The following is a 226,347-nucleotide window of genomic DNA, read 5'->3' on the forward strand; positions in this document are numbered from 1 at the left end:
AGCGCAGTTCGCCCTTAGCGATGTGGTCGAAGACGTTCGCGAAGTGCTGGTGGCAACGCGTTTCCCGGCCAGCCGCCTGGAGCTGGAAATCACCGAGAACGTGATGCTCAACGACACCGATGGCGCGCTGATGACCATGAATCAGCTCAAGGAACTCGGCGTGCGTCTGAACATGGACGACTTCGGCACCGGCTATTCGTCGCTCGGTTATCTGCGCGCCTATCCGTTCGACGGGATCAAGATCGACAAGCGCTTTATCGCCTCGATCAGCAGCGGCACTAATGATCGCGCCGTGGTGCAGGCGATCATCGGTTTGGGCAAAGCCATGGGTTTGACGGTGACGGCCGAAGGCGTCGAGACCGAGGAGCAACTGGCGATTCTCGGCAAGGATCAATGCAACGAGGTGCAGGGCTACTTCATGAGCCGGCCGATCGACAAGGCGGCTTTTGCTGATCTATTGCGGGCTTCGAGGCTGTCACCAGTCAGCAAAAAGGGCCGAGTCACCTGAAGCTCAGTCGTCGGTGGCAACGCGCACCTTGCCGCTGAACACGCGGAAACCGAAGGTGTTGTAGGCCAGGGTGATCGGTATGAGCACGGCGAAGCCGACCAGCATGAACATCTGACTGTTCGGGCCTGATGCGGCTTCGCTCAAGGTCAAATCTGGCGGAATGATGAAGGGAAATAGCGCGACCAGCATCATCGCGAAAGCCAGGACGAAGACGCCCAATGCGGCGAACAGAGGGATGAAGTCGAAGCGGCTGTGAAAGCCTTTGCTGAACACCCATCCCAGAGCGCTGAGGATCAGCCCTGCCGGCAACCACAGCCGAATATCGGCGAGCCGCCGGGCATATTGCGGCTGCAACATCGCCGTCCATGCGATCAACACCAGCAATAATGCCGCGACGACCAGCGCCAGGACGCGGGCCTGGCGGGCCGAGCGCTGCTGCAATTCATCAAGGGTGCGCCAGTACAACCAGCACGTCCCCAGCCACACGTAGCCCAGCACCAGTACCAGACCGCAAAACACCGGGAACGGATTCAGCCAGTCGCGGCCATCGCCAATGTACTGACCCTCCTGATGCGCAACGCCCTGCACCAAAGTCCCCAGCACCACGCCCTGAACAAAACCCGTCAGCAGCGACGCCAGCGCCAACACGCCATCGATGATTCGTTTGCGCTGTTCGTTCGCTGCGTAGTCGCGAAACTCCAGCGCCATGGCCCGTGCAATCAATGCCAGGAACATGACGATAAAGGGCACGTAAAGAGCCGGCAACAAGATCGCATAGGCCAGCGGAAACAACGCCAACAGCCCTCCGCCACCGAGCACCAGCCAGGTTTCGTTGGCATCCCACACTGGCAGAATCGTCACGGCCATCGCCCGCCGCTGCTGGCTGGATTGCGTCAGGCCCATCAGCATGCCGACGCCCAGATCAGTGCCGTCGAGCACCACGTAGTTCATCACCGAGAACGCCAGCGCCGCCGCGCACAAAAGGGTCAGCCAGTCCGTGTCCATGTCTGCGCCCTCCTCAGTGTCCGGTTTCGTCGCCAAGGGTGGGCTGCGGCCCGGGTTGATCCTGCTGTGGCGGCTCGCGCAACAGACGCAGCAATACCCACAGGCCGATGCCGAAGATCAGCAGATAAAACAGCAGAATCAACCAGGTCGACCCGACGACTTGAGCCCTCGACACTGACGACAGACTGTCTGCCGTGCGCAGCAATCCGTAAACGGTAAACGGCTGTCGCCCCACTTCGGTGACAACCCAGCCGCTGAGCATCGCCAGAAACCCGGCCGGCGCCAGCAGCACGCACGCGCCCAACCACCGACGCGCCGTGTACAGGCGATTACGCCGGCGCAGAATGAGGCTGACCACGCCCTGCCCGAGCATCAACAGGCCAAGCCCGACCATCAGCCGAAAGGCAAAAAACACCGGCGCCACGGGAGGAATGTCTTCTGGCGGGAATTCATCAAGCGCGGCGATGGTGCTGGTCAGGTCGTGATGCAAATACAGCGAACCGATTCGCGGAATAGCGACCTCCCAGTGGTTGCGGCGCTCTTGCCTATCCGGCCAGGCGAACAGCCGCAGCGGCTCTCCGGCCCCTTGCGCGGGGCGCGTCCATGAAGCTTCGATTGCCGCCACCTTCTGCGGCTGGGCTTGCAGACTGTGCCGCCCATGCAAGTCACCAATGACAATCTGCACAGGAATCAGCACCGCTATCACCCACAGCGCCATGGAAAATTGCAGGCGAGCGCGGGGGTTTGCCGAGGCCTTGCGCAACTGCCAGGCGCTGATGCCGGCAATCAGCGTCGCACTGCCGATAAACACGGCGAGCAGCATGTGCGCCAGCCGATAGGGAAACGAAGGATTGAAGATGATTGCCCACCAGTCCGCGGCGAGGAAACGCCCGTCCGCGCCAATCGAATAGCCGGCGGGGGTTTGCATCCACGAGTTGGCCGAAAGTATCCAGAACGCGCTGATCAGCGAGCCCACGGCCACCGCGCAGGTGGCGAAAAAATGCAGACGCGGGCCGACCTTCTTCAGGCCGAACAGCATGATGCCGAGAAATCCCGCTTCGATGAAAAATGCCGCCATCACTTCATAGAACATCAGCGGGCCGAGGACATCACCGGCCTGCACTGACAGCCGCGACCAGTTGAGGCCGAACTGATACTCCAGAATCAATCCAGACGCCGTGCCCACCGCGACGTTGAGGGCGAACACCTTGAGCCAGTAGCGATAAACGTCCAGGTAAACCTGGCGCCCGGTCTTCAACCACAACGCTTCCAGCACCATGAGGAAATTCGCCAGACCGATGCTGAACGCCGCCAGCACGATGTGGAAGCTGATCGTGATCGCGAACTGGGCGCGGGCGGCCATCAGGGCCGAATCAACAGGCTCCATCCATCAGCCGCTGTAGAACACAGCAAGCTTGTAGCCTTCGGGGTCGCGCAGATAGGCCACGTAAAAGTCCGGCGTGTAGGCCTCGCGCGTGCCCGGCGCGCCCTCATCGCTGCCGCCATGATCGAGCCCGGTCTTGTGCACCTGATCGACCATTTGCCGCGAGTCGGCGCGAAACGCCGGCATCATGCCGTTGCCCGATGTAGCCGGCTCGCCATTGAACGGTTGCGATATGTGCACGCTGCCGGGGCCGTTGGACTTGTCGGCGCAATCGGGCAGGTAAAAACAGTAGTGTTCTTCGCGATCATGCCGGTAGCCGAGCGGCGTCAGGATCGCCTTGTAAAAAGCCGCCGAACGCTCAACATCGTTGGCGCCGATAAACAGATAACTGAGCATGGGACGTCCTCCGATGGCCGTTTTCAGCTGTGCGTTTCTTCTTGGTTATGGGTAAACACGTTGCCGGCGTCGCGTATCAATTGACGCCATTCGGCGCTGGTAATCAGGCCTTGTTCCTCCATCTGATCGGCGGCCTTGAGCAGTTCGTCATATTGTTGTTCCGGATCCAGATCGGCCTCGGCCTGCTCCGACATCTTGCGCCATGCCGCCAGTGATGCCTTTTTTTGCTGATCGAACATACGGGAATCTCCTGAGGGACTTACCCGGTAGAAAAATCAGCGCGAAGGAGGTTCAGGGCAGACGACGGATGGACTGTTTATGCAGAAACCTTTGCAGGAGTGAGCCTGCCCGCGACGGCGGTGAATCTGCAGTGAAGGTGTTGACCGGTCTGGCCCATTCGCGGGCAAGCCCGCTCCCACAGAGATTGGGGTGTATTCAATATCAGGTGCATCACTGAACACTGTGGGAGTGGGCTTGCTCGCGAAGGTGTCCGCACATCACAGATTCATGGCTCTGACCTTCGCGCGCTTCAACAGGCCGCAGAAATTGTTTATTGACCACAAAGGCCTGATCCGCGAGGTTAGCCGACGTTCGGTTGTCTGCGATTGCCGGGCAAAAAACCCGGTTCGCCATGTGTTTCCCGCGTGTGTTCCGACGTCGCACTGTTCATTGCCCGATCCCCTGTTTGCTGGAGTTTCTCGATGCCGTCGCCCAAATCATTGCCCACTGCCCTGCTCGGCCTGGTCCTGGCCTGCCCGGTGACGGCCGAGGCCCAAGGTCTGGAACTGGGGCAAGTATTGGTTTCGGCGGATCAGCGCAGTGGCACCGATGCCTCGGTCGAAGACGCCAGGGAACGCCTCGAACAGGTACCCGGCGCCACCAACGTGGTCGACATGCGCCAGCCGTTGCAGGGCCGCGTTGCCAGCAATCAGGATGTGCTCGCCTATCAGCCGGGGGTGTATGCACAGTCGGCGGGCAACGAAGGCGTGAAGGTTTCCATCCGTGGTTCCGGCATCAACCGCGCACCCGGCGCCCATGCTTCGGGGCTCTACACGATGCTCGATGGCTTGCCCCTCACCGGCCCCGGCGGCACGCCGTATGAATTGCTCGAGCCGCTCTGGGTCGACCATGTCGAAGTGCTGCGCGGCGCCAACGGCTTCGATCGCGGCTCGCTGGCGCTGGGCGGCGCTATCGATTACGTCAGCCATACCGGTTACACCGCGCCGAAACTGCAACTACGCTACGCCACCGGCAGCCATGGCTATCAGCAGCGCCAGATCAGCTCCGGGCAAGTGCTGGGAGATTTTGATTACTACGTGTCGCTGACCGATGCCAACGCCGACAGCTATCAGGACCACACCGCCAGCGAGAGCAAAGGCCTGATCGCCAACTTCGGCTATCGCTTCAACCCGAACCTGGAAACCCGCTTCTACATCCGCTACCGGGAAACCGACAACGACCTCGCCGGCCGCGTGACCAAGCATTCCATCGAACACAGCCCACGGGCAGCCAACCCGGCTTATGTGGCCCGCGATGACAGCCGCAAGCAACCCGGCAGTACCTTCATCGGCAACAAGACCACCTTCTACCTCGACGATGACTCAAGCATCCAGACCGGCCTCGTCTACCACGACTACCCGATGGATCTGCGCGAAGGCCCGAACCGGCTGAAAGTGGCATACACCGACGTCAGCGGCACCTTCGACTACAAGCGCCGCGACAGCCTGTTCGGCATGGAGAGCCGCAGCACTGTCGGCCTGCGCGTGACCAAGCATCTGCCCAACGATGGCGCCAGCGAGTTCGTGCGCATCCCGAGTGGCAACACCGCCAGCTATGCGCCCGGCACGCGGATGCGTAATTTCACTTATCAGGGCTCGGACACCGTGCTGCATTTTGGTAACGACCTGGAAATCGCCGACGACCTGTGGCTGACCACCGGCCTTGCCGCCATCTATACCCGCCGCGAAAGCGCCGTGACGTATCCGCAGGGTGGCGGCAAGACCAGTCTCAGCGATTGGGACTATGCACCGCGCATCGGCCTTCGCTACCAGATCACCCCGGACGTGCAAGTGTTCGGCAACCTCAGCCGCTCCGTCGAAGCACCGCACCCGTGGTCGCTGATCTACAGCTCCAACGTGCGCTTCCCTGCCGGCAACGGCGCTGCAACCGGCACCCAGCGCGACCCGATCGAACTGCAAAACCAGACCGCAACCACTCTAGAACTCGGCGGCCGTGGCGACAGCCATTTGGGCGAATGGAGCCTGGCCTGGTACTACGCGCAAGTTCGTCACGAATTGCTCTCGGTGTTGCCGGACGCCAATGCCGTTACGCCCTACGAACTCAACGCCAGCCCGACGGTGCACCAAGGCATCGAGGCCAGCTTGAATAGCAAACTCTGGTCGGCGGACGACGGGCGCCAGCTGAGCTTGCGTCAGGCCTACACCTTCAGCGACTTCCACTACCGCGACGATGAGCGCTTCGGCGACAACCGCCTGCCCGGTTTGCCGATGCACTACTATCAGGGCGAACTGCGTTACGACTGGCCGCAGGGCTTCTTCGCCGCCGTGAACACGCAACTGGTGTCCAAAGTTGCCGTGGACTACGCCAACAGCTATTACGCCGACCCGTACGCCCTGTTCGGCGCCACGCTCGGCTACAACGCGCCGAAGGGCGACTGGCAAGGCTGGGTGGACATGCGCAACCTGACCGGCAAGCGCTACGCGGCAACGGTCACGCCGGGGTATGACGACAAGGGAGCGGATGCCGCGCGCTCGACGCCGGGTGAAGGGATGGGGGTTTATGTTGGGGTTTCGTGGAGTTTGCTATAACACCCAACGCGAGATTCAAATGTGGGAGCGAGCCTGCTCGCGAAAGCAGTGGATCAGTCGCGAATCATTTCGACTGACACGACGCCTTCGCGAGCAGGCTCGCTCCCACAGTTGGCTTTGTGCTTTTGGTTAGAACGGCGCAGGATTCGAAATCTTTGACGAGTATCATCGTAAGGGCATGTCTCTGCGAATCGTCCCGGTAATCATCGCTTTCCATAGAAAATAACGGATTAATCTCATGGATACTTCCCAAGAAAACCCTCTGGAAACATCACTCCGACTGGCCGCCGACGAACCCGCTCATCGCCCTGAGTTCTATCGCACGCTTCTTGATTCGACCATCTACATCCTCGGCACCGCCGGTGCAGGGCAAGGCCATGTCAATCTCGAGGCCGGCAGCAATATCAGCATCGCTCATTGGCAGAAGCCCGATGGCACGCCGGTCATTCCGTTCTTCTCCTCGCTGCCAACGCTGCAACAATCCATCGACAGCGAGCAGAGCTATGTGGAGATACCGGCCCGATCATTGTTCGAAATCACGCTGGGCGCGCTGCTCTTTCTGAATCCGAAGTCGCCGTACGGCAAGGAATTCCTTCCGGAGGAAGTGCAACGCCTGCTCTCAGGCGAAATCGGCCGGCCCGCCATGCAGCGCACCGTTGAAAAAGAGACCAACGTGTTGCTCGGACAGCCTTCGGACTACCCATCGACGATGGTCCATTCGCTCTCGCAACTGCTGGCCAAACACTCCAATGTGAAACGCGCGTTCCTGGCGCTGATGCACGACCCCACGGTTGATGAAAAGCCGCACCTGATCGTCGGCATCGAAGCGGATGGCGATATCGAGCAGGTCATGCGCGAAGCCGGCAATGTCGCTGCGGACACAGCCCCTGATGGCGGGCCGGTTGATTTTTGTCGCGTGCTGATGGGAGAAGCCGGGCTGAGTGATTACTTCCTCAGGGAGACCAAGCCTTTTTACGAACGCAAGTCACCGAGCAAGCTGCGTTCTTTTTTTGGGTTTGGTAGAGCGTGATGATCAATCCACTTAAAGCAGCACTCGCGGCCTCGCTTGTCATCGGCCTTTCGACCAGCGCACTGGCTGACATCAGCGCCATCGGTTTCCAGTCCACCATCCTGCCCGACCTGCAACACAAACGTCCGCTGGAAATGGTCGTCTGGTACCCAGGCACGACAACAACCACCGCCCAATTGATCGCCGATGACGCAGTCTTTGTTGGTGCCTCAGCCGTTCGTGATGCGCCGCCCGTTGCGAGTGAGCATCCCTTGGTCGTGCTGTCCCACGGTTACCGAGGCAACTGGAGCAATCAGGCCTGGCTGGCGAGTGCGCTGGCCCATCAGGGTTATATCGTCGCTGCCGTCAACCATCCCGGCACCACCACCCATGACCGTAGCGCGGTGGCGGCGGCACAGTTGTGGCTGCGCCCCGCCGACCTGAGCCGCGCCATTGACGCAGTCACTTCTCAACCGGATAAATTCGGCGCCGTCGACAAGGGTCGCATTGCGGTGGTCGGCCACTCCCTCGGCGGCTGGACTGCGCTGGAAATCGCCGGAGCACGGTTCGATCCGGACCTGTTTGCGGGCGATTGTAAAATCCATCCGCAGCTCTCCAGCTGCAAGGTCTATCGACAGATGACTCCGGTAAGCACCCCGGAATTGAAGACAGCACTGGCCGGTGACCTGCGCGACCAGCGCGTCACCGCTGTGATTTCGCTGGACCTGGGCCTTTCGCGCGGCATGACCAGCCAGAGCCTGGCGACATTGCCGGTGCCAACGTTGGTGATCGCTGCTGGTGCACCGTCGCAGGATCTGCCGGCAGCATTGGAGTCAGTTGATCTGGCCAAGCGCCTGCCTCTGGCATCGACGCGTTATATCGAAATCGCCGACGCCAGCCATTTCAGCTTCATGTCGCAGTGCAAACCAGTGGCGGAGGCTTTGCTTGAAGAGGACAGTCCGGGTGACGGCATCATTTGTCGCGATGGTGAAAATGCCCGGCCACGTGCGGTGATTCAGCAACAGGTAACGTCACTGATCAGCGATTTTCTTGCAAAAACTGCGAGCAGCCATCAAGCCCTTTGATCAGATCACGTTCGTTCATGACCTTGGAATCAGCCAACCCGCCCTCATAACAGTGGGTATCCCCCATCGTCTCCGAGAGGAAGCACACACCATGACCACTCAAACCGAAACTGCCATTCTCGCCGGCGGCTGCTTCTGGGGCATGCAGGATCTGTTGCGTCGCTACCCGGGTGTGCTGAAAACCCGCGTCGGTTACACCGGCGGTGATGTGCCGAATGCGACCTATCGCAACCACGGCAACCATGCCGAAGCCATCGAGATCAAATTCGATCCGGCGGTAATCAGCTACCGGCAGATCCTCGAGTTCTTCTTCCAGATCCACGACCCGAGTACGCCCAACCGGCAGGGCAACGATCTTGGCCCGAGCTATCGCTCGGCGATCTATTACCTTAACGACGAGCAGCGCGCCGTCGCCGAAGACACCGCTGCCGACGTCGACGCTTCGAAATTGTGGCCCGGCCGAGTAGTTACGGAAATAGAACCTGCCGGCCCGTTCTGGGAAGCGGAACCCGAGCACCAGGATTACCTGGAGCGGATTCCGAACGGCTACACCTGCCACTTCATCCGGCCAAACTGGAAACTGCCGAAGCGCGCTTGACGACAACGGCGTTGGCTGGGCTCGGTGCCCCACCAACGCCGCCCCCCTGAACAAATCACAAATGCACCGGCACCGCTGGCGCCGAGCCCGGCTCCGGCACATCGACGTTGACCTTCAGTGCAATCAGCAGCGCGGCCAGCAACATCAGAATTCCAGCCGCTACAAACACGCCATTGATCCCGCTGAAGCTGAACACCGAACCGCCGGCGGCAGCGCCTGCGGCAATCGCCGACTGCACCGATGCGACGACCATGCCGCCTGCGCTTTCGGCCTGATCGGGTATCGAGCGCGCCACCCAATTCGACCACGCCACCGGCACGCCCCCAAAGGCCATCCCCCACAATGCAAGGAGCAATGCCTGCCCACTGACCGACGCCGGTAACCCGACCAGCGCCAGAGCGGCAACGCCCACCAGCACCGGCATCAGCACCAGGGTTGCGCGTGGATTGCGCTGCAACAACCAGCCGGCGAACAGCGTGCCGGCAAAGTTCGCCACGCCGAAACCCAGGAGCATCAGTGCCAAGGTCTGCGCGCCGACGCCCGTGGTGCTTTCCAGAAATGGCCGGATATAGGTGAACAACGCGAAGTGGCCGGTGTGCACCAGTACGCAGCCGAACATGCCGATGGCAATGCCCGGTCGCAGCAACACCTCGAGCACCGTGCGCAGGCGTGACGGGCGATGCGGCGCCAGACTGGGTAGCGTGAACATTTGGAAGACCAGCGTCACCATGCCCACCGCTGCTGCGGCGTAGAACGCACTGCGCCAGCCAAACTGGCCACCGAGATAACTGCCCAGCGGCACCGCCACTACGGTACCCACGGCGATCCCGCTGAAGATGATCGACAGCGCGCGTGGCAGCAGCGCCGCCGGCACCAGGCGCATCGCCACGGCCGCCGCCATGCTCCAGAATCCGCCGAGGGCTATGCCCAAAAGAATACGCATGATCAGCAATACGGCGAGGCTGGACGACAACGCCACCAGCAGATTCGACGCGATCATCAGTGCCGAAAAGCCAAGTAATACGAGCCGCCGATCAAGGCTGCGCGTCAATCCTGGCACCAGCAATCCGGCAAACAGCGCGACCACCGCTGTCACGGTAACGGCTTGCCCCGCCAGCGCTTCACTGACGCCGAGATCGAGCGCCATTGGTGTCAGCAGGCTGGCCGGCAGATATTCCGCCGTGAGCAGACCAAACACACCCATCGCCAGTGAAAACACCGCCATCCATGCAGGCACCATCGGCGCCTCTTCAATTCGCCCATCACCTACACGTTCATTCATTTCAAGACTCCCTCGGACATTTCGAGAAGGCAGTCTATTGAGGGCGATCCGGATGATCTATGATGCGCAGTCTTGAACTTTTGATCGAAACCCCGAACATGACGAGCATTGATTCCTTCTCTGTGTCTTCAGACCTGATCACCGAGTTGTTGCGCAGCATGCGTCTGCGTGGCGTGCAATATCGGCGGATCCACGCCGGCCCGCCCTATGGCCTGGGTTTCAGCGACAAACCCGGCCATGCGTATTTCCACTTCGTCGCCGCTGGATCGACGGTGTTGCGGCTGGAGGACGGCAGCGTTTACGAATTGTCGGCGGGCAATGCGGTATTCATTTCCCATGGGGCCGCGCACCAGTTGCTGTCACACGCAGGCGCGCAAGTGCAGGACATTGACAGCGCGGTTACCGCGCCACTCGGCGACACGGTCTGCGCGGTGCAGGTCGGGCAAAGCAACGATTCGCCCGACAGCGCGCTGCTCTTCAGTGGCTGTATGGAGTTCGAGCTCGGCAGCCTGCAAGGCCTCGGTCGGCTGATGCCGGGTCTTATGCTGATCGACGCCGGCGGCCAGCGCTATCCGGGCCTGATGCCGATTCTCGCCACCATGGAGCGCGAAGTCAGCGCCGCGCGCATCGGCTTCGCCGGCATTCTCGCGCGCCTGGCCGACGTAGTGGCGGCAATGATTGTTCGTGGCTGGGTCGAATGCGCTTGCGGCAATGCCTCCGGTCTCGTCGCCGCCCTGCGCGACCCACGCCTGGCACAGGCCTTGCTGGCCCTGCACCAACAACCGGGGCGCGACTGGAGCGTCGCCGAACTGGCAACGCTGTGCAACACCTCGCGCTCGGTCTTCGCCGAACGCTTCCAGACCACCCTCGGCACCCCACCGCTACGCTATGCCACCGAACTGCGGATGCGCCTGGCCAGTCAGTGGCTGACCCTGGAAAGACTGCCGATCGAAGAAGTGGCGCAGCGCCTGGGCTACACCTCCCAAGCGGCGTTCAGTCGTGCCTTCAAGCGGATAACGGGAAGCTCGCCGGGAGCGAGTCGGCGCCAGCGCGCACTGTAAGAATCTGCATTAACAGCGCGGCAATGAATCCGAACCGCCCTCACCGCTGGACTTTCTCCAGTCCCGCGACCACCCGCTCCGCTGCCTGCGAATCCCCACGCACCTTCAATTCCTGCGCAACCTGGCGCAACTGCTCAACCGTCAACCCAACATTCAGACTGATCTTCAGATGCGACTCCAGCTGTGACTCCACCCCAGCCATTGCCGCGAGCGCGCCAACCGTCGCCAGTTCCCGATCCGTCCATTGCAGGTTGTCGCGGGCGAAGATATCGCCGAACAAGTGCGTTTTCAGAAACTGATCGATCGCCGGGGCGAATTCGAACAGCGGGCCCGACACTGGCGCGCCGACCAGACGGGTCTGATTGTCGGTGCCGAGTTCGGTGAGCGCATACCCCGACGGCACCGGTCCGGGCTCACGTCCTGGTGCGTCTTCGATGCCGCGTGCAGCGCGTTCCTGCGTAACCTTCATCAGCAAGGACAAGGCGTTGAGGCTGCGCGGGAAGCCGGCGTAGGCGTACAGCTGCACCAGAATTTCCTTGGTCTCGCTGATGCTCAGCCCGGCATCGAGACCACGATTGAGTGCGTCGTGCAAACGCGGCATGTCGCCGATGGCAGCGTTGGCGGCAATCGGGGCGATCGCCAGTTGTTCAAGCGACAGAGGCTGTTCTTTCATGATCGGTTTCTCCGATGATCGGGAAGGATTGGCGCAGAGAGGATTCACGCAGGCTGCGCTGGCGAGGACCGCGCAGCCGAGGGCCACGATGCGTAGAAGACGCCCTTGATTTAACGATTTCTGGTTCATCAATGACTCTCCTCACTCATGCAGAGTGAACGTCACCCGCACATCGCCGCGCCCCAAGGCTTCGGCCAAGTCCTGCGGGCGGTCGATGCGACCAAGACGCGAATAGCGGTAGGACGAATCGAAGGTCTTGTAGAAGACCACCAACGTATCGTCGCCATACAAAAGGAAATCGCCGTTGTGAATCGTGCCCGGCCGGTAGGGCTGGGTGGGCAATGGCGGCTGCACGGTGGCGTATTTTTCATTGCCGTGCAGGTCGGTCATTTCCAGGCTCAGCGGCAATCGCGTGAGCAATTGCCGGGTACTCGGGTTGTCATCCAGAGCAATGGCAAAACGCTGTTCTCCGACGGTCATCCACATCGTGGTCTCCTCCGGGTTAGCAGCAGACAGAGCAAAGGGCAGCCATGCCATCAGTACGAATCCCTTCCAGCCGTTGGCAAAAATCCGCATCGCTTCGCTCCGTCGCGTTGAAAGTTACTTCAGGTTGCTCTTGAAGAACTGTGTCAGCTTGGCAAAAGGAATCAGCTCGACCCGGTCGTACAGATCGACATGGCCGGCATTCGGCACGATCACCAGTTCTTTCGGCTGCCCCGCCAACCGGAACGCCTCTTCGCTGAACTCACGGGAGTGCGCATCGCCACCGGCAATGAACAACATCGGGCGCGGCGAGATGCTCTCGATATCGACGAATGGATAGAAGTTCATGAACTTGGTGTTGCTGCTCAGCGTCGGCCGCGTGGTCTGTTGCGGCGTCGAGCTGGCCGGGGTGAATTCGCCGCGCGGGGTGCGGTAGAAATCGAAGAATTCACGCTGGATCGGATGGGTGTCGGCCTTCAGTTCCAGCACCGTGCCGCCGGTATATGCGACCTTGCCGCCGGTGAATTCGGCGTAACGCTGTTCGGCCGCTTGGGCGATGATCTGCTTGCGCTGTTCGAGGCTTTGCGAATGCTTGAGGCCGTCACGGTTGGCCGCGCCCATGTCGTACATGCTGACCGTGGCGATGGCTTTCATCCGTGGGTCGATTTTCGCCGCGCTGATCACGAAGCTGCCACTGCCGCAAATGCCCAGCACGCCGATGCGCTCGCGGTCGATGAATGGCCGTGTGCCGAGGTAATCGACGGCGGCGCTGAAGTCTTCGGCGTACATGTCCGGCAGCACGGCATTGCGCGGCGCGCCCTCGCTTTCGCCCCAGAACGACAGATCCAGCGACAGGGTGACAAAGCCCTGCTCCGCCAGTTTCTGCGCATACAGATTGGCGCTCTGCTCCTTTACCGCGCCCATCGGATGGCCAACGATAATCGCCGCGCTGCGTGCTGCCGGGTCGAGTCCTTTGGGGACAAACAGGTTGCCGACCACGGTGAGTTGGTATTGATTTTTGAAGCTGACCTTCTGCACGGTCACCTTGTCGCTTTTGAAGAAATTATCGGCACCGTGGGACATGTCAGCTCCAAATGCAGTGAATGAACTCAGGACAAACCCGAGCAGTATGAACAGTCGTTTCATGGGGGCGTCCTTGATCGGGAACCCAGGCGAGGCCGGGATGGAGGTATTGTTGCGCAGGCTTGAGGCTTTGATTAGCTAATGAGTGCTTAATGCGGTTATAAACCAAGCTAATCAATAAACCCGAGCGTTGCGCCATGGCCAAACCCAACTTCAACGACCTGCTCGCCTTCGTCACCGTGGCCCGCAGCGGCAGCTTCACCCGCGCGGCGGTGCAACTGGGCGTGACGCAATCGGCGGTGAGCCAGGTAGTCTCGGCGCTGGAAGCGCGTCTGAAAATTCGCCTGCTGACCCGCACCACGCGCAGCGTGTCGCTGACAGCGGCCGGCGAACGCTTGCTGCACGCCGTCGGGCACCGTTTCGATGAGATCGAAGCCGAGCTGGACGCGCTGACCGAGTTGCGCGACAAGCCCGCCGGCACCGTGCGGATCACCTGCGGCGACAACATCATCAAGACCACTCTGCTGCCCAAGCTGACGCCGCTACTGCTGCAGTACCCGGACATCAAGCTCGAATTCGATATCAACTACGGTTTCCGCGACATCGTTGCCGACCGCTTCGATGCCGGCGTGCGCTTCAGCGACACCGTCGCCCAGGACATGATCGCCGTGCCGATCGGCCCGCCGCTGCGCATGGCCGTGGTTGCCTCGCCCGGCTACTTTGCCCGGCACCCCGCCCCGCAACACCCGCGCGATCTGGCGGCACACCGCTGCATCGATATTCGATTTCCGACCTACGACGGTGTCGATGCCTGGGAATTCGAGCGTCAGGGCAAAAAGCTGAAAGTACGGGTTGACGGCCAACTGGTGTTCAACTCCACCGTGCACATCGCCGACGCGGCGGTGAACGGGTTAGGGATTGCCTACCTGCCCGAAGACGAGTTCGGCGCGCACCTGGCTGAAGGGCGTTTGGTCAGAGTGCTGGAGGACTGGTGCGAACCGTTCGGCGGCTTCCACCTCTACTACCCCAGCCGCCGCCAACCGTCGCCGGCGTTTTCACTGGTGGTGGAAGCGTTGCGCGTGGTCAGAGATCCAGCCCCATTGTAGGAGCGAGCCTGCTCGCGATAGCGTCGGCACATCCAATAGAGTAAGTGCCTGACCCAGCGCTTTCGCGAGCAGGCTCGCTCCCACAGGGTTTTGCGTCAGACTCCGGAAATCAGTCGATTCACAAACCCATTGTGGGAGCGAGCCTGCTCGCGAAGGCGCCAGACCAGCCACATCATCTCTGCGTGCCGGCCCCGCGACACCCTTACAACTTCGGCACGTCCCCGGTAGCCTCGGCAATCGTCGCCAAGGTTTCCTCCATGCTGGCGATGTCTTCATGCAGCTTTTGAAACACCAGATCCAGCGACTCGGGGGCGTCCACGGTTTGATGGCCACGAAGCGACTCGACGCTACCGCTCTCCACGTGCTGGAGGATGTCCACGCTTTCTCGCAGTGCCAGCAGCTGATCGAAGATGGCGGCAATCTGCGCTTGGCTGCGGGTGCTCATCATTTCCACCCAAGCCTGGCAATGATCTCGCGCCGATACGGCGTGTCGATCTGTGCCGGTACCTGCTCGATATAGTCGCGGGCTTGTTCGTGCGCTGCGCCGCTTAACCCGGCGAGATAAGAAACCGCGTCGTCGACATTGGGCACCAAGCCTTCAATGTTCTTGAATCTGCCGGGCAGCGCCGTCCAGATCACCGCGTCCAGTTGCCGAGGGATGGCCCATTCAGCGAGCACGCCCATTGCCGAGGTACCGATGGTGAAGCTGCCGATGCCGTCCTCCCTGCCCTCAGGCACGCCCTCGCGAAGACGCAAGACTTCACGGGCCTGATCAAGGTCGGTGACATCCAGTACCGACCACAGCACTTTGCACGGCGGCGCGTTCGCGCTTATGGCGGTAGTCAACTCGCCAGTGTCACTGACGCGCACGAAGTCGATCGGTACCTGCGGCCCGTCGGCAAACCACTCGCTCGCCAGCGGCAAACCGTCCGGCTTCCAGATCAGTGAGCCCCATCCCAGACATGCGATGACCATAAATCAGACCCTTCTGCAGAAACGATGAATACAGAGAAAAACGCGGCTCAGCCTTTGGTTTTTCGCGGGTCGGCAGCGCGCGGAAAGGTGCGCTCTTCCTGGATCGTCCCGTCCTCTTTATGGATTTTCAGCGAGGCGGTCTTGTCCTGCAGATAGTCGCTGGCGATCTGCGTGATCTCGGCTTTGGTCGCAGCCGTTTTCGACGCACGCTGCGCGCCCTCTTTGACCAGTTCCCAGCGCTGCTGGTTTTTGTTGATGTGGTAGTTATCCATTCCTTCACCTCTGATATGAATGACAAGATCGATAATGGATTGACCTTGAGCGGATCAGAGAGTTTGAAAGAATTGAGCTCGACTCAATACGCGAACTCGTGGCCCAACTCGCTTTCCATCCACGCCAGAAAACGCCTGACCCGTGGGAAGCTGGAATGCGCTTTGGGAAACACCAGATGATGCGCCGCCACCGCAGCACTCAATGATTCAGGCGCTACTTCAACCAGCGTGCCCGCGGCCAGATACTTCTGCGCCAGCAATGTGCTTTCCAGCGCGAAACCCAGGCCGTGACTCGCGGCTTCCAGCGACATGTACGAGCGATCGAAGCTCAATGCGTAAGGCCGCTCCGGACGCGCCAGACCATGCTGGGCAAACCATTGCGGCCATTTGAGCAGCGTGGCTTCCGACAGAATCAGATCGCACTCCAGCAGATCCGCCGCGCCGCGCACGGGGCGTTGCGCGAGCAGTTTCGGTGAGGTCAGCACGGCAAATGTCTCGTTCCTGACGGTGCGCACCTCATAGCTTGGCCAGTTCGGCAGACCGTGGCGGATATCGACGTCGATCTTGTCGCGACTGAAGTGCAGCGATTCATAGGAGCACGACAGATTGATCTGTATGTCCGGATGACTGGCGCGAAACGCTTCCAGACGCGGCATCAGCCAGAGCAGGCCGAAGCTGGGCGACGAGTGCAAGCGCAGGCAATCGAGGCTGACATCGCTGGCCGCGCGTTCGGTGGCAACGGCGAGACTGTGCAGAATCCCGGAGACTTCCTTGAGGTATTGCTCGCCGACCGGCGTGAGCGAGACGCCTCGAGCAGCGCGAACGAATAATTGCCGGCCGATCATCCCTTCCAGTTTCGCCAGTTGATGGCTGACTGCCGAGGGGGTCAGGTCCAGCACTTCCGCCGCTCTGGCGACGTTACCGAAGCGCGCGGTTTGTTCGAAGGCCTGAATTGCTTTCAGCGGTGGCAGGATGATCGATGCCTCAGTGTCAGAGCGCATGGGGACTCCGTGGTGGTTTCTTGTGATGTATGGACCGGTTTCATTCAAGCATTTGCGCAACAGCCTGACGAGTGCTGAATTTTTTTCAGCATTGAGTGACTTCCGCGTTATTGCTCACGCTCGCCCCGGAGGACAAGCTGAGTCATCGGTTACTTACACACCGACCCAATAAAAACAATTCGAGGGAATCCTCCATGCTTCTTCAAGGCAAAGTCGCAATCATTACCGGTGCCGCATCTGCCCGTGGCATTGGCCGCGCTACCGCCAGCACATTTGCGCAACAAGGCGCTCGCGTGGTCATCCTCGATCTGGATGCCTCCGCAGCACGTGACGCCGCCGCCGCACTGGGCGAAGGTCATCTGGGCCTGGCGGCCAACGTGGCCGACGAAGCGCAGGTCCAGCAAGCCGTTGCCGCCATCATCGAACACTTCGGGCGCATCGATATTCTCGTCAACAACGCCGGCATCACCCAACCACTGAAGACCCTCGAGATTCGCGGTTCGGACTATGACAAGGTGCTGGACGTCAGCCTGCGCGGCACTTTGCTCATGTCGCAGGCGGTGATTCCGCTGATGCGTCAACAGTCTTCCGGCAGCATCGTCTGCATGTCCTCGGTGTCGGCCCAGCGCGGCGGCGGCATCTTCGGCGGTCCGCATTACAGCGCGGCCAAGGCCGGCGTTCTGGGGCTGGGCAAGGCCATGGCGCGGGAATTGGGGCCGGACAATATCCGCGTCAACTCCATCGCCCCGGGCCTTATTCACACCGACATCACCGGCGGCCTGATGCAGGATGACCGCCGTCACGCCATCATCGAAGGCATTCCGCTGGGTCGCCTGGGTCAAGCGCAGGACGTTGCCAACGCCGCGCTGTTTCTGGCCAGCGACCTGTCCGCTTATCTGACCGGCATCACCCTCGATGTGAACGGCGGCATGCTGATTCACTGAGTCACTCTGGGCGGGCCTGCGGGCCCGTGCGGTTCTGGATCGATGACGCAGCCGGGCCTGATGGCCTGGCGGTCAATAAAAACAAGAGATCAGGCCATCATGACTACCCTGTCGCTCGAAGCGGTTTCGACCGTGCGCTCTTCTGCCTATCGCAAAACGGCCTGGCGGCTGATGCCGTTCCTGATGCTGTGCTATTTGTGCGCGTATCTGGATCGGGTCAACGTCGGTTTCGCCAAGCTGCAAATGATGAATGATCTGGCCCTCAGCGAAACGGTCTACGGACTGGGTGCCGGGGTGTTTTTCATCGGCTATTTCCTCTGCGAAGTGCCCAGCAACATCATCCTGCACAAGGTCGGCGCGCGGGTGTGGATTGCGCGGATCATGATCACATGGGGCATCGTCTCGGCGCTGTTCGCCTTCGTCGAAACCGCGTGGCAGTTCTATGCCCTGCGCTTTCTGCTGGGGATTGCCGAAGCCGGCCTGGCGCCGGGCCTGTTGCTCTATCTCACTTATTGGTTTCCGTCCTATCGCCGGGCGCGCATGACCGTGTTGTGGTTCATCGCCATTCCGCTGTCGGGCATGGTCGGCGGCCCGCTGTCGGGCTGGATCATGAACCACTTTGCCGGTGTGCACGGCTGGGCCGGCTGGCAGTGGATGTTCGTGCTCGAGGCGGTGCCCACCGTGGTCGTCGGCCTGCTGGTGCTGAGCTACCTGAAAGACGGCGTGCATCAGGCGACCTGGCTCAATGACGATGAAAAAGCCCTGATCACTCGCGAACTGGCTGAAGACGACCAGCAAAAAGTCACCCACGCCTCGATCGGCGAGTTCATCCGCGACCGGCGCTTGTGGCTGCTGGCGGCGATCTACTTCTGTGTGGTCATGGGCCAGTATGCGATCACCTTCTGGCTGCCGACACTGGTGCGCAACGCAGGGGTTTCCGACCCGCTGCACATCGGTTTCCTGACCAGCCTGCCTTATCTGTGCGCCATCGCCGCGATGCTGCTGGTCGGACGCAGTGGCGACAAACATCGCGAGCGCCGCTGGCACCTGATCGTGCCGATGATCGCCGGTGCGATCGGTTTGAGCCTGGTAGCGATGATGGGCGGTAATTCGACCTTGTCGATCCTCAGTCTGTGCCTGGCCGCCTCCGGCATTCTGTCCGCCACCTCGTTGTTCTGGATGCTGCCGACCACGCTTCTCGGCGGCGTGTCTGCGGCGGCCGGCATCGCGGCGGTCAACAGCTTCGCCAACCTCGCCGGGTTCTGCTCGCCTTATCTGATCGGCTGGATCACCACCCTGACCGGTTCCAGCGCCATCGGCATGTACCTGATCACCGGCGTGCTGTTCCTCGGCGCGAGCCTGGTCCTGCGCATTCCCGCCGCTTTGGTCAATCGTTGAGTCAACGGAGTTTCATCATGACGACTAATCTCTCACACACTGCATCGCCGAGCCTGGCGGAGCGCGCGCACAACATTCGCCGCCATGCACTGCGCATGGGCCAGGTTCAGGGCCAAGGCTATGTAGGTCAGGCCCTCGGCGCGGCTGACCTGCTGGCGGTCTCCTATTTCCATGCGATGAACCATTGCCCGACAGATCCCGAATGGGAGCAGCGCGATCGCTTCTACCTTTCCATCGGCCACTACGCCATTGCGCTGTACGCAGCGCTGATCGAAGCCGAGATCATTCCGCTCGACGAGCTGGAAACCTACGGCTCGGATGACAGCCGCCTGCCGATGTCGGGCATGGCCGCCTACACCCCGGGGATGGAAATCACCGGCGGTTCGCTGGGTCAGGGCCTGGGCATCGCAGTCGGCGCCTGCCTGGGCCTCAAGCGCAAAGGCTCGGCCTCGTTCGTCTACAACCTGCTCTCCGATGGCGAACTCAATGAAGGCTCGACCTGGGAAGCAGTCATGTCGGCTTCGCACTGGCAGCTCGACAACCTGATCGCCATCGTCGACGTGAACAACCAGCAGGCCGACGGTTACTCCAGCGAGATTCTCTCGTTCGAACCGATCGTCGATCGCTGGCAAGCCTTTGGCTGGTTCACCCAGCGCGTCGACGGCAATGACCTCGACGCACTGGTCGCTGCATTCGATGCCGCGCGCAATCACCCCGGCGGCCAACCGCGCGTGATCATCTGCGACACCAAAATGGGCAAAGGCGTGCCGTTTCTGGAGAACCGGGAAAAGACCCACTTCATTCGCGTCGAAGAGCACGAATGGGACCTGGCACTGAGCAACCTTGAAGAAGGAAAAGACCAATGAGCAACGCCGCCAACACTGCGCCTTCGACTGCTACTGGCGCGCCGGTGAAAAAGCGCCTGACCACCTCGGCGATGATTGCCTCGATTGCTTCCGAGGGTCAGGCGACCCGCTCGGCACCGTTCGGCCATGCGCTCGCGGCGCTGGCAGAGCAGCGCGCGGACATCGTCGGCCTTTCTGCTGACCTGTCCAAGTACACCGACCTGCACATTTTCGCCAAGGCGCACCCGGAGCGTTTCTATCAGATGGGTATGGCCGAGCAGTTGCTGATGAGCGCTGCCGCCGGCATGGCCCGCGAAGGGTTCGTGCCGTTCGCCACCACCTACGCGGTGTTCGCATCGCGCCGTGCTTACGACTTCATCTGCATGGCCATCGCCGAGGAAAACCTCAACGTCAAAATCGTTTGCGGCCTGCCCGGCCTCACCACCGGCTACGGGCCGAGCCACCAGGCCACCGATGACCTGGCCATCTTCCGCGCCATGCCCAATCTGATGATTGTCGACCCGTGCGATGCGCTGGAAATCGAACAGGCCGTGCCGGCCATCGCCGCTCACCAGGGCCCGGTCTACATGCGCTTGCTGCGCGGCAATGTGCCGTTGGTGCTGGACGAGTACGGCTATCAATTTGAGATCGGCAAGGCCAAGACCCTGCGCACGGGCAACGACGTGCTGATCATCTCTACCGGGCTGATGACCATGCGTTCGCTGGAAGCGGCCAAGCAATTGCAGGCCGACGGCATTGATGTGGCCGTGCTGCACGTGCCGACCATCAAGCCGCTGGATGAACAAACCATTCTCGCCGAAGCGCGCAAATCCGGACGTCTGGTGGTCACCGCCGAGAACAGCTCGATCATCGGCGGTTTGGGTGAGGCGGTTGCCGGGTTGTTGTTGCGCAATGGCGTGACGCCCACCTTCAGACAGATCGCGTTGCCCGACGCGTTCCTTGACGCCGGCGCCCTGCCGACGCTGCATGATCGCTATGGCATTTCGACGCCGGCTGTCTGCGCGCAGATCAAAGCCTGGCTGTAACTCCACCGTGAGCGGCGCCTCCATCCGAGGCGCTCGTTCATTCGCACACAGGAAGCAGAACGTGAAAGCACATGAACTGCTGGATCCCGACTTCAAGAGCTTTTTAACCCCCGGCGCAGAAGCCTGGACGTTGGAAACGCTGCCCGCGATCAGGGAGCGTGTCCATGCGACATTCAAATCCCCAGAACAAGCGCGCGGTGAAAGCCTATGGATAACGGCCCACGACGGTGAGGATCTGCGCCTGTGTCTTTACCGGCCCGCCGGCGCGGTACTGGGTGTTCACTTTCCGGTGATCCTGTACCTCCACGGTGGAGGTTTCGTCTTGGGCTGCCCGGAAATGGCAGACGATTATCTCGCCGATCTCGCTGAAGCACTGCAGGCGATCATCGTCGCCGTCGATTACCGTCTCGCGCCTGAACACCCCTTCCCCATTCCTCTCGAGGACTGCTACACCGCCCTCGCCTGGGTTTTCGCCCACCAGCAATCGCTGAATATCGACGCCGACAAAGTAATCCTCATGGGCCACAGTGCCGGCGCCGGGCTGGCAGCAGCGCTGGCAATGGTGGCGCGGGATCGCGGCGAATTCCCCATCGCCAGCCAAGTGCTGATTTATCCGATGCTTGATGACCGTTCGGGCAGCCCGGCCGCGCCTCAGCAAAACGATACGACCGGAGTGATTGGCTGGCCGGCGCAAGCCAACCAATTCTGCTGGCAGTGCCTGCGCGCTGACCAAGCGCTGGATGATCAGCAGATCGGCTGGTTTTCTCCGGCCCTGCAGGATGATCTGCGTGACTTGCCACCGACGTTTCTGGCGGTCGGGGCCCTGGATCTGTTTCTTGAAGAGGACGTTGCATTTGCCCTGCGCCTGTCGCGCGCTGGGGTTGCCGTCGAGCTGCACGTCTACCCTGGGGCGCCACATATGTTCGATCAATACCCCGGGTGTGTTACCGATCAGTCGGCGCTGGATGTGCTTCGATCACTTCGGCGATCGATAGCTAGCGCATGAAGTATTTTGAAGGCGAAAAGTCCGCTGAAACGAAACAGCCCGATTTCTTATACAGAGCCTGTCGCGCTTCCTCTGCTTATTGATTAATACCTTCGCAGATGGACGTCTGCGGCCGGGATGGTCAACTTTTCAAAGTTCCAATATTGATTAGCCATCACTCATCGCACTTTGAATCCCGGTGTTTCTTCACGTTTTTACCCGTGAGAAAAACGACACATTTTGTTTCATCCGATCATGGCTTGGATCCAACGTTCCGACAAACGGTAACGCTCAGATATTCCTTATTTTTCAGTCAGTTGATCGTTAGAAAAACGCCACATCGGCTATTCGCCAGAAATCAGGCAAGCTCATTTCAAACTCCCTATCTATGGTTTTAAAACCATCCGTGGACGTCCGCCCAGCCATATACAGGGAGTAGTAATGGACAACATCGTCATTGCCGACAAAGCCAATTCTCAGCTCACTGCCCAGAACTGGGGCAATGTTCAGCTCAATCAGCCTTCCGTTGTACAAATGCCGGTCCGTCCCGACCAACTGGCGTCGACCAGTCGCAGCGGTCAGGATTTGATCGTCAATCTTAAGTCTGGCGAGCAAATCAAAATTTCCAATTTCTTCGTCACCAGCCCTGACGGCGTGCCCAATGACATTGTCTTTCAGGGTGACGACGCGACGCTGTGGCAGGCGCGCTACAGCACCGAACCGTTCAATGGCTTTACCTTTGACGAAATCGATTCGCTGGACGAACTGATCGCCGGCGTCGGCGTGGTTGACGGCGCAACGCCTGCGTGGGCGATTGCCGGGCTCGGCCTGTTGGGCGCGGGTGGGGCGGCGGCCGCAACGGGTGGGGGCGGTGGGGGCGGCGGAGGTGGTGGCGGCAGTAGTGACGCAACGCCTCCTGCGCCTGCGACCGGATTGACCCTATCGTCCGATGGCCGCGTGCTGACTGGGTTTGGCGAAGCTGGCAGTGTCGTGCAAGTGCGCGATGCTGCCGGCAACCTTTTGGGTTCCGGAACGGTTGGCGCCGACGGCAGTTTCCAGGTCGACCTGGGTACACCGCAGAACAATGGCCAGCCGCTCGACGTGACGCTCACCGACCCTGCGGGCAACGTGTCCACGCCCGGCTCGATCACCGCGCCGGATACCACCGCGCCAACCGCCCCGGGCAACCTCAGCGTAAGCGCCGATGGCACGCAACTCGGCGGCACCGGTGAAGCCGGCGCCGCCATTGAGGTGCGCGCCGCCGATGGCACCCTGCTCGGCAGCGCCGTTGTGGCGGCAGACGGCACCTTCAGCGTCGCCCTCAGCCCCGCGCAAACCAGCGGCCAGCCGCTAACCGTGAATGCCACCGATGCGGCTGGCAACACATCCACTGGCGCAACGGTCAGCGCGCCGGCAGTCGTCGAACCGCAGACGCCAACCGATCTCGGCTTGAGCAGCGACGGCAGCCAACTGACCGGTATTGCTCGCGCAGGCACCACCATTGAAGTCCGCGCCGCCAATGGCGAATTGCTCGGACGCGCAGCGGTGGCTGCTGACGGCACCTTCCTGCTGACGCTGATCCGCGCGCAGGCCAATGGCGAAGTCATCAGTATCGTTGCGATCAACAGCGCCGGTGCGCAATCACCGAGCGTGACCTTCAATGCGCCGGACATCACCGGCCCCGGCGCTGCAACGGATCTGGCCGTGAGCAGCGATGGCCTGTCGGTCACCGGCCGTGGCGAGCCCGGCAGCACAGTCAGCGTCACCAACGCGCAAGGTACGCTGCTCGGCACAGCTTTAGTCGCAGCTGACGGCTCGTTCACCGTGCAACTCAATGCCGCGCAAATCGATGGTGAGGCGCTGAGCGTGCTGGTCACTGACGCCGCCGGCAACCCGTCACCAGCAACGACCGTTATCGCCATGGACCTCGATGGCCTGACTCAGCCAAGCGACGTTGTCCTGAGTGTGGACGGCCTGCTGATGAAAGGACGCGGCCAGGTCGGTTCAACGATCACGGTTCGCGATGCGAACGGCAATGTACTCGGCTCGGCAGTCGTTGCTGCGGATGGCACGTTCACGGTGCAATTGAGCAGCCCGCAAAACAATGGCGAAGCGTTGCAGATCAGTGCCAGCGATGCGGCTGGCAATACCTCTGCCCCATTGACCTATGTAACGCCTGACACGCAAGGCCCGGCGCCGCTGACGGGCGTTACGCTCGACGGCCAAGGGCAGACGCTGACCGGCACAGGCGAAATCGGCGCTTCGATTACCGTGCGCGATCCGGCCGGCAATATCATCGGCACCGGTACCGTGGGTGCCGACGGCAATTTCACGGTAAACCTCTCGACTCCCCAGACCGATGCGCAACAGCTGCAAGTGATCCAGACCGACGCAGACGGCAATCCTTCGGCGCCGGTCAACGTGATCGCACCCGATCTGACCACACCGGTTGCCGTGACCGATGTAAGCATTTCCGCCAATGGCGCCGTGGTCTCCGGCGCGGGTCAGATCGGCGCCACCGTTACTGTCACTGACACCAATGGGACCGTGCTGGGAACAGCTGTCGTCGGCAGCAACGGCCGTTTCGAAGTCACCCTGTCCTCGCCACAGACCAATGGCCAGAATCTCAGCGTGGTGCAGACCGATGGCTCGCCTTCAGGCTCGCCGACAGTTCCAGTTGAAGCGCCGGATATCCAGGCCCCCACGGCCCCTTCGGATCTGACGCTGAATGCAGGCGGTACTGAACTGAGCGGCACAGGCGAGCCCGGTGCCACGGTGACGGTCAAGGATTCGGCCGGCAATACGCTGGGCACCGTGATCGTCGATGGCAGCGGGACTTTCACGGTGGCGCTGAACAGCCCGCAACTCAACGGCCAGCAACTGCAAGTCAGCCAATCGGATGGCGTGAACGTTTCTCCGAACGCGCCACTGACGGCAGCGGACACCACCGCGCCGCTGGCGCCGGACAACGTCGTGCTCGCCAGCAACGGCGTGACCTTGACCGGCACCGGACAAGCCGGCAGCACCGTCACGGTCAGCGCACCGGACGGCACGGTAATTGGCACGACAGTAGTTGCCAGCGATGGCAATTTCAGCGTCAACCTGAGCCCGGCTCAGCTCGACGGTCAGGTATTGAGTGTCATCCAGACTGATGCGAGTGCCCTGCCCTCGCCGGCCACTCCGGTTACGGCACCGGACATCACCGCCCCACCCGCACCGACCGGGTTGGTCGTCGATCCTGCAGGGGCCACTGTCACCGGCACCACGCAGCCGAACAATACCGTTGAGGTGCGGGACGCCGACGGCAACATCATCGGTACCGCAACTGCTGACGGCTCTGGCGCCTTCACGGTCAATCTCGATACCGCGCAAACCAATGGCGAAGCCTTGCAAGTCGTGGTGTCGGACGGCGCCAACAGTTCGCTTCCCGGCAGCGTCACCGCGCCGGACAGCACCCCGCCGGCAGCGGTCAGCGATCTCGCGCTCAACCCGGCGGGCACCCAAGTGTCTGGTCTTGCCGAACCGGGCACCACGGTCACCGTCAGCATCGCGGGCGGTGGCGCTGTGCTGGGCACCGCGACGGCGGACGCGGATGGCCGCTTCGTCGTGACCCTGAATCCAGCGGCCGAGCCTGGCGGCAATCTGGAAGTGATCAGCACGGATGGCGGCGGCAATGATTCGCCCATCGTGCCGCTGGCGGGTCTGGACGGTACGCAAGTTGCGACCCCGACCGATCTGGCCTTGAGTACCGACGGTTTCACCCTGACCGGCGCCGGAACGCCCGGTTGCACCGTAACCGTGACCAACAGCAGCGGCGCTGTGCTCGGCTCCGGGCTGATCAATAGCTTTGGCCGTTTCACCCTGTTGCTCAGTACCAAACAGATCAACGCGCAAGTGCTGCAAGTCACTGCCACCAGTCCCGACGGTGACGTGTCGATTCCGGGCACGGTGACGGCGCTCGATGGCACGGCCCCGGACGCGGTGACCAATCTGGCGCTGAATGCCAACGGCACGACACTCACGGGACGCGGCGAGGCCGGGGCGACGGTCACTGTCACCGACGCCACAGGTACCGTGCTCGGTACGGCACTGGTCGCCAGCAACGGCACGTTCAGCCTGACGCTGACGCCGGCGCAGCTCAATGGCCAGGCGCTTACGGCGATCCAGAGCGACGCCGCCGGCAACCTGTCGCAACCCGCCGGCATCATTGCCAGCGATCTGCAACCGCCAGCCGCAGCGACTGGCGTTTCGATCAATGACGTCGGCACCGTGGTCAAAGGCCAGGGCGAAGCCGGCAGCACCGTGACGATCAGGGATGCCGCCGGCAATGTTCTGGCCACCGGCGTGGTCGATCAGAGCGGCAACTTCCAGGTCACCTTGCCCAACGCGCAGAACACCGGCGAGACCCTGCAGGTCAGCCTGACCGACGCCAACGGCAACACCTCGACTTCCACTGGCGTGATCACCGTCGACGGCACCCCGCCGGCCGCCGTGCAGAATCCGCTGATCAGCGCAGATGGCAGCACCCTCAGCGGCACGGGCGAAGCAGGCGCAACAGTGAATGTCAGCACCGCCAACGGCACCGTGCTCGGCAGCGCTGTGGTTGCCGCGGACGGCTCGTTCACTGTGACCCTGGCGCCAGCGTCGACCAATGGCGAGGCGTTGGCGATCAGCCAGACCGACCCTGCCGGCAACGTTTCGCCCTCGACCAGCGTCAATGCGCCCGACATCAGCCCACCCGCCGCACTGACCCAAGTCGCAGTGAATGCCGACGGTGTCACCGTCACCGGCCACGGCGAACCGGGCGCCACCGTGTCTGTGCGCAGCGCCGACGGCACCTTGCTCGGCACCGCGCAGGTCGGCAGCGGCGGCGCGTTCACCGTCACCCTGAACGCAGCACAACTGAATGCCGAAGTGCTGACCGTCACTCAGGAGGATCCGCCGGGCAACGTATCGACGGCGGTTGAAGTCATCGCCGTGGATTTGACTGCGCCGGCGATTCCTAGCGCTCTGACCCTGAACGCGGCTGGCGTGCAACTGGCCGGTAATGCAGAGGCCGGCAGCACGGTGACCGTGCGCGACAGCCAGGGCAATCTTCTCGGCACCACCACGGCGACGGCGAATGGCACGTTCCAGGTAACGCTCAACAGCCCACAAACCAATGGTCAGGCGCTGAACGTGACGGCTACTGACGCGGCGGGCAATCCGTCTGCTCCGGCCATCGTCAATGCCCTCGACAGCACCGCGCCGTTGGCGGCCTTCGATCTGGCAGTCAGCGCCAACGGTGCAACCCTGACCGGTATCGGCGAAGTCGGCGCCAACGTGGAAGTGCGTGATGCCGGCGGTGTTTTGCTGGGTACCGCAACCGTTGGCAGCAACGGCAATTTCAGCGTCACGCTGTCCCCGGCGGCGGTGGCCGGATCGAATCTTTCCGTGGTGCAGATCGATGCAGCCGGCAACACCGGACCGGCGGCGCCGGTAACTGCACCGGGTAATCTGGCGGAAAGTGCACCGACCAATCTGGCCCTCAGCGCCGACGGTCTGACCCTCACCGGCTCGGCCACCGCCGGCAGCACCGTGAGCATTCGCAATGCCTCGGGCGTGTTGCTCGGCAGCGCGCTGGTGGCGGCCAACGGCACTTTCAGCGTCACGCTCAATGCCGCACAGCTGAACGGCGAACAGCTGTCTGCCGTGGCGACGTCGAGCACCGGCATCAATTCCTCTCCAACTGACTACACCGCTGCCGATATCGCTGCGCCAACCCCGCTGAGCGAACTGAGCCTGGCACCGAACGGCACGGCCCTGACCGGGCGCGGTGAAGCCGGCGCCACCGTCACGGTGCTCGGCACTGGCGGAGTGGTTCTCGGCAGCGCCGTGGTGGCGGCCAACGGCACGTTCAGCGTCACCCTCAGCCCGGCACAGACCTCGGGCCAGACCCTGAGCCTGAGCCAGGCCGACGCTGCCGGCAACGAATCCAACAGCGTCAATCTGACCGCCCCGGACCTGCTCGCGCCCAATGCGCCGGCGGCGCTGGTGGCAAGCGCGGACGGCACCTTGCTCTCGGGTACCGGTGAGGCCGGCACCACGGTCAACGTGTACAACGCTGCCGGTACGCTGATCGGCAGCGGCACCGTGAGCATCGACGGCACCTTTGCGATCACCCTGACCACGCCGCAGGCCAACGGTCAGGCGCTGACCGTGTCGCTGACGGATGCGGCGGGCAACACCTCGGCAGCCACGCCGTTCACTTCGGTCGACAGCACACCGCCAGCCGCTGTTTCGCAACTGAGCATCGGTGGTGACGGCGCAAGCTTGACCGGGCGCGGCGAGCCGGGGGCGCAGGTGCGGGTCATCGACAGCGACGGCAATGTGCTTGGCACCGCTGTGGTCAGCTCGACCGGTACCTTCAGCCTCGCTCTGAACCCTGCGTTGACCAACGCTGAAGTGATCACCGTGGTCCAGGCCGACGCGGCGGGTAATGACTCACCGGCAGTGAACCTGACCACACCGGACTTCACCCCGCCTGATCCACTGGACAACGTCGATATCAACTCGTCCGGCGCGTTGGTCATCGGTACTGGCGAACCCGGCGCGACCGTGACCGTGCGCGATGCCAACGGCACTTTGCTCGGCACCAGCGTGGTGCTCGGCGACGGCACGTTCAGCGTCACCCTCAATCCGCCGCAGATCAACGAACAGATCCTCAGCGTGCAGCAGGCCGATCCACCCGGCAACGTCAGCGCCCCGGTGTCGGTCACCGCACCGGATCTGACCCCGCCAGCGACACCGGCCGATCTGCAACTGAATGCCGATGGCGACACGCTCACCGGTACCGGCGAAGTCGGCGCCATTGTCCGCGTGACATCGGCGGACGGCACCGAACTGGGCACCGGCACCGTGGGCAGCGATGGCCGTTTCCAGGTGTCCGTAACCCCGGCGCAGACCGATGGCCAAGCGCTGTTCGTGGTGTTGGCGGACGCGGTCGGCAATGCCTCGCCTGCCGGCACCCTGACCGCACCGGACAGCACGCCTCCTGCCGCACTGACCGATGTCGACATCGACGCCAGCGGCAGCCTGATCACCGGTTCCGGCGCCGCTGGCGCGCAAGTGGTCGTTACCAACGCGGTGGGCACCATCGTCGGCACCGGCACCGTGCAGGCCGATGGCAGTTTCAGCGTGACCCTTGATCAGCCGCTGCTCAATGGCGAAGCCTTGTCGGTGATCCAACGCGATGCGGCGGGCAATCCTTCGCCGATCGTGCCAATCACTGCACCGGACACCACCGTGCCTGCTGCGCCTGCCAGTCTTGTTCTCACGCCCGATGGCGTGACGCTGACCGGTACCGGTGAAGCCGGCGCCACCGTGCGCGTGCTCAGCGCGACTGGCACGGTACTGGGCTCGGCAACCGTGGCCGGCAATGGCTCGTTCAGCGTGACCCTCAATCCGCCGCAGGTGAATGGCGAGTTGTTGAGCGTCAATCAGACCGATCTGGCGTCGAACACGTCGCCAACCGCGCCCGTACAAGCAGGCGACACCACCGCTCCGCTGGCAGTCGCTGATCTCAACGTCAGCCAGGACGGCTTGACCTTGACCGGTACCGGTGAGCCCGGGGCGATCGTCACCGTGCGCGACGGCACGGTGCTGCTCGGCACCGCGACCGTGGCCGCAGACGGCAGTTTCAGCGTCAACCTGTCAGCTGCGCAGCTGGACGGCCGCGCACTCTCTGTGGTGCAAGCCGACGCGAAAAACAACCTGTCCGAGCCAGCCTTGGTCGACGCGACGGACAGCACCGCACCGATCGCACCGACGGTGACATCGCTGACCGGCGCCGGCACCTTGCTCGCCGGTACCGCCGAAGCGGGCAGCACCGTCACGGTATTGTCGGCTGACGGTACCGTGCTGGGCACGGCAGTGGCGCTGGGCAACGGCAGCTACACCGTCGAACTTGATCCGCCCCAGGCCAATGGCCAATTGTTGTCAGTGATCGCGACGGACGAGGCACAGAACTCATCGCCGACATTCCTCTTCCCGGCACCTGACATTACCGCTCCCGATGCCGTCACCGGCCTCACCATCAGCGGCGATCTGAGCCAGCTCGCCGGGCGCGGCGAAGCCGGCGCGAGTGTCGAGGTGACCGATGCGCTGGGCAATGTTGTCGGCACTGGTACGGTCGCGGCCAACGGTACATTCCTGATCGATCTGGCCACGGGCATCACTGCCGGCCAGGTGTTGACCGTGACTCAGACCGACGTCGCAACCAATGTCTCGGAAGACGCCATCCTGGCTGTTCCAGCAGTGCCAGCCCCGGCTGCGCCGGACAATCTTGTACTGACAGCCGACGGCGTGACGCTGACCGGCACGGCGGCGATCGGCACCACCATCAATGTTTATGGGCCTGACAACAGTCTGATCGGCACCGGCGTGACTGGCCCGGATGGCACGTTCAGCGTGGTGCTGACGCCCGCGCAAACCAACGGCCAAAACCTTGAAGTCACCGCCAACACTGCGTTGGGTGGCGCCTCGCTGCCGACTGAAATCACCGCAGGTGACACTTCGGCCCCGGCGCCACTCAGCGATCTGGCGGTCAATGCCAGCGGCACACTGGTTACCGGTCGCGGCGAAGTCGGCGCGTCGGTGACAATCACCGGCGCTGGCGGCGTCGTGCTGGGCAATGCGACGGTCGGCGCCAATGGCACCTTCAGCGCGCAACTCAATGCGCCGCAGGTTAACGGTCAGGTGCTCAACGCGACTCAGACCGATGCGTCCAATAACACCTCATCCGGGCTTAACGTAACCGCGCCCGACATCACTCCCCCGGCCGCTCCGACGGCGCTGGTACTCAGCGGTGCCGGCCTGGTGCTCGGCGGGCTCGGTGAAGCCGGCGCCACCGTCACCGTACGCGGTGTCGGCGGTACGGTATTGGGCACGGCGACGGTGGCGGGCAATGGCTCGTTCTCGGTGACCTTGTCCTCCGCGCAACTCAACGGCCAACAGCTGAGCGTCACGCAGAGTGATGCGGCGGGCAACGTTTCGCCGGTGACCAATCTCAGCGTCGCCGATACCACCGCGCCGGCGCCGCTGAGCAATGTCACCTTGAACGGCACTGGCCTGGCGGTCAGCGGCACAGGTGAAGCCGGCGCCACGGTCAGCGTGACCAATGCGGCCGGTACCGTCCTCGGCACCGCCGTGGTCAATGCTGGCGGCACCTTCACCGTGCAACTGTCCAGCGCGCAACTGAACGGCCAACAGCTCAACGTCCAACAGGCCGACCCGACGGGCAATCTGTCGCCGGTATTCAACCTGACGGCCCCTGACGTACAGGCGCCGATCGCGGCCAGCGGTCTGACGCTGGCTGCCAATGGTCTGACCTTGAGCGGTTCGGGTGAGGCCGGTGCAACGGTCAACGTCTACGGTCCGGGCGGCGCGCTGATTGGCACCACCACCGTGGGCAGTGGCGGCACGTTCAGCTTCAACCTGAACACCGCGCAATTGGATGGACAGCTGTTGACCGTGCGGCTGGTCGACCCGGCCGGCAACTTGTCGCCCAACGCCAGCGTGACAGCGCCGGACATCACCGCACCCGTTGCGCCGACTGGCGTCAGCGTCAATGGCAGCGGCACCTTGCTCACTGGCGTCGGTGTGCCCGGTTCAACCATCAGCGTACGCGGCGTCGGCGGTGTGGTACTCGGCACCGCCACCGTCGCCGCCAACGGCAGCTTCTCCGTGGTGCTGGCTTCGGCGCAGATCAACAGCCAAGTGCTCAGCGTCACCCAGGCCGATCCGAGCGGCAACGTATCGGCAGCGGCGACCGCGACGGCGCCAGACCTGACGCCGCCCGCTGCGGCCACGGCGTTGCTGGTCGGTGCCGATGGCCTCAGCGTCACCGGTACCGGCGAAGCCGGCGCAACCGTCACCATCAAGTCGGCCAGCGGCACTGTCCTGGGCACCGGCACGGTCAACAACCTCGGCGTGTTTACCGTCACCCTTAGCAGTGCGCAGATCAACGGCGAAAAACTCACCATCAACCTCAGCGACGCACGCGGCAACGTATCGGTCGCCGCCAACGTCATCGCGCCGGATGTCGACGTCAATGCGCCGGTTATCGCCAGCGACAACCTCGCCGTCGGCACCGTCACCCTGGCCCCGGTCACCGCGTCGCAGACCTTCAACGACTCGTTCACCACGCTGCTGGCCGGGTTTTCGAAAACCTTTACCTTCACCGTGGCCGGCGGTACGCGTCTTGATCCAACCCTGACGCTGACCACCAACAGCCTGATCTCGCTGATCGACGGCGTGGTCTACACACTGCAGGTAAAGAATGCCAGCGGCACCTGGGTCACTCTGGATGTCAACGGCAGCGGCGGCCTGCTCGATCTGATTGCCCTGGCCGGCCAGGGCGTGCGGGTCGACATTGGTAATCTGCTCTCGGGCGATTATCGACTGACGGTGTCGAGCACCGGCATCGGCGTGCTGACCACGGTCAATACCCAACTGCAACTGGACGTCAGCAGCCTGACCCAGTTCAACGGCATCGCCGGGCCAGCGGTGACCGGCAACGTCATCACCAACGTCGGCGTCGATGGAACGGTCGATCAAACCGGCCCGGACAACGGCGCGCAATTGCAGATCTTCAAGAACGGCGCCTGGGTCAGCGCTGGTGCCGGCACTACGGTGCAAGGCCTGTACGGCACGCTGACCATCGATGCCAACGGCAACTACAGCTACAAGCCGAACGGCAGTGTTGGCAGTGTCGGCAAGGTCGACGTGTTCAACTATCAACTGGTGCACCCGAACGGCTTGAGCGACACCGCCAATCTGTATGTGCGCATCGACAGCCCGCAAGCCACCGAAGTCTGGAACGACGCCAACCTTGGCAGCCCAGCACTGGTGGTTGATGCCACAGCGGACATCGCCTCGACCGACGTCACCCTGATCAACCGCGAAGTCACCACCAACTCCACCCTCGGCACGTTCAATGTGCTGCTGGGCGGCGGCAGCGGCAACTACAACACCGTGGTCGCGGCCGACACCGTCAGCGACCTGACCGTGGTGGTCAACTCGAGCAACTTGCTCGCGCTGCTCGGTTCGATGACGGTCGGCCTGTACAAGCTCAACACGGCGACCAACCAGTACGTACTGGTCAAGAGTTACGGCGGCAACGCGCTGGTCAGCCTCGGCGGTGGCAATTACGGGATCAAGTTCGACGACCAGACCGCCGGCAGCTATCAAGTGCGGGTGGCAGTGGGCGGCCTCGGCCTGCTGACCAGCGTCAACACCAGCCTGATCAACGTCGCAACCTACAACAACCAGTTCGTGGTCGGCAGCTACACGCCCGTGTCAGGCAACCTGCTCACCGACACCGCAGGCGGCGGCGCCGATGTGTTGGGCTCGGTGTACACCTTGCTCAGCGTACTGGTCGCCGGCAGTTACGTGGCGCCGGGTTACAACGGCGTGTCGCTGGTCGGCAACTACGGCACATTGGTGGTTCAGGCCAACGGCAACTACACCTACACGCTCAAGGCCGGGCTGACCGATGCGGTGATCGGTCAGGAAGACACCTTCACCTATCAACTCACCCACCCCAACGGCACGGTCGACACCGCAACACTGACCATCGACCTGAACAAGGCCGGCGCATTTGCCAGCACCGCGTTCTCGGCGCTGGCCAGCGATGACCTCGGTCTGGCCCATGTCGCTGGCAGTGAGTTGATCCAGGGCACCGAGGGCAACGACACCCTCGACGGCTCGCACGGTGGCGCCGTTACCCTGCAAGGCGGAGGGGGCGACGACACGCTGATCATCGCCGACCAGCAGTTCGCCTCAGTCGATGGCGGCAGCGGCACCGACACCCTGCTTTGGGCCGGTGGCGACGTATCGATCAACCTCGGCGATCTGCAGAGCAAGATCCACAACGTCGAAATCCTCGACCTCAACCACTCCAGTGCGGTTGCGCTGACGCTGAACCTCAGCGATCTGCTGGCGATCACGTCCTCGGACAACAACACCCTGCTGATCAAGGGTGACGACAAGGACAGCGTGCACATGACCGATGGCTGGGTCGCCGATGGCACGCAACAGGCCGACGGCATCGACTATGTTCAATACACGGCGCAGGAGGATCCGAGCCACCACTTGTGGGTACAGAACGGCATTCAAGTGGTTTGAAACAAGACATCGAACGTTGGTCTCTCAACAGTAAGGGAAGTCTGTGGAGTCAGTTTTTCGCCAGAAATGGCCGGTGGTCCTGTTGACCATCGGCCTCTACCCCGCTTTCACCGTCGACGTTCGCGCCGACGACAATCTCGACAGCAGCTTGCGCAGCATCAGCCCGTCGCAACTGCAACAACCGGCAGGCAATGACAATCGTCAGCGCCCTGCCCTTGCTTCCAAAGCGTCCGCCGATGCCGACGCGTTGGGGCTGGAACAAGCGGTCAGGCTCGCCGTGGACTGGCACCCACGGATCGGCGAGGCCATCGGCACCCTGTTCCAACAAGGCGAAGGGGTCAACGTCGCCGAATCCGGCTATTACCCGCAGGTCACCGGCGGCATCAAGGGTGGTTACACCAGCGGTTACGGCAGCGATGCCGGCAGCCAGTCGGTGAACATTTCCCTGAAACAGATGCTGTATGACTTCGGCAAGGTTTCCAGTTCAGTCGACGCCGCCCGCGCCCGGGTGGCGCGCAGTCAGGCCGGGATTCTGCTGGCGATCGACGACATCGCCCGCGACACCGCCAGGGCCTACATCGAAGTACAGCGTTATCAGCGGCTGCTCGAGGTTGCGCGTGAGCAGATTCAGGGCATCGGCGGCATCGTTGATCTGGCCAAACAGCGCAGCGACATGGGCGCCAGCACCCGTTCCGATATGGTCCAGGCGCAGTCCCGGGCCGAAGGCGCGACGGCGACATTGCAGGAATTCAAGGCGCAATACGCGCGCTGGCAAGCGACCCTGACCAGTCTGCTCGGACGGCGCACGCCGCCGGCAGTCAGCGACGCCGCCGCGCCGACGCTGAGTCAGGCCTGTGACGCCTCGCAAATCTCCGACACCCTGCCCGCTGTTCTCCAGGCGGCCGCGCAACGCACCCAGGCCCAGGCCGAACTGGCCCAGGCCAAGGCAGAGGCCTATCCGACGCTGTCGCTGCAACCGTCGGTCAACCAATACCTGGACGACCACTACGACGATCAGAACTCGCGCGCCGATCGCACTCAGGTCGGAATCTTCCTCAACCTCGAAGTGCCGATCTATCAGGGCGGTGCGATCAGTGCGCGCAGCCGCGCCGCCGGACATGCGCTGACCGCAGCGGACTCGGCCGAAGACTTCGCCCGCCTGCAAGCGCGCCAGGGTCTGGCTGAAGCCCAGGCGCAAACCTCGGGCCTGAGCCGACGGCTGCGTTCGCTGGAGTTTCGCCAGAGCAGCATCACCGAGGCGCGCATGTTGTATGGCCGCCAATACCTGGAACTGGGCACGCGGCCGCTGCTCGACCTGCTCAACGCCGAGCAGGAAATCCATCAGTCGCGCTTCGATCTGGTCAACACCCAGGCTGATCTGCAACGCCTGCAGATCGACTGCTTCTACAACAGCGGTGCGATTCGCCGGGTCTTCGGCATCGACCACAGCGCCATCCAGAATGTCGAGATCCTGCCATGACCGATGCCAGCATCACTGTTCCCGAACCCGCCGCTGCCGAAGCTCGCGAAGATTATTCGCCGTGGCTAGAAGCGGTGCTCAAGGTCGCCCGCCACTACCGACTCGACGTCTCGCCGGAAAGCGTGCGCCTGGCCTCGGTGCACAGCGAAGGCCGCGTCGAAGAAGTGGTTCGGCACATGGCGCGTCAGGCCGGTTTGAGCGTGAAATTCGCGGTATTCGACAACAAGAGCCTGAGCCGCTGGCGCACGCCGCTGGTGGTGCAACTGCGTGATGGTCAGGTCGGCGTGCTCGAAAGCATCGGCGAAACCGGCGAGCTGGGCATCTGCTTCAGTGGCGATCAAGGTTTGCAGAGTCGCATGGAGGCTGGCGCGCTCGCCGAGCAGGCCCTACGCACGGTGATTCTGCGTCCGACGCAACCGGTGGCCGACGTGCGCACCAACGATTACATCAAGCCCTACGACGAGCACTGGTTCCGGCGCATCGTCCTCACCGATCTGCGCCCTTACAGCCAAGTGATGATCGCCTCGCTGGTCGCCAACCTGCTGGGCATGGCCGGGGTGCTGTTTTCCATGCAGGTGTACGACCGGGTTATTCCGGCCGAGTCGCTGCCGACCCTGTACGTGTTGTTCGGCGGGGTGATGCTGGCGCTGCTGTTCGATTTCGTCATGCGCATTCTGCGTCTGCGCATCACCGATGTGCTGGGCAAGCGCGCCGATTTGCGCGTCTCCGATCTGGTCTTCGGCCACGCTTTGCGCCTGCGCAATTCCGCACGGCCGAAATCCACCGGTTCGTTCATTTCGCAATTGCGCGAGCTGGAGCAGATCCGCGACCTGATCACCTCCAGCACCGCCACGGCGCTGGCGGACATGCCGTTTTTCCTGCTGTTCCTGCTGGTGTTCTATTTGATCGGCGGACCACTGGTGCTGATTCCACTGGTGGCGCTGGTGTTCATGTTGTTGCCCGGGATCATCGCGCAACCGCGCCTGGCGCGACTGGCCAATGCCTCGATGCGTGAAGCGGCGCTGCGCAACGCCATGCTGGTGGAAAGTATTCAGGGCCTCGACGACATCAAGGCATTGCAGGCCGAGCAGCGTTTTCAGCAACAGTGGAACCAGTACAACGCCGCCTCGGCGGACAGCAGCCTGCGCCTGCGCACCTTGACCAACAGCCTGGTGGCGTGGACGCAGAACGTACAAGGCGGCGTGTTTGCGGTGGTCATCGTGTTCGGCGCGCCTATGGTGATTGCCGGCGACTTGACCACCGGCAGTCTGGTCGCGGCGTCGATTCTGTCGTCGCGGATGATGGGGCCGATGGCGCAACTGACCCACGTGCTCACCCGATGGCAGCAGGCCAAGGTCGCGCTCGAAGGCTTGAACCGGATCATGCAGATGCCGGTGGATCATCCCGAGGGCAGCCAGCGCGTGCACCTGCCAGCGATTCGCGGCGACTACCGCCTGCGTCAGGCCAGTTTTCGCTACAGCGAGGAATCGACCCCGGCGCTCAACAACATCGACCTGAGCATTCGCCCCGGCGAGCGCATCGCCCTGCTCGGCCGCAACGGCGCCGGCAAGTCAACGCTGCTGCAGGCGCTGGGCGGCGCGATGGATCTGAGCAGCGGTGAAACCAGCCTGGACGGCATCGCCCTGGCGCATCTGGATCCGGCCGACCTGCGCCGCGATGTCGGCCTGCTCTCGCAACAGGCGCGGCTGTTTCACGGCACCCTGCGCGACAACATCACCCTCGGCGCCGGTCAGGCCAGCGATCAGGAAATCATCGCCGCGCTGACTGTCACTGGCGCGCTGGATTTCGTTCGGCAGTTGCCCAAAGGCATGGATCATTTAGTGCTTGAAGGTGGCTTGGGCCTTTCGGGCGGTCAGCGTCAGAGCTTGTTGCTGTCGCGCTTGTTGATCCGCCAGCCACAAGTGCTGCTGCTCGACGAACCGACGGCCGCGCTCGATGACGTCACCGAACGGCTGCTGCTGGAAAAACTCGCGACCTGGACCCAGGGCCGAACGCTGGTGGTCGCCACGCACCGGGTCAGTGTCCTGCAACTGGTCGAGCGGATCATCGTTCTCGACAACGGACGTATCGTCATCGATGACCATCGCGACGCGGCACTGGCGCGGTTGCGCACACCGGGCAAAGGAGTGACGGTATGAAGCCGATGATGACCGACGTGCCGGACCCGATGTCCTACCTCGACGGCCGCGATGAGCGCGCAATTGCCGGTGGTGCAAAAGTGATCTGGGGTTGCGCGCTGATGCTCGCCTGTTTCATTGCCTGGGCGGCGTGGTTTGAGATCGTCGAAGTCTCGACCGGTACCGGCAAAGTGGTGCCCAGCTCGCGCGAGCAGGTGATTCAGTCGATGGAGGGCGGCATTCTCGAACAGCTCAACGTCAGCGAAGGCGCTTTGGTCGAGCGCGGGCAGATTCTCGCGCAACTGGACCCGGTGAAGAACCAGTCCAACGTCGGCGAAAGCGCGGCCAAGTACCGTGCAGCGCTGGCCAGCGTCAACCGCTTGCAGGCCGAGGTCAGCGAAAAGCCCCTGACTTTCGACGCATCGCTGCAGGAATTTCCCGAGTTGATCCGCGCCGAAACCGAGCTCTATCAGACCCGGCGCAAAGGTCTGGCGGAAACCCTCGACGGCATTCAAAGCTCGCTGAAACTGGTGCGCAGCGAACTGGCGATCACTGAAAATCTGGCGAAGATCGGTGCCTCGAGCCGGGTCGAAGTGCTGCGCCTGACCCGTCAGCGCTCGGAGCTGGAATTGAAGGCCACCGAGGCGCGTTCCGATTACATGGTCCGCGCCCGCGAAGACCTGGCCAAGGCCAACGCCGAAGCGCAGATGCTCGAAGCGGTAATCCGTGGTCGCACCGATTCACTGTCGCGTCTGACCCTGCGCTCGCCGGTGCGCGGCATCGTCAAGGACATCGAGGTCAGCACGATTGGCGGCGTCATTGCACCCAACGGCCAGGTCATGCAGATCGTGCCGCTGGATGAACAACTGCTGATCGAGACGCGTATCTCGCCGCGCGACATCGCCTTCATTCACCCGGGCCAGGCGGCGAAAGTGAAAATCACCGCCTATGACTATTCGATCTACGGCAGCCTCGACGGCGAAGTGGTGACGATCTCGCCGGACACGATTCAGGACGAAGCCAAGCCGGAAATCTTCTACTACCGCGTGTTCATCCGCACCGCGTCGGATGAACTGCGCAACAAGGCCGGCAAACGCTTCGCCATCGTGCCCGGGATGATCGCCACGGTGGACATCCGCACCGGCGAAAAAACCGTGCTGGACTACCTGATCAAACCGCTCAACCGCGCCCGCGAAGCGTTGCGCGAACGTTGATCAGCGGCTGGCCAGTTTGGTCGCCGGTGGCGCTGTCGGGGTGATGCTGGCCTGATAGCGCGACCACTCGCGATTGATCTCCGCGTACGGCAAAAAGATGCTTACGCGCGGTTGATCGAGCAAGTCCTTGCGCTTGAGGCGGCTGACGTCGTCACGGGTGAGGAACGCCACGTTGATGCCGACCACTTTGCCATCGGCGGAAAACACCGGCCCGCCGGACATGCCTTTGGCCAGTGCGCCATTGTGGGTGCCGTAAAGCACGTTGCCCTCTTTGACGTCGAGGCGAACCATGGCCGGTAAAGCCTGGCCGGTGCCCTTGATTGACATGTACAGCGAATTGAATCCCACCGAAGTCAGCTCTTCGCCCGGCGTGTAGCCGCGCCACGCCGGCACACTACTGGCCTTGTGACGGAAGAACTGCACGTCTGCCTGCCCCTGGAAAACCGTGCCCGACAAGTAAGGAATGTGCTTCACCGTCACGGCAAAATCCTCATTCCATTGCACAGCCGAACCCATCAGCAAGTAAGGCAAAGGCGCGCCGGAGTGAACGACAAAGGCTTGGTCTAAAACAGGATCCTGAACAAAAGCGACTGGCATTCCATTGCACCCGCTGAGCAGCAACGACGCTGCAACAAGTGACTTGAGGGGGCGCATTTTCGGTACATCTTGAAGTGAGGGAAGGTGCTGCAATATGTCATTGCGCCATCACTTCTAGCAATAGCCTGAGCCTACCGCTTGTCGGCATGCGATATAGTGAATCAATGATTGGATCCAAGCAATTTCCCGGCAATGCGCGCGATCAACAGCGAATGGACGCAAATGATCGCGATTGTCTTCAAACAGGTCGAATGATTCCATGCTGACGCAGTTTGCGATACAGCGTATTGCGGCTGATGCCCAGACGACTGGCAACACGCGCGACATGCCAGTGCTCCGCCTCAATCAAGCTCAGCAACGTCTGGCGTTCGGATACGCCCAGTGGATCGTCAACAGGTTGGTCGTGACTTGCTGGCAGTAACTCCTGCACATCCTCCAGCGTGATCCGCCCGTCCACCGCTAACGCTACCAACGTCCGCAAACAGGTGCGCATTTGCCGGACGTTGCCCGGCCAGGGCTGCGCCAGCAAGTGCTCTCGAACTCCCGCTTCCAGCCGCACATTGGCGCCCGCCATTTCTTCGCGCAGCAACAGGTCAAGCAGACGGCCCTTGTCGGAACGCTCGCGCAGCGGCGGCAGTTCCACGGCGAAACCGCCAATGCGATAAAACAGATCTTCGCGCAGGCGTCCGTCAGCCACGCAGGCTTGCAGATTCTGGTGGCTGGCGCTGATCAAACGGACATCGAGCGCGCGTGGCGTTGCGCTGCCCAGCGGCACAACCTGGCGCTCTTCGAGCACCCGCAGCAAGCGTGTCTGGAGCGCGAGGGGCATGTCGCCGATTTCGTCGAGAAACAGAATGCCGCCATGGGCCTGCTCGAGCTTGCCGACCATGCCGTCCTTGCGTGCGCCGGTGAAGCTGCCGCCGCGATAGCCGAACAGCTCGCTCTCGATCAGCGTTTCAGGAATGGCCGCGCAGTTGATCGCGATAAACGGCTGGCCTGCACGGGAGCTGGCGCGGTGCAGCGCTGCCGCAAAAGCTTCCTTGCCGGTGCCGGTTTCACCCTGCAGAAACACCGGCACGTCACGTTCGAGTACACGCAACGCGCGGGCGAATCCGCGTTGCAGGCGCGGGTCTTCCAGGCACACGCGCTCGTCACTGATGTTTGCGATGGCCGGGATGGTCAACGGCACCGAGCGAATCGGTTCACGCAACTGGCCATAGAACAGGCGCCCATCTATCAGCCGCATCGGCCAGCAGACGTGTGCCTGAGCACTGGCCTGATCGAGCAACCGCTCCATCGGCGTTTCCAGCAGCAGGGTCAGCGACTGCCCGACCATTTGCTCGCGGCTCAGGCCCAGCAGATCCAGCGCCGCCGCATTCACCGAACAGATCCGCGCACTCTCGTCGAAGCTGAGCAGGCCTTCACCCAGCAGTCCGACAAACCCGGCATCCGGATGAAACCGCAGCAAATAGCGCTGCGGATCGTGGCCAAGGAAAAAACAGCTCTCGATCAACCTGGCCGACAGATTGGTCAGGGCCATGGCCTTGAAGCGTTGCTCAAGGCTGCTCTCCTCGCGCACCGAAGACAGGTTGAGCACCGCGAGCAACTCGCCGCTGGCGTCGAATATCGGGCTGGCCGAACAGGTCAGGCCGACGTGCTTGCCACGGAAATGCTCGTCGCGGCGAATGGTCACGTGCTGGCGCTCGACCAGGCAGGTGCCGACACCGTTGGTGCCCTCGTGCTCCTCGCTCCAGACCGAGCCGAGCCACAGCCCGGAGCGCTGGAATTCACCGCGTTCAGCCTCATTGAACACGCTGTCGATCGCCACGCCGCGTGCATCGGTGAGCAGCACGACATGGCCGTCACGCCCCAGTTGCTGGTGCAGGCTGTTCATCTGCCAGTGGGCGACGGAAATGATGTGTTCCAGCGGCGCACGGTGTTCGCGCAAGCGTGCCTGTTCAAGCACATCCGGCGCGCGGCGGCTGGCCGGATCGAGCTGGTATTGATCCAGGCAACGCCGCCATGAGCGAGTGATCGCCAGGTCTGCCGCCGCGCCGGGACTGGCTACAGTGCCCTGCACGGCTTGCAGCACCTGGCGTGCGTGGGCGTTGATCGAGGCCGGTTTCATTGTTGTTGTGCTCCGCTTCGGTGAAGACACGGTCTGTCCGCAGCTTAGATGAAAAGCTCGCCGCGAGGGAATCTCGCGCCGAGTGACACAGTGTCATCCTCGATTCCCGAATTCGTGACAGGGCGCCCTCTGCACCTCGCTCCGATTTTTGCATCAGACGCTCTGGCCAGCGCCTTTCAAAGAGCTGGCCCAAGCCTTGCTCTGGTGCCATGGCTTACCAAAACAACAAGATCGGGAGTGGCCCCATGAACATCGCTATCGAAACCCCTTTGCAAACGCCAACAGCGCAACTTGCCGCTTGGGTCGAACGCCTCGGCGAACGTCTGGCGCAACGAGATGTGGACGGCACGCTGGAGCTGTTTGCCGAAGAATGCCACTGGCGTGACTTGCTGCTGTTCAGCTGGAACCTCGTCACGCTGGAAGGCAAACCGGCGATTCGCGACATGCTCGAAACACGCCTTGAGCAGACCCGGCCCGAGCGCTGGCAACTCGAAGGTGAAGCCACGCTCAGCGACGGCGTGCTCGAAGGCTGGATGAGCCTGGAAACCGACATGGCGCGCGGCAAAGGCTACGTGCGCCTGAAGGACGGTTTGTGCTGGACGCTGCTGACCACCATGCGCGAACTCAAAGGCTTCGAAGAACCCAGCGGCCGCCGCCGGCCAATCGGCGCCAGTCACGGCCATGCCCACGCCGACAAGCGCAACTGGCTGGAGCGCCGCCGCGATGAAGAAGCGGCGCTGGGCATCACCACGCAACCGTACTGTCTGATCGTCGGCGGCGGTCAGGGCGGGCTCGGCCTCGGCGCGAGGCTTAAACGCATGGGCGTACCGACGCTGATCATCGACAAGGCCGAGCGCCCCGGCGATCAATGGCGCGGCCGCTACAAGTCTTTGTGCCTGCACGACCCGGTCTGGTACGACCACATGCCCTACCTGCCCTTCCCCGACCACTGGCCGGTGTTCACCCCGAAAGACCAGATCGGCGACTGGCTGGAGATGTACACCAAGGTCATGGAACTCAACTACTGGCCGCGCACTGAATGCCTCGGCGCTACGTTTGACGAACAGACTGGCCGCTGGACCGTGGAGGTCCTGCGCAACGGCGAGCGCATCACCCTGCAGCCGACGCAACTGATCCTCGCCACCGGCATGTCTGGGGTACCGAATGTGCCGGTGTATCCCGGCGCCGAAGACTTCAAGGGCCAGCAACATCACTCCAGCCGCCACCCCGGCGGCGATGCGTGGAAAGGCAAGCGCGCTGTGGTCATCGGCGCGAACAACTCGGCCCACGACATCTGCGCCGATCTGGTGGAAAACGGCACCGAGGTGACCATGGTGCAACGTTCGAGTACGCACATCGTGCGTTCGGACAGCCTGATGGAACTGGTTTTCGGCGGCCTCTATTCCGAAGAGGCGCTGGAGTCGGGCCTGACCACGGACAAGGCCGACCTGCTGTTCGCCTCGATTCCGTACAAGGTCATGCCACAGTTTCATCGGCCGGTCTTCGACGCGATCAAGGAGCGCGACAAGGACTTCTATGAACGCCTGACCCGTGCGGGTTTCATCCTCGATTTCGGCGATGACGAATCGGGTTTGTTCATGAAATACGTACGCCGTGGCTCGGGTTACTACATCGACGTCGGCGCCTCGGAACTGATCGCCAACGGCACGATCAAGCTCAAGAGCGCGCCGGGCCTCGGTGTCGAACGCATCGAAGCGGATGCGGTGGTGCTCACCGATGGCAGCCGCTTGCCGGCCGATCTCATCGTTTATGCGACAGGTTATGGCTCGATGAACGGCTGGGCGGCGAAACTGATTTCCCAGCAAGTCGCGGACAAGGTCGGGCGCTGCTGGGGCCTGGGTTCCGGCACCACCAACGACCCCGGCCCGTATGAAGGTGAACTGCGCAACATGTGGAAACCGACCCAGCAGCAGAACCTCTGGTTTCACGGCGGCAACCTGCATCAGTCACGGCACTATTCGCTGTACTTGGCGTTGCAGTTGAAGGCTCGTTTCGAAGGCCTCGACACCGATGTTTATCGCCTTGCAGAGCGGCATCATCTGGGCTGATTCCGCAAGTGGTCGTTCGTCGGTGCGCCGGCCAGGCGCACCGGCGAACTGGAAAGTGCGTGCTAGGGTGTCTAGCCAGAGCACCTTTCAAACCAGGAAAAATGCGGAGGATTCATGCCACTTCATCCCATCCTGTTCATGGGCGGTTCCGGCGCCATCGGCCACCAGACGGCCCGCGCATTGCGCGCGGCGCATCCCGACGTACCCTTGCTGATCGGCGGACGCGACCTCGCCAAGGCTGAGCAAACCGCCGAGCACATCGGCAATGCCCAAGGTGTGGTCATCGATGCTCGCGCAGAAGATCTGGGGCTGGGTGATCGCCCGGTCAGCGCCATCGTCCTGTTCTACATGGACCACGCCCTCGCCGGGCTGCGCTTTGCGCAAAAGCGTAAGGTGCCGCACCTGAGCATCTCTTCCGGCGTGTTCGAAATCGCCCCGCAAATCGCCAGTTTCATTCACGCGCCTGACGCGTCTCCCATTGTCCTCGGCTACGAATGGATGGTCGGCGCCACCACAGTTGCGACGCTGCACATCGCCAAGGCATTCGCCCGCGTGCACGACATCCGCATTCATGCACTGGTCGACGAACAGGACGGCGGCGGCCCGACCGTAGCCGTCGATTTCGAACACCTGAACAAGATGCTGCCCGCTGCGCTGACCCGCCGCGACGGCAAATTCATCTGGCGCGAAGGCGACGACGCCAAGGTCAGCTTCCGCGCCGTCGACGGTACGACCCTGCAGGGCGCCGGCTTTTCCTCGATCGACGTCACCGGCCTGGCCGCCGCCACCGACGCCCCGAACGTCGAGTTCAACCTCGCCAGCGGCATCAGCTCGACCCGGCGTCAGGGCCAGCCGATGTCGACGGAAATCCTCATCGAACTCGAAGGCACGGATCGCGATGGACAGCCGTTGCGCACACGGCATGCGGTGGTTCACCGCGCGGGTGCGGCGGCGTTGACCGGGCTCAGTGTGGCCATGTTGCTGGAGCGATTGGTTGGGCTGAATGGGCAAGCGCCTGTAAGGCCGGGGCTGTATTTCCCGTATCAGTTGCTGGATGCCCGAGTTTTTTTGCAGCGATTGAGAGACGACGGCGGTGAGTTGATTGAGCTGGACGGGGATGTGAATGGATAAAAAATACACGTCAAAAATGGCGGTTGAAAGTTCACAAGTGGTTGGCGATCTGGAAGCGGCTTGCACTTAGAGACGCATCCTGTTCTTCGTCTTGATGTCGGCCAAGGAAAGCAAGCATCAGCTCGGCAGTTCGCCGAGCGCTGGTCACCACAAAAAAATGCCCCTCCCCCTTCAGCACGCGCAGTTCGGCTTGTGGAATCGAACGTCGCAGAATGTGCGCGTTGTACGGCTGTACCAAGGTGTCACGGTCGCCGATAAGAATGAGCGTGTGCGCGCGCAAACGGGATAGCCGCAGCAGGCTGGTCCAACCTGCCAAAGCGGCTAGCTGGTGGTAATAAGTTCGCGGGTTGACGCTAAGCATGCCCCTGGCAACACCGAAGCGGCAGGGCATCGAATGTTCTGATCAGACCACCCAAACCGTTAAGCAGCAGTAACGGCGGGCCCTCGCCGGAGATTGAGACGTTTACCTGCAAATCCTTGACGGTCAGCTTTCGGATCGGCATGAGAAAGTTCCTACCTCGCTACTTTGACCGGAGTAAATGCCCACCGGCAGCTTTAGATTTGGCTTGTCAGTGAAACCGGTCGTAACGATGCGATCAATGCTCGAAGCGTCTCCTTGTGACTTTCGAGCCCCTGACTTGCGAGTTCGTATTCTTGTAACGCGCCAATGCGGCCGCGATCCTTGCTGCTTTGAATCAGCCGCCCCAGGAGTAACTGTTTTTCATGCAGGGCTCTAACGGCCACCCAGAGCGCTTCCTCCAACGTCTCATTCTGGGCGTGAAATAACGCGGCGGCGGTGTAGGCATGACCGGTATGGCAGCGAAAGCGTGGTGAGGACGCCTCTACCTCCCACAGCGCGCCTCCGCATTCAGGACAAGACATGCCAGCGATTTCACCTATCTCGTCCAGCGCTCTGGAGCCGCCTTTGCTGAAATCCTCGGTGAGATCATTTTCAGTGGCGAACGGCTCGATGCGTTGTGCCTCCCCAGGGAGGTTCGCCTCGGCTGCACGCTGTTCGATGATCTGTACCAGTCTCTTGCCCAATTCTCTGAGCGGAAGGCATCCGTCCACATTCACATGACGAAGAGCGCTCGACGGCATTGACGGTGCTTCGGCAGTCTCGGGATCTTGCACAAAAGCCAGTCCGCCATAGGCCTTGATTGCCTGAAGCCCGACTACACCGTCATCAAGATCACCGGTCATCAACACCCCTATGGCATTGCTTGCGTAGCTGATGGCCGCCGATCTGAACATCGGGTCAATTGCAGGCCGAGAGTGGTTTTCCCTGGCACTGCGAGAAACCTGAATAATTCCTTTTTTGACCAGTAGATGCTTGTCCGGAGGCGCAACGTAGATACGCCCCGGCTGTATCTGCTCCTCATGCACCGCGAAGGCGACAGGTAATGGGCTCACCTGGGCCAGCAGGTTTGGGAGAACGCTAGGTTGATTTCCGATGTGCATTGTGACGAACACGGCCGCATGCAAATCGGACGAAAGCTCGGCTACAAATTCACGCAACGCAGCGAGACCGCCGCTGGAAGTGCCGATAACGATGACTGGGTAATTGTGGCTTTCTTGCTGCATGGATCAATCCCGGGTTGCGCGCTGACGCATGCACCTACATACCTCAGCGCCCCCATCCAGCCATGTGAATGAGTGTTTTGTCTGTGTTCGCCGTCAAGCGATAACCTCTCCTTCGTGTTGATAGGTATTTCGCTGGGAAGGTTCGAAAAAACCGCCATGTTTGTTCTTGATCAAAGGAATTGGCTTGTGTTCCAGGCACCCGTAAAGGCTGATGTGTGGAGCCTGATCAGTTTGCTTGAGCAGGAAAATTCACCGTAAACGTAGTGCCGTCATCAGCCGTCGAGTGCACGGAGATATCGCCTGCATGGGCAGTAACGATTTCCCGGACGATGAAGAGACCAAGCCCGACGCTGCGAACGTGATCATCCTGGTCTGAGCCACGGGTCATGGGCTCGAAAAGCTTCGCCCGAGCTGACTCGGCAATCGCAGGGCCGAAGTTGTGAACCGAAATGCTTGCCCGGTTGGCATCAAGCGTGGAAATTACAGTAATCGGCCTTTTCTGGTCGCCGTAGGCCGCACTGTTGGCGACCAGGTTACCGATGATCTGTTGCATGCGATCAGCGTCGAGTTCGACATCTCCCCGCCCAATCGATTGATGCTCGATAGCGACATCTGGAAAAGCCACCCTTAGCTCTGCGACACTCTGAGCAACCACAGAATGCAAATCGATGACCGTGGGCGAAACGGATAGCCCTCGGCCGACTCTGGCCGAAGCGAAATCGAGCAGATCAGATATCATTCGATGCGCTCGATCCGTTGAGCTGCCGATGTGGCTCAGCATCAGCTTTTCCCTCCCTTCAGGCATTTTCCGACCGAGCATCTCTGCCGCCATTTTGATAGCCGTCAGCGGGTTCTTGAGGTCATGGCTGACAATGGCAACCATTTGCTCAGCAAATAGCGCCCGACGCTGCGCTTTTTCATAAGCTTCTTTCAGCTCCATCTGCGCCTGCGACAATGCTGTTTCAGCGGCCACCTTATTCGCCAGAAGCCCTTCAGCCAGTTGCCGGGCTTTCAATAGCTCACGTTCGTACTTGTCCCGGTCGGTGGTGCAGAACAATGCCAACTGATAGACAACGCCAGACTCGTGCTGCTGACGAACGCCATTGAGCAACATGGGGATCAAGGCCTTGTCACGACGCACCAGATCCAATTTCACCTCCGACACCGAGCCCTGCATTTGTATCAGCGGAGACCAATGAGTCTGGTGAAAAATCCGTCCGCCCATGGTGAGCAAATCCTGAAAGCGCCGGCCTTGCAGATCGGGGTTTTCCCAACCGATCCAGGTACAGAAAGTCTTATTCGCACGCAGGATGCTGCCGTCTTCGCGGGTGACGATCAGGCCGCATGGCGCGTCGTCAAAAAGCGCCTGAGGATCGGGAATCAGGGAGGTTTCAGCGACCATCTGCGTCTTTCGTCCAAGGCAGAAGAAAGCGGTCCATGGCTTGCGAGCACGCGCTGGGCACACTCATGTGCGGACAATGACCAACATTGGTGACCAGACAGAGGGTGCTGTTGGGCAGGCTCTGGTGCAGGTACTCACCTACGGCGACCGGAGCGATGATGTCATCGGTGGACTGCAATATCAGAGTCGGCGTGTCCAGACCGACGACGTCATCGCGGTTATCCGACATGAATGTCACCCGCGCGAACTGCTTGGCGATTTCCGGATCAGTCCGGCAAAAACTGTTCGTCAGCGTCTCACCAAGCGCCGGTTGGCCGGGAGCACCCATGATGACGGGGGCCATCGTGCTCGACCAGCCGAGATAATTGCTGTCGAGGGTATCCAGCAGAGAGTTGATGTCTTCGAGTGTGAATCCCCCGACGTAACCCCCGGAGTCGACATAGCAAGGAGACGGGCCAATCATCACATGAGCTGCGATACGACCCCGATGCGCTCTGTCAGTCAATGCGCCGATCATGGCACTGACGGAGTGACCGACGACGATGACCGGGCCGACAGCGAACTCATCGATGATTTCAGCCAGATCTTGCGCGTAGCCTTCCAGTGAACTGTATTTCTGCGGGTCATAAGCCGTGAGATCAGACTGTCCGGCACCGACAAGGTCATAAAGGACGACCCTGAAGCGATCGGTAAAATGCTCCACGAGGTAACACCACATGGTTTGATCGCAGCCAAACCCGTGGGAGAAGACCAACGTTGCCGAGCCATCGCCTACTACGTTCACGTTATTGCGATGCTGGACAGACATGCTGGACGCTCCGAATCACCCGAAGGATTTTCAGGTGCAGCGCGCAGTGTAGACAGCTGCGCGCTGCACGTCACCGTCAAGGGCTTGCCCAGCACGAAAGTTCAGATTCAAACCTTCTTCATACGGACCTTCGACAGCCCCGCTACTGCTGTTTGTTCTCAGGCCGAATCCTGAACCAGATCGCGTACATCGCCGGCAGAAACACCAGCGTGATAATCGTGCCAACAAACGTGCCGCCGATCAGCGTGTAGGCCAGCGTGCCCCAGAACACCGAGTGGGTCAGCGGAATGAACGCGAGAATCGCTGCAAGCGCGGTCAATAACACCGGGCGCGCCCGTTGCACTGTCGCTTCGACTACGGCATGGAACGGCGCCAACCCATCCTGCTCGTTGTGATGAATCTGCCCGATCAGGATCAATGTGTTGCGCATCAGAATCCCCGACAGCGCAATCAACCCGACCAGCGCATTGATGCCGAACGGCTGGTTGAAGATCAGCAGCGTCGGCACCACACCGATCAGGCCTAACGGCGAGGTAAGGAAGACCATGATCATCGCTGAGATCGAGCGTACCTGGACGATGATGATGAGCAGCGTCATGGCGATCATGATCGGCAACAACGGCAGAATCGCTTTGCCGGCCTTGCCGGATTCTTCGATGGCGCCCGCCTGTTCAATCCGGTAGCCGGAAGGCAGGTTTTCGACGATCGGCTGCAACTGCTGGATGATCGCGCCGGAAACGTCCGGTGGCTGCAAACCTTCGGCGATGTCGCCACGCACAGTGATGGTCGGCGTGCGATCGCGGCGGCGCAGGATCGGGTCTTCCATGCGCACTTCGACCTGGCCGATCTGCGACAGCGGGATGCGCTGCCCAGCTGCGCCGACCAGGGTGAAGCCTTCGATCTGCGCCGGATCCAGCCTGATATTGCCCGCCGCGCGGCCGACGACCTGGACGGAACGGATGTCCTCGCGAACCGCCGTGATCGGCACGCCACTGAGCAGAAACTGCAACTGCTGGGCGACTGCGCTGGACGTCAGCCCCACTGCCTGCAAACGGTCCTGATCCAGGTTGAAATGCAACGTCGGCGTCAGCGGCCCCCAGTCGGTGTTGACGGTTCTCATCATCGGGCTGTCCTGCATCACCGCCCTGACCTGCTCGGCGATGTCGCGCAATTTCGCCGGATCAGGCCCCATCACCCGATAGGCCACCGGAAATGGCGAATACGGGCCGAATACGATCTGCGTCGCCCGAACCCGCGCCTCTGGAGCAAGCCCTTCGGCGACCGCTTCGCGCAAACGCAACTTCAGAGTTTCACGGGCGTCCTGGCTGTCGGTCAGCACGACGATTTTGGCGAATGATGGATCCGGTAATTCCGGCGCCATTGCCAGGAAAAACCGTGGCGCACCCTGACCGATATAGGCGGTGACGATTTTGGCCTCTTCCTGCTTGTGCAGCCAGGCTTCGACTTTGGCCGCCGCGGCGCTGGTCTGCTCGATGGACGTGCCGTAGGGCATCTGCACTTCGATCATCACTTCCGGGCGGTCAGAGGTCGGAAAGAACTGTTTCTTCACCAGCCCCATGCCTGGGATCGCAACGGTGAACAACACGACAACCACGCCCGCCACCAGCCATTTGCGCGTAATCACCCACGCCAGAATCCGCCGAAAACGGTTGTAGCGCGGCGTATCGTATATCGCCGCATGCCCGCCTTCGACTTTCTTGATATCCGGCAACAGCTTCACGCCCAGGTACGGCGTGAAAACCACGGCGACGACCCACGACGCAATGAGCGCGATGCCGACAATCCAGAACATGTTGCTGGTGTATTCACCTGCCGTTGATTGCGCGAATCCGTTGGGCAAAAAGCCAATCGCCGTCACCAGCGTACCGGCCAGCATTGGCGCTGCGGTATGGCTCCAGGCATAAGCCGAGGCCTTGATGCGGTCGTAGCCCTCCTCCATTTTCACCACCATCATTTCAATGGCGATGATCGCGTCATCGACCAGCAAGCCGAGCGCCAGAATCAGCGAACCCAAGGTGATCCGGTCAAAGTTCTTGCCAGTGGCCGCCATCACCACAAACACGATCGCCAGGGTCAACGGCACTGCCGCTGCGACCACCACGCCGACACGCCAGCCCATGCTGAGAAAGCACACCAGCATGACCACCAGCAGCGCGACAAAAAACTTGACCATGAACTCGCCAACGGCCGAGTCGATATTCACTGCCTGATCGGTGACTTTCGACAGCGTCATGCCCAACGGCATTTCTTCGTTGATCCTGACTGTCTCGGCATCCAGCGCCTTCCCCAGATCTAGCCCGTTCCAGCCCTCGCGCATGATCACGCCAAGCAATAACGCTTCTTCGCCGTTGTTGCGCACCAGAAAGGTCGCGGGGTCTTCGTAGCCGCGCTCGACCGTCGCGACATCAGACAGCTTCAGGGTGCGTCCCTGCGCGACAACCGGCGTGTCACGGATTTTCTGCAACGTGTCGAACGCGCCGTCGACGCGCAAAAACACCTCTGGCCCTTGGGTTTCGACCGATCCGGCGGGCGTCAGCACGTTTTGATTGTTCAGCGCGGCGAAGATGTCCTGCGGCGACAAGCCCAGCGTCGCCAAGCGATCATGGGAAAACGAAACGAATATCCGCTCGGTCTGCTCACCAATGATGTTGACCTTTTTTACTCCCGGTACGTGCAACAGGCGTTGGCGTAAAGTCTCCGCGTCGCGCACCAGCAAGCGCTGCGGCTCGCCCTTGGCTTTCAAGGCGAAGAGCGCGAAGGTCACGTCGGAAAACTCGTCGTTGACCATCGGCCCCATGACACCCGCCGGCAGCTTGATCGCTTCGTCGTCGAGCTTTTTCCGTGCCTGATAAAACTCTTCCTGCACCTGCGATGGCGGTGTGCTGTCGAGCAACGAGACAACGGTAAATGCGAGACCCGGGCGGGTGTAGGTTTCCGAGCGGTCATACCACTTCAGTTCCTGCAAGCGTTTTTCGAGGGGTTCGGCGACCTGATCCTGCATCTCTTGCGCGGTCGCTCCCGGCCACGCGGTGATGACGGTCAGCTGCTTGACCGTGAACGGCGGATCTTCCGCCCGGCCCAATTTGAAGAACGACAGGACGCCGGCAACGGCGATCAGAAAAATCAGAAACACCGTGATCGCACGTTGGCGCACGGCGATAGCGGAAAGGTTGAACCGGTCCTCGCTCATGGACGACTCCCGGCAATCTGGCCGTCGTCGCGGGCAAGCAGGCGCACTTCTTCGCCATCACGCAGCAGATGCGCGCCCAGCGCGACAATCGGTTCACCGACGTTGAGCTGGCCAGCGACACGGGCCGATTCATCGCTCAAGCCCAGGACCTCGACCGGGCGCCAAGTCACTTTCGCCGGTGTGCCTGCGATCACCCACACACCGGGGCCCTCGCCTGCGTTGTAGATGGCGGCGATGGGCACTTTCAATGCCTGTCTTGGCGCAGAACCCTGGCCGATATCAAGGGTGACCGTCGAGCCGATTGGCGCATTGGCCAACCTGCCTTCGAGCACATAGCGCGCCTCAAACGTACGAGTGGTGCTGTCGGCCGAATCGGAAAGCAGACGCAGTTTTGCGCTGACGCCAGCCGACGTATCGCCATACAGTTTTGCCTGAGCGGTCGAGCCCGGCGCGGGGCGCAAGGTCTCGGGCAGATGGACGATGGCTTCCCGCTGACCGGCCCGCGCCAGCCGCACCACCGGTTGTCCCGGGCTGACGACTTGCCCGGGTTCGGCGAGGGTTTCCACCACCACGCCATCAGCGTCCGCCACCAGAACCGCGTAACCCGAGGCGTTGCGCGCTACGTCCGCTTGCGCCACAGCGGCATTGAGTTGCGCCCTGGCGGTGTCGGCCGCAGCTTTGAACTGATCGTAGGCCGATGCCGAAATAGCGCCGGCGGCGACGAGCTTGCGATTGCGCGCTTCGTCACCGGCAGTCTGTATGGCTCGGGCGCGAGCGGCGCTCACCGCTTCTTGTTGGGCTCGCGCCTGCAGGCCGAGGTCGATCGGATCGAGGCGCATCAGTGGCTGGCCGCGCTTGACCGTCTGACCGGTATCAACCAGACGCTCAAGCACCTTGCCAGAGACGCGAAAGCCCAGATCGCCCTGGGTGCGCGCAGCGACGACGCCGGTGAATGATCGTGTTCCATTTTCTGCCGGTTGCACCGCCACCGATCTGACAATCGGCGCCAAGGTACGTGGATCTTTTGCGCTGGAGGAATCCCCGCACGCCGTCAGGGCCAAGGGCAACAAACATACCGCGAGGGGGAAAGGTCGGAGCCGGCGCATGGAATTCCTTTACTGAAAATAGGATGATCATCATATTCTCAGCCTTGTGACCAATATCGTCAACAGTCACTATGTAGCCGGCCCGATTTTCGGCCCTGAATCAGAAGCGATAGCTGACAGAAGTGCCGAGTCCACTGGCGCTATTCTTGTATTTGGCGCTGTACGACCCTTTGCCTGCCGAGATGTCGTTGATCTCGACGCTCTCTTCCCAGAGATAGGAATAGGCGACGTCGATGGTGACATTCTCCGCTGGGGTCCAACCGGCACCGAGGCTGAACACCTTGCGATCGCCCGTGGGAATACGCGGTCCACGATTGGTGTTGTTCGCCGGCGATTGATCAACCGAGAACCCGGTACGCAGCACCCATTGGTTGTTCAACCGGTACGCCGCGCCGATGGCGTGCGCCCAGGTGTCATGCCAGTTCTGCTCTTCGCTGATCGTGCCCAACTGGGCGGCGAGCAATGGCGGCAATCCACTGTTTTCGATGGTCAGCTCTTTGAAGCGACTCCAGCGCGTCCAGGTGCTGCCGGCATACAGCGTCCAGTCGTTGTTCAGTTGATGGGTGACCGAGAAGTCCACGGATTCCGGGGTGTCGACGTCAAGCGACGCGTCATAGCTGCGACCGCTTACGCCGAGCACGTTGAAGATGCCATCGCTGAGTTTGCTTTTCGCGTCGAGGTGGTAACTGACTTTTGAGTGATAGGTCAGGCCCAGGCGGGTCTGCTCGGTGGCCTGCACCATGACCCCGGCGTTGAAGCCCAGCGCGGTATCGTCGCCAGTGCTTTTGACTTTGCCGTCGTTGCGCCCGGGGCTCAGCGGATTGGCGACCATCCCCGACAGCTCGCCGCTGATGCGGTTGATGGTCGGGCCGAAGCCGATCGACACCTTGTCGTTGAAGGCATAGCTGATCGTCGGCTGGAACGTCAGCGTGGTGACTTCGCTTTTGTTGGCGTAGTAGCGGCCGGCGAAACCACTGCCGTAGTCGGTGATCAGGCCAAACGGCACGTAAAACCCGACGCCGAACGCCCAATGCTCGTCGATCGGTTTGACGTAATAACCCATCGGCACCGTGGTGGTCGGCACCATGTCGCCGTCTTCCTTGCCGCCGAACGTGCTGCGGGTCTGGCTGATATCGGACTTCGCAAACAACGTCGCCTGCCCCACGCTGGCCTGCTCGCGCTTGAGCCGCGCCATGCCTGCCGGGTTGCCGAAAACGGTGCTGGCGTCTTCCGCCGAAGAAGAGCGACCGGCAAAACCCGATCCCATGCCGCTGACGCTTTGCTCATTGAGCGCAAAACCGCCCGCCAGAACGTTCGACGACGCAAGAACGACAGCCAGCCCCACCGGGTGCTTGAGCATTGTTTTTTTCATTGTGTGGACTCTATGGGTGTCTCGGAAATGGAATGACCAAACTGCGGCGCCATGTTATCCGAGTGACCATATCAGTCAACCGTCACTTCAGAGCATCGGAAACGTTGTTGCGTCAGGGACAGGATTGGTTTGGGGCGACTGATCCGACTCCTCGGATCAGCAGAGCGTCAAGGCATCAAGCTGCGCAAGATGAGGTTCGAAGTCAGCGTGGGCGCCACTTCAATGAAATCCAGGTTGTGTTGCAGCATCAGCGGATTGACGAAGGGCCGCAGGGCCAAGTGGATCGATTCGACGGTTTCATCCAGCGGCGTCCTGCGCTCGAACTCACCGGCCTCTCGCCCTTCACGGACAATGTCGGTAATAAAGCGCTTGATCTGCGCATCGTAACGCTGCGCACTCGGCCAGTTTTCGCCGGCGGCAAAGGCTGCGATGTCGTAAAGCTTGCGGTCGTTGAAGAACAGGTTCACACCCGTGGCGATCACGGTTTTTACCAAACGACGGAAGCGCTCGGTCGGCGTCAGGTCAGCTTCATTGATCGCCTGCTCGACCGCCGCCACGATCTGCCCCAGACAGTTCGCGCAGATGGCTTCGCCTATCGCCTGCTTGGAATCGAAGAATTTATAGATGTACGCCTTGGAGAAACCGATGGCCTTGGCCAGATCGGACACCGTGGTTTTGGCATAGCCGTACTGGCTGAAATGCTCGTTGGCCGCCGCGACAATCTGATCACGAATGTCGTGTTCGACGGGACCACGCGGGCCGGGGAAGGATGGGGAAACTGAAGTCTCATTCATGTCGGCAGCTTACTCACCCGCCCGCCGACTGACAACGTGTGACACATTTCAATACCACTATCCACCCACTGTGGGGGCGAGCCTGCTCGCGAAGACGCCCGCCAATCGACGAAGAACCTCAGTCGAACCCTACCCCTCCAAACGCCTCGGATAGCAAAGCTTATTCCCTTTAAGCTTGGCCGAAGGATTGAGTATTGCCTCCGTGGACTTGCCTATGTCCATGATGTGCAAGACCTCCACGCCTCGGCTCAGCAGGTAATCGGCAACTATCCGACGATGGCAGCGCCACCAGACAGCCTCCGAGCACATGATCGCGCAGCGTCTGCTGTCGCTGAGCCGCAACAGTTGATTCAGCCCCTGTTCAAACTCGTCCGAAAAGGCGTAGTCCGCATAGTTGTGGAAGCTGCGGTTGTCCCAGAATGCGTTGACCTCATCCGGCACGGTTTTCGATTTCTTGCGCAAACCGCCGAGGCTGGCAATCTGGTAATGCTCAATGTCAGATTCGGCGAGCAGCTCTGGCAACACATCCAGGTTGTACTGCGGATTGGTCCGCGAGCGCGGCACGGTGCGGATGTCCACCACGGCGTTAACGTCGAAACTTTTCAGCATCTGGATGAAGACGTCGATTGGCCGGGTGGAATGGCCAATGGTGAAAATGACTGTGCTCATTGGCTGGGCTTGCTGATTGCGGAAAACTTCATGCGAGAGCAGCCGTGCAGCAACATCCCGACAATGATCAACGCCCCGGCCCGCAACCACGTTTCCCAGCCTTGCTGACTGAGCAGCACCAGACACGAGACGATCGCAAGCACCGGGACAAAGGTCGGCACGCGGAAGTGATCCTCCTCAATCCTGTCGCGACGAAGGACGAGCACCGCCACATTGGTACTCAGAAACACGAACAGCAGCAGCAAAACCACCGTCTCTGCCAGCGTTGCCAAAGTACCGGTGAGCGTCAGCGCAATCGCTACCAGGGTGGTTGCGACAATGGCAGCCCACGGGGTTTTTCGTCCAGGCAGCACCGCACCCAAAACACCCGGCAACAGCCCAAGGTTGGCCATGCCATAGGTCAATCGACTGGCCATGATCATGGTTAACAGCGCACCGTTGGCGACAGCGATCAGCGCAATGAAGGAGAAGAGTGTCGGTGGAATTTGGAGGGTCGATGCGCGGACAACTTCGAGTAACGGCGCCGACGTGGCGACCAACTTCTCGGTAGGCAACACCGAAGAAGCTGCCACACCCACCGCCATGTAAACCACACCAGCGGTGAGCAAAGCCGCGAACAAGGCACGCGGGTAGACCTTGCGCACGTCTTTGATTTCCTCCGCCAGATTCGCCGAGGTTTCGAAGCCGACGAATGAATAGAACGCGAGCAACGCCGCTCCCAACACCGCCAGCATGGGACTGACGCCCGGTTTGAACGTGAGCGTCCGCCCCAGATCCGCCTCGCCTGTGCGGAAATACCAGACCGCAGCCACGATCACCAGAATCAACCCGGACAGTTCAATCACGGTCATCACCAGGTTTGCCCCAAGCGACTCCTTGATCCCCCGCGCATTGAGCAAGCCGATAGCCAGAAGAAAGACCAAGGCTGCAATCTGCGGCGATACGTCGACAAAGGCGTTGAGGTAATCACCGGCAAACGCCAGCGACAAACCCGCAGCGCTGGTGACCGCAGCCGCCAGCATGCAGAAACCGACGAGGAAGGAAATGAGCGGCGACTTGAACGCCTTTTCCGCGAACACCGAAGCCGCGCCGGCGTGGGGATATTTGGTCACCAGCTCCGCGTAGGAACCTGCCGTCAACATGGCGAAGAACAATGCGATCAGCAGTGGCACCCAAATCGCGCCGCCCACCTCTCCCGCAATCGTTCCGGCGAGGGCGTAAACACCCGCGCCGAGTACATCGCCGAGAATAAACAGAAACAGCATCGGGAAAGTGATTGCCCGGCGCAGAGCAGGTTTATGAGTGGGAGCCGTCACGGTCATTCCTTGATTCAGATGTGGAGGAGCTGGAAAGTTGTCACCTCAAACAATGGAAATGGCGCCGAAAGCAAAGTTCAAAATGTGTGATGGGGCCGATTGGCACGGCACTATAAACATTGCCCACTCGACACCTGTGGGAGCGAGCCTGCTCGCGAAGACGCCAGCCCGATCAACACAAAACCTCAGCCAAAACCAATTCCCTAAACACCTCGTTTAAAACCGACATCCAGACTATTCCAGCAAGCTACAACGCCTTGCGCCATTGCCTACGACTACGCCAGAATCCGCCGGCTTGTGCGCCTCGGGCCGGGGTTCTATCGTTGGCCGGTCACTGAAAACAGTGATCGGGTTTGGTAGCCCGGGTATACGAGGTGCGCAATGACACCGTTTGGCGAAGTCTTCGCCTGGCTTCTATGGTGGCTATGCGCAGGGCGCTTTCGAGCGCGCCGGTTTTGCCTCGTGTCCCGGTCTACCAACCTGTGCATGGCCGCCACCCTTCGTTTGGTAGCGAACGGGTGATGGCTCCTTTTAAAGCGGCACGAGGAGAAAGATCATGTTCAAAGTCACGCCCAACCCGCCACAGTCAGACCCAATCTCCCCCTACGAATCCCTCGACTCAAAAAAACTCCACAAAGCCGCCGACCGCGCCCTCGACCACTACCTCAAACCCACCGACACCCTCAAAACCACGCCCTACCAGACCAGCAGCATGTTCCTCGCCAACCCGAAAATCGCCACCGAAGAACTGCTGGTCAACGCCAGCGAATCGCTGGGCTCGGCCTCGGTGATGTTAAGTGATGTGATTGGGATGGTTGAAGGATCAGCGCGCAAGACATTGCAAGGTATCGCGCAAGTGGTAATGCTCGGCGAGCTGGCGGTTAATCAGGCGTTGGATAACGTCGTGCCGGTGGAGTAAGCATTCGCCTCGATCTGGCGGCGGTCATTTCCTACTGACTCGCCGCCGTTCGTTGCGTTAATCTCCACGACCTGAAAAAACGCCTTAAGCCTCAAGAATGGAGGCTGTAACGACCCAACAAGGATGACGAATGACTCCCTCCGCTCGACTGGGCGACAAGCATGTCTGCCCACTGCCCGGTCACGCTACAACACCGATCGCATCTGCCAGCGTTGATGTGAACATCAATTTCATGGGGTCTGCTCGGGTTGGCGACACCTGCGGCTGTGGCGCTGTAATTACCACCGGCTTTCCATCTATCCAAGTGAACGGAAGGCCGATGGCTCACTTGGGCAGTCCCACCAGCCATGGTGGAACGATCATAACCGGCTCAGGCAATGTGGGCGGCGGCTTCGTCATGGGCGATGCAGGTGGCGCACCCATCATCAATTTCATGGCCCTTGGAGCATTTCGTGCTGACGGAACAGTTGACGACGAGAAGATGGCCACACTGCTCGCCGACCCAAAGCTGAAAGAAAAAGCTGTTGCCGCCAACGCGCTGGTAACTCCCCAAGCCGCCTCGAAAAAACCAGACATAAAGCCTGAACCCCAACCTCCAAAGACATGCAAAGACCCGGACATGATGGAGCGGGTAGCTGGTTACATTGCCGGAGAGATGAATCGAAATATCAAACATCCATCGATTCTCAAAATGAAACAGCTCAATAGCTTCGACGCCGCAGCGGAGAATGCGAAGTTTCAAAAGCTACCTTGGTATGCGCGCCTTTCACCGCCGAATTTTCAGGCGATGCAACTAGGTAATACCGTTACAGCAATGGCACTTTGGACTGAGCGCGTCGGACAGAACAGACCTTGGGATCATAAAGTCACGATCGGGCAACAGTTCGGTGGCGCTTGGCAGAAGCATGGTCAGCTCGACTACTTTTACGACATCTGGTCCAACATCCACTATGGCTACGTGGGACGCGCGGGTGGCCTCACTGAAAGCGCTCTTCTGGACGGTGCCGGCCTTGAGCAGATTGCGTCAGACTCCATCAGGAAAATTCAGAAGTGGGACGAGCGAAAAGGTCCACACCGCTCAGCTGATATTGAAGGGCTGCGCGCGTGGGATGACATTGGCGATCGAGTCTCGATCAGTATCGGCATCAAATTGTACAAGCAGCATCCTACCGGTGGAGTAACCGCAAAAATGCTCATGGACGAAGTCCTGGCGCTACCACGTTCAAGCTGGGGAGACGGCACGCGTGATCATGTCTGCAAATAAACCGAAACGGCATATCTGGCGCTGGGCAGGAGCACTCTTGGTTGCTCCCATCATCCTCTGGTATGTCGCCACTCCCCAAGTAAGCTTTCATTTTTCTGACAAGGGACAGGGGCGCCTCGGTTACATCCTGAACGTTCAGCACGAGATTTCAAAGGGCGAGATCTACCCGGGTGAAACCACGGGAGGCGCCGGACACATTTTCCCTAGTGATCAGTTCTTTATGGAGTTTGATTGGAATAATGCTGGGAAAGCGCACTGTGTTCGAGTTAAGCCGAAGTGGCCGAGTACGGATGTGTATATCGGGGCAGACGGTGGTCTTGATGGGCGTACGGATGGTGAAGTTATCGAAACTTGTGGCGCATTTCCAAGTTGAAAATACCCGGTTTCGCAGCAGGCCCGTAACGGAAGAGCTGCCCGCCGGCGATGAATAACGGCTGCCGGTTACAGTAGACCAATGGAGCGGTGAATATGTCTGAACATAGAAGGAAGAAAACTGTTGTCTGATACCAATGACCTCATTTCCCTGCATCTGGATAAGGCGGCGGCGCAACTGCGTGCCGAGGCGCTTGAGCAAAACCGAGCCCTCCACCTGGAACTGGAAGAGCTCAAGACGTCGAGCGCTCGTCTGCTCTACGAAGTCCAAAGCCAGATCGGCAATGCCGAAGCGAAGGTCTCCGAGCGGGCCATTGAGAAGACGTTGTCGATTCTTCAGCACATCAAGCAGTGGATTCTCGCGGTCGGAACCTTCATCACCCTGCTATTGGCCGTGGGAGCATTCTTCGGCTACAAGAACCTTACTGATAGCCTGACTAACACCTTCACGAATAAAGTTGATCGGTGGTTACGCTTCGAGGACGGTAATAGCGATGAAAGCAGGGCTCTTGATGCAATGCGCACCCAAGCGCTGCTGGACGCCTACACGGTGCGTTTCGCTCGTGAGCGTCTGGATGGGCGTGGTGGTCCATTTTCGCTGACAGAAGCTGAGCGGCAGCGTCTGCTCGCCATCCTTCAGGATCCTTCATCGGATGTCGGACAGTTCTCCGACGCCTTGACCATCCTTACGCGTAGTCGCGGCCTATTCGCACCATCCTGGACAGAGGACCCGACCGGCAAAATTCTTACACAATTGGTTAACGACTCATCCTTGGGGCAGCGGAAGCAGGGACTGTTGCTGGAGCGGCTCAAGGGCGACCGCGCTTTCCTGCCGTTTTCGCGCAATATCATCGCTGACGCCGATTACGACTGGTCGATGAAGATGCTGGCATTCGATAACCTCAAACTGTTCGACGACCCCAAAGCCTTGACGTTCGCCGAAGCCAATGTGGGGACGGTGGACCGGTATTATCGCTCCAAGCTGGCGCTCTATATTGCGCAGAAGACAGGGTCCTATGCGGCGGTGAATGAATATGCGCAGTTCCTGCGCAAGACCAAGCCCGAGTTCTGGCAGTCCGATCTTCTGGGACTCGTAGGAAGCCTGGGTGAAATCTTGCCGAGTACCGGGGAGCTGCCATTAGACGATATCAGCACCCTGATCGGTGATAGCGTGCTGTTGGGGGCAGGCATTCGTTTGACAGATCTGTTTGGCGGCAGACGCTTAGCGCTTGAGTTGGATGGAGGCTACGCAACGCTGGCCGAAGCTGGCCGCTGGCTGAATGACCCACTCGTGATTGGTGCGATAGTTCGACATCGGCCACTTTCACCTGACTGGCTGTCCACGGTAGTTTCGTTCTTCCAGGTTGAGGATCAAGGCTACGAACTGGCGACACTGCAGCTCTCGCTCCGAGGCAAAGACCGCCTGCTGACCCAGCAGGGTGCGGTCGGCGCCAGCGACGCGCGCGGCAAGGTGTGGCTGAGGGTTGAAGCCGTTCCCGGAGGGCGTCGGCTTATCGCAACCTGGCGCGATGCGAACTCAGGGCGGATCTTGGCAAGCGTGATCGAATCCCCCCAGCTCTTGCCGCAGAGCCTTTTTCAACTGTCATTTGATCCCAAGTTGTTGAAAAGCCTGACCTATCAATCGCGCAACTACGAAGACTTCCTTTGATTTGAAGTGCCTTCAGCCTCGAGGAGCCAAGGGGTCGGCGAGTTATCAGCGAGTATAGCTATCAGGGCATGACAGCCAAGCGAGTCGCACACCACCGGCATAGGTATCGTGGCCGTAGCCAAACGAATCAGCCTTACACCCGGAATGTGAATGCCGCCATTCCGGGCGTGAGGACCAACGATATCGACAAGGTTTGAAAGGGAATTCAAACACAACTCCATAACGTGGCGATGCGGCGGTTAAACATTTGGTATCGGATGATCAAGCAAGAAGTCAGGAGGATCGTGCAACAGTCCTCCTCCGCTCGTAAGTCACACTTCAGATGAGGCCCGAGGTACTTGCGGCCTATCCATGTCCCGCGCCAACGATTCTTTGCCAATACCCCATATAGAACAACGGCGTCGGGGAACGCAACTAGCGGCTTACAGATAACAACAACGGCCCATCCAACTCGACGGGGCTCATCGAACAGATTAAGGAGCACAGGAAATGACGCTTGTTCAACGCCTCTCTACAGCGCTCGCACTAGTTCTCACCACACTCATCGCAGGACCGGCGCCCGCCGTGGCCAGCGAACCGACTACGGAACGCAATCGCCAATTCATAGCGCAAGCGTTCAACCAGTGGTCTCAGGGCGGCCGGACGTTCTTCGCAGATGTGCTGGCTCCCGATGTGATCTGGACAATCAAGGGGACGAGCCCTTCGGCGGGTACTTATCGCGGCCGAGATGACTTCCTGAAACGCGCAGTCCAACCTTTCGCAAAACGGCTTGCCTCGCCCGTTCGCCCGACGGTGACGGATATCTGGGCTGAAGGCGATGACGTCGTCGTGCACTGGGACGGCACCGCCACCGCGGCCGATGGCGCGCCTTATCGCAACAGCTACGTATGGATCATGCGCATGCGAAATTTGCAGGCAGTTGAAGTCATTGCCTTTCTCGACCTGGTGCCTTACGACGACGTTATCAGGCGAATTCCGCTTGAAGCTGGCGATGTTGAATAGACAAGCCTGCCAGGATCGGCTGAAGGATCTGCCTGTAGGAAGCTGCCAGATATCACGTAGGTGGACATGTCAGCGAATGTCGGCTTTCGGCCAAAAGCGGCCCTTGGACAACCTGATGGCGAAACAGTAGCTTATGCAGCGAGACTGACAAGAAATATCGGCAGCGGGACTTACTTCCCATACCGTGTTTCACTTGAAGGATGTTAAGAAATGGGACCGAAAACCGAAGAACTGATCTGCGTTCTTGATCAGCTTGCAGCAATGCTTGAGATCGATGGAGATACTCACTGGAGCCTGTGGATGCGTAAGGCAAGAGCACGCTTAATGGAGTCTGATTACTCCGGAATTGAGTACCTACAGTCAGCCTATGGCGGAATGGGCTCATTCAATGATCTCATTCTTGGTCAAAGCCATGACAATGGCGTTCTTTGCTGGAAGCCGGGCCATGTTGAGCTAAACGAAAGATTCGACGAATTACGCAATGAAGCCGCGAAGCTCTCCGATTTCATAAAGGGAAATATATAGAGGGGCGCGGTTATCAAACTACGTTATTCAAAGGGGTCAGGCCGGCCACCGGCGCATCTCACTTTGATCAGCTCCGTAGACTCAGTATCGGGCAATCTGGTGTTTGCCTACACGGAAGTCGGGGAGCACAGAGTGCATTACACATCACATGCCGAGCTGTTGTGCATGCTCAACATCCTTTTGCGTCAGCGCGTGCCCATTGCTGTCGGAGGCATGCTCCCGGGACCTGCCGACGAAGTCGAGATGTTAATAGCGAACGAAATACTTGAAGGCCCCTACATAGAACTGTCCTGGTCCGGCCCCCAGCAATGGACTCTGCGCGAAATCGACTCCATCACTGCTGAATGGCAGCCAATACCTGATGCTCAAAGTATGGCGAATGTGTCATTCGATCCGAAGTCCCTGGAACGCTCTGGCTGAATTGGCTAAGAAAGGATAACCAGCCCAGGCCGTGGTAGTCACGCAACTCCTCGGCGTTCAGCTTGATCAGACATTCGTAACTTACGAAAGACGCTTCACATTCGACGAGAATATAAACAGTGCCGTCCTCCGCTTTGAGAAGATGCCAGTAGTCGTCCGTTATGTCGTATGCCGCAGGTGCGATCTGAACCAAATCCATTTTTTTTCCGCAGGTTGTTTTCGATTTCTGAACATGACATGGCTGCGAATGAACGATTCTACATGGTTGTTTCTTGCCGGAAACTGCCGCTCTTGGCCGGCCGCTTCCGGCCAAAAGCGGACAGTCAGTTAACGCATTTCTTATGCATGTTGCGAAATTCAAAATCCGAGTTGGGAGTCGCGAGGGGAAAAAGGGCGGGATTAACCCGCCCCATTTTTTAGCTCCGCACGAACGCCAGCAGATCCGCGTTAATCGTCTCGGCGTTGGTTGTCGGCATTCCATGAGGGAAGCCCGGGTAGATTTTCAACGTACTGTTTTGCAGAAGTTTGGCCGACAAAACCCCTGCATTTTCATAAGGCACGATCTGGTCATCATCACCATGCATTACCAGGACGGGGATCGTGATGCTCTTCAAGTCTTCGGTGAAGTCGGTCTGAGAAAACGCCACTATCCCATCATAGTGTGCCTGCGCACATCCCATCATGCCTTGTCGCCACCAGTTCAAGACAATGCCCTCGGAGGTCTTTGCACCCGGGCGGTTATAGCCGTAGAAAGGCCCTGCAGGAACGTCGTGGTAAAACTGTGCCCGGTTGGCTTTCAGTTGGGCCTGCAAGTCGTCGAACACCGATTTCGGCAAGCCGCCAGGATTGGTCGGCGTCTGAACCATCAACGGTGGCACGGCACTGATAATGGCTGCTTTTGATACTCGGTGTTCGCCATGGCGAGCGATATAGTGAACGACTTCGCCTCCGCCGGTGGAGTGCCCGACGTGAACTGCGCCTTGTACACCCAGGTGATCAACTACGGCCGCGACGTCGTCGGCATAGTGGTCCATGTCGTGTCCATCCCAGACCTGGCTGGATCGCCCGTGACCGCGCCGATCGTGTGCTACCACCCGGTAACCGGCACCCAGGAAAAAGAGCATTTGCGCGTCCCAATCATCCGCGCTCAGTGGCCATCCGTGGTGGAAAAAGATGACTTGGGCATCGCGTGGCCCCCAGTCTTTGTAATAGATTTCGACACCATCCCGCGTAGTGACGTACCCCATGTTCGTATCTCCTGAATGAAGTGAAGGCCTTCATCGGATCGTGTTCCGATCATGGCCTCGAATGAACAGAGTGCAGCCGTCCATTTGGCAGTTCAGAGGTGTGCTGGATTATTTCCGGCTACCCAGGAATTCCATTCCGACCAAACCATGTTGTGCTTGGTCGCCCAATGACTTTAGGTTTAAAGTCAACTTTAAGGTCAATAGGTTTTTCAGGGTGAGGTATGAGAATAGGCGAACTGGCGAAAATCAGCGGACTGGCGCCGTCACGGATCCGATTCTATGAGGCCAGTGGCTTGATCAGCTCCGTCGAGCGCAAAGCGAATGGCTACCGGGACTACGCGCCAGATACTGAGTGGGTTTTGGACATCATCACCGGCGCACAGGCGGCAGGTTTTTCGTTGGAGGAAATTCGGCAACTGATGCCGATGAACGCCGGTGCCTGGCGGCATGACGAGTTGCTCACTGGACTCAAGCAAAAGGTCGCGGAAATCAGTGTTTTGCAGGAACGACTAGCGCAGAACAAGGCGCAACTTATGCTCGTCATTAAGGGTATCGAAGGTAAACCCGAGGGCATGGAGTGTGGGGACAACGCGCAAATGCTGATAAATCGCCTGCGGGAAGACGGAGTTGGCAAAGCTTCGGCCGGGCGTAAGGTCACATCTTCCAAGAAGAAAAAAACCCGCCAGGCTTCAGGGGCCTGACAGGCGCAGAACGTCTCAGCGCTCGCCAATCAGGCTGGCGAGTGGCTTGGGCGCATAAAGCGCACTCTGGAACTCTGGCACGTATTCGTACTTCATCATTTTCCCCAGCTTTAGGGCACGGAGGTAATTCGACAAACTGCCGTTGCCCAGCGTGAGGGTGGCCGAATCAGCGTCGCGGCTGGAGCCGTGACTGAGTTGGCGGGAAACCGCATACCCGTATGCCAGTTGGCCCTGATGATCGAGATTGGTGAAGCTGCTGGTGACGACATCGACATCGCGAGAGAGGTTGTCGAGTTTCTTCGCTTTGAAGGACACGTCGACTTTTCCGGTCTGGCTGTCGGTGATGTCATAGACCACAGATTGAGCATCTTCTTTGCGGTCAATACCGGTCAGCCATTTAGGCAGGTTGTAACCGACGACACCGCGCACCCGTGCAAGCTCGGTATTGACCGGCAGCTTGAGCACATACCCCCAGAAGTCGCCAGACATCGACTGGCCAATCAGTGTGAACGGACCCAGATTGGCTTTGCCTGGCTTGTTGGTAATGATCGACACGGCCACTTCGTTATAGGCGTCGTTATCACAATGCTCATAGGTGTACGCGGTAAACGCAATCAAGCCGCGACCCGGCCAGATTTGCAGGGGGTGTACGGTTGCCAATACTTCCGGCGGCATCAATGCCCGAAGTGCGTCCAAGTCGACCGTGTAGACAGCCGTTACCCGACTGTTCTGGTAATAAAAGTTCGGAGAGTATGACTCGAAGCCAATGTCTACCTTGTGCTTTTCCAGTCCTTTGAACCAGCTCAAATCAACACCCGGCAGTTCTGCTGCAATCACCGACAAAGGAGGATTCGAGCGATAACGGTCGTACAAGCCGCCCTTGACGACCGGCACTGTGTGGCCTGCGATATCGATTGTGTTGGTTTCAGTCGGGCTGAGCATTTCAGGCGTCCCCGCCAACGCATGGTTGGCAATTGAGCTGAACAGCAATCCTTTTAATACGGCGCTTGCGAGTTTCAATCGGTCTTTCTCCGGGTGGTGGGAACTACTTGAGGGTTCAGCGAGCTACGTTGACGCCTGAGAGCACCGCCATCACGGCTTCAGCTACGGCTTTGGGCGACTGAGGGTTTTGGCCGGTGACAAGCCTTCCATCAGTGATGGCGAATGACGTGAATGGCAGCCAGCCCTTGCGGTACCGCGCACCTTGGCTCACCAACTTGTCCTCAAGGAAGAAGGGCACCTGGCTTTTCATGCCGGAGAACAGCTCTTCGCGATCAGAGAAGCCGGTGATGTTCTTCCCTTTGATGATCAACTGGCCTTGTTCATCCTTCAGATCCAACAGACCCGCAACGCCATGGCAGACGGCCGAGACGATTCCACCCTGGTTGTAGATAGTTTCGGCGACACGCCGCAGGTCGGGATTATTGGGGAAGTCCCACATCACCCCATGGCCCCCGGTGAAGTAGATGACGCTGAACTGGGACGGATCGACATCGGCGATCGGCAGTGTGTTTTGCAGGCGAGCGCGAAAGGCAGGGGACTGCAAATGCTCTCGGGCGGCCTTGTCCATGTACAGCCAACCGAGGCTGCGCTCATCTAGAGGCACCGCACCGCCTTTGGGACTGGCAAAAACTGTGCTGTAGCCAGCTGCCTCCACTACGTCGGTGAAATGCGTCAGCTCAGTCAGCCACAACCCCGTCGTATCGGTTCGTGAGGGATAGCTGGAGTGGTTGGTCAGAATCACCAGAATTTGGCGATTCCTGGCAGCCATTGTGGAAGGGGCGGTGTCAGCATTTGCAAATGTCATGAAAGCGCTACCTATCAGTACCAACGCATAAGAAACAAAGGTCTTGAGCATCATCCGGGTTCCATCAATCAAGCAGGTCGGCGCATGCTCACCTTAAACCTCGCTTTAAGGTCAACCCCGCCGCTGCAAATAATTTCCACTGGGAGCTGCTCACTTCAACTTGACCCTCAACCTGACTTTAACGCTAGCGTCTGATGCTGGATGAGCAAGGCAATAACGCTCGTCATTAATCCACTCGGGAGCCATGCATGAGTCAGCAAGACAACCTTGATACGCAGATGAAATGGATGATTTACGGCGCCAACGGCTACACCGGCGAGTTGATCGCTCGTGATGCTGCAAGACGTGGGCTTAAACCTGTGCTGGCGGGACGTAGCCGAGACAAAGTTGAAGCGCTGGCTCGGGAGTTGGGTCTTGAAGCTCGGGTGTTTGGACTCGAAGACGAAGTACGTTTACTGGCTCAGATCAAAGGCCATGGCTTGGTTCTGCATTGCGCAGGGCCGTTCTCAGCGACCGCCGCGCCGATGATGGAAGCTTGCTTACGTGCCAATGCACATTATCTGGATATCACCGGCGAGATTGCCGTATTCGAGCACGCTCAATCCCTGAATGAACGTGCGCGGGCGGCGGGCGTGGTCATTTGCCCGGGCGTCGGTTTCGATGTGGTCCCTACGGACTGTGTAGCCGCTGCATTGAAAAATGCGATGCCGGATGCCACGCATCTGGCATTGGGTTTTGATTCGCGCTCAAGTCTTTCGCCCGGTACTGCCAAGACTTCAATTGAGGGTATGGCGCAGGGTGGCAAGGTTCGCCGTGACGGCAAAATCACCTCGGTGCCGCTGGCCTACCGGGTACGTCGCATCGACTTTGGTGACGGAGAAAAGCTGGCAATGACTATTCCATGGGGCGACGTTTCCACTGCTTGGCACACCACCGGCATTGCCAACATCGAAGTTTTCATCCCTGGCTCCGCAGGCATGATCCGCGGCGCCCGGTTTGCTAATTGGATTCGTCCGTTGCTGGGTTTGTCGTTCGTGCAGCGACTGCTCAAAGCACGAATTGGACAAGCGGTGGTCGGCCCGGATCAGGAAAAACGCGCAGATCAAGGCACTTATGTTTGGGGCGAGGCTCGCAACACCCGTGGTGAATGCAAAACCGCGCGCCTGCATACTGCGAACGTATACAGCCTGACGATCAGCGCTGCATTGGCGGTGGTTGATTACCTGTTGCAAATGCGACCGACTGGCGGGGCTTACACGCCCGCACTGTTGTTAGGTGCTGATCTGGTGACGCAATTGCCAGGATCTGGCGCGATGAACATCGACTGATTCGGAAAAAAGATGTTGACCTTAAAGTTGACTTCAATCTTAAGGTAGCCTCATATCCGATTGAGGACTGCCCCATGAATGTGTTCGACACCCTGATGCTTCCAAACGGTTCGTCCATCAAGAACCGAATCGCCAAAGCCGCCATGGAAGAGAACATGGCGGACGCCGATCAGGCACCCTCCGAAGAACTGATGCGTCTTTACCAAGCGTGGGCCGATGGTGGTGCAGGCCTGATCATCACCGGCAACGTGATGGTCGACGGCCGCGCCATGACCGGACCGGGTGGCGTAGTTTTGCAGGACGATCAGCAACTGGCCAAGTTCAAGCGTTGGGCGCGTATTGGTCGATCCGGCGGTGCGCAGTTCTGGTTGCAGATCAATCACCCAGGGCGGCAGATGCAGTCCAGTCTTGGGCAAAAAACATGGGCACCGTCGGCCGTGCCGCTGGATTTGGGCAACCTGTCCAAGCGTTTCGCTACGCCCCACGCGATGACCTCCAGCGTGATTAAGGAAGTTATCCAACGCTTTGCGAACACAGCACGCTTCGGCGAACAAGCCGGGTTCACCGGCGTGGAGGTCCACGCCGCGCATGGCTATTTGTTGAGTCAGTTCCTTTCGCCGTTGACCAACCAAAGGACAGACGAATGGGGCGGCTCCCTGGAAAATCGGGCGCGCCTGTTACTCGAAATCGTCAAGGCGGTCAGGGCTGTGGTTTCTGCGGATTTCGCAGTGGCAGTCAAGCTCAACTCCGCCGATTTCCAGCGGGGAGGATTTACCGCCGATGATGCGAAGAAAGTCGTTGAGCTGCTCAATGGCCTTGGTGTGGATTTGGTGGAATTATCCGGAGGCAGTTATGAAGCGCCCGCTATGCAGGGTGAGGCGCGCGATGGTCGCACGCTGGCTCGCGAAGCCTACTTCGTCGAGTTCGCCCGTGATATCCAAACAGTTGCCAGAATGCCGGTGATGGTCACCGGTGGTATACGTCGCCGCGCGGTGGCGGAAAGCGTCGTGCAGAGCGGCATTCACATGGTTGGGATCGGAACAGCGTTAGCCATCGATCCCAACTTGCCTAGGGACTGGCTGCTGGGCAAAGACAATGCTCCGCAATTGCCGCCGATTACCTGGAAAAATAAAGCTATCGCATCCTTGGCAAGCATGGCGGTAGTGAAGTTTCAGTTGCGCAAGCTGAGTCGCGCGAAAAAGCCCGATCCGAACGTTTCACCGCTGCGTGCGCTTATCCTGCAACAGCTCGGTATGGCACTTCGCACTCGTCAATATCGACGGTGGGTGGAAACCGTTTGATGTGCGCCGGTAAGTTTTTTATTTGAAGAGCTAAGTTTTGTTGTATCGGTCATTTATTAGCAGGAGCGTCCGCTATTGGCCGATTGCTGCCCGTCGCCATCGACGCCCTGCTGGCAGACTATGCGTTGACCTCACGAAACAGCGCTTCAAACACCTGAACTCTCCGCAACCTGCCCTTCCCCCCGCAAAAAACCCACAAACGCCCTGAGCGGCGAAGGCATGTGGCGGCGGCCGTGGTAGTAAAGAAACGGGCCGTCGAAGGACTGCCACCAGTCGTCGAGAATCGGCACCAGTCGACCGTCGGAAAGCGGCTCGCGTAGAAAGTCCTCGAAGGTATAGACGATGCCCAGTCCGTTGATGGCCGAGCGAATTTTCAGATCGTGCGACGATGTCAGCAGTTGCCCCTGAGGCGGGATACGCACGATACGGCCGTCTCGATGGAACTCGAATACGCCGACTTTGCCACTCTCGAACCGATGGCCAAGCAGGTCATGGCCCGGCAGTTCTTCGGGGTGAGTGGGCGTCCCACGTTCAGCCAGATAGCGCGGGGCGGCGGCGGCAACGAAGCGCTGGCGACGCGGGCCGATGGGCATGGCGATCATGTCCTTGGCCAGGCTCTCTTCATAGCGCACGCCGGCGTCATAGCCGCCAGCGTTGACGTCGACAAAGGCGTTGTCCATCACGACTTCGACACTGACCCCTGGATAAAGGCGCAGAAAACGCGCCAGCAGGTCGGGCAACAGAAAACGTGCCACCGGCACTGGCACATTGAGCTTCAGCGTGCCGACCGGGCGCTGAGCGTCGTCGTCCAGATCGTTGAAAGCGGCGTCGATTTCTTGCAAGGCCGGGCGCAGGCGCTCGAGCAATCGCTCGCCGGCGGCCGTCGGCGTGACGCTGCGCGTGGTTCGATTGAGCAGGCGCACGCCCAGATCGCTTTCCAGCCGACGCATGCAATCGCTCAGCGACGAGGCGGACAAACCGCGCTTTTGCGCGGCAGCACGAAATCCCCCCGCCTCGACCACCGCAGCAAATATCGACACATCGGTAAGGTTTGGTTTACGCATGGACGCTTCCTCCGCAAGCGGCTGACTGTACGCCATACCGTACGGGCCATCCACCAATGCCCGACTTATCCTCGCGCATTCGTACACCGATACTGCTCACTCGCCCCGCCAACCGGGAACCTGTACCGCGAATGAGATTTCCCCAATGAGCCATTCTCCCGCTACGCCGAGCAATACCGCGACCCAACGCCTTCTCAAGGCCACCCGAGTGCTGTTCGCCATTTCCGCGATGGCCGGCACACTGGCTGCGCAGGCGACTTCCCGAACGGAGCCGAAGCCGGACTGGTCAACCCACGATATGCCCAGCCAGAAAGGCCGCATTGTGCTGGTGACCGGAGGGACCAGCGGCATGGGCTATGAAGACGCGCTGGCCCTGACGCGCGCCGGTGCCGAGGTGATCATCGCCGCACGCAACGCCGAGCGCGGCCGCGAAGCAATCACGAAGATCAAGCAAGCCGTGCCTGAGGCGCGCGTGCAATTCGAAACGCTGGACCTTGCCAATCTGCAATCGGTGCGCGACCTCGCCAACCGTCTGCAAGGGCGCCTGCCGAGGCTCGACGTGCTGATTAACAACGCTGCGATCATGTCGCCGCCTGTTCGAGGCGTTTCCGCCGATGGCTACGAGATGCAACTGGCGACCAATTATCTGGGGCATTTCGCCCTGACCGGCCTGCTGATGCCCCTGCTACGCAAAAGCGACGATGGTCGGGTGGTAAGCCTGTCGAGCATCGCCGCCGGACGCGCAAGCCTGAACTTCGATGACCTGCAGGCTGAGCGCAGTTACGACCCTTTTGCCAGCTACAGCCAATCGAAACTGGCGGTTCTAAAGTGGAGTATTGAGCTGCAGCAGCGCAGCGATGCCGCCGGTTGGGGGATACGCAGCATCGCCGCTCACCCCGGCGTTGCCGTGACAGAGCTGATCGCCCGGGGGCCTGGCCTGGACAGTCAATTCGGCAAACAATGGGCTGTAGAGCGGGACCTGTATCATTCCGCAGCGCAGGGCGCGCTGCCGACGCTGTATGCGGCGACGGCGCTTGAGGCGGTTGGCGGCGCCTACTACGGCCCCACCGGTGATAACGAAAAGCGCGGGCCGCTGGGCTTCGCCAAGATGCCGCCGGCCGCTGCCGATCGCTCGAATTCGGCCACACTGTGGCAACTCTCCGAGCGACTGACCGGCGTCACCTACCGCTGACCGCCCGGCACGGGCAGGCCCCGTGCCATTGCCCCGCCACTCCCATAGGAGCGCAACATGGATACGTCTCTTCTTGCCCGACGCGCCGGCGCCATCATCAATGCCGAGGCTCACGAGCTGCGCCCTGCGCTCAATGGCTTTCTGCTGTTCGTTTGCCTGTTCGCCGGCTATTTCATGCTCCGTCCGATCCGCGAATCGATGGGCATCACTGCCGGCGTCGAGAACTTGCAGTGGCTGTTCACCGCGACCTTCCTGGTCATGCTGGCGGCCGTTCCGCTGTTCGCCTGGCTCAGCGCACGCGTGCCGCGCCTGCATTTCGTGGACTGGGTGTACGGATTCTTCTGCACCAATCTGCTGTTGTTCGCCGTCTTGTTTCTGGGCGAGGAAAGCCCTTGGCTGGCGCGCGTGTTTTATGTGTGGATATCGGTCTACAACCTGTTTGTCGTATCGGTCGCCTGGAGCCTGATGGCCGATGTATTCGACAGTGCCCAGGCCAAACGCCTGTTCGCTTTCATCGCGGCGGGCGCCAGCGTCGGCGGCCTGAGTGGCCCTGCGCTGAGCGCCTTGCTGATCGGTCCGCTGGGTGAGTCCGGCCTGATGCTGCTGGCCGCTGTTCTGCTCGGCGCTGCGATGTGGTTCAAGCGCCAGCTGATGCGCTGGCGTGAACGGGGTGGCGCAGGACGCCCCGATGCCGCGCCGAGCGAAAGCCCTCGCAGGCCGTTGCCCGGCAATCCGTTCAGCGGTATGACGGCCGTTTTGAAATCACCCTATCTGCTCGGCATCTGCGGCTTTGTGGTGCTGCTGGCGACAGTCTCCACCTTCCTTTACTTCGAGCAGGCACGCGTCGTCGCCGAACACTTCCCGGACCGCGAGGCGCAGGTGCGCGTGTTCGGCATCATCGACTTTATCGTGCAGGCGGGCGCCCTGCTCTGTCAGCTGTTCATCACTGGACGCCTCGCGCAAAGGCTCGGCGTCGGCGTGCTGTTGGCCATGGTGCCGCTGGTCATGTGCGCGGGTTTTATCGGGCTGATCTTCGCCCCCGGCTTTGGCCTGATCGCCGCGCTGATGATCGTGCGCCGCATCGGTGAATACGCCTTCGTGCGCCCAGGCCGAGAGATGCTGTTTGCTCCGCTCGATGCCGAAAGCAAGTACAAGGCAAAGAACTTCATCGACACCGTGGTCTACCGCGCCGGCGACGCCATCAGTGCCTGGGCGAAAAGCGCGCTGGACGCCCTCAGCCAGGGTGCAGGCATGGCGGCGCTGGTCGGCGCGCTGTGTGCACTGCTGTGGGGTCTGCTGGGATGGCGGCTCGGCGAACGGGCGGACCGACGATCCAGCGTGTCGGCAGCGCGGCAAACCCACGCGTAGCGCAGTCGAATCGGGAGGCGGGGATTTTTCTCGCAAACGTTGACCATTCCAATGGCCAGGCCTTGCAGACCGACTGACGGCTGACCGCTCCACCAGGGAACTGCCGGTGCCAACCATCGTCCGAGCTTAAGCGTTTAAGCAAACAGCTCGCCACGAGGTTTCCGTTTGAAAGCTGCCATCGTCAAAAAATACCGTCTGATCATCAAGACCCTCGGCTACGTGGGCTGGTCTTTGTTCTGGCTGTTGCTCTGGGACATCGCCGTCACCGTCGATTTCATGCTGTTTCTCAATGCCAAGCTGAACCTGCCGCTGATGCCGCTGACCTTGCTCGGTTCGGCGTTGATCGTGTTGATCAGTTTTCGCAACAGCAGCGCTTACAACCGTTGGTGGGAAGCGCGAACGCTGTGGGGGTCGATGATCAACAATTCGCGTAGCTTTGCGCGGCAGGTGCTGACGCTGCTGGACGATGCCGGCGGCGAGGTGAATCCGGTCAAATCCACGCTGTTGCGCCGCCACGTGGCCTACGTGAATTGCCTCGCCGCGCACCTGCAAGGTCAGCCGTGTCCCGACGAGGTGCGGGCGTTTATCCCCGCCGATGAGTTCGCGCGCAGCGGCACGACCAACAACTTTGCCAACGATATTCTCACCGGCTCGGCGACTTTGCTCGCTCGCGAATACAAGGCCGGGCATCTGGACAGTATTCGCCTGGCGCGGCTTGAGTCGACGCTGGTGGACCTGTCCAACAGTCAGGGCGGCATGGAGCGGATCGCCAACACCCCGCTGCCCTACCCTTATGTTTATTTTCCGCGGCTGTTTATTTCGCTGTTCTGCCTGATCGTCCCGATAGGTCTGGTGGAATCCCTCGGCTGGTTCACGCCGCTGGCGTCGACCGTGGTGGGGTTCATGCTGCTGGCCATCGAGCGCATCGGCACTGATCTGCAAAGCCCGTTCCGCCACAGCGAACACCAGATTCAAATGGAAGCGCTGTGCGAAACCATCGAAAAGAATTTGCAATCGATGCAGCGTGATTCGCTGGGGGATGTGCGCAGGCTTGAAGAGCCCGCTTGAAGCGCTGCTTTAGCAGCAGCGCTTTTCACTATATGCACAGCAGTTATTGATGAGTGTCCGCCGCCTCGGCGGGATAAAACTCGCCCTGCTTGCCCATTTCTTTCAGCCGTTCGCGCGCGATCGCTTCAACCCGGGCCACCGCGTCTCGATCGTCAGGGTCAACCAACTGCAAGCAAAGGCGCTGGACATTCTGATCATGGGTCCCCTCGCTGAGCATTTCGTGGGTGAAGACTTGTTCAGCACGCCATAGACATAACTGGGTATGAGTTCCGCCGAGCCAGATCTCGTTGATTGATCCAAGATCAGTGGTTGCCAGTTGATCCACGGTGATTGTCTTATCCATTGCGCCGTACCTTGAAAATGCTTGTACAAGTACGACTGGCAGGCATAGCGAGTCGTTCAAGTCGTCGACAGTCCACCCACGCCCCATTTATTCGGAAGACTCTTATGAAATCGCCAAAAATCGAAGATTACATCGCTCAATGGCCATTACTGGGCGTGGACTCCGCTGCCCCTTGGGCGGTGGTTCAGGATTGCGAGAGCCGGATTCTGAAATTGCTTGAAACGCTCGGCCCGGGATACCGGCGCCACAATAATTGTGCGATTCATGAAACCGCCATCGTTGAGCAAGGCGCTGTGCTGAAAGGCGCAATCATCATCGGCGAAGGCTGCTTCGTCGCGGCGGGGGCTTATCTACGGGGAGGTGTATACCTCGGCAAAAACTGCATCGTTGGCCCCAGCTGCGAGCTGAAAAGTACCTTTATGCTCGATGGCAGCAAGCTTGCCCACTTCAACTTCGTCGGCGACTCATTGATCGGCGAAGCGGTCAATATTGAAGCCGGCGCGATCATCGCCAATTACCGGAACGAACTGGACGGGGCCGATATCAAGATCCGCCATGAAGATCAGGTGATCGAAACAGGCGTCAGCAAGTTTGGAGCGCTAGTGGGTGATGGCTGCAAGATTGGCGCAAACGCCGTGATTGCTCCTGGCGCTTTGTTGCGGCCCCACACACGTGTTCCTCGCCTGGGACTGGTTGACCAGTTCGCCTACGATTAAAACGAAATGTCCCCTCCGGAACTGAATCGCTATCGCGCGGGGCTGCACCACTCAGCAAATTCCCATAAAAAAAGCCCGCAAAGCGGGCTTTTTCATGCGCAGATAAAAGCGCTGATCACCTGTTCCTCAATAGTACATACGTCTCACCGCCCTTGCGGTCGTGCTGGAGAATAAAGTTGTTGTCCTGAATACGCACTTTCGACGGCACACGATCAGCAACCGGCGTTTGCGAATAAGTCTGCGCGGCACTCAGCAATTGCCGGGTCAGGCTGTTATCCGACTGACTATCAGTGGCGACGACGCACTCCTTTTCGGATAGTTGCACGGAGAGATTTTTGTCTGCGGTGAAGCCGATGCGTGTAAAGCCCATGTCCACAAGGTCGGTGATGCCATTGCTCTTGGCTGCTTCAGCCGAGCCGGCGAACGACGGGGCGGTCTTCAGACAAATGTCGATAAAAGCTTCAATGGCTTTGGAAGTGACAGGTGTCGGTGCGGTTGGCGTTGCAGTGGTGCAGCTGGCGAGCACGAACAGACTGGACAAAGCCAGTGTGCGGAACAACGTATTGGACATGACGCGGGAATCCTTCCATTTCAATTTGGTAATGCAGCCGTTGGGCTGAACGCCGCCGGAACAGGCGACGTGCGAATGGTAAATGAAAATGCGATATCAGGCGGGACACCATCGCAGCTTACTGTTCGCGTGTCAGATCACCTTGTAGTGCCCCGAGACCCGCCGGGCTTGAATAGAGGTTCTCCAGAGCCGATATCTCAGCCAGTTGCTGCGGCGTAAGTGTTTTCTCTTCTTTCTCAAGTTGCTCACGCATGGGGCCTGCAATATCGCTCGGCAACGTCTGTTTGAGCGCCACGCGCAACAATCCACAAGCCTTGAGCTTGTTACGGCTGACGCCCTGCCCATTATCGAAATGAACGGCGAGGGTAATCTGCGCCACAGCGTGACCTTGAACTGCCGCCTGCAACAGCCAGTGATTGGCAAGTGGATAGTTCACCGGTACATCCCCGCCACTGCTATAGAGATAGCCGAGGACGTACTGGGCGTTGACCCGGCCCTGATCGGCGGCACGGGTATACCAACGCAATGCGGCGGGTACGTCTTTAGGAGTACCAGTGCCTTGTAAAGTGACCGCCCCCAATAATTCAAATGCAAAGCTATCGCCAGCATTGGCCGCTTGGGTGAGCAATTTGACGGCGTGTTGAGGGTCGGCTGGAATTCCTTTACCGGAAAGATAGAGTGTGCCTAATAGCGTCAGAGCCTCGGCATCTCCATGATCGGCTGCCTTGCTAGCCCATTTGAACGCCTGTTGGTCGTTTGCCTCAACGCCGTAACCTTTGTCATAAAAGATAGCGAGTTGTCGTTGAGCCTTGGTATGACCTTGTTCTGCTGCCTTGCTGAACCATTGCGCGCCTTGGACAAAATCACTGGCCACCTCTCCACCCGCGATGCTTGCAGCCCCCATGTAATATTGTGCGTCCGCGTTTCCCTGATTGGCCGACTCCGTTATCCACTGCATACCTTTTGGTCGATCAACTTCGACGCCTCGACCGTAGTATTGAATGATGCCGAGCTTGTACTGCGCCACAGGGTCGCCTTTTTCTGCAGCGCTTAAGTACCAGTCTGCGGCTTTGCCAGGGTTGCGGCTGACAATCAGCCCCTCCTCATAGGCTGAGGCGATCAAGACAGGAAGGCTATAAGGGATCCGCCATAGTGCGATCACGAAGGTAACAAGAAAAAAAGCCAAGAGGCTGAGGCATAGAGCAATCGAGAACTTGCGCAATTTTGAATCCGTTCATAAATGGGAGGACAACGTTCGGGGCCGAGTCGCCCGACAGGTTATCGCCAGTTTCATGATTAGCTTTATGACATCGCCTTTACAAAGTGCCAATTACTCTCGCCGACTGCCACTCTTCGTGTCAGATAAAAAACACCGAAGTCAATTTTTCCTCGCCCAACTCCCAAACATCACATCCCCAACATAGACGCCTGAAGAGACTGAACGCTCCTGATCCAGACGCGCCTGCAACGTTTCAATGTCGACCTCTTCTGCACTGGCCACCCTTAACGCAATGATTCGCGGCAAGCAGGCACGAACAATGGCACCAAGGTTGTAGGGCGCGTCAGGCGTCTGTACCAGGCACTCAGCGCGCACGCTTTCAACGGTCAAGCCTGCCTGGGTGAAAATGCCGTGCAGGTTGAATCCGATGTGCAAATCCGCCCCTTCGCGTCCGAAGGTACGACCTTCAATGCGCTGCTCAACGAGGCAAGGCGTCAAGTGGGGTTGCACTTACTGGCTGATACCAGTCTTGAGCTCAAAGAGGTTGCGTCTCTTTTAGGGTACGACGACGTTAACTCTTACTATCGGGCGTTCCGGCGATGGGAAAAGGTTTCGCCCAGTCAGTGGCGACGTTTCCGTGCCTGACGTATGGAGATGGCCATGCCGGGACTGAATTTTTTGCTTTCGGCCCCAGGCTACCAGTGGTAGCTCTAGTTGCTTCGACGCTTTTCAATGCACATCATGAAAACTCGACAAGGAGACGTCTCTCATGCCCGAACCAATACTGCACCTGATGGCAGGCAAGATTGCATCCGGCAAATCGACATTGGCCAAGTCCCTGGCATCCGATTGTTCGGCCATTCTGCTCAGTGAAGATCATTGGCTCTCACAGCTCTACCCTGATCAGGTCGAATCAGTGCTCGATTACGTACGGCTTTCGCGGCTGCTGGAGTTCCCCACTGTTTCCACTACATCGAACTGGATGATGAGACCTGTCGGGCCACCTACTACAGCATTGGAAGCATTTGCGGATTGAACACGATCTCCCACAAGTGCCCATCCGGGTCAGCGAAATAGGCCGCATACCCTCCGTAGAACGTTTCTGCCGCCGGCTTGACAATCTGCGCTCCGGCTTTCCTCGCTTCTTCTAGAACCGTATCGACTTCATCCCTGGAAAAAACGTTGTGCCCTATGGTTGAGCAAACATTCCCGTTCAGAAGCGGTATTCCAGTATCCGAGGCAATGCTTTTCGTCGGCCACAAGGCGAGTTTGATTCCACCGTGCAGATCAAAAAATGCGACGGCACCGTTCTCGAACTCAGTACCAATAATGCCTTTCGTGACAAGGCCAAGCCCGTCGCGGTAGAAGCTGACGGAGCGCTCAAGATCTTGTACGCCGAGGGTAAGAACAGAAATTCTAGCTTGCATGACGTTCTCCAATTTAAAAGGACTGAACATCACCAATCGGGATCGCTGTGCAGTGGGACACACGACCACCATCCTGAGCCCGTAAAGTCAGGTGAAGGTCGCGGGGTTGGACTGATGCCAACGCAGAGCTCCCGAGGGAACGGCCGGACTAACCATACCGGCCCGTCTTTTTCGACAGCTGAATGCTACATCGCATTGAACACTTTGTCCGCTTTTGGCCGTTATCCGCCCTCTTTAGGTAATTTGCGTTCAATCAGATTGAGCGCCTCCTTCCAATATCTCAAACCCGTCATCAACGGGGGCATACCCGACAACTTTTCTGCTCTGATCAATAGAGAGACGCTTATATCGGTTATCTGAGACCCCATGGATAACGTGAAAACCCTTCAGCTCGGCTTCAACGCAATTATTGAGTAGTGCTACAACATCTCTAAAACTGATGAAGGCCGCAACGTCTCTGGGACTGTGGGTTTGCCCTTGTTGAAATTTGGCTACATTGGCAATCCGGACTGCGATGGTCGTCATCTGTCCATCGTTTGCATACAGCGAAGCCAAAGCTTCTCCGAACGCCTTGCTGACTCCGTAGAGATTGCCTGGTTTAGGTGCCATGCATTCCTGGACCTGAACATCCGTTGGATATCCCTCAATCACTTGGGCACTGCTTGCAAATATGAAGCGCTTGCAACCTTGTGCCTTTGCGGCAAAAAGCATGTTGTAAGTGCCTACGATGTTCACTGGAAGCAGTGAGTCCATGAAATCGGCGTCTGGGTCAGGGTCAGCGGCAAGATGGATGACGGTATGGATACCTTCGCAAGCTCGAAGGCAACTGGCTTGATCCCGGACATCCAGAGCGAAACGCTGTGCCGAGTCCGGGAGTTGAGTTACGTCTAGATCGGCCAAACGCAAATCGGATTTATCGTCGCGCTCTTGCCAAAAAGCAGTGCCGATCTTTCCTGCCGCACCTGTGACGAGGATTTTCCTTGAGCTCATTTCGGCATGTCCTTATGGTAAATGTCACGCCAGCCTCCCAGCCTTGGGATCGGTTTACAACCACCGATATGAGCAATCGAGAATTCAGACAAGCGCTGTAGCTGGCAATGCTTTCGAGCTGACCAGGCCATTGACAAATTGAACGGCTCATACGTCACTCCCTGCAGTCGTTGAACTGTAGCCGAACGCTGTTCACTCTCCACCTGTCACCGAGGGCTCAGACGATTATTGCCAACAAAAGCTGTTTCGCCTCGGCATGGAGGCACAGAAGGAGATTTCTGAAGATTTTCGAGCGTTGGAGGCTACTTAGCGGTAGAGCTGTTCCCTTCTACCGGTCGACCATCAAGGGCAGGCAGCGGATCGGTTGAAATGCCAGTGAGTATGGACGCCCATGCTGCGTAAGCTTGCTTGTGGCGAGACACAGCTTCATCCCAGCGGTGTCCTGTCACTTCGTGCGCCACAACGAGCATCATGAGGTGATTTGTGGCTGCATCCAGATCAAGCAAGAGGTGGTGGGCGTTGAAACGGAAATCGTCGGTCGCAGGCATAGGATCACGCATATTGTGAGTGAGTGGGTAAACGCATTGGCGCTCCCCACATGACATCATTATGACATTGGACTGTATAGTTAGTGCGGACACCCGGACGACCGGTGAAGTCGGTATCTCTGCTATCGACATAGCCCCTGCAACTCAACCGTATTGGCAAGAGGTAATTGGCAGACCTCGGCTCAGGCTGTGAGCGGCCACCTTAACTCGAGGCCGCGGTCTCATTGCGTCGAGCCGTCTGGAGTGGAAATCTGATAGACCCAAAGCTACCGTCTCGATGAATTCGGGAGGCGGTGCAACAACTCTTGGAGCTCCCCGCTCCTCTCCCGCAAAACCTGCGTCAGTTGCGCGATAACGGGCGCTTATTCAACGTCTTTCTGAACGCGAAAAATCGTCCAACCCGCGATCAAGATCAACAGCATTCCCGCCCATGTAAAGCCGTCTGGCACTTCGTGAAATATTAGATTACCCCACAGGCAAGCAAAGGCCAGGTAAGCATAGTCAAAGGTGCCGACAAGTGCGGGAGGTGCAATCTGGTAGGCCCTGGCGGTAGCTGTATTTATCAGAATCAGCATGCAGGCATAACAGGAAATGAAGGCTATCTCCTGCCAACCGAGTGTCTGCCATGGAGATAGTAAAAACGGAGCGCGAACAACCGTTGCCTCGCTGACGTTCAGCGAGGCGATACCTCCCATGCAGGCGGCAAAAAGGAAAGCGACGTTCAATCCTAGCGCCAGTACGAGAGGATGTTCACTGCGACAATTTCGGCGCGTCACCACCATCGCGAGTGCGTAAAAGACAGCGCCGACGACAGGCAGCAACGTCGCAAGCGTGAAGATTTCCGAACCCGGGCGCAGCACCAAGGCTACGCCGGCAAAACCTGATCCCACTGCAGCCCAGCCGGATGGAGACAAAGGCTCACCGCCATAGCAGGTGGAGAAAAGGGCTATAAAAATCGGTGTCGTGTAGATTGCAACGGCAGCGACCGATAGTGGGATTAACGGCAGTGCCGAGTAGTAAGTCACCCACATCAATAACAGCAGAAGACTCCTGGCCATTATCCACGGAACGGAAGTAATTCTGAGACGGCCTGTGCGGATGCGTCGGCCAAGCCAAGTGCCTAGGGCGGGAACCGAAAGGCAAGACACGATCAAGAATAGCTGCCACAGGGGCAGCTTCGCGCTGAAGTATTTGACTGCTGCATCGGCCAGGGCAAGCAAAAAAACAGCGCCGACAATGAGTGCTATACCCATGGGAGCGTTATCGATCCGAGTACCGTATTCGTTCATGAATTGCTTCCCTGCCCAATAAGCTCTAAGCCTACCCACTTCGTAAAACTTCACCAAGGCAAGGGGTGCGGCCGATGGAGTAGGTGTCATGTCGATGAGGATCGTAGCCGTGGCTGCCAAACCCGCTTCAATACGCTCGATTCCTCCTGGTTGAACACTGCGGATGACCCAGTCAGTGCTGTCGGGTTGGCCTTTTTTCCTATCCATGAATGCGTACGTTCCCGAGTCTGTTCGGACGTGGTGATCTGTCTGCCGGGAATATACAAGTGCGAGTATTGGCTGTCTGCTTTTGCCTGAAAGCAGTCCATGGTTCCAATCCTGTCACTGAACCGTCACGCCTGTTCCCTAGGCTCTACCAGTCCCCACCATCGCCCCAAGAGCCCGCATTCCAAAATGCCGCCCATCACCGCCACCTCCCCACCCCGCCAAAAAATCATCCTGCGCTCTGACAACCTCACCTCTTCCGACTTCGGCGCCCTGTTCTCCAGGCTCTTCGGCAACCGCTACGCCGATACTCCGCCGCCGCCCTCCAACATCATCATCGGCGGGGTCTACGGGCGGCACGACGGGGTGAGTTTTCGGCGTATGCATTACCACGGCGACTTCAGCGTCACCCTCCCCGATCCGCAGAACGAAATCACCTTCGTCATCCCCACCGCCGGCAAGATCGTTTTCAACCACGCCACCGAGTCCATCGGCATGGCGCATGTCGGTCTGGCGATCGACAAGGCGGATATCCGTTCGATGCGCTTTGTTGATGATCACGCGCATCACGGCATCTCGATCAATCGTCAGCAGCTCACCGAGCGGTTGGCGGCGCTGCTGGAGAAGCCGATTGTCCAGAGGATCGTGTTTGAGCCCAGCGTTGATCTGAATGCGCCAGCTTTCAAGGGCCTCAAGGCGTTGATTGATCTGGCCACGGGCACTGAGTTCGATGCCTTGATCAACAGCGGTACGCTGATGCCGTCGCGCTTGCGCGAGATGTTGATCGATGCGGTGCTGGAGGCGTGGCCGCACAATTTCACCGAGGCCTTGCGCCGGCCGGCGCCGTGTGTGGCGCCGCGACATGTGAAGGTGGCGATGGAGTTTATTCAGGCGCATCCGCAGCAGTTGGTCAGTGGCGTGGATCTGGCGCGGTTGAGCCATGTCAGCCAGCGCGCCTTGCAGGAAGGCTTTCGGCGTTTTGTCGGGATGACGATTGTGGCTTATCAGCGTCAGGTGCGTTTGCAGCGCGCCTATGAGGCGTTGGCGCGCGGGCATGCAGGGTCGGTGACGGAGGTGGCCTTGCGGTTTGGCTTCAGCAATGTCGGGCGCTTTTGTCAGTATTTTCAGAGTGCTTACGGCGTGAGCCCGGCGGAGTTGAAGGCCAGGCGTTGACCATTCGGTCCGTCGAAACCTGCATTTGATTGAACAGCAGAAATCTCAGGGCGACTAACCCCAGACAGGCCACTTGGCAAAAAGGGGGTTTTTATGACCGAGGATTTCATCGGCTTTTTCACAGCACACACGATTTTAGGCATTTCACTGGCGAATTGGGTACTGGCGTTTCTCGCCGCGACGCTTAGTTATCTGCTGACCACCACGGCGATCCGTTTCGTGTTCCGCAAGGTGCAGGCGCGGGCCAGCGCCGGCAATGGGCATCTGACCTACATGGCCAGCGAAGTGCTGGCGGCGACCAGCACCACGCTGCTGCTGTTGGCGTCGATTCTGGTCGGCATCGGTTTGCTGGATTTGCCGGAGCGCTGGCTCGGGCGGGTCAGCAGTTTATGGTTCGTGGTGGCGGCGTTGCAGGTCGGCCTGTGGACCAACCGCGCGCTGGCGCTGGGGTTGCATCGCTATTTCTCGCGGCATAACGCGACCGGCACTTTTCAGGCGAGCGCATTGGCGACCCTGAGCCTGTGGGGCGTCAAGGTGTTGCTGTGGGCAGTGATTCTGCTGGCGATGCTGTCGAACCTGGGCGTCAACATCACTGCGTTCGTCGCCAGCCTCGGTGTCGGCGGTATCGCTGTGGCGCTGGCGGTGCAGAACATTCTCGGCGACGTGTTCGCCTCGCTGTCGATTGCCGTCGATAAGCCGTTTGAGGTGGGCGATTTCATCGTCGTCGGCACGCTGGCCGGTACGGTCGAGCACGTCGGCCTGAAGACCACGCGCATCCGCAGTCTTGGCGGTGAGCAGATTGTCATGGCCAACGCCGACATGATCGGCAGCACCATTCAGAACTACAAACGCCTGCAGGAGCGTCGGGTGGTGTTCGAGTTTCGTCTGACTTACGAATGCACCACCGAACAGATTCGCCAAATCACCCAGCGCGTAGAAAGCATCATCAAGAATGAAAAACAGGCACGCTTCGACCGCTGCCATTTCCGCAGTTTTGGTGAAAGCGCGCTGGAATTCGAAACGGTGTACATCGTTCTGGACGCCAGCTACAACGTCTACATGGACGTGCAGCAACGCATCAATCTGGCAATCATGGAAGCGGTGGCCGAGCTGGACGCGACGTTCGCCTTCCCGGCGCGCACCGTGCATGTCGCCTCGCTGCCCGAACCCACCGCGCAGCCGGCACGCACACAGCAACCTTCGCGTGCGCAGCATGCTTGAACTGAAGAGCCCGGCAATTTGCCGGGCTCGCTGTGTTCAAAACGCGTAACTGGCCTTGAGTCCGCCATTGAAACCGTGGCTGTCACCGCCACCGTTGGCCCCGACCTCAGCGCCGACACTCAGGGCGCCGAGGTTTGCCATCAAGTTGGCGCCGCCACTGAACTGATCGCGGTTATCGAACGCCGAGCGCTGCTCGATATCCAGCCCCAGCAGGTGGCCTTCGCTGTCGACGTGCTGATCGCCGAGCGCACGTTCATAGCCCACGCGAACGCCCGGGACCAACTGCCACGCGCCCATGGCCACTGGGGCAAATGACACGTCGAGATTGGCAACCGCGCTGCGGCGGGTCTGCTCGATGCCATCGACGTCCAGTGCCAGCTCACTGCCCTTCTCTTTGAAACCTTGCAAGTCGAGATGACTGACGCGAAAGCCCAGACTCGGCTCGAGAATCACACTGCTGAGCGGCAGGCGATAACCCAACGCCACGGTCGCGCCAGTGAGATTGCCGTGAGTGTCGCCCTTGGCTGTGCCGAGGCCACCGCCGAGCTCGCGTTTGCTGTCGTAGTCGACGTAACCGGCGCTGGCGTTGGCATCGACAAACATACCGCGCTCAAGGCTGATGAGGCCGTAACGCGCACCAAGGTTGAGGAAGGTCAAGTCAGTCTCGGCCTCGCCACCCGCCCCGCCGACGCTGCCCTTGCTGTAGCCGAAACCGCCGCGCGCGCTGAGTTGTTCGTTGAAGCGCTGGGTGATGCCGAGCATCAGGCCCTGGCTGTGTTCGTTGCTGCTCTCAACATGGGCCGAGCCGTCAGTGCCGAGGTAGCTGGCGAGCGCGGTGCTCCAGAGGCGGTATTGGCCGGCTTTCAGATCGCTGCCGCTGGCGAACGCTGCGGCGGCTTGTTCGATCATCGCGTTCTGCCGCAGCAGGTAGCTGGCCGCATCAGCGTGGACCTGTCCGCCAACTTGAGATTCGACACCGCCCAGCGTGCCGGCGTCGATCGCGGATTGCAGGTAATAGTTGTAGGCGCTGTAAGTGCCGGACAGCTCGGAGTTCTGCAACTGCCGCAGCAACTCGGCGCCAGCAGCGGCGTTGCCGATCAGCCCGGCCTGCCCCGGCAAGCTGTTGTACTCGACCAGCTTGCCGCGCAGCACGTAAATGGTTTCCTGGGACAGACCGAGGCCCTGCTTGAGGTAATTGTCCATGCTGCCGTACTCGGCGGCGACCTGGTCGAGACCGGCCTGCAAGTAACTGGCCTGCACCCCGAGCAACGGCTCGTAGACAGCGGCCATGCTCGGCGGCAGCGCTTTCAAGGTCGCGGCGACACGGGCGGCGGTGTAGTCGTTGGTCGCCAGATAATTGGCCATGATCGTAGCCTCATCGACGCCAGCGATGCTCTGCAACACAGCGGCGGTCCAGCCGGTGCGATCCTTGCCGGCGGTGCAGTGGAACAGCTGCGCGGCGTCGACACTGGCCAGCTCATTGAACAACTGGCCGAACTGCCCGCGCATGCCGGCATCGCTGACGAAAGCGCGGTTGGTGTCCTCCATCATCGCCACCGCTTCGGCGGCGCTGTGGAACGAGATATTGGTGATGTTCGCACCCGAGGTGGTGCTGCCGATGATGTCGATGTTGCGATAGACCGCGCCGCTGATCATCGTGTCAGGCGTGGCGGCAATTTCGCTGGGCGTGCGCAGGTCGTAAATGGCTTTGATGCCGAGACCATTGAGTGTCGCCAGATCCGCCGCCGATGGGGTCAGCGCGTTGGAGCGGTAGAACACGCCACTGCGCATAACGCCGTCGTGGGCGGTGGAGTACGCGGTGGTGATGCCGGCGATGTCGCGGAAGTTGTCGATGCCGGACAAGCGCGGCGTGTCGAGGGTGACAGGCTCGGCCGCATGGGCAGCGGCGATGGACAGGCTCAGAACGGACAGCGAACACAGAAGACGTTGGAACACAGTGCAGCCTCATGAAATCAGCGTTGGGCTGGTCACTATGGTCAGGCGAGTGGGAAGGAATATGACAGTTTCGGCTGGCTACAAAATGCCTGCGCGAATGGGCCGTGGGGTGCGTGATCGGTCCATCAATCCTGCTTGAATGTGTTGACGATCCCTGTGGCGGCGAGCCTGCTCATGAAAGCGGCGTGTCAGCCGATTATATTCAAACTGAAAAAAGCTTTCGCGAGCAGGCTCGCTCCCACAGGGTTTGGGAAAGTATCCGTTTTTTCAATTTGTCGCGCGCAATGCCAACCCCTTATAAGACTGCCATCACTTTCAAGAACAAGAGGCTGTACCCATGAGCAACGCCTGGAACGAAGGTTATTTCACCGACGAAGGCTACACCTACAGCTATAGCCGGGAGATCAATCCGGTGTTCCTGCGTTACTGCCTGTTGTTGCGTGGGTTCGCCACGCTGGAAAGCAACGACGGCGTGCACTGCGAACTGGGCTTCGGTCAGGGCGTGTCGATCAACATCCACGCCACGGCCAACCCGGGTTCGTTTGTCGGTACGGACTTTCACCCGGGTATGGCCGCCCATGCCATCGACCTCGCGACTGCCGCCAACAATGGCGCGCGTCTGTATGACGACAGTTTCGAACAGCTGCTAGCGCGCAATGACCTGCCGCAGTTCGACAGCATCAGCCTGCACGGTATCTGGACCTGGGTCAGCCGCGACAATCAAAAACTGATCGTCGAATTCGCCCGCCGTCACCTTAAACCGGGCGGTATGCTTTACGTCAGCTACAACTGCTTCCCCGGCTGGTCGCCGTCGGCGCCGCTGCGCAATCTGTTCAGCCTGCATGACCGATTCGCCAACGCCTCGGCGCGCTCCGATGAGCGCATCGACGCCGCACTGGAGTTTTCCGAAGCGCTGCTCGCGGCCAATCCGAAGTATGCCGCTGCGGCGCCGAGTCTCGGTGCGCGGCTGCAGAGCATCAAGGGCCAGGATCGTCACTACGTCGCCCACGAATATTTCAATCGCGACTGGAATTGCATGTACTTCGCCGACATGGTCGACGCGCTGGCCCCGGCCAAACTCGACTACGCCACCACGGCAGTGCCGCTGGACTCGGTCGACCCGCTCAACCTGAGCGCCGAAGGCATGGACTTTCTGGAAACCATCGAACACCCGATCATGCGCGAGCAAGCGCGGGACTACTTCGTCAACCAGCACTTCCGCCGCGACCTGTACGTGCGGGGCGCGACGCGCCTGTCCGCTGCCGAACGCCGGGCGAGGATGCTGCACAGCCGTTTCGCGTTGCTGCAATCCTGGGAAACTGTCGCGGGTTCGGTCACCGGTCCTGCCGGCGAAGCGACCCTGCAAGCGGAAATCTACGGCCCGGTGCTCGATGCCTTGGCGGCGCAGAACTATGCGGCCAAATCCATGCGCCAATTGCTCTCCGAGACTGCGATGGCTTACGACGACCTCGAACAAGCCCTGGCCGTGCTGATCGGTATGGGCGCTGTCGCTCCGTGCCAGAGCGAGGCCGCCGAGTCGCAGGTCAGCGGTCGCTGCGCCGCGCTCAATCTGCAACTGTGCAAACGCTCGCTGTACGGCGCCAACATCCAGACCCTGGCCAGCCCGGTCACCGGTGGTGGCGTGACGGTCAGCCGCTTCCAGCAGCTGTTCCTGATCTCGATCAAGCAAGGCAAACAGCAGCCGGCCGAATGGGCGCAACTGGCGTGGGGGGTGATCAGCGAACAAGGTGAAGTGCTGATCGACAATGGCCAACCGCTGCTCACCGCTGAAGCCAATATCGCCGCACTGACCGCACAGGCGCAGGTGTTCGCCGAGCAAACGCTCCCTGTGCTCAAGGCGCTTAAAATCGCTTGATCGCAAACAGACCCATGTGGGAGTGAGCCTGCTCGCGAAAGCGCCAGGTCAGCCGCCAAATCGGTAACTGACGTACCGCATTCGCGAGCAGGCTCGCTCCCACGCTGCTCGTGCAACAGGGTCAAGCCAACCGTCCTGTTTTCGGAACTTTCCGCCCTCTGCCGTCCGTCCAGCCACCCTGCAATAAACGAAATTTCTGCTTCGCCGACTCCTCACAAACTATGCATGCGCTGACGCCCACACGGGCTGATGCGCGATAGCTGGTCTGAGGAGTTTTTGAATGTTCATACATAACAAGCGACTTCAGTACACCGTTCGAGTAGCCGAGCCCAATCCGGGCCTGGCCAATCTGCTGTTGGAACAATTCGGCGGTGCCAATGGCGAACTGGCCGCAGCAGCGCGCTATTTCACCCAAGCCTTGGCCGAGGAAGATCCGGGGCGCAAAGACCTTCTGCTGGACATCGCCACCGAAGAATTGAGTCACCTTGAGGTGGTCGGCTCGATCATCGTGATGCTCAACAAGGGTGCCAAAGGTCAACTCGCCGAGGGCGTGCAGGAAGAAGGCGAGCTATACCGCGCGTTGAATGGCGCCGGTAATGACTCGCACATCACCAGCCTGCTCTATGGTGCCGGCGCGCCGCTGGTCAATTCGGCTGGTGTGCCGTGGACGGCGGCCTACGTTGACTCGATCACCGAGCCGACAGCCGACTTCCGTTCCAACATCGCCGCCGAAGCACGGGCGAAAATCCTCTACGAACGCTTGATCAACATCACCGACGATCCGGGCGTGAAAGAGGCGCTTGGTTTCCTGATGACTCGGGAAATTGCCCATCAGCAGTCGTTCGAAAAAGCCCTGCATTCGATCCAGCCCAACTTCCCGCAAGGCAAGCTGCAGGGGATGCCCGAATTCACCAACAAGTACTTCAACATGTCCGGCGAGCCCGGCGTTCGTGGCCCCTGGAACGAGGGCGGTGCGTGGGAGTACGTCGAGAACCCAGAACCTGCGGTCGATGGCGGCGATGGTCTGGCGACCGTCTCCCTTCCGGCTGAAGACGCACAAGTGCTTGAGGCGATGAAGACCCGCACGGCCTCCGACCCACTCAGCGAACCGGTGACCGGTGCTGATCTGGGCTCCGGTTACGTGCAAGGCAAAGATGTCTGAGTCCAGCCCGGCGGCCCCGATCCGGGGTCGCCACTTGCTCAAGGTGAACAACATGAAAAGCAGCAAAGTCTCGGCACTGACCACTGAACATTTTCAACGCTTGATGGAGCATGCATACGCGTGTTTTGAGCTCGACTGCAAACAGGCCTGTCGGGGGCTGAAAGTCAGCATGGCCGTCAATGTATTTGGCCTGGGTACGCTGCTGCCGAATAACTTCGCCGAGGAGACCACCGTCCCGCCAGCGGACGAACATCCAGCCGTCGACGACGCCTTGCCCACGATGCCGGTATTTGCCAAGCGCGCATTGGCATCGCGCAACCGTTCAATCGAGGTGGCTGAACCATTCCATCGGTAAGAGGAGCGCGACATGAGAACACTTAAAAATCCGGGTTTGCCCTCAAGGCCGATCATCGCCCCCGGCCTCCTGTTTCTGCTGGGCTGCGCGATATTCGCCGGCGGAACGCTGATCATGATGAGCGAGCTGGCGGGGAAAGTCGTTGCGATGTGAGCCTGTCGCTGATGCACATTCAAAACAGCACCGCAGCCGCTTCCCTCATGAAGATCTCAACGGTCTTCGGCCCTATCCCCTCGAACTCGGACAGGCGCTTCTCCAGCGCCTTGCGATCCGCGCTCGCTGCGACGATGTTACCGACCTTGCCGGCGTACTCGCTGTTGAGCTTGCTGGCCAACGCGAGTAATCGCGACGCCGTGCTCTCGTCATAGCGCACGTAACGCGCCTGCCCCAGCATCGACACCAGTTGCCGGTGAGTACACTGCGCAAGCTTTTGCGGGGTGTCTTTGTGATGCTGCTCTACTATGACTTGATACGCCTTGGCGGCGATGGCGCCCTGAATCCTCTTGCCCATCAGAAAACTGGCCAGCAGCCATTTGAACAGGCCGGATTCGTTGGCGTTTCGCAGGTCGATGTTCAGGTCACCGGCAGTGATGATTTCACTCACAAGTCTCACCCCAAGGCGCGCGTTATTGCACATGTTGACCCGGCACGGCTTTGAACGATCCAATGGCCGCCGCCTGACCAGGGCAATAAATTGAATCCCCAGTGGAAAAGGATGGTCATCTTTCAGAGATGCGAGATGACAAGCATAAGGATCTTCAAATGCTCGGCCGCAAACTGCCCGACAGCCAAGGGCATGACGCTGCACAAACCGCTCCCGTCAAAGCTTCCAGCGAGATAGCCGCTTTCCGCCTGACCGTGATCTTCATGCTGACGGTGATTCTGGCGTTTCTGGGAGTGGAAGGATGGCGGACGTGGCGTGACTACCATTCGGCGTTTTCGTCCGCCCGGGATTCGGTCACCAACCTCGCGCGGGCAACGGCGCAGCACGCCGAAGACGCCATTCGCCAGGTCGACGTATTGACCGCCGCGCTGGGCGAGCGCGTCGAAGGCGATGGCTTGCAGAACATCGATGTGCCCCGGATCCACAAGTTGCTGGTCCAGCAGGCCAGGCTGATGCCGCAGCTGCACGGCCTGTTCATCTACGGCCCGGACGGGCACTGGATCGTCACCGACAAGGAAAACATCCCGGATCCGGCGAACAATGCCGACCGCGATTACTTCCAGTACCACCGCACCCACACCGACCGAAACGTGCGCATCGGTGATGTCGTCAAAAGCAAATCCACGGACGACCTGATCATTCCGATTTCCCGCCGCTTGAACAACCCGGACGGCTCCTTCGCCGGCGTGCTGCTGGGGACGATCAAGGTCAGTTACTTCGTCGACTATTACGGCGATTTCAAGATCGACGACAAGGGCGCACTGGTACTGGCGTTGCGCAACGGAACGATTCTTGTACGTCGCCCCTTTATCGCCTCGGTGATCGGTCAGAGCCTCGCCGACAGCGAGGTTTTCAAGAACTACCTGCCCTATTCCAATCAAGGCATCGCCGAAGTCAGAGCCGTCGTCGACGGCACCCAGCGTCTGTATGGCTACAGGGCTTTGAGCACCTATCCGTTGGTGGTAGAAACCGGCCTTTCCCGCGAATCGATCATTGCGCCGTGGCGCTGGGACCTGATCAAAACCGGCTTCGTGTTGATGTCGGTGATCACCGCTTTCACGATCTTTGGGTGGATCGTCTTGAGGCAACTGCGCCAACGGATGGTCATGGAAAAGGACTTGCGCCGTGCACACCAGGCCATGAAGGACATGGCCCTGACCGACAGCCTGACCGGGCTGGCCAACCGCCGCCGCCTGGACACCGCGCTGGCTGACGAAATCCGTCTGGCCAGACGCCAGGGTTCCTCGATTTCACTGATCATGATTGATGTTGATCACTTCAAACTCTACAACGACACCTACGGACATGCGGCGGGCGACGATTGCCTGAGCGCTGTCGGCCAAGCGATTGCGCGAGCGGTCAAGCGACCGGGTGATCTGGCCGTGCGCTATGGCGGCGAGGAGTTTTCCGTGTTGCTGCCCAACACGGATATTCGAGGGGCGGCGCTTGTGGCAGAGGACATACTTGAGACCATTCGCTCATTGCAGATGGAGCACAGTGCTCACCCGCTGGGTCACGTCACTGCCAGCGCGGGCATTGCGGTTGGCCAGCCAGCCGAACAGGACGTGTCCCCCGCCGTGCTGATCGAATCGGCTGACAAGATGCTCTATGCGGCAAAGCAGCAAGGCCGGGACCGTTATTGCAGTGGCGGGGACAGTGGCCTGGAATGTGATGGACCGTGACGGTCAATTAGTCCGGCTGACCACCCGGATATGTGTAATCCCCACCCGCTCTGCCTGCTCGAGAATCTGCTCTGGAGTCGAATCCGCGGTGGGCATGACCAGGCTGTTTTCGGCATCGCCCAGATGCAGTTCCAGCAGATGCATCGCCGCGTCGTGCTCGGCCAGTTGCGCTTCCTTGAGTTCGAGCAGATAAGTACGAGGCTCGCCGTTGAAACGGTATTCGATGTGATAGGTGTACATGATGTCGTCCGCGTCGGTGGGAAAAGGCAGTGTTTATCCTGACGCTGCGGTCAGCTTTTAGTTCAACCTCACTGCCAAAATGCATTTGCAACAAACTTTTTGCGCAGCGAAGCGTCCTCTTCTTAACTCTCCATAACAGCTGATCACAGCTAAGGACCGGCAATGACCTTCTTCATCTTCCTCTTGGCCTGCGCGGCGGCGGCAACCACTGGCGTGATGTTCAAACCCGGCCCGTGGTACGAATCACTGACCAAACCCTCCTTCACCCCGCCCAACTGGGCCTTTCCGGTAGCGTGGACGATCATCTACCTGCTGCTGGCCTGGGCCGGTTATCGCCTGAGCCTGATCCCCGGCAGCCAAACGGTGCTGGCCTTGTGGGCCGCGCAAATCGCCCTCAACACGCTGTGGACGCCGGTGTTCTTCGGCGCGCATCAGGTGCTGGCGGCGCTGGTGATTCTGGCGGTGCTGTGGGTGGTGGTCGCGGTGATGGTCGTGCTCGCCCTGCAACTGGACGTGGTCACCGGGCTGATTCTGTTCCCGTATCTGGCGTGGCTGTGCGTCGCGGCAGCGCTGAACTGCTCGATCCTGATGAAGAATCGCCTGTGAGCGACTTTCCATGGCCGCAAGGCGAGCGCGAACTGGCGCAGGTTCGCGCGTTCAACAAAAAGCTCGCCTGGCTGCCGCGTTTCAAGGTGCGCAATCGAGTCACCCCACGGCTGATTCAGGCGCTGCTGCGGGCGGGTCAGCTCAGCGGCGCCGGCAAGTTGCGCCAGCATGGGCTGACCGCCGAACGGAAGATCATCGACACGGTGCCGGTACGCATCATCCGTCCCAAGGGCAAAGCCAGAGGCGTGGTACTGGACTTCCATGGCGGTGGCTGGGTGATCGGCAATGCGCAGATGAACGACAACTTCAACATCGCCATCGTTAATACGTGCGACGTGGCGGTGGTGTCTGTGGATTATCGGTTGGCCGTGTCGACGCCGATCGAGGGCTTGCTGGACGATTGTCTGCGCGCCACGCGCGGCATCTTGAACGATGCTGAATTTGCCGGATTGCCCGCAGTCGTCGTCGGTGAATCGGCCGGCGGGCATCTGGCGGCGGCCACCCTGCTCGCGCTCAAATCTTCGCCGCAACTGCTGCAACGGATCTGCGGCGCGCTGCTGTATTACGGCGTCTACGACCTGACCGGCACACCCAGCGTGCGCACCGCACCCGCCGATACGCTGGTGCTCGACGGCCCCGGCATGGTCGAAGCGTTGCGCCTGCTCACGCCGGACATCAGCGACGAACAACGACGCCAGCCACCGCTGTCGCCGCTGTACGACGATTTCAGCGGACTGCCACCAGCGCTGCTGTTTGCCGGCGACCTAGATCCGCTGCTGGATGACACGCGGCTGATCGCTGAGCGCTGGCAACACGCGGCGCCGGTGGAGATGTACGTGCTGCCGGAGTGTCCGCATGGCTTCATCCACTTCCCCACCGCCACTGCTGACCATGTGCTGGCTTACAGCAGGCAGTGGATATCGGCACGAGTGGCAAGCTACTCAGTGAAATCCGCCGAAATCAGCCCGGCACTTTCGTAGCTGCCGATCAACTCATCAAACAACGCAATATCCCCTCGGCTGCGCGCAATCAACTGCGCGCCAGCCACCGCCGCGTAAATCGCCCGCGCCCGCGCCTTGCAGCTGTCTTCCTCGGCAGATCCTGCAGCGATCAACACCTGGGTCAGCCACTCGATATTGACCTCTGCAAACTTTTTCACTTGGTCCTTCACCGCATCCGGCAAATCCTGATATTCGGCAGCCATGAAACTGACCAGGCACAACCGATTACCGTTTTCCAGCGAAGTGCGGAAGATCGACGGATACAACTTCAGGGATTGTTGCGGCTCGGGATTGGCCTCACGAATGTCGTCCAGCGCCTTGGCGGCGTCTTGCCAGTAACGCTCGGCAACTGCCGCGCCGAGGTCGGCCTTGCTGGGAAAGTGGTAGTAGATGCTGGCGTTCTTGATACCCACCACTTCACCGATGCTACGGAAGTTGATGCCGTTGTAGCCGTGGGTCTGCGCCGCTGTTTTGGCGGCGTCCAGAATCGCTTCGCGTGCGTTCACGCTCATGTCTGTGTCCTTGATGACCATCGATCAATGGGGCGGAGTGTACCCGCGAAAGATTTACCTGCCAATTGGCAGGTAGGGATTGACAGCAATAAATTCTGACCGCAATCTTTGCCTACCAACTGACAGGCAGGGAAACTGAAATGACCGCTAACTCGACTCAAAACCACGCTCAATCCATTTCCGCATTGAAAATCTACGATTGGTACAACGGCCCCTACCCGGCCCGCGTGCGCATCGCCCTGGCGGAAAAATCGCTGTTGGAGCGCACCGAATTCGTCTCGGTAAATCTGTGGAAAGGCGAACACAAGAACCCCGAGTTCTTGCGCTTGAACTACTCCGGAACGCTGCCAGTGCTGGAGCTGGACGACGGCACGCTAATCGCCGAGTGCACCGCCATCACGCAATATCTTGACGCCCTCGACGGCAACCCTGTACTCACCGGCCGCACACCGATTGAGCAAGGACGAATCCACATGCTGACCAAACGTGCCGAGATCGAATTTCTCGATGCCGTCAGCGTGTATTTCCACCATGCAACCCCGGGACTTGGCCCGGAAGTGGAGCTGTACCAGAACGCCGAATGGGGCATGCGCATGCGGGACAAAGCTGTGCGCGGCATGCGCTATTTCGACAACTTGCTGCGTGATCAACCGTTCGTGGCCGGCGCGAGTTTTTCCATGGCCGATATCGCCGTGTTGGGCGGGATGATCTTCTCGGCGCTGGTTGAGCTGGAAGTCCCGGAAGATTGCACGGCACTGCGCGAATGGCACGCGCGCATGCAGCAACGTCCGAGCGTGCAGCAATGGCGCGCGATGGTTGAGCGCGGCGAACCGTAAACCTAGCGAAAGCAAAAGGCGCCCTTACCGGCGCCTTTTTTGTTTGCGCTGAACCCCGCGCGCCCGTTCACCACATGCCGATTGTGGCTCAAACCGTAAACAGTCTTTACCCGATCCGCGCCTGTTTCCCCCGCCAGCCGCCGCATAGAGTTTGTTCCAGCAGCACACTCAACTTCAGCAAAGGAACATCTTCCATGAAAGTCTCAATGCTCGTCCTCGCACTCTTCGGCTTCAGCTCGGTGGTCATGGCTCAGGAATCGACTACCACGCCTCCCGTCGAGCAATACACCTACGCCAGTCACCTCGACGTCGCCAAAATCATCTCGGAAGATCCCGTGCCGGATGTCTGCGCCGTAGTGCCGGTGCACATGACTTATCAGGATTCCCAAGGCAAACAGCACATCCTGCAATACGAGGTCATGGGCAGCGGCTGCAGCAACGGTTGATCGGGCCAATACCTCGCACACCCATTGCGTCTCAGAGTTGGCTCGCTGAGACGCAAATGCCTTTACCGCTTCAATCGATCAGCGCCTGAGCAGTGCTCGCCAACTGCGCGCCGACCCGGGCTTTCAAGGTATCGATGAATCGCGTGATCTTCGCATCGACAAACTGGCGAGACGTGTAGACCGCGTAAACATTGCGCTCGTAGGTGTGGTAATCGGGCAGCACCCGCACCAGCCTGCCGGTACGCAAATCGTCGATCGCCGTGAAGCCTGCCAACAGACCAATCCCCGCCCCTTCGCGAATGGCCACGGCCATTGCGTCCATATCGTTCACGCTGAAACTCGGCCCGCTCGGGATGAACGTCGCATCGCCCGCCTTGCTTTTGAGCTGCCATTCATCGCGCACGTAATCCACGGTACCGAGCAGCAGGCATTGATGATCGCAAAGCTGCTCCGGCGTTTTCGGTGCGCCATGCCGCGCCAGGTATTCCGGGGAGGCCACCAGTACACAGTGACTGACGCCGATCTTCTGGCTGACATACGCCGAATCCGGCAGCGTTCGCGCGATCAGAATGGACACGTCCAACTGATCCTCAAGCAGATTGGGCATGCGTTGGGAGAGCATCAAATCGACGGTCACTTCGGGAAACGCCTGGCGATATTCCAGCACCGCGCCGGTCACCAGTTGCCGCGCCAGTCCGGGCACGCAGTGCACCCGTAACGTCCCTCGTGGTTGCAAGGCGGCATTGCTCGCCTCGGCTTCGGCGCTTTCCAGGTCAGCGAGAATCTTCACGCAGCGTTCATAAAACCGCCGGCCCGCATCGGTCACCGAGAGACGCCGGGTCGAGCGCTGCAACAGCCGAGTGTCGAGCACGTTTTCCAACGCCGAGACCGCACGCGATACGTTACCGACGGTGGAGTCGAGATGGTTGGCCACGGCAGTGAAACTGCCCATCTCGACTACCTTGATGTACACCGACATGTTTGAAAGTTTGTCCATCATGATCGTCCTGTAGACCTGCCACTCACTGCGGATAACGTCGGATCCTACACGCTCGCTCCTGTGCTCGATATTACCTTCTGGGACAACAATGATTCCCTCGTGGCCGGCTAAATCAAACGGCACGCCTTCCATAGACTGGATTCCACGGGACGCCTGAACCGCTGCGTACAAGGCGCCGAATGAATCCTCAACCATGAAGGCGACATCCATGAACACTCCTTACGATCCGCTCTATCTCTTCATCGGTGGTCAATGGCTCACCGCCCAAGACCGCGCGACCGCCGCCGTGGTCAACCCGGCAACCGGCGAGGAACTCGGCCAGGTGCCACTGGCCACCGCCGAAGACCTCGATCACGCCCTCGAAGTGGCCCGACTGAGCTTCGACCAATGGCGCCAGACCGTGCCGGACCAGCGCGCAAAAATCCTCAAGCGCGCCGCCGATCTGATCCTCGAACGCGCCCCGCACATCGCTGCGCAAATGACGCTGGAAGAAGGCAAGCCGCTGCGCGAAAGCCTCGATGAAGTGACCCGTGCGGCGGAATATTTCGAATGGTTCGCCGAAAGCGCACGACGCATCGACGGCCGTGTCGTACCGGCCAATCGTCCGGGTGTACTGCAACTAGTGAAACGTCAGGCGATCGGCCCTGTGGCAGCGTTCACACCGTGGAATTTCCCGGCCATCACCCCGGCGCGCAAGCTCTCGGCAGCGCTGGCCGCCGGTTGCAGCGTGGTGCTCAAGCCCGGCGAGGAAAGCCCTTCCACCGCGCTGGCCCTGGCCCGTGCGCTGGACGATGCCGGCTTGCCCAAAGGCGTGCTGCAAGTGGTGTTCGGTGTGCCGGATCAAGTGTCCAGCCATTTGATTGCCTCACCGATTATTCGCAAAGTGACCTTCACCGGTTCGGTGCCGATCGGTCGGCTGCTCTCGGCCCGCGCTGCCGAAGGCGTCAAGCCGATCACTCTGGAACTGGGCGGCCACGGTCCGGTGCTGGTGTTTGCCGACGCCGACATCGAAAAGGCTGCCGTGGAAGGCGTTGCCAATCGCTTTCGCGGCACCGGCCAGGTGTGCATTTCCTCGACTCGTTTTCTTATCCAGCGCGAGGCCTATGCCGAGTTCGTCGAGCACTTCGTTGCTGCCACCAAGCCACTGAAAATCGGCGATGGCATGGATCCGCAAACCCAGGTCGGGCCTCTGGCGAACCCACGGCAACTGGCGAAGATGGAGCAACTGATCGCCGACGCCGTCGAGAAAGGCGCACGGGTGCTGGCCGGTGGCGAAGCGTTGCCGGGCGCAGGCTACTTCTTCCAGCCCACTGTTCTGGCCGATGTGCCGATGAATGCGCGAATCATGCACGAAGAACCCTTCGGCCTCATCGCGATACTGATGCCTTTCGATGAGTTGAGCGACGGCCTGCAAGAAGCCAACCGCCTGCCCTACGGCCTCTCGGCCTACGCGTTCACTTCCAATGCGCGCACCGCGATCGACGTCGCCGATGGCCTGGAAGCCGGAATGATCGGCATCAACCAGTACCGCATCGTCGCCACCGAACTGCCCTTCGGCGGCATGAAGGAAAGCGGCCACGGTTCCGAAGGCGGCATCGAAGGCATCGAGCACTACCTCACTAACAAATTCATCAGCCAGGTTTAAGGGGATTTCCATGTCGACTATCGATTTCAGCAGCCCACGCGAAGCCGCCCGTGCCTTCACCCCGAAACTGGCGCAATTCGTTGACTCAACGCTGTACCCGCAGATCTGGAGTGACCCCGCATTGGCACCCCGCGAGCGCAGTCTGATCACTGTCGCTGCGCTGATTGCCGGCGGCCACTGCGAAGAGTTGCCCGCGCACCTGCGCCGTGCCGTGAGCAATGGCGTGAGCCATGAAGAACTGGCGGCGGCGATCACTCACCTGGCCTTTTACATCGGTTTTCCGGGCGCCATCACCGCCTCGGCCATCGCCAATGCCACCCTTGCCGACACGGAGCAACGCTGAGATGAAAGCCATCAAGCTTAAAGAGTTCGGTTCGGCAGAAGTGCTGCAGCTCGGCGAAGCGCCCAACCCTGAAGTGCGCGCGACCGACCTGCTGGTGCGCGTCTACGCGGCCGGCGTGAACCGTGCCGACCTGACGCACCGAACCGGCGGCTACGGCCATGCCAACTTCGGCGACTCGTTGATCATCGGTCTGGAGATTGCCGGGGAAGTGCTGGAGACCGGCAGCGAAGTGAGCGGATTCGCCGTCGGCGAACGGGTGATGGGCGTGGTCGGCGGCGGCGCCTACGCCGAACTGGCGCGCATCGACTACCGCATGGCCATGCTGATTCCGGCGCAGCTCGACTATGTGCACGCCGCGGCGATTCCCGAAGTGTTCGTCACCGCCCACGAAGCGATGCTGCACCTGGCCCGACTCAAGTCAGGCGACTCAGTGCTGATCCATGCCGCCGCCGGCGGCGTCGGCTCCGCTGCCGTGCAACTGGCCTACGCCACCGGCGCCACGGTGTACGCGACCACCGAGGGCGGCAAGCTGTCGCGCGTCGAACATCTGGGCGCCGACGTGGCCATCGACTACAAGACCGAGGATTTCGCCGCAGTCATCGCCGACAAAACCAACGGGCGCGGCGTCGATGTGATCATTGATTTTATCGGCGCGCCCTACTTCGCCCGCAACATCGCCTCGCTGGCCCACGGCGGCCGCCTGGTGCAGGTCGGCATTCTTGGCGGCGGCGGCAAGGTCGACGTGGAGCTGGAGCACATCCTCTACCGGCACCTGCAAATCATCGGCACGGTGATGAAGTCACGCACTCAGCCGGAGAAGCACGCGATGATCCAGCGCTTTCGCGACCACTGGCTGAAACGCTTCGCCGGCGCTGCGAGTCTGGAACCGGTGGTGGACAGCACCTTCCCGCTGTCCCGCGCAGCCGATGCCCATCTGAGGATGGAGTCTTCGCAGAATGTCGGGAAGATTATTCTGACGATGCAGCCCGAGGATTTGCGTTAAGGCCGGTCGATCAAATCTGGCCTTGCACCGTCCTGTTGCAAGGTCAGCGGCCAGCGCACTCAAGACTTAACACTGATCCCGCGAGCAGCAAAGACTTCACGCGCAGCCGTTATACCGTTCAAGGCACTGGGAAACCCTGCGTATACGGTCATTTGCAAGATCACATCGACCACCGCCTCCGGTGTGCACCCGACGTTCAGGGCTCCGCCGATATGCACTTTCAGTTGTGGCTGGGCGTTGCCCAGTGCGGTCAATGCCGCAACGGTTGCCAGCTCACGAGTGCAGTGGTCGAGGCCGGGGCGGGCGAAGACATCGCCGTAGGCAAAACTCAGAATCCAGTCCGCAAGCTCGGGAGCAGTATCCCTCAATGAATCAACCACTGCCTGACCAGGTCCGCCAGTAATCTGCGTCAGCGCGGCTTCTCCGCGCGCTCGACGATCAGTCATCTCCACGGGCGCTGCGACACTGGTCACACTGGCGCCGATCAATGTGGCGGACAGCAAGCGGTTGAAACCGGGAAATTTACGGATCATGGTGATGCTCCTTGTGCTCGAGTTGGTGATAGATCTGAATCTTGTTATCCAGAACCTCCAGGGACTGGCTCAACTGGCTGATCTGCGCTTGCACGTCCCGGCGATGCTGCTCGAGAAGTTCGCGGCGTTCTGCCAGGGTCGAGTCGCCGGATCGACGCAATTCGGCATACCGCAGCATTTGCTGGATCGGCATTCCGGTCGCCTTCAGCCGGAGCAGAAACTCGGCCCACAGCACATCCTTCTCGGTGTATACCCGGTGGCCATTGCCACCGCGCCCAACCGGATCGAACAGCCCGATGCGCTCGTAATAGCGGATCGTGTGAGCGCTCAAATCAAGGCGCTTGGCCAACTTTGAAATTGTCAGTTCTGGATTCATGTCATCACCGTAAAGGTTTGAGTGCGCTCTAAGTCAATGGCTATTTTCCATCAAGCAGAATCAGGCAAATCGCCGACAGTATCCGCCTAACGCCGACACCGCCCTGCCCCCTAATCTGAACCCATGCAGAACACACCACTGCAACGGGTTAACCAGAGACTGATCTGAACGACCCGGACCTCAATCGAAATTTGACCGGAGTCACCGCCATGAAAACTGTAAGCCAACTGATCGCCGTCGCCACCTTCGCCCTCAGCGCCAGCGCATTCGCCGTACCGAGCAATCAGGAAGATCGTTTCTTCATCCAGGTCAACGAACCACAGCAGACGCTTGCCGCCGACGGTTCTGACCGCACCCCACTGGGTGAGGCTCTCGCCGCTGATGGTTCGGACCGCACCCCGGGTCGTCGCGCAGCCTAAGCGCGTGCTGCCAAGACGAGGAATTGATAGGAACAGGCAATACTCGAATCCGATTCGGCATCGTCCGCCAGCGTTATCCGCCCTAGCATGACTTCTCTAATTGCCTGCTGGAGTACAGATTCATGAAGACCCTTTTCATCACCGGTGTCAGCAGCGGCTTCGGCCAGGCGCTGGCCAAGGAAGCGCTCGCTCAAGGTCACAGGATTATCGGCACAGTGCGCAGTGAATCCGCGCTGGCAGCCTTCGAAGCGCTGTCGCCCGAGCGCGCGCATGGGGTGGTGCTGGACGTTACCGATTTCGATGCCATCGATGGGGTGGTTGCGGCTGTGGAGGATCGTCACGGCCGGGTGGACGTGCTGGTCAACAACGCAGGTTACGGGCATGAGGGGATTTTCGAAGAGTCATCGCTGGAGGAAATGCGCCGCCAATTCGACGTCAACGTGTTTGGCGCAGTGGCGGTGACCAAGGCTTTCGTCCCGCATTTTCGCCAGTGCCGGGCGGGGCATATCCTCAATATCACTTCGATGGGCGGCCATATCACCATGCCCGGGATCGCGTACTACTGCGGCAGCAAGTTCGCTCTGGAGGGCATCTCCGACACCTTGAGCAAGGAGCTTGCGCCCTTCAATATTTTTGTCACCGCTGTGGCGCCGGAATCGTTTCGCACCGACTGGGCAGGCCGCTCGATGCAGCGCACGCCGCGTAGCATCAGTGACTACGACGCAAGTTTCGATCCGGTGCGCAAGGCCCGCGAGGAGAAAAGCGGCCATCAGCTGGGCGATCCGCAGAAAGCTGCACGGGCCATGCTGACGATCATCGACAGTCCAAACCCGCCGGCTCACCTGCTATTGGGCAGTGATGCGCTGGCGTTGGTGCGTGACAAGTTGCAGCGCACGGCGGAGAGTATTGAGCAATGGGCGGCGCTTAGCCGTTCGACGGATGGCTGAGCAACGCGGAGAACCTCAATGCCGAAACCGAAAGACACCATCACAACGCGCATGGTCCAGCTAATGAGTCAGCTCGCACCACTGGAAGGTTACAACCTCAGCCCGCTGGACGATGTGCGTTTCCTCCGTTCCAACCGACCGCTGACCCGCACGCCGGTGTTGTACGAGCCGGGCATCGTCATCCTCTGTCAGGGGCGCAAACGCGGCTATCTCGGCGATGAAGTCTACGTCTACGACGCTCAGCATTATCTGGTGGTGTCGGTGCCGGTACCCTTCACCATGGAAACCGATGCCAGCGAAACCGAGCCAATGCTCGCGGTGTACGTGCGTCTGGATTTCGCCTTGGCCGGCGAGCTGATTCAGCAAGTGGATGAGCGGTGGGATTTCCCTACAGCGCAGCCGATGGGCATGTACGCCTCGCCTCTCGACGAACCGCTACACCGGTCGACCCTGCGTTTTCTTGAAGTGATGAGCGACGATGCCGACGCGCAAATCCTCGGCCCGGCGATGCTGCGCGAGCTCTACTACCGTATCCTCACCGGCGAACAAGGTGGCACCCTGCGCGCCGCCATCGCCCAACAAGGTCAGTTCGGCAAAGTGACCCGCGCCATCCACAAGATCCACAGTTGCTATAACCAACATCTCGACGTAGAAGCCCTGGCCGAAGAAGCGCAGATGAGCGTGCCCAATTTTCATCTGCACTTTCGCAAGGTTACCGATTCCTCGCCGATGCAGTACCTGAAGTCGACGCGTTTGCACCAGGCGCGATTGCTGATGCTGCGTAACGACCTGACCGCGGCAAAATCTGCGTTTCTGGTCGGTTACGAAAGCGCCTCGCAATTCAGCCGCGACTTCAAACGCCTCTTCGGCCGCACACCGCTAGCGGAAGTTGCGTGGATGAAACAGGCCTATGCGCTGCCGGCACCGACGACTGCTTCGCCGTTTGTGTCTTCGCACTGACTTCACCCGCGTCTTGAACAAGCAGAAATCCACATTGAAGGGAAGAAAGTGAATCTGAGAGCTGAGATCGAAAACGCATTTGGACCCCAGGCATTCGCCCGCCCGCTTTTCTATTCCTGGCCGGGAGGATTGCGTTTCGAACTCTCCGAAACGGGCGGAATGATCGAGCAATTCCTGACCGCTATGCGCAAATCCATAACCATCTGCGGCGACATTTTCCAAGGGGACGCATCGTTTGTCGCATGCCTGCGCATTCATTCCGGTCGCAATCGATTCGCCCACCGCAGCACTCTTCGCGCCCTTAAATCTGCTGGCATCGATACTCCATCAGAGCTGTGCATCTGGAGCGAAGAAATAGACAACGAGGAATGGTTCACCGAGGAAGAACCGGAATACTGGGTCAACGTCGCCTTCGAAGCGTCTATGGCGAGCATTCAAGCATTACTCTGGTGCGCATTGACCAAGGATTTCGCCGATATCCAACCGCGTGCGAACTGTGCTGTCTACCTGTTCAATCTGCCCAAGCGAGTCATCGTCTTTCCCTATGACGACCGAGGCATGGACGTGGTTGGAGCCAACACCGAACTACTTTTGCAGCTTTATCAACGACATCATGCCTGGTTGCTCGACCATGACCGGGCAGCGATGGCAGCCACATTCGGCAGGCTTAAACGTTAGGTGAACGCTATCGTTTCAACTTCTTCGCCATGATGATCGTGCGCTCCGTCTGATGAAACTCATCTCTGATTTTCTCGAAGCCGAGCGAAGCATAGAAGCCTTCTGCGGTGACTGAGGAAGGAACGCGCAGCAGATTGAAACCTGTGTCCATGGCGAGTGATTGAATGCTCTTCATCAGCTGTCTTCCAATACCCATTCCTTGAAAGTCCGGGTCGACAAATACGCTTCGAACAATGTCTTGATCGAGACTTGCCGTTGCGACGATTTGACTGTCGAGCGTAGCGACCAGCACCTGACGCTCAGTCAAAAAACGAAGGATCTTCGAGGCCGAAAAACTTTCAATCACTCGATCAATGATATCGGGTGGATAGTCGCGAGCATTGCTCTCACGGAGCGTCTTGATGATCGTTTCACTGATAGCCGATGCATCCGCATCCCTCGCAATGTGAATTTGAATATCCACCCAGTAGCTCCTTGCTTGTCCGCTCCGTGTACAGCACTTATCGCAGCAAATTCCCCATGCGCATAGTGCTTGCCTCCTTCTGCGATTCCCCGCCCAATCAAACAGGTCAGCCACCTGCATCAGGATGGGAACATGAACACCACGGCCATTCCCGAAGGTTTCACTCCATTCACCCGCAGCAGTCCGTTGCTGGATCTGCTCGGCCCGATCTACGCCAGAGGCCACGGCCTGCAATTGGAACTGGGCTTGCTGACTGACTCCCGCCACGCCAATGGTCGCGGCACTTTGCATGGTGGTGTATTGGCGACTTTGGCCGATGTCGGCATGGGCTACGCCATGGCTTTCTCCAGCGATCCGCCGCAGCCGTTGATCACGGCGAGCATGACCCTGGATTATCTCGGTGCGGTGCAAATCAACGAGTGGCTCGAAGTGCGTCTCGAGCACTCCAAAAAGGGCCGTCAACTGGCGTTTGCTGGTGTCAGTCTGCACGTCGGAGAGCGAACGGTCGCGCGCGCCAGTGCCGTGTTCGCCGTGCCGCTGAGCTAAAGCGCGAAACCTCAGTCTGACGCTTCAGAATCATCCCGCGCTGGCACTGGAATTTGCCATGAGGGTTTCTTGCCGATCTGGCTATCGAACGTGCGTCGCGCTTGGCGGAAACCCTCGACGTTTTCCACCACCCAAGTCCAGATCGGCGACATCCGCACCAGCAAGCCCATGCCCAATGGCGTCAGCTCGTACTCGACGTGCGGCGGCACCTGGTCGAGCTCGCGCCGGGTCAGCAGGCCGTCGCGTTCCAGCGCACGCAGGGTTTTGGTCAACATGCGCTGAGTCACGCCGGTCATCTGCCGTTTGAGCTCGGCATGGCGCATCGTGCCGTACACCCCCAAGGCATGCAGGATGCCCAAAGACCAGCGACTACCGGCGTGCGCAAGCACTTCGCGGCGCACGCCATCATCGTCTCGTCTGAGCGTCTGGCAGATTGCTTCTGCCTCACTGAGCGCTTGCTGATCAGTCATTTCTTCACTTGGTATCACGCGTGTGCCTTCTTCTGAGTGCTGCCCGATCGTGCCAGCATTTGCCGATCTTACATGCAGATCTGAGGAGACATCATGACCGAATCGAACCACCCTTCCCCGCAATCCGTTCTCGTCCTGGGCGCAGGCGAGCTCGGCCTGCCGGTTTTGCGCAACCTTGTGCGAGTGGCAAAGCGCGCGCCAGGCAGCACGATCAGCGTCCTGCTCAGGGACTCGACGATCAATAGTCAGCTGCCGGAAAAGAAAGCCGAAATCGATGAACTGCGCCGTCTCGGCGTGCAGATGGTGGCGGCAGATCTGGTCAACGATTCAATCGACCAACTGGCCGAAGTCTTCGCACCGTTCGATACCGTCATTGGCTGCGCCGGCATGGTCGCTGGTCGCGAGACGCCGATGAAGCTGGCGACCGCTGCTCTCAAGTCCGGCATCAAACGCTACTTTCCCTGGCAGTTTGGCGTGGATTTCGAGGTGATCGGCCGGGGCAGTCCGCAGGATCTGTTCGATGCTCAACTCGACGTGCGCGAACTGCTGCGCGCGCAGGACAAAACCGAATGGGTGATCATCTCGACCGGCATGTTTACCAGCTTCCTGTTTGAGCCAGTATTTGAAGTCGTTGATTTCGACAACGCCACCGTTAACGCCTTGGGCAGCCTGGACACCAGTGTGACGCTCACGACCCCGGACGACATCGGCAAGCTGACCGCAGAAATCGTTTTCTTCGAACCGCGTTTTCGCAACGAGATCGTGTATCTGTCGGGCGACACGCTGACCTATGAACAGGTCGCGGGCCTTCTCGAACGCGTGCTCGGACGGCCCTTCAAGCGTAACGTCTGGACAGTGCCGCACCTGATGGAGGAACTGGAAAAAGACCCCACTCACCACATCAAAAAATACCGCGCGGTGTTTGCCCAAGGTCGAGGTGTGGCGTGGCCGAAAGCGGGCACGTTCAATGAGCAGCGGGCGATTCAGGCCACGACGGCTGAGCAGTGGGCGAGGGAAAATCTTGGGCTGTCTGCAACCTCGTAAAGCTTAGTAGCATGTGGCCACTTTTCGGTATCATCTGCTTCTGAAAAGTCCGATGGTATCCAGGAGCAGTACATGTACGGGAATGGCAGATTTGGCTTGACGCTTTTGGCTGGAGCATTGGCACTTAGCGGTTGTACTTCACTGTTTCAGGGTAAACAGTATCAATTTCCCCGGCAGGATGAACCCTCGGCGACGGTCAGGCTTAAATATGAAAGCGGCACTAACCTCGATGCGATGACCTTCAACGAATCGGGATGTTACGCAGGCTTCACGCCTTTGCCCTATACCGAGGGTTTTATCCAATCGCCGGTAGCTGTCGACAAAGAGCTGGTTTTGACTTACCGGCAAACAGTTGGTGGAAAGTTTTGCCAGATACCCTTCTCTTTCACCCCTCAGGCTGGGGCCAGCTATACGTTGAAGTCGGGCTACTGGACTGAACCCAAGGCTGGCCTTCTCCCGATCTTCACCTTCAATCAACAATACTGCGGCCTGGGCGTAGTCAAAAAAATCGGATCTCAGGAAAGCATCGAACCCATCAAGCAACTGCGTATCAAAACCGCTTTTGCATGCCTCAGATTCGTCGAGTAAAAACAACAACCTGTCTCGCTCGGCGCCCAGTAAAGAACATCCTGGTCCATCATTCTGCGGTGGCCCTTTGTAACTGGGAGCCGACACTCGACAATACTTCGCTGGCGACCGTTTACTGGCTGGAAACACCCTGGCGCTCGGCATATTCCTGCGCGAGGCTCTGGGCGGTTTGTTGAGCATATTCAATACAGGGTTCAATTCTGCTTCGCACCCCAATCTCCTCGATAGCGGCTATATACGCACTCTCGGTCAGGCACTTTTCAACCAGGGCGCTCGCAAGCGGCAAAGACACTCCTGGCAACGCCGGAATAAATTCCCGGACAAAATCGGCAGCACTTGCAAGCCGGTTGGCATCGGTTGCAAAGGCCCACTCGCGCAGACTCACGTCATGCAGGTTGCCGCCTTGATCCCAGCCGTCGGCAAAACGGTCTGTTTTTCCGCAAGCGCCCAGCACGCCGCAAACCAATAAGACAAGCAACCCAGTCAGCGTTTTCACGAACATCGGTACTCACTGTATTCAGACTGAAAAATGAAGAGCTGCAAATGATAGCAATATGATTGCATTTGCGTGCACAGAATCAGATCCGATGAAAAGACGCCACCTCTTACATCCGATGCTGCTCCAGCAAAAAATCCACAAACAACCGCACCCGCACCGGCATCGCCGCGCCGCCGACGAACACCGCATGAATCGGTTCCTCATCGCCCGGGTTAAACGTTTGCAGCAGCGGGATCAGCGTACCGCGCTGCAAATCTTCCCTGACGGTGAACTCGCCAATCCGCGCAATTCCGGCGCCGAGTCTGGCGAACTGGGCCAGTGCTTCGCCGCTGCTGCATTCGATGTTGCCGCTGACTTTCAGCGAGAACTCCTTGCCGTCGCGGATAAACGGCCAGTTGGCTTCGGCGCGGCGGAAGTTGAAGCGCAGGCAATTGTGCTTGAGCAGGTCTTCGGGTTGCTGAGGCGTGCCATGACGTTGCAGATAGTCGGGCGATGCCACCACGACCTGGCCGGTGTGGCCGAGCCGGCGCGCGGTGAGTGGGCTGTCGGGCAGATGGCCGAAGCGGATGGCGACGTCCGCCTGACCGGCGAGGATGTCGACGACTTCGTCGCCAAGGCTGAGGTCGACGACGATGTTCGGGTAGCGGGCGGTGAAGGCTGCGACCAGCGGCACAATGGTCAGCCGTCCATGGCCAAGGGCGGCACTGACACGCAAGCGGCCCTTGGGTACGCCTTGATCGGTGATGGCCCCTTCCACTTCGTCCATGTCGGCGAGAATTCGCCGGGCACCGCGCAGGAAGGCTTCGCCCTCGGCGGTAAACGTCAGCGCGCGGGTGGTGCGTAGCAACAGACGAGTGCCGAGTCGCTGTTCGGCGCGGGCGATGATCCGACTGACCGCCGAAGGCGTCAGCCCCAACGCACGCGCAGCCGCTGAGAGGCTGCCCTCCTGCGCCACGGTGACGAACACGCTCATTTCCCCTGACCTGCCGTTGAAGTCCATTCGTGCCTCTTACGCAAAGGTGATTGCCAAAATCGCCATCTACCGCCTGAAAACGATGGATCGTAGCATTGGCGGCATAGATGAGGAGACTTTCCATGCGTATCAATCCACCACTTGTTGCACTCGCTGTCGGCGCCTTTGGCATCGGCGTCACCGAGTTCGCACCGATGGGCATGTTGCCCGGCATCGCCGCCGATCTCGGCGTTTCCATTCCCGCTGCGGGGTTGCTGGTCAGTGCCTACGCCTTGGGCGTGCTGCTCGGCGCGCCGCTGATGACCCTGACCACTGGCAAGATCCCCCGGCGCTATCTGCTGATCGGGCTGATGGCGATTTTCACCTTGGGTAATCTGATGTCGGCGCTGGCCACCGACTACTACAGCCTGATGGTCGCCCGGGTGATCACCTCGCTCAACCACGGCGCATTCTTTGGGGTCGGCTCGGTGGTGGCCGCCAGCGTGGTCGCGCCGGAAAAACGTGCCGGCGCCGTGGCGGCGATGTTCATGGGCCTGACGTTGGCGACCATCGGCGGTGTACCGCTGGCGGCGTGGTTTGGTGAGCTGTTCGGCTGGCGCACGGCGTTCTGGGGCATTACCGGTCTCGGCGTGCTGACCATGATCGCCTTGTGGTTCGCCCTGCCCAATCTGAAAGCAGAGCAAGGCGCGGGTGCGCTGGCGGAAATACGTGTATTGGGCCGCGGTCCGGTGTTGGCCGCGCTGGCCCTGACCGTGGTCGGCTCGAGTGCGATGTTCACCGTGTTCACCTACATCGCGCCGATTCTCAGCAGCGAAACCCACGCCTCCGCCGCGTTCATCACCGCCATGCTGGTGTTGTTCGGAATTGGTTTGACGCTGGGCAACATGTGGGGTGGCAAGGCTGCCGACCGTTCGATCGACCGCACCCTGATCGTGTCGCTGAGCGCATTGATTGTGGTGTTGCTGGCGTTCACGGTGCTGATGCGCTGGCCGCTGCCGGCCGCCGTGGCCATTCTGATCTGGGGTATCGCCAGCTTCGCTCTGGTGCCGCCGCTGCAGATGCGCGTGATGGAAGCGGCCAAGGACGCGCCGAATCTGGCTTCGGCGGTGAACATCGGTGCCTTCAATTTCGGCAACGCGATCGGCGCGGCGCTGGGTGGCGCGGTGATCAATGCCGGGCTGGGTTATCCAGCGATTTCCCTGGCCGGCGCGGCGATGGCTGGTCTGGGCCTGCTGATGGTGCTGACGTTCGCCTGGCGCTCCAGAGCCAGTGCCGCTGCGCTGGCGTGAGCCATTTGCAGCACTACGCTCCGCCCTGCTGATATTCGCGGGGCGTGCAGCCGAACTCGCGACGGAACACCGTGTGCAGGTATTGCGCAGACTTGAAGCCGCAGGCCTGGGCAATGTCGGCAATCGCCGCATCGGTGTTCTTCAAACCGCTGGTAGCCGCCGCCAGTTTGAAACGCAGAATCTCGTCATGCACGCTGCAACCGCGCTCGGCGCGGAAATGCGCTTCCAGCGATGAACGCGACACGCCGACATAGGCCGCCACTTGTGCGGTTTTGATGCCCTGACAGGCATATTGGCGGATGAACAGCAGCGCTTGCATGACGTAGGGATTGCCCAACGGTTGGTGCAGGCTCGACACCTGCACGTTGACCGCGTCAGGCGGAATCAGGATTTGCGTACCGGTGGACGGCATGCCGTGGAGCATCTGGTGCAGCAATTGCGCAGCGGTGCGGCCCATGGTTTCGGTGCCCTGAATCACCGAACTCAGCGGCACACGCGTCAGGCTGCGGGTCAGCGGGTCGTTGTCGATGCCGATCAGCGCGACCTGCTCCGGCACAGCAATGCCGGCGGTCAGGCAGGCTTGCAGCAACTGCCGGGCGCGGGCGTCGCTGACCGCGATGATGCCGATCGGTTTGGGCAGGCTGTGCAGCCAGGCGATCAGTTGTTCGACGGCGCTGTCCCACAGCGGCGCGCTGGTGCCCATGCCGCGATAGATCTCAGCGTGCAGGCCGTCGCGCTGCATCAGTTTGCGAAAGGCCTTTTCCCGCTCCTGCGCCCAGCGATTGGCTTGTGCCTCCGGCAAGCTGAAACAGGCAAAGCGCTGCAACCCCGCCTCGACCAGATGCGAGTAAGCCAGCGTGATCAATGCGTTGTTGTCAGTGGCAACGTAGGGAATCGCTTTCGGATAGGCGCGTGCATCCACGTAGGAACCGCCCACCGCTACCACCGGCAAATGAATGTCGGCCAGCGCCTCGCCGATCAGCGGATCGTCGAAATCGGCAATGATCCCGTCACCCTGCCAGCGCTCGATGCCTTTCAAGCGGCAGAGAAAGTCCTCTTCCAGAAACAGGTCCCAGGAAGCGCGGGTGCTGCTCAGGTAGTTGCCGATACCGCTGATGATTCCACGGTCGTAGATCTTGCTGCCGTTGAACAACAGGGCGATGCGGTGCACGGGCGGTAGGCTCTTCATTGTTTTTAGACTGTTCCGGGTCGCTTCGTCGCGGCGACGATGAACACAGACTAGGCGTGCGAGCGTATAAGCTCAATACGCAAAATCGCACTCGCAGTTGAGGCTTTTCATAATCAGCGGGCACGGGGCCGTTGCTAGTATCGAGACACCGCCAAGAACAACAAGGACAAGGTCCATGCAGTATTTCCCCAATATCGAGCCGGTTCGCTACGAAGGCCCGAACAGTGATTCGCCCCTCGCTTTCCGCCACTACAACGCCGACAAGCTGATCCTCGGCAAACCCATGCGCGAACACCTGCGCATGGCCGCGTGCTACTGGCACACCTTCGTCTGGCCGGGTTCCGATGTGTTCGGTGCCGGCACGTTCAAACGCCCATGGCAACGCAGCGGCGAGCCGATGCAACTGGCCATCGGCAAGGCTGAAGCCGCGTTCGAGTTCTTCAGTAAACTGGGCATCGATTACTACTGCTTTCACGACACGGACGTCGCCCCCGAAGGCAACTCGCTGAAGGAGTACCGCGAACACTTCGCGCAAATGGTCGACCGCCTTGAGCAACATCAGGAACAGAGCGGTATCAAGTTGCTCTGGGGCACCGCCAACTGCTTCAGCAATCCACGTTTTGCCGCCGGTGCCGCGAGCAATCCCGATCCGGAAGTGTTCGCCTGCGCCGCTGCGCAAGTGTTCAGCGCGATGAACGCCACCCATCGCCTCAAGGGTGCCAATTACGTGCTGTGGGGCGGTCGCGAAGGCTACGAAACCCTGCTCAACACCGACCTGAAACGCGAGCGCGAACAACTTGGGCGCTTCATGCGCATGGTGGTCGAGCACAAGCACAAGATCGGTTTCACCGGCGATCTGCTGATCGAACCCAAGCCGCAGGAGCCGACCAAGCACCAATACGATTACGACAGCGCCACGGTGTTCGGCTTCCTCCAGCAGTACGGCCTGGAGAAGGAAATCAAGGTCAACATCGAAGCCAACCACGCGACCCTGGCCGGCCACAGCTTCCATCACGAAATTGCCACGGCTGCATCGCTGGGTATTTTCGGCAGCATCGACGCCAACCGTGGCGATCCACAAAACGGCTGGGACACCGACCAGTTCCCCAACAGCGTCGAAGAAATGACCCTGGCGACCTATGAAATCCTCAAGGCCGGCGGTTTCAAGAATGGCGGCTTCAACTTCGACTCCAAGGTGCGCCGGCAGAGTCTCGACGAGATCGACCTGTTCCACGGCCATGTCGGCGCCATGGACGTTCTCGCCCTGTCGCTGGAACGCGCCGCCGCGATGGTCGAGAACGATCAACTGCAAGTGCTCAAAGATCAACGCTACGCCGGTTGGCGTCAGCCGTTCGGGCAGGCGGTGATGGCGGGCGACTTCAATCTCGAGTCGCTGGCCGAGCACGCGTTCACCAGCGAGCTGAACCCGCAAGCCGTCAGTGGCCGCCAGGAAATGCTCGAAAACATCGTCAACCGTTACCTGTATCGCTGATCGCCAAGGGAGGCTGCCGACGCAACGACGCTGTGACAATTGCACGACAATTCTGTGCCTGCTGCGTCGGCAGATTCTCTACAGTTCTACCAGCCCGATTCATCGTCAGGCCGTGTCTTTCCAACAAAAATAAAAGGACGCACCACCATGAACAACTTGAAACGTACGCTGTTGGCCAGTGCCCTGGCGTTGTTGGCCCTGCCGGTAATGGCCGACGCCACCCACCCGAAAATCGGTTTCTCCATTGACGACCTCCGTCTGGAACGCTGGTCGCGCGACCGCGATTACTTCGTCGCGGCGGCGGAAAAAATGGACGCCAAAGTCTTCGTGCAATCGGCGGACGCCAATGAGCAGAAGCAGATTTCACAGATCGAAAACCTCATCTCTCGCGGCGTCGATGTGATCGTCATCGTGCCGTTCAACGCGACAGTGCTGACCAACGCCGTGGCCGAGGCGAAGAAAGCCGGGATCAAAGTGGTGTCTTATGACCGGCTGATTCTCAACGCCGATGTCGACGCCTATATCTCCTTCGATAACGAAAAGGTCGGCGAGATGCAGGCCGGCGGCGTGCTGAAAGCAGCGCCCAAGGGCAATTACTTCTTGCTGGGTGGCGCGCCCACCGACAACAACGCCAAGATCCTCCGTGAAGGCCAGATGAAGGTGCTGCAACCGGCCATCGACAAGGGCGATATCAAGATCGTCGGCCAGCAGTGGGTCAAGGAATGGAACCCGACCGAAGCGCTGAGCATCGTTGAAAACGCCCTGACCCGTAACAACAACAAAATCGACGGCATCGTCGCCTCCAACGACGCTACCGCTGGCGGCGCTATCCAGGCATTGGCCGCGCAACAACTGGCCGGCAAGGTGCCGATTTCCGGTCAGGACGCCGACCTCGCAGCGGTCAAACGCGTGATCGCCGGCACGCAAACCATGACCGTGTATAAACCGCTGAAACTCATTGCGTCCGAAGCGGCCAAGCTCTCGGTTCAACTGGCACGCAACGAGAAACCCGCCTACACCTCGCAGTACGACAACGGCAGCAAAAAGGTCGACACCATCCTGCTCACGCCAACGCCGTTGACCAAGGACAACATCGACTTGCTCGAACAGGACGGCTTCTACACCAAGGCGCAGATTGCCGGGAAATAACCAGAGCCCAAATCTCAGTTATGCGAAGAACCCTGTGGGAGCGAGCTTGCTCGCGAAGGCGGTGTATCAGTCAGCGATGCATTGCTTGAACTGACGCTTTCGCGAGCAAGCTCGCTCCCACAAGGGCTTTGTGGTGTTCAGGTCCCTGGTATACGAGCCTTTTCCATGTCCGACTATCTGCTGCAAATGAACGGCATCGTCAAAACCTTCGGCGGTGTCAAAGCGCTCAACGGTATCGACATCAAGGTCCGGCCCGGTGAATGCGTGGGCCTGTGCGGCGAGAATGGCGCCGGTAAGTCGACGCTGATGAAGATCCTCTCGGCGGTCTATCCGCATGGCACCTGGGACGGCGAAATCCTCTGGGACGGGCAACCGCTCCGGGCGCAATCGATCAGCGAAACCGAAGCCGCCGGCATCGTCATCATCCATCAGGAGCTGACGTTGGTTCCCGATCTGTCGGTGGCGGAAAACATCTTCATGGGCCATGAGTTGACGCTGCCGGGCGGGCGCATGAACTATCCGGCGATGATCCACCGCGCCGAAGCGTTGATGCGTGAATTGAAAGTGCCGGACATGAACGTGTCGCTGCCGGTTTCGCAGTACGGCGGCGGTTATCAGCAACTGGTGGAAATCGCCAAGGCCCTGAACAAACAGGCGCGTCTGCTGATTCTCGACGAACCCTCCTCGGCCCTGAGCCGCTCGGAAATCGAAGTGCTGCTCGACATCATCCGCGATCTCAAAGCCAAGGGTGTCGCCTGCGTCTACATCTCGCACAAGCTCGATGAAGTCGCCGCCGTGTGCGACACCATTTCGGTGATCCGCGACGGCAAACACATCGCCACCACCGCCATGGCGGACATGGACATTCCGCAGATCATCACGCAGATGGTCGGCCGCGAAATGAGCAACCTCTACCCCAGCGAGCCGCATGAGATTGGCGAGGTGATTTTCGAGGCGCGCCACATCACTTGCTACGACGTCGACAACCCCAAGCGCAAACGGGTCGACGACATTTCCTTCAGCCTCAAGCGCGGCGAGATTCTTGGCATTGCCGGGCTGGTCGGCGCCGGCCGCACCGAACTGGTCACCGCACTGTTCGGCGCTTACCCCGGCCGCCACGAAGGCGAAGTCTGGCTGGACGGCCAGCCAATCGACACGCGCACGCCGCTGAAAGCGATCCGCGCCGGCCTGTGCCTGGTGCCCGAAGATCGCAAGCGCCAAGGCATCATTCCGGATCTCGGCGTCGGCCAGAACATCACCCTCGCCGTGCTCGAGAGTTATTCGAAAATGACCCGCATCGATGCCGAAGCCGAACTGGGCTGCATCGACCGGGAAATCTCCCGTCTGCATCTGAAGACCGCAAGTCCGTCCTTGCCGATCACCAGCCTGTCGGGCGGTAATCAGCAGAAAGCCGTGCTGGCGAAAATGCTGCTGGCCAAACCGCGCGTACTGATTCTCGACGAGCCGACCCGAGGCGTGGACGTCGGCGCCAAGTATGAGATCTACAAGTTGATGGGCGCGCTGGCCGCCGAAGGCGTGTCGATCATCATGGTTTCATCGGAACTGGCCGAAGTGCTCGGCGTCTCCGACCGCGTGCTGGTGATCGGCGAAGGCCAGTTGCGTGGAGACTTCGTCAACCATGAACTGACCCAGGAACAGGTACTCGCCGCCGCCCTCAGCCAGCCGGGCAGCCATAACAATAATGATCGGAAAACCGCGTAAATGAATCAGGTCAAACAACTGTTCACCCGCTACAAGATGCTCGCGCTGGTATTCGCCGTGGTGCTGATCTGGCTGTTCTTCAGCTGGCAGACCGAGGGCGGCTTCCTCACCCCGCGCAACCTTTCCAACCTGCTGCGGCAGATGTCGATCACTGGAATCCTCGCCTGCGGCATGGTGCTGGTGATCATCAGCGGCGAGATCGATTTGTCGGTGGGCTCATTGCTCGGCCTGCTCGGAGGCCTCGCGGCGATTCTCGACGTGGTCTATCACATTCCGCTGCTGGCGAATCTCAGTCTGGTTGCCCTGTGCGGCCTGATGATCGGCCTCGCCAATGGCTACATGGCCGCCTACTTGCGCATCCCCTCATTTATCGTCGGCCTCGGTGGGATGTTGGCGTTTCGCGGGATTCTGCTGGGGATCACCGGCGGCACCACCATCGCCCCGGTATCGCCGGAGCTGGTCTACGTCGGCCAGGGTTATCTGCCCCACGCGATCGGCACTGGCCTGGGTGTGCTGCTGTTCGTGCTGACGATTTTTCTGACCTGGAAACAACGACGCAATCGCGCCCTGCACGGTCTGGCGGCGCATTCGCTGGTGCGTGATGTTGTGCGCGTGCTGGTGATCGGCGCGGTACTGGCCGGTTTCGTCCAGACCCTCAACAGTTACGACGGCATTCCCGTGCCGGTGCTGCTGTTGCTGATTCTGCTCGGTGTGTTCAGCTACGTCACCAGCCAGACCGTGTTCGGCCGCCGGGTCTATTCGGTCGGCAGCAACATGGAAGCGACGCGCCTGTCAGGCATCAATGTGCAAGCGGTCAAGCTGTGGATCTTCGGCATCATGGGCGTGATGTGCGCCCTCGCCGGCGTGGTCAACACCGCACGCCTCGCCGCCGGTTCGCCCTCGGCCGGCAGCATGGGCGAACTCGACGCCATCGCCGCCTGCTTCATCGGCGGCACCTCCATGCGCGGTGGCTCCGGCACCGTCTACGGCGCCCTCCTCGGCGCGCTGGTGATCACCAGCCTGGATAACGGCATGTCCATGCTCGACGTGGATAGTTACTGGCAGATGATCGTCAAGGGCAGCATTCTAGTGTTGGCGGTCTGGGTGGATGTGAGTACACGCACGGCGCGGCGTTAAATGAATGAACTGGCAAGTCAGATTGCACCAAGGAGCCGTGATGACATGGATTTCATTATTGATTTGCTTGCCCATCGCATAGGCGTCTTTGTACTGCGGTTATTGAGCGGCGGGCAGTTCAAGGGTGAGCGTGGCTTTGCCTGGGGTGGGCAGTGGTGGTTGGCGGTGCAGTTTTATTGGCGCCGTTCCTGGCGTTTTTCGCGTGGCTGATTAATCGAGGAGCTTGAACGCTGGTCAATAAAAACGGCAAACCAAAACTGGGGCATCGGCAGTCCGGCGCCCCGCTTTACTTGAAAGCCGACGACGACATCAGCGCTTCGCCGGTGGCTTGAACTGACGATCAATCACCAGCATCTTCGCGGCGCACAGGGCCAAACGCTCGTCGATCACCCGCTCCTGTTCGGTTTGGAGACAGGTCTCACAAAGCCCCGCATGGCCGGCGCTTGCCTTGTAACGCTCTGCTTGCGGCGAGGTTTTGTACAGCTTGTTGCAACTTGTACAAGTTTGACGCAGGTCGTCGTTTTCCATGGCCCTTCTTCCTGTCAAGGCACAATCGGGTCATCAACCATTACATGAGTCGAATCAAATCTGTACAAAAAAATCAATTTGTCGCTTCGTTTGCAAAGCTTCCTAATTAATAGAACCCGCAGACTTACTTGTACTTGCGTTCCAGCTTAGTTGTATCGGCTGCTAATTTGCAGAGTTGTGCGGAATAAACGCAGCGATATTCGTCGTGAAGATAAATAACATCTAAATGCCACCACCGGCCATGTGACTTCATTATATTCCGTCGTTCCGCTTAGTCTCTTTTCTCAAACTAGCTCAGTGGAAAACACGAGCTCCTTATACCGTAAGCGCGGTCTGTATAACTTATTTTCAACCGGTACGAACGCATGTCGAGATGTTGGAAAAATCTATGAATTTCCTGGCACGAGCAACATCCCTCTTTCATGAGCAACAGGAGAGCCTCATGAGCCAGACAGATTTGTACATGATCAAATACCGCCTTCACGGTGTGCCCAAATCCTTCATTATCCGCGCCAAATTGATGAACAACGCGGAAGCCTGGCAGTGGGCAAGTTGCGACGCCGGGTTGACGCCGATCCCCAAGCCCGGCCGGCCTCCGCTGAAGCGTTTCTCAAAGCCTATGGCCGAACGGTTCGGCGTTACCGACGTGCAATGGCACGAATCGAAGGCGGTGTGTTGGGACGAGGATCTGGCGATATGAAAAACCCGCGCCGCCCATCTGCCCCAGAGCAGCACAACGCGAGAAACGCCGGACTTGCGTGCCGTGCGCAAAGCTCTGCCGACCAGGAGATTTGCAATGTGTGAGTACATCGTTCAACACACCGCCCCGCAACAACTGGCGACTCTTCTGGTGACCGGCCAGATGGCAAACGTTGACGCACAAGCCGATACGGCCGGTGACGGCGCTTCCGGCAAATGCACACCTGACGGGCGCCACCTCATCAAACCGGGTATGCAGGTCAATGGCATCTGTCGCCGCGACGGTGCTCTGGACTGCTTGCCCGTGCGCTGGGGCTGGTCACCCACCTGGTCGATGGGCGCCCTGCCTCCGCTGACCCATTTGCCGTTGCATCTGGTCATGCGTTCGAAGGTATTTGACCGGGTCAAACACGACGGGCGCATGCTCGTCGCGGTGGAAGGCTGGTATGAGGCCCTCGACGCCGGAATGTTCATTCATTCGCGCAACCTTGCCTACACCACAGCCCGTGAGCCTTGTCCGATCTTTCTCGCCGCACTCGCTCAGGTCAGCGGAACCCGTAGCGGTTGTGATGGCCTGGCGCTGATCACCCATGAGGACACAAAAATGAAACGTCAGCGTCTGTTGGCGTTCACCGCAAAGGATGCGCTGGAATGGCTGCACCCTGAACTGGATTGGGCGCAGGCGCATGTATTGGCCGCGCACAAAGCCGTGCTCGAACCTCAGCTTGAACAGGTGCTGTCCTCGCAACGGACATCGCGCTTGCGCTGAATCGGGTAAAACATCTGCCCACTGAGCACTCCGCAGCGGGCAGTCGAAACGTGGCAATCATGCGTTCAAACGTCACTCACCGCCGGGTAATCCAAATACCCTTCCCAGCCCTGGCTGAACCACGTACTCATTTCGCTCTGGGCCAATGGCAACTGGCGGGCAAATCTAAGCGGCAGATCCGGATTGGCTATAAACGGCCGTCCAAACGCAATCGCATCGGCGAGCCCTGCGTCCAGTTGTGCTTGCGCCCTCGCAAATGCGTAGTCCGAATTGAGGATAAGCACGCCTTTGAATACATCGCGGATCACCCCGGCCAGCGGCGGTCGTTCAGACTTGCCAAAAGTGCCGTCCAGCGGTGGCTCGCGGACTTCCAGATGAGCAATGCCGATCGCTGACAGCACCTCGGCGGCGCGGATGAACAGCGCTTCGGGATCGCTGTCACGGATGCCCTGCTCGTAGCTGCTTGGGGTCAAGCGCACGCCGGTGCGGTCGGCGCCGATGACTTCGGCGACCGCCTCGGTCACTTCCTTGAGCAAGCGGATGCGGTTGTCGATCGAACCGCCATAGGCATCGCTGCGGAAATTGTCACTGTCGCGCAGAAACTGGTCGATCAGATAACCGTTGGCGGCGTGGATCTGCACGCCATCGAAACCCGCCTCGATTGCATTGCGGGTCGCCTGTCGAAAGTCTTCCAGCAATGCGGGGATTTCTTCCAGCGGTAACGCGCGCGCCGGGGTATACGGCTGCTTGCCGGCGTAGGTGTGCGCCTGCCCCGGCGCGGTGGTGACCGATGCGGAAACCGGCTGGCCGCCGCCAAGGAAACTCGGGTGCACGACCCGGCCCATGTGCCACAGCTGCGCGATGATCCGGCCACCAGCGCCATGCACTGCATCGGTGACCTTGCGCCAGCCGGCGACCTGTTCGGCCGACCAGATGCCCGTCGCGTACGGCCAGCCCAGACCTTGCTGGCTGATGCCGATCGCTTCGGAAATGATCAGGCCGGCGCTGGCGCGCTGGCGGTAATACTCGACCATCATCTCGGTCGGGACGTGTTCGCGAGTGCCGCGCGCGCGGGTCATCGGCGCCATCAGGATGCGGTTGGGCAAATCGAGCGCGCCGAGGCGCAGCGAATCGAATAACGAGGTCATGTTCAGGCTCTCAAAAAGGTGGACTGGATCAAACCAGGCGTGCGCCGCCATCGATGTTGAGTACGGCGCCGTTCATGAAGGTATTGCTCATCAGGAACACCGCTGCCGCGCCCGCCTCTGCTGCTGTGCCGAGGCGATGCAGGGGCAGCACCTGCTCCAGGGAAGCAACGAATGCATCGCGCCCCTCGCCCAGTGCCTTACCGAGAATCGGGGTGTTGATCGGGCCGGGCGACAGTGTGTTGACCCGCACGGGTGCCAATTCCAGAGCCAGACCGCGAGCCAGTGCTTCCATCGCTGCCGAGGCCGCCGCGAGCACAGCGGTGCCGTAGGCATTCGGGCGATCAGCCAAAGAGCCGGAGATAAAAGTGATCGAGCCGTCTTTTGCCAGCCTGTCGCCGAGGGCCCGAATCGCATTGATCGATGCCCAGATGCGTTCATCGAACGCGCGGTGCAGGTAAGCGAGATCAGCCGCGAGCACGGTGCCCGCGACAAAAGTGCCGGCGAGCAGAACGAGGTGGTCGACCTGAGGGATACCGGCCAATGCGGTTTCCATAGCCTGGTTGTCAGTCACGTCCGCTGCACGCCAGCCATCGAGCCCATGCTCGCTGGCGGCCTGCTCGGCACGTGCGGCGTTCGAGCCAATCACGATGACTTTGGCGCCAGCGGCCTTCGCTTGCACCGCAGCGGCCAGGCCGATGCCGGAGGTGCCGCCGAAAATGACCACGGTTTTTTTGGTGAGAGTGGAAGGCAGGGTTTGGCTGATGTTCATGCTGAGTCTCCGTCTGGAACACCTGAATGGCGTTCGATGGAACAAGACTACGGCTTGAAAGCCACGTTGATAATTGGGCCAGAAGTCGCTTTACTAGTGCCATGAAGGCACAAATTGGATTGGATCGTTTAACCGGGCTCATTGCCTTTGCACGCGCGGCGTCGCTGGGCAGCTATACGGCTGCCGCGCGAGCACTGTCGGTGTCGCCGTCGGCCATCAGCAAAAGCGTGCAGCGGCTCGAAGAGCATTTCGGCCTGATGCTGTTCACCCGCACCACACGCTCGCTGGTGCTCACCCCGGAGGGCCGCGACCTGTATGAACGGGCGCTGCGGATTCTGCGTGAAGTCGAAGACATCGATCAGGCCGCCGTCGCCTCCCGTGCTGAGCCATCGGGCGTATTGAAGGTCACCGCACCGTTGCCGATTGGACTGAATATTCTCGCGCCGGCCCTGCCGAGGTTTCGCGAGCAATATCCAAAGGTGACGATCGATCTGCGGCTCGGTGATCAGTATGCCGACCTCATCGAACAAGGCATCGACGTCGCGGTTCGGGTTGGCAATCTTGCGGATTCGCGACTGATTTCTCGCCAGCTTGGACCACATCGCATCGGTGCGTTTGCCTCGCCGGACTATCTGCAGCGCAAGGGCACTCCACTTACCGTCGAGGATCTCGCCGAGCATGAATGCGTGAATTTTCGTTATCAAAGCACCGGGCAGAGTTTGCGTTGGCCGTATCTGGCTGGTGACAAACAGTTGGAGCTGGCACCCGACGCGGCCTTCACCGTCGATGCCAGCGATGCGGTCGCGGCGCTAGTGGCTGCCGGCGGCGGCATCGGCATTTCGCCGCACTACGTAGCGGCGGCGTATGTTCGTCGGGGCGAATTGGTCCCGGTGCTGCCGCAGTTCACCGTGGAACGCTTCGCCATTACCGCGTTGTGGCCGGAAAGCCGTCGCGGTAGCCCGAATGTCAAAGCGTTCACGGCGTTTCTGCTTGAGTTGTTCCCTGCAACGCCGCCTTGGGATCAGATCATCGAGAATGCGGTGAAACACTGAAGGGATCTCGCTCGGCTGGATGCACCGTGCCGGAGCTCAATGCGCGGATCAGCGTTCGACCTTTCGTTGGTGTTTTACCCTTTCTCGTCAATTCCCCGGCAAATCAGATATTTCTGCCTAGACTTGAACTTGTCTCGGCACTTGAACGCGTTCAGCGCGTCGAGCGGTCATCACAATAAAAACAAGAGGAATCACCCAGATGCTCAGATCTCTGTTCAGCGCACTTGCCTGCGCTTTGGCGGTAAGCAGCATGAACCCGGCCATGGCGGCAGACCCGGTGATCATAAAGTTCTCGCATGTGGTCGCTGACCAGACGCCCAAGGGGCAAGGTGCGTTGCTGTTCAAGAAACTGGTCGAGGAACGCTTGCCGGGCAAGGTGAAGGTCGAGGTGTATCCCAACTCCTCGCTCTTTGGTGACGGCAAGGAAATGGAAGCCCTGTTGCTCGGCGATGTGCAGATGATTGCGCCGTCGCTGGCCAAGTTCGAGCAATACACCAAGACCGTGCAGCTGTTCGACCTGCCCTTTCTCTTCAATGACATCAACGCTGTCGACCGCTTTCAACTGAGCCCGCAAGGTCAGGGCCTGCTCAAATCCATGGAAAGCAAAAACATCACGGGACTGGCTTATTGGCACAACGGCATGAAGCAACTGTCGGCCAACAAGCCACTGCGTGTACCGGCTGATGCGCGCGGCCTGAAGTTCCGGGTGCAGGCCTCGGCCGTACTGGAGGAACAGTTCAAGGCGGTGCGCGCCAATCCGCGCAAGATGAGTTTTGCCGAGGTATATCAAGGCCTGCAGACCGGTGTGGTCAACGGGGCAGAGAATCCTTACTCGAACATCTACAGCCAGAAGATGCATGAAGTGCAGAAGTACATCACCGAATCCAACCACGGTGTACTGGACTATATGCTGATCACCAACACCAAATTCTGGAACGGCCTGCCGCCCGACGTGCGCAGCGAACTGGACAAGATCGTCGTGGAAGTCACCACCCACGTGAACAAGGAAGCCCAGCAACTGAACGAGGGTGACAAGCAGCGCATCCTTGCCGCCAAAACCACGGAAATCATCACGCTTAAGCCAGAAGAACGTGCGCAGTGGCGCGATGCGATGAAACCGGTCTGGAAGAAGTTCGAAGGCGAAATCGGCCCTGAGCTGATCTCTGCTGCCGAAGCCGCAAACCAGGCGCAATAATCGCAAGGCAGGCGCCGCTGCGTCGGCGCCTGCCCGTCTTCACTCGACGTGAGATGCCATCCATGAAAGCGCTTCGGCGAATCTGGGAACACTTCGAGGAAGGCTTCATCGTCTTCCTTCTGGCGGCCATGACCCTCGTCACGTTTGTCTACGTGATCCTCAACAATTTCTACAGTCTGTTTTACTGGCTCGCCGATCATTGGCCGGCGGCCAGTGTTCCGCTGTTCGCTGTTGGCGATCAGATCATGGGCATGGCGCAGGCCATGACGTGGAGCACTGCCCTGACCAAAGCGCTGTTCGGCTGGCTGATTTTTTTCGGCCTGGCCTATGGCGTGCGCACCGCCGGGCATATCGGTGTCGACGCACTGGTCAAGCTGGCACGCAGATCGGTACAGCGCTACATCGGCATCCTCGCCTGCCTGTGCTGTCTGGCCTACGCGGGGCTGCTCGCCGTCGCCAGCTTCGAATGGATTGAAACCTTGATGAACGCCGGTATCGGCGCCGAGGATCTCGGCCATTTCGGCGTCATGCAGTGGCATGTCGGGTTGATCGTGCCGCTGGGCTTCGCGCTAGTGTTCATCCGCTTCGCTGAAATTCTCCTGCGCATCCTGCTCAACCGTCAGACCGGCCTCGGCCTGGCCGATGAAGCGGCCGACGCGCTGAAACTTGCCGAACACGAGGATGACAAGCCATGACCATCGCCTTCCTGTTCGTGGCCCTGTTCGCCTTGATGTTCATCGGCGTGCCGATCGCCATCTCACTGGGCCTGGCCGGCTCCCTGACGATCATTTTCTTCAGTCCCGACTCGGTGCGCTCGCTGGCGATCAAACTGTTCGAGACCTCGGAACACTATACGCTGCTGGCCATTCCGTTTTTCCTGCTGGCCGGGGCCTTCATGACCACCGGTGGCGTCGCCCGCCGGCTGATCGACTTCGCCAACGCCTGTGTCGGGCATATTCGCGGCGGCCTGGCCATCGCGGCGGTGCTGGCCTGCATGCTGTTCGCCGCCCTCTCCGGTTCAAGTCCCGCCACGGTCGCTGCGGTGGGCTCGATTGCGATTGCCGGAATGGTCCGCTCGGGCTACCCGCAGGCCTTCGGTGCAGGGATCATCTGCAACGCCGGTACGCTGGGCATCCTGATCCCGCCGTCGATCGTGATGGTGGTTTACGCCGCCGCTACAGAAACTTCCGTCGGCAAGCTGTTCATGGCCGGCGTGGTGCCTGGCCTGCTGCTGGGCACGGCATTGATGGTGGCGATCTACATCGTCGCGGTGAAGAAAAATCTCCCCGCCTTGCCGCGTGCGACGCTTCGCGAGTTTCTGAGTACGGCACGCAAGGCAATATGGGGCCTGTTGCTGATGGTGATCATCCTCGGCGGCATCTATTCGGGCATGTTCACCCCGACCGAAGCTGCCGCAGTGGCAGCCGTCTATTCGGCCTTCATCGCTCTGTTCGTCTACAAGGATCTGACCTTTCGCGAGACACCCAAGGTTTTGCTCGACTCGGCCAAGCTGAGCATCATGCTGATGTTCATCATTGCCAATGCCATGCTGTTCGCCCACGTGCTGACCACCGAACAGTTACCTCAACAAATCACTGCCTGGGTGATCGAAGCCGGGCTGACGCCGGTGACGTTCCTGCTGATGGTCAACATTGTGCTGTTGGTTGCCGGCGCGTTCATGGAACCGTCAGCGATCATCCTGATCCTGGCGCCCATCCTCTTTCCTATCGCGATGAAACTGGGCATCGATCCGATTCACCTCGGCATCATCATGGTGGTCAACCTTGAGATCGGCCTGATCACGCCACCGGTGGGCCTGAACCTGTTCGTGACCTCGGCGGTGACCGGCATGTCCTTGCCCGCCACAGTCAAAGCCGCGATGCCCTGGTTGTCGATTCTGCTGCTGTTCCTGATCCTGATTACTTACGTGCCATGGATCTCACTGGTGCTGCCGAACTGGCTGGGGATGAACTGACGTCGTGACGATCACGTTCAGCCGGGACCGGCTAAAGTGCAATCACTCTGCTTACAACCATAACAAGACGGAGAAGTGCCCCCATGCGAGTCAAAACACGCTTTGCCCTGCTGGCCGCCGCCACGCTGACCCTTAGCAGTGCTGCGCAGGCCGCGCCCGTGTTCATCAATATCCTCACCGGCGGAACCAGCGGGGTTTACTACCCGATCGGCGTCGGCCTGTCGCAAATCTACAGCGACGGCATTGCCGGTTCGAAGACATCGGTGCAGGCCACCAAAGCGTCGGTGGAAAACCTCAATTTGCTACAGGCCGGTCGCGGCGAGTTGGCCCTGGCTTTGGGCGACTCAGTGGCCGACGCCAAAAACGGTGTCGAAGACGCCGGTTTCAAAGCACCGCTGACCAAATTGCGCGCCTTGGGCGGTGCCTATCCCAATTACATCCAAATCGTCGCCAGCCAGGAGTCGGGGATCAAAACCCTCGCCGATCTCAAGGGCAAGACCATCTCGGTCGGCGCCCCCAAATCCGGCACTGAATTGAATGCGCGGGCAATATTCAAAGCGGCCGGCCTGACCTACGAGGACATGGACAAGGTGCAATATCTGCCGTTTGCCGAATCGGTGGAATTGATCAAAAACCGGCAACTGGATGCCACCCTGCAATCGTCGGGACTGGGCATGGCCGCCATTCGCGACCTGTCGTCGGTGATGCCGCTGAACTACGTGGCTATCCCGAGTGAAGTAGTGGCAAAAATCGGCAATCCGGCCTATCAGAGTGCGATGATCCCGGCCAACACTTACGACGGACAGGCCGAAGCCGTGCCTACCGTGGCAATCACCAATATTCTGGTGACCCGCGCCGACCTGCCGGATGACGTCGTCTATGACATGACCCGCCTGCTGTTCGACAACCTGGGGCGCTTGGGTAACTCCCATTCGGCGGCCAAGGACATCAAGCTGGAAGCAGCCGCGAAAAACCTGCCGATCGCGCTGCACCCCGGCGCCGAGCGCTACTACAAGGAAAAAGGCGCTTTATAAGCGCTTGTGCGCAGTGGCGTGACGGCCACTGCAGCGTCGATTCCCTTGCGTGGTCATGAGGAAGGCAGCCAATGAGTGACGAGCATCACGGTATCTCCGCGAACCCACGGGACTGGCCGAAAACCCTGTTTTACGTAGCGTTGCTGTTCTCGATTTTCCAGATCGTCACCGCAGCCTTTTCACCCCTCTCCAGCCAGGTGCTGCGTGCGGTGCACGTCGGCTTCCTGCTGTGGGTGGTGTTTCTCAGTTATCCCGCACACGGCACAGACCGTCCGTGGCAACCGCTGGCGTGGCTGCTGAGCCTGGCCGCCATCGCTACCGCGCTGTATCAATGGGTGTTCGAAGCCGACCTGATCCAGCGCTCCGGTGATCTGACGTCGGCCGATCTGGTTATCGGCATCGTGTTGATTGCACTGGTCTTCGAAGCCGCGCGACGGGTGATGGGCATTGCGCTGCCGGTGATTTGCGGGCTGTTCCTGGCGTACGGCCTGTTCGGGCAATACCTGCCCGGCGAACTGGCCCATCGCGGCTACGGCTTCGACCAGATCATCAATCAATTGTCCTTCGGCACCGAAGGGCTGTACGGCACGCCGACGTATGTGTCGGCGACCTACATTTTCCTGTTCATCCTGTTTGGCGCATTCCTCGAGCAGGCCGGCATGATCAAGTTGTTCACCGACTTCGCCATGGGCTTGTTCGGGCACAAGCTGGGAGGACCGGCAAAAGTGGCCGTGGCCTCGTCGGCGCTGATGGGGACGATCACCGGCTCCGGGATCGCCAACGTCGTGACTACCGGCCAATTCACCATCCCGCTGATGAAGCGCTTTGGCTATCGCGCCGCATTCGCCGGCGGCGTGGAAGCCACCTCCAGCATGGGCAGCCAGATCATGCCTCCGGTGATGGGCGCGGTCGCCTTCATCATGGCTGAGACGATCAATGTGCCCTTTGTCGAAATCGCCAAGGCGGCGCTGATTCCGGCCCTGCTGTATTTCGGTTCGGTGTTCTGGATGGTCCATCTGGAAGCCAAGCGCTCCAACCTCAAGGGCCTGCCCAAAGACCAGTGCCCCAGCGCATGGGGCGCGGTGAAAGCCCGCTGGTATTTGCTGATTCCTCTGCTGGTTCTGGTGTACCTGCTGTTTTCCGGGCGCACACCGCTGTTCTCGGGCATGGTCGGTCTGGCATTGACCGCCATCGTGATTCTCGGCTCGGCGATCATTTTCCGGGTGCACAGCTTTGGCCTGCGTTGTGCGTTCTGGATTGCCCTGGGCGTGCTCTGCACAGGTTTTTTCCAGCTTGGCATCGCGGTGATTTTCGCGGTCATTGCCGCCCTGGTGCTGGTCTGCGCTGTCATCAAGGGCGGTCGCGACACGCTGCTGATCTGCCTGCACGCGCTGGTCGAGGGCGCCCGCCACGCGGTACCGGTCGGCATCGCCTGCGCACTGGTCGGCGTCATTATCGGCATCGTTTCGCTCACCGGCGTCGCTTCGACGTTTGCCGGCTACATCCTCGCCATCGGCCGCGACAACCTGCTGCTGTCGCTGATCCTGACGATGATCACCTGCCTGGTGCTGGGGATGGGCATTCCGACCATTCCCAACTACATCATCACCAGCTCGATCGCCGCGCCCGCCCTGCTGGAGCTGGGCGTGCCACTGATCGTGTCGCACATGTTCGTGTTCTACTTCGGCATCCTCGCCGACCTGACCCCGCCGGTCGCCCTCGCCTGTTTTGCCGCCGCGCCGATTGCCAAGGAAAGCGGCTTCAAGATCAGCCTGTGGGCGGTGCGCATCGCGCTGGCCGGTTTCGTCATCCCGTTCATGGCGGTCTACAACCCGGCGCTAATGTTGCAAGGCGACAACTTGTGGGCGACTGCCTACATGCTGATCAAGACTCTTCTGGCGGTGGGTCTCTGGGGCATGGCATCTACCGGTTTTCTGCAACAGAAAATGCTGCTTTGGGAACGGGTGCTGAGTCTTGCTGCGGGCGCTCTGCTGATCGTGGCACTGCCGGTGACCGATGAAATCGGCTTCGCACTCGGGATTCTGGTAATCGTGCAACACGTCTGGCGCTCGCGGCGCGCCGCAGCGGCCAATGCATGATCGGTTTGTGCCTGGGTCTGGCCGGCAGTATCTGGGCGCAGTTGCCGGTAGCGAATTTTACCCTGGCATGGAACCACAGCATCGAAAAGATCCGTTGGGAGGAAGACTACCGCGTCACCGCCCAAGGTCTGGTTCTTGAGCAGGCCAGGGTTCGCGGCAACGGCGCTGGCATGGAGATACCCGACGATGCCCGGCTGGAAAACGGCAGTTGGCACTTCCGACGCGATTTGCCGCCGCTGCAACCACTGCAATTGGGCCGAACCCCGCAGGCCGGCGATTACCAGTTATGCATGGATGGCAACTGCGAGTTCATCAGCCGATGGGTTGGGCCGGCTAGTATCAGCCAGCCGTTTTTGCAGTTGTGGGGTTGCGAAATGACCAAGCTATCGCCAACGGATGAACCTCTACCTGGTACGCGGTAAAGGCCTGAGGTCTTACATCCAGCGCTTCGCAATCCACTGCTTGTATTGTCGGGTCCGAAAGTGCCTGGCGTCCTCAACGCTGAACCCGCCTCGTTGGAAGTCTGCGAATTGAGTTTGACAGCCACGGCAAAATCCCTGGAAACCACAGCCCTGAACGCGTTAACAATCTCGGCCAACAGGCGCGCACGATTGTCCAGCGAGCCGCCCCACTCGTCCGTTCTTAGATTGGTCACTGGCGAAAGAAACTGGCTCAACAGATAACCATGAGCTGCATGAATCTGCACACCACTGAACCCTGGGGATTTGCGGTGTGGCAGCACAAGCTGGTTTTTGAGGTTGCCAAGGATCTGGGGGAATTATCTATCTACTGTGGGAGCGGGCTTGCTCGCGAAAGCGGTGTGTCAGGCGATGAAGGTGTCGAATGTGCCGACGCCTTCGCGAGCAAGCTCGCTCCCACAGTTTTTTGCATGGCTGGGGATTTGTGGTGTGGCAACACAAGCTGATTTTTGAGGTTGCCAAGGATCTGGGGGAATCATCTATCTACTGTGGGAGCGGGCTTGCTCGCGAAAGCGGTGTGTCAGGCGATGATGCTGTTGAATGTGCCGACGCCTTCGCGAGCAAGCCCGCTCCCACAGGTTTTTGGCATGGCTGGGGATTTGTGGTGTGGCAATACAAGCTGATTTTTGAGATTGCCAAGGATCTGGGTGAATCATCTATCTACTGTGGGAGCGGGCTTGCTCGCGAAAGCGGTGTGTCAGGCGATGATGGTGTTGAATGTGCCGACGTCTTCGCGAGCAAGCTCGCTCCCACAGTTTTTTCGGCATGGCTGGGGATTTGTGGTGTGGCAATACAAGCTGGTTTTTGAGGTTGCCAAGGATCTGGGGGAATCATCTATCTACTGTGGGAGCGGGCTTGCTCGCGAAAGCGGTGTGTCAGGCGATGATGGTGTTGAATGTGCCGACGCCTTCGCGAGCAAGCTCGCTCCCACAGTTTTTTCGGCATGGCTGGGGATTTGTGGTGTGGCAGCACAAGCTGGTTTTTGAGGTTGCTGAGGATCTGGCGGGAATCATCTATCTACTGTGGGAGCGGGCTTGCTCGCGAAAGCGTTCTGCCAGTCGCCATCCATGTTGCATGTGCCGACGCCTTCGCGAGCAAGCCCGCTCCCACAGGTTTGGCATGGCTGGGGATTTGTGGTGTGGCAATACAAGCTGGTTTTTGAGGTTGCCAAGGATCTGGGGGAATCATCTATCTACTGTGGGAGCGGGCTTGCTCGCGAAAGCGGTGTGTCAGGCGATGATGGTGTCGAATGTGCCGACGCCTTCGCGAGCAAGCTCACTCCCACAGGTTTTTCGGCATGGCTGGGGATTTGTGGTGTGGCAATACAAGCTGGTTTTTGAGGTTGCCAAGGATCTGGGCGAATCATCTACTGTGGGAGCGGGCTTGCTCGCGAAAGCGTTCTGCCAGTCGCCATCCATGTTGCATGTGCCGACGCCTTCGCGAGCAAGCTCACTCCCACAGGTTTTCGGCATGGCTGGGGATTTGTGGCGTGTCAGCACCGGCTGGTTTTAGCCATTGGCGGTACGCGCGACGGAGTAGATCAGGCCGCTGGCCTCGTAGAAGCGGATGCGTGACGGCGTCAGTCCGCTGATTTTCGCCAGTTCGCCAATTCTCATCGTCCCACTCCAATGCACATTTCAATTGAGGTTGACTTTAAACCTGAAGGCGTCGGCTCGCTAATCAGGCAGTCATTTCCCGATTGATCGCAACCATCTGCTCGCGGGTGAACTCTGTGCCGGGCGCCATGAATCGGGCCATCAAAGCATCGCGGTTCAGCGGCGCGCGGGCTTTGTCCGCAGCTTCGAGCGCCTGTTTGAGTTCCGGCAGGGTCAGCTCGGTGCAGTAAGCGGGGGTCCCGGGTTGTTGACGCCATGAATCCTGAAGACCGCCGGCAGCGAGCGCGGTGAATCCGGTTTCTTCGACCAGATCCTGCGCGATCGCCTCAGCACGCACATCATCGCCGGCGACTGGCAAGGCGATGCGAGTTGCGGATTCGGCAGGTTGACCTTGATCGGCCAGCGTAGCAGCGAGTACGGCGTTCCACGCTTTGATCAGCGGGCGGCCGATCTGCTCGCTGACCCAGACGCTTTCAGGTTTGCCCTCGTCCACTTCCCTGATTGCCCCGTCACGCTGCGGGTAATAATTGGAGGTATCGATGACCACGACTTGCTCGGGAACCTGGCTCAGCATTTGTTTCAAATCAGGGTATCGGGCGAAGGGAATCGACAGGATAATCACGTCGACGTCGGCCACGGCCTGCTCTTTGGTCACCGCCTTGGCACCGACCTCGTCAGCGAGCGTCTGAATGCTTTGCGGGTCTTTCGAATTGGCCAGTTTGATCTGATGACCGCAGGCCGCCAGCTTGCGTGCCAGCGTCGCGCCGATGTGGCCGGCGCCGATGATTCCGATGTTCATTTCAATACCCTCTCTGGTACGTGTGTTATCGCCCGGTTGAGCGCGCGTTTGGATTGAGTCGTCGGCTCAGTCAGCCGCCGGATGGGCAAGCGCATCCAGCGTCAGACGAATCGCCTCAATCCCCTGCTCATCGAGTTGGCAGGCAGATTTGATTTTGCCGGTGATGGCTCTGATGTCATTTTCCATGGCTCGGCTTTCAGGCGTCAGGTCGATCAGCACGCGGCGCTCGTCTGCCGGATCGCGCTTGCGCGTGACCAGTCCGGCGCTTTCCAAGCGTTTGAGTAGCGGCGTGATGGTTCCCGCATCCATGGCCAGGTAAGTGCCGAGTTCGCCCACCGACAGTGGCGCGCCATCGAGAAGTTGGAGGATCACCAGATATTGCGGAAAGGTTATGCCCAGGGGTTCCAGATACGGCTTATGCAAACGCACGACCCGGTTGGCAGCGGCGTAGAGTGAAAACGACAGCTGCGTTCCCACGTGATTTCGGCTCGAGCTCATTTCATAGTTCGCTATTGTATAGTGCGCTATATATTTCATGAGTAAGATAGGAGTGTCAACCCAAGCAGCCCGTGCGGTGTCGATCAGCACCTCTTTCAGCGACCCGGATCGCCAACAGAGGTGCTGATCGCCACGCTTCGGGTTTACTTATGCGCCAGCAACGATTTACGTTCGGCCTTGGCGTGTTTCATGGCGGCGATTTCCCGCTCGCATGCTTCGACATCGAAGGAGTTGTCCCACTTGGCGATGGCAATGGTGCCGATGCCGTTGCCAATCAGGTTGGTTACCGCCCGCGCCTCATTGAGGAAGCGGTCGATGCCCAACAGCAACACCAGGCCCACCAGAGGTATGGAGTGAATGGTGGTGAGGGTCGCCGCAAGGGTCACGAACCCGGCACCCGCCACACCGGCCGAGCCCTTGGACGTCAGCAGAAATACGCCGAGCAGGATCATCTGATCCATGAACGTCAGCGGCGTGTTGGTCGCCTGGGCGATGAAGATCGCCGCCATGGTCAGGTAGATGCAGGTGCCGTCTGCGTTGAAGGTGTAGCCCGTCGGCAGAACCATGCCGACCACGGATTTCTTGCAGCCGAGCTTTTCCAGTTTGACCATCATTCGCGGCAGCACCGCTTCGGTCGAACAGGTGCCCAGCGTGATCAGGATTTCATCCTTGAAGTAGCGCAGAAACTGCATCATCGGCATACCCGACCATCGCGCCACCGTGCCCAGTACGACGACGATGAAGATCAGCGTGGTGATGTACAGCGCGACCAGCAACTGCCCCAGCGACAGCAGAGTGCCAATGCCGTATTTGCCGATGGTGAATGCCATGCCGGCCCCCGCGCCCAACGGCGCCAGACGCATGACCATCGCGACGATTTTGAACAGGCCTTGCAGGAACATATCGATGGTGTTGATCAGCGGTTTGCTGGTTTCGCCCATTTGCACCAAGGCGACGCCCATCAGCACCGACAACAGAATCACCTGCAGCATGACGCCATTGGAGAAGGCGCCGAGGAAGGTATGCGGAATGATATTGAGGAAAAATTCGACGAGGCCGCCCTGCTCGCTCGCCGCCTGGCTGTATTTATTGACAGCACTGCCATCGAGAGTGCCGGCGTTGATGTTCATGCCGGCGCCGGGCTTGACCACGTTGACTACGATCAGGCCGACCACCAGAGCGATGGTGGACAGAATCTCGAAGTAGATCAGCGCTTTCACACCGATGCGGCCGACCTCCTTGATGCTGCCCATCTTGGCGATACCGACCACTACCGTGCCGAAAATGATCGGCGCCAGGAGCATCTTGATCAGCTTGATGAAACCGTCGGCAAACGGCTGGAGCTTGGCGCCGATGTCCGGCACGAAGTACCCGATGGCAGCGCCGATGACGATGCCGATCAGCACTTGCACATAGAGCTGGCTGTACCAGCGCGATTTTGAAGTTTCCACGGAAGCACCTCATTTTATTGTTGTGGTGGGCATGTGGCTTTGGCGTCGAGGATGACGCCCGAAGCTGCGGCCTCGGAAATCGAGGCCGCAGATGAAACCGAATCAGCCCTCGCCCAGTTCACGCATGACGGCATACAGCGCAGATTTGGCTTCGAAGCCGACGCCCGGGATATCCGGTAGCCCGACGTAGCCGTTTTCGACGCGGATGCCATCGGCAAAACCACCGAATGGCTGGAACACGTCCGGGTACGATTCATTGCCACCCAGGTGCAGACCGGCAGCGATGTTCAGCGACATCTGGTGACCGCCATGCGGCACCACGCGGCGCGAGGACCAACCCAGCTCTTCCATCACTTTCAGGGTGCGCATGTACTCGACGAGTCCGTAGGACAGCGCGCAGTCGAATTGCAGGTAGTCACGGTCAGGGCGCATGCCGCCGTGGCGCAACAGATTGCGGGCGTCCTGGTGAGAGAAGAGGTTTTCGCCGGTGGCCATCGGCAGTTCGTAGTGATTGGCCAGCTCGGCCTGGAGGGCGTAATCCAGCGGGTCGCCGACTTCTTCGTACCAGAACAGGTTGTACTTCTTGATCGCTTCGGCGTAGGCGATACCGGTCTGCAGATCGAAGCGGCCGTTGGCGTCGACCGCCAGGCGCTGGCCGTCGCCCACCACTTCGAGCACCGCTTCGATGCGGCGAATATCCTCGTCCAGCGGTACCGCGCCAATCTTCATTTTGACCACGTCATAGCCACGATCCAGATAGCTCTGCATTTCGGCCTTGAGCTTGGTCTGGTCTTTGCCCGGATAGTAATAACCACCAGCCGCATACACCCAGACTTTGTCATCGGCCACACCGTCGCGATAACGATCGGCAAGGAGACGATACAGCGGCTTGCCTTCGATCTTCGCCACCGCGTCCCACACCGCCATATCGATAGTGCCGACCGCTACTGAACGCTCGCCATGCCCGCCCGGTTTTTCGTTGGTCATCAGGGTTTTCCAGATGGCGAACGGATCGAGGTTATTGTTCTCGTGATCGATCAGGGTTTCCGGGTCGGCTTCAGTGATCCGCGCCAGAAAGCGATCGCGCATCAACGCGCCCTGGCCGTAGCGACCGTTGGAGTTGAAGCCGTAACCGATGACCGGTTTGCCATCGCGGATCACGTCGGTAATGACCGCGACGACCGAGCAGGTCATCTTCGAAAAATCGATGTAGGCATTGGCGATCGGGGATGCGATGGAGACGGTTTTTTCACGGATATCGACGATACGCATGACGGGTTCCTCTTGTTGTGGTGGCCCAACGTTATGCTTTGCGACGACACCCGCCCAATGCTATTAATGCCGCGCCCTATGCACAGGAGGCATTGCCCTTGGAACTGGTTTGGCTTGAGGATTTTTCAGCACTTGCCGAGTACGGCAGCTTTGTCCGGGCCGCCGAAGCGCGCCATGTGACGCAGCCGGCGTTCAGTCGCCGAGTGCGCTCGCTGGAGAACTGGATGGGTGTGGAGTTGTTCGTGCGCACCCCGCAAGGCGCAACGTTGACCGAAGCCGGCCGGCAGATTCTGCCCAGCGCCCAGGAAGCGGCCAGAAGCCTTTACCGCATGCGCTCCGAGGCCCAGGAAGTGGCTGGCATGGCGGCGAAAACCTTGCAGTTCGCCGCCACTCATTCGCTGTCATTCACCTTCTTCCCACGCTGGTTGCGCAGCGCCGAGAATGGCGCGCCAATCGACGCGGTTCGCCTGCACTCCGACAGCATGGCCGTGTGCGAACAGATGCTGATTCATGGTCAGGTGCAGTTCCTGCTGTGCCATCGCCACCCCGACGTTCCGCCGTTGCTGGCACCTGATCAGTTCATGGGCAAGAAGGTCGGCGAGGATGTACTCGTGCCGCTGGCGAGTGCTTCAGCGCAATTTGGCACATCGCCTGAAACCCTGCCCTATCTGGCCTACACCCACGAATCCGGCCTGGGCCGAATCGTCGCCCACAGGTTGCATGGCAAGGCTGATTATCTGCACCTGAAACCGCTGTTCAGCAGCCACTTGGCCGCAGTGCTGATGTCGATGGCGCTGGAAAGCAAAGGCGTGGCCTGGCTGCCGAAAAGCCTGACCGAACAGGAAATGGCTGACGGGCGTCTGGTCAGGGCACTGGATGAAAGTTGGGATATTCCACTGGAGATTCATTTGACTCGCCCGACGGCACCGATCAGTCCGTCGGCGGAGGAATTCTGGGCGAAGCTGGGGGAGTGAGCGCCGCGATTGTGCGTTTTGCTGGAAACCTCAGCCCCTCACCCCAGCCCTCTCCCGAGGAAGAGGGAGCCGATCTAGGTGCTGTTCAAAACCTGAGTTCGACCCGGTATTTCAGGTCGGCGTATCTCTACTAAACACCTCGGTCTCTACAGTGAGGGGGCTTTTGGCCTTAGACTCGATTTATGCCACCGTGAGCCCAGTCCATTGCTCCGAAACCGCCCAGAGTCGCTCCGCCAACTCGCCATCCGCCGCCCATTTCGCAACACCCTTGCGGCCGACTTCAGGTTGATTGATCGGCGCAACATTGCAGTCTTCGCAATACACGCCACCCAACTCCGCAAGCGCCGCACTGGTCGCACACCACAACCCCGTCGCGGCGCCCTGCTCCACCGTTTTCAGTCCGTTGTGGGCATCCAGCCGTGGCCGGCCCTGCTCATCCAGCGCATCGAATGTGGCAAGTTCCGCCGTGCTCAAGTGCCGTGCCAGGTCCGTCAGGATCTGCCCCGGATGCAATGAAAATGCGCGAACGCCATGGCTACGCCCACGCTGATCCAGTGCAATCGCGAACAAGGCGTTGGCCGTTTTCGACTGACCATAGGCGACCCATTTGTCATACGGCCGCTGCAAGAAATCGATGTCATCAAAGTCGACCCCGGCAATCTGATGCCCGCGCGAGGACACCGACAGCACCCGCGCCTGCCCAGCCTTGACCAGCGCCGGCCAAAGGCCGCAGGTCAGGCGATAGTGGCCCAAGTGATTGGTCGCGAACTGGCTTTCATGGCCATCGGCATCACGCAGCAATGGCGCGGCCATGATTCCGGCGCAGTTGATCAGCAATGACACTGGCTGACCCGCGCTGACCACGCTGTGGCTGAACGCCGCCACCGACTCGGCCTGCATGAGATCCATGGGCATCACGCTGACACCGTCAACACCCGCCAATGCTGCCTGAGCACGCGCCGTATCTCTGGCCGGCACAATGACTTGCGCGCCCGCCGCCGCGAGGCTTTTCACCGTCAGCAGACCCAGGCCGGAATAACCGCCGGTGACCACAGCGAGCTGCCCGCGCAGATCGATGCCGGCCATGACTTCAGCCGCTGTGCTGGCGGCGTTGAACGGTGATTGCACAGGTTGTTGAAGCGTGGCCATGGGCGTAATCCTGAGTGAGCTATCGAAGGCCTTCATTCTTGGCTAAGCTCTCGGGACGAACCAGTCTGATAAATCCAGGTTTCTGTCGTGATCATCCAAAGTCCTGCAGGCGACCCACTCTCTGCCGTATTGGCACTCTCGGAACTGCGCGCAGCCTGCTCGGTTCGCTTGCAAGCGGGAGGCGTCTGGGCGCTGCGTTTCCAACCCATCGAACTGAAATTCAACGTGGTGCGACGAGGCGAATGCTGGCTGCGCATGCAAGGCATGCCGGCGCGCCTGTTGCAGACCGGCGACTGTTTTGTGGTGTCGCGCACGCCGTTCATTCTGGCCAGCGGCGCCGATGTCGAAGCGATTAACGCAGCGGATGTTTTCGCCCATGACGGCGCCTCGGCAACGTGCGGTGTCGGCGAGGACGTTGAGTTGCTGGGCGGCAGCGTGTCGCTGTCGGGCCCCGGCGCAACCGAGCTGCTCGATGTGCTGCCCGCCTCGCTGATCATTCGTGCCGAAACCGCAGGCGCCTCGTCGTTTGGCTGGCTGCTGGATGAACTGGGCCGCGAGTGGCCGTCGCATCAGGCTGGCTCGCAGGCGATGTGCAACGACCTGCTGCGGCTGATCTTCATCCATGCGCTGCGCCATCACATCAACAGCGCCGATGCCGAACAACTGGCGTGGCTGGGCGGGCTGCGGGAACCGGCGATCGCTGGCGTCTTGCGCGCCATTCATGCGGCTCCGGAAAAGCCCTGGCGCCTGACGCAAATGGCCGAGATTGCCTGTATGTCGCGATCGGGTTTCGCCGCGTTATTCAAAACTTGCATGGGTGTAGCGCCGGTCGAGTACGCCACGCGCTGGCGGATGCGCGTGGCCGCGTTCCGCTTGCGCAATGGCCGGGACAATGTGGCCACTGTCGCCGCGTCACTGGGCTATCTGTCCGACGCGGCGTTTGGCGCTGCCTTCCGCCGCGTGCACGGAATATCGCCGGGGCAATACCGGCGCGATCCACTCTTATAGTCCGATGATTGAGGTTATGATCGCGACACCCGCCGCCAAGGACATCCGCCGATGCCTGCCATGAAAACCCGCCCCACCTCCGCGCCATTGCTCGAACCCGGCGAAACCGTGGTGCTGTTCGACGGCGTGTGCAAACTGTGCAACGGCTGGGCGCGTTTTCTGATTCGCCATGACCGTCAGCGCCATGTGCGTCTGGCGACCGTGCAGTCGCCCGAGGGCCAGACCTTGCTGGCATGGGCCGGTTTGCCGCTGGACGAGTTCGACACCATGGCGGTGATCCGCGACCGCAACTATTGGGAACGATCAGATGCATTCCTTGAAGTGGTCGGGCAACTGCCAGTGCGCTGGCAGCCGTTGAAACTGCTGCGGATCTTCCCGCGTCGTCTGCGCGACTGGGCTTACGATCGCATCGCGCTGAATCGGTATCGGCTGTTCGGCAAGTACGACACTTGCCTGCTGCCGACTGCGGATCACGAAAGCCGTTTTCTAAAGGCCCACGGCTGACCCGATCAGTTGCAGCGGCGTCATCTTCGTCACCATCATCAGCACGATGACAAACATTCCGGCGAACCCGGCGACGCCCATCCAGAACCACCAGCGGTACGTGCTCGCGTAGCGATCATCCAGAGGCAGGCTACCTTCGCCCGCGCTCAGCGCCATGCTCTGCAAACGCTTCTGCAATACCAGCACCGGCAGCCACAACGCGCCGACACAGAAGAAAATGATCAGCGAAGTCAGCAGCCATTCGGTGCTCATCGAAAGCCCCGAGAGCCGCATCAGCAGATAGCCGGTAATGACCTGCACAAACCCGGCCGGCGTGGTGATCCACGTATCAAAGCGCACCACCATTCGTGCAACATGGGCGATCACTTGCGGGTTGCCGCTGCGGCTGGCGGCGATGAGGTAGAGGTAGGAACCCATGCCGAAACCAAAGAGGAAAATCGCCGCAATGACGTGCAGGTACTTCAAACAAAGATAGAGCATCTCAACGCTGCCCTTCGGCGAACTGAACCGACAGGCTCAGATTGGCCGGATCGTTGATCGCCGCCAGATATTCATCGACGCTGATTTCGCCAACACACGGCCGCGCGCCGGGCTGCGGTACATAACCCCGAGCCATTTTGCTAGCGAGAGCGACGGCGGCGCAGCTGGGGATTTCCGGGCCTTTGTCAGTCAGTGCGGTGAGTTGCGCGGTCATGCTCAGTGGCTGGTCGTCAACCCCGATGCCTTGAACATCGATGTACATCGCGCTTTTGCCGTCACCGAAGCGTTCGAACCACGTGCCCAGTCGATGCAGACGCGCCGCCCAGCGCACATGATCGCGCACCAGACCGAAGCGCAAGGCTTGCGCGAGCAAGGCATTGGCGACGCCGCCGAGCTTCAGGCCGGCGCCAGCCTTGAAGCGCAGCGTCTGTGCGCCATAGCGGCGTGCGAAAATATCCATGTCCGGCACATCGACATTGGCCAGCACCCGCGTGCCCAGTTGCGGCATGCTGCGCAGGGTCAGGTCGAGCCAGCCCAGTACTTCGTGAGCCTGGCCATTCTTCAACTGTTTGATCGGTTTGCCTGCGTAGGCGAGCACGCCTTCGACCGTGGACAGCCCCGGCATTTTTGCCGAGGAAGAAATGCCATGCTCGATCGAGTCGATTCGCGCAAAACGCGAGCGCTGCTGATCGATGATTGCCGAAGATAAGGTCGGCACGGAGCTGCAACCGCTGAGCACCGCTACGCCGGCTTCCCTGGCGCGGGCGTTGAGTACATCAATGCCGTTGACGAAGGTGCGGCAGTCAGCCAGATCGCAATAATTGACCCCGGCGCCGATGCAGCTTTCAGCCACTGCGTAGGATTGCCCCTGAAACGGCCCGCCGGTGTGCACCACCAACTGGATATTGAGCTCGCGCAGCGCCGCCTGAAAATCTGCGCCCATTGCATCGCCGCACCAGCCTTCGCACGGGCGGCCCGACTGCGCTTGCAGCTCGTCAACCTTGCGCTGCAACTTGCGCGCATCGCGGCCCGACAGCAGCAGCTCAATCTCTGGCATCTGCGCCAGATGCCGACAGACGATGCTGCCGAAATTGCCGTAACCACCGACGACCATCACCCTGAATGCCATTGCCCTGTCCCTGTTCCAGCCCAAACGTGTGGCGCTGAGGATATAGGCCGCAGCGGCAATCAGACATCTATTTTGCAACCGGGTACCACTGCGTCCGCTTGTCCCGGGCAAAAAGAATGAACCCAACGCCCCGCTTGTCGCCTAACGCACAGACCATCAGGAGGTAAGCCTATGCAAATCGAAACCGTGTGGATCGTATTGGCGGTCATTCTCGTGCTGATCGAGCTTTGGGCCATCAACCGGGTGCGTAAAAGCGAGGGGAAATCGAGCAATAAAGGCGTGTGGATCGTGCTGATCGTGTTTGTGCCGCTGTTCGGTCTGATCGCCTGGGCACTGGCGGGGCCCAAGCATGTCGGTCGCATTTCGCCTTCCCAGGCGAACCGGTGAACCAGAGATGCAGGCCCGTCTCAGCATCACCACAGCCCGGCTTATGCCGGGCTTGTTATATGCAATGTCTGTTGCGCGGAGATCTTGCAGGCTGCACGAAAGCATTGTGCCTGCTTCGATGCCAGCCCTTGATTTAGAAGGGTTGTGCTTGATCGGCGAGTTGGCATGAGTCCTGCGATAGCCTCTTCCTGAATACACAGCAGCGTGAAAAAAAGAACGCTGTGTTCAATCCGTGAAAAGCAGAGGCCTTAAAAAAATGAATGCCATCGACCTTCTCAAAGCCGACCATGAAAAAGTAAAAGCCATCCTCAGCCAACTGAGTGAGTCCACCGACCGCGCGCTGAAAAAACGCGTCGAGTTGCTGGGCAAACTGGAAATGGAAATCACCATCCACACTCGCCTCGAAGAAGAAATTCTTTACCCTGCCTTCAAGGAAGCCGGCAGCAAGGAAGAAGACATCATGTACTACGAGGCCAAGGAAGAGCACCGCACCGTGGACTCGCTGGTGCTGCCTGATCTGAAAGAAACCGATCCGGGCACGCCGGAATTTGCCGGTCGGGTCAAAGTGGTCAAGGAGCTGCTGGAGCACCACATCGAAGAGGAAGAAGAGGAAATGTTCCCGAAAGCGCAGAAGCTTCTGGGCAAAGCCAAGCTCGAGGAACTGGGCGCGCAAATGGAAGCCTTGAAGGCGAGCCACAAAAAGGAAATGGCGGCTAACAAGATCGCCGCGTGAAGCGCTGAAGACACCGAAGCCCGACAGCGATGCCGGGCTTTTTTGTGCACCGAAAATGGATCTCGCTCCCACACTGGATTGGCGGGTGTTCGGCAATTCTGAGCAAACCACGAAACCTGTGGGAGTGAGCTTGCTCACGAAGGTGTCAGGTCAGCCAGATCATCTATGACTGACACTCCGCTTTCGCGAGCAAGCCCGCTCCCACACTGGATTTGGGGGTGTTCAGGAATTTTTGAGCAACCACGAAAAATGTGGGAGTGGGCTTGCTCACGAAGGCGTCAGGTCAGCCAGATCATCTATGACTGACACTCCGCTTTCGCGAGCAAGCCCGCTCCCACACTGGATTTGCGAGTGTTCAGGAATTTTTGAGCGACCACGAAAAATGTGGGAGTGGGCTTGCTCACGAAGGCGTCAGGTCAGCCAGATCATCTATGACTGACACTCCGCTTTCGCGAGCAAGCCCGCTCCCACACTGGATTTGCGGGCGTTCAGGAATTTCCGGGCAAGCCACGAAACCAGTGGGAGTGAGCTTGCTCACGAAGGCGTCAGGTCAATCAGATCATCTATGACTGACACTCCGCTTTCGCGAGCAAGCCCGCTCCCACACTGGATTTGCGGGCGTTCAGGAATTTCCGGGCAAGCCAGGAAACCTGTGGGAGTGAGCTTGCTCACGAAGGCGTCAGGTCAGCCAGATCATCTATGACTGACACTCCGCTTTCGCGAGCAAGCCCGCTCCCACACTGGATTTGCGGGCGTCCAGGAATTTCCAGGCAAGCCAGGAAACCTGTGGGAGTGGGCTTGCTCACGAAGGCGTCAGGTCAGCCAGATCATCTATGACTGACACTCCGCTTTCGCGAGCAAGCCCGCTCCCACACTGGATTTGCGGGCGTTCAGGAATTTCCGGGCAAGCCAGGAAACCTGTGGGAGTGGGCTTGCTCACGAAGGCGTCAGGTCAGCCAGATCATCTATGACTGACACTCCGCTTTCGCAAGCAGGCTCACTCCTACACTGGATTCGCGAGCGTTCAGGAATTTGCGGGCAAGCCACAAAACTTGTGGGAGTGAGCTTGCTCACGAAGGCGTCAGGTCAGCCAGATCATCTATGACTGACACTCCGCTTTCGCGAGCAAGCCCGCTCCCACACTGGATTTGCGGGCGTTCAGGAATTTCCGGGCAAGCCACGAAACCAGTGGGAGTGGGCTTGCTCACGAAGGCGGCGGGACTGCCGGTTCGTCATTACCTGACACTCCGACTTCGCGAGCAGGCTCGCTCCCACATTGGATTTGTGGTGTTCGGGATTTTCTGAGCGAACCATGAACCCTGTGGGAGTGGGCTTGCTCACGAAGGCGTCGGGTCAGCCAGATCATCTATGACTGACACTCCGCTTTCGCGAGCAGGCTCACTCCTACAGGGATGGTGGTGCCACTGGATGCTGGCTTTGGTCAAACCGCCCACGGTGGCGCCGGATCGAACTTCGCTTCAATCCATTCCTTGAACGCCACCACCGCCGCCGGCGGGAACCGCGACGACGGCCGGACCAGATAGACACCGCCCGCCGAATCCAGATGCCAGTCGGGCAGTACCTGGATCAACCGCCCTGCCGCCAGATCGCGGCTCATCAGCCAGTCGCCGGCGCCGAGTATGCCGGCGTCGGCGCGGGCGGCGGCGAGCAGCGATTCGCTGTCGCTGGCGGTCAGGTTGCCGTGTGGCGTAATGGTCTGCACCTCATCGCCGCGATGCAGGCGCCACAACGGAAAAGACGCCAGCCCGCTGAAGCGCAGGCAATTGTGCTGCAGCAGGTCTTGCGGGGTTTGCGGCATGCCGTGCGCCTCGATGTAGGCCGGCGATGCGCAGAGAATCCGTCGATGGTCGCTGAGCTTTTTTGCGATCAACCGATTATCGTCAAGCTCACCGATGCGGATAGCCGCGTCGAAACCCTGCTCGATGATGTCGACGAGGCCTTCGCTGTAATCGGCGACCAACGAAACGTGGGGATGAGCCCTGAGAAACTCCGGCAGCAGCGGCCCCAGCCATAACCGCCCCATCGCCGCCGGCAAGGCCAGACGCAAGGTGCCGCGCACTTCGCTGGCGCCCTGTACCGCTTGTTGTTGCGCCTCGTTCATCAGCTCAACGGCTGCGCGCAAGCGCTGTTCGAGCTGGAGCCCTGTCTCAGTGATACGCACGTGTCGCGTCGAGCGCTCGACCAGCCGCACGCCCAGTCGTTTTTCCATCGCCGCAAGGCGTTTCGAAACGATGGTCGGATGGCGCTGCAGCAAGCGCCCCGCCGCGACAAACGAGCCCTGCGCGGCGACGGCGAGGAAGGCAGCGATCTCATCGCTGTGCGGGTTGCTCAGAACATCCAGATTCATGGTTTTAGAATGATCGCCCCTGATGATCGCCCCGATTCGAGATCGGCGTGCGCTTGTGCCGCGTCGGCCAGTGCATAGCGCGCGCGGATCTGCGGCGTGATGATACCGGCGGCAACAGCGGCCAGCACGTCTTGCGCACGTTCCTGATATTCCGCAGTTGTCGCGGTATGTGCGGCCAGCGACGGACGGGTCAGGAACAGCGAACCCTTGGCGTTCAGCGTGGCGATTTCCACCGCTGCCGGCGCGCCGGTCTGCGCGCCGAACGACACCATCAATCCGCGTGGGCGCAAGCTGTCCAGCGAGGCCTGAAAAGACACCCGGCCAATCGGGTCATACACCACGTCGACCTTGCGCCCCTCGGTGATACGCAACACGTCGGCGGCAAGTGTCTCGGCATCGAACACCAGCACTTCGTCGCAGCCCGAAGCGCGCGCCTTGTCGACGCTGGCCTGTTTCGACACCACACCGATCACCGTCGCGCCAAGGTGTTTGGCCCACGGCACCATGATTTCCCCCAGACCACCCGCGACGCCATAAAGCAGCATGGTCGTGCCCGGCCCGACCGGATAAGTCGCCTTCAGCAGGTACTGCGCGGTGATGCCTTTGAACAGCACCGCCGCTGCATCTTCGAACGGCAGCTCATCGGGTATTTTTACCAAGCGCTCTGCCGGAAACAGCCGCGCCGAGGCGTAACCGCCCAACGGGCCAGTGGCATAAGCGACCCGATCGCCGACGCGGACATTGCTCACGCCGACACCGACAGCGGCCACCCGACCGGCGCCCTCAAGCCCCAGCCCTGAAGGCAACGCTACCGGCACCGCCCCTTTGCGCTGGGAGACATCGAGGTAATTGACGCCAACCGCGGCTTGCTCTAGCCAGACCTCGCCGGGCCCAGGGTTTTGCTCGCTGACAGTCTGCAATTGCAGGACGTCCGGAGCGCCTGTTTCGGTGAAGCGGATTGCGTTGGCCATGGTCATCTCCATTCATTCGTTAACCGTTGAGCTCAGTCTGAAAGCTCAGCCTTCAACGAACAAGCCAGCCTGAATGCAGTTCATTGCTGCATTTTATGCAGCTATGGGTACAAAAAAAGAGCGGCACGTGCTGCCACTCCCTTTGAAAAATCAATCGAACGCGCCGTTGAGCACCTCGTAGATCAGCCCGGTGGCCAGCGCAACGAGAATCAGATCGGTGCCCACCTGTTGCCATTCGTAGCCGTCATAGTGCGGCAAATGGCCCAGCAGACGCCCGTCCAGCTTCTTGGCGATGCCCGGTGGCAGCGGTTTGCCCCGTGCCAGATTCTTTTGAATACCCGGCGGCAGCGGCGGCCCCGGATTCCAGTATTCGCCGTGATAGCCGCCGATGATGCCGAGAATATTGCCGCGATCAACGCTCGGACCACCGCCGCGATTGCCAGAGGATGGCTCGCCTTTGTTGCCATTACCCTGGCCACCCCCACCCTGTTTGCCGTGATCCTGCATGTTCTGCGGTTTGCCCTTGCCGTTGCCCTGGCCTCCCTGACCACCCTGGCCCTTGCCATTGCCGGGGTCGGCCAGCGCCGTCGTGCTGCCAACCACCAGCGCGAGGCAGGACAGCGCGGCAACCAATCTGCGAAGTTTTCTCATGGGCGGTTCCTCAGGTGTGCCGGGCTCTTGAGTCGAGCATTGTGCTCAGCTTAGTGGATTTCCCCTTGCTGACCACTCGGCCTTGCGTCAGGATTCCCACCCTCTCCACCCCTGATCGAAAACTCATGAATCGCCAAAAGAAGCTGCAGCAGTTATTCAAGGAAAAGGCCAAAAAGGCCAACGCCAAACTGGCGCCGAAAAAGCCCAAATACATCTGCAAGGCCGATCGCCTGAAGCTGGAAGCCGAAGCGGCGCAGGCGTCGGCCGAGAACACCGAAAGCTGATTCAGGCCGTCTCCCGCGACGTCAACCAGGTCATCAGCGCCGCCAGCACCAGCAATGCCGCGCTGGCGAAAAAGGTCAGCCGATATCCGCTGCCGTCGAACAGCAGACCACCGACGGTAGAGCCCGAAGCGATCGACAACTGCACCACCGCCACCATCAGCCCACCGCCCGCTTCGGCATCGTCGGGCAGCGTGCGCGCCAGCCACGACCACCAGCCTACCGGCGCCGCCGTGGCGATCAATCCCCACAAGCCCAGCAACACGAACGTCGCGACCAGCGAGCTGCCCAGCCCGATCAGCGCCACAGCGATCATCGCCATCAGCAGCGCAATGGCGATCACCACCCTGTACAGGCCAGCCTTGAGCACCGAGCCGATGACGGCGGTGCCGATAAATCCGGCCACGCCAATCACCAGCAGAATCATCGACAACACTGAAACGTCGACCCGCGTCACGGTTTCCAGAAACGGTCGCAGGTAAGTGAACAGCACAAACTGGCCCATGAAGAACAGGCCGGCGCCGAGCATGCCGAATGCCACCCGGCGGCTTTTCAACAACGCAAAGACATTGCCTGCGCTCACCTTGCGCGGCGCGGCGGGGAGCGCCGGCAAACTGATCCATTGCCAGAGCAGCGCAATCAGCGCGACCGGTATTAGACAGAAAAACGCCCCCCGCCAGCCAATCACGCTGCCCAGATAACTGCCCAACGGCGCCGCCACGACGGTCGCCAGCGCGTTGCCGCTGTTAAAAATGGCCAGCGCCTTGGGCACGCTGGCCGATGGCACCAGACGCATGGCCAGTGCCGCCGACATCGACCAGAAACCGCCGATCACCACGCCGATCAGCCCGCGGCCGATCATGTACACCGTGTAGTTGGGCGCCAGACCGACCACCAGACCGGAGGCGCACATCAGTGCCGTCAACAGCAGCAACAAGGTCTTGCGGTCCATCGAACCGGCGAGTCTGGCGATCGTCAGGCTGGTCAGCACGGCGAAGGCGCCCGAAATGGCGATGCCGTAACCGGCCAGGCCTTCGCTGATGTGCAGGTCCGTGGCCATCGGCGTGAGCAGACTGACCGGCATGAATTCGGAAGCGATCAGCGCGAAGACACACAAGGTCATCGCGAATACACCGCTCCAGTACGCCGGTTGCTCGCCGGTTGTGGACTCGCCCATGGATTGGGCTGTCGGGTTATCAATTACTTGGGCCGTCATGAAAAACCTGCTTTGGAGACGATTTGATCGAAGCGTTTGTGCCTCGTTGCTCAGGCTGTAAAGCTTGACGGATTGCGAATAACTTGATTAGTAGCGGTAATCTTCATGTGCTTTTGAGAAAAATTCAGCAATGAGCAACGGCAAAGTCAACGATCTCCAGGCCTTTTTGGCCGTGGCGCAGGAGCAGAGCTTCACCAAAGCCGCCGCTCGCCTCGGCGTCACGCCCTCCGCGCTGAGCCATACCGTTCGCGCGCTGGAGCAGCGTCTGGGTATTCGCTTGCTCGCCCGCACCACGCGCAACGTTTCGCCGACCGAAGCGGGTGAGCGCTTGGTGCGTTCGATTGCACCGCTGTTCGAGCAGATCAACGCCGAGCTTGAAGCCCTCGGTGAACTGCGCGACAAGCCCAGCGGCACGATCCGGATTTCCTGCACGGACGATCAGATCGAGTTGTGCATCCGGCCGAAGCTTGCGCAGTTTTTGCGGGACTATCCGGACATCACGTTAGAGTTTTATGTCGATTACGGCTTCACCAACGTGGTCAAGGAACGCTTCGACGCCGGCATTCGACTAGGCGAATCGATCAGCAAAGACATGATCGCCGTGCGCATCGGCCCGGACTGGCGCCTGGCGGTGGTCGCCTCACCCGACTACTTCGCTCGCCATCCGGCACCGGCCACGCCCCACCAGTTGACGGAGCACAGGTGCATCAACATCCGCCACCAACCAGCTGGCGCGATTTACGCCTGGGAATTCGCGCACAAGGGTCAGGACTTCAGCGTGAAGGTCGACGGGCAACTGGTGTTCAACAGCATCATGCATGTGCTCAATGCCGCCGTAGATGGCATCGGCGTAGCGTACGTGCCCGAGCAATTGGTCGCGCCGTATCTGGCGGACGGGCGACTGGTGGAGGTGTTGAGTGACTGGTGCCCAACGTTCCAGGGCTATCATTTGTATTACCCGAACAGACGCCAGGGCTCGGCGGCGTTCGCGGCGTTTGTCGAAGCGCTGAAATACAACCGCTGACAAACGCAACTCTTCAATCAAACTCAAAACCCTGTGGGAGCGGGCTTGCTCGCGAAGGCGCCAGATCAGATACATCTACATTGAATGACACACCGCTTTCGCGAGCAAGCTCGCTCCCACAATGGTCCGGTGCAAGGCCACAATCTTCAGCGCAACCCAAATCCCTGTGGGAGCGGGCTTGCCCGCGAAGGCGTCGGCACATTCAACATCTGCATTGCCTGAACCACCGCTTTCGCGAGCAAGCTCGCTCCCACAATGATCCGGGGCACACCAACAATCTCCATCCCAACCAAAATCCCTGTGGGAGCGAGCCTGCTCGCGAAGGCGCCAGCACATTCAACATCTGCATCGCCTGACACACCGCTTTCGCGAGCAGGCTCGCTCCCATAATGGTCCGGGGCAAGGTCACAATCTTCAGCGCAACCAAAATCCCTGTGGGAGCGAGCCTGCTCGCGAAGGCGTCAGCACATTCAACATCTGCATTGCCTGACACACCGCTTTCGCGAGCAAGCTCGCTCCCACAATGATCCGGGGCACACCAACGATCTCCATCCCAACAAAAATCCCTGTGGGAGCGAGCCTGCTCGCGAAGGCGCCAGCACATTCAACATCTGCATGGCCTGAACCACCGCTTTCGCGAGCAAGCTCACTCCACAATGATCCGGGGCACACCAACGATCTCCATCCCAGGCAAAATCCCTGTGGGAGCGAGCCTGCTCGCGAAGGCGCCAGCACATTCAACATCTGCATTGCCTGACACACCGCTTTCGCGAGCAAGCTCGCTCCCACAATGATCCGGGGCACACCAACGATCTCCATCCCAGGCAAAATCCCTGTGGGAGCGAGCCTGCTCGCGAAGGCGCCAGCACATTCAACATCTGCATCGCCTGAACTACCGCTTTCGCGAGCAGGCTCCCCCCCACAATGATCCGGGGCACACCAAAAATCTCCATCCCAACCAAAATCCCTGTGGGAGCGGGCTTGCTCGCGAAGGCGTTGGCACATTCAACATCACCATCGCCTGAACCACCGCTTTCGCGAGCAAGCTCGCTCCCACAATGATTCGGGGCATACCAACGATCTCCATCCCAGACAAAATCCCTGTAGGAGCGGGCTTGCCCGCGAAGGCGTCAGTACATTCAACATCTGCATCGCCTGAACCACCGCTTTCGCGAGCAGGCTCGCTCCCACAATGATCCGGGGCACACCAACAATCTTCATCCCAGACACAATTCCTGTGGGAGCGGGCTTGCTCGCGAAGGCGCCGGCACATTCAACACCTGCATTACCTGAACCACCGCTTTCGCGAGCAAGCTCGCTCCCACAATGATCCGGGGGCACGCCAATGATCTCCATCCCAACCAAAATCCTGTGGGTCTGCATATGAATTAGCGGGCAAAAAACCATCTGAATTTTCCCGCCAATCTGCCCCCTAAAATTGTGGGCGGTCGATACACGTCCGCCGATGCAAGGAGGGTCAGCATGCATGTCGGATAATCAAACGCCTTCGCCGCGCGACACACAGGAATCCACCAAAACACTATTGAGCCGTTTGCTCATGGCACGCGGGCCTGGCGGTCAGGAAGACGAAGTTCGGGCGATCTGCCTGGAAGAACTGCGGCGCCATTGTGACGAGGTCTGGACTGATCGGGCCGGCAATGTCATCGGCCTGCTCAAGGGCCGCGAACCCGATCCGGACGGCAAGCACGCCGTGCGCATCATGGGCCACATGGATGAAATCGCCATGCTGGTCAAACGCGTCGAGCCGGACGGCACGTTGCGGGTGGTGGCGTTGGGTGGGGCGAATCCGGTCAACTTTGGTGCCTGCCCGGTGGATATTCTCGGCGACGCGCAAACCCTGCCGGGCGTTCTCTCGTTCGGTTCGATGCACGCCACCACAGGCTCGCCGCAGGGCAAGGATGTGATGAGCGGCGCGGTGGAATGGAAAGACGTGCACATCATCACCCGCCATGATCAGCAGACCCTGCAAGGCATGGGCGTGCGTCCGGGGACGCGGCTTGTGCTCAGCCAGCACTGGCGCACGCCGTTCCGGGTAGGTGATGCCACCGCCGCGCATTTTCTCGATGACCGCGCGCCTGTGGTCGCCATGCTCCAGGCCGCGGAGCAACTCCAGCGCAGCCGGACCGAATTGGCGCACGACACCTACTTCGTCTTCACCACCCTCGAGGAAGAAAGCAACGCCGGCGCAATGTACGCAGCCGCGCACTTGCCTGGCGATACCACAATCGCCGTGGAAGTCGGCCCGGTGATGAGCGAATACGCAACGCGATTGAGCGTCGATCCGATCATCGATACTGGCGATCAGAAAGGCTATTACTCGCGCGGCGTGGTCATGGCGTTGGCCGACGCAGCCAAGCGCTGCGGCTTCGATCCACAGTTCGCCCTGCTGGTGGATTTTGCTTCCGATGCCAGCGCGGTGATGAGTTCAGGCATCAGCGCCCAGGCCGGATGCATCGCGATCCCTACCGAGAATACCCATGGGTTTGAACTGGTCGTGGATGGCGCGATTGAAGCGTGCGCGCAGACGTTGGTCGAATATTTGAAAGGCCTGCAGAATGAGGTATCGACCTGACCCGCAGTCCAATAAAAAGGGAGGCCCATTGCAGGCCTCCCTTGTTTTTCACCATCAAGAAGTACCCAACCCCTGTGACAAATCGGAAGACGAAGGCCGCGCCGTTTCCGGCTTGGTCTCCACTTCGGTTTGTTCAGTGGTTCGAGTCACCGTGTCGCGCACGGCTTCGTACCCTTCTTGAGCTTTCTGCTTGGCTTTATCCACCATGCCTGCGCTGGTGCGCCCCATGTAGCGCTGTTCAGTAGACGTAGTCGGCAACGCCGCGCCGAGCAATGCACCGAGTGCGACCCCGGCGGCAGCCACCATCAGCGGTTGCTCCTTGAGCATGTGGCTGAATTGCTGGCCAAGCACTTGCGAATTACGCGACAGTCGATCACTGGCGTCGTGCATCGCATGGCTTAGATTTTCCTTCGCTGCACCGACGTTTTCCCCGAGGTGGCTGGCCTTGCCTTTCAGTGCCTCATAACCACCCTTCAGCGAGTCAGTGGTCGAGTGCAAATGCGCGCGGGCACTGTCGATGCCGTCGGCCAAGCCGTCCGCCCACTCGCCAGCCTTGTCCTGATCCGGACCGCTGCGATAGGTTGGTTGCGGCACGGGCGGGCGATTCTGGCTCATCATCAGCCAGAGCAGCCCCACGGAAGTCAGCACCGCCGGCACCGGGTTATTGCGCACGCTGGTGCCCAGATTGGTGAAGAACGTCGAGCCGTTGCTCTGCATCATTCCCCAGGCCTGATCGATCATCTGCCCGGGGGTGAATTTGCTTTCCAGTTGATCGACGATATTGCCGATGCTCGCGCGTTGCGCATCGATTTCGCGCTCGATCTGCTCCGGGCTTTTTTCCGCTTCGATATCCAGTTCGCTTTTCATGAGACTTTCCTCCGCAGCGCTTCCTGATCCTTGTTCAAGGCGTCGAGGGTGCGATCAGGTTTGAAGTGAGACGGCTCGAATTGTTTTTTCCCGGATTGCAGCATGACGAAACCAATGACCATCACCACCACGCCAACGATCAACGCGGCCAGCCATGGCGCCATGAACATGCTCAGGCCATAGACCGCCGACATCAGCAGAATGATGAAGCCGGCGAGGAACACGATTGCGCCACCGGCCACCGCGCCGATGCCAGCTTTGAGCGTGCTGAGGCTGTTCTGCAGTTCGGCTTTGGCCAGCGCCAGTTCCTTGGTGAACAACGCCGGGACTTCGCGCGACAGTTGTCGCAGCAGACCGACCACCGAAGCGTCATCCGTTTGGCCGAGGGGCCTTGCCCCGCTCAGATCAGATTCATCTCTGTTCATCACAGTTCTCCTTTGGCGTCGGGTGCGTGCGGTACGGAAGCCGCGGCAAAATCTGAGGGGTGATCGCTGTCACTCGGCGAGGTCGGGGTGATGCCGGTGGCCAGTCCCGGATTGGCGTGGGCCGATGACGGCACTGACGATTCATAGGGTCGCTGCGCACCGTAATCGGCTGGCGGTGGCGTCGATGTCGTTCCCGCCGCCGGATCGTGTTCGGCGCTGACCGTCGCCGCAGCCGCCGTGCCCGCCTTGAGAAACCGCGACAGTCCGAAACCGATAGCAATGCTGCCGGCGATGAATAGCCCCGGATTGCTGCGCGCCAGATCGGCGGCATCGTGCAGCAACTGCTCGGCGCTCTTGCCGCGCAGATTGCCCGCCAGCCCGGTCATGGAGTCCGCCATATCCGTCAGGTAGTCGGACATGCCCAGCGTGTCCTTGTCCTGCAACTCCGAGACGAAGCTCTTTGCGCCTTGGGCCAGTGCTTCTATCTGTTCGGCCGCGGTGTCACGGTACTGTCCGAATTGCGCGTCAGCCTGTTGCCGCGCGCCGCCAATTGCTTCATTGACGTCGTCCTTCAAATGTTCAAAACCCTGTCCAGGCTTGCTGTTCGGATCACCTGATTCAAAGCCTGCCCTGCTGTCTTGAGTATTCATGTGGCCCCTCGCGTTCTGACTTGAAAACGGAAAATCGGAGCTACACGGCAACATTGCCTCGAGCCCCCACATAGAAGATGACGAAGCACCTTGCGCGAGAGTTCAAAGAGGTTGATGAGCGTGCCGTGTCAGGTCTGGATCAGCGACGAAAGGTTGCGCTTGGCACGATTACGTTGAGCTTCTGCGCCTGGCTGCGGTCAAGACAAGCACAAGCATTTATCTGCAACACGACGCTGAAACCCGCAACAACGCCGATAGATGGCAGAATCTCCACACCCTGATCACTTCGGAGACCGCAATGCTTCGCCTGTTTGAAGAAAGGCTCGACCCCTTCCCGCCCGACGAGGCGCCGCCACCGCCAGTCGGTCTGATGCGTTTCTTGTGGGCCTGCACCCGGGGCGCGCGCGGTTACATCCTCGCCTTTGCCCTGCTCAGCGCCAGCGTGTCGATCTATGAGGCGTGGTTGTTTTCCTTCCTCGGGCAAGTGGTGGATCTGCTCTCGACCTGGCAATCCGGCGGCGCCGCCGGTGATGAGGAAAGCCGCGTGTTGTGGGGCATCGGCATCGTGCTGGTAGTCAGCATTGGTCTGGTGGCGCTACGCACGATGGTTCAGCACCAGATCCTCGCGATCAATCTGCCGCTGCGCCTGCGCTGGGACTTTCACCGATTGATGCTGCGGCAAAGCCTGTCGTTCTTCTCCGACGAGTTTTCCGGACGCGTCACAACCAAGGTTATGCAGACCGCGTTGTCGGTCCGCGAAGTGCTGTTCACCCTGATCGAAATCCTCCCCGGCATCGGCGTGTATTTCATCGCGATCATTGCGCTGGCGGGTGGCTTTGCGTTGAAGCTGATGCTGCCGTTTCTGGCGTGGATCGTTTTGTTCGGGCTGGCGATGGTGTATTTCGTCCCGCGTCTGGGCAAGGTCGGCCAGGAACAGGCCGATGCACGCTCGTCGATGACCGGGCGGATTGCCGACGCCTACACCAACATCACCACAGTCAAACTGTTCTCGCACTCCAAGCGTGAAGCGCACTTTGCCCGCGCGGCGATGGAAGATTTCAAGCTCACCGGCTTCCGCCAGATGCGTTTGGTGAGCCAGTTCGAAATCGTCAATCAGGCGCTGGTGGTCGCGTTGATTCTCGGTGCCGGTGGTTACGCGTTGTGGCTGTGGCATCAGGGCGAAGTCGGCACCGGCGCCGTCGCGGCGATCACCGCCATGGCGTTGCGCATCAATGGCATGTCGCACTGGATCATGTGGCAGATGACTTCGCTGTTCGAAAACATCGGCACCGTCCAGGACGGCATGGCCACCCTGACCAGCGGCCCGAAAGTCCAGGACGCACCGGATGCCAAAGTGCTGGAGCCTGCCGGCGGCGAAGTGGTTTTCGACAATGTCAGCTTCAACTACAACGGCGAACGCCAAGTGCTCGACGGCTTGACCCTGCACATTCGTCCCGGCGAGAAAATCGGTCTGGTCGGCCGCTCCGGTGCTGGCAAGTCGACCCTGATCAACCTGCTGCTGCGCTTCTATGACGTTGATCGCGGCGAGATCCGCATCGATGGGCAGAACATCGCCGAGGTGACTCAGGACAGCCTGCGCAGCGTGATCGGCATGGTCACCCAGGACACCTCGCTGCTGCACCGCTCGATCCGCGACAACATCGCCTACGGTCGCCCGGACGCCACCGATGAAGACATCCACCGCGCGGCAGTGAACGCCCAGGCTGATGGGTTCATCAGCCAGTTGAGCGACAAGCAGGGCCACAGCGGTTACGACACGCTCGTCGGCGAACGCGGTATCAAGCTCTCCGGAGGCCAGCGCCAACGCATCGCCATCGCCCGGGTGATGCTGAAGAACGCACCGATCCTGTTGCTCGACGAAGCCACCAGCGCACTGGATTCCGAGGTTGAAGTCGCGATCCAGGAAAGCCTCGATGAAATGATGCAGGGCAAAACCGTGATCGCCATCGCCCACCGCTTGTCGACCATTGCAGCGATGGACCGGCTGATCGTCATGGACGAAGGCCGCATCATCGAGCAAGGGACGCACGCGCAACTGTTGGAGAAGAACGGTACCTATGCGCGTCTGTGGCAGCACCAGAGCGGCGGGTTCCTCGGTGAAGATCGCGGTTTGGTTGAGGTGATGGAGGAGTGATCAGGCCGGAGGGCCGGGGCCGGCTCTCCATCGATTGGCCTAGATGGTGACGGGGCTTTCGGCATCAATCGGAAGCTTTACGCGAAACACCGTTCCGCCGTCCAGATCAGAGCTGACCTCGATCGAGCCGGCATGTGAGGCGACGATTTCCGAAGCGATAAACAGGCCCAGACCCAGCCCGGCAACGGGCCCGTGATCAACCACGGAGCGCTGCGAGAAGCGCCCCATAGGGTTGAAGATGAACGGCAATACATCCTCCGGAATCGGCTCGCCGCCGTTGTGCACCATGAACACCGCGCAATCCGCCCGAGCTTCCAGTTCAACCGTAACCGGAAACTGATTGTCGCCGTGGGTCACCGCATTGCTGATGATGTTGGAAAAGACCTGTTCCATCCTGGCGCCATCGAACGCTCCCATCACCGCCTCCTTCGCATCGAACCGCACGTTGGCCTGCGGATGAAAGGCGCGGATTTCCTCGATCACCCGCTCGCACACAGGGCTGAGATCGATCAGGGATTTTTTCACCGGAATCCCCGGCCCCATCTGGCAGCGCGTCAGATCCAGCAGGTCGCCCACGATCTGGCTGGCGCGCTGCACGCTGGCGTAGATCTGCCTGGCCACTTTGCTGGTGCGCGGGTCGGTAGCTTCGGAACGACGCAACATATCCGCACCGAGCAGAATCGCCCCCAGCGGCGTGCGCAAGTCATGGCCGAGAATCCCTAGAAACACGTTGCGCGACGCCTCGACGGCGCGCGAGTAGCTGGCAATCGACTCGGCCAGCGCCTGATCGATGGCTTCGTGAAAGCGTGTCATGTCGTCGACATTCACCGATTTGCCATCCTTGACCTGACGCAGCCACTGGCTCAGCACACTGGTGCGAAGCGCGCGGTATTCCGACACCATCTGGTCGATGGTAAAACCGGCCATCAGCCCCGTCACCGCGTGGGTTTCCGCAGCTGTTTCTTCATCGTCGCGCGGCGCCTGGCCCTGGGCTTTGGCGATTTGTTCGCTCATGGTCTGCTTGGTCCGCAGATCGATGACGATGGCGCGCAACATCTGCTCGGCGTGATCGCGCAGCGCGACGTTATCGAGCTCCACCCCGGGCGTCTCGATGGTGCGGGCGAAATCTTCCCAGGCCTGCAGGATCGGCTCTAGGTTTTCGAGAATGAAATCTGGCAGGCGCATGGCTGTAGTCCGCAGGGGAAATCCATCAACGCCAGCAATTGAGCCGGCGCAGATTTCGGAAAGGGGAATTCAGGAGTACAGAAGGTACGGCTGACCTCGTGCAGCCTACCATCATTGCAGTGGTTCAACGCGGGGGGAAAATCGGCAGCAGCCGCTTGTGACGAAAGCTATCAGAACACTCAACTCCCTGTGCTTGAGCTGCTGCCCGCAACGCTCAAGTCGCCCCCCGGAAAAGCACCACCCTCAATGTGATACACGCTCGGCTCTGCGGAAAAATAATTCTCCAGCCTCAGCATGAAGCGCTGGTGGTCCTCGCTTTCTTCAAACCCCGGCGAGTGGTCCTCAAGTGACTGCCAGCGCACGATCAAGTTGAATTGCTCGGGGGTTTCAATACCTTGCGCCAGCAAGTGGCCGCCGTATCCCTTGGCGCGGGTGAGCAACGGTTCGACTTCGGCAAATGCGCGTCGGAAGGCCTCAGTCTGTTGTGGGTGAACGGGCAGCACAGCGATCTCGTAAACCATGATGTTTCTCCAAAATCAGTGAGCGGATTCAGACGATGAGCGAAGGCTCGACGGCGATGGCAATTTTTCCCAGCAGACCGTTGTTGGCGCTCTCCAGGCGGGCGTGGGCGAGCGGGATGTCGGCGAGCGAATAGACCGCGCCAACGTGTAGCCGCAGCTGACCGCGATCGACCAATGCGCTCAGTTCATCGAGCTTGCCGCGATTCTGCCGGGTGAAGACGAAGTGGTAGCTGGCGTTTTTGCCCCAAGCCTGAACGAGGTTTTGTGGCTGCGCGATATCGACGATCGAGACCACACGGCCAAGCTGAGCGAGCGCGTCGGCACTGCGAGACAGGGTATCGCCGCCGATGGTGTCGAACACCACATCAACGCCATGCCCGGCGGTTTCGCGCATGATCGCTTCGACGTAATCCTCTTGGGTGTAATCGATCACCACATCAGCGCCCAGGCTGCGGACGAACTCGGCATTGGCCTCGCGAACGGTGGTAAAGACTCTCGCACCCATGGCCTTGGCCACCTGAATCGCCACATGGCCGACCCCGCCGGCGCCGCCGTGGATCAGAATGCTTTCGCCAACGCGGAGCACGGCGCGCACGGTCAGCGCTTCCCAAACCGTACCGCCGACCAGACTCAGACTGGCCGCCTCGAGGTGGCTCAGCGAGGCAGGCTTTCTGGCGATGATGCTTTCGGCTGCGACGTGGTACTCGGCATAACTGCCCTGCCCGTCGAATATCTGCGGGGTGTACCAGACCTCGTCGCCCGGCGCGAAAGCGCTGACGCCCGGGCCGACGGCTTCAACCACGCCCGACACGTCGTGACCGGTAATGGCTGGCAGCGGCACCAGGTCGGGATAGTCACCGCGCCGAACCTGATAATCCAGCGGATTGATGGAAGTAGCGTGCACTCGGACCAGCACTTGGCCCGCTTGCGGAACCGGTTTTGGAACGTCGCTGAGTTCGAACGAATCAGGACCGCCGAAGGATTTCAAAATCATCGCTTTCATGGCAAAACCTCGTATCGATAAAGAGGGATATCGAGAATTCTCGATATCCTGGAGTAAAAAAATTTACAGCTCTTTCCCTATGATCTCTGCAAGCGCGCTGATAGCTGCCTCATTGCGTTTGTAGTAGGTCCATTGACCGATGCGTCGCACTTCAACCAGCCCCACCCGCTGCAACGTGGCCAGATAACTCGACACCGTCGACTGCGACAGGCCGATACCTTCCTGGATGCTGCTGACGCAGACACCTTCGACGAGAACGTCACCCTCATCCTGCGGGGGGAAGTTCTTGACGGGATCCTTCAGGCCTTCAAGGATCTTGAGGCGCGTCGGGTTCGAGAGGGCTTTGAAGATTTCGATCAGTTCCATGCGCCGAGGATATCGAGATTCTTCGATATGTCAATGCGCGATTTTGATCTGATTGGCAGTCTGCGACAGGCGGCATCGGGATTCGCTTCGCCGCCCTGCCCTGCCCTGCCCTGCGGCTCAGCCTTGGGGCGCATCCAGCAACACCCACAACCGCACGATTTTTCCCGCTTTGATTTCTGCCACATCAACGCCACTGACGACTACCGGCCCAGCGCTCGGGCCCGCATGCCAGCGCAGGTAACCCAAGCCATGATGCCCAACCGCCGGCCCCTCGGGAACAAAAGCGAAGTCCGCCCCGAACTGATCCAGCAACGCACCGGCCACCTCTGAAATCGCCGCCCGCCCGATGACGATGCCAGTCGGTTCGTACATCGTCGGTGTGTCTGCAAAAAGCTCCTGCACCGCCGCAATGCGCTTCTGTGCATCGCGCTCGTTGAACACGCGCTGCAGGTTGGCCCGCAGCAAGGCGTCGTAGTTTTCAACCTCACTGATATTTCGCGAATCTGAGCCAGACATTTTTGAATCCTCGATTGCTATGTGAAGCCCAGTTGCCCGGGCTCAGCGGTTAACCATGTTTGACCAGGTTCAAGGCTGGCAGCGGTCCGCCCGGGAACTGCGCAAGCATTCCCTGCTGCACACCGCCCAGGTCGATGCCGTAAAAACCCAGTTGAGTAATCAGCTCTGCAACCCTGGTTTTGCTCGCGGCATCTTCACCGGAATAAAACAGCACACGCTTGCCGCCCTCGGCGGTGGGATCGGTCAGCAGAGCCGCGAGCAAATGGTTGAAGGCCTTGACCACGTGCGCACCGGGCAGCATCTGCGCCACCACTTGCGAAGACGGCTGGCCGCCCAGATCGAACGGCTTGAACAGTGGCGCCTCGATCGGGTTGTTGGTATCAATCACGATGCGCCCGTCCCAAGGCCCGAGATCGCGCACGGCATCGGGGATTTTCGACCAGTTCACCGCCAGAAAGACGATGTCCGCCTGACTCGCCTGCCGAGCAGTTACGGCTTGTGCGAGTGGGCCCAATTCGCTGACAAAGCCAGCAAGACTTTGCGGCCCGCGGCTGTTGGCCAGGCTGACCGGCAGGCCTGCGTTGACGAGCAACCGAGCGATGGCGCCGCCGATGGAACCAGTACCAATGATGCTGATAGTCATGATGCTCTCCTTACGCGGTGAAGCCGCCGTCGACGATTAATTCTGCGCCGGTGACAAACCCTGCCTCTGCACTGGCCAGGTACGCCACCGCGCTGGCAACATCCTTGCCCTCGCCGTAACGGCCCATGGCGATGTTCGGGCGCAGGAAGTCCGCGACCGGCCCGTCCGCCGGGTTCATGTCGCTGTCGGTCGGGCCAGGATGGACGGTGTTCACAGTGATGCCGCGCGGCCCAAGATCGCGCACCAGTCCACGACTGAAACCGGTCAGCGCACCTTTGCTCAGGGTGTAGACGGAGGCCGTAGCGAACGCCGCGTATTGCACCATCGAGCTGCCGATGTGAATGATGCGGCCGCCCTGCCCCATGTGTTTGAGCGCTTGCTGAGTGGCGACGAAGACGCCGGTCACGTTCACCGCAAGGATGCGTTGAAAGTCCTCGAAGGCGATGTCCTCCGGGGCACCGAGCACGCTGATGCCAGCGTTGTTCACCAGGATGTCGATCTTGCCGAAACGCTGTGCAACCTCGGCAATCGCTGCACGTACAGCCTCGGGATTGCCCGCATCGGCCGCCAGCGCCACAGCCTGGCCGCCCGCCGCAACGATTTCCTGCACCACCGCTTCGGCGCGATCTGGCGATGCGTTGTAGGTGATGGCGACGGTGGCGCCATCTGCCGCGAGTCGCTTGGCAATTGCTGCGCCGATGCTGCGTGAGCCACCGGTCACGATGGCGATTTTGCCGGTCAGTGGAAGCGTGGAAGTGTTCATGGTCGAGCCTCTGGGTGGTTGGAGTTGATGAGCCTATGAGACGCCTTTTGATCTTCCACCAGTAGTAGAAGCCACCTAGAATCACTTTCAATCATTCGTTGAAGGTGCGCCGATGGAAACGTTAGGCAATTTGCTCTCATTCGTGCGCAGCGCTGAGGCGGGAAGCTTCTCTGCGGCGGCGCGGCGCTTGGGCCTGACACCCGCGGCGGTCAGTCGCAATGTCGCGCAGCTGGAGGCCAACCTCGGCGTACGCTTGTTCCAGCGCAGCACGCGCAAACTCACACTGACCGAAGCGGGAGAACGCTTTCTGGCCAACGTCGGCTCGGGACTGGAGAGCGTTCAGGCGGCGATCGCCGATGTGGCCGGCAATGCCGGAGAGCCTTCCGGGACTTTACGTCTAAGTGCGGCACCGGGCTTCGCCAAGGATTTTCTGCTGCCGCTGATGCCGGAATTTCTCAAACGTTACCCTTCGGTAACTCCCGAATGGCACGTCGACAATCGCCAGGTCGATCTCATCGCGGACGGGTTTGATGCGGCCATCGGCGGCGGCATCGAACTCGCGCAAGGTGTGGTCGCCAGAGCTATCGCGCCGGCGCATCTGATCCTGGTGGCATCGAAGGCATATCTCTCGGGACACAAGCGCATCCGGCACATTGAAGAACTGTCGACGCTGGATCATCTGGCCATGCGCTCGGTGCAGACCGGCAAGGTGCGCAGCTGGATGCTGCAAGGGCCCGATGGGCAACGAGCACCGCTGGAGTTGGCGCCGCGCCTGTTGGTCAACGACCCGCAAGCGCTGTGTCAGTGCGCGCGCTTGGGATTAGGGGTTGCGCTGTTGGCGGTTCCGGATGTGCTGCCGTATCTGCAGGACGGCACGCTGGAGAGGGTGTTGCCGGGTTGGCATGTCGATGCGGGACAGATCTATTTGTACTTTTCCAGCCAGAAGCTGTTGCCGGCAAAGACCCGGGCTTTTGTGGATTTTCTGGTCGGTCAGGCTCGAGAGGATGGGTGGGCGACTCGGCTTGATGCTCGAGCTTAGCCAACAAGTTATACGACCTCTGAAACTCAAGCAGCATCATGACCAAGCGGATTATCCAGCCTTTCAAGCTTGCCGCCCCTGCTCGATTACGGTACAAATCGAACAGTTGTACGACAACATAATAAAAACCTGAGCCACCCTGAGTGGCTATTATTTTTGAGAACTGCCCATGTCCCGTCCTGAATTTGCCCCAACCGTACCGCCGCCCTTCCCCCGTTATCTCGCCGTGATCATTCTGTTGTGCATGGGTTGTGCCTTCGCCGGCAACCACGTCGCGGCACGGGTGGCTTTTGATGACGGCGCGGGTGTGCTGCTGGCAATTCTGATGCGCTCGGGCGGGACCTTGCTGGTGCTTGCCGTTCTCGTTCTGTGGCAGCGGCAAAGTCTGCGTCTGCCGGCAGGCGCGTGGCGTTGGCAATTACTGCTGGGCCTGCTGATCACCGCGCAGAGCCTGTGTCTGTATTCCGCTGTCGCACGAGTGCCGGTCGCTTTGGCACTGCTGGTGGCCAACGTTTTTCCGATCCTGCTCGCCTTGCTGACCTGGGCGCTGGGCGGCCCACGACCAAGCGCGCGCACCGCGATGTTGATGGGCTTGATTCTCGTCGGGCTGGTGTTCGTACTGGACGTCCCCGGACGTCTGTCAGACAGCGCCAGCGTCGGCCCGGAATGGTTGCTGGGCGTCGCGCTCGCCTTCTGCGCCGCCAGCGTCTTCGCCTGCGCGCTGTGGATCACCGACCACAAACTGTCGCAAGTGCGCGGCTCGGTGCGCAGCCTGCTGACCATCTTCATCGTGTTCAGCAGCGTCAACCTCGCCGGACTGACCGGCGCCCTCCCCGGCGGACTCAACCTCCCCGCCACCTCAACCGGCTGGCTGGCCCTTGCCACGCTTGTGGTGCTCTATGGAACCGGCTTCATTGTGTTGTTCATCTCCGTGCCCCGACTGGACATGCCACGCAACGCCCCGGTGATGAACATTGAGCCATTGGCGACGTTGTTGATGGGCTGGATTGTGCTGGATCAGATGCTCAGCAGAGGACAGATCATCGGTGGCGTGATTGTGGTGAGCGGGATTGTTTTGCTGACGTATCGCAAAGCGCCGGTGAAGGTTGGGGTGAAGGCTGAGGTTTGAGGGGGTGTCGTGGCGGGACTCTTGGTTGGCGAGTCCTGCTTATCGCCGCCGGCTCAATACCGGATCAGCAGAATTGCAGGCTCTCGAGGTCTACCTGGGCATAGCTTCCTATTTCACCCTGGTAGATATAAATCGCAGTTACCTCCAGCTCCGTTTGTAAGAATTCCGCCAGCGTTCTGAGTCTGGTGCTTGTGGTCATGACAGGGCGTACAACCGTCGCGCTACCGGGTTGGTCATCGTAAGTTCTGACGAGAAAGTCATCGACACCATCCATAATCAGGTAATTGAAACCTCGATACTCATAGCCTGCGTCGTAGTCAACATCTTCGAAACGGTCGACCTTTTCTATTCTCAAGACGCCGCCCCTAATTCAACTCAAATAACTGAAACGGTCTGGCGCCTGGAAAGTAGATGGAGCTCCATCCACATCATTTACCAACTACCGTACGGGATGCCGAACTTATCAATGTATCGCTTGGCCTTTTCACTCACGGGATAAGCATAGCGCCCGCCATGCTTGCCCTGCTCAGGGCCGAGAGGTTCGAGTTCGCCTTGAGCATGGGAGACTTTTATCGGGCGGTGGCAGGAGTCCCTGACCCATGCTTGAAGCACTCCCCCCGGGGCGAGCCCCACAAGCAGCGTTGCGGAGTAACGTGCGGTTCTTTCGGGAGTCTTTGGGCACCGCTGGTGTGTGGACTGCACCATCAGTTGCCTCGCTTCTTCTGGAATCTCTATGAAGCCTTTATAGGTTTTCTGCTCCGATATCGACTGCCAACGGACAAAAATCATTCGAGGAAGGTCAGCACCGGTTACCAAAACTCCAGAACCACCGACTGTTCCCCAACCGCGGGCAGACTCCGTCCCATCTTCTGGTTCGCCTCCGGGAGCGGATTTTCCACCGACTCTGAAAAACATTCTGTTATTGATATCCAGCACCGAGCTGTCCTCAACCCAGATCTTCATGTAATTCGGCTCAACGAATCCTATTTGCCACCAAGGAGACTTGGGGTCATCTTCTCCACTTTCGAAACCTCCTTTCTGGCAGCCCATTAACAATAAAGCGCCAAGCAGAACGATTACAGACTTCATTACCAGAGTTTCCAATCAGCTACGTGAGGGTGTTGTACACGGATCGCGTCTTCCGTCGGGGCGTTGATGTAAACAGCATCAATGCCGCTCCCATCTCTTCTTCCGAGGGGATGATTCCAGTTTGCAGAGGTATGAATGTACTTCAGCTTGAGCAAAGCCTCTTCTTCTGCAGTTGTTCTGTAGTTTCCTGTGAGAAATCGGTCACAAAGAGATTGGAGTTCTGCCGGCACGGAGTATTCGTCATCTTCGGGTATATCAATGAATTGAACACCCTTTTCTTTTGCCAGCTGATACATGACTCTTAAATAAACTCTCGAAAGTTTTCCACTCACCGGACGTTTCAATTGTAGAGCGGCATATACGCGCTTCTGCCCCGGTGAAAGCCTGTCTTGATGCTCCTGCGGAATTTCGAAGGAGGCCGGGGTGACAATATCCAGCAGATGCGCAGGCCATCCTTTAGCAATCCACTCGCTTTTTACACGCGCGGCGTCGTGATAAATCGACGTCGTTGAAACGTCTACGTACCGAGGCACAGCGAGAGTTTGCATAGGGCTGACGAGCACGCATTCTTCGACTTCATCGAGATAGCTGCCGCCAATATCCGAATGAACCCCAGGAAGAGTGTACTCAGGGTGCGCGGGTTTCACTCGGCTGAGGGCAAAATTAGCGCGACATTCATCACGCGCTACGAGATGTACGACATCCATGAAGTATTGACGGTCCAGGTAAAGCCTCACACCGGGAGCTATGGGACTTTTCACCCGGCCGAGATTGGTGAAGCCGGCAATCGAGGGCACCGTGTCAAAGAGCCCGATGAAACCCATTTTGATGCCGTTTCCGTATTTATTATCAAAGGTGCGACTGAAATCTGCGGCGTTCCGGTTTAGGATATCTCCTAAAGCTCCTTGCTTACCCCGCACCACTTCATTTGCGAAGTGCCGTGCAGCAGCAGCCCCACGGCTGAAGCCAAATGTATCGAACGTCAGGGACGCAATTTCACTGTCGGGATTCTCTTGCAGTGCCTCTTCGATAGCTTGTTTTATCTGCGTGAAGGACGCTTGTACGCGACTCGTAACACCAGTCTCACCTCGCCCCGTTCCAGCACCTACAGCGCTATCCATCTGATTGCTTTCAGTGCCTATACCTTCGACATATATTGGGCTTGAGACGTACTTAAGAAAGCCATCGCCTTCGGCTTTCTGGGTCTTTTTATACAGAGAAAACAATTTCTTGATATTCGTAGGCCCGGCACCATAACTACTATCCGGATCACTCATGTAAGGCATGCAGCTAGCCGGTATATCCTCCGGCGCAATCGGATGCTGGGCACCGCACAACAACCCCGCAGCAGAGTTGTTCGCATTGTTGCCTGTGCCATCAAAGAAAACCCCGATCCTCAACGCAATGCCTATTTTCTCAGGCTCGCGCGCGGGTTCTTTCCCGTGTTTCTCATACTCGGCCCAGTGCTGGGCGTGTATGTCGACGGGTTTGGCTTGTTCGTAGCGGTAGTTTTTCGGCGGGTTTGGAACGTAGCCACTCAATCCTTGATTCCTTGTTCTGATCCTTGAAGAACGGCCCGAAGGGTGACAGTCGGTGCCGGGTGGTGCAAGCCGTGGCGGTGTGCCAGTCATGGCACAACCGGGGGATGCGACGAGGTTTGGCGCTCGTCGCGTTGCGGGTTATTTGGCTATTTCGACTTTGTCCAAAGCCTGATTTACCGCGATTTCGCCGAGCATGACAACTTGGGCGATGCCCAGCAGGGTTTTGCGGCGCGGGTTGTCGAGCAGCGCGGCGAAGTCGTAGAGCATGGTGGTGGCCGAGCCGAGGGATTCGCTGGCGTTGGCCAGCAGGGATTCGGTGTCGTATTTCGGATTGGCGAGGAACATCTGTTCCGGGGTGTTGGTGCTGGCCAGGATTTCAGCGGGACCGAGATAGTGATCGAGGGCGCGTTCGGCGGCTTCGTGAAGCTTTTTCGAGGCGCTGGATTCGTAGGGCGATGCGGGGTCGTTGGTTGGGGGATTGGGTGTGACTTTGAACATGGTGAAACTCCTGATTATTGGTCTGGAGCTACCAACATCACTTGCAGATGATGGGTGGCAGCTGTGTGCGGGTCTGCAAGACCGGGAAATCAGGAACCCGGCAGACCCGAAGGTCTCCCGCACAAAGCCGCCATTGAGCGGACACGAACAAGTGTCCTTTGGCAGGACGATGCGACTGATTTCCGACGGGCTTGCAGACCCGATCACTGATGAGTAGTGACAGGAGTCAAGTTACGGAGGGAACGGCAGACGCACAAGGCGGATTCTGGCGTAGTCGTAGGGAATGGCGCAAGGCGTTGTAGCCGTTTGCTTGAGGCTGGAGCTACTGTTTAAACGGGCTGATGGTTTTCTGTTTATGTGGCGTGAATGGGCTGCCGTCATCGCGAGCAGGCTCAATCCTACAAGGGGATTGTGCTGAGGTTTCCGGCGATCCTTGCCTGTCATGATCCTGAAATTTCCCGTCTGATCTGAAGAGCAATCACAGCGAAACCTTAACCAGCGCCGCGCTGGGAAACTGCATGGTTCTGAATTGAAGTTACATCTTCCCATCGCTCTACAGTTTCCACGCACTGGTGATCACTGTCGGTGTCAATTTCAAAAGCTATGAACCGTTCTGCTTGGTTCAGGATCAAGCCATACAGCCGTGGCATGCCGGGGAAATCGACTTCCAGTTCAAGTATCACGCTGCCCGCCCAGTCGATGCCCTCGCTTTCGCCATAACCAACCAAGGCGACGGGAAGACCGGCGTTGCGCCAGAATTTTGCGGTCGTCACTAGCCGATGGGCCGTCACGGCATTCTGTTCCTGCACATTCAACTGTCGCTTCTTGAGCAGGCGGTTGATTTCCATTTTGCTCCTCAGTCGTTTGCCGCTAGTTGTCCTTGGTACTTCAAAGCCTCAATCAAAAACCCCAGCGCTCGACGAAACACAGGATGGCAATCGCCATACGGTAATTCATCGAGTGAGGCCCAGAAAAACTCGAAGACATGCCCATGATCATCCAATGTCTGGTGAGACCATCGCTCTGGCAGTGGCTCACGCACCTCGCAACGTTGAAATGACCAGACTTGTCCGTGGTGGAAAGACTCCCAGCTGCCTAAATCTTCACAGATTGTCGCATTGTGGATACCGGACTCTTCCGCCAGTTCTCGCAAAGCGGCCTCGGCAGGTGATTCTCCGCGCTCAATGGTTCCTTTTACTAACTGCACCCCAGCCTGTGGATGTCGAAACAACAGGATTCGCGGGCGCTGTGCGACACAAAGCACAACAGGACAGGCCTTGTCGGGATGCATAAGATTTCCTTATCGGTTTAAACGATCCATCGGGGTGGCATCAACCCTGCGTTACAAGCGTCAACTTCGGCCAGATCTCGAGCCATCTCTTGGACTGCACGCGCTCCACAAACACCGCATTTTTATCACTTTCAAATCGGGCGGTTGGCCGCACTTTCAGCGCAAACAAATCCTCCAGCCCCAACGGCGCCGAAACCTTTATCGCACCATGCCGATCAAGCCTGACCCCTACTGCCGTAGCGGTTTCCGGCCAGAACGTCATTGCATCGGCAGCCGCCCCATAAGGCGCATCGGCGTTCCGCTGGTGCATGCGTGCCTGGTTTTTCACCGACCAGTTCAAGCCACTGCACAGGGCTGCAAGCTCGACCTCCAAGGCCAAATCCGTTTGATGACCGGGACGTTTTCTGTCGAACCATATGACATCAATGTCCTCGGGCAACGGCGAAGGCTGGCGCTGATGCAGATGATCCCAAACCAGGCTGCGCACAAAACCTGCGGCAACCCAGCAGTCCGGCAAATTGAGATCCCTGACCATGCGCAGGATGTGCATACGGACGGGATCCTTATCAATCAGATCCCGCAGTTGCGCTTCCAGATTCATTTTTTCAGTCCATATCCGTTTGCTGCACGAGCCTACCAAAGGTTTCGGGCAAAGGTCGCTGGTGCTCAACATAACGTCACGTAATCAGACGAGCCTCACACCATCCGCCGCGAATCCCGCCGTACCGCCTGCGGCGGCACGCCAAAGCCGCGCATGAACACCTCGCGCATGTGCCGGCGGTCACGAAACCCGGTTTCCCTGGCGACTACATCCAGACTGTGACTGCTCTGCTCGATCAGCAACCGCGCTGCTTCCAGCCTTAGACTCTCAATCGCCTTGGCGGGTGACTGGCCGGTTTCGGCGGTGAACACGCGGGTGAATTGCCGCGGACTCAGGTGCACCACATCGGCCAGTTCTTCGACGCTCAGCGGGCGATTGAGGTGCTTGCGCGCGTAATCCAGTGCACTCTGAATGCGATCGGATTTGGGTGACAGCGACAGCAATTCCGAATGCTGCGACTGCCCGCCCGAGCGGCGCTGGTGCATCACCAGTCGATGGGCGACCGAGCGGGCGATTTCGCTGCCCAGATCCTTCTCGACCATACCCAGCGCCATGTCGACACCAGCGGTCATGCCCGCCGATGTCCACACCGGGCCGTCGATGATGAAGATGCGGTCGTCCTCGACATTCACCGACGGATGCATCCTGCGCAGCGCCGGGGCGAACGCCCAGTGCGTGGTCACGCGGCGGTTATCCAGCACACCGGCCTGCGCCAGTACGAACGAGCCGGTGCAGATGCCGGCGACGCGGCGTGCGCCGTCGGCGAGCCCGCGCACGCTGTGCAGCACGTCAGCATCGGGCGGCGTCAGCGGTGTCAGCGTGCCAGCCACCAGCCAACTGTCGGCCAGCCCCGCCTGCGTCAGTGGCAACGTATCGACGTGCAAGCCCAGCGAGGAGCTGACGATGCCGCCGGCCTGGGAAAAGTTCTGCACCTTGTACACGGCTTTGCCGGTGACGATGTTGGCGAACTCGAACACCGACTGGGTCGCCAGCGCCATGACCTGAAAACCTTCCGTGAGCAGATAGCCGACTCGATGCATGGTCGCGCTCCGTTTGTTGAATGTCCTGAAACACTACCACATACGTCATACAGGTCGGAGCAGGTTTTCTCCATCATGGCTCACATACCAATCAATCCACTTGCGGGACGCAGCTCATGAAACTTGAAGCCAACACGATCTTCATCACCGGCGGCACTTCCGGCATCGGCCGCGCACTGGCCGAGGCCCTGCATCAGCGCGGCAACAAGGTCATCATCGCTGGCCGTCGCCAGGCCCTGCTGGCAGAGATTGCCCAAGCGAATCCGGGCATCGACACCGTGCAGCTGGACATCAACGATGCACAGCAGATCAAGGACGTCGCCGCCGAAGTCATCCGCCGCCATCCGTCGTTGAACGTGATCATCAACAACGCCGGGATCATGCCCTTCGACAACGCGGGTTCCGGCGACTACGACGATGCGCAGGCTGTCGGTCTGTTGCAGACCAACCTGCTCGGCCCGGTGCGCGTCAGCGCCGCGTTCGTCGAACACCTCAAGCGCCAGTCCGAGGCCTACATCATCAACAACAGCTCGGTACTGGCCTACCTGCCGCTGGCGACCACGGCGCTGTATTCGGCGACCAAAGCGGCGATCCATTCCTACTCGCTGTCGCAGCGTTTCATGCTGCGCGACACCAGCGTCAAGGTCCTGGAAATCGCGCCACCTTGGGTCGATACCGACCTGATTCACAAGAGCGGCGACGAGCGCGCCATGCCGCTGGGCGAGTTCATCGAGGAAACCCTGATCAAGCTGGAAACCGCCACCACCGAAGTGCTGGTCGACCGAGTACTGCCGCTGCGAGCCAACCAGGGCGCGAACGAGCACGGGTTGATCGAGCAGTTCAACCTGTCGCTGCTGGAAAATCCTATTCCGGTGGCCTGAACTCACCGACAGAAACACCCGGGCTCAATGCCCGGGTAGCCTGGCTGTTGATCATGTTCATTCACAACGCGGCAACTCAAACACCACCCGCGCCCCCCTCGGCTCATTGCGCTCGGCCCACAATTTGCCGCCATGTCCTTCAATGATCGTGCGGCAAATCGACAGGCCCATGCCCAGCCCGGTGGATTTGGTCGTGTAGAACGCCGTGAACACCTGCTCTGGCTGCTCACAGGCAAAGCCCGGCCCCGCATCGCTCACGCTGATTTGCACGTTTTCGCCCAGCGCCTCACTGCGAATCAGCAGACGTCGCTGCCCCGCTGCCATGATCGTCATGGCTTCGAGGCTGTTGATGATCAGGTTGAGCAACACCTGTTGCAGTTCGACCCGGTCCGCCACTACGAAAGGCAAATCTGCCGCCAGCTCAACGCTGACCTCAGCGCCGTGTTTGAGCGCTTCACCCCGGCTGAAACCGACCATTTCTTCGATCAGCAGATTGAGGTTGACAGGCTGACGCTGCGGCGGGGTTTTGTGGATCAGCGCGCGGATGCGTCCGAGTACGTCGGCGGCGCGGTTGCCGTCGAGAATGATGTGCCGCAGGCCCTGCTCCACCTCGGCAACGTTCGGCGGTTGCGCACCGAGCCAGCGCAGGGCGGCGTTGGCATGGGTCACCGTGGCGGCGATCGGTTGATTGACTTCGTGGGCGATCGACGCGGCCAACTGACCCATGGTTGCCACGCGATTGGCGTGGGCCAGTTCCGTTTGCACCTGACGATAGCGCCGCTCGCCTTCGCGCACTTGCTCTTCGGCGAGCTTGCGTTCGCTGATATCCAGGACGAAAGCAAGGCCCTGCTGCTGACTTGCTTCGAAGGCGGCCAGACCGACAATCACCGGCAGGCGACCGCCGTCCTTGCGGATGTATTCCTTCTCAAATGGCTGGGCGCGACCGGTGCGGATGGCCGTTGCCAGTGCCACGTCGCTGTTGGCGCGCATCGCCGGCGGCGTCATGTCACGCCAATGGACACTGCCCGAAAGCAACTCGTCACGGGTGTAACCGACCATGCGCAGGAACGCGTCGTTGGCCTCGATGATTTCCCCTTCCACGCTCCAGACGATGATGCCGATGATGTTGGCATCGACCAGCCGACGGATTTTCGCTTCTCGCTCGGCGAGGTCGCGATACAGGCGCGCGTTGTCCAGCGAGATCGCTGCCTGCGAGGCCACCAGGCGCAACACGGCGAGACGCGCCGGGCTGAACACCGCGGCCGACAGGTTGTTTTCCAGATACAGCGCCCCGACCACCCGCGCCTGATTCATCAATGCCAGGCACAGGATCGAGCGCGCGCCTCGTTGCTGAACGTACGGATCAGCGGCGAACAGCGGATCGGCAACCGCGTCGTCCAGGCACAGGTTTTCGCCGGTGCGCAGCGTCTGGTAGAGCACCGACTCAGCCAGCGCCACCGTGTGCAGCGGCGCGTTGCACAGCTGCGTGGCACCGTCGCCGATGCGGGTTTGCGCAGCGACATAGGGAATGTCGGCATCCAACAAAATGAGCAGGCCATGCTCGGCCCCGGCCTGTTCGATCGCGGTGCGCATCACCGTTTCGATCAAACGGTCCAGGACGATCTCCCCGGACACTGCTTGAGAGACCTTGAGCACCGTCGCCATGTCCAAGTGTTCAACAGGCGTAATGAGCGTGGTGGTCGGATTCGGCTGCGCCTCTTCGGCACGCAGAAAACGGTGACGTCGCTCCAGCTCCCGCACTTTGCCTGCGGCGCCCCAGCGCAGATAGGCGTAGCGTGCGTCGCGCAGGTAAACGCGGGATATCTTGGGCAGAGCGCGAGCGCTGTAGAACCGTGCGGCCAGTTCGTTGGCCAGCGCTTCGATATGGAGCAAACCATTGTCCTGAGCCAATTGAATGGCTTGCTCGTACTGCAATTCGGCTTCGAGCAACTGCCCGGTGACGCGCGCCATTTCTGCGCCGACCAGCGCCACCTGACTGGCGAAGGTTTCCGCGCACAAACCCGCCCACACTTGCAATTGGGCATGGTGTTGACCCAGACGCTGTAGCGCATCGGCGTCGGTTTCGCCGTGAGCGGCCAAAGTCAGCGCCGCATAAAAGTGATATTCGGCCTCTTCGAAAAACGCCGAAATCACCCACAACAATCCCTGCGCCTGCGCCGCGCACTCAGCGGCCGCCGCGTAATCCCCCGCCAGGTAGCGCGCCTGCAACTTGCGCACCCAATATTTGCCGCGCGCCAGCGCCAGATCCGCCGACGCGGCGAGATGCGCCTCGACAGCTGTTTCATCGAAACCGTCATGGTTGAAGCCGCCAAACGTCGGCGTCTGCCCGCGCAACATCTTGATCAGCGCCAACTGGCAGCGCATGAAATCGGCCACCAGACCGAAACCGACCTTCTCGGCGTAAGCCAGGCCTGCTTCAGCTTGCGCCTGCATGTCGGCCAGCGGCTCGCCGATGAACAACAGATCGGAAATCAGGCTGTTGCCGGCAAACGCCGCATACGGCAGATCGCCGCTGCGATGGGCCGCGTTGAGCGCACGGCGCAGCAGTTCGCGGCACTCGCGCACAGGCCGCATCCAGCGCACCACGAAAATCGAAAAGCACAACCAGGTGCTCGCCTCGTAACGCGTCAGCCCACGTCGCTCAACCAGATCGCAGCCCAGACGGCCAAATCGATAGCCGGCGGCATAGTCGCCAAATCGCGGCCCCGATATGCGCCCGAAGTTGGCATAGAGCAAACAGGACGCATCGCAGTTGCCGTATTGCAGGCTGAGGCTGACCGCTTTGCAAATGGTCAGGCTGGCGAGGTTCAGATCCGACTGCACCGCCGGCGCGAAGAGTTTGCCCAGTGTATCGAGGGTGGCCCGCGCAGCTGGGTCCTCCATCAGCGGCAAGTCGATCATCCGCTCGATACTGCGCCCGCGCAGGCTGGTCCAGACCTGCTGATATTCGTCACGCACCTGAGCATCGCCCGGATGCGCTGACCAATCGATGCCGACCTGACGCAGATAGGCCAGACACACCGCCACCGCCCGGTCGCTGCGATCAAGCAGCAAGTAGACATCCATTTGCAGGCAGGCCACCGCCGCGCGCTCGACGGTGGTCACGGCGCGCTCGGCCAATGTCGCCAGACGCGTGTCGGCGAGCGCCAGTTGGCCGGTGAGAAATTCGCACTCGGCGCGGTTCAGCGCCAAAGCAAAACCCAGCTCATGCCGACTGTCATAACCCTGCTCGCCCAGCAGCTCTGCGCCGGCGCCCAAGTAAGTCAGTGCCGAGGTGTAAGCGGTCGAAGCCTTGGCGCGCTGGCCGGCAAGCAGATTGAATTCGGCCAGTTGCTCGCGCTCGGCACGCAGGCTGATCAGATGCGCACCGCGATTGAGCTGGCCGACAATCTCGAAGATCGCCTCTTCGCGCCGCTCGCCCTGGGTTTGCAGCGCCAGCAAGCGGCCGATGCGCAGGTGCATTTGCGCCCGTTCGGTTTCAGCGATCAGGGAATACGCCGCTTCATGGATGCGGTCATGCACAAACCGGTAGGCACCGTCCTGACGCTCGACCAGCTCCAGCCGCACCGCTGGCCACAACGCGGGGTGAACGCGAGGGACCGGCACATCGAGGACGGTGGCCAGCGTGTCGAGCCGTGCAACGTTGCCCAGGCAAGCCAGTTGCTGCAGTGCCTGGCGGGTCTCCAGCGGCAGTCGCGCCAGCTTACCAACCATCAAATCGACGACGTTGTCGGTGTAGCCCTTGCCGTTGATCAGCTGCACATCCCAGCGCCAGCGATTGCGCTCAGGCTCGTATGTCAGCAGCTTCTCCTCGGCCAGGGCGTGGAGAAACTGGATGACGAAAAACGGATTGCCGGCAGTCTTGTCCAGCACCAGCCGCGCCAGCGCGACGATACTCGCCGGCGGGCAGCGCAGTGACTCACTGATCAGTTGCTCAATGTGGGCGCCGGCCAGGGGTGCGAGGCGAATCTCGTCAATCCGCACGCCAGCGCTACGCAGCGTGTTGAGGGTGCGACTGAGTGGATGATCGCCATCCACTTCGTTGTCGCGATAAGCACCGACCAGCAGCAGATGAGCAATTTCGGCACGGCTCAGCAAGTCTTCGAGCAGATCAAGGGTGGCCGCGTCGAGCCACTGCAGGTCGTCAAGGAACAGCGTCAGCGGATGCTCGGCCCTGGCGAACACGCCGATGAAGCGCTGCAAAACCTTTAGAAATCGCTGCTGCGCCTGCTGCGGTTCCAGCTCGGGCACGGCGGGCTGATCGCCGATGATCAATTTGAGCTCGGGAATCAGGTCGGTGATCAACCGTGCATTCGGTTCCAGCGCCTGCAATAGTGCTTCGCGCCAGCCCGCCAGCACGTCGGCGCGCTTGCCCAACAGCGTCCGCACCAGCCCCTGAAAGGCCTGGACCAATGTCGAATAGGGTACGTCGCGCTGGTACTGGTCGAACTTGCCGGCGGCGAACAAGCCACGGGTCGGCACCAGCACTTTGTGCAGTTCGCTGACCACCGACGATTTGCCGATGCCGGAATAACCCGAGACCAGCACCAGCGCCGGCGCGCCTGTTTGCACTACGTTGGCGAAGGCATCGATCAATGTTTGCACGTCGTGTTCGCGGCCGTAGAGTTTTTCCGGAATCAGCAAACGCTCGAGGGCGCCCTGCTCGTTCAGCGTAAACGTCTCGATCTGTCGCGCCCGTCGCCACTCGTCGATGCAACGGCGCAAGTCATGCTCGACGCCGGCCGCGGTCTGATAGCGTTCCTCGGCAGTTTTCGCCAACAGTTTCATCACCACCCGCGAGAGCATCGGCGGCACCGTCGCCACCCGTTCGCACGCTGGCATCGGCAGCCGCGCGATGTGGCAATGCACCCATTCCATCGGATCATTGGCACTGAACGGCAGCGAGCCGGTGAGCATCTGGTACAGCGTCACGCCAAAGGCATACAGGTCGCTGCGCGAATCGATCGAACGATTCATCCGTCCGGTTTGCTCCGGCGCCATGTAGGCCAGCGTGCCGGCGATGGTTTCCGGCGGCGTGGGCGCTTGCCGCTCGCGAGGCACGCGCGAGGCCAGGCCGAAGCCGGTCAACCGTGCCGCCCCATCATGGCAATGAACGAAGATGTGCTGCGGTTTCAGGTCTTTGTGCACCAGGCCGCGCTGATGCAGATGGCCCAGCGCCTTGGCAATATTGGCGGCCAAGTCCAGACAGGTTTCGATAGCCAGGGGTGCGACCAGTAATCGCGACAACGGCTCGCCGCCCGGATCGTCGAACAGCAGACGAACCCGAGTGCCCGTGCGCTCCAGCGATGTGGGCTGCAATGCCCAGGCAGGATCGAGATTGTCCCTGAGGCTGTACTCATGCGCGAGCCGCGCAAGGGTCGCCGGCAACGGCTGACCGAGCGCCGGACGCACCGCCAACACGCTGCCCTCGCCCGAACCGCGCTCGCGGGACAACACCCGCTCGCCGTCGTCCCACAAAATCTGTTTGTTGCTGGCCATCTGCGTCGACACTGCTCAAGGTTTTTTCTGCCGTACCGGGTGTTCTGCGTTAGCAACGCTCAGGGGCCGCGCTGCACAGGCTCGATGCCCAACGCCTCAGCGATTCGTACCAGATCGGCCACTGAACGTGCGCCCAGTTTGCGCATGACCTGGCCGCGATGGACTTTGACCGTGACCTCGCTGAGCTTGAGTTGCCCGGCAATCTGCTTGTTCATCAGCCCGGCAATGACGTAGCCGAGCACCTCGCGCTCACGTGCGGTCAGCGTTTCGTAAGCCCGACGCAGGACGGCGCCGGAATGTTCGTCGGCGAGCCGCGCGCGGTCGCGGGCCAGCGCACTGGCCACGGCGTCGAGCATGTCCTGATCACGGAACGGCTTGGCCAGAAAATCCACCGCACCGGCCTTCATCGCCTTGACGCTCATGGCGATGTCGCCGTGGCCGGTCATGAACACCACGGGGATGCGCAAGCCGTTTTTCTCCATCTGCTCCTGAAATGTCAGGCCGCTTTCGCCGCGCAGACGCACGTCGAGCACCAGACAACCGGGCACCTCACGTTGCGCTTGCGCGAGAAAATCCGCGGCGCTGTCAAAGGTTCGCACCTGCAGGCCGATCGAGCGCAGCAAGCTGTCGAGCGCCTGGCGCATCGAGGCATCGTCGTCGACCACGTACACCACCGGCTCGCTGAGCGCAGCGGGACTTTGCGCAGGGCTGGAATGCGACCACAAGGTCATCGTGTCTCCTCGGCGAGATCGCAGCACGCATCGGGCTGGTCAATAAATCTAGTTCAGGATGGCGACCGCAGCCAGACACCCCGGGCGGTCAGCGATCAGGCTATCAGTCGACGCCATTGCCGACCGGCCAGAAACCCCTGAAAATCGGCCAGGCTGAGGCAGTCCCGCCGCCAGCGCTGCAAACAGGCAGGCCCGCGATGTCCACTCATCCCGCTTTTACAACGGCTCCGCGCGACGTGGTGTTCATTGCCTACCCACGCCTGAGCCTGCTCGACCTCAGCGGTGCGCAAACCGTGTTCTGGGCGGCGAGCAAAGCCATGGCCGAGCGCGGGCAGCCCGGTTATCAACTGCACACCGCCAGCCTCAGCGGCGGTTTGATCCAGACCGTCGAAGGGCTGGCCATCGACACTCAGGCGTTGACCACGCTCGACAGCGCCGCGCTGGACACGCTGGTCGTGCCCGGCGCCCCTGACATTTGCGAGAGCCTCGACGAGCACCGCGAACTCACCGACTGGCTGCGCAGCCATGCTCACCTCGCCCGCCGCGTGGTTTCGGTGTGCAGTGGTGCGTTTCTGCTGGCTCAGGCCGGATTGCTCGATGGCCGCCGCGCCGCCACCCACTGGGCGATGTGCGACGCTTTGCGCGGTCGCTTTCCAGCGATCGAGGTGGATGCCGATGCGATTTTCATTCAGCAGGACAAGATCTGGACCTCGGCCGGAGTCAGCGCCGGGATCGATCTGGCGCTGGCACTGGTCGAGGCCGATTGCGGCCGCGACGTGACGCTGCAGGTCGCGCGGGAACTGGTGGTGTACATCAAACGCCCCGGCGGCCAGGCGCAATACAGCACGCTGCTGCAATCGCAGGCGCAGGACGCTGCGATGTTCGATGATCTGCACCTGTGGCTGATGGAGCGCCTCGGCGATCCGAATCTGACGGTGGAGCGCCTCGCCGAGCAAGCCGCGATGAGCCTGCGCAACTTCACGCGGGTCTACAAAGCGCGCACCGGGCGCACACCGTCGAAAGCGCTGGAGCTGTTTCGCCTCGAAGCGGCCAAACGCCTGCTGGAAAACTCCCCGCATAAGATCGAACGAATCGCCCGCCTTTGCGGCTTCAGCGATGAAGAACGTCTGCGCGCCTGCTTCCAGCGCCACCTGTCGATCTCCCCGCGCGACTACCGCAGTCGCTTCAGCCGCGATGGCTGAACCGCTATACCTACGTATAGTTTTGCCCGCTGGCCATCAGCGTATGGTGCAAGAACGACAGGAGTCACCAGCTCGGCCACCCGGCCCGGGAGCGTTATGCACAAGACGCATGTCATTGCAGTAGTGGACGACGACGAGGCCATGCGCACATCGCTGAGCAGCCTGCTGCGAGCGTCGGGTTATCGAGTGCTCGGCTATGCGGCGCCGGCGGATTACCTTGAATCGGATGGACCGGCGCAGACTGATTGTCTGATTTCCGATATGCAGATGCCGGGCATGAGTGGTTCGCAGATGCTGGATGCACTGCGGGCGCAAGGCTGGAGGATGCCGGTGATTTTCGTGTCGGCGCATCACGGAGATTTGCCTTGCGACAAGTCCCGAGCGACTGATGTCGTTGCCTGCCTGCGTAAACCCTTTGCGGCGGACGAGTTAGTTGCCTGGGTTGAGGTTGCACTGCGTACGCTCCAGGCTAGCGGAACTCAAAAAAACTGACCCACCGCAGTTACCTTTGTGGGAGCGAGATTGCTCGCGAAAGCGATCGCTTGATCAACGCCTCCCTTTGGCCATATTCCTCTTTCCACGGCGCAACGGCCCTGAGATCGGCCTAAACAGATTCGGGGCTCCTACATTTTGAAAAGGTGAGATGAGCAGGCACGTACAGCGCATAAACACGACTTGGCAATCACGTTTAAATTACACCGACTGTTACTGCAAAAAGCCTACAACGCCTTGCGCCGCTGCCTACCGGTACTTCAGAATCCGCCGGCTTGTGCGTCTAGGCTGCGGGTCCTATCGTTTGTCGGTCACTGAAACAGGTGATCGGGTTTGGTAGCCCGCAGTGTTAGATATACAGGTCTGCCCTCGAGATTTCTGTCTCGGATTTGCGGTGGCCATGTATAGGGCGTCCTAGGGCGCGCCGGATCCTAACACCCGGTCTACCAACCTGTGCATGGCCGCCACCCTTCGTTTGGTAGCGAAAGGGCGAAGCCTCCCTTGAATGTGTTAGGAGCTTCATCAATGTTCAAAGTAACGCCAAACCCGCCAGAAGCCGATTCGATCCCGTACGACCCCGCTCTGGAACCCCAGCGAATAAAAGACGCGGCCGCTCGTGCCATCAACTTTTACCTCGACCCTCAGACGCTCAAGACCACCATTCCCAAGCGCCAGCCGGGCAGGATCTTTCTCATCGATCCCACGGTGGACGAGGAAACGTTGCTCGTCGAAGCCTGTGAATCACTGGCCGCCGCCAATGACATGGCCCGTGAAATCGGTGGCGTGATCGACCATCCACAGCGTCGATCGCTGCTGATGTTGCAGCAGGTGATCATGTTGAGTGAGCTGATCGTCAATCGCGTGCTCGACAGCCGACGCGTGTCGAGCTAGCCGGCAACCCAGGCAGGAGGGGGCATGCTCCCTCACTGCCAGCGGACGCGCCACAGCCGTGGCGCGGCATTCCCATACTCAGACGCTCAAGCGGCTCTCACCGGAGTTTCAGCTGATGTCACAGACACCGTCCCATCCGCCGGTCACCGACCCGGTATCGCCTTACGAATCCTTTCATTCAAAAAAACTGCACGACGCCGCCGAGCGCGCGCTCGACCATTACCTCGCGCCGACCAATATCAACGCCACGCCCTACAGTCCCAACACCCTGTTTATGGTCAACCCGGAATCAGACACCGAATCGCTGCTGGTCAACGCCTGCGAATCCCTGGCCTCAGCCACGGTGATGCTCGGTGATTTCGCCGGGATGCTGGAGGGCTCACGGCGCAATACCCTGTTGGGCATCGCGCAGGTGGTCATGCTAGGAGAATTGGCCGTGAACAAAGCGTTGGATAACGTAGTGCCCACCGACTGAACAACGGCATCGGCCGTGCAGGCGTGCTGGCACCCTGCGCGGCGATGTTCGTTTCGAACAACACCTGGCCGGTATTCCCACCTCGCCCCCCATACCTTCGTATACCCCTCTTCCACCCATGCGTACCCCACGCACACCGATGGACAACTGCGCCCGCAGCCTCCCCGCCCTAGCATGGCTTTCGACAGCGAACGATTGAGCGCCAGGCAGTACGGCAACCAGTTGCGGCGGCCAGTGATCGTCACGCCAGAGTCCGCGTCGGGCTCAGGTGTCATCCATCCATCAGCGTCAGGGAGCACATTATGAAACAGCAATTATTGGTGATCGGTGCGGGGTTCGGCGGGCTGTGGAGTGCGCTGAGCGCTGCGCGTTTGCTGGATATGCATGACCGTCAGGATGTCGAGATCACCTTGCTCGCCCCGCAAGCCGAGTTGCGCATTCGCCCGCGCTTCTACGAGCCGGATGTGCACAGCATGTACGCGCCGCTCGACGCGCTGTTCGATGCGGTGGGTGTGCGTTTCGTCAAAGGCACCGCTGACAGCATCGACGCCGAGGCGCGCCAAATCGGTTACCGCGACGAGGCCGGGCGTCCGGGTCAACTGAGCTACGACCGGCTGGTTCTCGCTAGCGGCAGCCAGCTCGCACGGCCGCCGGTTCCAGGGCTCAAGGAGCATGCGTTCGATGTCGATCAGATCGAATCCTCGGCGCGTCTGGAACGCCATCTCATCGCCCTCGCCGACCAACCGGCCAGCGTTGCGCGCAACACCGTGGTGGTCGCCGGTGGTGGTTTCACCGGGATTGAAACCGCGACGGAAATGCCGGCGCGCCTGCGCGCGATTCTCGGTGAGGATCAAGATCTGCGCGTGATCATTGTCGATCGCAGCAAGGACATCGCCGCGACCATGGGCGACGGTATTCGTCCATCGATCATCGAGGCGTCCAATGAATTGGGTATCGAATGGATCGTCGACGCCAGCGTTGCTGCCGTGGATGCCAATGGCGTCACCCTCGCCGATGGCCGCCACATCGAAAGCCACACCGTGATCTGGACCGTAGGTTTCCGCGCCAGCCCGCTCACTGAACAACTCGACGCCGAACGCGATGGCCAAGGCCGCCTGCATGTCGACGGCAACCTCAAGGTGCAAGGCATCGATCATGTATTTGCCGCCGGTGATGTCGCTCGCGCCGCCACTGACGACCTCGGCAACTACGCGGCAATGTCTTGCCAGCATGCGATCAGCCTGGGCCGTTATGCCGGCAACAACGCCGCCGCCGATCTGCTCGGCGTCGCCCCGACAATGTACCGCCAGCCCAAGTACGTGACTTGCCTGGATCTGGGCGCCTGGGGCGCGGTGTACACCGAAGGCTGGGATCGTCAGCTAAAACTGGTCAGGGCCGAAGCCAAAGAGCTGAAGACGCAAATCAACACGGTGTGGATCTACCCGCCCGCCGCCGATCGTCGCGCTGCCCTCGCGGCCGCCGACCCGCTGATCCCGGTTGCCTGATTTCACCCTGCGTTTTAGCCCTGAGAACAAGGAGAACACCATGACCCTGCATCTGGATTCCTTCACCGCCAACCGCGCGGTAGCCCTGCAAAGCCCGAGCGAAGAACTGGTGCCGTCGCGCTACGCTCTGCGCCTGGGCGACATCGATGTGATGGTGATCAGCGATGGCGTGCTGCCGTTGCCGACCCAGACCATGTCGACCAACGCCGATCCCGCCGACCGAGCCGCCTGGTTCAAGGAAATGTACCTGGGCCCCGATGCGTTCGACTGGGCGCTCAACGTGCTGGTGGTGCGCAGCGGCGAGCAAGTCATCCTCGTCGACGCTGGTCTCGGTGGTCAGTTCCCCGGTTTCCCGCGCGCCGGGCAGTTTCCCAAGCGCCTGGCCGCTGCCGGGGTGGACCTCGCTGATATCACCGATATCGTCATCACCCACATGCACATGGACCACATCGGCGGCCTGCTGGTCGACTCGGTGAAAAGTCGTCTGCGTGAAGACGTGCGTATCCACGTCACCGCCGCCGAAGTGAATTTCTGGACCACGCCGGACTTCACCTACACCGACATGCCCGCGCCTGTGCCGGACGTCCTGCGCAGCACTGCCAACGCGTTCATCGTTCACTATGAAAGCAAGCTGCAGATCTTTGAAGACGAATGCCAGGTTGCTCCCGGCGTGGTCGCCAAACTCACCGGCGGGCATACGCCTGGCCACTGCGTGGTCTACGTCAACTCCGGCGGCGAGCGCCTGACCTTCGCCGGTGATGCGCTGTTCCCGGTGGCGTTCGATCATCCTGATTGGCACAACGGTTTCGAACACGATCCGGCGAAATCGGTGGAAGTCCGAGTGCGCATGCTCAGGGAAGCCGCCGCCAGCGGCGAACTGTTCGTCGCCACGCATCTGGCCTTCCCATCGGTGGGCCGAGTGGCGGTCAATGGCGATGCGTTCCGCTGGATTCCGGCGATCTGGGATTACTGATTGCGGGTCTGAAAAGCGTCGCCCGGCCACTTGCCGGGCGAAGCTGTTGCGGGCGACCTGAAGTGACTGCGCCGGCAAGGTTTTCCAGATCCTGAGAATCCTTGGAGAACCGCGTTCCAGAGCGTTTCGTTTCGCTGATCACCTGATCAGAAAATCCTTTGAATTTTTTTTGTCGGACAAAATCATTTACGTATGAGCGTAAGGAGGAACTCATGCGTAGCACCGATATTTTCGTCATCGAATACAAACTGCACGACCAGCCAAAATCATTCGTCATCCGCGCCAAGAGTATGCGCAACGCCGACGCTTGGCATTGGGCGAGCTGTGACGCCGGTATTGCGCCGATTCCAAAACCGGGCAAACCGCCGTTGAAAGTCGTTTCCAAACCCCAGGCCGAGCGCTACGGCATCACTGATGTGAAGTGGCGCGAAACCGCAGCACTGAACTGGACGGAGGCATAGTCAAACGGCGCGGCTCAAGCGACTCTGCATGTCAGCCAGGCGCCCCAGAACAGACTGCTGAAAAACCGCGTCGCCTCACCGAACCCCGCGTCATGCAACAACGCCTGAACCGCCGCCTCCGAGTGCGGCGGATCAGCGCCCTGCAAAATCTTCCCGAGTTTCGCCTGCACCTCCTCGGCGGTGGCGCCCTGCTGTCGCCAGCGCTGGCTCCAGGCTTGCAGCAGCAACGGCTGACTTTCGTAAGCGTAATGATTGCCAGCGACGATCAACGGCGCGCCAGGTTTGAGCCGGGCGTGAATGGATTGCAGGATCTGTTGCTTGGCCGTGTCGCCGCCCAAGTGATGCAGGACGCCGATCAGCGTCGCGGCATCGAAGGACGCGTCTGCCGGCAAGTCTTCGACATGGCCGAGATGTATTCGGGTTCTGTGCAGCAAATCATTGGCGCGCAAGTGCTCGGTGGCGGCATCCAGCATCGGCTCGGAAGGATCGACTGCAGTGAAATTCCAGCTTGGCTCCAGCGCGGCCATGGCGATGATTTCCTGCGCCGTGCCACCTGCGCCCACCACCAGCACTTTTGCCGGACGCGACGGGCCGAGGCTGGCGGCCAGCATGCAGGCGGAAAGATCGTGACAGGCATCGTAGCCGGCCAGGGCAATCCGGCTTTGCCTGGCGTATTCATTGGCTCTGGAGTTGTCGAATTTGCCGGCGGGATCGATGGCGGGTTGAGTCATGGTGATTCTCCTTGTCCTTCACGGGCACGCTACGCCATGAGCGAACAGAAGAAAAATCCAATGATTTCATGGGGGATATTCCGTTGGGGAATACGCCGGCCCGCCGTCGTCAGGTCTGCCGGGCCGCTCAGGTGCCTAACGTCAATCCATTGGCCGGCAAGGGCAGCGCAGTTTTGTAGCGCACCTGCTTGAGGGCAAAGCTGGAGCGGATGTTGGCGACGCCAGGCACCTTGGTCAGAAAATCCATCATGAAGCGTTCCAGCGACTGGATGCTCGGCACCAGCACGCGGATCAGATAATCCGGATCGCCGGCCATCAGGTAGCACTCCATGACCTCGGGGCGATCCGAGATCGCTTCCTCGAAATGCTGCAGCGCCTCTTCCACCTGTTTCTCCAGGCTGACGTGAATGAACACATTCACATGCAGCCCCAGCAGATCGGCATCCAGCAGCGTGACCTGTTCGCGAATCAGGCCCAATTCTTCCATGGCCTTGACCCGATTGAAGCATGGCGTCGGCGACAGGTTCACCGAGCGGGCGAGGTCGGCGTTGGTGATGCGCGCGTTCTCCTGAAGGCTGTTGAGAATGCCGATATCGGTACGGTCCAGTTTGCGCATGAGACAAAACCACCTGTTTTTTATGTTTATGCAGAATTTCTATCTGCAAATGGTCGCCAGCGCAACGAAACACAGAGAAATATTCTTCTTGGCCGCGCCTATGATTGTTGTAGGACAAGATTTCCTCTACCCAGGAATGACTGCCAGCTCACTACAAGAAATTCACAAGATCGAGCGTAGAAGCCATGACCCAAGCGTATGAACCGCTGCGCCTGCACGTCCCTGAACCCTCGGGCCGTCCCGGCTGTAAAACCGACTTTTCCTACCTGCATCTGACCGATGCCGGTACGGTGCGCAAACCTCCAATCGATGTAGAACCTGCCGACACCGCCGACCTGGCGCGAGGCCTGATTCGCGTGCTCGACGATCAGGGCAACGCCCTCGGCCCATGGGCTGAAAACGTGCCGGTCGAGATCCTCCGCAAAGGCATGCGCGCGATGCTCAAGACGCGCATCTACGACAACCGCATGGTCGTCGCCCAGCGCCAGAAAAAGATGTCGTTCTACATGCAGAGCCTCGGCGAAGAAGCCATCGGCAGCGCCCAGGCGTTGGCGCTGAACATTGATGACATGTGCTTCCCGACCTACCGCCAGCAAAGCATCCTGATGGCCCGCGATGTGCCGCTGGTCGACCTGATCTGCCAACTGCTGTCCAACGAGCGCGACCCGCTCAAGGGCCGCCAGTTGCCGATCATGTACTCGGTCAAGGACGCCGGTTTCTTTACCATTTCCGGCAACCTCGCCACCCAGTTCATTCAGGGTGTCGGCTGGGGCATGGCTTCGGCGATCAAGGGCGACACCAAAATCGCCTCGGCGTGGATCGGTGACGGCGCCACCGCCGAATCCGACTTCCACACCGCCCTGACCTTCGCCCACGTATACCGCGCGCCGGTGATCCTCAACGTCGTCAACAACCAGTGGGCAATTTCCACCTTCCAGGCCATTGCTGGCGGTGAGGCTACGACTTTCGCTGGACGCGGCGTCGGTTGCGGCATCGCTTCGCTGCGTGTCGACGGCAATGACTTCTACGCGGTCTATGCCGCTTCCGCCTGGGCTGCCGAACGCGCCCGGCGCAATCTCGGCCCGACCATGATCGAATGGGTCACCTACCGCGCCGGCCCGCACTCGACTTCCGATGATCCTTCCAAATACCGCCCTGCCGATGACTGGAGCCACTTCCCTCTCGGCGATCCGATTGCGCGCCTGAAACAGCACCTGATCAAGGCCGGCCACTGGTCCGAAGAAGAGCACGCCGCCGTTAGCGCCGAACTCGAAGCCGAAGTGATCGCCGCGCAGAAACAGGCCGAACAGTACGGCACCCTCGCCGGCGGCCAGATTCCGAGCGCCGCGACCATGTTCGAAGACGTCTACAAAGAGATGCCGGAGCACTTGAAGCGCCAGCGTCAGCAGTTGGGGATCTGACATGAACGATCACAACAACAATATTCAGTTGGAAACCGCCATGACCACGACCACCATGACCATGATCCAGGCCCTGCGCTCGGCCATGGATGTGATGCTTGAGCGCGATGACAACGTCGTCGTCTTCGGTCAGGACGTCGGCTACTTCGGCGGCGTGTTCCGCTGCACCGAAGGCCTGCAGACCAAGTACGGCACCTCGCGGGTGTTCGACGCGCCGATCTCGGAAAGCGGCATCGTCGGCGTGGCCGTCGGCATGGGCGCCTACGGTTTGCGTCCGGTTGCCGAAATCCAGTTCGCCGACTACGTCTACCCCGCCTCCGACCAGATCATTTCCGAAGCGGCACGCCTGCGTTATCGCTCGGCCGGTGAGTTCACCGCGCCGATGACCCTGCGCATGCCTTGCGGGGGTGGCATCTATGGCGGCCAGACCCACAGCCAGAGCATCGAGGCGATGTTCACTCAGGTCTGCGGTCTGCGCACCGTCATGCCGTCCAACCCGTATGACGCCAAAGGCCTGCTGATTGCCTCCATCGAAAACGATGACCCGGTGATCTTCCTCGAGCCGAAACGCCTGTACAACGGCCCGTTCGATGGCCATCACGACCGCCCGGTAACCCCGTGGTCGAAACACCCTGCCGCGCAAGTGCCGGATGGCTATTACACCGTGCCGCTGGACGTCGCCGCGATCACTCGTCCGGGCAAAGATGTGACGGTGTTGACTTACGGCACCACCGTTTATGTGTCGCAAGTGGCTGCCGAAGAGTCAGGCGTGGATGCCGAGGTCATCGACCTGCGCAGCCTGTGGCCGCTGGACCTGGACACCATCGTCAAATCGGTGAAGAAAACCGGTCGCTGCGTGGTGGTTCACGAAGCCACGCGCACCTGCGGTTTCGGCGCCGAGCTGGTGTCGCTGGTGCAAGAGCATTGCTTCCATCACCTGGAAGCGCCGATCGAACGCGTCACCGGTTGGGACACGCCCTACCCGCACGCGCAGGAGTGGGCGTATTTCCCAGGGCCGTCCCGAGTGGGTGCGGCGTTGAAACGGGTCATGGAGGTCTGAATGGGCACGCACGTTATCAAGATGCCGGACATCGGCGAAGGCATCGCAGAAGTAGAACTGTCGCAGTGGCACGTCAAGGTGGGCGATCTGGTGGTTGAAGACCAGGTGCTGGCGGATGTGATGACCGACAAGGCGATGGTCGATATTCCTTCGCCAGTGCACGGCAAAGTAATTGCGCTCGGTGGCCAGCCGGGTGAAGTGATGGCGGTCGGCAGTGTGCTGATCAGCATCGAAGTTGAAGGTGCAGGCAACCTTAAAGAGTCCGCCGCGCCTGTTGTTACGAAAGAGCCTGTTGCGCCGACAGTTGAAGCCGTCGTGGAGAGCAAACCTGTTGCAGCCGCGCCGCGCCCTGCCCCTGCTCCTGCCTGCCAAGGCCCGATGGTTGCTCGCGAAGCAGACGAACGCCCGCTCGCCTCGCCGGCCGTGCGCAAACATGCGCTGGATTTGGGTATACAACTGCGGCTGGTTCGCGGCACCGGCCCGGCCGGTCGCGTGCTGCACGAAGACCTTGACGCTTATCTGGCGCAAGGTCAGTCGAACGCTTCGGCGCCGGCCGCTGCCGCTTACGCCCAACGCAACGACGAAGAACAGATTCAAGTGATCGGCATGCGCCGCAAGATCGCTCAGCGCATGCAGGACGCCACTCAGCGTGCCGCGCATTTCAGCTACGTCGAAGAAATCGACGTTACCGCGATAGAAGAACTGCGTGCGCATCTCAATGAAAAGCACGGCGCCAGCCGAGGCAAGTTGACCTTATTGCCGTTCCTTGTCCGTGCACTGGTTGTGGCCCTGCGCGACTTCCCGCAGATGAACGCCCGTTATGACGACGAAGCGCAAGTCATCACCCGTCTCGGCGCGGTGCATGTTGGTGTCGCCACGCAAAGCGATGTCGGACTGATGGTGCCCGTGGTGCGTCACGCCGAAGCGCGCAGCTTGTGGGACAGCGCCGCGGAAATTTCGCGTTTGGCCAACGCCGCACGCAATGGCAAGGCCAGCCGCGATGAGCTGTCCGGTTCGACCATTACGCTGACCAGCCTCGGCGCATTGGGCGGGATTGTCAGCACGCCGGTGCTGAATCTGCCGGAAGTGGCCATTGTCGGCGTGAACAAAATCGTCGAGCGGCCGATGGTCGTCAAAGGCCAAGTCGTAATCCGCAAGATGATGAACCTCTCCAGCTCCTTCGATCACCGCGTGGTCGATGGCATGGATGCGGCGCTCTTCATCCAGGCCATCCGTGGCTTGCTCGAACAACCTGCCACTCTGTTTGTGGAGTAAGCCTGCATGCAATCTCTGAACACGACGCTGCTGATCATCGGCGGCGGCCCTGGTGGTTACGTCGCCGCGATCCGCGCCGGACAACTGGGCATCCCGACCATTCTGGTCGAAGGCCAATCGTTAGGCGGCACCTGCCTGAATATCGGCTGCATTCCGTCAAAAGCGCTGATTCATGTCGCTGAGCAGTTTCACCAGACGCAGCATCACAGCCAGCATTCGGCGTTGGGCATCAACGTTGCCGCGCCGACCCTGGATATCAGCAAAAGCGTCGAGTGGAAGGACGGCATCGTTGATCGCCTGACCACTGGTGTCGCGACACTGCTGAAGAAGAACAAGGTCCAGGTTGTCAACGGCTGGGCGAAAATCATCGATGGCAAAACCGTGGAAGTCGGCGATACGCGCATCCAGTGCGAGCATCTGGTGCTGGCCACCGGTTCGACCAGCGTCAACCTGCCGATCCTGCCGATTGGCGGGCCGATCATCTCCTCCACCGAAGCGCTGGCGCCGACGTCCGTGCCAAAATGCCTGGTGGTGGTCGGCGGTGGTTACATCGGCCTGGAATTGGGCATTGCCTATCGCAAGCTCGGCGCCGACGTCAGCGTGGTCGAGGCACAGGATCGCATCTTGCCCGCTTACGATGCTGAGCTGACGCAACCGGTACATGAAGCGCTGAAGCAACTGGGCGTGAAGCTGTACCTCAAGCACAGCGTGCTGGGTTTCGATGGCACATTGCAGGTGCGCGATCCCGAGGGTGAAACCTTGAACCTGGAAACCGATCAGGTGCTGGTCGCTGTTGGGCGCAAACCCAACACTCAAGGCTTCAATCTCGAAGCACTGAACCTGGACATGAACGGTTCGGCGATCAGGATCGACAGCCGTTGCCAGACCAGCATGCGTAATGTCTACGCCATTGGCGATGTCAGCGGCGAACCGATGCTCGCGCACCGCGCCATGGCCCAAGGCGAGATGGTTGCCGAGCTGATCAGCGGCAAAACCCGTGAGTTCAACCCCACCGCGATCGCTGCCGTGTGCTTTACCGACCCGGAACTGGTGGTGGTCGGCAAAACTCCGGACGAGGCCAAGGCTGCCGGGCTGGACTGCATCGTTGCAAGCTTCCCGTTCGCCGCCAACGGCCGGGCGATGACCCTGGAATCGAAAAGCGGCTTCGTGCGCGTGGTTGCTCGCCGGGATAATCATGTGATTGTCGGTTGGCAAGCGGTGGGCGTTGGGGTTTCCGAGTTGTCGACGGCGTTTGCGCAAAGCCTGGAAATGGGCGCGCGGCTGGAAGACATCGGCGGCACCATTCATGCTCACCCGACTTTGGGTGAGGCGGTGCAGGAAGCGGCGCTGCGTGCCCTGGGGCATGCGTTGCACCTTTGACAGATGCAACGCATGCCGCTGTGGCGAGGGGATTTATCCCCGCTGGGTTGCGCAGCAACCGCAAAATCGGCCACCGCCGAACGTCAGATATCTGAGCCAAAGGGGCCGCTTCGCAGCCCAGCGGGGATAAATCCCCTCGCCACAAGCTGCGAAACCGCTCAAGAATGAAGTATTGTTGTGCCCATCCAAAAAAACGTCAGAAGCCTTGAACCGTTTCGGCGGTTGTTCAGTGATAGAGGGTGTCATGGGTAACGAAAGCATCAATTGGGACAAGCTGGGTTTTGACTACATCAAGACCGACAAGCGCTATCTGTCGTACTTTCGCGATGGCGAGTGGGACAAAGGCACCCTGACCGAAGATAACGTCCTGCACATCAGCGAAGGCTCCACTGCCCTTCACTATGGCCAGCAGTGCTTCGAAGGCATGAAGGCCTATCGCTGCAAGGACGGCTCGATCAACCTGTTCCGCCCGGACCAGAACGCCCTGCGCATGCAACGCAGCTGCGCGCGTCTGCTGATGCCGACGGTCGACACCGAGCAGTTCATCGAAGCCTGCAAAGCCGTGGTTCGCGCCAACGAGCGTTTCATCCCGCCGTACGGCACCGGCGGCGCGCTGTACCTGCGCCCGTTCGTGATCGGCGTTGGTGACAACATCGGCGTACGCACCGCGCCCGAATTCATTTTCTCGATCTTCTGCATACCGGTCGGCGCCTACTTCAAGGGCGGCCTGACCCCGCACAACTTCCAGATCTCCAGCTACGACCGCGCGGCCCCACAAGGCACCGGTGCGGCCAAGGTCGGCGGCAACTACGCCGCCAGCCTGATGCCGGGCTCGAAAGCCAAGAAAGCCAACTTCGCCGACGCGATCTACCTCGATCCGATGACCCACACCAAGATCGAGGAAGTCGGTTCGGCCAACTTCTTCGGAATCACCCACGACAACAAGTTCGTCACCCCGAACTCGCCATCGGTCCTGCCAGGCATCACCCGCCTGTCGCTGATCGAGCTGGCGAAATCGCGTCTGGGCCTGGAAGTGGTTGAAGGCGACGTGCTGATCGACAAACTGGCGGACTTCAAGGAAGCCGGTGCCTGCGGTACCGCTGCCGTGATCACGCCGATTGGTGGCATCAGCTACAACGATCATCTGCATGTATTCCATAGCGAAACCGAGGTAGGCCCGGTGACCCAGCAGCTCTACAAAGAGCTGACTGGCGTGCAGACCGGCGACATCGAAGCGCCAGCGGGCTGGATCGTCAAAGTTTGAATTGACGGTTATTGATGTTGGAAAGCCCTCCATTGAGTGATGAATGGAGGGCTTTTTGCTGGGCTACAGAAGACCAAAAATCAAAAGACCGCAGCCTTCGGCAGCTCCTACACGGTCTCTGTGAGCTGCCGAAGGCTGCGATCTTTTGATCTTCTATTTCAAAGCAATCCGCTTTCCGGCTCGACTGGCAATCCCACTCGCCTGCCCATTCTGCTGCTTGCCCATTCGCGCCTGGGTGATCAATCCCGGGATCAATTCACCCTCCGGCAGGTTTTTCCAGAACCGCACCGGCAAATGCCCCTGCATGACTTTCGGGTTCAACCGCGCCGGGTTGAAGATGTGGCTGTAGTAGGTCAACCACAAATCGCCGTGAGGGTCGTCGACGTTCTGCGCCAGTTGCTGCCATTCGATCGGGCACTGCCGTTCGTGAATCAATTGCTCGCCGTCGTAATAAACGCCGTCACGCGGCGTGGCGATCAACCAGCGATGCTGGCCCATGCGCCCGATGAAGTGCGCGCTGGCGCTGTGCAGAATGTCATGGGCCGGCTCGTGCCACGCCACGTATTGTGGACCGGGCTGATCCTTCGGCCGCTCGATAAAACGCACAAACGCATGCAGATGATGGGCCTCGCGGCTGACCTGTTTGATACGGCGCTGCAATTCGCTGCCGAGTTTATCGCCGGCCATCATCGCCGTGCGGTCGCCGTGACTGACGCGCCAGAGCACTTCATACAACAGGCTCCAGCGCTGTTCACCGCGATAGCGCGACGCTTGCTCGAGGGTGTCGAGCAGCGCACGGGGAATACGCGCCTGAAACGGCCCCTGCCCTTCGGGCACGTGATCATCACTGGCAAACAGATCGCCAACGCCTTCCGCCGCCCAGCTCACCAGACTTGGATCGATTTCATGGCTGAGCAACCAGCGCGCCTGCTGGCGCCAGCTGTCGAACGGATCGTCGCAATCGAGACTGATCATCCCCACAACCCCATCTGCTGCGGCATCGGCCGGTCGCGCAATTGCTGGTAGAGCATGTGGCTGGTGACTTCCGCCTGTTGCGGGTGGTAATCGCTGGTGATGATGAACGGCTTGGCCTTGGCCAGCACACAGCGCATCCGTGCTACGTCTTCGTAACGGATGCGGCGCTGGCGGCGCAGCTCGACCAGGCGCTCGGTGGTGCGCAAGCCAATGCCGGGGATGCGTGCGATCAATGACGCGTCGGCACGATTGAGGTCCAGCGGGAACACTTCGCGATTTTCCAGGGCCCAAGCCAGCTTCGGGTCGATGTCGAGCGCCAGATTGCCCGGGCCTTTGAGCAATTCATCTGCGCTGTAGCCATAGCTGCGCAGGAGGAAATCGGCCTGGTACAAACGGTGCTCGCGCATCAGCGGCGGCGCGGCGAGCGGTACGCTTTTCGGGCTGTCGGGGATCGGGCTGAACGCCGAGTAATAAACCCGGCGCAGACGGAAGTTGCCATACAGGGACTGGGCGCTGTGCAGGATGGTGCTGTCATCGGTGTCATCGGCACCGACAATCAATTGCGTGCTTTGCCCGGCCGGGGCGAACTTGGCCGAGCGCGGCTCGTTCAACACTGTCTGCACGCCGGTGTAGATGGTGTTCATCGCTTGCTTGATGGAAGTGATGTCCTTCTCCGGCGCCAGCGTCTGCAGGCTGGCGTCGGTGGGCAGTTCGATGTTGACGCTGAGACGGTCGGCATAACGCCCGGCTTCTTCGATCAAGGCAGGATCGGCTTCGGGAATGGTCTTCAAATGGATGTAGCCGCGAAACTCATGCTCTTCGCGGAGCAACTTGGCGACGCGCACCAGTTGCTCCATGGTGTAGTCTGCCGAGCGGATGATCCCGGAGCTGAGAAACAGGCCGCTGACGCAGTTGCGCCGGTAGAAATCCATGGTCAGCGTCACGACTTCTTCCGGGGTGAAGCGCGCACGCGGTACATCACTGGAACGGCGATTGACGCAGTACTGGCAATCGTAAAGGCAGAAGTTGGTCAGCAGGATTTTCAACAACGACACACAGCGCCCGTCCGGCGTGTAGCTATGGCAAATGCCCATGCCATCCGTCGAACCTAGCCCGCTCTTGCCCTCGGAGCTGCGTTTGGGCGCACCGCTGCTGGCGCAGGAGGCGTCGTACTTGGCGGCGTCGGCGAGGATGCTGAGCTTGTCGATGATTTGCATGGCACGGGCTCTTTACTGTGTGCATATACAGTATAGGCTCGACCGCCGCGAAACAAGTTGACGGATGACCCCTCGTCGGCTGGCCATCCAGTTTGCGGCGTGTGGGAGCGAGCCTGCTCGCGAAGAGGCCCTGCCAGTCACCGCAACTCAGTGATCAAACCGCCCACTGCAGGATCAACCAGCCATTCGCCCCGCTGATCAACACAAACAGCCCCCACGCCAGCACCCGCGTCGGCCAGCGATTGACGAACGGCCCCATCAATTGTCGGTCGTTGGTCATGCGGATCAACGGGTACAGGGCGAACGGCAGTTGCAGGCTGAGCACGACCTGGCTTAACACCAGCAACTTGCCGATCGCGCCGTCACCGAGCAACCAGACGCCAATGAACGCCGGAATCAGCGCCAGGCCACGAGTGATCAGCCGCCGCTGCCAGCACGGGATGCGCAGGTTCAGATAGCCCTCCATGATCACCTGACCGGCGATGGTCCCAGTGAACGTCGAACTCTGCCCGGACGCCAGCAGTGCCACACCGAACAACACACTCGCCAGCGCACCGCCCACCAGCGGATCGAGCAAGTGATAGGCGTCCTGAATGTCGACCACATCGGTATGTCCGGACTGGTGGAACGCCGCCGCGGCGAGAATCAGGATCGCCGCGTTGACCAACAACGCCAAGGCCAGCGAACCGATGGTGTCGATCCGCGCCAGTTTCACCGCGTCCTGCTTGCTCGCCAGATCCTTGCCGATCATCCGCGTCTGCACGATCGAAGTGTGCAGATAAAGGTTATGCGGCATCACTGTGGCGCCGAGGATGCCGATGGCCAGATAAAGCGGCGCAGCATCGCCAATAGCCGACAGCGACGGTTTGAAGCCCATCGCGACGTCTGGCCAGTAGGGTTTGATCAGCAACAGCTCAACGAAAAAACACACGCCGATAGTCGCGACCAGCACCAGCATGATCGCTTCGAGACGGCGGAAACCACGGTTTTGCAGGGCCAGCACCAGCAGCGTGTCGAACGCCGTCAAAGCGATGCCGAAGGTCAGCGAACAGCCGAGTAGCAGGTGAAATGCCAAGGCGCAGCCAAGCACTTCGGCGAGGTCGGTGGCGATGATCGAGATTTCCGCCAAGACCCACTGCAAACGCGCGGTCGGCGTGCTGTAGCGCTCACGGGACAGCTGCGCCAGATCGCGCCCGGTTGCGATGCCCAACCGCGAGCACAGGCACTGCACCACCATGCCGGCCAGACTCGCCAGCAACACCACGAACAACAGGCTGTAGCCAAAGCGCGAACCGGCCTCGATCGCGGTGGCCCAGTTGCCCGGGTCCATGTAGCCGATCGACACCAGCAAACCGGGGCCGGCGAAGCGCAGCACACGTTTGAAGAAGGAAGCAGTCGGATCGACCGCGACGCTACCGGCGACTTCCGGTGGACAAAACGGCGCGGTGGCGATTTTGGGCAAACTGAATTTCACGCACACATCCAGAAACAAACACGGGAGCCCGGCAGCTTAGTCGTTTCGCCCAAAGCCTTGAAGAGCAAAGATCGCAGCCTTCGGCAGCTCCTGCATGGGTAAGGCGATGTCCTGCAGGAGCAGCCGAAGGTTGCGATCCTCTGATCTCATCGGTTCCCGCCCAGTAACTGCTCGCGCAACTCGGGACTGCGCGTACGCGGGTCCAGCCAGATATCAAAAAACGCCTTGGCAAACTGCGGATCCTCGATCTCATGCTGAAGCTTCTGGCCGACAAAAAACCGCGCGCCCTGCCCCGGCAGATACACACCGGTAATCCGCGTGCCGGCCTGCACGTCGACAAACGATTGCTGCATTTGCGTCTGCCAGCCAGCCAATTGCGCAGAAGTGACCCGGGGACCGGCAAGGCGTTTGATTTCTTCGACGCTGGTGCTGACCAGATCGTCTCGCGAGATTTTGCGCCGGTAGATCAGCTCCAGGGCAAACGGCTGGCCGTCCGCCAGAGGCCGCGCGGCACTCCACAAGCGCGCGCTGTAAACATCGAAGCCGAACACGCTGAAATCGCCGCTGCCAATGATTTGCGCCCCTGGCACTGCGTCCTGCCAATTGGCCCACGTCGGCGTCAGCAACAGTGCCCACAAGCCGATGCCACAACAGCCACGTACGAGCTTCGGTGTTCTGTTCATCGCCGTATCGTCTCCGCTGGCTGCTGATGAGCAAAGCATAGCTGGATTCGCACCTGAATTTTTGTATACAAAAATTGCGAACATGGGCAGCAATCTTCAGTCGGCAGTGCTAACGTGGCTCATTCTGATCCGACGGAGACACCCGCGTGCTGATCCTCAAACTGCTGCTGATTCCCGGTTTTCTCCTGCTGATTTCCCTGGCGGGCAAACGCTGGGGGCCGAGCGTGGCCGGATGGCTGTCGGGATTGCCGGTGGTGGTCGGGCCGATTCTGTTCTTTCTGGCGATCGAACAAGGGCCGCAGTTTGCCGCGCAATCGGCGGTGGCGGCGCTGTCGGCAATGTTCGCGATGATTGCGTTCTGCATCACCTATGCGCAGGTGGCGCAGCGGGCCAATTGGCCATGGGCGTTGACGATTTCGCTGGCGGTTTGGGGCGTACTGGCGGCGGTGTTGTCGGTCATTCCGGCGTCCTTGCCGTTCTCGGTGATTGCGGCAGCGGTGGCACTGCTCGCTTCGCCTTATCTGTTCCCGGAGGTGCAGCCGGTGTTGAACGGGCCAGCACCGAAGTCGGACAAACTGATCTGGCGAATGATTGCCGGCGCGGCGCTGACACTGGTGGTGACGATGCTCGCCAGCACTGTCGGCGAACGCTGGACCGGGCTGCTGGCGGTGTTCCCGGTGCTGGGCAGTGTGATGGCGGTGTTCTCGCAACAAACCCGCGGTCCGGCCTTCACCGCTGCGTTATTGCGCGCAACGGCGACCGGCATGTATTCGTTTTCGGCGTTCTGCCTGGTGTCGGCCTTGACGCTGCCGAGCATGGGCCTCAGCGGCTTCGTGGCAGGCGTAGCGGTGTCGGTAGCGATGCTCGGGGTGACCAGGCGTCTGCTGGCGCGGCCAGTGGCCAAAGCGCAAGCGCAATAACCGCCCGGACGAATCGCGCTGGAACGCCCGGTGTGCTCCGTGGGATGATCGCCCGCCTCGCGCGACCATTTCCCGGAGATTCAGATGTCATTGTTGAGCAAAAAAGCCGTCGTCCTGATGCTGGCGGCCGTCGCCGGTTTCGCCGCGATCAACGCACACGCCGCCAAGGAAAAAGTCAAAACCGAGAAGGTCTCGCTGCTTGACGGCAAGTTTGCCTTCGTCCTGCCCAAAGGCTTTGTCGCCGACCCGTTGCCCGCCAGCCCAAGCGGGGCCAAGGGCACGATGTACACCAACCAGACCACCAAAACCGTGGTCATCGCCGCCGAAAACCAGATCCCGGCCGGGCAGAACGTCAAGGATAACGACGGTGAGTTTCTCGACGGCAGCGTGTCGAGTTTCATCAACGATCAGCGCAAGGCCCTGCCGGACTTCAACAAGCTCAGCGAGAAAAGCCTGACCCAGAAAGGCACCGGCCTCGGCCTGCGCCAGGTTGACAGCACCGCCACCCAAGGCGGTGGCCAGACCCTGAACACCACGCTGCTGGCCGGCTCCGGAACGAAGATGGCGTTGGTGCAGGTGATTTCCCGTGCCAGCGACAAGAAAGGTCACGATGCCCTGGTTAAAGCCATCGTCAAGGATTGAGCCGCTGCAACCAGCCATTCAGATCGCGCAATTCGGCCGAACTGATGCTGTGGCCGACGCCCGGATACGCGTGAAGCTCGGGCTTGTAATCGAGTTTCTGCAATAGCGCATTGGCCTCGGTGCCGTGGCGGTAAGGTACCGGGTCATCGGCAGTGCCGTGGCCGATAAAGATGCTCAGCGGCAGCGGCGGTTGGCCAGGCTTGAGTTCGGCTTTGAGCACCGGCAACAAGCGCCCGCTCAACGCGGCAAAGCCGCCCACGGCCGCCGGGGCGCGCAGGCCGACTTCGTAGCTCATCATCGCGCCCTGGCTGAAGCCGATCAGGTAAACCTTGTCCGGCGCGGCGTGATATTTCCTCGCCGCCTGGGCGATAAAGTCGCGCAGTTTCTGACCGCTGACCTTCAGATCATCGGTCTCGCCGTTGTAGGCACCTTCGCCCTTCTTGCGAAACCACTGGTAACGTCCTTCACCCAACGTCATCGGCGCGCGCACGGAAAGGTAGTTGTACTGCGCCGGCAGCTGAAATTTCATGCCGATCAGATCGGCTTCGTTACTGCCGTAGCCGTGCAGGAAAATCACCAGCGGACGTGGTTCGGCGTCGGCGTGGACCTGTTCGAGGTATTTGAGTGGCAGATCGGATTGCAGGGTGGTTTGCGCGTGGACGGCGGTGGATGCGAGCAGGGTCAGCAGGGCGAATAGTTTCAACATAAAGCCTTCCTTCACAGAGTGTCGGGTTCGCGGGGAGCCTAACATTCTCGGCTGAGGATCCAAATTTTGTGCTGTGGCTAATGCCGCTATCGCTGGCAAGCCAGCTCCCACAAGAATTGCGGCGTCTCCAAAATTTGAGATCAACCGCAACCCTGTGGGAGCTGGCTTGCCAGCGATGGGGTCAGCAAATTCAGCGAAGAGCCATCAGTCGTTGGTCAGCTTCCCGGTTCTAAAAGGCACCCGCCCCGCCACTTTCGCCTGCCAGATCCCCGGCTCGGTATAACGCCCGCGATCAATCGCAAAAAGCACCCCGCTGGTGCCGGCGCGCACGGTGGTCACGCGATCCTGCAACGGGTCAACAACCTCGAACAGCGCGTCGCCCTGCTCGACCCACTCGCCAGCATTGCGCAAGAAACTGACCACGCCGTGGTGCGGGGCGAACAGGTATTCGGTGCCTTCAAACGGCAGACCTTCACAACATTCGCTCGGCGCCGCCGGCCAGTCGCCGCTGATGAAGCCCTGCTCGGCGAGGAAGCCAAGAATCGCTTCGCAGTTGGCCTGAGCCTGATCGACACGAGTGTCGCCCATGCTGCCCAGCTCCAGCGTGGTCGCCAGGTTCGCCGGCGGAATCGCCGCATGAGGAAATGCTTTGGCCAGACGCAACCACGGTGTCGAGCACGATTCATCGAACGAGCTGCCGCCGGAATCCTCGCAGAGCAAAGCTACGCCGGCCTTTAGTCGCGCCGCAAGAGACTGCCACTGCGGCCAGTGTTGCGGCAGCGCGTAGAGGTGAATCGCAGCGTCGAAATCGCAATGCAGATCGAGGGTGATGTCGGCGTCGCAGGCGTGGCGCAGCAACAGGCGATGCAAGGCTTCCAGTTGCGAGGCCGGAGTCGGCAGTTCCTCGAAGACCTGAGCCATGGCCTGGCGAATCAGCGCGACATTGGCCTCGGCATCCGCGCCCAGACGCTCGCCAACGAGCGCCGCTACCGGCGCGCTGAGCTCGACGAATGCGCGGTTGAAATTCTTGCCGCTGCCCAGTTCGAAGCGGCCCATGTGATTGCCTTGCAGATGCTGATCCAGGCCAATCGGATTGGCCACCGGCACCAGTTCGACAACGCCCTGCAAACGGCCCTGCTGCTCCAGTTCGTTCAAACGCAGCTTGAGTTCCCATGCGGTGCGCATGCCCGGCAGTTCATCGGCGTGCAGGCTGGCCTGGATATACACCTTGCGGCTGCCAGCGCCGTAACGGAACACGCTGAGCGAGCGCTCACTGCCCAAATGGCTCCAGGGCAGAACGTGGTCGATGCGTTGCATTGTTGACTCCTCATATCTGCATCACACAGGTCCCCTGTGGGAGCGGGCTTGCTCGCGAATGCAATGTGTCAGCCACTATAGATGCTGAATGTTAAACCGCATTCGAAAGCAAGCTCGCTCCCACAATGGATCTCTATCAGTACAACGAAAACATAAAAAAATGGCCACCGCGCAAACGGGGCCACTTTTTTTCACGGCGTATTAATGGCCGTACACGTCAAAGTCGAAGTACTTGTCCTGGACTTTCTTGTACTCGCCATTGGCGCGGATTTCGGTGATGGCTTTGTTGAACTGCTCAGCCAGCGCGGTATCGCCCTTGCGCACGGCAATGCCAGCACCGCCGCCGAAGTATTTGGCGTCTTCATAAGTCGGGCCGACGAATTCGAAGCCTTTGCCGGCGTCGGTTTTCAGGAAACCGTCGCTGAGGTTGACCGAGTCAGCGAGCATCGCGTCGATACGTCCGGAAACCATGTCGAGGTTGGCTTCCTGCTGCGAGCCGTAGCGCACCAGTTCGATCCCGGCCGGAACCAGCACTTCGGTCGCGTAACGGTCGTGAGTACTGGCGCGCAGCACACCGACTTTCTTGCCTTTGAGTTCGGTCAGCGGGTTTTTCACGCCCGAGCCTTCCTTCATCACGAAGCGCGCCGGGGTGTGGTAGTACTTGATGGTGAAATCGACGTTTTTCTTGCGATCGTCAGTGATGGTCATCGACGACAGGATCGCATCGATTTTCTTCACTTTCAGTGCCGGGATCAGGCCATCGAACTCTTGCTCGACCCACGTGCATTTGACCTTCATCTGCGCGCACAGCGCATCGCCGATGTCCACGTCAAAACCAGTGAGTTTGCCGTCAGGGGTTTTCATCGAGAATGGCGGGTAACCGGCTTCGATACCGATGCGGATCGGCTTGGCGTCTTCCGCCACAGCGGTCAGGGACAACATCGACAGTGCCAGGGCACCGAACATCACTAGCTTTTTCATTTATTACTCCCGTGCGGAGGCTTTTATTGGCAGCTTTCGATTCAGCATTCGGTCATGGCGTTCTAACGGCAAAAACCGAAGTGGTCGGCAGTCTATGGCGACGCGCACGGGGGCAATTGTTTTTAAGCGACAAATACTTACAGAACATCGGCGCACGCATTGACGAGGATCAACGCGTGCGCCGTGGCGGTGCGAAGGCTGTAGGACAAGACTGTTTGCAGAGCAAAAAATGTTGTTTCCCCTGCAGGCGCTGCCGAAGGCTGCGCCTACGGAGAGATCAGCATTCGCAGGCGACGGGTGTGTTGGCGACTGCCGCCGCGTTGAGGTTGAAACCTTCATCCAGCCATCCGGTGACGCCGCCGATCATCTCTTTGACTGGATAGCCCAACGCGGCAAATTTCACCGCAGCCTTGTTCGCGCCGTTGCAATGCGGTCCGGCGCAATAGACCACGAACAAAGTGTGTTTCGGGTAATCGGCCAAGCGCTCCGCCGTGAGCAAGCGGGTCGGGATATTGATCGCGCCGGGCACATGGCCGCGCTCGAACGCCAACGGGCCGCGCACGTCCACCAGAACAAAATCGACCTCCCCGGCCTGGTGGCTACTGAATACGTCGGAACAATCGGTTTCGAAGGTCAGACGATTGCTGAAATGCATCAGGGCAATCGCCGAAGGCGCGGCGGGAATTTCGCGAACCAGGCTGGTCATGCTGTGTTGCTCCTTTGTCTGTGAGGTGTGAACAGACTTTATCGAGACGGCGCTTACCGCTACAGTGGCGCGCAAGACACCGACCGGGAGTTTTCCGCCAAATGCTCACTCAGCCCAATCTGGTTGCCATTCTGGCCTACGATGGCCTCTGCACGTTCGAGTTCGGCATCGCCGTGGAGATCTTTGGCCTGGCGCGGCCAGAGTTCGACTTCCCTTGGTACGCGCATGCGATTGCGGCGGTCGATCAAGGCCCGATGCGCGCCATGGGCGGGATTCAGGTGCTGGCCGATGGTGGCCTGGAACTGCTCGCCGATGCACGCACCATCGTCATTCCCGGCTGGCGCGATCGCAACGCCGCGGTGCCGTCAGCGCTGATCGACGCATTGCGTCAGGCCCATGGCCGAGGCGCGCGGTTGCTGTCGATCTGCTCGGGCGTGTTCGTCCTCGCCGCCAGCGGTCTGCTCGACGGCCACCGCGCCACCACGCACTGGCGCTACACCGGTGAACTGGCGCAACGCTACCCGGCGATCGAGGTCGATCCAGACGTGCTCTACGTCGACGCCGGTCAACTGATCACCTCCGCCGGCAGCGCCGCCGGCATCGACGCCTGCCTGCACCTGGTAACCCGTGACTTCGGCACGCAGGTCGCCAACGCCGTCGCGCGGCGCCTGGTCATGTCGCCGCAACGCACCGGCGGCCAGGCCCAATTCATCCCCACCCCGGTCAGCCCGACGCCGCGCAGCGACCTGTCGCGCGTCATGCAATGGGCCCGCGAACGCCTGCACGAACCACTCGAAGTCCGTGATCTGGCCAGTGAAGCGGCGATGAGCGAGCGCACGTTTCTGCGGCGCTTCACCGAAGCCAGCGGCCAATCGCCGAAAACCTGGCTGCAACATGAACGCTTGGCGCGGGCACGTGAGCTGCTCGAGAGCACCCACCAACACACCGAGCAGATCGCCCAACGCTGCGGCTATCGCTCGGTGGAGAGTTTTCGTGTGGCGTTTCGTAGCGTGGTGGGCGTACCGCCGTCGGTTTATAGGGAGCGGTTTGGGCGAAGCAACAAGCTTTCGCTCCATCCCACGGCGTTTTAAGCGCTGATGTTGACGGCGAGGACGGCGGAAACGCTCGGCGGGGAAAATTGTAAAACGGAAAAATGCGGCTTGCTTTATATTGGTTCTGATATAACCTGAAAATCAAACGTGGACGGGCATTTCTTGCAATACAACTCACCGTCGCCGCTTACGTTCAGCTATTACGCTTTTCCTTTTGACACAGGACTAGCCGATGCAGAAACACAAGGATGTGGTGTTCGTGGGGAGCGCGTTGAAAGATATCAAAGCGTTTCCGGTTGATGCCCGCAGGGCGGCGGGGTTTCAGCTGGACCTGTTGCAACAGGGTGATGACCCTCTCGATTGGCGCCCTATGAAAACCGTAGGACGCGGTGTCAACGAAATCAGGATCACTGAGGACTCAGGGGCGTTTCGCGTGTTTTATGTAGTCAATCGACCTGAAGCAATCTATGTGCTTCACGCCATGCACAAAACCACACGTAAAACGGAAATCAGAGATATCGAACTGGCCCGGGCCAGATATCAGGAAATAGGTTAAGCCATGAAGGAACATCAAGACTCATCCCAACAATTTTCCAGTGTATGGGATGCATTGGAGGACACGCCTCAGGAAGCTGCCAACATGCGTTTGCGAGCCAAGCTCATGCGTTCGCTTTGCGAGACCATTAGAGCGTGGGAGCTGCCTCAAAAGGACGCGGCACAAAGATTGGGAATCTCGCAGCCACGCCTTAATGATGTACTCAATGGGAAAATCGACAAATTCTCGCTCGATGCACTGGTCAACCTGTCAGCTGCTGCAAGGCTGGAGGTGGACATTTGCTTTCCTTCAGCCCCGTTGCAATGGGCCTGACAATGTCCACCCTAGCATCCGAGCGGGGAAATCGAGGGAGTTGAATAGCATTCAACTTCGTAGCTAACCATCGACATCATCCAGCTGCACAGGCGTTCCGCTGGATGATTCCTCCCCTTCAATCCTCCCGCGTCAAAACCTCCAACAACTCAATCTCAAACACCAGATTCGAATTCGGCGGAATCTTGCCCATGGTCCGCTCGCCGTACCCCAGATGCGCCGGTACCAGCAGTTTGCGTTTGCCGCCGACCTGCATGCCCATCAGGCCCTGATCCCAGCCTTTGATCACGCGTCCAGTGCCGATCACGCACTGAAACGGTTTGCCCCGGCTCCAGGACGAGTCGAATTCAGTGCCGTCTTCCAGCCAACCGGTGTATTGGGTGGTAATCAGCGCGCCCTTCACCGCGGCTTTGCCGTCGCCCGGTTGCAGGTCGATGATTTGCAGTTCGTCTGTCATGTCGTTGGCTCTGTTGAGATATTTGCAGGCGGCGTTTTTCGCAGAATCCGTTGCCGATGGCAATCCATGGAACCGAAAACACGCCTTACCGCTCACATGTGTATCGACATCGTATGACGACAAGGATGCTTTGATGACCGACTCTCGATTGCTGCGCAGTTTCATCCCGCCCTACATCCTCAACCGAATCATTGCTCACGGTTCGGAGCCGCAGCGCAGCGCCGCGATGCAGACGCTCAACCACGTGCGCAGTCTGCTGCCCAATCCCGGCCGCCCTTCGCAGCCGCCGGCGCGCGCGATTCTGCCGGAGGCGACCAAGCCTGGCCTGGCCCGGCGCAGCGTGCATGATGCGCAGAACAAAATGCTCTTGCCGGGCATGCCGGTGCGTCTCGAGGGCCAGCCGGCGTCGGGCGATCCGGCGGTCGATGAGGCTTACGATGCGCTGGGCGCCAGCTATGATTTCTTCTGGAAAGTGCTCGGTCGCGACTCGATCGACAATCAAGGTTTCGCGCTGATCGGCAGCGTGCATTACGGCCAGGGCTACGAGAACGCATTCTGGAACGGTGCGCAGATGGTCTTCGGTGACGGCGATGGCGAAATCTTCCAGCGCTTCACCCGCTCGCTCGACGTCATCGGCCATGAATTGGCTCACGGCGTCACCGAAAGCGAAGCCGGGCTGATTTATGCCAACCAGTCCGGCGCGTTGAACGAGTCGCTGTCAGACGTGTTCGGTGTCTTGACCAAGCAATACACCCTCGGTCAAACCGCCGAGCAGGCCGACTGGTTGATAGGCGCCGACCTGCTGATGCCTAAGATCCAGGGCAAGGGCCTGCGCTCGATGTCGCACCCCGGCACGGCATATGACGACCCGCTGCTGGGCAAGGACCCGCAGCCGGACCATATGCGCAAGTTCGTCATCACCAGCGAAGACAATGGCGGCGTACACATCAACTCCGGCATTCCCAACCGCGCGTTTTACCTGGCAGCCCGAGCATTTGGCGGCTTTGCTTGGGAAAAAGCCGGACGCATCTGGTACGACACACTATGCGACAACCGCTTGAGCCAAGAGGCAACGTTCGACGCGTTTGCAAAATTGACCATCGACCACGCTGCTCAGCGCTTCGGCGCCGAAGCAGCCGGCTCAGTGCAGCAAGCCTGGGCACAGGTCGGCATCGAATAATCCGAGGAGACTGTATGAAAACGCTACCCGAGCTGGATGACGATTCCGTTTTGCGCGTATCTCGCCAGGGTGGCGTTGCAGCGATTCACAGCCTGAGCCGCCCGAGGGAAATCGAATTCGCGCAATGCGACATCAGTCAGCGTTCAAGAATCTGCTCGGTGCTTGAGGGGTGTCTGCCGCTGGACAGCAGCGAATCCGGACGTGGTGATCAACGCTTTTATCAGATTGAGGTGCGCTATCAGTCCGGGGAAATGGTGTTGAAGGTGCCGGAGGACCGTGCACCGGGGGAGCTGGTGCATTTGTGGGACAAGGGGGAGCTGCTCTGATTCATGCTGGCGGTTCTTCTGCGTCGACAACTGACGATGTGCGCGGGCCAAAGCCCGCGGTCTGGCCGAATACGACACCGTTGAACGTGTGCGTACAGCACTCGCAGCTCGGCGTCATGTCCTGCGCCTTCAGTTTCGGATTGACCAGTTGCAGGAGATTTTGCTCGTCGACGTAAAGCCCGTTGAAATAACTGGACTCACCCAGTCGCACGACTTCTTTGCGATCCTTCTCATGGATGGCAACCATCCAGAACACCGGCGCTGATTGATCCAGTCGCGCCACAGCTTCGCTGAAAATGGCATCCCAAGAACCGCCAACCCGAGACAGCAGGAAGCGAAACAACGGCGTGTAATCTCGCCCGTATTGTTTGCCTGGGTGCATCGAACTTCGCATGCCTTCGTCACGGCTTGCAGCTTTGCTGTTGCGCTGATCGCGATAATGCGCAACTGATTCGTGGCGACGAACACCCCACGTTCGAGTATTCACTTTGCGGTAAAGCGGTTTCTTGTCCAATCCCTTGTTCCTCATCCAGACGTCCGCTGTTTTACCGGAACGGCGTTCGAATGCAATCAGCCATCCGTGGCCAATTGTAAAGCCGAGGCTATTTCTCGACCGGCTGCATCTCGACAATCGTGCCATTGGTGATCATCACCATCACGTACTTGTCATTGATCTGCACCCACTGCGCCTGCTCGATCGGTGCTTTCAGACCTTTGGCTTTCCAGTTCTTCAGCGCCTTGTCTTCGCGCTGGTACATTTCCGGCGCGCGGTCGTTGACCTTCAGCTGGCGATCGCTGGTCGGCGATTGCACAGAGGGGTCGCTGGAGGTTTGCGCCGCTTGAACAATGGGCGTGATCCCGGCAATGCCCGCAACAAGGGCCAGGCTGGCGATTAGGGTTTTGCTGTTCATCGGTGAACCTCTTTCAGATAGGTAGTACCTGAACTCCGACTGTGCGGCGCGGGAAACATTCCTTGTTTTTTGCCAGAGATGGACACTAGAGGGCTTCGTCCATCAGACCGCCATCGCTGGCCAGCCAGCTCCCACAGGGATTGGTGTTTCACCAAATTTTTTGACCGGAGCTCCGATCTCTGTAGGAGTGAGCCTGCTCGCGATAACCTTCGACTGGCAAACATCATTTTCGCCTGATACCGCTATCGCGAGCAGGCTCACTCCTACAAGAGCAAGAGCAAGAGCAAGAGCAAGAGCAAGAGCAAGAGCAAGAGCAAGAGCAAGAGCAAGAGCAAGAGCAAGAGCAAGATCAAAAGATCGCAGCCTTCGGCAGCTCCTACAATTGGATTGGGCACGACCTCATGATCGGGTCGGCTGCCAGGCCGCCTTCGCGAGCTGGCCCGCTCCCACAGAAAAGCAAAGCAGCGCAGCTGCCCGCGGCGAAGCCGCCCCACTCAACATTGAGCGTTAGCTCGAGTGCTTTTGATCCACGGGCGACGTCGGAAGGCTGAGTGGAGGGATTGATCCGGGCGTGGAAGCGCAGCGACCGTCTGGCGCAGCCAGACACAGCGCAAGGAGGTGCAGCGAAGCAAACCGTAGCCGCTGCGCCCGGATCGATCCCGCAGCGAAGGAACCCGAGCCTGCGAGGGCCGAACGCAGGAGCAAGCCTTTTCGGTTACCTTTTCGGCGTTTGGAAAAGGTGACTCGCCGTAAGGGCGAAACCCTAAGCAGCCGTTACCGCAGCAACGGATATGTACCCGGTCAACCAGCTCGACAAAAAGCCTTCGCGGGCACGCACGCTCCCACATATGCCGCTAAGCACCGAAAGCATTGATCCGCCCCGCGCATCAATCCATGCCAACAATGCAATTAACAGATTGTTACATCTGCGCCACCATCCACCTCAATAAAAACCGTGCGCCGCTTCTCCGTAGCGCACGTCATAAAAGCGGTGGAGTACTTTTCCTATGACAGCCTCAATCCCAACCAACGGCTCGCGGGCCGGTGCCATCTTCCGGGTGACCTCGGGCAACTTCCTCGAACAGTTCGACTTCTTTCTGTTCGGCTTCTACGCCACGCAGATCGCGGCGGTGTTCTTCCCGGCGAGCAGCGAGTTCGCCTCCCTGATGATGACGTTCGCGGTGTTTGGCGCAGGCTTCCTGATGCGTCCGCTCGGCGCCATTGTGCTCGGTGCATACATCGATGATGTCGGCCGGCGCAAAGGTCTGATCGTCACCCTGTCGATCATGGCCAGCGGCACGATATTGATTGTGCTGGTGCCCGGATACGAAACCATTGGCCTGTTCGCTCCGGCGCTGGTGCTGATCGGCCGGCTGCTGCAAGGCTTCTCGGCCGGTGCGGAACTGGGTGGTGTGTCGGTGTATCTGTCCGAGATCGCCACGCCGGGCCGCAAAGGCTTTTTCACCGCTTGGCAGTCGGCCAGTCAGCAGGTCGCGATCATCGTCGCGGCCGCGCTGGGCTACGGTCTGAACCAGTGGATGGAGCCACAAGCCGTGGCTGCGTGGGGCTGGCGCATTCCTTTTTTCGTCGGCTGCATGATCGTCCCGTTCATCTTCTTCCTGCGTCGTAATCTGGCGGAAACCGAAGAGTTCGCCGCGCGCAAACACCGTCCGAGCATGCGCGAAGTGTTCCGCACCCTCGGCCAGAACTGGGGCGTGGTACTTGGCGGGATGTTGATGGTCGCGTTGACCACTACCGCGTTCTACCTGATCACCGTGTACGCGCCGACCTTCGGTAAAACCGTGCTGCACCTGAGCACTTCCGACGCGCTGCTGGTGACGCTGCTGGTGGGTGTTTCGAACTTCTTCTGGCTGCCGATTGGCGGTGCGTTGTCCGACCGTATCGGCCGTCGTCCGGTACTGATCGGCATGGCCTTGCTGGCGCTGGCCACGACTTATCCGGCGCTGTCGTTCCTGGTGCAGGCGCCGAGCTTCACCAACATGCTGCTGTCGCTGCTGTGGCTGTCGTTCATCTACGGCTTGTACAACGGCGCGATGATTCCGGCGCTGACCGAAATCATGCCGGTGGAAGTGCGCGTCGCCGGTTTCTCCCTGGCCTACAGCCTGGCCACGGCGATCTTCGGCGGTTTCACCCCGGCGATGTCGACCTTCCTGATCCAGTACACCGGCGACAAAGCCGCGCCAGGTTACTGGATGAGCATCGGTGCCCTGTGCGCGCTGTGCGCCACGCTTTATCTGTACCGCCGTGCCGGTGGTCGTCTGCAACCTGTCGCGGCCTGAGGAAAACTCGCCATGAAAAAACTCTTTACTGTCACTGCCCTGCTCGCCGGTCTCGCTTTCAACTTCGCGGCCCAGGCCGAAGAACTCAGCGTGATGACCTCGGGTGGCTTCACTGCCGCTTATAAGATCCTCGGGCCGAAATTCGCTGCCGCCACCGGTAACACCCTGACCACCAGCCTCGGCCCGTCGATGGGCAAGGCGCCGGAAGCAATTCCCAATCGTCTGGCGCGCGGTGAGCACGCCGACGTGGTGATCATGGTCGGCTACGCCCTCGATGAGCTTATCAAACAAGGCAAAGTCGACCCGGCCTCCCGCGTTGAACTGGCGGATTCGCGGATCGGCATGGTGGTGCGTGAGGGCGCGGCGAAACCGGACATCAGCAATGTCGATGGTCTGAAGAAAGCCCTGCTTGATGCGCAGTCGGTGGCCTACTCCGACAGCGCCAGCGGCGTGTACATCGAGCAGCAGCTGTTCAAGAAACTCGGCATCGAAGACCAGCTGAAACCGAAGGCGAAAATGATCGCCAGGATCCCGGTCGGCTCGGTGGTTGCCACTGGCGACTATCAGTTGGGCTTCCAGCAGGTCAGCGAATTGCTGCCGGTGCCGGGCGTGAGTTTCGTCGCGAAGATTCCGGAATCGGTACAGTCGGTAACACGTTTTGCCGCTGGCATTCCGGTCAAGGCCGAGCATCCGCAAGAAGCCAAGGCCCTGCTCGCCTACCTCGCTGCACCGGCCGCTCAGGCTGACGTGCAGGCCACCGGGCTGGATTCGGTCAAGCGCTGAGCGTTGGCGGCTGGACGCGCATTTCTACGACCAGCCGCTCCAGTTCCAGTGCCGCCGGGGTCAACGTGCGATCCCGGCGCTTGATGATGCCGACACTGCGCATCACCTGCGGCTCAATCAGTGGCACCCGCGTCAGGATCGGATGATCCGGCCCAGGCATCGCCATCAACGGCACCGCCGCCACGCCCAAGCCCGCCTCCACCAGCCCGATCATCGTCGTCACATGCCGCGTCTCGCAGATGCTCTGCCGCTGCGGCACTACTCCGCCCAAGGCCTGATCAAGCAGAAAGCGATTGCCCGAAGTCTTGTCCAGCGCGATGTAATCCTGCTGATAGAACTCGTCCCAGCTGACGCTGCTGCGCCCGGCCAGCGGATGATCGCGGCGACAGGCGACAACGTAGCACTCCTGCACAAGCGGTTCGAACTCGACTTTGGCATCCTGCGTGCCGAGAAAACTCAAACCGAAATCCGCCTCGCCATTGACCACCGCACTCAACACATCGTGGGCGCTGGAATCGAGGACTTTGACCTTGATCCGTGGAAACTGCTGGTGATAGCGCGCGACCACGCGGGGCATGAAGTAGTACGCCGCCGACGGCACGCAGGCGACGGTGACATGGCCCAGACGCGTCGAGGCGACTTCGCTGATGCCGAGCAAGGCAATGTCGAGATCATCCAGCAAGCGCTCGACGCTGGGCATGAAGCCGCGCCCGGCCTGGGTCAGGCTGACCTTGCGCGTGGTGCGCTCGAACAGTTTCACGCCGAGGGCATCTTCAAGCTTTTCGATGCGCCGGCTCAGCGCCGGTTGCGACAGGCGCACGGTGTCGGCAGCCTTGCGAAAACTGCCCTGCTCGACCACCGCGCGAAAGGCTTGCAGGTCGTTGAGGTCGAAGTTGATGGCCATGGCGTTTCCGGAAATTGATGCGCAGGGGTTATAAATGTAACCAGTTGATGCAAATTATTACAGGCCTGATGAAAGCTGCCCTTGTGGGAGCGAGCCTGCTCGCGAATGCGGAGCATCAGTCTATGGATAGGTGACTGACCCAGCGCATTCGCGAGCAGGCTCGCTCCCACATTGGATCTCGAATGGTCTGGAGACCGCGTAACCCTTATCCTTGTCACCCCCGCCGTACCCGTAGTCAGGAGTCGTTCCAATGCCCCATGAAGGCAATCTGTTGCAAGCCGCTGTCGTGTTTCTGTTCGCGGCCGTGCTCACCGTGCCTTTGGCCAAACGTCTGCAACTGGGCGCGGTGCTCGGTTATCTGTTTGCCGGGGTGATCATCGGCCCGTCGGTGCTCGGCCTGATCGGCAACCCGCAAAGCGTTGCGCATATCTCCGAGCTGGGCGTGGTGTTGCTGCTGTTCATCATCGGCCTCGAGCTGTCGCCGCGGCGCTTGTGGGTGATGCGCAAATCGGTGTTCGGTGTCGGCCTGGCGCAGGTGCTGCTGACCGCGTCGGTGATCGGCGGGCTGGCGCTGTCGGTGTTCGGCCAGCCGCTGAACAGTGCGATCGTGCTGGGCCTCGGTCTGGCGCTTTCATCTACCGCGTTTGGCCTGCAGAGCCTCGCCGAACGCAAGGAACTGACCAGCCCCCACGGGCGTCTGGCGTTTGCGATTCTGCTGTTCCAGGACATCGCCGCGATTCCATTGATCGCCCTGGTGCCGATGCTCGCTGGCGTTGATCACCACACCAGCACCGCCGACGATATTCGGCACAGCCTGCAGGTGCTCGGCGGCATTGCCGTGGTGGTGATCGGCGGGCGATATCTGCTGCGTCCGGTGTTCCGCGTGGTGGCGAAAACCGGTCTGCCCGAGGTATCTACTGCCACTGCGCTGCTGGTGGTGATCGGCACGGCGTGGCTGATGGATCTGGTCGGTGTGTCGATGGCGTTGGGTGCGTTTCTTGCCGGCCTGCTGCTGGCGGATTCGGAATATCGCCATGAACTGGAAGCGCAGATCGAACCGTTCAAAGGCCTGCTGCTCGGGCTGTTTTTCATCAGCGTCGGCATGGGCGCCAATCTCAGCCTGTTGTTGAGCGCGCCGATCACCGTGTTGGGCCTGACCCTGCTGCTGATCGGCCTGAAATTGCCGCTGCTGTTCGTGGTCGGGCGCTTGGCGGGAGGATTGAACAAGATCAGCGCAATCCGCCTCGGCATCGTCCTCGCTGCCGGCGGTGAGTTTGCCTTCGTGGTATTCAAGATCGGTCGCGATCAAGGCCTGTTCGAGCCGCAGCTGTACGACATGCTGGTGCTGACCATCACCCTGTCGATGGCGCTGACGCCGTTGCTGCTGTTGATCTGCGCACGGCTGGTCAGCCCGAAAGTGCAGCCGGTGGAAGTGCCGGAGAAATTCCGCGAAATCGACACCGAAGCGCCGCGCGTGGTGATTGCCGGCATGGGCCGGATGGGCCAGATCGTGGCGCGGATTCTGCGCGCGCAGAACATCAAGTTCGTTGCGCTGGACACCTCGGTGGAAACCATCGAACTGTCGCGCAGCTTCGGCGGTGTGCCGGTGTTCTATGGCGACCCGATGCGCCCGGAAATCCTTCACGCGGCAAAGGTTGGCGAAGCGGAGTATTTCGTCATTGCCACGGACGATCCGGAGACCAACATCAAGACTGCCGAAGTGGTGCACAAGCTCTATCCGCACATGAAAATCATCGCCCGCGCGCGTAACCGTCAGCACGTGCATCGCCTGGTTGATGTGGGCGCGGAGGCGATTCGTGAGACCTATTATTCAAGTCTGGAAATGAGCCGGCGCACGTTGGTCGGCCTCGGGCTGACCCAGGCCCAGGCCGATGCGCGCATCAAACGTTTCAAGCATCACGACGAACAGGTACTGGAGGCGCAACACGCCGTTTACGACGACGCCGCCAAAGTCCTGCAGACCGCCCAGGAAGCCCGGGCGGAACTGGCCAAGTTGTTTGAATCGGATCAACTGGAAGAGCAAGCGCGCGACAGCTGAAAATCCGGCGCTGCTCAAGCCGCCATCGCGGGCAAGCCCGCTCCCACATTGGTCGAGTCGAACCGATATTTCGTGTACGACATATAACCCTGTGGGAGCGGGCTTGCCCGCGAAGAGGCCGGCACATTCAACATCAATGCTGCCTGGGTCAGGCCAGTTCCAGCGCGGGCACCGGCTCGACGGCTGCAACTGCAAACCGCTCCGCCAGAAACGGCGTGATATCCAGCGGCAGCGGCTCGTCATTCACCAGTTTGTCCAGCAACACCCCGGTAATCGCCGACGTCAGAATCCCGGTGCGGAAGTGCCCGCAAGCATTCAGATAACCCTCGACCCCGCGCATCGGCCCGAGGATCGGCAATTCATCCGGTGAGCCCGGACGCAGTCCCGCCCAAGTGCGTTTCAGATTGACGTCCACAAGCTCCGGCAGACAGCGCACCGCGCCCTGCACCAGCCCGGCGATTTCCGGGTAGGTGGTGGTGACGTCGAAGCCTTTGTCTTCGGTGGTGCTACCAATGAGGATTTCGCCGTTGTCCTTTTGCGCCACGTAGCAATCGCTGGTGGTCAGGCAGCCGTTGAGGATCTTCGGCATGCGCTCGGTCAGCAGGATCTGGCCTTTCACCGGTTTTACCGGAATGCGAATACCCGTCGCCCACTCGCTCAAATCCGCCGCCCAGGCGCCTGCGGCGTTGATCAGCGTCTTGCAGTGGAACACCCCCGCCTCCGCCGTCTGCACTCCCGTCACGCGAGTGCCGTGATGCAGCACGCCGGTGACGTTGGTGTTGACGAAGATGTCGACGCCGTTCTGCCGCGCGCCTTCCATATAGGCATCCGCGAGGCGGAACGGGCTGACCTGATGATCACAAAGAAACTCCAGCGCACCGCGAGCCTCATGACTGACACTCGGCTCCGCCGCGCGCAACGCCGCTTGATCGAGCCAGCGCACCTGATCGGCCAGATGCGGAATGCAGCCGACGATGTGCTCGGCGTAGAGCCGGTCTTCGTCGTCATAGATCACGAATTTCAGTCCGGTCTTCTCGAACTTGCAATCCATGCCGTGGTTGTCTTTCAGCTCGCGGTGCAACGCCGGGTACAGCGCGTTGGACTGCAAGGCAAAATCGAAAAACGACTGCGGCAAAATGTGCGGCGTACTGGCGTCCACCGCCACCGCTGCGCCCTGGGTTTCGCGCTTGCGATTGGCCGACATCATGCGAAAAAAGATCACCCCACAACCGAGGCCGACCGACTCGCCGATCGCCCATAAACCACCCGCCGAAGCACGGGTCGCGTTGCCGGGGCGCTTGGCGTCGATCAGCGCCACCTTGAGGTCTTTGCGTTTTGACAATTGGTAAGCGCAGGACGCGCCGATCACGCCGCCACCGGCAATGACCACGTCGTAGAACTTACTCATGGGAAGCGGCCTCCGTGCCGAGGAACTGGAATGCCGAAAACGGTACCGGATCAATCGGAAAGCGCGGGCGCAGCCAGCCCACATCCTGACGTCCGGTGGCCTGGCGCAGGCGATCGCTGCAATAGCCGACGCACATCCGCCCCTGGCAATCGCCCATGCTCACGCGGGTGCGCATTTTCAGGCTGGCGATGTCTTGCACGCCCTGCTCCAGGGCCAGGTCGATGTCGGCGCGGGTCGCATGTTCGCAGCGGCAGATCACCGTGTCGGCTGCGGGCAAAGCAGTCTGGCCGACGCCGCGCTCGGTGTAGCGATCCACCGCTGCGCGGAAGCGCACGATGGCTCTGAGCTTGCTCGCGTAACGGTCGCGGCGAACGCGGGCGAGTCCGGCGTCGAGTACGCCACGTTGCAGCAGAATCGAAGTGGCGGCGATCTTGCCCGCCAGCATCGCCGCTTCACCACCACGAATCCCGCCCATGTCACCGGCCAGATGCACATGCGCCACGTTGCTTTTCTGCCAGACATTGGCATGCGCACGCAGGTAGCCATCGTCGCTGAAGCCGTGATCAAGACCCATCTGCTGACTCAATTGCGTGCGCGGAATAAAACCGTACCCCACCGCCAACGTCTGCGCTTCGAAGCGTTCGACCCGCGACAGATCCGCCTCCCACGTCGACGAATACGGCGCGACGCTGACGCTCTTCAATTCGCCCTCGCCGTGGGCTTCGACCACCCCCCAACCGTAGTTCATCGGGATGCCGTGCAACTTGAGGTAAGCGAGCATGCTCAAGCCGTCAAGGAACAGCTGCGGTTTGTTCAATAGCGCCAGACTCTCGCGGGCGATCTTGCCGAACGCGCAAGCCTCGTAGACACCGGCGACGCGCACGCCAGCGGCATGCAATTGGGTCGCCACCAGCGGCAGCAGCGGCCCGGTACCGGCGATGATCACCGGCCCTTGCGGCTTGACCACGCCACTCTTGATCTGCAGTTGCAGGCCGCCGAGCAGGATGACTCCCGGCAACGTCCAGCCGGGAAACGGCACGCTGCGTTCATGGCAACCGGCGGCCAGCAGCAGTTGCGGATAAGCGATCTCGTGCAGTTGCTCATCGCCGTCGAGCACCACCAACGCGCGGGTGCCTTCGGCGCCGACCACGCGATGGTTGAGGCGCACGTCGATCAGCCCCGACTGTTGCTGAAATTCACCATGCAGTTTGTCCAGTGCTTCGGAATAGCGCGGCCCGAGATAATCCAGTTGCACGCCATCACGCAACGGCCCGCGATAGACCACCCCGCCGAGGCGCGAAGCCTCTTCGAGCAAGGTGCTGCGCACGCCGTGGCGCGCCAGTTCGATGGCCGCCGCCATCCCCGCCGGCCCGCCGCCGACGATCAACGGTTGCAGGCTCATACGACCTCCTGCGCGACGACGCGGTTGACCTGAGTTTCAATCTGCATACCGTCGCGCACCACGGTCTGGCAGGCCCGGCGTTTGTGGCGACCGTTGATTTTCACCAGACAGCACTGGCACACGCCCATGCCGCAATAGGCGCCGCTGATCTGATCGTGGTCGTTGCGTGCGATCTGGCGCACGCCGAGGGACTGGATGACGCTGAGGACAGTTTCGCCAATGGCGGCGCTGACCGCTTGGCCGTTGATGTGCACGGTCATGTCCGCCTGCACCAAGGGCTGGATATCGAAGGTTCTTTCTAGGCAGTTCATTACGGTGTTCGTCCGTGAAGATTCAGTTGAGGTTGTGACAGCTCCTTGCTGCACTACGCCTCGTCGACGCTTTTTTGCTGTGTTGTCAACGTCGACGCGGATACTTCGTCAGCGCAACAAGGTGCGCGAGAAGCACTGTAGCTCATACCTCAGCAAAGGCCTGGGTCATTTACGGTAGGCGACATCGCCACGCGAAATATTGATCCAGGCCAGTGAAAATGGCGGGATGGTAACGATTAGTTGGAGAAGACGAACTGGCCTTTGATTTTCTTTGCGCCGAAGAAACCGAGGTCGGGGAACAGCAGGTTCTTCAACCACGCGACGTAGAAAATCATCGCCAGCGTGATTGCCACGCCGATCACCGTACCGGTCGGGTCATCTCCGTATTCCTTGAACATGCGCGGCACCTGGCTGATCGAGAGCACCACGTACACCGTGTAAGCGTGAGCTGCGTTGCGATAAAAACCCCAGGCAAAGAGCAAAGGCACGCCACCTGCAAACAAACCAAGTCCGATGGCAAAACCAGTGCTGATAGTCAGCCCGAGGAAATAGCCGCCCACCAGACCGATCAGCGCCTGAACATAGATCAGTCCGAGAAGGATTTTGATCTTGCCGGCGTGTCGTTCAATCAGATCCGGATCGGGGCGTGAGCCGATCAGGTAGGCCAGCGCCTTGTCTTTCAACGCACCACCGGAGAATGCCTGGAAAGTCTCGGTTTTCGAGCGACCGGCATCGAGCATTTCGCCGACCTGGCGTTTGGTTTCCTTCTTGTCCAACTGACTCATCCTTAAAGTGATAAAGCGGAACGCCCGCTTTGCGCAGGGATTTTCGCTTTTGGCACCGCAGAAAGCAAAAAGCCGCTTTTACCCGAAGGTAAAAGCGGCAGAGGCATCCTGCCTCAGAGGGATCAGTGCACGAACAGGGCGATCAGGATGATGATCGGGATCGGTACGCCGAGGAAGAACAACAGTAATGAGCGCATGGTGACTCTCCTTTTTAACGGACCGGAGTGGTAGTGGTGTAGGTATCGACTTCAACGTACTCGACCGCATCGCGACGACGACCGCCGAAGGTAGCTGCGAGGCTGGCGAAGAACGCGCCGGCCAACAGCGCTACAAACATCCACAGCGAGGTGTAGGCAGCGACTTTGGCGGCGGTGTCAGCAGCCTGCTGGGCTTTCAGTTTGGCGTCAGCGATGGCTTTCTGGGTGTTGGCGTAGATCTCGTCGACACGACGTTCGGCATCGGCCTGGCTCAGGTTGGTGCGTTGCGACACCAGTTGCGCGAGGTAGGTACGGTCTTCTGCGCTGAGCTGACCGTTGGCCAGGCTCTGGGCAAAGATGCGGGTCACGGTGCCGCGTGCGGCATCATCGCTGACAGCAGCAGGACGATCATCGCGAAACAGGCTGTCGACGAAGTAACCGTACTGATCGCTGTCAGTGTTGGCAGCAGCCGAGCCGGCGGCCTGGCTCATCGCACCGGCAGCACCGCCAACGACGTTGGCACCGGCCTGCACGCCGCCACTGACGACGCTGCTGACCGAACCGACCACCAGCACAGCGGTGACCAAGGTGGCGACACACCAAGCAAGGAAACCATGGGCGGTGTCGCGGAAATACACTTCGTCACCGTGCATGTTGGCCCACTTCACACGCAGACGGCCGGCAATGTAGCCGCCCATACCGGAAGCAATAATCTGCGTCACAGCCAGCCAGACAATCGTCGAAATGCCCAGGCCCTTGGCGCTGACGCCCTCTCCGGCCCACGGTGAAACAGCCGAAAAGCCCAGGCCGAAACCGAGCAATACCAGAATCATCGACAGTGCAGCGGCAGCCGCAGCACCGGCGAAGATCGCGCCCCAGGACACGCCTGAAACACTGCTCGACTCTTCCACGGCAGAATAATAGCCATCAGGGGATCTATTCATTGTTGTGCTGCTCCAGGCATGAAAAATGGTGTTACAACTCGTCATGTGAGGAATTGCAGTGACCGTGCCAGGTACAGCGACTGAATAAATCTTTATTTTTCAACGGCTTATAAAATATGAACTTCTTAGGACCTTGCAAATTGCAACAGTTGCCAAATTACAGCGGGTTTTATGCATTGGCAGAGTCGATCATTTTCGCTTGTAACTCTTTTTACCGCTTGGCGTCAGGCAATACACGCCGCCGCGAGGCCCCGTGCAAAACGAGCCAGTACCGCAGGCGCAACCATCGTCGCCTTGCAGGAAGTTTTGCGGACGCATCTGCTGACGCTCGCCAAACATTGCCGCGCAGCTCTTCTTCGAACCGCTGATTGAGCCGTCATTGCACAGGAACAGGTCGCCGTCGCAGCGGTCTATTCCGCCTTTCTTGCCGGAACAAGGCGTATTGGCCGCAAAAGCGAGGCCGCTGGCAAACACCAGCAAGAGCAGGACGATCGGCCTCCAGCCAGAGCTCATCAATGTATTCACCGCGCCACTCCTGTTGGACTTTATGGCCAGATGATATCAATCTTTTGACAAGCAAAGCTTCCGTTCCGGTGAATGGCAGCGGCAACATGAAAGTTAATTTAAAGCGTCACGGTAATTTCTTGGCAAAATGCTGCCATTCCGTTTGAACCGATCAGCAGGCCTGCCTATGACTCGTATCTTGACCATCGAAGACGACGCCGTGACCGCGCGGGAAATCGTTGCCGAACTGAGCAGCCACGGGCTGGACGTCGACTGGGTCGACAATGGCCGCGAAGGCCTCGATCGCGCCGTCAGCGGCAACTACGACCTGATCACCCTCGACCGCATGCTGCCCGAGCTCGATGGCCTGGCGATTGTCACCACGCTGCGCACCATGGGCGTAGCGACGCCGATTCTGATGATCAGCGCCCTCTCCGATGTCGATGAGCGCGTGCGCGGTTTGCGCGCCGGTGGCGATGACTACCTGACCAAGCCGTTCGCCACCGATGAAATGGCCGCGCGGGTCGAAGTGTTGCTACGCCGGCAGAACAGCGTCGCCACCCAGGCCACGACGCTAAAAGTCGCCGACCTGGAACTGGACCTGATCAGCCACGAAGCCCGACGCGCCGAACAGGTGCTGACGCTGTTGCCGACTGAATACAAGCTGCTCGAGTTTCTGATGCGCAACAGCGGCCAGATTCTTTCGCGGATGATGATTTTCGAAGAGGTCTGGGGTTATCACTTCGACCCAGGCACCAACCTGATCGACGTGCACATCGGCCGACTGCGCAAGAAGATCGACGCAGCCGGCAACGTTCCGCTGATCCGCACGGTACGGGGCTCCGGCTATGTCATTGCCGAACCCGTCTGACGGCTGGCGCTCTTCCAGCAGCCGCCTGCTGGCGCTGTACAGTTCGCTGTTCGTGGCGTGGAGCGCGATCCTCATGGGGGTCATGTACTACGAGGTGTCCGGCTACCTCGACAAACTCGCCAAACATTCGTTGATGCAACGTCAGCACCTGTTTTCGCACTTTCGCGGCGAGCAACTGGAGGACGCCCTCGCCGCCAGCATGACCTTCGATATCCGCGGCATCGATGCCTACGGTCTATTCAGCGCGGACGGCGTTTACCTGGGCGGTGCACTCCAGCAAATCCCCGAGGGGCTGCCGCTGGATGGCAAGATCCACATGCTCGCCGAATGCGCCGATTCCGACGATCCGACCCTGCCGAGCGACAGCTGCGATGCGGTGGCCACGCAAACCCGCGACGGACGCTGGCTGGTGCTGCTGCGTGACAATGGCTCGCTGTTTGCGGTCACCCGGATCATTTTGCACGCGCTGTTCTGGGGCGTGTCGCTGACGATTATTCCCGGGATCGCCGGTTGGCATCTGTTGCGGCGTCGACCGTTGCAGCGCATTCGCGCGATCCAGAATAGCGCCCAGGCTATCGTCGCCGGCGACCTGACGCACCGCTTGCCGTTGTCCAATCGCCGCGATGAACTGGACATGCTCGCCGCGATCGTCAACGCCATGCTCGAGCGCATCGAACGTTTGATGAACGAGGTCAAAGGCGTCTGCGACAACATCGCCCACGATTTGCGCACTCCCCTGACCCGCTTGCGCGCGCAGTTGTATCGCATGCAGCAACAGGCCGGCGAAGGTTCGCAGCAAGCAGCGCAACTGGATTTGGTGCTGGGCGAAGCGGACACGCTGATGGCGCGCTTTCGAGGGCTGCTGCGGATTTCCGAACTGGAGGATCGTCAGCGCCGTTCAGGTTTCGTCGAACTCGACCCCGCGCAGTTGCTGGAAGAATTGCACGAGTTCTATCTGCCACTGGCTGAGGAAGGCGATCTGCGTTTCCAGCTGAACATGCCGGAAACGCTGCCGCCGCTCAATGGCGACCGGGCGTTGTTGTTCGAAGCGCTGGCGAATCTGCTGAGCAACTCGATCAAATTCACCCCGCCCGGCGGTACGGTGATGTTGCGTGGAGTCAATGCGGGTGGGCAGACGCGGATCGAGGTTCACGATTCAGGGCCGGGGATTCCCGAGGCTGAACGAGAGGCGGTGTTCCAGCGTTTCTATCGCACTGAAGGTGGCCAGCCGCAGAGTGGTTTTGGACTGGGGCTGTCGATCGTCGCGGCGATTGTCAGCCTGCACGGCTTCAGCCTTGAGGTCGGCAGCAGTGATCTGGGCGGGGCGAAACTGGTGCTGGATTGTCGGCAGAGTTTGATCAGCCAGGCCTGACGTCTCGCGCCGATCGTTCCCACGCTCCGCGTGGGAATGCCTCAAGGGACGCTCCGCGTTCCGGCCTTCGAAATGGGACGCAGAGCGTCCCGGGCTGCATTCCCACGCGGAGCGTGGGAACGATCTGCGTCTCAGGTCGGGTAATTCGCCCGCAAGGCATCGAGGCCGCCCTGGTAGATGCCGTTGAACAAGGCCACCACTTCCTCATCGCTCACGCCCACCGCGTTGAAGCGTCCCGACCACGTCACCCGCGCGCCCTGCCCCTGGTCTTCAACCTTGATCGTCGCCAGGTAATCGCTGGCCGGGAACGGTGCCTGTTCGATCGAATAGCTGTAGGTTCTGGCCGCGTGATCGAAGGTCTGCAGACGTTCGATAATCACCCCGCCGTCAGCGGATTGCAGAGTGCGCACGCGCCCGCCTTCGCTCAGTTCACTGTTGGTAATCAACGGCAGCCACTCCGGCAGCGTGTTGAAGCCGCCGATCAATTGCCAGACCTGATCGGCCGAGGCCGGGATGTCGATGGTTGCAGATGCTGTTGGCATAAAACCTCTCTTTCGGAAATTCAGATTGTCAGGCTGTCGACCACACCGCCATCGACGCGCAACGCTGCGCCCGTGGTAGCCGAGGACAGCGGTGAAGCAATGTACGTGACCAGATGCGCCACTTCCGAAACATCCGCCACGCGCTGGATGATCGAGGTCGGACGGGCCTTGCGCACAAAGGCGTCGGCTTCGTCGCGCAGGTCGCGTCCGGACTTGGCGGCTGCGTCCTTGAGCATGTCCTGCAGGCCATCGGTGAAGGTCGGCCCCGGCAGGATCGCATTGACCGTGACCCCGGTGCCAGCCAGACGCTTGGCCAAGCCGTGGGACACCGCGAGGTTGGCGCTTTTGGTCACGCCGTAATTGAGCATGTCCGCCGGCGTCGCGACCCCGGATTCGGACGACAGGAAGATCACCCGGCCCCAACCCTGCTCAACCATCGCCGGCACATAATGCCGCGCCAGGCGCACGCCGGAAATCACGTTGACCTCATAGAAGCGTGTCCACTCGCTGTCGGGGGTTTCGAAGAAATCGACGTCGTTGAAGATGCCCAGGTTGTTCACCAGAATGTCCGCGCGCGGCTCGGCAGCGAAGAGCTTTTCCGCGCCCTCGGCCGTCCCGAGATCGGCGCTCAGACCACGCAACTGCGCGCTGGGCACGGCTTGGCGAATGCTCGCCAGCGCCTGTTCGACCTTGGCCGTGTCACGACCGATCACCACCACCGTCGCCCCGGCCTCGGCCAGCGACTGGCTGATGCCCAGGCCGATACCGGCGGTGCTGCCGCTGACGATGGCCAATTTCCCACTCAGATCAATCTTCATGCGTTTACCTCATCGATTGGCAAGGGCTCGCGCCGGACGGCCGATGCCTGTGCGGACTCGACCATGGCGGCGATTTCAGAAGCATGGATCAGCGTAGTTGCGATGTTGCAACTGTGAGAGAGCTGCCGACCGTTGACGTGGTTGAGCAACAGCTTCTGATGCAGATCAGATTTGCGTCAGACGAAGCAAACCATCAGCGCCGACCCTGACGCTGATCGCATCGTAACTGGCCAACGTCGCATGAGCTGTTTCGATCGGATGCTGGTGCGTCGTGGTGATGATCATCAGCGCCGCACCCGCCGCTTCGGCTGCTTGAATGCCAACCGCGGCGTCTTCAAAAATCAGACAATCCGCCGGTTCAACGCCAAGCTTTTTCGCCGCCAAAAGATAACCCGAAGGATCAGGCTTGCCGGCCTCCACATCTTCCGCCGTGATCATCACCGCTGGTTCGGGAATCCCCGCCGCCGCCATCCGGCGCAGGGCCAGGTCACGCGGCGCCGACGTCACCATCGCCCAACCATTTTTCGGCAGTGCGTTGAGAAACGCCGCCGCAGCCGGGATCTCGACAATGCCTTCAACGTCTTCGATTTCGGCAGCGGTGATAAACGCCGCTTGTTCCTCGGCATCCACGCCCGGAAGATTCAGGCGGGTGATGGTGTCGATCGCCCGCGCGCCATGGATGGTCGGCAAAAATGTTTCGACATCAACGCCATGGCGCACCGCCCACGCTGACCAGATGCGCTCGGCGGCGGCGATGGAGTTGAGGACGGTGCCGTCCATATCGAACAGGAACGCGGCGAATGCGCGATCAAAAACCGATGCTTGTGCAGACAAGAGAACAAATCCTCTGACAGATGGCCGGGGCAGACAGGCCCGGCAATGTAGCACTTGTCAGTGCAGCTGCGGGGCCTTGGATTTGAACGCGCTTTCCACACAATCGAGCAACTGACCGATCGCCCAAGGCTTCTTGATGAACGCCACCGAGTGCTTGACCCCAGAGGTCTCGGGCGTTTCATAGCCGGACATGACCATCACCGGTTTGTCCGGCCAGCGATCGCCGAACAGGTTGGCCAGATCGGCGCCGTTAAGCGTGCCGGGCATGGTGATGTCGGTCAGCAAAAGCGCTACATCCGCTGCGTGTTTTTCCAGATACAAGGATGCGGCGTCGGCGCTGGTTTGCGGTTCGACCTTGAACCCTTCCTCCTGGAGAATTTCGCAAAGGAACTCCAGAATCAACGGATCGTCCTCGACAACCAGAATCAACCCGCCAGGAAGGTGCGCGCTCGACGTAGGTGTAGGGCACATGAACAGCACTCCCCCGAATTACATTTTCGAATAGCGGTTTTGAATCCGCTGCTTAACAGGTATGAGCAGCGCGCCCTGCAGAAATTCACTTTTGATACAGGAGATTTCGCCAAGGTGTTGTTTTTCGGGCTGCAGCTTCCGTCCAAAATGCTCATTTGTGGTTAAAATGCGCGCCCTTTGTCCGGCCGATCCTGATCCATGAACCCTGAAGCTCTCGCCACCCTCCACGCCCATTTGCTGCCCGCACTGGGGGCGGCACCCTGCGAAACCCGCCGGCTGTTCCACGGCCGCGGGCGCTGCTGGCCGGGACTCGAGCAGTTGACCGTGGACTGGTTGCAGGGCGTGGTGCTGGTGTCGTTGTTCAAGGAACCGGCGCCTGAGCAACTGCAGGATCTGCGAGATGTACTGCTGCACCTCGCCGCCTCGCCGGAATGGCAGCAGTCCGGTGCGCACACTTTGCTGATCCAGCATCGTTACCTGCCGCAGAGCACGGCCGAATGGCTGATCGGCGAGGAAATCGAGGAAATGACCATCGTCGAGGGTGGCTTGCAGTACCGCGTCGACTTGGGCCGAAAGCAGAACGCCGGGCTGTTTCTCGACATGCGTTTCGGACGCAACTGGGTGCGCGAACAAGCGGCGGGCAAACGCGTATTGAACCTGTTCGCCTACACCTGCGGTTTTTCCGTGGCGGCAATCGAGGGCGGCGCCAGCCATGTGGTCAATCTCGACATGTCCCGCGCAGCGCTGAGCCGTGGTCGCGACAATCATCGTTTGAACGGCCATGACTTGGGCAAGGTCAGCTTCCTCGGTCACGACCTGTTCAAATCCTGGGGCAAAGTGATCAACAGCGGCCCGTACGATCTGGTAATCATCGACCCGCCGTCGTTTCAGAAAGGCAGCTTTTTGCTGACCAAGGACTATCAACGCGTGTTGCGCCGCTTGCCGGAACTGCTGACCGCGCAAGGCACGGTGCTGGCGTGCATGAACGATCCGTCGTTCGGTTCGGACTTTCTCATTGATGGCGTGACCCAGGAAGCGCCGAGCCTGCGCTTCGATCACCGGCTGGACAATCCGCCGGAGTTTCCCGACGTCGACCCGGAAAGCGGCCTGAAAGCCCTGGTTTTCCAGCGCAACACCTGACACACCAAATTCCCCTGTAGGAGTGAGCCTGCTCGCGATAGCGGTGTGTCAGTCAGCAAATGGTTAACTGACACACCGCTATCGCGAGCAGGCTCACTCCTACAGGGGGGCTCAGCTTTCAGCGCGAACCGAGCGCCACGCCGCTTGTGCGAGCACCTCGCGATAATCCGTCGGACTGCCTTTGACCCGCCCCGCCAGCCAGGCTCGGCAATAACTGTCCGCCTGCCCGATGATCAGTGAAGGCAGCAGCTCGGCAGGCAAATTCTGCAGCTCGGCAGCACGCCCCGATTCCGCAAGCCATTGGCGCAGACGCAGATTGCGCGTCTTGTTGCGCTCGGCCAGCTCTTCCTTGAACGGGCCTTTGGTCACGGCGAACCGCGCGTGATACTGAAAACGCGCCCACTGCGGCTGTTGCTCGACCCAGTCGACATAGCTGAAGACCAGCGCCTGCACGCCTGCTTCGGTGCTATCGACCGCGTCGAGATACGCATCACGCAAACGCCCCTGATCCTCCAGCGCGGTGAAAAACAGCGCCGCGACCAATCCTTCCTTGTTGCCGAAATGGTGGTAAATCGCGCCGACGCTGGTGTCGCATTCGGCGCGAATCATCTCGATGGTGGTCGCCTCGATTCCCTGCTCGTTGAACAGCTTCAAGGCCTTGCGAAAGATGTCGCGTTTGAGCTCGGCGCGGCGGCCGGGGTAGCTGCGTTCCAGTAGATCGGCGGTGTCCATGCTGCTTGAGGTCCGAAAAAGGTTTGAACAAGGCGAAGTTTGCCCGTGGAAATTGCGCCTAGGTTGACAGATTTGCGGTGAACAGAATACCGTTCCGTTACAGAATATTATTCTGTAACGGAACATCATTCTTCTAAACCACCAAATCGTGAGGCTTCCATGAGTCAATCTCTCAGCATGTTCAACAGCGTCGGTCCGGACGCTTTCAGCAAGATGGCCTGCCAGTTCGCCCCGTATTTCAGCAGCATCAACCCACTGATCAGCGAATTGCGCCCGAACGCCGCCACCGTTCAAGTGCCGTTTCGCAAGGAGATCACCAATCACCTCGGTACAGTGCACGCCATCGCAATGTGCAACGCGGCGGAACTGGCCGGCGGGATGATGACCGACGTCTCCATCCCGGCCGGCGCGCGCTGGATTCCGAGAGGCATGACCGTGGAATACCTGGCCAAAGCCAAAACCGACGTCACCGCCGTGGCCAGCGCTGAAGGCGTGGATTGGCAGAGCGATGGCGACAAGGTGGTCAATGTCGACATTCATGATACCGAGGGCAAAAAAGTCTTCACCGCACGCATCACCATGAACGTCAAACTGGGTTGAAATTGCACGCACAAAAAAGCCCTTGCTGCGCAATGCGCAGCAAGGGCTTTTGATTGGCCGGGTCAGTGCAAGGTCAGGCGCTGACGGACAAATTCTTCGACGTGACGGCTGGTCTGATCCAGATGACGGTCGCGTTGTTTTTCCGCATCGAGCATCGCGCGCTTGCCGTTCTTCTGCAGCAGGTAGGTATGAATCTGCTGCACTTCCAGCGAGCGGTAGATCGGCGTGGTATCGATAAAGCCGCGCAAGCCGTTGCTGCGGTAATGCCGCGTGCTCATCAGCACCTGAGTCTCGCGCTGGCCGATCACTTCAAAACCCAACGCTTCGAAGTACGGCACCTTGCCAATGCTGCAGGCCAGTTCCGCATGCGGATAGCGTCCGACCATGTCCGCGAGCATCGCCCGCGCCACACCCTGACGCCGATGCCCTTCGCGCACCGCCATGTAGGCGACGCTGCACGCCTCCCAATCGCCCTGCACCGGCAGGTACAGCAGAAAGCCGATGACCTGTTCCGGATCTTCATTGTCAGTGGCCACCAGCAATTCCACCTCGGTGCCTTTCTGACCATTCAACGCCTCGAGGTACAGATGCACCTCGTAACCGACCGCGTACTGATAAACGTTGTACAGCAGATTGCTCGGGCCAAGTCCCACCGCACTGATGTCGGTCAGGTAGTCGACGACCATTTGCAGGATCTGACTGTTGACGCTCTCGGGGCATGGGGAGGTGTAGTGGGTGATGCGTGGCATGGACAAACTCCGGCAGTAAATAACGTTGCCGATGATCAGAGCCGTCGACGAACCGCGACATCATACCGCGCCGCGGTAGACCACCGTTTAAAGATCCGCTGTCGAAGGCCGATGTAACGATCACCTTTCATTTCACTACCAAGGACCGGGCCATGTATTACCCGCGCGAAGCCGCAAAAGATCATCTTTACAACCGAATCGTCATGCTCACTGTCGCCTGCTGCGTGGTCTTGCTCCTCGCCGGGATGGCGCGCCATCAAGGCATTCTGTATGCGCTGTTGAATTTCAATGGCGCGCAAACCAACGGCACTGTCACGCAGTTGGAAGAGATCCTCATGAACAAGAACGGCAAGATCATTCACTATCGCTATGCCGACGAGCAGGGTCAGCTTCATGAAGGTGATTTTGTCGACGAACGCTACGCCGAACACACCCAGTACGAAGTCAATGGACCGATTGCGCTATTGGTCTCGCCCTGGATGCCGGAAAAAAGCGCCATCGCCAGCCAGCTGCAAAGCTATCGCGCAGGTTTTTACATCATGGCCGGCGGCGTATCGCTCGCCCTGCTGTTCCTGCTGGTTTCCGGCAGGACGTTCTGGCAGATTCAGGCGATGAAGGAACAAGACCGGTACTACTGAACAGTCACTGTTGCGGCGCCACCACTCTGAATTTGATGTTGATGTCTCTGGACACCACGCTGTCAGCCCACTCCCCTGCGCCGAGGCCGAACGCCTCACGGTTGAGCACCAGCTCACCGTCGAAGATGCCGATGGCGTTGTCCGGTTTCAACTGCACTGGCACCTCCACCTCTCGAGTGATGCCCTTGAGTGTGAGCTGCCCGGCGATCTGGTAACGGTGCTCGGCCACCTGGGTGAAACGGCTGGATTCGAACACCGCGAGCGGGAATTTCTCAGTGTCGAACCAGGCCGGTTTTACCAGCTCTGCGTTGGCGTCTTCGCTGCCAGCATCGATGCTGCCGAGATCGATATGCAAAGTCGTACGGGCGTCGGCAAGGTTGTCGGTGTCAAAGTCCAGCGTTGCCTCGAACTTGCCGAAGGTGCCATACATTCGCGAGCCCATCTGCTGGTAGGTGAAGCTGATCTGGCTGGCACTGGTGTTGACGCGAGTGTATTCGGCGGCTTGAGCGACGGTCGAGGCATACAGGTACAACGCGGTAACCAGCAGCAATCGCATCGACATGGAACTCTCCGGGCGGCGCGTGCCGTCGAGGGCCTTGGTTCACTTAAGCAAACAACCCGCCGTCACGCCAGCACCTATATCAAGCGCTCGATCTTCTGGTGCTTCCAGACCAGTTTGTAATAGAGCGTCTGCAGTATCAGCATTCCCAGATAGGCAACCGGAAAAGCCATCCAGACGCCCTGCAAACCGAAGTGCCCGTCCAGCCAATACGCCGCAGGCAACTGCACGCCGACCACGCAGATAATCGAAATGACCACCGGCACCAGCACCGTGCCACTGGCGCGCATGATCCCGCCGATGATGGCCTGAAAGCCAAATACCAGCAGGCTCCAGAGCATGATGTGCAAGAGGTGCTCGGCCATGGCCCGGGTCGAGTCCTCGGTCAGGAACAAGCCCAGCAGCCAGTGCGACAGAAGATAACCCAGCACAATCAAGCCCCCGGTCAGGCACACGTTGATCAACAACCCGGTGCGCAGGATTGGACCCATTCGTTGCAGATGTCCGGCGCCAATCGCCTGTGCCCCGAGAATCGATGCGGTGATCGCAATCGACAGCGCCGGGAATTGCACGTAATTGACGATCTGCGTCACCGCGCCATAGGCCGCTGTTGCCTGAGAACCGTGCTGGTTGACCAGTGCCAGAATCACCAGCTCCGACAGCGACAGCACGATCATCTGCACTCCGGTCGGCAGGCCGATACGCAAAACCTTGCCGAGTATCACCCGGTCCAGTCGCAATGCGGCAAAGAACTCCCGGTCCGGCGCCAGCGGATGGCCCTTGCGGATCAGCCGCCAGGCCAGCCACGCCATTGCCGACAGATTCCCCGCCAGCCCGGCATAGGCCGCGCTCTGAATGCCCAATGGTGGCAAACCCAGCCAGCCGCGAATCAACGCCGGCGTCAGTGCCAGCCCCACCGCGGTGGAGACGATCAGCGCCAGCAACGGCGACAGCGTATCGCTGACCCCGCGCAGCAACTGGGTGAACAGCACGAAGACCAGCAGTGACGGCAGAATCCACAACATGACGTGGGCATAGTCCACCGCATCGTCGAGCACATCCGCCGGCGTGCCCAGCCCCGTCAGCGCCTGGCGCGCAAACACGGTACCGAGCACTGCGGCAACCAGGCCGATCAGCATACCCAGCAGCAACGTCGCTCCGGCAATCGCTTTGACCATGTGCGTTTCCCGCGCGCCCCACGCCTGACCGATCAACACGCCGGCACCCGCGCCAAGACCGATGACCAGGGCGATGAAAAAGAACACGACGGGAAACATACCGGACACTGCCGCCAGCGCCTGAGTGCCGAGCATTTGACCGATGTAGATGCTGTTGACTGTCCCGGACATCGATTGCAGGAAGTTCGACAGCACCATCGGCGCGAGAAACAGTAGATAGGTTTGCCAGAGCGGCTTGGCGAAGGTGGCGCTTTGCATTGAATGGAGGTCCATCTCGACGGCGGCAGGCCTGATTGACGATAGCTTCGGTGAGTTGCGTGCACGGTGCAATCAACATTTCCAATCGGCGTTGATTGTCAGTTTTGCATTTGTGTAAATGCCAGGCATCGCTTTGTGTCAGTGTTCGGCTGTGGTAAATCAGCGATTCTCTCGACACGTACTATTGAGGCTAGGTTCATGCGTAACGTTGCAAATTTTCTGCTCGGCTCCCTTTTCGTGCTGTTCGCGACCTGCGCTCAGGCAGCCGCACCTGCAGCCGCCCCTGATTCATTGAAACCGTTATTGGTCACGCTCAATGAACGCCTGAACATCGGTGATCTGGTTGCGCTGACCAAATGGGACAGCGGCAAACCGATCCAGGACAGCCTGCGTGAGGCGCAGGTGATTGCCAATGCGCGAACTCTGGCAGACGAAAACAAACTCGATCCGGATGACGTCGAACAGTTGATCGCCGCGCAAATGGAGGCCAACAAACTGGTGCAATACGGTCTGCTCGCACAATGGCAGGCGGCAGGTGCGGCACCGGATACACCGCGCCCGGACCTGGCGAAACAGATACGCCCGCGTCTGGATGAACTGCAAAAGCGCCTGTTACAACAGTACGCCGAGTTCTCCCACTATCGGCAAGACCCGAATTGCCCGTCATGGCTGACCACTGTCCGCAGCGGTCTGGCCGCCGATGCGCTGCATGATCTGGCGCTGATTCGTGCCAGCGGCGAGTTATGCATCCGGGCAAAACCGCTCTGAAGCGAGGGTATCGGCAATACATCATCGGCGTCGATGTTCACCATCACGTCAATGAAGTTCTCATAAAAAAAGCACGGCGTAACATCGGCTCCAGACAAACAAACAACTTTCTGGAGCACACGATCATGAAACGCCAAACCCTTCTCGGCATCGCTTTCTCGGTTTTCGCAGTTAACGCTTTTGCAGCTACCCCTGCTCACACCCTGGTCGCTGAAGGCGGCTCGGACGAGTTGATCGAAAGCCGTTTGGCTGAGGGTGGTTCGGATCGTCTGATCGAACGCCGCGTGGCCGAGGGTGGCGCGGATCGTCTGATCGAACGCCGCGTGGCCGAAGGTGGTTCGGATCGTCTGATCGAACGCCGCGTGGCCGAGGGTGGTTCGGATCGTCTGATCGAACGCCGCGTGGCCGAGGGTGGTTCGGATCGTCTGATCGAGCGCCGCGTGGCATGAATCAAGTGCAGTACCGCAACCCCCATGAAAAAGCCCGGCCTGATCAGCCGGGCTTTTTGCATTCAGCCGACGCTTATTGGGCGGTTTTCAGCTTGACCACGTCACCGGAGATGGTGGTGGTGTAGCCGGTCAGGACCCAGGCCCAGAACCAGTTTTCCTGCACTTGGGTGTTGATCAATGCATCGCCACCCTTGGCTTTGATCGCCGCGTCTTGCGCGCGTACAAATCGGCTGTTCTGGCGGATCGGAATAATACCGAACAGCAGCAGGCCGGTGGCCGAGGCTTCGCTGTGGCCAACCACGGTGTACTGGTTGCTGTCGTAATGTGCGGATTTCATCGGGGCGCCGGTGCAACCTGCCAGAACCACACCGAACAGTGCGGCGGCGACTATTTTGCTGAGGTATTTCACAGTAAAACTCCATGGGGGAACGCCCGGGATCCATCTCTCGGGCGGCGCGCATTCTAACCAAAATGATGGCTCATTAGCATCAATGTTGTTCTTGTTTACATGAACTTGTTCGCTGGCCGGCCATCGGCGATGTCGCATACCATGGCGCCACTTTAACAAGACAGACACCGCCCCCATGTTCAAAGCCAGTCTGCGTAGCCATCTCACCCTGTGGTTCGGCGGTTTGTCCCTGCTTACGCTATTGAGTGTGGGCTTTTATGTCGGTCACATCGCCACCGAGCAAATGAAGCAGGCCAGCGGCAATGCCTTGCTGAACACGGCGCGCTCGGCGGCGACGTTATTGGGTGAGCAACTGCGCGAGCGGCAACTGGAGGTTTACCTGCTCAGTCGCGCTCCGCATCTGGAACGTGGTGATCTGGATAACCCCGCCATCCTCAAATCGATGCAACTGCGCACCCAGGCACGCGCCGAATACGCGTGGATGGGCGTCACCGACGCCGAAGGCAACGTCCGCCAGGCCGTCAACGATTTGCTGGTCGGCCAGTCAGTTCAAAAACGCCCGTGGTTCCAGACCGGCTTGCGCCGCCAGTACACCGGCGATCCCCACGAAGCGGTGTTGCTGGCGAAATTGTTGCCGGGCCTGCCCAATGGCGAGCCACTGCGCTTCATCGATTTCGCCGCACCGATCCATAACGCCGAAGGTCTGGTGATTGGCGTGCTGGGCGCACATGCGCACTGGAGCTGGGTGACCCGCATCGTCGAGTCGGCGGCGTTTTCCCACAAGAACTCGGCACCGGATATCCAGGCGCTGATCGTCGACCACGATGGCAAGGTGCTCTACCCCGAAGCGCTGATGGGCCAACAGCTGGCGACCAACGACCCGGTATTGTCGGGCTGGACGGCGGCCAACGGTTACCTGACCAGCATGGTCACCGTGCCGACCCCATCGGGCACGGCGCTGTCGTGGTCGATCGCCATCCGCCAGCCACTGGAAAC

The 226,347-nt window shown here is 60.1% G+C and carries 222 protein-coding genes and 4 pseudogenes (2 of these 226 cut by a window edge); 113 read left to right on the top strand and 113 right to left on the bottom strand.

What is annotated here, in order from left to right:
* Positions 1–508, top strand: the 3' portion of a protein-coding gene (locus ACMYUN_RS02585; protein WP_415762703.1) for an EAL domain-containing protein. Its footprint begins 2,102 nt before the window's first position; the window shows 508 of its 2,610 coding nt (coding positions 2,103–2,610); its start codon lies off the left edge, out of view; it ends in the stop codon at positions 506–508.
* 3 nt (positions 509–511) lie between these two features.
* Here the strand turns inward: ACMYUN_RS02585 and cydB are convergent, their stop codons facing one another.
* Genes cydB through ACMYUN_RS02605 form a run of 4 tightly spaced genes read right to left on the bottom strand, consistent with a single transcriptional unit; the run spans position 512 to position 3,532 of the window.
* The gene (gene cydB, locus ACMYUN_RS02590; protein ID WP_415762704.1) at positions 512–1,513 is read right to left on the bottom strand and encodes a cytochrome d ubiquinol oxidase subunit II; all 1,002 of its coding nucleotides are present in this window, start codon (positions 1,511–1,513) and stop codon (positions 512–514) included.
* 13 nt (positions 1,514–1,526) lie between these two features.
* Positions 1,527–2,876, bottom strand: a complete 1,350-nt coding sequence (locus tag ACMYUN_RS02595; protein ID WP_310405076.1) for a cytochrome ubiquinol oxidase subunit I — start codon at positions 2,874–2,876, stop codon at positions 1,527–1,529.
* Positions 2,877–2,903: 27 nt separating this feature from the next.
* Positions 2,904–3,293, bottom strand: coding sequence for a VOC family protein (locus tag ACMYUN_RS02600; RefSeq protein ID WP_415762705.1), 390 nt, complete (start codon positions 3,291–3,293; stop codon positions 2,904–2,906).
* Between the two features lie 23 nt (positions 3,294–3,316).
* Complete coding sequence (locus ACMYUN_RS02605) at positions 3,317–3,532, bottom strand: hypothetical protein (RefSeq protein WP_415762706.1); 216 nt, start codon at positions 3,530–3,532, stop codon at positions 3,317–3,319.
* Positions 3,533–3,994: 462 nt separating this feature from the next.
* On the opposite strand from ACMYUN_RS02605, the gene ACMYUN_RS02610 reads away from it, so the two are divergent.
* The 4 genes from ACMYUN_RS02610 to msrA all read left to right on the top strand — a co-directional run bounded on the left by ACMYUN_RS02610 (position 3,995) and on the right by msrA (position 8,813).
* Positions 3,995–6,121 (top strand): TonB-dependent receptor family protein, encoded by a 2,127-nt coding sequence (locus tag ACMYUN_RS02610; RefSeq protein ID WP_415762707.1) that lies wholly within the window; start codon positions 3,995–3,997, stop codon positions 6,119–6,121.
* 238 nt (positions 6,122–6,359) lie between these two features.
* The gene (gene sseB, locus ACMYUN_RS02615; protein WP_415762708.1) at positions 6,360–7,151 is read left to right on the top strand and encodes an enhanced serine sensitivity protein SseB; all 792 of its coding nucleotides are present in this window, start codon (positions 6,360–6,362) and stop codon (positions 7,149–7,151) included.
* Positions 7,151–8,215 carry an alpha/beta hydrolase family protein gene (locus ACMYUN_RS02620; protein WP_415762710.1) on the top strand — a complete coding sequence of 355 codons (1,065 nt, stop codon included), beginning with the start codon at positions 7,151–7,153 and terminating at the stop codon, positions 8,213–8,215. The genes sseB and ACMYUN_RS02620 overlap by 1 nt, the downstream gene beginning before the upstream one ends.
* A gap of 91 nt (positions 8,216–8,306) precedes the next feature.
* The gene (gene msrA, locus ACMYUN_RS02625; RefSeq protein WP_415762712.1) at positions 8,307–8,813 is read left to right on the top strand and encodes a peptide-methionine (S)-S-oxide reductase MsrA; all 507 of its coding nucleotides are present in this window, start codon (positions 8,307–8,309) and stop codon (positions 8,811–8,813) included.
* Positions 8,814–8,868: 55 nt separating this feature from the next.
* Here the strand turns inward: msrA and ACMYUN_RS02630 are convergent, their stop codons facing one another.
* Positions 8,869–10,095, bottom strand: a complete 1,227-nt coding sequence (locus tag ACMYUN_RS02630; RefSeq protein ID WP_129998530.1) for an MFS transporter — start codon at positions 10,093–10,095, stop codon at positions 8,869–8,871.
* Positions 10,096–10,193: 98 nt separating this feature from the next.
* Between ACMYUN_RS02630 and ACMYUN_RS02635 the strand changes: the two genes are divergently transcribed.
* Positions 10,194–11,156 carry a cupin domain-containing protein gene (locus ACMYUN_RS02635; RefSeq protein ID WP_415762713.1) on the top strand — a complete coding sequence of 321 codons (963 nt, stop codon included), beginning with the start codon at positions 10,194–10,196 and terminating at the stop codon, positions 11,154–11,156.
* Positions 11,157–11,196: 40 nt separating this feature from the next.
* Here the strand turns inward: ACMYUN_RS02635 and ACMYUN_RS02640 are convergent, their stop codons facing one another.
* The 3 genes from ACMYUN_RS02640 to ACMYUN_RS02650 form a co-directional block, all read right to left on the bottom strand.
* Positions 11,197–11,958 carry a carboxymuconolactone decarboxylase family protein gene (locus ACMYUN_RS02640; protein ID WP_415762715.1) on the bottom strand — a complete coding sequence of 254 codons (762 nt, stop codon included), beginning with the start codon at positions 11,956–11,958 and terminating at the stop codon, positions 11,197–11,199.
* Positions 11,959–11,970: 12 nt separating this feature from the next.
* Positions 11,971–12,315, bottom strand: a complete 345-nt coding sequence (locus ACMYUN_RS02645; protein ID WP_130888069.1) for a cyclophilin-like fold protein — start codon at positions 12,313–12,315, stop codon at positions 11,971–11,973.
* A 114-nt stretch (positions 12,316–12,429) separates the two neighbouring features.
* On the bottom strand, positions 12,430–13,458 hold the full coding sequence (locus ACMYUN_RS02650; RefSeq protein ID WP_415762717.1) for an alpha/beta hydrolase: 1,029 nt from the start codon (positions 13,456–13,458) through the stop codon (positions 12,430–12,432).
* Positions 13,459–13,592: 134 nt separating this feature from the next.
* Here ACMYUN_RS02650 and ACMYUN_RS02655 point away from each other — a divergent pair, with 134 nt between their 5' ends.
* Positions 13,593–14,501, top strand: a complete 909-nt coding sequence (locus ACMYUN_RS02655) for a LysR family transcriptional regulator (RefSeq protein WP_415762719.1) — start codon at positions 13,593–13,595, stop codon at positions 14,499–14,501.
* A gap of 202 nt (positions 14,502–14,703) precedes the next feature.
* Here the strand turns inward: ACMYUN_RS02655 and ACMYUN_RS02660 are convergent, their stop codons facing one another.
* The 4 genes from ACMYUN_RS02660 to ACMYUN_RS02675 form a co-directional block, all read right to left on the bottom strand.
* On the bottom strand, positions 14,704–14,946 hold the full coding sequence (locus ACMYUN_RS02660; protein ID WP_129998524.1) for a hypothetical protein: 243 nt from the start codon (positions 14,944–14,946) through the stop codon (positions 14,704–14,706).
* Positions 14,946–15,476: a hypothetical protein gene (locus tag ACMYUN_RS02665; protein WP_039758785.1), complete on the bottom strand. Its 531-nt coding sequence runs from the start codon at positions 15,474–15,476 to the stop codon at positions 14,946–14,948. Before ACMYUN_RS02665 ends, ACMYUN_RS02660 begins: the two co-directional genes overlap by 1 nt.
* A gap of 47 nt (positions 15,477–15,523) precedes the next feature.
* A complete protein-coding gene (locus ACMYUN_RS02670) occupies positions 15,524–15,748 on the bottom strand; it encodes a DUF2188 domain-containing protein (protein WP_016774410.1) in 225 nt (74 codons plus the stop codon).
* Between the two features lie 83 nt (positions 15,749–15,831).
* Positions 15,832–16,749 carry a LysR substrate-binding domain-containing protein gene (locus ACMYUN_RS02675; protein ID WP_024012668.1) on the bottom strand — a complete coding sequence of 306 codons (918 nt, stop codon included), beginning with the start codon at positions 16,747–16,749 and terminating at the stop codon, positions 15,832–15,834.
* Positions 16,750–16,943: 194 nt separating this feature from the next.
* On the opposite strand from ACMYUN_RS02675, the gene ACMYUN_RS02680 reads away from it, so the two are divergent.
* The 9 genes from ACMYUN_RS02680 (at position 16,944) to ACMYUN_RS02720 (ending at position 38,964) form a co-directional block, all read left to right on the top strand.
* On the top strand, positions 16,944–17,693 hold the full coding sequence (locus ACMYUN_RS02680; protein ID WP_415762723.1) for an SDR family NAD(P)-dependent oxidoreductase: 750 nt from the start codon (positions 16,944–16,946) through the stop codon (positions 17,691–17,693).
* Between the two features lie 99 nt (positions 17,694–17,792).
* The gene (locus ACMYUN_RS02685) at positions 17,793–19,091 is read left to right on the top strand and encodes an MFS transporter (RefSeq protein WP_415762725.1); all 1,299 of its coding nucleotides are present in this window, start codon (positions 17,793–17,795) and stop codon (positions 19,089–19,091) included.
* Positions 19,092–19,108: 17 nt separating this feature from the next.
* Positions 19,109–19,957 carry a transketolase gene (locus ACMYUN_RS02690; protein ID WP_415762727.1) on the top strand — a complete coding sequence of 283 codons (849 nt, stop codon included), beginning with the start codon at positions 19,109–19,111 and terminating at the stop codon, positions 19,955–19,957.
* Positions 19,954–20,982, top strand: coding sequence for a transketolase family protein (locus ACMYUN_RS02695; protein WP_415762729.1), 1,029 nt, complete (start codon positions 19,954–19,956; stop codon positions 20,980–20,982). Before ACMYUN_RS02690 ends, ACMYUN_RS02695 begins: the two co-directional genes overlap by 4 nt.
* 61 nt (positions 20,983–21,043) lie before the next feature.
* On the top strand, positions 21,044–21,988 hold the full coding sequence (locus ACMYUN_RS02700) for an alpha/beta hydrolase (protein WP_415763945.1): 945 nt from the start codon (positions 21,044–21,046) through the stop codon (positions 21,986–21,988).
* Between the two features lie 420 nt (positions 21,989–22,408).
* Entirely contained in the window at positions 22,409–34,132 is an 11,724-nt protein-coding gene (locus ACMYUN_RS02705) for a BapA/Bap/LapF family large adhesin (protein WP_415762731.1), read from the top strand.
* Between the two features lie 43 nt (positions 34,133–34,175).
* A complete protein-coding gene (locus ACMYUN_RS02710) occupies positions 34,176–35,612 on the top strand; it encodes a TolC family outer membrane protein (RefSeq protein ID WP_415762733.1) in 1,437 nt (478 codons plus the stop codon).
* Positions 35,609–37,771: a type I secretion system permease/ATPase gene (locus ACMYUN_RS02715; protein WP_415762735.1), complete on the top strand. Its 2,163-nt coding sequence runs from the start codon at positions 35,609–35,611 to the stop codon at positions 37,769–37,771. Before ACMYUN_RS02710 ends, ACMYUN_RS02715 begins: the two co-directional genes overlap by 4 nt.
* 5 nt (positions 37,772–37,776) lie before the next feature.
* A complete protein-coding gene (locus tag ACMYUN_RS02720; RefSeq protein ID WP_415763946.1) occupies positions 37,777–38,964 on the top strand; it encodes an HlyD family type I secretion periplasmic adaptor subunit in 1,188 nt (395 codons plus the stop codon).
* Here ACMYUN_RS02720 and ACMYUN_RS02725 read toward each other — a convergent pair whose 3' ends face one another.
* On the bottom strand, positions 38,965–39,444 hold the full coding sequence (locus ACMYUN_RS02725; RefSeq protein WP_129998515.1) for a trypsin-like peptidase domain-containing protein: 480 nt from the start codon (positions 39,442–39,444) through the stop codon (positions 38,965–38,967).
* A gap of 355 nt (positions 39,445–39,799) precedes the next feature.
* Positions 39,800–41,689, bottom strand: coding sequence for a sigma-54-dependent Fis family transcriptional regulator (locus ACMYUN_RS02730; RefSeq protein WP_415762738.1), 1,890 nt, complete (start codon positions 41,687–41,689; stop codon positions 39,800–39,802).
* A gap of 245 nt (positions 41,690–41,934) precedes the next feature.
* On the opposite strand from ACMYUN_RS02730, the gene ACMYUN_RS02735 reads away from it, so the two are divergent.
* Together ACMYUN_RS02735 and ACMYUN_RS02740 are read left to right on the top strand one after the other, a co-directional pair.
* The gene (locus tag ACMYUN_RS02735; RefSeq protein WP_415762740.1) at positions 41,935–43,758 is read left to right on the top strand and encodes an NAD(P)-binding domain-containing protein; all 1,824 of its coding nucleotides are present in this window, start codon (positions 41,935–41,937) and stop codon (positions 43,756–43,758) included.
* Between the two features lie 114 nt (positions 43,759–43,872).
* A complete protein-coding gene (locus ACMYUN_RS02740; protein ID WP_415762742.1) occupies positions 43,873–44,889 on the top strand; it encodes an NAD(P)-dependent oxidoreductase in 1,017 nt (338 codons plus the stop codon).
* 31 nt (positions 44,890–44,920) lie between these two features.
* On the opposite strand, the gene ACMYUN_RS02745 is transcribed toward ACMYUN_RS02740, so the two are convergent.
* The 10 genes from ACMYUN_RS02745 to ACMYUN_RS02790 form a co-directional block, all read right to left on the bottom strand.
* The gene (locus tag ACMYUN_RS02745; RefSeq protein ID WP_415762743.1) at positions 44,921–45,250 is read right to left on the bottom strand and encodes an alpha/beta fold hydrolase; all 330 of its coding nucleotides are present in this window, start codon (positions 45,248–45,250) and stop codon (positions 44,921–44,923) included.
* A 194-nt stretch (positions 45,251–45,444) separates the two neighbouring features.
* Complete coding sequence (locus ACMYUN_RS02750; protein ID WP_415762744.1) at positions 45,445–46,473, bottom strand: chemotaxis protein CheB; 1,029 nt, start codon at positions 46,471–46,473, stop codon at positions 45,445–45,447.
* Positions 46,474–46,699: 226 nt separating this feature from the next.
* Positions 46,700–47,875 (bottom strand): ATP-binding protein, encoded by a 1,176-nt coding sequence (locus ACMYUN_RS02755; RefSeq protein ID WP_415762745.1) that lies wholly within the window; start codon positions 47,873–47,875, stop codon positions 46,700–46,702.
* Positions 47,865–48,683: an alpha/beta fold hydrolase gene (locus ACMYUN_RS02760; protein WP_310405137.1), complete on the bottom strand. Its 819-nt coding sequence runs from the start codon at positions 48,681–48,683 to the stop codon at positions 47,865–47,867. The genes ACMYUN_RS02755 and ACMYUN_RS02760 overlap by 11 nt, the downstream gene beginning before the upstream one ends.
* 142 nt (positions 48,684–48,825) lie before the next feature.
* Positions 48,826–51,894 (bottom strand): efflux RND transporter permease subunit, encoded by a 3,069-nt coding sequence (locus ACMYUN_RS02765; protein ID WP_415762746.1) that lies wholly within the window; start codon positions 51,892–51,894, stop codon positions 48,826–48,828.
* Positions 51,891–53,000: an efflux RND transporter periplasmic adaptor subunit gene (locus ACMYUN_RS02770; RefSeq protein WP_415762747.1), complete on the bottom strand. Its 1,110-nt coding sequence runs from the start codon at positions 52,998–53,000 to the stop codon at positions 51,891–51,893. Before ACMYUN_RS02770 ends, ACMYUN_RS02765 begins: the two co-directional genes overlap by 4 nt.
* Positions 53,001–53,100: 100 nt before the next feature.
* The gene (locus tag ACMYUN_RS02775; RefSeq protein ID WP_415762748.1) at positions 53,101–54,372 is read right to left on the bottom strand and encodes an OmpP1/FadL family transporter; all 1,272 of its coding nucleotides are present in this window, start codon (positions 54,370–54,372) and stop codon (positions 53,101–53,103) included.
* Positions 54,373–54,539: 167 nt separating this feature from the next.
* Positions 54,540–55,166, bottom strand: coding sequence for a TetR/AcrR family transcriptional regulator (locus tag ACMYUN_RS02780; RefSeq protein ID WP_415762749.1), 627 nt, complete (start codon positions 55,164–55,166; stop codon positions 54,540–54,542).
* 129 nt (positions 55,167–55,295) lie between these two features.
* Positions 55,296–55,835: a DUF488 family protein gene (locus ACMYUN_RS02785; protein WP_415762750.1), complete on the bottom strand. Its 540-nt coding sequence runs from the start codon at positions 55,833–55,835 to the stop codon at positions 55,296–55,298.
* Positions 55,832–57,157 (bottom strand): APC family permease, encoded by a 1,326-nt coding sequence (locus tag ACMYUN_RS02790; protein ID WP_415762751.1) that lies wholly within the window; start codon positions 57,155–57,157, stop codon positions 55,832–55,834. The genes ACMYUN_RS02785 and ACMYUN_RS02790 overlap by 4 nt, the downstream gene beginning before the upstream one ends.
* 550 nt (positions 57,158–57,707) lie before the next feature.
* Between ACMYUN_RS02790 and ACMYUN_RS02795 the strand changes: the two genes are divergently transcribed.
* The 6 genes from ACMYUN_RS02795 to ACMYUN_RS02820 all read left to right on the top strand — a co-directional run bounded on the left by ACMYUN_RS02795 (position 57,708) and on the right by ACMYUN_RS02820 (position 62,902).
* Complete coding sequence (locus tag ACMYUN_RS02795; RefSeq protein WP_415762752.1) at positions 57,708–58,070, top strand: DUF6124 family protein; 363 nt, start codon at positions 57,708–57,710, stop codon at positions 58,068–58,070.
* A 130-nt stretch (positions 58,071–58,200) separates the two neighbouring features.
* Entirely contained in the window at positions 58,201–59,334 is a 1,134-nt protein-coding gene (locus ACMYUN_RS02800; RefSeq protein WP_415762753.1) for a polymorphic toxin type 44 domain-containing protein, read from the top strand.
* Complete coding sequence (locus tag ACMYUN_RS02805; protein ID WP_415762754.1) at positions 59,321–59,707, top strand: hypothetical protein; 387 nt, start codon at positions 59,321–59,323, stop codon at positions 59,705–59,707. The genes ACMYUN_RS02800 and ACMYUN_RS02805 overlap by 14 nt, the downstream gene beginning before the upstream one ends.
* Positions 59,708–59,830: 123 nt before the next feature.
* On the top strand, positions 59,831–61,375 hold the full coding sequence (locus ACMYUN_RS02810) for a hypothetical protein (RefSeq protein ID WP_415762755.1): 1,545 nt from the start codon (positions 59,831–59,833) through the stop codon (positions 61,373–61,375).
* 489 nt (positions 61,376–61,864) lie between these two features.
* The gene (locus tag ACMYUN_RS02815; RefSeq protein WP_415762756.1) at positions 61,865–62,377 is read left to right on the top strand and encodes a nuclear transport factor 2 family protein; all 513 of its coding nucleotides are present in this window, start codon (positions 61,865–61,867) and stop codon (positions 62,375–62,377) included.
* Between the two features lie 210 nt (positions 62,378–62,587).
* On the top strand, positions 62,588–62,902 hold the full coding sequence (locus ACMYUN_RS02820) for a DUF6966 domain-containing protein (protein WP_415762757.1): 315 nt from the start codon (positions 62,588–62,590) through the stop codon (positions 62,900–62,902).
* A 334-nt stretch (positions 62,903–63,236) separates the two neighbouring features.
* Here ACMYUN_RS02820 and ACMYUN_RS02825 read toward each other — a convergent pair whose 3' ends face one another.
* Both ACMYUN_RS02825 and ACMYUN_RS02830 read right to left on the bottom strand, forming a co-directional pair.
* Positions 63,237–63,521 (bottom strand): hypothetical protein, encoded by a 285-nt coding sequence (locus ACMYUN_RS02825; RefSeq protein ID WP_415762758.1) that lies wholly within the window; start codon positions 63,519–63,521, stop codon positions 63,237–63,239.
* A gap of 217 nt (positions 63,522–63,738) precedes the next feature.
* Entirely contained in the window at positions 63,739–64,569 is an 831-nt protein-coding gene (locus ACMYUN_RS02830) for an alpha/beta fold hydrolase (RefSeq protein WP_415762760.1), read from the bottom strand.
* Between the two features lie 221 nt (positions 64,570–64,790).
* Here ACMYUN_RS02830 and ACMYUN_RS02835 point away from each other — a divergent pair, with 221 nt between their 5' ends.
* Complete coding sequence (locus ACMYUN_RS02835) at positions 64,791–65,270, top strand: MerR family transcriptional regulator (RefSeq protein ID WP_415762762.1); 480 nt, start codon at positions 64,791–64,793, stop codon at positions 65,268–65,270.
* 15 nt (positions 65,271–65,285) lie between these two features.
* Here ACMYUN_RS02835 and ACMYUN_RS02840 read toward each other — a convergent pair whose 3' ends face one another.
* Both ACMYUN_RS02840 and ACMYUN_RS02845 read right to left on the bottom strand, forming a co-directional pair.
* Positions 65,286–66,212: an acetoacetate decarboxylase (ADC) gene (locus ACMYUN_RS02840; RefSeq protein ID WP_415763947.1), complete on the bottom strand. Its 927-nt coding sequence runs from the start codon at positions 66,210–66,212 to the stop codon at positions 65,286–65,288.
* 115 nt (positions 66,213–66,327) lie between these two features.
* Positions 66,328–67,131 carry a type 1 glutamine amidotransferase domain-containing protein gene (locus tag ACMYUN_RS02845; RefSeq protein ID WP_415762763.1) on the bottom strand — a complete coding sequence of 268 codons (804 nt, stop codon included), beginning with the start codon at positions 67,129–67,131 and terminating at the stop codon, positions 66,328–66,330.
* Between the two features lie 194 nt (positions 67,132–67,325).
* Between ACMYUN_RS02845 and ACMYUN_RS02850 the strand changes: the two genes are divergently transcribed.
* Positions 67,326–68,405 (top strand): saccharopine dehydrogenase family protein, encoded by a 1,080-nt coding sequence (locus ACMYUN_RS02850; RefSeq protein WP_415762765.1) that lies wholly within the window; start codon positions 67,326–67,328, stop codon positions 68,403–68,405.
* Positions 68,406–68,479: 74 nt separating this feature from the next.
* Positions 68,480–69,706: an NADH:flavin oxidoreductase/NADH oxidase family protein gene (locus tag ACMYUN_RS02855; protein WP_415762767.1), complete on the top strand. Its 1,227-nt coding sequence runs from the start codon at positions 68,480–68,482 to the stop codon at positions 69,704–69,706.
* A gap of 146 nt (positions 69,707–69,852) precedes the next feature.
* Here the strand turns inward: ACMYUN_RS02855 and ACMYUN_RS02860 are convergent, their stop codons facing one another.
* Positions 69,853–70,770 (bottom strand): LysR family transcriptional regulator, encoded by a 918-nt coding sequence (locus ACMYUN_RS02860; RefSeq protein ID WP_415762769.1) that lies wholly within the window; start codon positions 70,768–70,770, stop codon positions 69,853–69,855.
* Between the two features lie 145 nt (positions 70,771–70,915).
* Here ACMYUN_RS02860 and ACMYUN_RS02865 point away from each other — a divergent pair, with 145 nt between their 5' ends.
* The 3 genes from ACMYUN_RS02865 to ACMYUN_RS02875 all read left to right on the top strand — a co-directional run bounded on the left by ACMYUN_RS02865 (position 70,916) and on the right by ACMYUN_RS02875 (position 74,398).
* Complete coding sequence (locus ACMYUN_RS02865; RefSeq protein ID WP_415762771.1) at positions 70,916–71,962, top strand: SDR family oxidoreductase; 1,047 nt, start codon at positions 70,916–70,918, stop codon at positions 71,960–71,962.
* A 57-nt stretch (positions 71,963–72,019) separates the two neighbouring features.
* Positions 72,020–73,330, top strand: a complete 1,311-nt coding sequence (locus ACMYUN_RS02870; protein ID WP_415762773.1) for an NTP/NDP exchange transporter — start codon at positions 72,020–72,022, stop codon at positions 73,328–73,330.
* Between the two features lie 165 nt (positions 73,331–73,495).
* The gene (locus ACMYUN_RS02875) at positions 73,496–74,398 is read left to right on the top strand and encodes a bestrophin family protein (RefSeq protein ID WP_039758860.1); all 903 of its coding nucleotides are present in this window, start codon (positions 73,496–73,498) and stop codon (positions 74,396–74,398) included.
* Positions 74,399–74,441: 43 nt separating this feature from the next.
* On the opposite strand, the gene ACMYUN_RS02880 is transcribed toward ACMYUN_RS02875, so the two are convergent.
* Entirely contained in the window at positions 74,442–74,741 is a 300-nt protein-coding gene (locus ACMYUN_RS02880; protein WP_415762775.1) for a hypothetical protein, read from the bottom strand.
* 104 nt (positions 74,742–74,845) lie between these two features.
* Here ACMYUN_RS02880 and ACMYUN_RS02885 point away from each other — a divergent pair, with 104 nt between their 5' ends.
* Entirely contained in the window at positions 74,846–75,457 is a 612-nt protein-coding gene (locus ACMYUN_RS02885) for a DapH/DapD/GlmU-related protein (protein WP_415762777.1), read from the top strand.
* A 115-nt stretch (positions 75,458–75,572) separates the two neighbouring features.
* On the opposite strand, the gene ACMYUN_RS02890 is transcribed toward ACMYUN_RS02885, so the two are convergent.
* The 3 genes from ACMYUN_RS02890 to ACMYUN_RS02900 form a co-directional block, all read right to left on the bottom strand.
* Positions 75,573–76,028 (bottom strand): hypothetical protein, encoded by a 456-nt coding sequence (locus tag ACMYUN_RS02890; RefSeq protein ID WP_415762779.1) that lies wholly within the window; start codon positions 76,026–76,028, stop codon positions 75,573–75,575.
* A 118-nt stretch (positions 76,029–76,146) separates the two neighbouring features.
* Entirely contained in the window at positions 76,147–77,250 is a 1,104-nt protein-coding gene (locus tag ACMYUN_RS02895; RefSeq protein WP_415762781.1) for a tetratricopeptide repeat protein, read from the bottom strand.
* 156 nt (positions 77,251–77,406) lie between these two features.
* Positions 77,407–77,745, bottom strand: a complete 339-nt coding sequence (locus ACMYUN_RS02900; RefSeq protein ID WP_415764023.1) for a hypothetical protein — start codon at positions 77,743–77,745, stop codon at positions 77,407–77,409.
* On the opposite strand from ACMYUN_RS02900, the gene ACMYUN_RS02905 reads away from it, so the two are divergent.
* Together ACMYUN_RS02905 and ACMYUN_RS02910 are read left to right on the top strand one after the other, a co-directional pair.
* The gene (locus tag ACMYUN_RS02905) at positions 77,746–77,892 is read left to right on the top strand and encodes a helix-turn-helix domain-containing protein (RefSeq protein WP_415763948.1); all 147 of its coding nucleotides are present in this window, start codon (positions 77,746–77,748) and stop codon (positions 77,890–77,892) included.
* A 124-nt stretch (positions 77,893–78,016) separates the two neighbouring features.
* Positions 78,017–78,187 (top strand): annotated as a pseudogene (locus ACMYUN_RS02910) (AAA family ATPase); the annotation flags it as partial.
* Positions 78,188–78,254: 67 nt separating this feature from the next.
* On the opposite strand, the gene ACMYUN_RS02915 reads toward ACMYUN_RS02910, so the two are convergent.
* The 4 genes and pseudogenes from ACMYUN_RS02915 to ACMYUN_RS02930 all read right to left on the bottom strand — a co-directional run.
* Positions 78,255–78,674 carry a VOC family protein gene (locus ACMYUN_RS02915; protein ID WP_415762783.1) on the bottom strand — a complete coding sequence of 140 codons (420 nt, stop codon included), beginning with the start codon at positions 78,672–78,674 and terminating at the stop codon, positions 78,255–78,257.
* A gap of 249 nt (positions 78,675–78,923) precedes the next feature.
* On the bottom strand, positions 78,924–79,664 hold the full coding sequence (locus tag ACMYUN_RS02920) for an NAD-dependent epimerase/dehydratase family protein (protein ID WP_415762785.1): 741 nt from the start codon (positions 79,662–79,664) through the stop codon (positions 78,924–78,926).
* 910 nt (positions 79,665–80,574) lie between these two features.
* The gene (locus tag ACMYUN_RS02925; RefSeq protein WP_415762786.1) at positions 80,575–81,591 is read right to left on the bottom strand and encodes a DMT family transporter; all 1,017 of its coding nucleotides are present in this window, start codon (positions 81,589–81,591) and stop codon (positions 80,575–80,577) included.
* Positions 81,566–81,708, bottom strand: a pseudogene (locus ACMYUN_RS02930) (AraC family transcriptional regulator); the annotation flags it as partial. The pseudogene ACMYUN_RS02930 and the gene ACMYUN_RS02925, both read right to left, overlap by 26 nt.
* 186 nt (positions 81,709–81,894) lie before the next feature.
* Here ACMYUN_RS02930 and ACMYUN_RS02935 point away from each other — a divergent pair.
* Both ACMYUN_RS02935 and ACMYUN_RS02940 read left to right on the top strand, forming a co-directional pair.
* Positions 81,895–82,878: an AraC family transcriptional regulator gene (locus ACMYUN_RS02935; protein ID WP_415762787.1), complete on the top strand. Its 984-nt coding sequence runs from the start codon at positions 81,895–81,897 to the stop codon at positions 82,876–82,878.
* 93 nt (positions 82,879–82,971) lie between these two features.
* Positions 82,972–84,099 carry a mechanosensitive ion channel family protein gene (locus tag ACMYUN_RS02940; RefSeq protein WP_129998496.1) on the top strand — a complete coding sequence of 376 codons (1,128 nt, stop codon included), beginning with the start codon at positions 82,972–82,974 and terminating at the stop codon, positions 84,097–84,099.
* A gap of 36 nt (positions 84,100–84,135) precedes the next feature.
* On the opposite strand, the gene ACMYUN_RS02945 is transcribed toward ACMYUN_RS02940, so the two are convergent.
* On the bottom strand, positions 84,136–86,055 hold the full coding sequence (locus tag ACMYUN_RS02945; protein ID WP_415762788.1) for a tyrosine-protein phosphatase: 1,920 nt from the start codon (positions 86,053–86,055) through the stop codon (positions 84,136–84,138).
* A 337-nt stretch (positions 86,056–86,392) separates the two neighbouring features.
* Between ACMYUN_RS02945 and ACMYUN_RS02950 the strand changes: the two genes are divergently transcribed.
* The 4 genes from ACMYUN_RS02950 to ACMYUN_RS02965 all read left to right on the top strand — a co-directional run bounded on the left by ACMYUN_RS02950 (position 86,393) and on the right by ACMYUN_RS02965 (position 89,601).
* On the top strand, positions 86,393–87,931 hold the full coding sequence (locus tag ACMYUN_RS02950; protein WP_415762789.1) for a class I SAM-dependent methyltransferase: 1,539 nt from the start codon (positions 86,393–86,395) through the stop codon (positions 87,929–87,931).
* A 280-nt stretch (positions 87,932–88,211) separates the two neighbouring features.
* Positions 88,212–89,093 carry a manganese catalase family protein gene (locus ACMYUN_RS02955; RefSeq protein WP_415762790.1) on the top strand — a complete coding sequence of 294 codons (882 nt, stop codon included), beginning with the start codon at positions 88,212–88,214 and terminating at the stop codon, positions 89,091–89,093.
* 52 nt (positions 89,094–89,145) lie between these two features.
* Positions 89,146–89,448, top strand: a complete 303-nt coding sequence (locus ACMYUN_RS02960) for a hypothetical protein (RefSeq protein WP_129998492.1) — start codon at positions 89,146–89,148, stop codon at positions 89,446–89,448.
* 12 nt (positions 89,449–89,460) lie between these two features.
* Positions 89,461–89,601, top strand: a complete 141-nt coding sequence (locus ACMYUN_RS02965) for a hypothetical protein (protein WP_165368398.1) — start codon at positions 89,461–89,463, stop codon at positions 89,599–89,601.
* A 19-nt stretch (positions 89,602–89,620) separates the two neighbouring features.
* Here ACMYUN_RS02965 and ACMYUN_RS02970 read toward each other — a convergent pair whose 3' ends face one another.
* Entirely contained in the window at positions 89,621–90,085 is a 465-nt protein-coding gene (locus ACMYUN_RS02970; RefSeq protein WP_415763949.1) for a DNA methylase, read from the bottom strand.
* 125 nt (positions 90,086–90,210) lie between these two features.
* On the opposite strand from ACMYUN_RS02970, the gene ACMYUN_RS02975 reads away from it, so the two are divergent.
* Positions 90,211–91,794, top strand: coding sequence for a diguanylate cyclase (locus tag ACMYUN_RS02975; RefSeq protein ID WP_415762791.1), 1,584 nt, complete (start codon positions 90,211–90,213; stop codon positions 91,792–91,794).
* Positions 91,795–91,797: 3 nt separating this feature from the next.
* Here the strand turns inward: ACMYUN_RS02975 and ACMYUN_RS02980 are convergent, their stop codons facing one another.
* A complete protein-coding gene (locus tag ACMYUN_RS02980) occupies positions 91,798–92,034 on the bottom strand; it encodes a hypothetical protein (RefSeq protein WP_016774354.1) in 237 nt (78 codons plus the stop codon).
* A 162-nt stretch (positions 92,035–92,196) separates the two neighbouring features.
* Here ACMYUN_RS02980 and tspO point away from each other — a divergent pair, with 162 nt between their 5' ends.
* Both tspO and ACMYUN_RS02990 read left to right on the top strand, forming a co-directional pair.
* On the top strand, positions 92,197–92,640 hold the full coding sequence (gene tspO, locus ACMYUN_RS02985; RefSeq protein WP_041480509.1) for a tryptophan-rich sensory protein TspO: 444 nt from the start codon (positions 92,197–92,199) through the stop codon (positions 92,638–92,640).
* Complete coding sequence (locus tag ACMYUN_RS02990; protein WP_415762793.1) at positions 92,637–93,620, top strand: alpha/beta hydrolase fold domain-containing protein; 984 nt, start codon at positions 92,637–92,639, stop codon at positions 93,618–93,620. Before tspO ends, ACMYUN_RS02990 begins: the two co-directional genes overlap by 4 nt.
* On the opposite strand, the gene ACMYUN_RS02995 is transcribed toward ACMYUN_RS02990, so the two are convergent.
* The gene (locus ACMYUN_RS02995; RefSeq protein WP_415762794.1) at positions 93,578–94,153 is read right to left on the bottom strand and encodes a TetR/AcrR family transcriptional regulator; all 576 of its coding nucleotides are present in this window, start codon (positions 94,151–94,153) and stop codon (positions 93,578–93,580) included. The two genes, ACMYUN_RS02990 and ACMYUN_RS02995, sit on opposite strands and share 43 nt — an antisense overlap.
* 185 nt (positions 94,154–94,338) lie before the next feature.
* On the opposite strand from ACMYUN_RS02995, the gene ACMYUN_RS03000 reads away from it, so the two are divergent.
* Together ACMYUN_RS03000 and ACMYUN_RS03005 are read left to right on the top strand one after the other, a co-directional pair.
* Complete coding sequence (locus tag ACMYUN_RS03000; protein ID WP_415763950.1) at positions 94,339–94,989, top strand: glutathione S-transferase; 651 nt, start codon at positions 94,339–94,341, stop codon at positions 94,987–94,989.
* Positions 94,990–95,183: 194 nt separating this feature from the next.
* A complete protein-coding gene (locus ACMYUN_RS03005; protein ID WP_016774351.1) occupies positions 95,184–95,435 on the top strand; it encodes a DUF2790 domain-containing protein in 252 nt (83 codons plus the stop codon).
* A 70-nt stretch (positions 95,436–95,505) separates the two neighbouring features.
* On the opposite strand, the gene ACMYUN_RS03010 is transcribed toward ACMYUN_RS03005, so the two are convergent.
* Positions 95,506–96,432 (bottom strand): LysR family transcriptional regulator, encoded by a 927-nt coding sequence (locus ACMYUN_RS03010; RefSeq protein WP_122506987.1) that lies wholly within the window; start codon positions 96,430–96,432, stop codon positions 95,506–95,508.
* Between the two features lie 211 nt (positions 96,433–96,643).
* Between ACMYUN_RS03010 and ACMYUN_RS03015 the strand changes: the two genes are divergently transcribed.
* From ACMYUN_RS03015 to ACMYUN_RS03025, 3 genes are read left to right on the top strand one after another with little or no spacing between them, the layout of a single operon-like run.
* Positions 96,644–98,080, top strand: a complete 1,437-nt coding sequence (locus tag ACMYUN_RS03015) for an NAD-dependent succinate-semialdehyde dehydrogenase (RefSeq protein WP_415762796.1) — start codon at positions 96,644–96,646, stop codon at positions 98,078–98,080.
* 10 nt (positions 98,081–98,090) lie between these two features.
* Complete coding sequence (locus ACMYUN_RS03020; RefSeq protein WP_415762798.1) at positions 98,091–98,423, top strand: carboxymuconolactone decarboxylase family protein; 333 nt, start codon at positions 98,091–98,093, stop codon at positions 98,421–98,423.
* A gap of 1 nt (position 98,424) precedes the next feature.
* On the top strand, positions 98,425–99,426 hold the full coding sequence (locus ACMYUN_RS03025; protein WP_415762799.1) for an NAD(P)H-quinone oxidoreductase: 1,002 nt from the start codon (positions 98,425–98,427) through the stop codon (positions 99,424–99,426).
* 59 nt (positions 99,427–99,485) lie between these two features.
* Here ACMYUN_RS03025 and ACMYUN_RS03030 read toward each other — a convergent pair whose 3' ends face one another.
* Both ACMYUN_RS03030 and ACMYUN_RS03035 read right to left on the bottom strand, forming a co-directional pair.
* A complete protein-coding gene (locus tag ACMYUN_RS03030) occupies positions 99,486–99,878 on the bottom strand; it encodes a carboxymuconolactone decarboxylase family protein (RefSeq protein ID WP_405045570.1) in 393 nt (130 codons plus the stop codon).
* 70 nt (positions 99,879–99,948) lie between these two features.
* Positions 99,949–100,335, bottom strand: coding sequence for a MerR family transcriptional regulator (locus tag ACMYUN_RS03035; protein WP_415762801.1), 387 nt, complete (start codon positions 100,333–100,335; stop codon positions 99,949–99,951).
* A gap of 209 nt (positions 100,336–100,544) precedes the next feature.
* On the opposite strand from ACMYUN_RS03035, the gene ACMYUN_RS03040 reads away from it, so the two are divergent.
* From ACMYUN_RS03040 to ACMYUN_RS03055, 4 genes are all read left to right on the top strand, one after another.
* Positions 100,545–100,754 carry a hypothetical protein gene (locus ACMYUN_RS03040; RefSeq protein ID WP_415762802.1) on the top strand — a complete coding sequence of 70 codons (210 nt, stop codon included), beginning with the start codon at positions 100,545–100,547 and terminating at the stop codon, positions 100,752–100,754.
* 122 nt (positions 100,755–100,876) lie between these two features.
* Positions 100,877–101,701: an oxidoreductase gene (locus ACMYUN_RS03045; RefSeq protein ID WP_415762804.1), complete on the top strand. Its 825-nt coding sequence runs from the start codon at positions 100,877–100,879 to the stop codon at positions 101,699–101,701.
* 18 nt (positions 101,702–101,719) lie between these two features.
* Positions 101,720–102,661: an AraC family transcriptional regulator gene (locus ACMYUN_RS03050; RefSeq protein ID WP_415762806.1), complete on the top strand. Its 942-nt coding sequence runs from the start codon at positions 101,720–101,722 to the stop codon at positions 102,659–102,661.
* A gap of 48 nt (positions 102,662–102,709) precedes the next feature.
* Positions 102,710–103,339, top strand: a complete 630-nt coding sequence (locus ACMYUN_RS03055; protein WP_415762808.1) for a DUF3885 domain-containing protein — start codon at positions 102,710–102,712, stop codon at positions 103,337–103,339.
* 7 nt (positions 103,340–103,346) lie between these two features.
* Here ACMYUN_RS03055 and ACMYUN_RS03060 read toward each other — a convergent pair whose 3' ends face one another.
* Positions 103,347–103,802 (bottom strand): GNAT family N-acetyltransferase, encoded by a 456-nt coding sequence (locus ACMYUN_RS03060; RefSeq protein WP_415762809.1) that lies wholly within the window; start codon positions 103,800–103,802, stop codon positions 103,347–103,349.
* Positions 103,803–103,934: 132 nt separating this feature from the next.
* Between ACMYUN_RS03060 and ACMYUN_RS03065 the strand changes: the two genes are divergently transcribed.
* A complete protein-coding gene (locus ACMYUN_RS03065) occupies positions 103,935–104,348 on the top strand; it encodes a PaaI family thioesterase (RefSeq protein WP_130888041.1) in 414 nt (137 codons plus the stop codon).
* 11 nt (positions 104,349–104,359) lie between these two features.
* Here ACMYUN_RS03065 and ACMYUN_RS03070 read toward each other — a convergent pair whose 3' ends face one another.
* Complete coding sequence (locus tag ACMYUN_RS03070; protein WP_186568978.1) at positions 104,360–104,818, bottom strand: winged helix-turn-helix transcriptional regulator; 459 nt, start codon at positions 104,816–104,818, stop codon at positions 104,360–104,362.
* A 93-nt stretch (positions 104,819–104,911) separates the two neighbouring features.
* Here ACMYUN_RS03070 and ACMYUN_RS03075 point away from each other — a divergent pair, with 93 nt between their 5' ends.
* Entirely contained in the window at positions 104,912–105,862 is a 951-nt protein-coding gene (locus tag ACMYUN_RS03075; protein WP_415762812.1) for an aromatic alcohol reductase, read from the top strand.
* A gap of 72 nt (positions 105,863–105,934) precedes the next feature.
* Positions 105,935–106,450 carry a hypothetical protein gene (locus tag ACMYUN_RS03080; protein WP_039759025.1) on the top strand — a complete coding sequence of 172 codons (516 nt, stop codon included), beginning with the start codon at positions 105,935–105,937 and terminating at the stop codon, positions 106,448–106,450.
* Between the two features lie 112 nt (positions 106,451–106,562).
* On the opposite strand, the gene ACMYUN_RS03085 is transcribed toward ACMYUN_RS03080, so the two are convergent.
* Positions 106,563–106,952, bottom strand: coding sequence for a hypothetical protein (locus tag ACMYUN_RS03085; protein ID WP_415762814.1), 390 nt, complete (start codon positions 106,950–106,952; stop codon positions 106,563–106,565).
* A 103-nt stretch (positions 106,953–107,055) separates the two neighbouring features.
* Positions 107,056–107,949, bottom strand: coding sequence for a LysR family transcriptional regulator (locus ACMYUN_RS03090; RefSeq protein ID WP_039758946.1), 894 nt, complete (start codon positions 107,947–107,949; stop codon positions 107,056–107,058).
* A gap of 95 nt (positions 107,950–108,044) precedes the next feature.
* Here ACMYUN_RS03090 and ACMYUN_RS03095 point away from each other — a divergent pair, with 95 nt between their 5' ends.
* Entirely contained in the window at positions 108,045–109,211 is a 1,167-nt protein-coding gene (locus ACMYUN_RS03095) for an MFS transporter (RefSeq protein WP_016774330.1), read from the top strand.
* 13 nt (positions 109,212–109,224) lie between these two features.
* Here ACMYUN_RS03095 and ACMYUN_RS03100 read toward each other — a convergent pair whose 3' ends face one another.
* A complete protein-coding gene (locus tag ACMYUN_RS03100) occupies positions 109,225–110,400 on the bottom strand; it encodes a XylR family transcriptional regulator (RefSeq protein ID WP_415762815.1) in 1,176 nt (391 codons plus the stop codon).
* 175 nt (positions 110,401–110,575) lie between these two features.
* Here ACMYUN_RS03100 and xylA point away from each other — a divergent pair, with 175 nt between their 5' ends.
* From xylA to ACMYUN_RS03125, 5 genes are all read left to right on the top strand, one after another.
* Positions 110,576–111,892, top strand: a complete 1,317-nt coding sequence (xylA, locus tag ACMYUN_RS03105; protein WP_415762816.1) for a xylose isomerase — start codon at positions 110,576–110,578, stop codon at positions 111,890–111,892.
* A 147-nt stretch (positions 111,893–112,039) separates the two neighbouring features.
* A complete protein-coding gene (gene xylF / locus ACMYUN_RS03110) occupies positions 112,040–113,041 on the top strand; it encodes a D-xylose ABC transporter substrate-binding protein (RefSeq protein WP_415762817.1) in 1,002 nt (333 codons plus the stop codon).
* 165 nt (positions 113,042–113,206) lie between these two features.
* Complete coding sequence (xylG, locus tag ACMYUN_RS03115) at positions 113,207–114,763, top strand: D-xylose ABC transporter ATP-binding protein (protein WP_039758957.1); 1,557 nt, start codon at positions 113,207–113,209, stop codon at positions 114,761–114,763.
* Positions 114,764–115,900, top strand: coding sequence for a sugar ABC transporter permease (locus ACMYUN_RS03120; protein ID WP_039758960.1), 1,137 nt, complete (start codon positions 114,764–114,766; stop codon positions 115,898–115,900).
* Positions 115,901–116,110 (top strand): hypothetical protein, encoded by a 210-nt coding sequence (locus ACMYUN_RS03125; RefSeq protein ID WP_415762818.1) that lies wholly within the window; start codon positions 115,901–115,903, stop codon positions 116,108–116,110.
* 99 nt (positions 116,111–116,209) lie between these two features.
* On the opposite strand, the gene ACMYUN_RS03130 is transcribed toward ACMYUN_RS03125, so the two are convergent.
* On the bottom strand, positions 116,210–116,428 hold the full coding sequence (locus ACMYUN_RS03130; protein WP_415762819.1) for a hypothetical protein: 219 nt from the start codon (positions 116,426–116,428) through the stop codon (positions 116,210–116,212).
* A gap of 442 nt (positions 116,429–116,870) precedes the next feature.
* Between ACMYUN_RS03130 and ACMYUN_RS03135 the strand changes: the two genes are divergently transcribed.
* The gene (locus tag ACMYUN_RS03135) at positions 116,871–117,128 is read left to right on the top strand and encodes a DUF6555 family protein (protein ID WP_039758965.1); all 258 of its coding nucleotides are present in this window, start codon (positions 116,871–116,873) and stop codon (positions 117,126–117,128) included.
* Positions 117,129–117,224: 96 nt separating this feature from the next.
* Positions 117,225–117,896, top strand: a complete 672-nt coding sequence (locus ACMYUN_RS03140) for an SOS response-associated peptidase family protein (protein ID WP_415762820.1) — start codon at positions 117,225–117,227, stop codon at positions 117,894–117,896.
* A 65-nt stretch (positions 117,897–117,961) separates the two neighbouring features.
* Here the strand turns inward: ACMYUN_RS03140 and ACMYUN_RS03145 are convergent, their stop codons facing one another.
* Both ACMYUN_RS03145 and ACMYUN_RS03150 read right to left on the bottom strand, forming a co-directional pair.
* A complete protein-coding gene (locus ACMYUN_RS03145) occupies positions 117,962–119,044 on the bottom strand; it encodes an alkene reductase (RefSeq protein WP_415762821.1) in 1,083 nt (360 codons plus the stop codon).
* A 28-nt stretch (positions 119,045–119,072) separates the two neighbouring features.
* Positions 119,073–119,813: an SDR family oxidoreductase gene (locus ACMYUN_RS03150; RefSeq protein ID WP_415762822.1), complete on the bottom strand. Its 741-nt coding sequence runs from the start codon at positions 119,811–119,813 to the stop codon at positions 119,073–119,075.
* A 26-nt stretch (positions 119,814–119,839) separates the two neighbouring features.
* Between ACMYUN_RS03150 and ACMYUN_RS03155 the strand changes: the two genes are divergently transcribed.
* From ACMYUN_RS03155 to ACMYUN_RS03185, 7 genes are all read left to right on the top strand, one after another.
* The gene (locus ACMYUN_RS03155; protein WP_415762823.1) at positions 119,840–120,865 is read left to right on the top strand and encodes a LysR family transcriptional regulator; all 1,026 of its coding nucleotides are present in this window, start codon (positions 119,840–119,842) and stop codon (positions 120,863–120,865) included.
* Between the two features lie 199 nt (positions 120,866–121,064).
* The gene (dctP, locus tag ACMYUN_RS03160; RefSeq protein ID WP_415762824.1) at positions 121,065–122,060 is read left to right on the top strand and encodes a C4-dicarboxylate TRAP substrate-binding protein DctP; all 996 of its coding nucleotides are present in this window, start codon (positions 121,065–121,067) and stop codon (positions 122,058–122,060) included.
* A 62-nt stretch (positions 122,061–122,122) separates the two neighbouring features.
* A complete protein-coding gene (locus tag ACMYUN_RS03165; protein WP_415762825.1) occupies positions 122,123–122,755 on the top strand; it encodes a TRAP transporter small permease in 633 nt (210 codons plus the stop codon).
* Complete coding sequence (gene dctM / locus ACMYUN_RS03170; protein WP_415762826.1) at positions 122,752–124,035, top strand: C4-dicarboxylate TRAP transporter large permease protein DctM; 1,284 nt, start codon at positions 122,752–122,754, stop codon at positions 124,033–124,035. The genes ACMYUN_RS03165 and dctM overlap by 4 nt, the downstream gene beginning before the upstream one ends.
* A gap of 83 nt (positions 124,036–124,118) precedes the next feature.
* Entirely contained in the window at positions 124,119–125,069 is a 951-nt protein-coding gene (locus ACMYUN_RS03175) for a TAXI family TRAP transporter solute-binding subunit (protein ID WP_415762827.1), read from the top strand.
* Between the two features lie 71 nt (positions 125,070–125,140).
* Positions 125,141–127,168 (top strand): TRAP transporter permease, encoded by a 2,028-nt coding sequence (locus tag ACMYUN_RS03180; protein WP_415762829.1) that lies wholly within the window; start codon positions 125,141–125,143, stop codon positions 127,166–127,168.
* Complete coding sequence (locus tag ACMYUN_RS03185) at positions 127,165–127,590, top strand: DUF1850 domain-containing protein (RefSeq protein WP_415762831.1); 426 nt, start codon at positions 127,165–127,167, stop codon at positions 127,588–127,590. The genes ACMYUN_RS03180 and ACMYUN_RS03185 overlap by 4 nt, the downstream gene beginning before the upstream one ends.
* Before the next feature lie 63 nt (positions 127,591–127,653).
* Here ACMYUN_RS03185 and ACMYUN_RS03190 read toward each other — a convergent pair.
* Positions 127,654–127,886, bottom strand: a pseudogene (locus ACMYUN_RS03190) (2,4-dienoyl-CoA reductase); the annotation flags it as partial.
* A gap of 125 nt (positions 127,887–128,011) precedes the next feature.
* Here ACMYUN_RS03190 and ACMYUN_RS03195 point away from each other — a divergent pair.
* The gene (locus ACMYUN_RS03195) at positions 128,012–128,455 is read left to right on the top strand and encodes a hypothetical protein (protein ID WP_415762832.1); all 444 of its coding nucleotides are present in this window, start codon (positions 128,012–128,014) and stop codon (positions 128,453–128,455) included.
* A gap of 226 nt (positions 128,456–128,681) precedes the next feature.
* Positions 128,682–128,987: a hypothetical protein gene (locus ACMYUN_RS03200; RefSeq protein WP_415762834.1), complete on the top strand. Its 306-nt coding sequence runs from the start codon at positions 128,682–128,684 to the stop codon at positions 128,985–128,987.
* Positions 128,988–129,158: 171 nt separating this feature from the next.
* Here ACMYUN_RS03200 and ACMYUN_RS03205 read toward each other — a convergent pair.
* The 5 genes and pseudogenes from ACMYUN_RS03205 to ACMYUN_RS03225 all read right to left on the bottom strand — a co-directional run.
* Positions 129,159–129,263, bottom strand: a pseudogene (locus tag ACMYUN_RS03205) (MerR family DNA-binding transcriptional regulator); the annotation flags it as partial.
* Between the two features lie 64 nt (positions 129,264–129,327).
* Entirely contained in the window at positions 129,328–130,116 is a 789-nt protein-coding gene (locus ACMYUN_RS03210) for an NADPH-dependent F420 reductase (RefSeq protein WP_415763951.1), read from the bottom strand.
* 12 nt (positions 130,117–130,128) lie between these two features.
* Positions 130,129–130,560, bottom strand: a complete 432-nt coding sequence (locus tag ACMYUN_RS03215; protein WP_415762835.1) for a MarR family winged helix-turn-helix transcriptional regulator — start codon at positions 130,558–130,560, stop codon at positions 130,129–130,131.
* A gap of 143 nt (positions 130,561–130,703) precedes the next feature.
* Positions 130,704–132,011: a C4-dicarboxylate transporter DctA gene (gene dctA / locus ACMYUN_RS03220; RefSeq protein WP_415762837.1), complete on the bottom strand. Its 1,308-nt coding sequence runs from the start codon at positions 132,009–132,011 to the stop codon at positions 130,704–130,706.
* Between the two features lie 102 nt (positions 132,012–132,113).
* On the bottom strand, positions 132,114–133,283 hold the full coding sequence (locus ACMYUN_RS03225) for a mandelate racemase/muconate lactonizing enzyme family protein (RefSeq protein ID WP_039764111.1): 1,170 nt from the start codon (positions 133,281–133,283) through the stop codon (positions 132,114–132,116).
* Between the two features lie 98 nt (positions 133,284–133,381).
* On the opposite strand from ACMYUN_RS03225, the gene ACMYUN_RS03230 reads away from it, so the two are divergent.
* Positions 133,382–134,257, top strand: a complete 876-nt coding sequence (locus ACMYUN_RS03230) for a LysR family transcriptional regulator (protein WP_415762839.1) — start codon at positions 133,382–133,384, stop codon at positions 134,255–134,257.
* 180 nt (positions 134,258–134,437) lie between these two features.
* On the opposite strand, the gene ACMYUN_RS03235 is transcribed toward ACMYUN_RS03230, so the two are convergent.
* Entirely contained in the window at positions 134,438–135,406 is a 969-nt protein-coding gene (locus ACMYUN_RS03235) for an oxidoreductase (protein ID WP_415762840.1), read from the bottom strand.
* An 87-nt stretch (positions 135,407–135,493) separates the two neighbouring features.
* On the opposite strand from ACMYUN_RS03235, the gene ACMYUN_RS03240 reads away from it, so the two are divergent.
* Both ACMYUN_RS03240 and ACMYUN_RS03245 read left to right on the top strand, forming a co-directional pair.
* Complete coding sequence (locus ACMYUN_RS03240; RefSeq protein WP_415762841.1) at positions 135,494–136,414, top strand: AraC family transcriptional regulator; 921 nt, start codon at positions 135,494–135,496, stop codon at positions 136,412–136,414.
* Between the two features lie 51 nt (positions 136,415–136,465).
* Positions 136,466–136,918 carry a thiol-disulfide oxidoreductase DCC family protein gene (locus ACMYUN_RS03245; protein WP_415762842.1) on the top strand — a complete coding sequence of 151 codons (453 nt, stop codon included), beginning with the start codon at positions 136,466–136,468 and terminating at the stop codon, positions 136,916–136,918.
* Here ACMYUN_RS03245 and ACMYUN_RS03250 read toward each other — a convergent pair.
* Positions 136,901–137,398, bottom strand: coding sequence for a DUF2269 family protein (locus ACMYUN_RS03250; protein WP_264364966.1), 498 nt, complete (start codon positions 137,396–137,398; stop codon positions 136,901–136,903). The two genes, ACMYUN_RS03245 and ACMYUN_RS03250, sit on opposite strands and share 18 nt — an antisense overlap.
* A gap of 1 nt (position 137,399) precedes the next feature.
* Positions 137,400–138,527, bottom strand: coding sequence for a saccharopine dehydrogenase family protein (locus tag ACMYUN_RS03255; protein WP_415762843.1), 1,128 nt, complete (start codon positions 138,525–138,527; stop codon positions 137,400–137,402).
* A 171-nt stretch (positions 138,528–138,698) separates the two neighbouring features.
* Here ACMYUN_RS03255 and ACMYUN_RS03260 point away from each other — a divergent pair, with 171 nt between their 5' ends.
* Both ACMYUN_RS03260 and ACMYUN_RS03265 read left to right on the top strand, forming a co-directional pair.
* Positions 138,699–138,914 carry a PLD nuclease N-terminal domain-containing protein gene (locus tag ACMYUN_RS03260; RefSeq protein ID WP_039764119.1) on the top strand — a complete coding sequence of 72 codons (216 nt, stop codon included), beginning with the start codon at positions 138,699–138,701 and terminating at the stop codon, positions 138,912–138,914.
* 256 nt (positions 138,915–139,170) lie between these two features.
* Positions 139,171–139,647 carry a hemerythrin domain-containing protein gene (locus ACMYUN_RS03265; protein WP_039764120.1) on the top strand — a complete coding sequence of 159 codons (477 nt, stop codon included), beginning with the start codon at positions 139,171–139,173 and terminating at the stop codon, positions 139,645–139,647.
* Between the two features lie 1,441 nt (positions 139,648–141,088).
* Here the strand turns inward: ACMYUN_RS03265 and ACMYUN_RS03270 are convergent.
* The 3 genes from ACMYUN_RS03270 to ACMYUN_RS03280 all read right to left on the bottom strand — a co-directional run bounded on the left by ACMYUN_RS03270 (position 141,089) and on the right by ACMYUN_RS03280 (position 143,637).
* Positions 141,089–142,015, bottom strand: a complete 927-nt coding sequence (locus tag ACMYUN_RS03270; RefSeq protein ID WP_415762844.1) for a LysR family transcriptional regulator — start codon at positions 142,013–142,015, stop codon at positions 141,089–141,091.
* Positions 142,012–142,986, bottom strand: a complete 975-nt coding sequence (locus ACMYUN_RS03275) for a quinone oxidoreductase family protein (protein ID WP_415762845.1) — start codon at positions 142,984–142,986, stop codon at positions 142,012–142,014. Before ACMYUN_RS03275 ends, ACMYUN_RS03270 begins: the two co-directional genes overlap by 4 nt.
* Before the next feature lie 150 nt (positions 142,987–143,136).
* Entirely contained in the window at positions 143,137–143,637 is a 501-nt protein-coding gene (locus tag ACMYUN_RS03280; RefSeq protein WP_415762846.1) for an anti-virulence regulator CigR family protein, read from the bottom strand.
* A gap of 125 nt (positions 143,638–143,762) precedes the next feature.
* On the opposite strand from ACMYUN_RS03280, the gene ACMYUN_RS03285 reads away from it, so the two are divergent.
* On the top strand, positions 143,763–143,921 hold the full coding sequence (locus ACMYUN_RS03285) for a DUF2986 domain-containing protein (RefSeq protein ID WP_080769419.1): 159 nt from the start codon (positions 143,763–143,765) through the stop codon (positions 143,919–143,921).
* Between the two features lies 1 nt (position 143,922).
* Here the strand turns inward: ACMYUN_RS03285 and ACMYUN_RS03290 are convergent, their stop codons facing one another.
* Positions 143,923–145,134, bottom strand: coding sequence for an MFS transporter (locus ACMYUN_RS03290; protein WP_415762847.1), 1,212 nt, complete (start codon positions 145,132–145,134; stop codon positions 143,923–143,925).
* A gap of 130 nt (positions 145,135–145,264) precedes the next feature.
* On the opposite strand from ACMYUN_RS03290, the gene ACMYUN_RS03295 reads away from it, so the two are divergent.
* Together ACMYUN_RS03295 and ACMYUN_RS03300 are read left to right on the top strand one after the other, a co-directional pair.
* Positions 145,265–146,158 carry a LysR family transcriptional regulator gene (locus ACMYUN_RS03295; protein ID WP_415762848.1) on the top strand — a complete coding sequence of 298 codons (894 nt, stop codon included), beginning with the start codon at positions 145,265–145,267 and terminating at the stop codon, positions 146,156–146,158.
* Positions 146,159–147,644: 1,486 nt separating this feature from the next.
* Positions 147,645–148,751 (top strand): M20/M25/M40 family metallo-hydrolase, encoded by a 1,107-nt coding sequence (locus tag ACMYUN_RS03300; RefSeq protein WP_415762849.1) that lies wholly within the window; start codon positions 147,645–147,647, stop codon positions 148,749–148,751.
* 54 nt (positions 148,752–148,805) lie between these two features.
* Here ACMYUN_RS03300 and ACMYUN_RS03305 read toward each other — a convergent pair whose 3' ends face one another.
* Genes ACMYUN_RS03305 through ACMYUN_RS03315 form a run of 3 tightly spaced genes read right to left on the bottom strand, consistent with a single transcriptional unit; the run spans position 148,806 to position 150,693 of the window.
* A complete protein-coding gene (locus tag ACMYUN_RS03305) occupies positions 148,806–149,618 on the bottom strand; it encodes a DUF3618 domain-containing protein (RefSeq protein WP_415762850.1) in 813 nt (270 codons plus the stop codon).
* Complete coding sequence (locus tag ACMYUN_RS03310; RefSeq protein WP_052269127.1) at positions 149,615–150,043, bottom strand: phage holin family protein; 429 nt, start codon at positions 150,041–150,043, stop codon at positions 149,615–149,617. The genes ACMYUN_RS03305 and ACMYUN_RS03310 overlap by 4 nt, the downstream gene beginning before the upstream one ends.
* The gene (locus ACMYUN_RS03315) at positions 150,043–150,693 is read right to left on the bottom strand and encodes a hypothetical protein (protein WP_400553659.1); all 651 of its coding nucleotides are present in this window, start codon (positions 150,691–150,693) and stop codon (positions 150,043–150,045) included. The genes ACMYUN_RS03310 and ACMYUN_RS03315 overlap by 1 nt, the downstream gene beginning before the upstream one ends.
* Positions 150,694–150,991: 298 nt before the next feature.
* Between ACMYUN_RS03315 and ACMYUN_RS03320 the strand changes: the two genes are divergently transcribed.
* Positions 150,992–152,848 (top strand): ABC transporter ATP-binding protein, encoded by a 1,857-nt coding sequence (locus tag ACMYUN_RS03320; RefSeq protein ID WP_056784851.1) that lies wholly within the window; start codon positions 150,992–150,994, stop codon positions 152,846–152,848.
* A 39-nt stretch (positions 152,849–152,887) separates the two neighbouring features.
* Here the strand turns inward: ACMYUN_RS03320 and ACMYUN_RS03325 are convergent, their stop codons facing one another.
* The 7 genes from ACMYUN_RS03325 to ACMYUN_RS03355 form a co-directional block, all read right to left on the bottom strand.
* A complete protein-coding gene (locus ACMYUN_RS03325) occupies positions 152,888–154,033 on the bottom strand; it encodes an ATP-binding protein (RefSeq protein ID WP_415762851.1) in 1,146 nt (381 codons plus the stop codon).
* Positions 154,034–154,212: 179 nt separating this feature from the next.
* Positions 154,213–154,554 carry an antibiotic biosynthesis monooxygenase family protein gene (locus ACMYUN_RS03330; RefSeq protein WP_415762852.1) on the bottom strand — a complete coding sequence of 114 codons (342 nt, stop codon included), beginning with the start codon at positions 154,552–154,554 and terminating at the stop codon, positions 154,213–154,215.
* A 28-nt stretch (positions 154,555–154,582) separates the two neighbouring features.
* Entirely contained in the window at positions 154,583–155,557 is a 975-nt protein-coding gene (locus tag ACMYUN_RS03335) for a zinc-dependent alcohol dehydrogenase family protein (RefSeq protein WP_415762853.1), read from the bottom strand.
* 63 nt (positions 155,558–155,620) lie between these two features.
* Positions 155,621–155,923 (bottom strand): ArsR/SmtB family transcription factor, encoded by a 303-nt coding sequence (locus tag ACMYUN_RS03340; RefSeq protein ID WP_024012559.1) that lies wholly within the window; start codon positions 155,921–155,923, stop codon positions 155,621–155,623.
* A 117-nt stretch (positions 155,924–156,040) separates the two neighbouring features.
* Positions 156,041–156,439, bottom strand: coding sequence for a nuclear transport factor 2 family protein (locus tag ACMYUN_RS03345; protein ID WP_415762854.1), 399 nt, complete (start codon positions 156,437–156,439; stop codon positions 156,041–156,043).
* Positions 156,440–156,488: 49 nt separating this feature from the next.
* Entirely contained in the window at positions 156,489–157,085 is a 597-nt protein-coding gene (locus ACMYUN_RS03350) for an NADPH-dependent F420 reductase (protein WP_415763952.1), read from the bottom strand.
* A gap of 7 nt (positions 157,086–157,092) precedes the next feature.
* Complete coding sequence (locus ACMYUN_RS03355) at positions 157,093–157,845, bottom strand: 3-oxoacyl-ACP reductase family protein (protein WP_415762856.1); 753 nt, start codon at positions 157,843–157,845, stop codon at positions 157,093–157,095.
* Positions 157,846–157,957: 112 nt separating this feature from the next.
* Between ACMYUN_RS03355 and ACMYUN_RS03360 the strand changes: the two genes are divergently transcribed.
* Positions 157,958–158,884: a LysR family transcriptional regulator gene (locus ACMYUN_RS03360; RefSeq protein WP_039762165.1), complete on the top strand. Its 927-nt coding sequence runs from the start codon at positions 157,958–157,960 to the stop codon at positions 158,882–158,884.
* 169 nt (positions 158,885–159,053) lie between these two features.
* On the top strand, positions 159,054–160,013 hold the full coding sequence (locus tag ACMYUN_RS03365) for a DMT family transporter (protein WP_310409273.1): 960 nt from the start codon (positions 159,054–159,056) through the stop codon (positions 160,011–160,013).
* Between the two features lie 432 nt (positions 160,014–160,445).
* Here ACMYUN_RS03365 and ACMYUN_RS03370 read toward each other — a convergent pair whose 3' ends face one another.
* From ACMYUN_RS03370 to ACMYUN_RS03400, 7 genes are all read right to left on the bottom strand, one after another.
* Entirely contained in the window at positions 160,446–161,102 is a 657-nt protein-coding gene (locus tag ACMYUN_RS03370) for a DUF2931 family protein (RefSeq protein ID WP_415762857.1), read from the bottom strand.
* The gene (locus ACMYUN_RS03375; protein ID WP_415762858.1) at positions 161,102–162,643 is read right to left on the bottom strand and encodes a phospholipase effector Tle1 domain-containing protein; all 1,542 of its coding nucleotides are present in this window, start codon (positions 162,641–162,643) and stop codon (positions 161,102–161,104) included. The genes ACMYUN_RS03370 and ACMYUN_RS03375 overlap by 1 nt, the downstream gene beginning before the upstream one ends.
* Positions 162,644–162,781: 138 nt before the next feature.
* On the bottom strand, positions 162,782–163,141 hold the full coding sequence (locus tag ACMYUN_RS03380) for a DUF6124 family protein (RefSeq protein WP_129998445.1): 360 nt from the start codon (positions 163,139–163,141) through the stop codon (positions 162,782–162,784).
* 491 nt (positions 163,142–163,632) lie between these two features.
* Complete coding sequence (locus ACMYUN_RS03385; protein WP_415762860.1) at positions 163,633–163,989, bottom strand: hypothetical protein; 357 nt, start codon at positions 163,987–163,989, stop codon at positions 163,633–163,635.
* An 8-nt stretch (positions 163,990–163,997) separates the two neighbouring features.
* Positions 163,998–164,432: an NUDIX hydrolase gene (locus tag ACMYUN_RS03390; protein WP_415762861.1), complete on the bottom strand. Its 435-nt coding sequence runs from the start codon at positions 164,430–164,432 to the stop codon at positions 163,998–164,000.
* A gap of 40 nt (positions 164,433–164,472) precedes the next feature.
* Complete coding sequence (locus ACMYUN_RS03395; RefSeq protein ID WP_415762863.1) at positions 164,473–165,033, bottom strand: nucleotidyltransferase family protein; 561 nt, start codon at positions 165,031–165,033, stop codon at positions 164,473–164,475.
* 95 nt (positions 165,034–165,128) lie between these two features.
* Positions 165,129–166,073 carry a GlxA family transcriptional regulator gene (locus ACMYUN_RS03400; RefSeq protein ID WP_415762864.1) on the bottom strand — a complete coding sequence of 315 codons (945 nt, stop codon included), beginning with the start codon at positions 166,071–166,073 and terminating at the stop codon, positions 165,129–165,131.
* A 116-nt stretch (positions 166,074–166,189) separates the two neighbouring features.
* Here ACMYUN_RS03400 and ACMYUN_RS03405 point away from each other — a divergent pair, with 116 nt between their 5' ends.
* Positions 166,190–166,954, top strand: coding sequence for an SDR family oxidoreductase (locus ACMYUN_RS03405; RefSeq protein WP_415762865.1), 765 nt, complete (start codon positions 166,190–166,192; stop codon positions 166,952–166,954).
* Between the two features lie 57 nt (positions 166,955–167,011).
* Here the strand turns inward: ACMYUN_RS03405 and ACMYUN_RS03410 are convergent, their stop codons facing one another.
* The gene (locus ACMYUN_RS03410; protein ID WP_415762867.1) at positions 167,012–172,474 is read right to left on the bottom strand and encodes an AAA family ATPase; all 5,463 of its coding nucleotides are present in this window, start codon (positions 172,472–172,474) and stop codon (positions 167,012–167,014) included.
* Between the two features lie 59 nt (positions 172,475–172,533).
* Entirely contained in the window at positions 172,534–173,205 is a 672-nt protein-coding gene (locus ACMYUN_RS03415) for a response regulator transcription factor (RefSeq protein WP_415762869.1), read from the bottom strand.
* A 197-nt stretch (positions 173,206–173,402) separates the two neighbouring features.
* On the opposite strand from ACMYUN_RS03415, the gene ACMYUN_RS03420 reads away from it, so the two are divergent.
* From ACMYUN_RS03420 to ACMYUN_RS03450, 7 genes are all read left to right on the top strand, one after another.
* Entirely contained in the window at positions 173,403–174,407 is a 1,005-nt protein-coding gene (locus ACMYUN_RS03420; RefSeq protein WP_039762189.1) for a GlxA family transcriptional regulator, read from the top strand.
* 96 nt (positions 174,408–174,503) lie between these two features.
* A complete protein-coding gene (locus tag ACMYUN_RS03425) occupies positions 174,504–174,899 on the top strand; it encodes a response regulator transcription factor (protein ID WP_415762871.1) in 396 nt (131 codons plus the stop codon).
* Positions 174,900–175,424: 525 nt separating this feature from the next.
* Complete coding sequence (locus ACMYUN_RS03430) at positions 175,425–175,790, top strand: DUF6124 family protein (protein ID WP_076563354.1); 366 nt, start codon at positions 175,425–175,427, stop codon at positions 175,788–175,790.
* 115 nt (positions 175,791–175,905) lie between these two features.
* Complete coding sequence (locus ACMYUN_RS03435) at positions 175,906–176,265, top strand: DUF6124 family protein (protein ID WP_415762872.1); 360 nt, start codon at positions 175,906–175,908, stop codon at positions 176,263–176,265.
* A 302-nt stretch (positions 176,266–176,567) separates the two neighbouring features.
* The gene (locus tag ACMYUN_RS03440; protein ID WP_415762873.1) at positions 176,568–177,770 is read left to right on the top strand and encodes an NAD(P)/FAD-dependent oxidoreductase; all 1,203 of its coding nucleotides are present in this window, start codon (positions 176,568–176,570) and stop codon (positions 177,768–177,770) included.
* 40 nt (positions 177,771–177,810) lie between these two features.
* Positions 177,811–178,743, top strand: coding sequence for an MBL fold metallo-hydrolase (locus ACMYUN_RS03445; protein ID WP_415762875.1), 933 nt, complete (start codon positions 177,811–177,813; stop codon positions 178,741–178,743).
* A gap of 212 nt (positions 178,744–178,955) precedes the next feature.
* Positions 178,956–179,204, top strand: a complete 249-nt coding sequence (locus tag ACMYUN_RS03450) for a DUF6555 family protein (protein WP_310409244.1) — start codon at positions 178,956–178,958, stop codon at positions 179,202–179,204.
* A gap of 14 nt (positions 179,205–179,218) precedes the next feature.
* On the opposite strand, the gene ACMYUN_RS03455 is transcribed toward ACMYUN_RS03450, so the two are convergent.
* Together ACMYUN_RS03455 and bkdR are read right to left on the bottom strand one after the other, a co-directional pair.
* Complete coding sequence (locus ACMYUN_RS03455) at positions 179,219–179,935, bottom strand: class I SAM-dependent methyltransferase (RefSeq protein ID WP_415762877.1); 717 nt, start codon at positions 179,933–179,935, stop codon at positions 179,219–179,221.
* A 127-nt stretch (positions 179,936–180,062) separates the two neighbouring features.
* Complete coding sequence (bkdR, locus tag ACMYUN_RS03460; protein ID WP_039762201.1) at positions 180,063–180,551, bottom strand: Bkd operon transcriptional regulator BkdR; 489 nt, start codon at positions 180,549–180,551, stop codon at positions 180,063–180,065.
* A gap of 185 nt (positions 180,552–180,736) precedes the next feature.
* Between bkdR and ACMYUN_RS03465 the strand changes: the two genes are divergently transcribed.
* The 5 genes from ACMYUN_RS03465 to ACMYUN_RS03485 all read left to right on the top strand — a co-directional run bounded on the left by ACMYUN_RS03465 (position 180,737) and on the right by ACMYUN_RS03485 (position 186,951).
* Positions 180,737–181,972, top strand: coding sequence for a 3-methyl-2-oxobutanoate dehydrogenase (2-methylpropanoyl-transferring) subunit alpha (locus tag ACMYUN_RS03465; RefSeq protein WP_101162558.1), 1,236 nt, complete (start codon positions 180,737–180,739; stop codon positions 181,970–181,972).
* A 1-nt stretch (position 181,973) separates the two neighbouring features.
* Positions 181,974–183,032 carry an alpha-ketoacid dehydrogenase subunit beta gene (locus ACMYUN_RS03470; RefSeq protein WP_039762207.1) on the top strand — a complete coding sequence of 353 codons (1,059 nt, stop codon included), beginning with the start codon at positions 181,974–181,976 and terminating at the stop codon, positions 183,030–183,032.
* On the top strand, positions 183,033–184,307 hold the full coding sequence (locus ACMYUN_RS03475; RefSeq protein WP_415762880.1) for a dihydrolipoamide acetyltransferase family protein: 1,275 nt from the start codon (positions 183,033–183,035) through the stop codon (positions 184,305–184,307). It begins immediately after the preceding gene.
* Positions 184,308–184,313: 6 nt separating this feature from the next.
* Complete coding sequence (gene lpdA / locus ACMYUN_RS03480; RefSeq protein ID WP_415762882.1) at positions 184,314–185,687, top strand: dihydrolipoyl dehydrogenase; 1,374 nt, start codon at positions 184,314–184,316, stop codon at positions 185,685–185,687.
* 244 nt (positions 185,688–185,931) lie between these two features.
* Positions 185,932–186,951, top strand: a complete 1,020-nt coding sequence (locus ACMYUN_RS03485; protein WP_039762213.1) for a branched-chain amino acid aminotransferase — start codon at positions 185,932–185,934, stop codon at positions 186,949–186,951.
* A gap of 153 nt (positions 186,952–187,104) precedes the next feature.
* On the opposite strand, the gene ACMYUN_RS03490 is transcribed toward ACMYUN_RS03485, so the two are convergent.
* The 4 genes from ACMYUN_RS03490 to ACMYUN_RS03505 form a co-directional block, all read right to left on the bottom strand.
* Positions 187,105–187,926, bottom strand: coding sequence for a TIGR03915 family putative DNA repair protein (locus ACMYUN_RS03490; protein ID WP_415762883.1), 822 nt, complete (start codon positions 187,924–187,926; stop codon positions 187,105–187,107).
* Positions 187,923–189,143 carry a putative DNA modification/repair radical SAM protein gene (locus tag ACMYUN_RS03495; protein WP_039762216.1) on the bottom strand — a complete coding sequence of 407 codons (1,221 nt, stop codon included), beginning with the start codon at positions 189,141–189,143 and terminating at the stop codon, positions 187,923–187,925. Before ACMYUN_RS03495 ends, ACMYUN_RS03490 begins: the two co-directional genes overlap by 4 nt.
* A gap of 154 nt (positions 189,144–189,297) precedes the next feature.
* Complete coding sequence (locus ACMYUN_RS03500) at positions 189,298–190,617, bottom strand: Nramp family divalent metal transporter (RefSeq protein WP_415762885.1); 1,320 nt, start codon at positions 190,615–190,617, stop codon at positions 189,298–189,300.
* A gap of 146 nt (positions 190,618–190,763) precedes the next feature.
* A complete protein-coding gene (locus tag ACMYUN_RS03505) occupies positions 190,764–191,300 on the bottom strand; it encodes a chalcone isomerase family protein (RefSeq protein ID WP_415762886.1) in 537 nt (178 codons plus the stop codon).
* A gap of 146 nt (positions 191,301–191,446) precedes the next feature.
* Here ACMYUN_RS03505 and ACMYUN_RS03510 point away from each other — a divergent pair, with 146 nt between their 5' ends.
* Together ACMYUN_RS03510 and ACMYUN_RS03515 are read left to right on the top strand one after the other, a co-directional pair.
* On the top strand, positions 191,447–192,220 hold the full coding sequence (locus ACMYUN_RS03510; protein WP_415762887.1) for a hypothetical protein: 774 nt from the start codon (positions 191,447–191,449) through the stop codon (positions 192,218–192,220).
* Between the two features lie 84 nt (positions 192,221–192,304).
* Positions 192,305–192,862, top strand: coding sequence for a hypothetical protein (locus ACMYUN_RS03515; RefSeq protein ID WP_415762888.1), 558 nt, complete (start codon positions 192,305–192,307; stop codon positions 192,860–192,862).
* On the opposite strand, the gene ACMYUN_RS03520 is transcribed toward ACMYUN_RS03515, so the two are convergent.
* The 4 genes from ACMYUN_RS03520 to ACMYUN_RS03535 form a co-directional block, all read right to left on the bottom strand.
* Positions 192,852–193,568 (bottom strand): alpha/beta hydrolase, encoded by a 717-nt coding sequence (locus ACMYUN_RS03520; protein ID WP_415762889.1) that lies wholly within the window; start codon positions 193,566–193,568, stop codon positions 192,852–192,854. The two genes, ACMYUN_RS03515 and ACMYUN_RS03520, sit on opposite strands and share 11 nt — an antisense overlap.
* Before the next feature lie 204 nt (positions 193,569–193,772).
* A complete protein-coding gene (locus tag ACMYUN_RS03525; protein ID WP_415762890.1) occupies positions 193,773–194,885 on the bottom strand; it encodes a succinylglutamate desuccinylase/aspartoacylase family protein in 1,113 nt (370 codons plus the stop codon).
* Between the two features lie 201 nt (positions 194,886–195,086).
* Positions 195,087–195,866 carry an ABC transporter substrate-binding protein gene (locus ACMYUN_RS03530; RefSeq protein WP_415762892.1) on the bottom strand — a complete coding sequence of 260 codons (780 nt, stop codon included), beginning with the start codon at positions 195,864–195,866 and terminating at the stop codon, positions 195,087–195,089.
* Between the two features lie 277 nt (positions 195,867–196,143).
* Positions 196,144–196,572, bottom strand: a complete 429-nt coding sequence (locus tag ACMYUN_RS03535) for a rhodanese-like domain-containing protein (RefSeq protein WP_415762893.1) — start codon at positions 196,570–196,572, stop codon at positions 196,144–196,146.
* A 101-nt stretch (positions 196,573–196,673) separates the two neighbouring features.
* Between ACMYUN_RS03535 and ftrA the strand changes: the two genes are divergently transcribed.
* The 3 genes from ftrA (at position 196,674) to ACMYUN_RS03550 (ending at position 198,492) form a co-directional block, all read left to right on the top strand.
* Positions 196,674–197,663, top strand: coding sequence for a transcriptional regulator FtrA (gene ftrA, locus ACMYUN_RS03540; protein WP_415762894.1), 990 nt, complete (start codon positions 196,674–196,676; stop codon positions 197,661–197,663).
* Between the two features lie 193 nt (positions 197,664–197,856).
* The gene (locus tag ACMYUN_RS03545; protein WP_415762895.1) at positions 197,857–198,180 is read left to right on the top strand and encodes a type II toxin-antitoxin system RelE/ParE family toxin; all 324 of its coding nucleotides are present in this window, start codon (positions 197,857–197,859) and stop codon (positions 198,178–198,180) included.
* Positions 198,181–198,183: 3 nt separating this feature from the next.
* Entirely contained in the window at positions 198,184–198,492 is a 309-nt protein-coding gene (locus ACMYUN_RS03550; protein ID WP_415762897.1) for a helix-turn-helix domain-containing protein, read from the top strand.
* A 118-nt stretch (positions 198,493–198,610) separates the two neighbouring features.
* Here ACMYUN_RS03550 and ACMYUN_RS03555 read toward each other — a convergent pair whose 3' ends face one another.
* Positions 198,611–198,949, bottom strand: coding sequence for an FKBP-type peptidyl-prolyl cis-trans isomerase (locus ACMYUN_RS03555; protein WP_041477007.1), 339 nt, complete (start codon positions 198,947–198,949; stop codon positions 198,611–198,613).
* Between the two features lie 133 nt (positions 198,950–199,082).
* Here ACMYUN_RS03555 and ACMYUN_RS03560 point away from each other — a divergent pair, with 133 nt between their 5' ends.
* On the top strand, positions 199,083–200,129 hold the full coding sequence (locus ACMYUN_RS03560) for a M4 family metallopeptidase (protein WP_039762235.1): 1,047 nt from the start codon (positions 199,083–199,085) through the stop codon (positions 200,127–200,129).
* 14 nt (positions 200,130–200,143) lie between these two features.
* Entirely contained in the window at positions 200,144–200,455 is a 312-nt protein-coding gene (locus ACMYUN_RS03565; protein ID WP_039762237.1) for a protealysin inhibitor emfourin, read from the top strand.
* Between the two features lies 1 nt (position 200,456).
* Here the strand turns inward: ACMYUN_RS03565 and ACMYUN_RS03570 are convergent, their stop codons facing one another.
* Positions 200,457–200,969 (bottom strand): hypothetical protein, encoded by a 513-nt coding sequence (locus ACMYUN_RS03570; protein WP_415762899.1) that lies wholly within the window; start codon positions 200,967–200,969, stop codon positions 200,457–200,459.
* Positions 200,970–201,057: 88 nt separating this feature from the next.
* On the bottom strand, positions 201,058–201,366 hold the full coding sequence (locus ACMYUN_RS03575) for an RcnB family protein (protein WP_039762238.1): 309 nt from the start codon (positions 201,364–201,366) through the stop codon (positions 201,058–201,060).
* 1,007 nt (positions 201,367–202,373) lie between these two features.
* Here ACMYUN_RS03575 and ACMYUN_RS03580 point away from each other — a divergent pair.
* Both ACMYUN_RS03580 and ACMYUN_RS03585 read left to right on the top strand, forming a co-directional pair.
* Positions 202,374–203,666, top strand: a complete 1,293-nt coding sequence (locus ACMYUN_RS03580) for an MFS transporter (protein ID WP_016775219.1) — start codon at positions 202,374–202,376, stop codon at positions 203,664–203,666.
* 12 nt (positions 203,667–203,678) lie between these two features.
* A complete protein-coding gene (locus ACMYUN_RS03585) occupies positions 203,679–204,449 on the top strand; it encodes a substrate-binding domain-containing protein (protein ID WP_039762240.1) in 771 nt (256 codons plus the stop codon).
* Here ACMYUN_RS03585 and ACMYUN_RS03590 read toward each other — a convergent pair.
* Positions 204,439–205,353, bottom strand: coding sequence for a LysR family transcriptional regulator (locus tag ACMYUN_RS03590; protein WP_039762241.1), 915 nt, complete (start codon positions 205,351–205,353; stop codon positions 204,439–204,441). The two genes, ACMYUN_RS03585 and ACMYUN_RS03590, sit on opposite strands and share 11 nt — an antisense overlap.
* A gap of 250 nt (positions 205,354–205,603) precedes the next feature.
* Between ACMYUN_RS03590 and ACMYUN_RS03595 the strand changes: the two genes are divergently transcribed.
* Positions 205,604–207,412: a monovalent cation:proton antiporter-2 (CPA2) family protein gene (locus tag ACMYUN_RS03595; RefSeq protein WP_415762901.1), complete on the top strand. Its 1,809-nt coding sequence runs from the start codon at positions 205,604–205,606 to the stop codon at positions 207,410–207,412.
* Positions 207,413–207,560: 148 nt separating this feature from the next.
* Here the strand turns inward: ACMYUN_RS03595 and hcnC are convergent, their stop codons facing one another.
* From hcnC to ACMYUN_RS03625, 6 genes are all read right to left on the bottom strand, one after another.
* Positions 207,561–208,820, bottom strand: a complete 1,260-nt coding sequence (hcnC, locus tag ACMYUN_RS03600; RefSeq protein ID WP_415762902.1) for a cyanide-forming glycine dehydrogenase subunit HcnC — start codon at positions 208,818–208,820, stop codon at positions 207,561–207,563.
* Positions 208,813–210,222 (bottom strand): cyanide-forming glycine dehydrogenase subunit HcnB, encoded by a 1,410-nt coding sequence (gene hcnB, locus ACMYUN_RS03605; protein WP_415762903.1) that lies wholly within the window; start codon positions 210,220–210,222, stop codon positions 208,813–208,815. The genes hcnC and hcnB overlap by 8 nt, the downstream gene beginning before the upstream one ends.
* Positions 210,219–210,533, bottom strand: a complete 315-nt coding sequence (locus ACMYUN_RS03610; RefSeq protein WP_133336715.1) for a (2Fe-2S)-binding protein — start codon at positions 210,531–210,533, stop codon at positions 210,219–210,221. The genes hcnB and ACMYUN_RS03610 overlap by 4 nt, the downstream gene beginning before the upstream one ends.
* A 236-nt stretch (positions 210,534–210,769) precedes the next feature.
* The gene (locus ACMYUN_RS03615) at positions 210,770–211,309 is read right to left on the bottom strand and encodes a hypothetical protein (RefSeq protein ID WP_039762247.1); all 540 of its coding nucleotides are present in this window, start codon (positions 211,307–211,309) and stop codon (positions 210,770–210,772) included.
* A 220-nt stretch (positions 211,310–211,529) separates the two neighbouring features.
* A complete protein-coding gene (locus ACMYUN_RS03620; protein WP_039762248.1) occupies positions 211,530–212,459 on the bottom strand; it encodes a hypothetical protein in 930 nt (309 codons plus the stop codon).
* Positions 212,460–212,648: 189 nt separating this feature from the next.
* Positions 212,649–212,972: a hypothetical protein gene (locus tag ACMYUN_RS03625; RefSeq protein WP_415763953.1), complete on the bottom strand. Its 324-nt coding sequence runs from the start codon at positions 212,970–212,972 to the stop codon at positions 212,649–212,651.
* A 178-nt stretch (positions 212,973–213,150) separates the two neighbouring features.
* On the opposite strand from ACMYUN_RS03625, the gene ACMYUN_RS03630 reads away from it, so the two are divergent.
* Together ACMYUN_RS03630 and ACMYUN_RS03635 are read left to right on the top strand one after the other, a co-directional pair.
* On the top strand, positions 213,151–213,834 hold the full coding sequence (locus ACMYUN_RS03630) for a response regulator transcription factor (protein WP_056788996.1): 684 nt from the start codon (positions 213,151–213,153) through the stop codon (positions 213,832–213,834).
* Entirely contained in the window at positions 213,812–215,206 is a 1,395-nt protein-coding gene (locus ACMYUN_RS03635) for a sensor histidine kinase (RefSeq protein WP_415762906.1), read from the top strand. Before ACMYUN_RS03630 ends, ACMYUN_RS03635 begins: the two co-directional genes overlap by 23 nt.
* Positions 215,207–215,337: 131 nt before the next feature.
* Here the strand turns inward: ACMYUN_RS03635 and ACMYUN_RS03640 are convergent, their stop codons facing one another.
* The 4 genes from ACMYUN_RS03640 to ACMYUN_RS03655 form a co-directional block, all read right to left on the bottom strand.
* Positions 215,338–215,748 (bottom strand): SRPBCC family protein, encoded by a 411-nt coding sequence (locus ACMYUN_RS03640; protein ID WP_415762907.1) that lies wholly within the window; start codon positions 215,746–215,748, stop codon positions 215,338–215,340.
* 20 nt (positions 215,749–215,768) lie between these two features.
* A complete protein-coding gene (locus ACMYUN_RS03645; protein ID WP_415762908.1) occupies positions 215,769–216,566 on the bottom strand; it encodes an SDR family NAD(P)-dependent oxidoreductase in 798 nt (265 codons plus the stop codon).
* A gap of 165 nt (positions 216,567–216,731) precedes the next feature.
* On the bottom strand, positions 216,732–217,400 hold the full coding sequence (locus ACMYUN_RS03650; protein WP_415762909.1) for an HAD-IA family hydrolase: 669 nt from the start codon (positions 217,398–217,400) through the stop codon (positions 216,732–216,734).
* A gap of 57 nt (positions 217,401–217,457) precedes the next feature.
* Complete coding sequence (locus tag ACMYUN_RS03655) at positions 217,458–217,871, bottom strand: response regulator (protein WP_129998415.1); 414 nt, start codon at positions 217,869–217,871, stop codon at positions 217,458–217,460.
* Between the two features lie 198 nt (positions 217,872–218,069).
* Between ACMYUN_RS03655 and ACMYUN_RS03660 the strand changes: the two genes are divergently transcribed.
* Complete coding sequence (locus ACMYUN_RS03660; protein ID WP_415762912.1) at positions 218,070–219,011, top strand: class I SAM-dependent methyltransferase; 942 nt, start codon at positions 218,070–218,072, stop codon at positions 219,009–219,011.
* 111 nt (positions 219,012–219,122) lie between these two features.
* Here the strand turns inward: ACMYUN_RS03660 and ACMYUN_RS03665 are convergent, their stop codons facing one another.
* The gene (locus tag ACMYUN_RS03665) at positions 219,123–219,743 is read right to left on the bottom strand and encodes a TetR/AcrR family transcriptional regulator (RefSeq protein WP_039762258.1); all 621 of its coding nucleotides are present in this window, start codon (positions 219,741–219,743) and stop codon (positions 219,123–219,125) included.
* Between the two features lie 159 nt (positions 219,744–219,902).
* Between ACMYUN_RS03665 and ACMYUN_RS03670 the strand changes: the two genes are divergently transcribed.
* Positions 219,903–220,343 carry a hotdog fold domain-containing protein gene (locus ACMYUN_RS03670; protein ID WP_039762259.1) on the top strand — a complete coding sequence of 147 codons (441 nt, stop codon included), beginning with the start codon at positions 219,903–219,905 and terminating at the stop codon, positions 220,341–220,343.
* A 62-nt stretch (positions 220,344–220,405) separates the two neighbouring features.
* Here the strand turns inward: ACMYUN_RS03670 and ACMYUN_RS03675 are convergent, their stop codons facing one another.
* Positions 220,406–221,092 carry a GNAT family N-acetyltransferase gene (locus ACMYUN_RS03675; protein WP_039762261.1) on the bottom strand — a complete coding sequence of 229 codons (687 nt, stop codon included), beginning with the start codon at positions 221,090–221,092 and terminating at the stop codon, positions 220,406–220,408.
* Positions 221,093–221,244: 152 nt separating this feature from the next.
* Between ACMYUN_RS03675 and ACMYUN_RS03680 the strand changes: the two genes are divergently transcribed.
* On the top strand, positions 221,245–221,730 hold the full coding sequence (locus ACMYUN_RS03680; protein WP_039762262.1) for a DUF3592 domain-containing protein: 486 nt from the start codon (positions 221,245–221,247) through the stop codon (positions 221,728–221,730).
* 4 nt (positions 221,731–221,734) lie between these two features.
* Here the strand turns inward: ACMYUN_RS03680 and ACMYUN_RS03685 are convergent, their stop codons facing one another.
* A complete protein-coding gene (locus tag ACMYUN_RS03685; RefSeq protein WP_129998411.1) occupies positions 221,735–222,292 on the bottom strand; it encodes a YceI family protein in 558 nt (185 codons plus the stop codon).
* Positions 222,293–222,366: 74 nt separating this feature from the next.
* Entirely contained in the window at positions 222,367–223,725 is a 1,359-nt protein-coding gene (locus ACMYUN_RS03690; protein ID WP_310409181.1) for an MATE family efflux transporter, read from the bottom strand.
* Between the two features lie 198 nt (positions 223,726–223,923).
* On the opposite strand from ACMYUN_RS03690, the gene ACMYUN_RS03695 reads away from it, so the two are divergent.
* Positions 223,924–224,493, top strand: a complete 570-nt coding sequence (locus ACMYUN_RS03695; protein ID WP_415762914.1) for a chorismate mutase — start codon at positions 223,924–223,926, stop codon at positions 224,491–224,493.
* 125 nt (positions 224,494–224,618) lie between these two features.
* Complete coding sequence (locus ACMYUN_RS03700) at positions 224,619–224,942, top strand: hypothetical protein (protein ID WP_415762915.1); 324 nt, start codon at positions 224,619–224,621, stop codon at positions 224,940–224,942.
* 73 nt (positions 224,943–225,015) lie between these two features.
* On the opposite strand, the gene ACMYUN_RS03705 is transcribed toward ACMYUN_RS03700, so the two are convergent.
* Entirely contained in the window at positions 225,016–225,351 is a 336-nt protein-coding gene (locus tag ACMYUN_RS03705) for a hypothetical protein (RefSeq protein WP_415762917.1), read from the bottom strand.
* A gap of 175 nt (positions 225,352–225,526) precedes the next feature.
* Here ACMYUN_RS03705 and ACMYUN_RS03710 point away from each other — a divergent pair, with 175 nt between their 5' ends.
* A protein-coding gene (locus ACMYUN_RS03710) for a diguanylate cyclase (RefSeq protein ID WP_415762918.1) crosses the window boundary here: on the top strand, positions 225,527–226,347 show its beginning. 835 nt of this gene lie beyond the right edge of the window; 821 of the gene's 1,656 nt are visible here — the first part of the coding sequence; it begins with the start codon at positions 225,527–225,529; the stop codon falls past the right edge of the window.

The sequence above is a fragment of the Pseudomonas sp. CP4 genome (genome assembly GCF_047758505.1).
Lineage (GTDB): Bacteria > Pseudomonadota > Gammaproteobacteria > Pseudomonadales > Pseudomonadaceae > Aquipseudomonas > Aquipseudomonas fluorescens_AO.

Coding starts and splice junctions, on each gene's coding strand:
- ACMYUN_RS03195 (WP_415762832.1), top strand. CDS start 128,012: ATGTGCCGACGCCTTCGCGAGCAAGCTCGCTCCCACAGTTTTTTGCAT.
- ACMYUN_RS02730 (WP_415762738.1), bottom strand. CDS start 41,689: ATGAAACCGGCCTCGATCAACGCCCACGCACGCCAGGTGCTGCAAGCC.
- ACMYUN_RS03020 (WP_415762798.1), top strand. CDS start 98,091: ATGTCGACTATCGATTTCAGCAGCCCACGCGAAGCCGCCCGTGCCTTC.
- ACMYUN_RS03390 (WP_415762861.1), bottom strand. CDS start 164,432: ATGCATCCCGACAAGGCCTGTCCTGTTGTGCTTTGTGTCGCACAGCGC.
- ACMYUN_RS02650 (WP_415762717.1), bottom strand. CDS start 13,458: ATGAAACGACTGTTCATACTGCTCGGGTTTGTCCTGAGTTCATTCACT.
- ACMYUN_RS03675 (WP_039762261.1), bottom strand. CDS start 221,092: ATGCCACGCATCACCCACTACACCTCCCCATGCCCCGAGAGCGTCAAC.
- ACMYUN_RS03550 (WP_415762897.1), top strand. CDS start 198,184: ATGAAGGAACATCAAGACTCATCCCAACAATTTTCCAGTGTATGGGAT.
- ACMYUN_RS03305 (WP_415762850.1), bottom strand. CDS start 149,618: ATGAAAAGCGAACTGGATATCGAAGCGGAAAAAAGCCCGGAGCAGATC.
- ACMYUN_RS02960 (WP_129998492.1), top strand. CDS start 89,146: ATGAAAAGCAGCAAAGTCTCGGCACTGACCACTGAACATTTTCAACGC.
- ACMYUN_RS03620 (WP_039762248.1), bottom strand. CDS start 212,459: ATGAATAGATCCCCTGATGGCTATTATTCTGCCGTGGAAGAGTCGAGC.
- ACMYUN_RS03280 (WP_415762846.1), bottom strand. CDS start 143,637: ATGAGAAAACTTCGCAGATTGGTTGCCGCGCTGTCCTGCCTCGCGCTG.
- ACMYUN_RS02620 (WP_415762710.1), top strand. CDS start 7,151: ATGATCAATCCACTTAAAGCAGCACTCGCGGCCTCGCTTGTCATCGGC.
- ACMYUN_RS03275 (WP_415762845.1), bottom strand. CDS start 142,986: ATGGCCAACGCAATCCGCTTCACCGAAACAGGCGCTCCGGACGTCCTG.
- ACMYUN_RS03690 (WP_310409181.1), bottom strand. CDS start 223,725: ATGCAAAGCGCCACCTTCGCCAAGCCGCTCTGGCAAACCTATCTACTG.
- ACMYUN_RS03100 (WP_415762815.1), bottom strand. CDS start 110,400: ATGAAGAGCCTACCGCCCGTGCACCGCATCGCCCTGTTGTTCAACGGC.
- ACMYUN_RS02690 (WP_415762727.1), top strand. CDS start 19,109: ATGACGACTAATCTCTCACACACTGCATCGCCGAGCCTGGCGGAGCGC.
- ACMYUN_RS03455 (WP_415762877.1), bottom strand. CDS start 179,935: ATGACTCAACCCGCCATCGATCCCGCCGGCAAATTCGACAACTCCAGA.
- ACMYUN_RS02705 (WP_415762731.1), top strand. CDS start 22,409: ATGGACAACATCGTCATTGCCGACAAAGCCAATTCTCAGCTCACTGCC.
- dctM (WP_415762826.1), top strand. CDS start 122,752: ATGACCATCGCCTTCCTGTTCGTGGCCCTGTTCGCCTTGATGTTCATC.
- ACMYUN_RS03120 (WP_039758960.1), top strand. CDS start 114,764: ATGAATCAGGTCAAACAACTGTTCACCCGCTACAAGATGCTCGCGCTG.
- ACMYUN_RS02735 (WP_415762740.1), top strand. CDS start 41,935: ATGAACATCGCTATCGAAACCCCTTTGCAAACGCCAACAGCGCAACTT.
- ACMYUN_RS03285 (WP_080769419.1), top strand. CDS start 143,763: ATGAATCGCCAAAAGAAGCTGCAGCAGTTATTCAAGGAAAAGGCCAAA.
- ACMYUN_RS02770 (WP_415762747.1), bottom strand. CDS start 53,000: ATGCGCCGGCTCCGACCTTTCCCCCTCGCGGTATGTTTGTTGCCCTTG.
- ACMYUN_RS02750 (WP_415762744.1), bottom strand. CDS start 46,473: ATGCAGCAAGAAAGCCACAATTACCCAGTCATCGTTATCGGCACTTCC.
- ACMYUN_RS03515 (WP_415762888.1), top strand. CDS start 192,305: ATGTCATTGTTGAGCAAAAAAGCCGTCGTCCTGATGCTGGCGGCCGTC.
- ACMYUN_RS02925 (WP_415762786.1), bottom strand. CDS start 81,591: ATGACACCTACTCCATCGGCCGCACCCCTTGCCTTGGTGAAGTTTTAC.
- ACMYUN_RS02715 (WP_415762735.1), top strand. CDS start 35,609: ATGACCGATGCCAGCATCACTGTTCCCGAACCCGCCGCTGCCGAAGCT.
- ACMYUN_RS03430 (WP_076563354.1), top strand. CDS start 175,425: ATGTTCAAAGTAACGCCAAACCCGCCAGAAGCCGATTCGATCCCGTAC.
- ACMYUN_RS03400 (WP_415762864.1), bottom strand. CDS start 166,073: ATGCATCGAGTCGGCTATCTGCTCACGGAAGGTTTTCAGGTCATGGCG.
- ACMYUN_RS03610 (WP_133336715.1), bottom strand. CDS start 210,533: ATGAACTGCCTAGAAAGAACCTTCGATATCCAGCCCTTGGTGCAGGCG.
- ACMYUN_RS03640 (WP_415762907.1), bottom strand. CDS start 215,748: ATGCCAACAGCATCTGCAACCATCGACATCCCGGCCTCGGCCGATCAG.
- xylG (WP_039758957.1), top strand. CDS start 113,207: ATGTCCGACTATCTGCTGCAAATGAACGGCATCGTCAAAACCTTCGGC.
- tspO (WP_041480509.1), top strand. CDS start 92,197: ATGACCTTCTTCATCTTCCTCTTGGCCTGCGCGGCGGCGGCAACCACT.
- hcnB (WP_415762903.1), bottom strand. CDS start 210,222: ATGAGCCTGCAACCGTTGATCGTCGGCGGCGGGCCGGCGGGGATGGCG.
- ACMYUN_RS02655 (WP_415762719.1), top strand. CDS start 13,593: ATGGCCAAACCCAACTTCAACGACCTGCTCGCCTTCGTCACCGTGGCC.
- ACMYUN_RS02805 (WP_415762754.1), top strand. CDS start 59,321: ATGTCTGCAAATAAACCGAAACGGCATATCTGGCGCTGGGCAGGAGCA.
- ACMYUN_RS03265 (WP_039764120.1), top strand. CDS start 139,171: ATGAATGCCATCGACCTTCTCAAAGCCGACCATGAAAAAGTAAAAGCC.
- ACMYUN_RS03340 (WP_024012559.1), bottom strand. CDS start 155,923: ATGGAACTGATCGAAATCTTCAAAGCCCTCTCGAACCCGACGCGCCTC.
- ACMYUN_RS03290 (WP_415762847.1), bottom strand. CDS start 145,134: ATGACGGCCCAAGTAATTGATAACCCGACAGCCCAATCCATGGGCGAG.
- ACMYUN_RS02885 (WP_415762777.1), top strand. CDS start 74,846: ATGAAATCGCCAAAAATCGAAGATTACATCGCTCAATGGCCATTACTG.
- ACMYUN_RS03495 (WP_039762216.1), bottom strand. CDS start 189,143: ATGCAAATCATCGACAAGCTCAGCATCCTCGCCGACGCCGCCAAGTAC.
- ACMYUN_RS03050 (WP_415762806.1), top strand. CDS start 101,720: ATGCCGAAACCGAAAGACACCATCACAACGCGCATGGTCCAGCTAATG.
- ACMYUN_RS02605 (WP_415762706.1), bottom strand. CDS start 3,532: ATGTTCGATCAGCAAAAAAAGGCATCACTGGCGGCATGGCGCAAGATG.
- ACMYUN_RS03255 (WP_415762843.1), bottom strand. CDS start 138,527: ATGGCATTCAGGGTGATGGTCGTCGGTGGTTACGGCAATTTCGGCAGC.
- ACMYUN_RS03665 (WP_039762258.1), bottom strand. CDS start 219,743: ATGGACACCGCCGATCTACTGGAACGCAGCTACCCCGGCCGCCGCGCC.
- ACMYUN_RS03130 (WP_415762819.1), bottom strand. CDS start 116,428: ATGGAAAACGACGACCTGCGTCAAACTTGTACAAGTTGCAACAAGCTG.
- ACMYUN_RS03565 (WP_039762237.1), top strand. CDS start 200,144: ATGAAAACGCTACCCGAGCTGGATGACGATTCCGTTTTGCGCGTATCT.
- ACMYUN_RS03005 (WP_016774351.1), top strand. CDS start 95,184: ATGAAAGTCTCAATGCTCGTCCTCGCACTCTTCGGCTTCAGCTCGGTG.
- ACMYUN_RS03525 (WP_415762890.1), bottom strand. CDS start 194,885: ATGCAACGCATCGACCACGTTCTGCCCTGGAGCCATTTGGGCAGTGAG.
- lpdA (WP_415762882.1), top strand. CDS start 184,314: ATGCAATCTCTGAACACGACGCTGCTGATCATCGGCGGCGGCCCTGGT.
- ACMYUN_RS03440 (WP_415762873.1), top strand. CDS start 176,568: ATGAAACAGCAATTATTGGTGATCGGTGCGGGGTTCGGCGGGCTGTGG.
- ACMYUN_RS03045 (WP_415762804.1), top strand. CDS start 100,877: ATGAAGACCCTTTTCATCACCGGTGTCAGCAGCGGCTTCGGCCAGGCG.
- xylF (WP_415762817.1), top strand. CDS start 112,040: ATGAACAACTTGAAACGTACGCTGTTGGCCAGTGCCCTGGCGTTGTTG.
- ACMYUN_RS03015 (WP_415762796.1), top strand. CDS start 96,644: ATGAACACTCCTTACGATCCGCTCTATCTCTTCATCGGTGGTCAATGG.
- ACMYUN_RS02860 (WP_415762769.1), bottom strand. CDS start 70,770: ATGCGTAAACCAAACCTTACCGATGTGTCGATATTTGCTGCGGTGGTC.
- ACMYUN_RS02980 (WP_016774354.1), bottom strand. CDS start 92,034: ATGTACACCTATCACATCGAATACCGTTTCAACGGCGAGCCTCGTACT.
- ACMYUN_RS03405 (WP_415762865.1), top strand. CDS start 166,190: ATGAAACTTGAAGCCAACACGATCTTCATCACCGGCGGCACTTCCGGC.
- ACMYUN_RS02830 (WP_415762760.1), bottom strand. CDS start 64,569: ATGGGGTACGTCACTACGCGGGATGGTGTCGAAATCTATTACAAAGAC.
- ACMYUN_RS03065 (WP_130888041.1), top strand. CDS start 103,935: ATGAACACCACGGCCATTCCCGAAGGTTTCACTCCATTCACCCGCAGC.
- cydB (WP_415762704.1), bottom strand. CDS start 1,513: ATGGACACGGACTGGCTGACCCTTTTGTGCGCGGCGGCGCTGGCGTTC.
- ACMYUN_RS03270 (WP_415762844.1), bottom strand. CDS start 142,015: ATGAATCTGGATGTTCTGAGCAACCCGCACAGCGATGAGATCGCTGCC.
- ACMYUN_RS03695 (WP_415762914.1), top strand. CDS start 223,924: ATGCGTAACGTTGCAAATTTTCTGCTCGGCTCCCTTTTCGTGCTGTTC.
- ACMYUN_RS03645 (WP_415762908.1), bottom strand. CDS start 216,566: ATGAAGATTGATCTGAGTGGGAAATTGGCCATCGTCAGCGGCAGCACC.
- ACMYUN_RS03140 (WP_415762820.1), top strand. CDS start 117,225: ATGTGTGAGTACATCGTTCAACACACCGCCCCGCAACAACTGGCGACT.
- ACMYUN_RS03295 (WP_415762848.1), top strand. CDS start 145,265: ATGAGCAACGGCAAAGTCAACGATCTCCAGGCCTTTTTGGCCGTGGCG.
- ACMYUN_RS02965 (WP_165368398.1), top strand. CDS start 89,461: ATGAGAACACTTAAAAATCCGGGTTTGCCCTCAAGGCCGATCATCGCC.
- dctP (WP_415762824.1), top strand. CDS start 121,065: ATGCTCAGATCTCTGTTCAGCGCACTTGCCTGCGCTTTGGCGGTAAGC.
- ACMYUN_RS02660 (WP_129998524.1), bottom strand. CDS start 14,946: ATGAGCACCCGCAGCCAAGCGCAGATTGCCGCCATCTTCGATCAGCTG.
- ACMYUN_RS03260 (WP_039764119.1), top strand. CDS start 138,699: ATGCAAATCGAAACCGTGTGGATCGTATTGGCGGTCATTCTCGTGCTG.
- ACMYUN_RS03555 (WP_041477007.1), bottom strand. CDS start 198,949: ATGACAGACGAACTGCAAATCATCGACCTGCAACCGGGCGACGGCAAA.
- ACMYUN_RS02970 (WP_415763949.1), bottom strand. CDS start 90,085: ATGTGCAATAACGCGCGCCTTGGGGTGAGACTTGTGAGTGAAATCATC.
- ACMYUN_RS02765 (WP_415762746.1), bottom strand. CDS start 51,894: ATGAGCGAGGACCGGTTCAACCTTTCCGCTATCGCCGTGCGCCAACGT.
- ACMYUN_RS03475 (WP_415762880.1), top strand. CDS start 183,033: ATGGGCACGCACGTTATCAAGATGCCGGACATCGGCGAAGGCATCGCA.
- ftrA (WP_415762894.1), top strand. CDS start 196,674: ATGCTCACTCAGCCCAATCTGGTTGCCATTCTGGCCTACGATGGCCTC.
- ACMYUN_RS02920 (WP_415762785.1), bottom strand. CDS start 79,664: ATGAGCTCAAGGAAAATCCTCGTCACAGGTGCGGCAGGAAAGATCGGC.
- ACMYUN_RS02870 (WP_415762773.1), top strand. CDS start 72,020: ATGGATACGTCTCTTCTTGCCCGACGCGCCGGCGCCATCATCAATGCC.
- ACMYUN_RS03250 (WP_264364966.1), bottom strand. CDS start 137,398: ATGCTCTATCTTTGTTTGAAGTACCTGCACGTCATTGCGGCGATTTTC.
- ACMYUN_RS03070 (WP_186568978.1), bottom strand. CDS start 104,818: ATGACTGATCAGCAAGCGCTCAGTGAGGCAGAAGCAATCTGCCAGACG.
- ACMYUN_RS02665 (WP_039758785.1), bottom strand. CDS start 15,476: ATGGTCATCGCATGTCTGGGATGGGGCTCACTGATCTGGAAGCCGGAC.
- ACMYUN_RS03535 (WP_415762893.1), bottom strand. CDS start 196,572: ATGACCAGCCTGGTTCGCGAAATTCCCGCCGCGCCTTCGGCGATTGCC.
- ACMYUN_RS03470 (WP_039762207.1), top strand. CDS start 181,974: ATGAACGATCACAACAACAATATTCAGTTGGAAACCGCCATGACCACG.
- ACMYUN_RS03660 (WP_415762912.1), top strand. CDS start 218,070: ATGAACCCTGAAGCTCTCGCCACCCTCCACGCCCATTTGCTGCCCGCA.
- ACMYUN_RS03465 (WP_101162558.1), top strand. CDS start 180,737: ATGACCCAAGCGTATGAACCGCTGCGCCTGCACGTCCCTGAACCCTCG.
- ACMYUN_RS03095 (WP_016774330.1), top strand. CDS start 108,045: ATGCGTATCAATCCACCACTTGTTGCACTCGCTGTCGGCGCCTTTGGC.
- ACMYUN_RS03090 (WP_039758946.1), bottom strand. CDS start 107,949: ATGGACTTCAACGGCAGGTCAGGGGAAATGAGCGTGTTCGTCACCGTG.
- ACMYUN_RS03335 (WP_415762853.1), bottom strand. CDS start 155,557: ATGAAAGCGATGATTTTGAAATCCTTCGGCGGTCCTGATTCGTTCGAA.
- ACMYUN_RS03595 (WP_415762901.1), top strand. CDS start 205,604: ATGCCCCATGAAGGCAATCTGTTGCAAGCCGCTGTCGTGTTTCTGTTC.
- ACMYUN_RS02790 (WP_415762751.1), bottom strand. CDS start 57,157: ATGACCGTGACGGCTCCCACTCATAAACCTGCTCTGCGCCGGGCAATC.
- ACMYUN_RS02915 (WP_415762783.1), bottom strand. CDS start 78,674: ATGCAAGCTAGAATTTCTGTTCTTACCCTCGGCGTACAAGATCTTGAG.
- ACMYUN_RS02685 (WP_415762725.1), top strand. CDS start 17,793: ATGACTACCCTGTCGCTCGAAGCGGTTTCGACCGTGCGCTCTTCTGCC.
- ACMYUN_RS03410 (WP_415762867.1), bottom strand. CDS start 172,474: ATGGCCAGCAACAAACAGATTTTGTGGGACGACGGCGAGCGGGTGTTG.
- ACMYUN_RS02675 (WP_024012668.1), bottom strand. CDS start 16,749: ATGCGCTCTGACACTGAGGCATCGATCATCCTGCCACCGCTGAAAGCA.
- ACMYUN_RS03040 (WP_415762802.1), top strand. CDS start 100,545: ATGAAAACTGTAAGCCAACTGATCGCCGTCGCCACCTTCGCCCTCAGC.
- ACMYUN_RS03415 (WP_415762869.1), bottom strand. CDS start 173,205: ATGACCTTGTGGTCGCATTCCAGCCCTGCGCAAAGTCCCGCTGCGCTC.
- ACMYUN_RS03155 (WP_415762823.1), top strand. CDS start 119,840: ATGGCGTTCGATGGAACAAGACTACGGCTTGAAAGCCACGTTGATAAT.
- ACMYUN_RS03425 (WP_415762871.1), top strand. CDS start 174,504: ATGCACAAGACGCATGTCATTGCAGTAGTGGACGACGACGAGGCCATG.
- ACMYUN_RS03585 (WP_039762240.1), top strand. CDS start 203,679: ATGAAAAAACTCTTTACTGTCACTGCCCTGCTCGCCGGTCTCGCTTTC.
- ACMYUN_RS03560 (WP_039762235.1), top strand. CDS start 199,083: ATGACCGACTCTCGATTGCTGCGCAGTTTCATCCCGCCCTACATCCTC.
- ACMYUN_RS02995 (WP_415762794.1), bottom strand. CDS start 94,153: ATGAGCGTGAACGCACGCGAAGCGATTCTGGACGCCGCCAAAACAGCG.
- ACMYUN_RS03670 (WP_039762259.1), top strand. CDS start 219,903: ATGAGTCAATCTCTCAGCATGTTCAACAGCGTCGGTCCGGACGCTTTC.
- ACMYUN_RS03320 (WP_056784851.1), top strand. CDS start 150,992: ATGCTTCGCCTGTTTGAAGAAAGGCTCGACCCCTTCCCGCCCGACGAG.
- ACMYUN_RS03485 (WP_039762213.1), top strand. CDS start 185,932: ATGGGTAACGAAAGCATCAATTGGGACAAGCTGGGTTTTGACTACATC.
- ACMYUN_RS02795 (WP_415762752.1), top strand. CDS start 57,708: ATGTTCAAAGTCACGCCCAACCCGCCACAGTCAGACCCAATCTCCCCC.
- ACMYUN_RS02975 (WP_415762791.1), top strand. CDS start 90,211: ATGCTCGGCCGCAAACTGCCCGACAGCCAAGGGCATGACGCTGCACAA.
- ACMYUN_RS03625 (WP_415763953.1), bottom strand. CDS start 212,972: ATGAGCTCTGGCTGGAGGCCGATCGTCCTGCTCTTGCTGGTGTTTGCC.
- ACMYUN_RS02880 (WP_415762775.1), bottom strand. CDS start 74,741: ATGGATAAGACAATCACCGTGGATCAACTGGCAACCACTGATCTTGGA.
- ACMYUN_RS02855 (WP_415762767.1), top strand. CDS start 68,480: ATGAATGTGTTCGACACCCTGATGCTTCCAAACGGTTCGTCCATCAAG.
- ACMYUN_RS03685 (WP_129998411.1), bottom strand. CDS start 222,292: ATGTCGATGCGATTGCTGCTGGTTACCGCGTTGTACCTGTATGCCTCG.
- ACMYUN_RS03530 (WP_415762892.1), bottom strand. CDS start 195,866: ATGAAAAAGCTAGTGATGTTCGGTGCCCTGGCACTGTCGATGTTGTCC.
- ACMYUN_RS02850 (WP_415762765.1), top strand. CDS start 67,326: ATGAGTCAGCAAGACAACCTTGATACGCAGATGAAATGGATGATTTAC.
- ACMYUN_RS03575 (WP_039762238.1), bottom strand. CDS start 201,366: ATGAACAGCAAAACCCTAATCGCCAGCCTGGCCCTTGTTGCGGGCATT.
- sseB (WP_415762708.1), top strand. CDS start 6,360: ATGGATACTTCCCAAGAAAACCCTCTGGAAACATCACTCCGACTGGCC.
- ACMYUN_RS02820 (WP_415762757.1), top strand. CDS start 62,588: ATGGGACCGAAAACCGAAGAACTGATCTGCGTTCTTGATCAGCTTGCA.
- ACMYUN_RS03580 (WP_016775219.1), top strand. CDS start 202,374: ATGACAGCCTCAATCCCAACCAACGGCTCGCGGGCCGGTGCCATCTTC.
- ACMYUN_RS03655 (WP_129998415.1), bottom strand. CDS start 217,871: ATGTGCCCTACACCTACGTCGAGCGCGCACCTTCCTGGCGGGTTGATT.
- ACMYUN_RS02890 (WP_415762779.1), bottom strand. CDS start 76,028: ATGTCCAATACGTTGTTCCGCACACTGGCTTTGTCCAGTCTGTTCGTG.
- ACMYUN_RS02645 (WP_130888069.1), bottom strand. CDS start 12,315: ATGTGGATGACCGTCGGAGAACAGCGTTTTGCCATTGCTCTGGATGAC.
- ACMYUN_RS03590 (WP_039762241.1), bottom strand. CDS start 205,353: ATGGCCATCAACTTCGACCTCAACGACCTGCAAGCCTTTCGCGCGGTG.
- ACMYUN_RS02940 (WP_129998496.1), top strand. CDS start 82,972: ATGACCGAGGATTTCATCGGCTTTTTCACAGCACACACGATTTTAGGC.
- ACMYUN_RS02745 (WP_415762743.1), bottom strand. CDS start 45,250: ATGCTTAGCGTCAACCCGCGAACTTATTACCACCAGCTAGCCGCTTTG.
- ACMYUN_RS03545 (WP_415762895.1), top strand. CDS start 197,857: ATGCAGAAACACAAGGATGTGGTGTTCGTGGGGAGCGCGTTGAAAGAT.
- ACMYUN_RS03345 (WP_415762854.1), bottom strand. CDS start 156,439: ATGTCTGGCTCAGATTCGCGAAATATCAGTGAGGTTGAAAACTACGAC.
- ACMYUN_RS02955 (WP_415762790.1), top strand. CDS start 88,212: ATGTTCATACATAACAAGCGACTTCAGTACACCGTTCGAGTAGCCGAG.
- ACMYUN_RS03520 (WP_415762889.1), bottom strand. CDS start 193,568: ATGTTGAAACTATTCGCCCTGCTGACCCTGCTCGCATCCACCGCCGTC.
- ACMYUN_RS02760 (WP_310405137.1), bottom strand. CDS start 48,683: ATGTCTGTCCAGCATCGCAATAACGTGAACGTAGTAGGCGATGGCTCG.
- ACMYUN_RS03245 (WP_415762842.1), top strand. CDS start 136,466: ATGCCTGCCATGAAAACCCGCCCCACCTCCGCGCCATTGCTCGAACCC.
- ACMYUN_RS02865 (WP_415762771.1), top strand. CDS start 70,916: ATGAGCCATTCTCCCGCTACGCCGAGCAATACCGCGACCCAACGCCTT.
- ACMYUN_RS02635 (WP_415762713.1), top strand. CDS start 10,194: ATGACGAGCATTGATTCCTTCTCTGTGTCTTCAGACCTGATCACCGAG.
- ACMYUN_RS03325 (WP_415762851.1), bottom strand. CDS start 154,033: ATGCGCCTGCCAGATTTCATTCTCGAAAACCTAGAGCCGATCCTGCAG.
- ACMYUN_RS02840 (WP_415763947.1), bottom strand. CDS start 66,212: ATGCTCAGCCCGACTGAAACCAACACAATCGATATCGCAGGCCACACA.
- ACMYUN_RS03125 (WP_415762818.1), top strand. CDS start 115,901: ATGAATGAACTGGCAAGTCAGATTGCACCAAGGAGCCGTGATGACATG.
- ACMYUN_RS03185 (WP_415762831.1), top strand. CDS start 127,165: ATGATCGGTTTGTGCCTGGGTCTGGCCGGCAGTATCTGGGCGCAGTTG.
- ACMYUN_RS02935 (WP_415762787.1), top strand. CDS start 81,895: ATGCCGCCCATCACCGCCACCTCCCCACCCCGCCAAAAAATCATCCTG.
- msrA (WP_415762712.1), top strand. CDS start 8,307: ATGACCACTCAAACCGAAACTGCCATTCTCGCCGGCGGCTGCTTCTGG.
- ACMYUN_RS03300 (WP_415762849.1), top strand. CDS start 147,645: ATGTCGGATAATCAAACGCCTTCGCCGCGCGACACACAGGAATCCACC.
- ACMYUN_RS02600 (WP_415762705.1), bottom strand. CDS start 3,293: ATGCTCAGTTATCTGTTTATCGGCGCCAACGATGTTGAGCGTTCGGCG.
- ACMYUN_RS03420 (WP_039762189.1), top strand. CDS start 173,403: ATGTCCACTCATCCCGCTTTTACAACGGCTCCGCGCGACGTGGTGTTC.
- ACMYUN_RS03365 (WP_310409273.1), top strand. CDS start 159,054: ATGTCCCGTCCTGAATTTGCCCCAACCGTACCGCCGCCCTTCCCCCGT.
- ACMYUN_RS03035 (WP_415762801.1), bottom strand. CDS start 100,335: ATGAATCCAGAACTGACAATTTCAAAGTTGGCCAAGCGCCTTGATTTG.
- ACMYUN_RS03010 (WP_122506987.1), bottom strand. CDS start 96,432: ATGGACAAACTTTCAAACATGTCGGTGTACATCAAGGTAGTCGAGATG.
- ACMYUN_RS02800 (WP_415762753.1), top strand. CDS start 58,201: ATGACTCCCTCCGCTCGACTGGGCGACAAGCATGTCTGCCCACTGCCC.
- ACMYUN_RS02825 (WP_415762758.1), bottom strand. CDS start 63,521: ATGGATTTGGTTCAGATCGCACCTGCGGCATACGACATAACGGACGAC.
- ACMYUN_RS03235 (WP_415762840.1), bottom strand. CDS start 135,406: ATGGCCACGCTTCAACAACCTGTGCAATCACCGTTCAACGCCGCCAGC.
- ACMYUN_RS02780 (WP_415762749.1), bottom strand. CDS start 55,166: ATGAATGAGACTTCAGTTTCCCCATCCTTCCCCGGCCCGCGTGGTCCC.
- ACMYUN_RS02950 (WP_415762789.1), top strand. CDS start 86,393: ATGAGCAACGCCTGGAACGAAGGTTATTTCACCGACGAAGGCTACACC.
- ACMYUN_RS03435 (WP_415762872.1), top strand. CDS start 175,906: ATGTCACAGACACCGTCCCATCCGCCGGTCACCGACCCGGTATCGCCT.
- ACMYUN_RS03135 (WP_039758965.1), top strand. CDS start 116,871: ATGAGCCAGACAGATTTGTACATGATCAAATACCGCCTTCACGGTGTG.
- ACMYUN_RS02595 (WP_310405076.1), bottom strand. CDS start 2,876: ATGGCCGCCCGCGCCCAGTTCGCGATCACGATCAGCTTCCACATCGTG.
- ACMYUN_RS03175 (WP_415762827.1), top strand. CDS start 124,119: ATGCGAGTCAAAACACGCTTTGCCCTGCTGGCCGCCGCCACGCTGACC.
- ACMYUN_RS02835 (WP_415762762.1), top strand. CDS start 64,791: ATGAGAATAGGCGAACTGGCGAAAATCAGCGGACTGGCGCCGTCACGG.
- ACMYUN_RS02740 (WP_415762742.1), top strand. CDS start 43,873: ATGCCACTTCATCCCATCCTGTTCATGGGCGGTTCCGGCGCCATCGGC.
- ACMYUN_RS02785 (WP_415762750.1), bottom strand. CDS start 55,835: ATGAGCACAGTCATTTTCACCATTGGCCATTCCACCCGGCCAATCGAC.
- bkdR (WP_039762201.1), bottom strand. CDS start 180,551: ATGCGCAAACTGGACCGTACCGATATCGGCATTCTCAACAGCCTTCAG.
- ACMYUN_RS03505 (WP_415762886.1), bottom strand. CDS start 191,300: ATGAACAGAACACCGAAGCTCGTACGTGGCTGTTGTGGCATCGGCTTG.
- ACMYUN_RS02670 (WP_016774410.1), bottom strand. CDS start 15,748: ATGGATAACTACCACATCAACAAAAACCAGCAGCGCTGGGAACTGGTC.
- ACMYUN_RS03315 (WP_400553659.1), bottom strand. CDS start 150,693: ATGAATACTCAAGACAGCAGGGCAGGCTTTGAATCAGGTGATCCGAAC.
- ACMYUN_RS02845 (WP_415762763.1), bottom strand. CDS start 67,131: ATGATGCTCAAGACCTTTGTTTCTTATGCGTTGGTACTGATAGGTAGC.
- ACMYUN_RS03635 (WP_415762906.1), top strand. CDS start 213,812: ATGTCATTGCCGAACCCGTCTGACGGCTGGCGCTCTTCCAGCAGCCGC.
- ACMYUN_RS03450 (WP_310409244.1), top strand. CDS start 178,956: ATGCGTAGCACCGATATTTTCGTCATCGAATACAAACTGCACGACCAG.
- ACMYUN_RS03025 (WP_415762799.1), top strand. CDS start 98,425: ATGAAAGCCATCAAGCTTAAAGAGTTCGGTTCGGCAGAAGTGCTGCAG.
- ACMYUN_RS03360 (WP_039762165.1), top strand. CDS start 157,958: ATGGAAACGTTAGGCAATTTGCTCTCATTCGTGCGCAGCGCTGAGGCG.
- ACMYUN_RS03385 (WP_415762860.1), bottom strand. CDS start 163,989: ATGGAAATCAACCGCCTGCTCAAGAAGCGACAGTTGAATGTGCAGGAA.
- ACMYUN_RS02720 (WP_415763946.1), top strand. CDS start 37,777: ATGATGACCGACGTGCCGGACCCGATGTCCTACCTCGACGGCCGCGAT.
- ACMYUN_RS02815 (WP_415762756.1), top strand. CDS start 61,865: ATGACGCTTGTTCAACGCCTCTCTACAGCGCTCGCACTAGTTCTCACC.
- ACMYUN_RS03165 (WP_415762825.1), top strand. CDS start 122,123: ATGAAAGCGCTTCGGCGAATCTGGGAACACTTCGAGGAAGGCTTCATC.
- ACMYUN_RS02680 (WP_415762723.1), top strand. CDS start 16,944: ATGCTTCTTCAAGGCAAAGTCGCAATCATTACCGGTGCCGCATCTGCC.
- ACMYUN_RS02775 (WP_415762748.1), bottom strand. CDS start 54,372: ATGAAAAAAACAATGCTCAAGCACCCGGTGGGGCTGGCTGTCGTTCTT.
- ACMYUN_RS03700 (WP_415762915.1), top strand. CDS start 224,619: ATGAAACGCCAAACCCTTCTCGGCATCGCTTTCTCGGTTTTCGCAGTT.
- ACMYUN_RS03395 (WP_415762863.1), bottom strand. CDS start 165,033: ATGAATCTGGAAGCGCAACTGCGGGATCTGATTGATAAGGATCCCGTC.
- ACMYUN_RS03310 (WP_052269127.1), bottom strand. CDS start 150,043: ATGAACAGAGATGAATCTGATCTGAGCGGGGCAAGGCCCCTCGGCCAA.
- ACMYUN_RS03150 (WP_415762822.1), bottom strand. CDS start 119,813: ATGAACATCAGCCAAACCCTGCCTTCCACTCTCACCAAAAAAACCGTG.
- ACMYUN_RS03490 (WP_415762883.1), bottom strand. CDS start 187,926: ATGATCAGTCTCGATTGCGACGATCCGTTCGACAGCTGGCGCCAGCAG.
- ACMYUN_RS03080 (WP_039759025.1), top strand. CDS start 105,935: ATGTACGGGAATGGCAGATTTGGCTTGACGCTTTTGGCTGGAGCATTG.
- ACMYUN_RS03370 (WP_415762857.1), bottom strand. CDS start 161,102: ATGAAGTCTGTAATCGTTCTGCTTGGCGCTTTATTGTTAATGGGCTGC.
- hcnC (WP_415762902.1), bottom strand. CDS start 208,820: ATGAGTAAGTTCTACGACGTGGTCATTGCCGGTGGCGGCGTGATCGGC.
- ACMYUN_RS03145 (WP_415762821.1), bottom strand. CDS start 119,044: ATGACCTCGTTATTCGATTCGCTGCGCCTCGGCGCGCTCGATTTGCCC.
- ACMYUN_RS03085 (WP_415762814.1), bottom strand. CDS start 106,952: ATGTTCGTGAAAACGCTGACTGGGTTGCTTGTCTTATTGGTTTGCGGC.
- ACMYUN_RS03215 (WP_415762835.1), bottom strand. CDS start 130,560: ATGAGCTCGAGCCGAAATCACGTGGGAACGCAGCTGTCGTTTTCACTC.
- ACMYUN_RS02695 (WP_415762729.1), top strand. CDS start 19,954: ATGAGCAACGCCGCCAACACTGCGCCTTCGACTGCTACTGGCGCGCCG.
- ACMYUN_RS02610 (WP_415762707.1), top strand. CDS start 3,995: ATGCCGTCGCCCAAATCATTGCCCACTGCCCTGCTCGGCCTGGTCCTG.
- ACMYUN_RS03445 (WP_415762875.1), top strand. CDS start 177,811: ATGACCCTGCATCTGGATTCCTTCACCGCCAACCGCGCGGTAGCCCTG.
- ACMYUN_RS03680 (WP_039762262.1), top strand. CDS start 221,245: ATGTATTACCCGCGCGAAGCCGCAAAAGATCATCTTTACAACCGAATC.
- ACMYUN_RS03225 (WP_039764111.1), bottom strand. CDS start 133,283: ATGCGTATCGTCGATATCCGTGAAAAAACCGTCTCCATCGCATCCCCG.
- ACMYUN_RS03355 (WP_415762856.1), bottom strand. CDS start 157,845: ATGAACACTTCCACGCTTCCACTGACCGGCAAAATCGCCATCGTGACC.
- ACMYUN_RS03075 (WP_415762812.1), top strand. CDS start 104,912: ATGACCGAATCGAACCACCCTTCCCCGCAATCCGTTCTCGTCCTGGGC.
- ACMYUN_RS02640 (WP_415762715.1), bottom strand. CDS start 11,958: ATGAACCAGAAATCGTTAAATCAAGGGCGTCTTCTACGCATCGTGGCC.
- ACMYUN_RS02755 (WP_415762745.1), bottom strand. CDS start 47,875: ATGGTCGCTGAAACCTCCCTGATTCCCGATCCTCAGGCGCTTTTTGAC.
- ACMYUN_RS03180 (WP_415762829.1), top strand. CDS start 125,141: ATGAGTGACGAGCATCACGGTATCTCCGCGAACCCACGGGACTGGCCG.
- ACMYUN_RS03330 (WP_415762852.1), bottom strand. CDS start 154,554: ATGGTTTACGAGATCGCTGTGCTGCCCGTTCACCCACAACAGACTGAG.
- ACMYUN_RS03630 (WP_056788996.1), top strand. CDS start 213,151: ATGACTCGTATCTTGACCATCGAAGACGACGCCGTGACCGCGCGGGAA.
- ACMYUN_RS03380 (WP_129998445.1), bottom strand. CDS start 163,141: ATGTTCAAAGTCACACCCAATCCCCCAACCAACGACCCCGCATCGCCC.
- xylA (WP_415762816.1), top strand. CDS start 110,576: ATGCAGTATTTCCCCAATATCGAGCCGGTTCGCTACGAAGGCCCGAAC.
- ACMYUN_RS02630 (WP_129998530.1), bottom strand. CDS start 10,095: ATGAATGAACGTGTAGGTGATGGGCGAATTGAAGAGGCGCCGATGGTG.